This is a genomic window from Arthrobacter sp. B1I2 (assembly GCF_030816485.1).
In the GTDB taxonomy this organism is placed as follows: domain Bacteria; phylum Actinomycetota; class Actinomycetes; order Actinomycetales; family Micrococcaceae; genus Arthrobacter.
Map to the genome: position 1 here is coordinate 793,608 of NZ_JAUSYC010000001.1, position 226,797 is coordinate 1,020,404.

The 226,797-nt window shown below is 66.0% G+C and carries 217 protein-coding genes and 3 pseudogenes (1 of these 220 cut by a window edge); 110 read left to right on the forward strand and 110 right to left on the reverse strand.

The annotated features are described in order from the left end of the window. The 3 genes in view from QFZ57_RS03710 to QFZ57_RS03720 are tightly spaced (at most 59 nt apart) and all read right to left on the reverse strand, a layout consistent with a single transcriptional unit that may run on beyond the window. Positions 1-490, reverse strand: partial view of an urea amidolyase associated protein UAAP2 gene (locus tag QFZ57_RS03710; protein ID WP_306898056.1) — the 5' portion only. 188 nt of this gene lie to the left of the window's left edge; only the first 490 of its 678 coding nucleotides appear in the window; it begins with the start codon at positions 488-490; its stop codon lies off the left edge, out of view. Next, a complete protein-coding gene (locus QFZ57_RS03715; protein ID WP_306898058.1) occupies positions 487-1,362 on the reverse strand; it encodes an urea amidolyase associated protein UAAP1 in 876 nt (291 codons plus the stop codon). Before QFZ57_RS03715 ends, QFZ57_RS03710 begins: the two co-directional genes overlap by 4 nt. 59 nt (positions 1,363-1,421) lie before the next feature. Further along, positions 1,422-2,924: an amino acid permease gene (locus QFZ57_RS03720; RefSeq protein WP_306898061.1), complete on the reverse strand. Its 1,503-nt coding sequence runs from the start codon at positions 2,922-2,924 to the stop codon at positions 1,422-1,424. A gap of 242 nt (positions 2,925-3,166) precedes the next feature. Between QFZ57_RS03720 and QFZ57_RS03725 the strand changes: the two genes are divergently transcribed. Then, positions 3,167-3,838 (forward strand): TetR/AcrR family transcriptional regulator, encoded by a 672-nt coding sequence (locus QFZ57_RS03725; RefSeq protein WP_306898063.1) that lies wholly within the window; start codon positions 3,167-3,169, stop codon positions 3,836-3,838. Positions 3,839-3,895: 57 nt separating this feature from the next. Beyond that, positions 3,896-4,732, forward strand: coding sequence for an alpha/beta fold hydrolase (locus QFZ57_RS03730; protein ID WP_306898065.1), 837 nt, complete (start codon positions 3,896-3,898; stop codon positions 4,730-4,732). A 65-nt stretch (positions 4,733-4,797) separates the two neighbouring features. Here QFZ57_RS03730 and QFZ57_RS03735 read toward each other — a convergent pair whose 3' ends face one another. Continuing rightward, positions 4,798-6,297 (reverse strand): DHA2 family efflux MFS transporter permease subunit, encoded by a 1,500-nt coding sequence (locus tag QFZ57_RS03735; RefSeq protein ID WP_306898067.1) that lies wholly within the window; start codon positions 6,295-6,297, stop codon positions 4,798-4,800. A 118-nt stretch (positions 6,298-6,415) separates the two neighbouring features. Next, positions 6,416-6,982 carry a type 1 glutamine amidotransferase domain-containing protein gene (locus QFZ57_RS03740; RefSeq protein WP_056337507.1) on the reverse strand — a complete coding sequence of 189 codons (567 nt, stop codon included), beginning with the start codon at positions 6,980-6,982 and terminating at the stop codon, positions 6,416-6,418. Between the two features lie 508 nt (positions 6,983-7,490). On the opposite strand from QFZ57_RS03740, the gene QFZ57_RS03745 reads away from it, so the two are divergent. Continuing rightward, on the forward strand, positions 7,491-9,101 hold the full coding sequence (locus QFZ57_RS03745; protein WP_306898072.1) for an HNH endonuclease signature motif containing protein: 1,611 nt from the start codon (positions 7,491-7,493) through the stop codon (positions 9,099-9,101). A 117-nt stretch (positions 9,102-9,218) separates the two neighbouring features. Here the strand turns inward: QFZ57_RS03745 and QFZ57_RS03750 are convergent, their stop codons facing one another. Further along, positions 9,219-9,839 carry a TetR/AcrR family transcriptional regulator gene (locus QFZ57_RS03750; protein WP_306629120.1) on the reverse strand — a complete coding sequence of 207 codons (621 nt, stop codon included), beginning with the start codon at positions 9,837-9,839 and terminating at the stop codon, positions 9,219-9,221. A gap of 130 nt (positions 9,840-9,969) precedes the next feature. Between QFZ57_RS03750 and QFZ57_RS03755 the strand changes: the two genes are divergently transcribed. Further along, positions 9,970-10,236, forward strand: a complete 267-nt coding sequence (locus tag QFZ57_RS03755; RefSeq protein ID WP_306898074.1) for a hypothetical protein — start codon at positions 9,970-9,972, stop codon at positions 10,234-10,236. A gap of 40 nt (positions 10,237-10,276) precedes the next feature. On the opposite strand, the pseudogene QFZ57_RS03760 reads toward QFZ57_RS03755, so the two are convergent. The 14 genes and pseudogenes from QFZ57_RS03760 to dacB all read right to left on the reverse strand — a co-directional run bounded on the left by QFZ57_RS03760 (position 10,277) and on the right by dacB (position 24,321). Further along, positions 10,277-11,207 (reverse strand): annotated as a pseudogene (locus QFZ57_RS03760) (4-phosphopantoate--beta-alanine ligase). Beyond that, on the reverse strand, positions 11,208-12,101 hold the full coding sequence (locus QFZ57_RS03765) for a Rossmann-like and DUF2520 domain-containing protein (protein WP_306629123.1): 894 nt from the start codon (positions 12,099-12,101) through the stop codon (positions 11,208-11,210). Next, positions 12,094-13,740 (reverse strand): PH domain-containing protein, encoded by a 1,647-nt coding sequence (locus tag QFZ57_RS03770; RefSeq protein WP_306898078.1) that lies wholly within the window; start codon positions 13,738-13,740, stop codon positions 12,094-12,096. The genes QFZ57_RS03765 and QFZ57_RS03770 overlap by 8 nt, the downstream gene beginning before the upstream one ends. Next, complete coding sequence (locus tag QFZ57_RS03775) at positions 13,737-14,249, reverse strand: PH domain-containing protein (RefSeq protein WP_306629125.1); 513 nt, start codon at positions 14,247-14,249, stop codon at positions 13,737-13,739. Before QFZ57_RS03775 ends, QFZ57_RS03770 begins: the two co-directional genes overlap by 4 nt. After that, positions 14,230-14,778, reverse strand: a complete 549-nt coding sequence (locus QFZ57_RS03780) for a DUF3180 domain-containing protein (RefSeq protein ID WP_306629126.1) — start codon at positions 14,776-14,778, stop codon at positions 14,230-14,232. The genes QFZ57_RS03775 and QFZ57_RS03780 overlap by 20 nt, the downstream gene beginning before the upstream one ends. Further along, positions 14,775-15,320 carry a 2-amino-4-hydroxy-6-hydroxymethyldihydropteridine diphosphokinase gene (gene folK, locus QFZ57_RS03785; protein WP_306629127.1) on the reverse strand — a complete coding sequence of 182 codons (546 nt, stop codon included), beginning with the start codon at positions 15,318-15,320 and terminating at the stop codon, positions 14,775-14,777. The genes QFZ57_RS03780 and folK overlap by 4 nt, the downstream gene beginning before the upstream one ends. Further along, positions 15,317-15,709 (reverse strand): dihydroneopterin aldolase, encoded by a 393-nt coding sequence (folB, locus tag QFZ57_RS03790; protein ID WP_306898082.1) that lies wholly within the window; start codon positions 15,707-15,709, stop codon positions 15,317-15,319. Before folB ends, folK begins: the two co-directional genes overlap by 4 nt. A 13-nt stretch (positions 15,710-15,722) precedes the next feature. After that, positions 15,723-16,661 (reverse strand): dihydropteroate synthase, encoded by a 939-nt coding sequence (gene folP / locus QFZ57_RS03795; protein WP_306898084.1) that lies wholly within the window; start codon positions 16,659-16,661, stop codon positions 15,723-15,725. Between the two features lie 9 nt (positions 16,662-16,670). Next, a complete protein-coding gene (gene folE, locus QFZ57_RS03800) occupies positions 16,671-17,315 on the reverse strand; it encodes a GTP cyclohydrolase I FolE (protein ID WP_306629130.1) in 645 nt (214 codons plus the stop codon). 9 nt (positions 17,316-17,324) lie between these two features. After that, entirely contained in the window at positions 17,325-19,388 is a 2,064-nt protein-coding gene (gene ftsH / locus QFZ57_RS03805) for an ATP-dependent zinc metalloprotease FtsH (protein ID WP_306629131.1), read from the reverse strand. 221 nt (positions 19,389-19,609) lie between these two features. Then, positions 19,610-20,161 carry a hypoxanthine phosphoribosyltransferase gene (gene hpt / locus QFZ57_RS03810; RefSeq protein ID WP_018770260.1) on the reverse strand — a complete coding sequence of 184 codons (552 nt, stop codon included), beginning with the start codon at positions 20,159-20,161 and terminating at the stop codon, positions 19,610-19,612. A 30-nt stretch (positions 20,162-20,191) separates the two neighbouring features. Beyond that, positions 20,192-21,265, reverse strand: a complete 1,074-nt coding sequence (gene tilS, locus QFZ57_RS03815; RefSeq protein ID WP_306901527.1) for a tRNA lysidine(34) synthetase TilS — start codon at positions 21,263-21,265, stop codon at positions 20,192-20,194. A 135-nt stretch (positions 21,266-21,400) separates the two neighbouring features. Continuing rightward, positions 21,401-22,531, reverse strand: a complete 1,131-nt coding sequence (locus QFZ57_RS03820; RefSeq protein WP_306632420.1) for a zinc-dependent metalloprotease — start codon at positions 22,529-22,531, stop codon at positions 21,401-21,403. 293 nt (positions 22,532-22,824) lie between these two features. After that, complete coding sequence (dacB, locus tag QFZ57_RS03825) at positions 22,825-24,321, reverse strand: D-alanyl-D-alanine carboxypeptidase/D-alanyl-D-alanine endopeptidase (protein WP_306898091.1); 1,497 nt, start codon at positions 24,319-24,321, stop codon at positions 22,825-22,827. Positions 24,322-24,476: 155 nt separating this feature from the next. Between dacB and QFZ57_RS03830 the strand changes: the two genes are divergently transcribed. The 3 genes from QFZ57_RS03830 to QFZ57_RS03840 all read left to right on the forward strand — a co-directional run bounded on the left by QFZ57_RS03830 (position 24,477) and on the right by QFZ57_RS03840 (position 27,259). Then, positions 24,477-24,968, forward strand: a complete 492-nt coding sequence (locus tag QFZ57_RS03830; protein ID WP_306898093.1) for an inorganic diphosphatase — start codon at positions 24,477-24,479, stop codon at positions 24,966-24,968. Between the two features lie 173 nt (positions 24,969-25,141). Beyond that, positions 25,142-26,485 (forward strand): carboxylesterase family protein, encoded by a 1,344-nt coding sequence (locus QFZ57_RS03835; RefSeq protein WP_306629133.1) that lies wholly within the window; start codon positions 25,142-25,144, stop codon positions 26,483-26,485. A 6-nt stretch (positions 26,486-26,491) separates the two neighbouring features. Next, complete coding sequence (locus QFZ57_RS03840) at positions 26,492-27,259, forward strand: DUF429 domain-containing protein (protein ID WP_306898097.1); 768 nt, start codon at positions 26,492-26,494, stop codon at positions 27,257-27,259. Between the two features lie 3 nt (positions 27,260-27,262). Here the strand turns inward: QFZ57_RS03840 and QFZ57_RS03845 are convergent, their stop codons facing one another. After that, positions 27,263-29,659: a phosphoketolase family protein gene (locus QFZ57_RS03845; protein ID WP_306898099.1), complete on the reverse strand. Its 2,397-nt coding sequence runs from the start codon at positions 29,657-29,659 to the stop codon at positions 27,263-27,265. A gap of 192 nt (positions 29,660-29,851) precedes the next feature. Here QFZ57_RS03845 and QFZ57_RS03850 point away from each other — a divergent pair, with 192 nt between their 5' ends. Both QFZ57_RS03850 and QFZ57_RS03855 read left to right on the forward strand, forming a co-directional pair. Next, positions 29,852-32,083: a catalase gene (locus QFZ57_RS03850; protein ID WP_306629136.1), complete on the forward strand. Its 2,232-nt coding sequence runs from the start codon at positions 29,852-29,854 to the stop codon at positions 32,081-32,083. A gap of 144 nt (positions 32,084-32,227) precedes the next feature. Beyond that, a complete protein-coding gene (locus QFZ57_RS03855; protein WP_306629137.1) occupies positions 32,228-32,827 on the forward strand; it encodes a hypothetical protein in 600 nt (199 codons plus the stop codon). Between the two features lie 11 nt (positions 32,828-32,838). Here QFZ57_RS03855 and QFZ57_RS03860 read toward each other — a convergent pair whose 3' ends face one another. The 5 genes from QFZ57_RS03860 to serS form a co-directional block, all read right to left on the reverse strand. After that, a complete protein-coding gene (locus QFZ57_RS03860; protein ID WP_306629138.1) occupies positions 32,839-33,423 on the reverse strand; it encodes a histidine phosphatase family protein in 585 nt (194 codons plus the stop codon). A gap of 130 nt (positions 33,424-33,553) precedes the next feature. Continuing rightward, the gene (locus QFZ57_RS03865; RefSeq protein WP_306898105.1) at positions 33,554-34,441 is read right to left on the reverse strand and encodes an HAD family hydrolase; all 888 of its coding nucleotides are present in this window, start codon (positions 34,439-34,441) and stop codon (positions 33,554-33,556) included. A 198-nt stretch (positions 34,442-34,639) separates the two neighbouring features. Then, the gene (locus tag QFZ57_RS03870; protein ID WP_306898106.1) at positions 34,640-35,248 is read right to left on the reverse strand and encodes a hypothetical protein; all 609 of its coding nucleotides are present in this window, start codon (positions 35,246-35,248) and stop codon (positions 34,640-34,642) included. Positions 35,249-35,309: 61 nt separating this feature from the next. Beyond that, complete coding sequence (locus tag QFZ57_RS03875; protein ID WP_306898108.1) at positions 35,310-35,651, reverse strand: type IV toxin-antitoxin system AbiEi family antitoxin domain-containing protein; 342 nt, start codon at positions 35,649-35,651, stop codon at positions 35,310-35,312. Positions 35,652-35,787: 136 nt separating this feature from the next. Continuing rightward, positions 35,788-37,068 (reverse strand): serine--tRNA ligase, encoded by a 1,281-nt coding sequence (serS, locus tag QFZ57_RS03880; RefSeq protein WP_306629141.1) that lies wholly within the window; start codon positions 37,066-37,068, stop codon positions 35,788-35,790. A gap of 88 nt (positions 37,069-37,156) precedes the next feature. Here serS and QFZ57_RS03885 point away from each other — a divergent pair, with 88 nt between their 5' ends. Then, positions 37,157-38,236, forward strand: a complete 1,080-nt coding sequence (locus QFZ57_RS03885; RefSeq protein WP_306898111.1) for a diacylglycerol/lipid kinase family protein — start codon at positions 37,157-37,159, stop codon at positions 38,234-38,236. A gap of 12 nt (positions 38,237-38,248) precedes the next feature. Here QFZ57_RS03885 and QFZ57_RS03890 read toward each other — a convergent pair whose 3' ends face one another. The 3 genes from QFZ57_RS03890 to QFZ57_RS03900 all read right to left on the reverse strand — a co-directional run bounded on the left by QFZ57_RS03890 (position 38,249) and on the right by QFZ57_RS03900 (position 39,853). After that, positions 38,249-38,452, reverse strand: a complete 204-nt coding sequence (locus QFZ57_RS03890) for a hypothetical protein (RefSeq protein WP_306898114.1) — start codon at positions 38,450-38,452, stop codon at positions 38,249-38,251. A 94-nt stretch (positions 38,453-38,546) separates the two neighbouring features. Next, positions 38,547-39,527 (reverse strand): prephenate dehydratase, encoded by a 981-nt coding sequence (gene pheA, locus QFZ57_RS03895; protein WP_306898116.1) that lies wholly within the window; start codon positions 39,525-39,527, stop codon positions 38,547-38,549. Then, positions 39,527-39,853, reverse strand: coding sequence for a rhodanese-like domain-containing protein (locus tag QFZ57_RS03900; RefSeq protein WP_306898117.1), 327 nt, complete (start codon positions 39,851-39,853; stop codon positions 39,527-39,529). Before QFZ57_RS03900 ends, pheA begins: the two co-directional genes overlap by 1 nt. Before the next feature lie 209 nt (positions 39,854-40,062). Between QFZ57_RS03900 and QFZ57_RS03905 the strand changes: the two genes are divergently transcribed. The 4 genes from QFZ57_RS03905 (at position 40,063) to QFZ57_RS03920 (ending at position 43,479) form a co-directional block, all read left to right on the forward strand. Then, a complete protein-coding gene (locus QFZ57_RS03905; protein ID WP_306898118.1) occupies positions 40,063-41,469 on the forward strand; it encodes an amidase in 1,407 nt (468 codons plus the stop codon). Positions 41,470-41,606: 137 nt separating this feature from the next. After that, a complete protein-coding gene (locus QFZ57_RS03910) occupies positions 41,607-41,831 on the forward strand; it encodes a hypothetical protein (protein ID WP_306898119.1) in 225 nt (74 codons plus the stop codon). Between the two features lie 553 nt (positions 41,832-42,384). Beyond that, positions 42,385-42,840 carry a LapA family protein gene (locus tag QFZ57_RS03915; protein ID WP_306898121.1) on the forward strand — a complete coding sequence of 152 codons (456 nt, stop codon included), beginning with the start codon at positions 42,385-42,387 and terminating at the stop codon, positions 42,838-42,840. 66 nt (positions 42,841-42,906) lie between these two features. After that, positions 42,907-43,479, forward strand: a complete 573-nt coding sequence (locus tag QFZ57_RS03920) for a dihydrofolate reductase family protein (RefSeq protein WP_306898123.1) — start codon at positions 42,907-42,909, stop codon at positions 43,477-43,479. Here the strand turns inward: QFZ57_RS03920 and QFZ57_RS03925 are convergent. The 3 genes from QFZ57_RS03925 to QFZ57_RS03935 are packed head-to-tail and all read right to left on the reverse strand — an operon-like array spanning position 43,476 to position 47,642. Continuing rightward, positions 43,476-45,002: a carboxyl transferase domain-containing protein gene (locus QFZ57_RS03925; protein ID WP_306898125.1), complete on the reverse strand. Its 1,527-nt coding sequence runs from the start codon at positions 45,000-45,002 to the stop codon at positions 43,476-43,478. The genes QFZ57_RS03920 and QFZ57_RS03925 overlap by 4 nt on opposite strands. 1 nt (position 45,003) lies before the next feature. Then, complete coding sequence (locus QFZ57_RS03930; RefSeq protein WP_306898127.1) at positions 45,004-46,215, reverse strand: CaiB/BaiF CoA transferase family protein; 1,212 nt, start codon at positions 46,213-46,215, stop codon at positions 45,004-45,006. A 59-nt stretch (positions 46,216-46,274) separates the two neighbouring features. Next, on the reverse strand, positions 46,275-47,642 hold the full coding sequence (locus tag QFZ57_RS03935; RefSeq protein WP_306898128.1) for an SLC13 family permease: 1,368 nt from the start codon (positions 47,640-47,642) through the stop codon (positions 46,275-46,277). A 132-nt stretch (positions 47,643-47,774) separates the two neighbouring features. Here QFZ57_RS03935 and QFZ57_RS03940 point away from each other — a divergent pair, with 132 nt between their 5' ends. From QFZ57_RS03940 to QFZ57_RS03950, 3 genes and pseudogenes are all read left to right on the forward strand, one after another. Continuing rightward, positions 47,775-48,473 (forward strand): FadR/GntR family transcriptional regulator, encoded by a 699-nt coding sequence (locus QFZ57_RS03940; RefSeq protein WP_306898130.1) that lies wholly within the window; start codon positions 47,775-47,777, stop codon positions 48,471-48,473. Between the two features lie 181 nt (positions 48,474-48,654). Continuing rightward, positions 48,655-48,831 (forward strand): annotated as a pseudogene (locus QFZ57_RS03945) (cytosine permease); the annotation flags it as partial. Positions 48,832-48,913: 82 nt separating this feature from the next. Next, entirely contained in the window at positions 48,914-50,059 is a 1,146-nt protein-coding gene (locus QFZ57_RS03950; RefSeq protein ID WP_306898132.1) for a purine-cytosine permease family protein, read from the forward strand. A gap of 84 nt (positions 50,060-50,143) precedes the next feature. On the opposite strand, the gene QFZ57_RS03955 is transcribed toward QFZ57_RS03950, so the two are convergent. After that, positions 50,144-50,638, reverse strand: a complete 495-nt coding sequence (locus QFZ57_RS03955; RefSeq protein WP_306629155.1) for a DUF4190 domain-containing protein — start codon at positions 50,636-50,638, stop codon at positions 50,144-50,146. A gap of 33 nt (positions 50,639-50,671) precedes the next feature. Further along, positions 50,672-51,244, reverse strand: coding sequence for a LysE/ArgO family amino acid transporter (locus QFZ57_RS03960; RefSeq protein ID WP_306898134.1), 573 nt, complete (start codon positions 51,242-51,244; stop codon positions 50,672-50,674). Between the two features lie 95 nt (positions 51,245-51,339). Here QFZ57_RS03960 and QFZ57_RS03965 point away from each other — a divergent pair, with 95 nt between their 5' ends. Then, the gene (locus tag QFZ57_RS03965; RefSeq protein WP_306898136.1) at positions 51,340-52,266 is read left to right on the forward strand and encodes a LysR family transcriptional regulator ArgP; all 927 of its coding nucleotides are present in this window, start codon (positions 51,340-51,342) and stop codon (positions 52,264-52,266) included. On the opposite strand, the gene QFZ57_RS03970 is transcribed toward QFZ57_RS03965, so the two are convergent. Next, positions 52,226-53,182: a nuclease-related domain-containing protein gene (locus QFZ57_RS03970; RefSeq protein WP_306898139.1), complete on the reverse strand. Its 957-nt coding sequence runs from the start codon at positions 53,180-53,182 to the stop codon at positions 52,226-52,228. The genes QFZ57_RS03965 and QFZ57_RS03970 overlap by 41 nt on opposite strands. Before the next feature lie 239 nt (positions 53,183-53,421). Here QFZ57_RS03970 and pgm point away from each other — a divergent pair, with 239 nt between their 5' ends. Beyond that, complete coding sequence (gene pgm / locus QFZ57_RS03975; protein ID WP_306629159.1) at positions 53,422-55,086, forward strand: phosphoglucomutase (alpha-D-glucose-1,6-bisphosphate-dependent); 1,665 nt, start codon at positions 53,422-53,424, stop codon at positions 55,084-55,086. Here pgm and QFZ57_RS03980 read toward each other — a convergent pair. Continuing rightward, positions 55,083-55,610 carry a 2'-5' RNA ligase family protein gene (locus QFZ57_RS03980; RefSeq protein WP_306901528.1) on the reverse strand — a complete coding sequence of 176 codons (528 nt, stop codon included), beginning with the start codon at positions 55,608-55,610 and terminating at the stop codon, positions 55,083-55,085. The two genes, pgm and QFZ57_RS03980, sit on opposite strands and share 4 nt — an antisense overlap. A 106-nt stretch (positions 55,611-55,716) precedes the next feature. Further along, positions 55,717-56,322: a malonic semialdehyde reductase gene (locus QFZ57_RS03985; RefSeq protein ID WP_306898141.1), complete on the reverse strand. Its 606-nt coding sequence runs from the start codon at positions 56,320-56,322 to the stop codon at positions 55,717-55,719. Between the two features lie 198 nt (positions 56,323-56,520). Between QFZ57_RS03985 and QFZ57_RS03990 the strand changes: the two genes are divergently transcribed. Next, positions 56,521-57,873 carry a uracil-xanthine permease family protein gene (locus QFZ57_RS03990; RefSeq protein ID WP_306898143.1) on the forward strand — a complete coding sequence of 451 codons (1,353 nt, stop codon included), beginning with the start codon at positions 56,521-56,523 and terminating at the stop codon, positions 57,871-57,873. Here the strand turns inward: QFZ57_RS03990 and QFZ57_RS03995 are convergent. Next, positions 57,870-58,802 (reverse strand): GDSL-type esterase/lipase family protein, encoded by a 933-nt coding sequence (locus QFZ57_RS03995; RefSeq protein ID WP_306629162.1) that lies wholly within the window; start codon positions 58,800-58,802, stop codon positions 57,870-57,872. The genes QFZ57_RS03990 and QFZ57_RS03995 overlap by 4 nt on opposite strands. Then, positions 58,799-59,680: a GAF domain-containing protein gene (locus QFZ57_RS04000; protein ID WP_306629163.1), complete on the reverse strand. Its 882-nt coding sequence runs from the start codon at positions 59,678-59,680 to the stop codon at positions 58,799-58,801. Before QFZ57_RS04000 ends, QFZ57_RS03995 begins: the two co-directional genes overlap by 4 nt. Before the next feature lie 280 nt (positions 59,681-59,960). Here QFZ57_RS04000 and treS point away from each other — a divergent pair, with 280 nt between their 5' ends. Then, complete coding sequence (gene treS, locus QFZ57_RS04005; protein WP_306898146.1) at positions 59,961-62,231, forward strand: maltose alpha-D-glucosyltransferase; 2,271 nt, start codon at positions 59,961-59,963, stop codon at positions 62,229-62,231. 43 nt (positions 62,232-62,274) lie between these two features. Here the strand turns inward: treS and QFZ57_RS04010 are convergent, their stop codons facing one another. Then, positions 62,275-63,492 (reverse strand): ROK family transcriptional regulator, encoded by a 1,218-nt coding sequence (locus QFZ57_RS04010; RefSeq protein WP_306898148.1) that lies wholly within the window; start codon positions 63,490-63,492, stop codon positions 62,275-62,277. 189 nt (positions 63,493-63,681) lie between these two features. On the opposite strand from QFZ57_RS04010, the gene QFZ57_RS04015 reads away from it, so the two are divergent. The 10 genes from QFZ57_RS04015 (at position 63,682) to QFZ57_RS04060 (ending at position 73,979) form a co-directional block, all read left to right on the forward strand. Further along, positions 63,682-64,764, forward strand: coding sequence for a Gfo/Idh/MocA family protein (locus tag QFZ57_RS04015; RefSeq protein ID WP_306898150.1), 1,083 nt, complete (start codon positions 63,682-63,684; stop codon positions 64,762-64,764). Next, entirely contained in the window at positions 64,761-65,591 is an 831-nt protein-coding gene (locus QFZ57_RS04020) for a hypothetical protein (protein WP_306898152.1), read from the forward strand. Before QFZ57_RS04015 ends, QFZ57_RS04020 begins: the two co-directional genes overlap by 4 nt. 112 nt (positions 65,592-65,703) lie before the next feature. Then, positions 65,704-67,029: an ABC transporter substrate-binding protein gene (locus QFZ57_RS04025; protein ID WP_306898154.1), complete on the forward strand. Its 1,326-nt coding sequence runs from the start codon at positions 65,704-65,706 to the stop codon at positions 67,027-67,029. Positions 67,030-67,038: 9 nt separating this feature from the next. Continuing rightward, on the forward strand, positions 67,039-68,001 hold the full coding sequence (locus QFZ57_RS04030) for a carbohydrate ABC transporter permease (RefSeq protein ID WP_306898156.1): 963 nt from the start codon (positions 67,039-67,041) through the stop codon (positions 67,999-68,001). Further along, positions 68,001-68,891 (forward strand): carbohydrate ABC transporter permease, encoded by an 891-nt coding sequence (locus QFZ57_RS04035; RefSeq protein ID WP_306898158.1) that lies wholly within the window; start codon positions 68,001-68,003, stop codon positions 68,889-68,891. The genes QFZ57_RS04030 and QFZ57_RS04035 overlap by 1 nt, the downstream gene beginning before the upstream one ends. A 43-nt stretch (positions 68,892-68,934) precedes the next feature. After that, positions 68,935-69,681, forward strand: a complete 747-nt coding sequence (locus tag QFZ57_RS04040; RefSeq protein ID WP_306629171.1) for a sugar phosphate isomerase/epimerase family protein — start codon at positions 68,935-68,937, stop codon at positions 69,679-69,681. Beyond that, a complete protein-coding gene (locus tag QFZ57_RS04045) occupies positions 69,678-70,796 on the forward strand; it encodes a Gfo/Idh/MocA family protein (protein ID WP_306898161.1) in 1,119 nt (372 codons plus the stop codon). The genes QFZ57_RS04040 and QFZ57_RS04045 overlap by 4 nt, the downstream gene beginning before the upstream one ends. A 56-nt stretch (positions 70,797-70,852) precedes the next feature. After that, positions 70,853-72,031 (forward strand): Gfo/Idh/MocA family protein, encoded by a 1,179-nt coding sequence (locus QFZ57_RS04050; RefSeq protein WP_306629173.1) that lies wholly within the window; start codon positions 70,853-70,855, stop codon positions 72,029-72,031. A 38-nt stretch (positions 72,032-72,069) separates the two neighbouring features. Further along, a complete protein-coding gene (locus QFZ57_RS04055) occupies positions 72,070-73,071 on the forward strand; it encodes a sugar phosphate isomerase/epimerase family protein (RefSeq protein ID WP_306898163.1) in 1,002 nt (333 codons plus the stop codon). An 11-nt stretch (positions 73,072-73,082) separates the two neighbouring features. Continuing rightward, positions 73,083-73,979, forward strand: coding sequence for a TolB family protein (locus QFZ57_RS04060; RefSeq protein WP_306898166.1), 897 nt, complete (start codon positions 73,083-73,085; stop codon positions 73,977-73,979). A gap of 7 nt (positions 73,980-73,986) precedes the next feature. On the opposite strand, the gene QFZ57_RS04065 is transcribed toward QFZ57_RS04060, so the two are convergent. From QFZ57_RS04065 to QFZ57_RS04075, 3 genes are all read right to left on the reverse strand, one after another. Next, positions 73,987-74,856: a glycosyltransferase gene (locus QFZ57_RS04065; RefSeq protein WP_306898168.1), complete on the reverse strand. Its 870-nt coding sequence runs from the start codon at positions 74,854-74,856 to the stop codon at positions 73,987-73,989. Positions 74,857-75,064: 208 nt separating this feature from the next. After that, complete coding sequence (locus QFZ57_RS04070) at positions 75,065-75,427, reverse strand: hypothetical protein (RefSeq protein ID WP_306898170.1); 363 nt, start codon at positions 75,425-75,427, stop codon at positions 75,065-75,067. A gap of 78 nt (positions 75,428-75,505) precedes the next feature. Continuing rightward, the gene (locus QFZ57_RS04075; protein ID WP_306629176.1) at positions 75,506-76,405 is read right to left on the reverse strand and encodes an SDR family oxidoreductase; all 900 of its coding nucleotides are present in this window, start codon (positions 76,403-76,405) and stop codon (positions 75,506-75,508) included. A gap of 221 nt (positions 76,406-76,626) precedes the next feature. Between QFZ57_RS04075 and QFZ57_RS04080 the strand changes: the two genes are divergently transcribed. From QFZ57_RS04080 to QFZ57_RS04090, 3 genes are read left to right on the forward strand one after another with little or no spacing between them, the layout of a single operon-like run. Next, a complete protein-coding gene (locus QFZ57_RS04080) occupies positions 76,627-77,148 on the forward strand; it encodes a DUF6328 family protein (RefSeq protein ID WP_306629177.1) in 522 nt (173 codons plus the stop codon). Positions 77,149-77,151: 3 nt separating this feature from the next. Next, positions 77,152-77,814: a DUF6766 family protein gene (locus QFZ57_RS04085; RefSeq protein WP_306629178.1), complete on the forward strand. Its 663-nt coding sequence runs from the start codon at positions 77,152-77,154 to the stop codon at positions 77,812-77,814. Positions 77,815-77,858: 44 nt separating this feature from the next. Beyond that, positions 77,859-78,248: a LuxR family transcriptional regulator gene (locus tag QFZ57_RS04090; protein WP_306898174.1), complete on the forward strand. Its 390-nt coding sequence runs from the start codon at positions 77,859-77,861 to the stop codon at positions 78,246-78,248. A 5-nt stretch (positions 78,249-78,253) separates the two neighbouring features. On the opposite strand, the gene QFZ57_RS04095 is transcribed toward QFZ57_RS04090, so the two are convergent. The 5 genes from QFZ57_RS04095 to QFZ57_RS04115 all read right to left on the reverse strand — a co-directional run bounded on the left by QFZ57_RS04095 (position 78,254) and on the right by QFZ57_RS04115 (position 82,269). Continuing rightward, positions 78,254-79,378 (reverse strand): glycerate kinase, encoded by a 1,125-nt coding sequence (locus QFZ57_RS04095; RefSeq protein WP_306898176.1) that lies wholly within the window; start codon positions 79,376-79,378, stop codon positions 78,254-78,256. A 109-nt stretch (positions 79,379-79,487) separates the two neighbouring features. Further along, positions 79,488-80,297 carry an SDR family oxidoreductase gene (locus tag QFZ57_RS04100; protein ID WP_306898178.1) on the reverse strand — a complete coding sequence of 270 codons (810 nt, stop codon included), beginning with the start codon at positions 80,295-80,297 and terminating at the stop codon, positions 79,488-79,490. A 53-nt stretch (positions 80,298-80,350) separates the two neighbouring features. Further along, a complete protein-coding gene (locus QFZ57_RS04105) occupies positions 80,351-80,797 on the reverse strand; it encodes a hypothetical protein (RefSeq protein ID WP_306898180.1) in 447 nt (148 codons plus the stop codon). A 90-nt stretch (positions 80,798-80,887) separates the two neighbouring features. Then, entirely contained in the window at positions 80,888-81,337 is a 450-nt protein-coding gene (locus QFZ57_RS04110; RefSeq protein WP_306898182.1) for a hypothetical protein, read from the reverse strand. Between the two features lie 155 nt (positions 81,338-81,492). Beyond that, positions 81,493-82,269: a class I SAM-dependent methyltransferase gene (locus QFZ57_RS04115; RefSeq protein ID WP_306632422.1), complete on the reverse strand. Its 777-nt coding sequence runs from the start codon at positions 82,267-82,269 to the stop codon at positions 81,493-81,495. A gap of 184 nt (positions 82,270-82,453) precedes the next feature. Here QFZ57_RS04115 and QFZ57_RS04120 point away from each other — a divergent pair, with 184 nt between their 5' ends. The 3 genes from QFZ57_RS04120 to QFZ57_RS04130 all read left to right on the forward strand — a co-directional run bounded on the left by QFZ57_RS04120 (position 82,454) and on the right by QFZ57_RS04130 (position 86,928). Then, complete coding sequence (locus QFZ57_RS04120) at positions 82,454-84,127, forward strand: ATP-binding protein (protein ID WP_306629184.1); 1,674 nt, start codon at positions 82,454-82,456, stop codon at positions 84,125-84,127. 19 nt (positions 84,128-84,146) lie between these two features. After that, a complete protein-coding gene (locus QFZ57_RS04125) occupies positions 84,147-85,694 on the forward strand; it encodes a putative bifunctional diguanylate cyclase/phosphodiesterase (protein ID WP_306629185.1) in 1,548 nt (515 codons plus the stop codon). Positions 85,695-85,863: 169 nt separating this feature from the next. Further along, positions 85,864-86,928, forward strand: coding sequence for an EAL domain-containing protein (locus QFZ57_RS04130; protein ID WP_306898185.1), 1,065 nt, complete (start codon positions 85,864-85,866; stop codon positions 86,926-86,928). 70 nt (positions 86,929-86,998) lie between these two features. On the opposite strand, the gene QFZ57_RS04135 is transcribed toward QFZ57_RS04130, so the two are convergent. Continuing rightward, the gene (locus QFZ57_RS04135; RefSeq protein ID WP_306898187.1) at positions 86,999-87,235 is read right to left on the reverse strand and encodes a DUF6480 family protein; all 237 of its coding nucleotides are present in this window, start codon (positions 87,233-87,235) and stop codon (positions 86,999-87,001) included. Positions 87,236-87,370: 135 nt separating this feature from the next. Between QFZ57_RS04135 and QFZ57_RS04140 the strand changes: the two genes are divergently transcribed. After that, positions 87,371-87,820, forward strand: a complete 450-nt coding sequence (locus QFZ57_RS04140) for a hypothetical protein (protein WP_306898189.1) — start codon at positions 87,371-87,373, stop codon at positions 87,818-87,820. Here the strand turns inward: QFZ57_RS04140 and QFZ57_RS04145 are convergent. From QFZ57_RS04145 to QFZ57_RS04155, 3 genes are all read right to left on the reverse strand, one after another. Further along, positions 87,817-88,641 carry a glycerophosphodiester phosphodiesterase family protein gene (locus tag QFZ57_RS04145; protein WP_306629189.1) on the reverse strand — a complete coding sequence of 275 codons (825 nt, stop codon included), beginning with the start codon at positions 88,639-88,641 and terminating at the stop codon, positions 87,817-87,819. The two genes, QFZ57_RS04140 and QFZ57_RS04145, sit on opposite strands and share 4 nt — an antisense overlap. A gap of 53 nt (positions 88,642-88,694) precedes the next feature. Then, complete coding sequence (locus tag QFZ57_RS04150) at positions 88,695-88,943, reverse strand: hypothetical protein (RefSeq protein WP_306898191.1); 249 nt, start codon at positions 88,941-88,943, stop codon at positions 88,695-88,697. 108 nt (positions 88,944-89,051) lie between these two features. Further along, positions 89,052-89,870 carry an HAD family hydrolase gene (locus QFZ57_RS04155; protein ID WP_306898194.1) on the reverse strand — a complete coding sequence of 273 codons (819 nt, stop codon included), beginning with the start codon at positions 89,868-89,870 and terminating at the stop codon, positions 89,052-89,054. A 92-nt stretch (positions 89,871-89,962) separates the two neighbouring features. Between QFZ57_RS04155 and QFZ57_RS04160 the strand changes: the two genes are divergently transcribed. The 10 genes from QFZ57_RS04160 (at position 89,963) to QFZ57_RS04205 (ending at position 100,883) form a co-directional block, all read left to right on the forward strand. Then, the gene (locus QFZ57_RS04160) at positions 89,963-90,394 is read left to right on the forward strand and encodes a LexA family protein (RefSeq protein WP_306898195.1); all 432 of its coding nucleotides are present in this window, start codon (positions 89,963-89,965) and stop codon (positions 90,392-90,394) included. An 8-nt stretch (positions 90,395-90,402) separates the two neighbouring features. Further along, positions 90,403-91,701 carry a Y-family DNA polymerase gene (locus QFZ57_RS04165; RefSeq protein ID WP_306898196.1) on the forward strand — a complete coding sequence of 433 codons (1,299 nt, stop codon included), beginning with the start codon at positions 90,403-90,405 and terminating at the stop codon, positions 91,699-91,701. 139 nt (positions 91,702-91,840) lie between these two features. Then, the gene (locus QFZ57_RS04170) at positions 91,841-92,932 is read left to right on the forward strand and encodes an SDR family oxidoreductase (RefSeq protein WP_306901529.1); all 1,092 of its coding nucleotides are present in this window, start codon (positions 91,841-91,843) and stop codon (positions 92,930-92,932) included. Positions 92,933-93,168: 236 nt separating this feature from the next. Then, positions 93,169-94,347 (forward strand): ABC transporter substrate-binding protein, encoded by a 1,179-nt coding sequence (locus QFZ57_RS04175; protein ID WP_306898198.1) that lies wholly within the window; start codon positions 93,169-93,171, stop codon positions 94,345-94,347. Between the two features lie 220 nt (positions 94,348-94,567). Further along, positions 94,568-95,587 (forward strand): VOC family protein, encoded by a 1,020-nt coding sequence (locus QFZ57_RS04180; protein WP_306629197.1) that lies wholly within the window; start codon positions 94,568-94,570, stop codon positions 95,585-95,587. Between the two features lie 7 nt (positions 95,588-95,594). Beyond that, positions 95,595-96,557 carry a fumarylacetoacetate hydrolase family protein gene (locus QFZ57_RS04185; protein ID WP_306629198.1) on the forward strand — a complete coding sequence of 321 codons (963 nt, stop codon included), beginning with the start codon at positions 95,595-95,597 and terminating at the stop codon, positions 96,555-96,557. Further along, entirely contained in the window at positions 96,554-97,588 is a 1,035-nt protein-coding gene (locus tag QFZ57_RS04190; RefSeq protein WP_306898201.1) for a cyclase family protein, read from the forward strand. The genes QFZ57_RS04185 and QFZ57_RS04190 overlap by 4 nt, the downstream gene beginning before the upstream one ends. A gap of 61 nt (positions 97,589-97,649) precedes the next feature. Beyond that, positions 97,650-98,774: an FAD-dependent monooxygenase gene (locus QFZ57_RS04195; RefSeq protein WP_306898202.1), complete on the forward strand. Its 1,125-nt coding sequence runs from the start codon at positions 97,650-97,652 to the stop codon at positions 98,772-98,774. Next, the gene (locus tag QFZ57_RS04200; protein ID WP_306898204.1) at positions 98,771-99,844 is read left to right on the forward strand and encodes an amidohydrolase family protein; all 1,074 of its coding nucleotides are present in this window, start codon (positions 98,771-98,773) and stop codon (positions 99,842-99,844) included. Before QFZ57_RS04195 ends, QFZ57_RS04200 begins: the two co-directional genes overlap by 4 nt. A 10-nt stretch (positions 99,845-99,854) precedes the next feature. Beyond that, positions 99,855-100,883, forward strand: a complete 1,029-nt coding sequence (locus QFZ57_RS04205; protein ID WP_306898205.1) for a fumarylacetoacetate hydrolase family protein — start codon at positions 99,855-99,857, stop codon at positions 100,881-100,883. Positions 100,884-100,898: 15 nt separating this feature from the next. Here the strand turns inward: QFZ57_RS04205 and QFZ57_RS04210 are convergent, their stop codons facing one another. The 11 genes from QFZ57_RS04210 to QFZ57_RS04260 form a co-directional block, all read right to left on the reverse strand. Then, positions 100,899-101,462 (reverse strand): DoxX family protein, encoded by a 564-nt coding sequence (locus QFZ57_RS04210; protein ID WP_306629203.1) that lies wholly within the window; start codon positions 101,460-101,462, stop codon positions 100,899-100,901. A 94-nt stretch (positions 101,463-101,556) separates the two neighbouring features. Next, positions 101,557-102,519 carry a LysR family transcriptional regulator gene (locus tag QFZ57_RS04215; protein ID WP_373461295.1) on the reverse strand — a complete coding sequence of 321 codons (963 nt, stop codon included), beginning with the start codon at positions 102,517-102,519 and terminating at the stop codon, positions 101,557-101,559. 67 nt (positions 102,520-102,586) lie between these two features. Further along, positions 102,587-104,404: a beta-glucuronidase gene (gene uidA / locus QFZ57_RS04220; protein WP_306898210.1), complete on the reverse strand. Its 1,818-nt coding sequence runs from the start codon at positions 104,402-104,404 to the stop codon at positions 102,587-102,589. A gap of 59 nt (positions 104,405-104,463) precedes the next feature. Then, entirely contained in the window at positions 104,464-105,519 is a 1,056-nt protein-coding gene (locus QFZ57_RS04225) for a LacI family DNA-binding transcriptional regulator (protein WP_306898212.1), read from the reverse strand. Then, positions 105,516-106,418: an ATP-binding cassette domain-containing protein gene (locus QFZ57_RS04230; RefSeq protein WP_306898214.1), complete on the reverse strand. Its 903-nt coding sequence runs from the start codon at positions 106,416-106,418 to the stop codon at positions 105,516-105,518. Before QFZ57_RS04230 ends, QFZ57_RS04225 begins: the two co-directional genes overlap by 4 nt. Next, positions 106,415-108,271 carry a dipeptide/oligopeptide/nickel ABC transporter permease/ATP-binding protein gene (locus QFZ57_RS04235; protein ID WP_306898216.1) on the reverse strand — a complete coding sequence of 619 codons (1,857 nt, stop codon included), beginning with the start codon at positions 108,269-108,271 and terminating at the stop codon, positions 106,415-106,417. The genes QFZ57_RS04230 and QFZ57_RS04235 overlap by 4 nt, the downstream gene beginning before the upstream one ends. Beyond that, a complete protein-coding gene (locus QFZ57_RS04240; RefSeq protein ID WP_306898218.1) occupies positions 108,268-109,209 on the reverse strand; it encodes an ABC transporter permease in 942 nt (313 codons plus the stop codon). The genes QFZ57_RS04235 and QFZ57_RS04240 overlap by 4 nt, the downstream gene beginning before the upstream one ends. An 88-nt stretch (positions 109,210-109,297) precedes the next feature. Beyond that, a complete protein-coding gene (locus QFZ57_RS04245; RefSeq protein ID WP_306898220.1) occupies positions 109,298-110,821 on the reverse strand; it encodes an ABC transporter substrate-binding protein in 1,524 nt (507 codons plus the stop codon). A 315-nt stretch (positions 110,822-111,136) separates the two neighbouring features. After that, entirely contained in the window at positions 111,137-112,357 is a 1,221-nt protein-coding gene (locus tag QFZ57_RS04250; protein WP_306898222.1) for an MFS transporter, read from the reverse strand. A gap of 180 nt (positions 112,358-112,537) precedes the next feature. Next, a complete protein-coding gene (locus QFZ57_RS04255) occupies positions 112,538-113,476 on the reverse strand; it encodes a carbohydrate kinase family protein (protein ID WP_306898224.1) in 939 nt (312 codons plus the stop codon). Between the two features lie 42 nt (positions 113,477-113,518). Continuing rightward, entirely contained in the window at positions 113,519-114,316 is a 798-nt protein-coding gene (locus QFZ57_RS04260; protein ID WP_306898226.1) for an alpha/beta hydrolase, read from the reverse strand. 146 nt (positions 114,317-114,462) lie between these two features. Between QFZ57_RS04260 and QFZ57_RS04265 the strand changes: the two genes are divergently transcribed. From QFZ57_RS04265 to QFZ57_RS04275, 3 genes are all read left to right on the forward strand, one after another. Continuing rightward, a complete protein-coding gene (locus QFZ57_RS04265) occupies positions 114,463-115,110 on the forward strand; it encodes a cyclodeaminase/cyclohydrolase family protein (RefSeq protein ID WP_306898228.1) in 648 nt (215 codons plus the stop codon). A gap of 340 nt (positions 115,111-115,450) precedes the next feature. After that, positions 115,451-116,293, forward strand: a complete 843-nt coding sequence (locus QFZ57_RS04270) for a hypothetical protein (protein ID WP_306898230.1) — start codon at positions 115,451-115,453, stop codon at positions 116,291-116,293. Between the two features lie 84 nt (positions 116,294-116,377). Then, positions 116,378-117,748, forward strand: coding sequence for a DUF320 domain-containing protein (locus tag QFZ57_RS04275; RefSeq protein WP_306898231.1), 1,371 nt, complete (start codon positions 116,378-116,380; stop codon positions 117,746-117,748). Between the two features lie 72 nt (positions 117,749-117,820). Here the strand turns inward: QFZ57_RS04275 and QFZ57_RS04280 are convergent, their stop codons facing one another. Then, positions 117,821-118,480 carry a GntR family transcriptional regulator gene (locus QFZ57_RS04280; RefSeq protein WP_306898232.1) on the reverse strand — a complete coding sequence of 220 codons (660 nt, stop codon included), beginning with the start codon at positions 118,478-118,480 and terminating at the stop codon, positions 117,821-117,823. Positions 118,481-118,696: 216 nt separating this feature from the next. On the opposite strand from QFZ57_RS04280, the gene QFZ57_RS04285 reads away from it, so the two are divergent. Genes QFZ57_RS04285 through QFZ57_RS04310 form a run of 6 tightly spaced genes read left to right on the forward strand, consistent with a single transcriptional unit; the run spans position 118,697 to position 124,829 of the window. After that, positions 118,697-119,917, forward strand: coding sequence for a 4-oxalomesaconate tautomerase (locus tag QFZ57_RS04285; RefSeq protein WP_306898233.1), 1,221 nt, complete (start codon positions 118,697-118,699; stop codon positions 119,915-119,917). After that, on the forward strand, positions 119,914-120,939 hold the full coding sequence (locus QFZ57_RS04290) for an amidohydrolase family protein (protein WP_306898234.1): 1,026 nt from the start codon (positions 119,914-119,916) through the stop codon (positions 120,937-120,939). Before QFZ57_RS04285 ends, QFZ57_RS04290 begins: the two co-directional genes overlap by 4 nt. A 17-nt stretch (positions 120,940-120,956) precedes the next feature. Continuing rightward, positions 120,957-121,640, forward strand: a complete 684-nt coding sequence (gene ligK, locus QFZ57_RS04295; protein ID WP_306898235.1) for a 4-carboxy-4-hydroxy-2-oxoadipate aldolase/oxaloacetate decarboxylase — start codon at positions 120,957-120,959, stop codon at positions 121,638-121,640. 52 nt (positions 121,641-121,692) lie between these two features. Beyond that, positions 121,693-122,613 carry an amidohydrolase family protein gene (locus tag QFZ57_RS04300; protein WP_306898237.1) on the forward strand — a complete coding sequence of 307 codons (921 nt, stop codon included), beginning with the start codon at positions 121,693-121,695 and terminating at the stop codon, positions 122,611-122,613. A gap of 43 nt (positions 122,614-122,656) precedes the next feature. After that, on the forward strand, positions 122,657-124,063 hold the full coding sequence (locus QFZ57_RS04305; RefSeq protein WP_306898239.1) for an MFS transporter: 1,407 nt from the start codon (positions 122,657-122,659) through the stop codon (positions 124,061-124,063). Positions 124,064-124,100: 37 nt separating this feature from the next. Next, complete coding sequence (locus QFZ57_RS04310) at positions 124,101-124,829, forward strand: SDR family NAD(P)-dependent oxidoreductase (RefSeq protein ID WP_306898240.1); 729 nt, start codon at positions 124,101-124,103, stop codon at positions 124,827-124,829. 71 nt (positions 124,830-124,900) lie between these two features. Here QFZ57_RS04310 and QFZ57_RS04315 read toward each other — a convergent pair whose 3' ends face one another. The 3 genes from QFZ57_RS04315 to uriH are packed head-to-tail and all read right to left on the reverse strand — an operon-like array spanning position 124,901 to position 128,397. After that, positions 124,901-125,863, reverse strand: coding sequence for a ribokinase (locus tag QFZ57_RS04315; protein ID WP_306629218.1), 963 nt, complete (start codon positions 125,861-125,863; stop codon positions 124,901-124,903). Beyond that, positions 125,860-127,290, reverse strand: coding sequence for a uridine transporter UriT (uriT, locus tag QFZ57_RS04320; RefSeq protein ID WP_306898244.1), 1,431 nt, complete (start codon positions 127,288-127,290; stop codon positions 125,860-125,862). Before uriT ends, QFZ57_RS04315 begins: the two co-directional genes overlap by 4 nt. Continuing rightward, a complete protein-coding gene (uriH, locus tag QFZ57_RS04325; protein ID WP_306898247.1) occupies positions 127,291-128,397 on the reverse strand; it encodes a uridine-preferring nucleoside hydrolase UriH in 1,107 nt (368 codons plus the stop codon). A gap of 218 nt (positions 128,398-128,615) precedes the next feature. Between uriH and QFZ57_RS04330 the strand changes: the two genes are divergently transcribed. Continuing rightward, entirely contained in the window at positions 128,616-129,605 is a 990-nt protein-coding gene (locus QFZ57_RS04330; RefSeq protein ID WP_373461296.1) for a LacI family DNA-binding transcriptional regulator, read from the forward strand. Positions 129,606-129,651: 46 nt separating this feature from the next. Beyond that, positions 129,652-130,758, forward strand: coding sequence for a GTP pyrophosphokinase (locus tag QFZ57_RS04335; protein ID WP_306629222.1), 1,107 nt, complete (start codon positions 129,652-129,654; stop codon positions 130,756-130,758). A 50-nt stretch (positions 130,759-130,808) separates the two neighbouring features. Here QFZ57_RS04335 and QFZ57_RS04340 read toward each other — a convergent pair whose 3' ends face one another. After that, the gene (locus tag QFZ57_RS04340; protein WP_306632423.1) at positions 130,809-131,111 is read right to left on the reverse strand and encodes a DUF4193 domain-containing protein; all 303 of its coding nucleotides are present in this window, start codon (positions 131,109-131,111) and stop codon (positions 130,809-130,811) included. Between the two features lie 359 nt (positions 131,112-131,470). Here QFZ57_RS04340 and QFZ57_RS04345 point away from each other — a divergent pair, with 359 nt between their 5' ends. From QFZ57_RS04345 to QFZ57_RS04370, 6 genes are all read left to right on the forward strand, one after another. Beyond that, positions 131,471-131,674 carry a cold-shock protein gene (locus QFZ57_RS04345; protein WP_142036849.1) on the forward strand — a complete coding sequence of 68 codons (204 nt, stop codon included), beginning with the start codon at positions 131,471-131,473 and terminating at the stop codon, positions 131,672-131,674. Positions 131,675-131,871: 197 nt separating this feature from the next. Then, positions 131,872-132,696, forward strand: coding sequence for an alpha/beta fold hydrolase (locus QFZ57_RS04350; RefSeq protein WP_306632424.1), 825 nt, complete (start codon positions 131,872-131,874; stop codon positions 132,694-132,696). 407 nt (positions 132,697-133,103) lie between these two features. Next, entirely contained in the window at positions 133,104-134,165 is a 1,062-nt protein-coding gene (locus QFZ57_RS04355) for an NADP-dependent oxidoreductase (RefSeq protein ID WP_306898254.1), read from the forward strand. Beyond that, a complete protein-coding gene (locus tag QFZ57_RS04360; RefSeq protein ID WP_306632425.1) occupies positions 134,162-135,019 on the forward strand; it encodes an alpha/beta fold hydrolase in 858 nt (285 codons plus the stop codon). Before QFZ57_RS04355 ends, QFZ57_RS04360 begins: the two co-directional genes overlap by 4 nt. 75 nt (positions 135,020-135,094) lie before the next feature. Beyond that, complete coding sequence (locus QFZ57_RS04365; protein ID WP_306898258.1) at positions 135,095-135,697, forward strand: TetR/AcrR family transcriptional regulator; 603 nt, start codon at positions 135,095-135,097, stop codon at positions 135,695-135,697. A 163-nt stretch (positions 135,698-135,860) separates the two neighbouring features. After that, positions 135,861-136,574, forward strand: a complete 714-nt coding sequence (locus tag QFZ57_RS04370) for an SDR family oxidoreductase (RefSeq protein ID WP_306898260.1) — start codon at positions 135,861-135,863, stop codon at positions 136,572-136,574. Between the two features lie 78 nt (positions 136,575-136,652). On the opposite strand, the gene eda is transcribed toward QFZ57_RS04370, so the two are convergent. The 6 genes and pseudogenes from eda to QFZ57_RS04400 all read right to left on the reverse strand — a co-directional run bounded on the left by eda (position 136,653) and on the right by QFZ57_RS04400 (position 143,385). Beyond that, positions 136,653-137,282, reverse strand: a complete 630-nt coding sequence (eda, locus tag QFZ57_RS04375) for a bifunctional 4-hydroxy-2-oxoglutarate aldolase/2-dehydro-3-deoxy-phosphogluconate aldolase (RefSeq protein WP_306898262.1) — start codon at positions 137,280-137,282, stop codon at positions 136,653-136,655. After that, positions 137,275-138,690, reverse strand: a complete 1,416-nt coding sequence (locus QFZ57_RS04380) for a mannitol dehydrogenase family protein (protein ID WP_306898264.1) — start codon at positions 138,688-138,690, stop codon at positions 137,275-137,277. Before QFZ57_RS04380 ends, eda begins: the two co-directional genes overlap by 8 nt. 38 nt (positions 138,691-138,728) lie before the next feature. Then, a complete protein-coding gene (locus QFZ57_RS04385; RefSeq protein WP_306898265.1) occupies positions 138,729-139,694 on the reverse strand; it encodes a PfkB family carbohydrate kinase in 966 nt (321 codons plus the stop codon). A gap of 11 nt (positions 139,695-139,705) precedes the next feature. Then, a pseudogene (gene manD / locus QFZ57_RS04390) lies at positions 139,706-140,918 on the reverse strand (D-mannonate dehydratase ManD). A 62-nt stretch (positions 140,919-140,980) separates the two neighbouring features. Further along, positions 140,981-142,006 (reverse strand): L-idonate 5-dehydrogenase, encoded by a 1,026-nt coding sequence (locus tag QFZ57_RS04395; RefSeq protein WP_306898268.1) that lies wholly within the window; start codon positions 142,004-142,006, stop codon positions 140,981-140,983. After that, entirely contained in the window at positions 142,003-143,385 is a 1,383-nt protein-coding gene (locus QFZ57_RS04400; protein WP_306629231.1) for an MFS transporter, read from the reverse strand. The genes QFZ57_RS04395 and QFZ57_RS04400 overlap by 4 nt, the downstream gene beginning before the upstream one ends. Before the next feature lie 149 nt (positions 143,386-143,534). Here QFZ57_RS04400 and QFZ57_RS04405 point away from each other — a divergent pair, with 149 nt between their 5' ends. Both QFZ57_RS04405 and QFZ57_RS04410 read left to right on the forward strand, forming a co-directional pair. Then, positions 143,535-144,260: a GntR family transcriptional regulator gene (locus QFZ57_RS04405; RefSeq protein ID WP_306898271.1), complete on the forward strand. Its 726-nt coding sequence runs from the start codon at positions 143,535-143,537 to the stop codon at positions 144,258-144,260. 1,300 nt (positions 144,261-145,560) lie between these two features. Next, positions 145,561-146,196 (forward strand): PAS and ANTAR domain-containing protein, encoded by a 636-nt coding sequence (locus QFZ57_RS04410; RefSeq protein ID WP_306898272.1) that lies wholly within the window; start codon positions 145,561-145,563, stop codon positions 146,194-146,196. Between the two features lie 21 nt (positions 146,197-146,217). Here the strand turns inward: QFZ57_RS04410 and QFZ57_RS04415 are convergent, their stop codons facing one another. From QFZ57_RS04415 to QFZ57_RS04435, 5 genes are all read right to left on the reverse strand, one after another. Continuing rightward, entirely contained in the window at positions 146,218-147,105 is an 888-nt protein-coding gene (locus tag QFZ57_RS04415; RefSeq protein WP_306898273.1) for a helix-turn-helix transcriptional regulator, read from the reverse strand. 31 nt (positions 147,106-147,136) lie between these two features. Next, positions 147,137-149,479, reverse strand: a complete 2,343-nt coding sequence (locus QFZ57_RS04420; protein ID WP_306898275.1) for a beta-galactosidase — start codon at positions 149,477-149,479, stop codon at positions 147,137-147,139. Between the two features lie 11 nt (positions 149,480-149,490). Next, the gene (locus QFZ57_RS04425; protein ID WP_306898278.1) at positions 149,491-150,810 is read right to left on the reverse strand and encodes a cellulase-like family protein; all 1,320 of its coding nucleotides are present in this window, start codon (positions 150,808-150,810) and stop codon (positions 149,491-149,493) included. Then, entirely contained in the window at positions 150,807-154,130 is a 3,324-nt protein-coding gene (locus QFZ57_RS04430; protein ID WP_306898280.1) for a DUF5107 domain-containing protein, read from the reverse strand. The genes QFZ57_RS04425 and QFZ57_RS04430 overlap by 4 nt, the downstream gene beginning before the upstream one ends. A gap of 83 nt (positions 154,131-154,213) precedes the next feature. Continuing rightward, positions 154,214-154,741: a hypothetical protein gene (locus tag QFZ57_RS04435; RefSeq protein ID WP_306629238.1), complete on the reverse strand. Its 528-nt coding sequence runs from the start codon at positions 154,739-154,741 to the stop codon at positions 154,214-154,216. A gap of 368 nt (positions 154,742-155,109) precedes the next feature. Here QFZ57_RS04435 and QFZ57_RS04440 point away from each other — a divergent pair, with 368 nt between their 5' ends. The 3 genes from QFZ57_RS04440 to QFZ57_RS04450 all read left to right on the forward strand — a co-directional run bounded on the left by QFZ57_RS04440 (position 155,110) and on the right by QFZ57_RS04450 (position 158,469). Then, the gene (locus tag QFZ57_RS04440) at positions 155,110-155,559 is read left to right on the forward strand and encodes a helix-turn-helix transcriptional regulator (protein ID WP_306898282.1); all 450 of its coding nucleotides are present in this window, start codon (positions 155,110-155,112) and stop codon (positions 155,557-155,559) included. Further along, positions 155,556-155,975, forward strand: a complete 420-nt coding sequence (locus QFZ57_RS04445; protein WP_306629240.1) for a VOC family protein — start codon at positions 155,556-155,558, stop codon at positions 155,973-155,975. The genes QFZ57_RS04440 and QFZ57_RS04445 overlap by 4 nt, the downstream gene beginning before the upstream one ends. Before the next feature lie 121 nt (positions 155,976-156,096). Next, a complete protein-coding gene (locus QFZ57_RS04450; RefSeq protein ID WP_306901531.1) occupies positions 156,097-158,469 on the forward strand; it encodes an excinuclease ABC subunit UvrA in 2,373 nt (790 codons plus the stop codon). Positions 158,470-158,511: 42 nt separating this feature from the next. Here the strand turns inward: QFZ57_RS04450 and QFZ57_RS04455 are convergent, their stop codons facing one another. Beyond that, positions 158,512-159,474, reverse strand: a complete 963-nt coding sequence (locus QFZ57_RS04455; RefSeq protein WP_306898286.1) for an alpha/beta hydrolase — start codon at positions 159,472-159,474, stop codon at positions 158,512-158,514. 102 nt (positions 159,475-159,576) lie between these two features. Between QFZ57_RS04455 and QFZ57_RS04460 the strand changes: the two genes are divergently transcribed. Continuing rightward, complete coding sequence (locus QFZ57_RS04460; RefSeq protein ID WP_306898287.1) at positions 159,577-160,158, forward strand: MOSC domain-containing protein; 582 nt, start codon at positions 159,577-159,579, stop codon at positions 160,156-160,158. Between the two features lie 128 nt (positions 160,159-160,286). On the opposite strand, the gene QFZ57_RS04465 is transcribed toward QFZ57_RS04460, so the two are convergent. The 4 genes from QFZ57_RS04465 to QFZ57_RS04480 form a co-directional block, all read right to left on the reverse strand. Further along, a complete protein-coding gene (locus QFZ57_RS04465) occupies positions 160,287-161,462 on the reverse strand; it encodes an MFS transporter (RefSeq protein ID WP_306898289.1) in 1,176 nt (391 codons plus the stop codon). Beyond that, positions 161,459-162,124 carry a GntR family transcriptional regulator gene (locus tag QFZ57_RS04470; protein WP_306898291.1) on the reverse strand — a complete coding sequence of 222 codons (666 nt, stop codon included), beginning with the start codon at positions 162,122-162,124 and terminating at the stop codon, positions 161,459-161,461. The genes QFZ57_RS04465 and QFZ57_RS04470 overlap by 4 nt, the downstream gene beginning before the upstream one ends. A 165-nt stretch (positions 162,125-162,289) precedes the next feature. Then, complete coding sequence (locus tag QFZ57_RS04475; RefSeq protein WP_306898293.1) at positions 162,290-163,666, reverse strand: MFS transporter; 1,377 nt, start codon at positions 163,664-163,666, stop codon at positions 162,290-162,292. Between the two features lie 204 nt (positions 163,667-163,870). After that, on the reverse strand, positions 163,871-164,743 hold the full coding sequence (locus QFZ57_RS04480) for an NAD(P)-dependent oxidoreductase (protein WP_306898295.1): 873 nt from the start codon (positions 164,741-164,743) through the stop codon (positions 163,871-163,873). Positions 164,744-164,944: 201 nt separating this feature from the next. Here QFZ57_RS04480 and QFZ57_RS04485 point away from each other — a divergent pair, with 201 nt between their 5' ends. Both QFZ57_RS04485 and QFZ57_RS04490 read left to right on the forward strand, forming a co-directional pair. After that, complete coding sequence (locus tag QFZ57_RS04485; RefSeq protein WP_306898298.1) at positions 164,945-165,994, forward strand: TerC family protein; 1,050 nt, start codon at positions 164,945-164,947, stop codon at positions 165,992-165,994. Positions 165,995-166,057: 63 nt separating this feature from the next. After that, a complete protein-coding gene (locus QFZ57_RS04490) occupies positions 166,058-166,318 on the forward strand; it encodes a DUF3072 domain-containing protein (protein WP_306629248.1) in 261 nt (86 codons plus the stop codon). Positions 166,319-166,337: 19 nt separating this feature from the next. On the opposite strand, the gene QFZ57_RS04495 is transcribed toward QFZ57_RS04490, so the two are convergent. Then, positions 166,338-166,541: a hypothetical protein gene (locus tag QFZ57_RS04495; RefSeq protein WP_306629249.1), complete on the reverse strand. Its 204-nt coding sequence runs from the start codon at positions 166,539-166,541 to the stop codon at positions 166,338-166,340. 311 nt (positions 166,542-166,852) lie between these two features. Here QFZ57_RS04495 and QFZ57_RS04500 point away from each other — a divergent pair, with 311 nt between their 5' ends. Both QFZ57_RS04500 and QFZ57_RS04505 read left to right on the forward strand, forming a co-directional pair. Continuing rightward, positions 166,853-168,196 (forward strand): glycosyltransferase family 87 protein, encoded by a 1,344-nt coding sequence (locus QFZ57_RS04500; protein WP_306898302.1) that lies wholly within the window; start codon positions 166,853-166,855, stop codon positions 168,194-168,196. Positions 168,197-168,224: 28 nt separating this feature from the next. Further along, the gene (locus tag QFZ57_RS04505) at positions 168,225-169,481 is read left to right on the forward strand and encodes a glycosyltransferase 87 family protein (protein WP_306898303.1); all 1,257 of its coding nucleotides are present in this window, start codon (positions 168,225-168,227) and stop codon (positions 169,479-169,481) included. A gap of 12 nt (positions 169,482-169,493) precedes the next feature. Here the strand turns inward: QFZ57_RS04505 and mptB are convergent, their stop codons facing one another. Together mptB and QFZ57_RS04515 are read right to left on the reverse strand one after the other, a co-directional pair. After that, entirely contained in the window at positions 169,494-171,113 is a 1,620-nt protein-coding gene (gene mptB, locus QFZ57_RS04510; protein ID WP_306898305.1) for a polyprenol phosphomannose-dependent alpha 1,6 mannosyltransferase MptB, read from the reverse strand. A gap of 148 nt (positions 171,114-171,261) precedes the next feature. After that, positions 171,262-171,651, reverse strand: a complete 390-nt coding sequence (locus tag QFZ57_RS04515) for a MerR family transcriptional regulator (RefSeq protein ID WP_373461180.1) — start codon at positions 171,649-171,651, stop codon at positions 171,262-171,264. Between the two features lie 106 nt (positions 171,652-171,757). Between QFZ57_RS04515 and QFZ57_RS04520 the strand changes: the two genes are divergently transcribed. Next, the gene (locus QFZ57_RS04520) at positions 171,758-173,344 is read left to right on the forward strand and encodes a SulP family inorganic anion transporter (RefSeq protein WP_373461181.1); all 1,587 of its coding nucleotides are present in this window, start codon (positions 171,758-171,760) and stop codon (positions 173,342-173,344) included. 100 nt (positions 173,345-173,444) lie between these two features. On the opposite strand, the gene QFZ57_RS04525 is transcribed toward QFZ57_RS04520, so the two are convergent. The 5 genes from QFZ57_RS04525 to QFZ57_RS04545 form a co-directional block, all read right to left on the reverse strand. Further along, positions 173,445-174,566, reverse strand: coding sequence for an NAD(P)/FAD-dependent oxidoreductase (locus QFZ57_RS04525; protein ID WP_306898309.1), 1,122 nt, complete (start codon positions 174,564-174,566; stop codon positions 173,445-173,447). A 74-nt stretch (positions 174,567-174,640) separates the two neighbouring features. Beyond that, positions 174,641-175,699, reverse strand: coding sequence for a Gfo/Idh/MocA family protein (locus QFZ57_RS04530; RefSeq protein ID WP_306898312.1), 1,059 nt, complete (start codon positions 175,697-175,699; stop codon positions 174,641-174,643). Then, complete coding sequence (locus QFZ57_RS04535; RefSeq protein ID WP_306898314.1) at positions 175,699-176,502, reverse strand: amino acid ABC transporter ATP-binding protein; 804 nt, start codon at positions 176,500-176,502, stop codon at positions 175,699-175,701. The genes QFZ57_RS04530 and QFZ57_RS04535 overlap by 1 nt, the downstream gene beginning before the upstream one ends. Beyond that, complete coding sequence (locus QFZ57_RS04540; protein ID WP_306629258.1) at positions 176,499-177,287, reverse strand: amino acid ABC transporter permease; 789 nt, start codon at positions 177,285-177,287, stop codon at positions 176,499-176,501. The genes QFZ57_RS04535 and QFZ57_RS04540 overlap by 4 nt, the downstream gene beginning before the upstream one ends. 122 nt (positions 177,288-177,409) lie before the next feature. Beyond that, entirely contained in the window at positions 177,410-178,258 is an 849-nt protein-coding gene (locus tag QFZ57_RS04545; protein WP_306632427.1) for an ABC transporter substrate-binding protein, read from the reverse strand. A 181-nt stretch (positions 178,259-178,439) separates the two neighbouring features. Here QFZ57_RS04545 and QFZ57_RS04550 point away from each other — a divergent pair, with 181 nt between their 5' ends. Beyond that, the gene (locus QFZ57_RS04550) at positions 178,440-179,546 is read left to right on the forward strand and encodes a LacI family DNA-binding transcriptional regulator (RefSeq protein WP_306629259.1); all 1,107 of its coding nucleotides are present in this window, start codon (positions 178,440-178,442) and stop codon (positions 179,544-179,546) included. 100 nt (positions 179,547-179,646) lie between these two features. Here the strand turns inward: QFZ57_RS04550 and QFZ57_RS04555 are convergent, their stop codons facing one another. Both QFZ57_RS04555 and QFZ57_RS04560 read right to left on the reverse strand, forming a co-directional pair. Next, entirely contained in the window at positions 179,647-180,378 is a 732-nt protein-coding gene (locus tag QFZ57_RS04555) for a polysaccharide deacetylase family protein (protein WP_306898318.1), read from the reverse strand. Between the two features lie 98 nt (positions 180,379-180,476). Continuing rightward, the gene (locus QFZ57_RS04560; protein ID WP_306898320.1) at positions 180,477-181,505 is read right to left on the reverse strand and encodes a LacI family DNA-binding transcriptional regulator; all 1,029 of its coding nucleotides are present in this window, start codon (positions 181,503-181,505) and stop codon (positions 180,477-180,479) included. A 188-nt stretch (positions 181,506-181,693) separates the two neighbouring features. On the opposite strand from QFZ57_RS04560, the gene QFZ57_RS04565 reads away from it, so the two are divergent. Next, positions 181,694-182,860, forward strand: a complete 1,167-nt coding sequence (locus tag QFZ57_RS04565) for an endo-1,4-beta-xylanase (protein WP_306898322.1) — start codon at positions 181,694-181,696, stop codon at positions 182,858-182,860. A gap of 176 nt (positions 182,861-183,036) precedes the next feature. On the opposite strand, the gene QFZ57_RS04570 is transcribed toward QFZ57_RS04565, so the two are convergent. The 7 genes from QFZ57_RS04570 to QFZ57_RS04600 form a co-directional block, all read right to left on the reverse strand. Then, the gene (locus tag QFZ57_RS04570; protein WP_306898325.1) at positions 183,037-184,233 is read right to left on the reverse strand and encodes a fumarylacetoacetate hydrolase family protein; all 1,197 of its coding nucleotides are present in this window, start codon (positions 184,231-184,233) and stop codon (positions 183,037-183,039) included. After that, entirely contained in the window at positions 184,230-184,700 is a 471-nt protein-coding gene (locus QFZ57_RS04575) for a hypothetical protein (RefSeq protein ID WP_306898327.1), read from the reverse strand. Before QFZ57_RS04575 ends, QFZ57_RS04570 begins: the two co-directional genes overlap by 4 nt. 71 nt (positions 184,701-184,771) lie before the next feature. Beyond that, the gene (locus QFZ57_RS04580) at positions 184,772-185,698 is read right to left on the reverse strand and encodes an aldehyde dehydrogenase family protein (protein ID WP_306898328.1); all 927 of its coding nucleotides are present in this window, start codon (positions 185,696-185,698) and stop codon (positions 184,772-184,774) included. A 99-nt stretch (positions 185,699-185,797) separates the two neighbouring features. Then, a complete protein-coding gene (locus tag QFZ57_RS04585) occupies positions 185,798-186,985 on the reverse strand; it encodes a mandelate racemase/muconate lactonizing enzyme family protein (RefSeq protein WP_306629266.1) in 1,188 nt (395 codons plus the stop codon). Positions 186,986-186,996: 11 nt separating this feature from the next. After that, positions 186,997-187,833: a carbohydrate ABC transporter permease gene (locus tag QFZ57_RS04590; protein WP_306629267.1), complete on the reverse strand. Its 837-nt coding sequence runs from the start codon at positions 187,831-187,833 to the stop codon at positions 186,997-186,999. Next, positions 187,830-188,651, reverse strand: a complete 822-nt coding sequence (locus tag QFZ57_RS04595; RefSeq protein ID WP_306629268.1) for a carbohydrate ABC transporter permease — start codon at positions 188,649-188,651, stop codon at positions 187,830-187,832. The genes QFZ57_RS04590 and QFZ57_RS04595 overlap by 4 nt, the downstream gene beginning before the upstream one ends. A 161-nt stretch (positions 188,652-188,812) precedes the next feature. Then, positions 188,813-190,018, reverse strand: a complete 1,206-nt coding sequence (locus tag QFZ57_RS04600) for an ABC transporter substrate-binding protein (protein WP_306629269.1) — start codon at positions 190,016-190,018, stop codon at positions 188,813-188,815. A 167-nt stretch (positions 190,019-190,185) separates the two neighbouring features. Here QFZ57_RS04600 and QFZ57_RS04605 point away from each other — a divergent pair, with 167 nt between their 5' ends. Then, positions 190,186-190,929 (forward strand): FadR/GntR family transcriptional regulator, encoded by a 744-nt coding sequence (locus tag QFZ57_RS04605; RefSeq protein ID WP_306629270.1) that lies wholly within the window; start codon positions 190,186-190,188, stop codon positions 190,927-190,929. Positions 190,930-190,945: 16 nt separating this feature from the next. Here QFZ57_RS04605 and QFZ57_RS04610 read toward each other — a convergent pair whose 3' ends face one another. Then, complete coding sequence (locus QFZ57_RS04610; RefSeq protein ID WP_306629271.1) at positions 190,946-191,989, reverse strand: LacI family DNA-binding transcriptional regulator; 1,044 nt, start codon at positions 191,987-191,989, stop codon at positions 190,946-190,948. Between the two features lie 237 nt (positions 191,990-192,226). Here QFZ57_RS04610 and QFZ57_RS04615 point away from each other — a divergent pair, with 237 nt between their 5' ends. From QFZ57_RS04615 to QFZ57_RS04645, 7 genes are read left to right on the forward strand one after another with little or no spacing between them, the layout of a single operon-like run. Continuing rightward, complete coding sequence (locus QFZ57_RS04615; RefSeq protein WP_306898335.1) at positions 192,227-193,555, forward strand: extracellular solute-binding protein; 1,329 nt, start codon at positions 192,227-192,229, stop codon at positions 193,553-193,555. Continuing rightward, the gene (locus QFZ57_RS04620) at positions 193,552-194,487 is read left to right on the forward strand and encodes a carbohydrate ABC transporter permease (RefSeq protein WP_306629273.1); all 936 of its coding nucleotides are present in this window, start codon (positions 193,552-193,554) and stop codon (positions 194,485-194,487) included. The genes QFZ57_RS04615 and QFZ57_RS04620 overlap by 4 nt, the downstream gene beginning before the upstream one ends. 1 nt (position 194,488) lies before the next feature. After that, complete coding sequence (locus QFZ57_RS04625; protein WP_306629274.1) at positions 194,489-195,394, forward strand: carbohydrate ABC transporter permease; 906 nt, start codon at positions 194,489-194,491, stop codon at positions 195,392-195,394. 12 nt (positions 195,395-195,406) lie between these two features. Next, positions 195,407-196,597 carry a Gfo/Idh/MocA family protein gene (locus tag QFZ57_RS04630; RefSeq protein WP_306898341.1) on the forward strand — a complete coding sequence of 397 codons (1,191 nt, stop codon included), beginning with the start codon at positions 195,407-195,409 and terminating at the stop codon, positions 196,595-196,597. A 33-nt stretch (positions 196,598-196,630) separates the two neighbouring features. After that, positions 196,631-197,635, forward strand: a complete 1,005-nt coding sequence (locus QFZ57_RS04635) for a sugar phosphate isomerase/epimerase family protein (protein WP_306629276.1) — start codon at positions 196,631-196,633, stop codon at positions 197,633-197,635. A gap of 30 nt (positions 197,636-197,665) precedes the next feature. Continuing rightward, positions 197,666-198,364, forward strand: coding sequence for a ThuA domain-containing protein (locus QFZ57_RS04640; RefSeq protein ID WP_306629277.1), 699 nt, complete (start codon positions 197,666-197,668; stop codon positions 198,362-198,364). Further along, a complete protein-coding gene (locus QFZ57_RS04645; protein ID WP_306898344.1) occupies positions 198,349-199,464 on the forward strand; it encodes a Gfo/Idh/MocA family protein in 1,116 nt (371 codons plus the stop codon). The genes QFZ57_RS04640 and QFZ57_RS04645 overlap by 16 nt, the downstream gene beginning before the upstream one ends. 38 nt (positions 199,465-199,502) lie before the next feature. On the opposite strand, the gene QFZ57_RS04650 is transcribed toward QFZ57_RS04645, so the two are convergent. Then, a complete protein-coding gene (locus tag QFZ57_RS04650; RefSeq protein ID WP_306629279.1) occupies positions 199,503-200,654 on the reverse strand; it encodes a GGDEF domain-containing protein in 1,152 nt (383 codons plus the stop codon). Positions 200,655-200,798: 144 nt separating this feature from the next. On the opposite strand from QFZ57_RS04650, the gene QFZ57_RS04655 reads away from it, so the two are divergent. The 14 genes from QFZ57_RS04655 to QFZ57_RS04720 all read left to right on the forward strand — a co-directional run bounded on the left by QFZ57_RS04655 (position 200,799) and on the right by QFZ57_RS04720 (position 214,383). Beyond that, entirely contained in the window at positions 200,799-201,035 is a 237-nt protein-coding gene (locus QFZ57_RS04655) for a zinc-ribbon domain-containing protein (RefSeq protein ID WP_306629280.1), read from the forward strand. A 126-nt stretch (positions 201,036-201,161) separates the two neighbouring features. Then, positions 201,162-202,523: a hemolysin family protein gene (locus QFZ57_RS04660; RefSeq protein ID WP_306898347.1), complete on the forward strand. Its 1,362-nt coding sequence runs from the start codon at positions 201,162-201,164 to the stop codon at positions 202,521-202,523. Next, entirely contained in the window at positions 202,516-203,556 is a 1,041-nt protein-coding gene (locus QFZ57_RS04665; protein ID WP_306898350.1) for a hemolysin family protein, read from the forward strand. Before QFZ57_RS04660 ends, QFZ57_RS04665 begins: the two co-directional genes overlap by 8 nt. A 294-nt stretch (positions 203,557-203,850) precedes the next feature. Further along, positions 203,851-205,011, forward strand: a complete 1,161-nt coding sequence (gene rsgA / locus QFZ57_RS04670) for a ribosome small subunit-dependent GTPase A (RefSeq protein ID WP_306898352.1) — start codon at positions 203,851-203,853, stop codon at positions 205,009-205,011. A 41-nt stretch (positions 205,012-205,052) separates the two neighbouring features. Next, positions 205,053-205,763, forward strand: a complete 711-nt coding sequence (locus QFZ57_RS04675; protein ID WP_306898353.1) for an alpha/beta fold hydrolase — start codon at positions 205,053-205,055, stop codon at positions 205,761-205,763. Positions 205,764-205,810: 47 nt separating this feature from the next. Further along, the gene (locus QFZ57_RS04680) at positions 205,811-206,914 is read left to right on the forward strand and encodes an agmatine deiminase family protein (RefSeq protein ID WP_306898355.1); all 1,104 of its coding nucleotides are present in this window, start codon (positions 205,811-205,813) and stop codon (positions 206,912-206,914) included. Beyond that, complete coding sequence (locus QFZ57_RS04685; RefSeq protein ID WP_306898357.1) at positions 206,911-208,704, forward strand: amidase; 1,794 nt, start codon at positions 206,911-206,913, stop codon at positions 208,702-208,704. Before QFZ57_RS04680 ends, QFZ57_RS04685 begins: the two co-directional genes overlap by 4 nt. A 342-nt stretch (positions 208,705-209,046) precedes the next feature. Then, entirely contained in the window at positions 209,047-209,352 is a 306-nt protein-coding gene (locus QFZ57_RS04690; protein ID WP_306898358.1) for a hypothetical protein, read from the forward strand. A 668-nt stretch (positions 209,353-210,020) separates the two neighbouring features. Next, positions 210,021-210,914: a pentapeptide repeat-containing protein gene (locus tag QFZ57_RS04695; RefSeq protein WP_306898359.1), complete on the forward strand. Its 894-nt coding sequence runs from the start codon at positions 210,021-210,023 to the stop codon at positions 210,912-210,914. Positions 210,915-210,973: 59 nt separating this feature from the next. Then, positions 210,974-212,224 (forward strand): D-arabinono-1,4-lactone oxidase, encoded by a 1,251-nt coding sequence (locus QFZ57_RS04700; protein WP_306898360.1) that lies wholly within the window; start codon positions 210,974-210,976, stop codon positions 212,222-212,224. A gap of 22 nt (positions 212,225-212,246) precedes the next feature. Continuing rightward, entirely contained in the window at positions 212,247-212,591 is a 345-nt protein-coding gene (locus QFZ57_RS04705) for a hypothetical protein (RefSeq protein WP_306898362.1), read from the forward strand. A gap of 105 nt (positions 212,592-212,696) precedes the next feature. Beyond that, complete coding sequence (locus tag QFZ57_RS04710) at positions 212,697-212,912, forward strand: hypothetical protein (protein ID WP_306629292.1); 216 nt, start codon at positions 212,697-212,699, stop codon at positions 212,910-212,912. Then, positions 212,909-214,045: a baeRF2 domain-containing protein gene (locus QFZ57_RS04715; RefSeq protein WP_306629293.1), complete on the forward strand. Its 1,137-nt coding sequence runs from the start codon at positions 212,909-212,911 to the stop codon at positions 214,043-214,045. The genes QFZ57_RS04710 and QFZ57_RS04715 overlap by 4 nt, the downstream gene beginning before the upstream one ends. A 50-nt stretch (positions 214,046-214,095) precedes the next feature. Beyond that, positions 214,096-214,383, forward strand: coding sequence for a hypothetical protein (locus QFZ57_RS04720; protein ID WP_306629294.1), 288 nt, complete (start codon positions 214,096-214,098; stop codon positions 214,381-214,383). 52 nt (positions 214,384-214,435) lie between these two features. Here QFZ57_RS04720 and QFZ57_RS04725 read toward each other — a convergent pair whose 3' ends face one another. After that, on the reverse strand, positions 214,436-214,975 hold the full coding sequence (locus tag QFZ57_RS04725; protein ID WP_306629295.1) for a MarR family winged helix-turn-helix transcriptional regulator: 540 nt from the start codon (positions 214,973-214,975) through the stop codon (positions 214,436-214,438). A 275-nt stretch (positions 214,976-215,250) separates the two neighbouring features. Here QFZ57_RS04725 and QFZ57_RS04730 point away from each other — a divergent pair, with 275 nt between their 5' ends. From QFZ57_RS04730 to QFZ57_RS04740, 3 genes are read left to right on the forward strand one after another with little or no spacing between them, the layout of a single operon-like run. Beyond that, positions 215,251-216,135, forward strand: coding sequence for a hypothetical protein (locus tag QFZ57_RS04730; protein ID WP_306898366.1), 885 nt, complete (start codon positions 215,251-215,253; stop codon positions 216,133-216,135). Then, a complete protein-coding gene (locus QFZ57_RS04735) occupies positions 216,135-216,566 on the forward strand; it encodes a phage holin family protein (RefSeq protein ID WP_306629297.1) in 432 nt (143 codons plus the stop codon). The genes QFZ57_RS04730 and QFZ57_RS04735 overlap by 1 nt, the downstream gene beginning before the upstream one ends. Beyond that, complete coding sequence (locus QFZ57_RS04740) at positions 216,563-217,225, forward strand: DUF3618 domain-containing protein (RefSeq protein ID WP_306898368.1); 663 nt, start codon at positions 216,563-216,565, stop codon at positions 217,223-217,225. Before QFZ57_RS04735 ends, QFZ57_RS04740 begins: the two co-directional genes overlap by 4 nt. A gap of 101 nt (positions 217,226-217,326) precedes the next feature. Here QFZ57_RS04740 and QFZ57_RS04745 read toward each other — a convergent pair whose 3' ends face one another. Beyond that, on the reverse strand, positions 217,327-218,148 hold the full coding sequence (locus QFZ57_RS04745; protein WP_306901533.1) for a LysR family substrate-binding domain-containing protein: 822 nt from the start codon (positions 218,146-218,148) through the stop codon (positions 217,327-217,329). Between QFZ57_RS04745 and QFZ57_RS04750 the strand changes: the two genes are divergently transcribed. Next, a complete protein-coding gene (locus QFZ57_RS04750) occupies positions 218,111-218,515 on the forward strand; it encodes a DUF5997 family protein (protein WP_306898370.1) in 405 nt (134 codons plus the stop codon). The genes QFZ57_RS04745 and QFZ57_RS04750 overlap by 38 nt on opposite strands. Before the next feature lie 87 nt (positions 218,516-218,602). On the opposite strand, the gene QFZ57_RS04755 is transcribed toward QFZ57_RS04750, so the two are convergent. Further along, positions 218,603-218,983 (reverse strand): VOC family protein, encoded by a 381-nt coding sequence (locus tag QFZ57_RS04755; protein WP_306898372.1) that lies wholly within the window; start codon positions 218,981-218,983, stop codon positions 218,603-218,605. 416 nt (positions 218,984-219,399) lie between these two features. On the opposite strand from QFZ57_RS04755, the gene QFZ57_RS04760 reads away from it, so the two are divergent. After that, positions 219,400-219,780: a hypothetical protein gene (locus QFZ57_RS04760; RefSeq protein ID WP_306898374.1), complete on the forward strand. Its 381-nt coding sequence runs from the start codon at positions 219,400-219,402 to the stop codon at positions 219,778-219,780. Positions 219,781-219,840: 60 nt separating this feature from the next. Further along, a complete protein-coding gene (locus QFZ57_RS04765; protein WP_306898376.1) occupies positions 219,841-220,449 on the forward strand; it encodes a DUF6919 domain-containing protein in 609 nt (202 codons plus the stop codon). A 41-nt stretch (positions 220,450-220,490) separates the two neighbouring features. Here the strand turns inward: QFZ57_RS04765 and QFZ57_RS04770 are convergent, their stop codons facing one another. After that, entirely contained in the window at positions 220,491-220,973 is a 483-nt protein-coding gene (locus QFZ57_RS04770) for a pyridoxamine 5'-phosphate oxidase family protein (protein ID WP_306629302.1), read from the reverse strand. A 92-nt stretch (positions 220,974-221,065) separates the two neighbouring features. Next, entirely contained in the window at positions 221,066-222,451 is a 1,386-nt protein-coding gene (locus tag QFZ57_RS04775) for a flavin monoamine oxidase family protein (RefSeq protein WP_306898380.1), read from the reverse strand. 139 nt (positions 222,452-222,590) lie between these two features. On the opposite strand from QFZ57_RS04775, the gene QFZ57_RS04780 reads away from it, so the two are divergent. After that, the gene (locus QFZ57_RS04780; protein ID WP_373461297.1) at positions 222,591-223,295 is read left to right on the forward strand and encodes a TetR/AcrR family transcriptional regulator; all 705 of its coding nucleotides are present in this window, start codon (positions 222,591-222,593) and stop codon (positions 223,293-223,295) included. 130 nt (positions 223,296-223,425) lie between these two features. On the opposite strand, the gene QFZ57_RS04785 is transcribed toward QFZ57_RS04780, so the two are convergent. Further along, entirely contained in the window at positions 223,426-224,034 is a 609-nt protein-coding gene (locus tag QFZ57_RS04785) for a DUF1349 domain-containing protein (RefSeq protein WP_306898384.1), read from the reverse strand. A 51-nt stretch (positions 224,035-224,085) separates the two neighbouring features. Next, entirely contained in the window at positions 224,086-224,658 is a 573-nt protein-coding gene (locus QFZ57_RS04790; protein ID WP_306629306.1) for a TetR/AcrR family transcriptional regulator, read from the reverse strand. Between the two features lie 142 nt (positions 224,659-224,800). Here QFZ57_RS04790 and QFZ57_RS04795 point away from each other — a divergent pair, with 142 nt between their 5' ends. The 3 genes from QFZ57_RS04795 to QFZ57_RS04805 are packed head-to-tail and all read left to right on the forward strand — an operon-like array spanning position 224,801 to position 226,734. After that, the gene (locus QFZ57_RS04795) at positions 224,801-225,616 is read left to right on the forward strand and encodes an oxidoreductase (protein ID WP_306898386.1); all 816 of its coding nucleotides are present in this window, start codon (positions 224,801-224,803) and stop codon (positions 225,614-225,616) included. 39 nt (positions 225,617-225,655) lie between these two features. Next, positions 225,656-226,354: an SDR family oxidoreductase gene (locus QFZ57_RS04800; protein ID WP_306898388.1), complete on the forward strand. Its 699-nt coding sequence runs from the start codon at positions 225,656-225,658 to the stop codon at positions 226,352-226,354. Positions 226,355-226,380: 26 nt separating this feature from the next. Then, complete coding sequence (locus tag QFZ57_RS04805) at positions 226,381-226,734, forward strand: antibiotic biosynthesis monooxygenase family protein (protein ID WP_306898389.1); 354 nt, start codon at positions 226,381-226,383, stop codon at positions 226,732-226,734. The last annotated feature ends 63 nt before the right edge of the window (positions 226,735-226,797 follow it).

Below are 226,797 nucleotides of genomic sequence, written 5' to 3' on the forward strand. Positions count from 1 at the left end.
GGACGTTCATGAACCAGTTGATGTTGGACACCAGGTCCCGCTTGCCCAGGCCCCAGCGCGAGCCCTCGATCAGGAAGTTCTCCACGCAGGCATGCTGTTCCCGGGTGTGCTGGCCGTAGCGGAGGGTGTTGGACTCCTGTGAGCAGGCGCCCCCGATGGTGTCATGCACGCCCACTTCGTCAGCCACGACAGTCATCAGCGGCGCACCGGTGTCGGCGCGCAGGACCGAACCCGTGGTCAGGACGATCGATTGCTGTGAGGCGATGGTGACCGGTGCCGAGTAACGCACGGTGGTGTCCCCCGCCGCGTACAACAGGCAGTCCACGGCCTGGTTGCCCTCAAGGTCCACGATGGTCAGCACATCCCCGGCGGCCACGACGGCGGACCAGGGGCCGCGGGCCTCGACGAATTCGTCAAGCACCACGTCGCCGGGTGCGAGGGCAATGTCGCGGGCCTCCGCGATGGTTTCAGTGTGGATGGCGGTGTTCATCGGGCGTTCCTTGCGGTGAGGTCGTGTTCGGTGTTGCGGAGGGCCTGCAGGTGTTCCGGGGCCAGCGGGCCGGCCAGGCGGCCTGACTCCAGTTCGGCGAGGTCCTGCGGTGCGTGCCAGGCGACGATGTCCACGGCCGTCCCGGTGAAGTCCGGCCGTGGGTCCAGCGGGTGGGCGGTGTTGGCCAGTACCAGCACTGCGTCCATCTGGAGCAGGAGTTCGACGGCGGCACCCGGCCCCGCGCTTCCGGTGAAGGTGATGCTGCCTGCAGGGTCCACGGTGATGCCTTTGAAGAAGGACAGCGACGGCGCCACATCCCGGGGGCCCAGGCCGTTCTTCAGCGCGCCGAGGGTGAGCAGTTCGCGTGCTGCCGGGGAGGCGCTGTGGGCGGTTCCGGAGCCGTACCTGGCGGTGTTGCCGGCGAGGGTGGTGGCGCCTGTGAGTGCGTCGTGGCGGGACGAGGTGTCAGCAACGATCGTGGCCATCAGGCGGCCGGCGTCGGACAGCAGCGGGTGGCCCGTTCCCGGGTAGGCCTGCCACGGGACTTTGACGGTGTCCGCGGCATTGAGGCGTTCGTGAAGGGCGCCGGTGCGGTACAGGAGGGTGTGCACGCAGGCGTCACCGCCGGTGTCGGTCAGCCGGATCCGGGTGCCGCGGGCCAGGGCCATGCTGGTGTAACGGCCAAAGGCGAGGGATTCGGCCCAAGTGGGGGACGCGCCGTCGGGCAGTCCGGTCGTCAGGCGGGCCGGCGCCGAAGCTGCCGGCACGTGGCGCATGGTTTCGGCGGTCTTGCCGTGCTGTTCCCTGGCGTGGGCGCGGGCGCCGGCCGTGGTGGCCGTGCCAGTGACTGGCGTTTCGATGGTCTGTGTCATGTCAGTCCTGTATGTCTCGGAAGCGTGTTGTGTCGAAAGGAAAGGGGGTCGGGATGGCGTCAGGCCTTGGCTGCCAGGTTCCGGCTCCGGACCCAGATGCCCAGGAGCAGTACGGCAGTGACCATCAGGGGCGCGGACCAGAGGAGGATTGGGTTCTCTCCGGAGGGGTCGTACACCTCGGGCCGGGGCCACGCCAGGTTGACCACCATGACACCGCCGTAGAGGACGGCGAGGATATTGACGGGAAGGCCCCAGCGGCCCAGTGAGAAGAGGCCTGCCGGCATGGTCTGCCCCACCCGCTCCCAGTCGCCGCGAAGCCGGTTGAGCAACTGCGGGACGGTGACCAGGAGGTAGGCAAGGTAGACCATCACGATGCAGACGCTGCACAGGGTGGTGAACAGCGCCGCGTTGCCTACGTTGATGGCCAGCACCGCAACAGCCAGGGCGCCGATCACGATGGAGGGCCACATGGGCGTGCCGCGGGTGGGGTGGACGGAGGAGAGCAAGGCCGACGCCGGGAGCTTGCCGTCGCGGGCCATGGAGAAGACCAGGCGGGAACCGGCAGTCTGGATCGCCAGGGTGCAGACGAAGATGGCGATGGCCACATCCACCAGCAGGACCTTGCCCCAGAAGGTGCCCAGGACTGCGGTGAGGACGTAGGGCAGGCCCTCGGTGGCGAGACGGCCGTCGTCGAGGCTGGGCGCGGCCATCAGGGCGGTGATGATCATCAGCGCGCCGCCGATGCCGGAGATGAGCAGGGCGGAGAGGATGGTCCGCGGTGCGGTGCGGCGCGGGTCCTTGGTTTCTTCGGACAGTTCACCGGCCGAGTTGAAGCCCACCATGACGTAGGCGGCCATCAGTCCTGAGACCAGGAAGGCTCCCACGGCGCCAAGGTCGGACCCCTGCATCACGCTGGTGTCGGCAACCACGTCCGGTCCGCGCTGGGCGGCGCTGATGAGGGCCAGGATCACCGCCACTACGCCCACGATCTCGCAGGTAACGCCCACTGAGTTCACGTGGGCCATCAGCTTCACGCCCAGGGAGTTGATGACGGTGGTGGCCACCAGGAGGACGGCGCCGAGCACCACCGCGTTGGAGGCTCCGGTCACGGTGTTCAGCGCGGAATCACCGCCTACCACCTGGAAGCCGTCCCACAGTTGGGGCAGGACCACCTGCAGGGCGATGGCTGCAGCGGCAGCTGTGACCACCTGCGCGATGGCCATGAACCAGCCGGCGAACCAGCCCACTCCCTCTCCCCCAACGCGGCGAGCCCACTGGTACACGGCACCGGACAGGGGGTAGCGGGCAGCGAGTTCGGCGAAATTCAGCGCCACGAGCAGCTGCCCCACCAGGACAACCGGCCAGGTCCAGAAGAACGCGGGCCCGGCGAAGGAGTAGCCGAACGCGAAGAGCTGGAAGATGGTGGTGAGGATGGACACGAAGGAAAAGCCGGCGGCAAAGGAAGCGTAGCGGCCGAGCTTTCGGTGCAGGGTGGGCTGGTAGCCAAGGGACGTCAGGTCTGCATCGTCCTGGTGGACGGTGGGGAGGACGGTTGATGTCATCGGGAATCTCCGGGGCTGGAAAGGGATCTTGGGGGCGAAGCCTCCCGGCACTGCAGCACTCGGCCGAAGGCTGCTGATTACCGGTCAATTGATAGTTTTCCAGCGCCATGTCCCCAAACAGTTTCACCTCTGTAAAAGGCGGATAGACATCTTGTTTCGGGCGGATTTCCGTCCCCTCACAATGCCCGCCGGCGGATTCGCCCTGCCCTGTCATGCCTCCGCGGTAATGCAAGAATGAGGCAGTGACTTCCGCCGGACCGGGACGCCCCCGCCATCAACAGCCCTCGCGGCCGGGTGCCACCGCCCGCGATGAAATCCTCGACGCCGCAGCGGAGCTCTTCACCACCCAGGGCTTTGCCAGCACCTCCACCCGTTCCATCGCAGACGCGGTTGGCATCCGGCAGTCGTCCCTCTACCACCACTTCAAAACCAAGGACGATATCCTCGAGGACCTCCTGGAGGGGACGGTGTCCGGTGGCCTGAAGTTCGCGCGCGCGGTGGCCGCGCTGCCTGCTGACGCCGCTGGAACGGAAAGCCCGGCTGGGAGCCGGCTCTACGCCGTCGCGCTTTACGACGGCACCCAGCTGTGCAGCGCCCGGTGGAACCTTGGCGTGCTGTACCACCTGCCGGAGGTCCGCAGCACCCGCTTTGCCCGGTTCCTCAGTGACCGCCGGGAGCTCAGGCGGCTTTACGGGGAACTGGGGACCGGCTTGTCGGCCACCCCGGCCGCACCGGACGGCGGTGACTTCACCTTCCGCCTGGTCGAGTCCCTCATCTACCTCCGCGCGGACGGCGCAGTAAGCGCAGAATCGGCCATGCAGGCGGCGGATGCCGGGCTGATCCTTTGCGGGCTCGGGCACCGGCTTCCGGCCATTCGCGCGGCCGGCCAGGCCCTCATAGACCGCCTGGCCTGACGTCCCGGTCGCCCACTCCGGGATGCCCTGCCCGGTTTGCTCGGCTAGGCTCGGAACATGACGCGAGAGAACATCAGGACCCCCGACGGCGGCACTGTGGAGCTCTTCTCCACCGGCGCTGAACTTGCTTCTGCAGGTTCGGGCGTGGTGGTTGTGCCGCCCTCCATGGTGACGGCCGCGGATTACACCAAGTTCGCCCAAAAACTGAGCGCCTCCCTGGGCCGGCCGGTGCACACCTTCAACCGGCGGGGGCGTGGGTCCTCGTCGCCGCAGCCCGAGGATTACACACTCGACGTGGACATCCGGGACCTGGCCACGGTCATGAAGCACACCTCCAGCACTGACGTCTTCGGCCACAGCTTCGGCGGCGCCGTCGCCCTGCACGCTGCGCGGACCCTTCCCGTGGAACGGCTCGCCGTCTATGACCCGGCGGTCTCGGTGAACGGCAGCGTCACAGCCGACTGGATCGTGGAGTATGAGCGGGCCATCGCAGCCGGAGACCATGACCGCGCCCTCGCCGTGATCCAGCGGGGCCTGGAAGCCGGTGGTTCCTTTTCATCGCGCATGCCGCTGTCCATGCTCACCCTCGCCAACAAGCTGACCGCAGGCACCACCGAAGGAAAGCAGCAGCGCGAGCTGATGCGCACCGGCGTCCGTGAGATCAGAGCGATTATTGCCGCGGACATGCCGGCTGAACCGTTCCAGGCGCTGCCCCTGGAGACGTTGATTGTGGTTGGCGAAAAGTCTCCGGCCTACTTCGGCATCGCCTGCGGCCAGATCCATGATGTGCTCTCCGGCTCCAGCTACACCATCCTGCCCGGCTTCGGCCACGACGGCGCCATCAAGGCCCCGGACAAGCTGATCAAGGAACTGAGCGACTTCTTCGCGGGCTGACCCATGCAGGTCGCAGTAGTTGTCGTTCTGGGCGCTCAAACGACAACTACCGCGACCCAGTTGGGCTAGTGCGCGCCGTGGCCCGCGCCGGCACCTTCGGTTTTGCGCATCATCGCGGAAAGTACGACGGCGGCGAGGGCTATGCCGGTTGCCGTCAGGAAGGCGGCGCTCATCCCGGCGACGAGTCCCGACGTCGCGCTCACAACGGCGAAGATGGATACCAGGAGCGCCGTACCCGCGGCGCCGGCCACTTGCTGCGCGGTGCTCATGATCGCGGACCCGTGGGAGTAAAGGTGCGGCGGAAGCGGGTTCAGCCCGGTGGTGAAGGCGGGCGTGAACAGCAGCGCCAGGCCGAAACTCAGCCCCACGTGCAAGGTGACGATCCACCAGACTGCCGTGCCGGCGTCGAGCATTGAAAACTGCCAGAGGGCCACCACCATCAGGATGGACCCGGTAATGGTGAGCGGCAGCGGACCCACCTTGTCGAACGCCCGGCCGATGACCGGCCCGAGCAGGCCCATCGCCAGGCCGCCGGGAAGCAGTGCAAGGCCGGTTTCGAGCGAGCCGAGGCCCCGGACTTCCTGCAGGTAGAGCGGCAGCAGGATGACGCCGCCGAACAGGGCCATCATGGCCACCACCATCAGCAGGACCGAAACGGTGAACATCCGGAAGTTGAACGCGCGCAGGTCCAGCAGTGGCGCGGCTGCCTTCTGGAGCCGCACCTGGCGGAGGACGAAAACCGCCAGGGCCGCGACGCCGATGACGAGGGCTGCGATGGCGCCGGCACTGGGACCGGCCTGGCCGCCGTGGCCGCCGCCGATCTGGCTGAGCCCGTAGACCAGGCCGCCAAAGGCGGGGACGGTGAGGATGACGGACAGCGCATCCAGCCTTGCCTTTTCAGGCTCGCCCACGTTGGTGAGGTATTTCGCGCCAATAGCCAGGGCCGCGAGGGCCACCGGCAGCACGAAGACGAACATGAAGCGCCAGGTGAAATGCTCCAGGATCAGCCCGGAGACTGTGGGACCCATGGCCGGTGCCACCGAGATGGCGATGCTGACGTTGCCCATGACGGCGCCGCGTTTGGCCAGCGGGACCAGGGTAAGGATGGTGGTCATCAGCAGCGGCAGCATGATGGCGGTGCCGCCTGCCTGGACGATGCGTGCCAGCAGCAGGATTTCGAACCCGGGTGCGACTGCGGCAAGCGCTGTTCCGCCGGCGAAAAGGCCCATGGCGAGCATAAAGACGGCTCGCGTGGACAGGCTCTGGAGAATGAACCCGGTGGTGGGGATGACCACGGCCATGGTCAGCATGAACCCCGTGGACAGCCACTGCACGGTGGGGGCGTCCACCCGGAGGTCCACCATGAGCCGCTGCAGGGCCACATTCATGATGGTCTCGTTGAGGATCACCACGAACGTCGCCACCAGCAGCGTGCTGATGATGGTGACGGACTCGCGGGACATCTTCTCCGGCGCAGCGGGCCGGATCCCTTCGCGGACTTCCGCGTGGGTTCGTTCGTTCTGGACGGGCTGGCCGCTGGCTGTGGGTGAGGTCTCGGTAGACATGGGTGTTCCCTCAGGGGTTTTATGAATGATGCACGGACGGCGCCGCTGCAGATTCAAACACTCTACCCGCTGGAGTAATTCCTCCATACGGGTTTTTAGCCCTGAGGGAACATTAGGGTCAGGCGGTCTGGCCCGCGTGCTGGCCCTCGGAAATTTCCTCCACCAGCTTGTTGTTGAAGGCCGGCAGGTCATCCGGGTTCCGACTGGTGACCAGGCCCTGGTCCACCACCACTTCCTGGTCCGTCCAGTTGGCGCCGGCGTTCTTCAGGTCGGTTTCAAGGGTGAAGTAGGACGTGACGTTCCGGCCCCTGATGACTCCGGCCTCGATGAGCAGCCACGGGCCGTGGCAGATGGAGGCCACCGGCTTGTGCTGTTCAAAGAAGCTGCGGGTGAAGCTCTGTGCATCCTTGTCCACGCGCAGGTGGTCCGCGTTGACGACGCCGCCCGGAAGGACCAGGGCGTCAAAGTCGGAGGCGTTCGCTTCCGCAACCGTGAGGTCGACGTCGAAGGTGTCGCCCTTTTCCGTGCCGTTGTAGCCCTGCAGCTTGCCGCTCTTGGGTGCAACCAGGGTCGGCTCGCCGCCGGCATCCTTCACGGCCTGCCAGGGACTGGTGAGTTCCACCTGCTCCACGCCGTCAGTCAGCAGGAATGCCACCTTCTTGCCTGCGATGCTGTGCTCTGACATTGTTCCTCCTCATGCTGCGGTTGCGCGCTTTTGGCGCGCGGGGTCCCGCTTCGAGAGTTGATTGCCTGACGGTTACAAGCCTAGGAAAGCTGAAAGTAATAAGCAAGCTGACTATTTGCTTCGAGGGGTAGTTGCCTTAGCTGGGGATCGAATCACGCGAAACTGGCGGCTTTAGCTGATTTTCCGCGCGGCGGGCAGGTTTTGGCGCTGCGCAGGTTCCTTTTCGCGGCGGGTAGGTTCTAGCGCTGCGCAAATTCCGTTTCGCAGCGGTTGTCTGCGGTGCGTCAGGGATTCTGCGCAGCGAGAAGACGTACGACGGCGGCACGCGGTTGTGTGCGCCGGTGCGGCCCGGCAGCGGCTGGGCTGGATGTACAAACTCAAGGTTGGCGCCTGCGCGCGTCGGGCGCACGTCCGGGCGGCATCAGGTCTGGGCGGCATCAGGTCTGGGCGGGATCAGGTCTGGGCGGGATCAGGTCTGAATGTCAGTGCCTCGTTGGATGATGTTCGTATGGGAATCAGCACGGGTGTTGGGGTGGCCTTGGAGGGTGTTCATGCCTCCGTTGCTGCCCTTAATGCCCTGACCCTGGAAGACGCTTCGCTGGCTGCCGGGATTGGCGTTGGCGCCGGTGTTGGTGCTGGGATTGGCGTTGGTGCTGATGTGGATGTGTTGCAGCGGCGGTACGAGCTCCGGCTGGAACGTATGGAACTCAGGTCCCGACTACAGGCGCAGCTGATGGCCGGGCAGGCGGAGGACGTGGTCCAGGCCCTCGAATTCCAGCAGGCCATGACCCCGCCCGGCGCGACCGTCCAGGACCGGACCTATGCGGAGATGTCGGCGGTTGAGGAGACCGCCGGGGTCCTGACCCTCAGCTCCGCGGCCGCCGGGGCGTTCGTGGAACAGTCCCGGCGGGTGTGTTCCCTGCCGCTCGTGATCGATGCATTGGCCGCCGGCGCCATCTCCTGGCAGCACGCCAGGATCGTGGCCGATGAAACCGAAGGCCTCACCCCCGACGCTGCCGCCGCCCTTGTGGCGCACTTCTTTGACCCCGCCGCCCCGAACCCGGCCGGCGGCGCCGCCCCCGGAGAACTGGTCCCGTCCCGGTTCCGGGCCAAAGTCCGCGCCTGGCGGGAACGCCACCACCCCGAAACCCTCGAAAAACGCCACGCCAAGTCCGTGGCCGACCGGCGGATGGAATACACCCCGGACCGGGACGGCATGGCCTGGATCAACCTCTACCTCCCCGGGGACACCGCCTGCGCCATCTGGAACCGCACCACCGCCACCGCCCGCGGCCTCCAGGGACCCGGCGAAGACCGCACCCTTACCCAACTCCGCCCCGACATCGCCGCCTCACTGCTCCTCGGCGCCGCAAGCACCACCGCCTCTGACACCACCAGCACTACAGCCGCCGAAAACACCATGGGGATCGGGAGGATCCCTACCCCGCGGGCCGATGTGCTGGTTACCGTGCCGGTGTTTTCCCTGCTCGGCCTGACGGACGAGCCCGCAATCCTGGACGGTCTGGGGCCGATCCCGGCGTCCATGGCGCGCAGGCTCGTCGCGGACGGGGCGGATTCGTTCTACCGGGTCCTGGTCGACCCCCGGGACGGGGCGCCACTGGAGATCGGCCGGACGCGCTACCGGCTCCCGGAAACCATCAAACAATGGATCCGGATGCGGGACGGCACATGCACCTTCCCCGGCTGCAGCAACCGTTCCCCGGACAACGAGACAGACCACCTCACAGCATGGGAACACGGCGGCACCACCGGTGCCAGCAACCTCGGACAGCTCTGCCCCAAACATCACCGGCTCAAACACGCCCGCCCGTGGATACCCGATACCGCAACAGAAGACGAGCCGCCCGGTTGGACCTCACCCACCGGCCGCCACTACAACGCCGAACACCAAGACCACGAACCAACCCACTGGCCGCAATGGCTGATGCCACCGGCAACCCCCTGCGTAGAAGCAAACCCGGAAGACCTCCCACCATGGGAACCGGACGACGACAACCTCGTGGACCTCAACGACCTATCCCCAGACGATCCACTCTGGGCCGAATTCTTCGCAAAGCCATTCGCGCTCTTCCCGGACTGTGTTGGTGTCCTGCGGTAGGTGCCCGGGGGTTCCTCGCGCCGGAGGACTACGTAGGTACTTGACAGGCCGAACAGCCGCAACTTCGCGGCGCCGGACGCTGAGCCTTTCAGCCCTAAGCCGCCGATTCCTAAGCCGCTACTGCCTGTGATGCTCGATAAGCCAGCCCGCCATCTGCTGGGCCCGCCTCGCGGCCTGCAGGTCACCGCCTGTAGCTGAAATGATGGATCCCTTCATCAGGATCTGCCAGGAACGGGCGAACTCCTCAGGATCCGCAAGTCCGGCTTCTTCCGCCAACGCTTGCACGTGTCCCCGGAGCTTTGCCAGGTAATCGATGCTGGCCTGGCCCAGCGGATGCGAGGGTCCCATCTCCAGCAGAACGTGGATGAAGGTACTCCCCTCAAAGTCCTCACGCCGGAACCATTCACCCAAGACATCGAAAATCGCCAGCAAACGCCCAACGGGGGTTTCACCGCGGCGTCGTGCCTGGGTCACAATCGCTTCGACAGTCCAGAGTTTGTCCCGCTGCTCCAGGAATGCCAGCACCAGCGAGTCCTTGGACGGAAAGTGCCGGTAGAAGGTGGCCTTGGCAACCCCAGACCGATCGATGAGCTCATTCACGCCCACATCCCGGATTCCCCGACGCGAGAACAGCTCATAGGCCACTGCCAGGATGCGTTCCACGGAATTGGCGTTGCCCTCCGCAGGCACCGCTTCTGGGGACGCGGGGGAATCCGGGACCTTCGCCTCTGTACTCATGGGAGTTGAAGTCTAGCGCAGGGGAAGACAGACCGGTCTTTCCCACTGTAATCTTTCTCCTACGCGCAGTGCTTTCGAACGCCGCAGAGGCCCACCCCAAAGGTCGCCGGTTTGGAGCAAGGAGGCCCCCATGTCAGCAGAGCGGATGTTCCACAGCGTCCCGTCAGACCCGGCCCCCTGGATGTCCAGCGACACCCCGGCCGAAGTCCGGCAGTACGCCATCGAGTCGCTCCGCTGGCAGGCGCAGGAAATCATCGATGAATTGCTCTGCAACGAGGACCCAGGCGAGGAACTCGTTAGGGCCCGCCTCCGCCGCTGTGTCGCCAGGAACCCCGGCCGCCCTGAGCGGGCACTCCTCGAACAGCTCATGACCAGCCGGGACAAATCAGGCTTGTAGACCAGTCACCCTCCGGACACGAACCGCGCCTGGGCAGCCCTCAGGAATTGAGCGGCATATTGTCTATCAACCGCACCGGGCCCACCTTGGCGGCGACAAGCGCCAGCGCCTCGCCGCGGAACGGAGTCTCCCTGCAGTTCTCGGCAAGCGGCTCAAGGGTTACTGGATCCACCACTTCGAAGTAGTCCAGTTCCACCAGGGGCTGGGACTCCACCAGCGCCAGCGCGGAATCAAGGTCCAGCGGCTCATGGGCATTCGCCCGCTCCTCCAGCAGCCGCAGGGCCCTGGACAGAACCAGCGCTGCGTCCCGCTCGGCGTCGGACAGGAAGCGGTTCCGGCTGGACAACGCCAGCCCGTCCACCGCCCGGACCGTCGGAACGCCCACGATCTCGACCGGGAAGTTAAGGTCGGCAACCATCCGCCGCACCAGGGCCAACTGCTGGGCGTCCTTCTGCCCGAAGTAGGCCCGGTACGCGGGCAGGCCGCCGGCAAGGGAAGCTCCGTCGGCTGAACCGGCCGGACGGCCCGCCGCCGGTATTCCGTAGTGCAGCAGCTTGGCCACCACGGTCAGGGCACCGTCGAAGTGGCCCGGACGCGAGGCGCCCTCCCACTTCTCCCCCAGCCGGCCGGATGTGATCCGCACAAAGGGCTCCCCCGCCGGGGTAGACCTCCTCCACGGACGGCGCGAAGGCCAGGTCAACGCCCTGTTCCTCCAGCAGCGCCAGGTCCGCGTCAAGCGTCCGGGGGTAGCGGTCCAGGTCCACGGCATCGCCGAACTGCAGCGGGTTGACGAAGATGCTGGCCACCACCACGTCATTGTTCTCGACGGCGGTGCGCGCCAGGGCGGCATGGCCTTCGTGGAGTGCCCCCATGGTTGGCACCAGTCCCTGGGAGGCGCCCTGCTTCGCAGCAAGCAAACGGGCGCTTTCGGTGTGTAATTCGGCCACGGTGGTGACGAGTTGAATGGGCATTCAGTCTTCCTTCGGATCGAGGGCCTCGTGCAGCCCCTTCAGCTGGTCAGGTTTCAGCAGCCCCCGCCCTTCTGCCCGCAGGGCAGTGGCTCGCGCCATCGCAAGGTAGGCCGCCAGCACGTCACCGTGCCCGCCGCCGTCGAACTCGCGCAAAGCCTCAGCGTGGGCACGGACGGTTCCCAGGTCCCCGCGGGCCACCGGGCCCGTCAGCGCCGACTCCCCCGACGCCAGCGCGTTCTCAAGCGTGGCCCGCAGCAGTGGTCCAAGCATGCGCTCCGGCGATTCCACCCCAACCTCGCGCAGCAGCTGCGACGCCTGCGCCACCAGGGTTACCAGGTGGTTGGACCCGTGTGCCAGGGCTGCGTGGTAGAGCGTTCTGTCGGCCTCAGCGATCGCAACGGGCTCCGCCCCCATCTCTACCACCAGCGCCTGGGCAATGGGCAGCATGGCGGCATCGGCCGTCACCCCGAAGGTGCAGTCCAGCAGCCGGGTGAGGTCCAGGCTCATGCCGGTGAAGGTCATGGCAGGATGCAGCGCCAACGGAACGGCGCCGGCGGCGCGTACGGGATGCAGCACGCCCACGCCGAACCGGCCGGAGGTGTGCGCCACGAGCTGGCCGGGCTGCCATGCGCCGAGCTTCGCCAGCCCCTCCACCAGGCCAGGCAGGGCGTCGTCAGGCACCGCCAGCAGCACCAGTTCCGCGCGTTCAACGATGTCCTGCACTTCCAGGACGGGCACGCCGGGCAGCAGCGCTTCGGCCCGTTCCCGGCTTGCCTCGGACACAGCTGACACCCCGACGACGGCGTGCTCGGCCGCGCGCAAAGCTGCGCCAAGCACGGCTCCCACTTTGCCGGCACCGATGATTCCGACGCCGAGGCGTCCGGGCTTAGCCATGCTGCTGGCCTTCCTGTTGGTAGGGGATGCGGGTTTCACTGGCTGCGGCCCCGGGCAACGGCTCACCACGCTGCGGCCTGGGCGCAGCTGCCGGAGCAACCTGTCGCAACCATTGTTCGGTGGTTTGCCGCTTCCGGGCCAGCCGCGCCCGCGCCGACTGCTCGTCGAAGAGTTGCCTGGCCTCGTCCAGCCCAGCCTGGGCCAGGCGCGGGGCCACCGGTCCGGCAGTTGTATGCAGGACCAGGTCCGCCACCCGGAACCGGCGTGCCAGGGGCCCCTGTTGCAGGGCCAGTGACTGTGTCCGTTGGTGGGGAACCACCACGAGCTCCCGCCACCAGCGCCCGGAGCGGATCAGCAGGGCCGTGTCCGTTGCGGCGAACCCGTTACGGCGCCACGCGAGAGGTGCCAGCAGCCGGGCCCGGCGCGGCGTGGTGACGAATCCGCCGTCGGAATCCCTGCCTGTAAGGCCGGCGGCAAACACCACCGCCGGCTGGCCGGTCCCCGGGTCCGGCAGGACCAGCGAGAGCATGGCCATGACGTCGGAAAGCTTTCCCACCGGCAGGAGGATGGTCCTGGTGTTGCCCTCGGCGGCGTTGCCGGAAACCCCGTAGCCAGCAGCGTTCACCTGCATCCGGTACCAGCCGAACGGACGCCACAGTGGAGGCTGGGCGATCTTCACCGCCTGGATGCGGCCGGGCGGAAGCGTCTGCGCCTGGGTGTCGAGCAGCCCGTACCGCAGCCGGATGCCGTCGGGCGAGACCGAGGCGGTGAAGTTGTACCCCTTGTTGAAGAAGTTCCAGTAGCCCGCCGCCAGGCCCAGGGCTGCGGGCACCAGGTAGAAGTAGAAGGCGCGGTTGTCCATCACCACGGACAGGACCACCGAAGCGACGCCGCCCACCAGGATAAAGACGCTTTGCTCGCTCAGGAGCAGCGATCCGATAAGGCGCGACGGCGGCACGGCCAGGACCGTGGTTTCCGGCGCCTCGGGAACCGGCCGGGCAGGATGCTCCGGCCGCGCGAAGTCCCCGGCACCAGTGCCCACCGCGGGACCGGCGCCTGCAACGGCATCGGAAACGGCATCGGAAACGGCTCCGGATGCGCGCCCCAGGATGGTGGCACGAAGCTGCCGGGCATCATCGATCTTGAGGTAGGCCAGGCGCACCGCTGATTCGCCGGCGTCGGCGACCTCGAACTTGAGTTCCGCCAGTCCGAAGATGCGGGCCAGCAGGGGCTGCACGATATCGATGGCCTGCACCCGGTCCAGCTTCGCCTGCCGGTGCTGGCGGAAGAGGAGCCCGCTGTTGACCCGGACGTAACCGCCGGACACCTGGTACTTGGTGAAGTACCAGGTGAGGACGAAACCCAGCACCGCCACGGCGAGCAGCAGCGCGCCGCCGCCCAGGAGCCAGGGGGCGCGCCTGGCAAAGCCGTCCTCGAACACGGGCTGGCCCTGCAGTGACCGCTCAAAGAGGTCCCGGCCGAAGAAGTAGGTGATGGCGGCCAGGGCAACCCACCCCCGCACGAAAGGTGAGGCGGGATGCACACGCAGCCACTCGCCGTCGGGCGTTCCCCTGGTTTCCGGGCCGGCCGCGGCAGGCGGCCCCGCAGGCGGCCCGGGGAGCTGGCCGTCAGTGGTCACAGTCCTGCCAGCCTGGCTTCGCCGCGGGCGGCCAGCTGTTCGCGGAGCCTGGCACCTTCCGATGCCGGCACGCCCGGGATGCGCGCGTTCGTGCCGGGTGAGGCCGTGTGGAGCTTCACGGTGCACAGGCCCAACCCGCGTTCCACCGGCCCGACCGCGATATCCACGTACTGCATGCGGCCGTAGGGAACGGCCATGGTGCGCTGGAAAAAGATGCCGCTCCTGATCAACAGGTCGTCGTCGCGCTCGGCGTAGCCGATGGCCCGGACCTGCCGCGGGATGAGCACAAGCCGCCACAAGGCAGCCAGCAGCGTGACTGCCGGAACGGTGATGGCCAGCCACAGGGGCGGCCAGCGCCACCATCCCAGCAGGATGAACACCAGCGGCGCGGACAGGACCAGCACCGTGACAAGGTTGGCCACCGCCCATTCCACCAGCCGGACTGTAATGTATTTCGGCGACACCCGCTGCCAGGCGATACCCGGCGGGTCAATCGCCTCGGTATGCATATTCGCCTTCCCCCGCGGCTTCCCCGCGTGCGGGCCGGCTCTTCTTCCCGTCGACGCCGCTGGCGTCGCTGTCCTCCGGGGGAATCTTGCAGAACCGCTCCACGAGGAGACCCACCACGATCATCACCAGCCCGCCGCCGGCCATGGCCAGGGCCAGCCAAGTGATGTCCTGGTCGCTGCGCAGGCTCCAGATCCGCAGCTGGTCCAGGAAGATCCCCACGTGCCAGCCCAGCAGCACTGTTCCGGCGTAGGCGCACGCCTGCGCCAGGACCAGCGTCCGCGCCGCGAGCAGGGGATCCAGCTGGGTTTTCTTCGCGGTGCTGTTGGCCTTGAGGCTGTTTCGCCAGCGCAGGACCCGGATGCCAAGAACCAGCGTGATGATGACGATGACACCCATGGTGGCAAGTGCCGTGGCAGGCAGGACGGGAGTGGCCATGCTGTACCGGCTGGTGACCACCGTGGCCGACCAGCCCGCAACGGCAAGGATGACGCAGATCAGCAGCAGGCGCAGCGGGTTGATGGGCTTCATCGCTCCTCCACCGCTCCCGCCGTGGGCATGCCGTCAAAATCGCCGAACCCGTCGAACGGGGCAAGATCGGGAAAATCGTGCGCCCGCATTGCCAGGGCACTGATCCGTTCGCCGTCCAGGGTGGCGGCGGGCTCGATGAGTGACCACGGGTAGAGGACGAAAGCGCGTGACGCAGCGCGCGGGTGCGGGAGGGTCAGGATGGGATCGTCACTGCGGAGGTCCCCGTAGGTGATGATGTCGACGTCGAGCGTCCGCGGCCCCCAGTGGACCTCGCGGACGCGGAGGTGCTTGTTCTCCACCGCCTGGCAGTGTTCCAGCAGCTCCTGCGGGGTCAGGCTGGTTTCCACCGTGATGACCATGTTCAAGAAGTCCGGTTGCCCGGCGGGACCGCCCACGGCTTTGGTCTGGACGATGGGTGAGACGGCAATGAGCCGGACCTCCGGCGGATCCACCAGGTCCGCCACGGCCTCGGTCAGGGTCTCATTCCGTTCCCCAAGGTTGCTGCCCAGGGCGAGCACGGCCTTGGTGTAGGTCCCGCTCATGTCCGGGCCCCTGACAGCGCCTGGCCGGCGGGGACGCGCTCCCGGTGAACGGTCACCGCAACGTCACCGAACGGGACCTCGATGGGGGCCTGGGGTTTGTGCACGGTGACGTCAACGGCCTGGAGCTTGAATTCCGCCAGGAGGCTGTCCGCGATGCGCACCGCGAGGGCCTCGATCAGGTTGAGTGGCTCGCCGGAGATCCACTCGGTGATACGCTGCGCCACCTCGCCGTAGTGCGCGGTGTCCCGGACGTCGTCGGACTGCGCCGCTTCAGTGAAGTCCAGGTAGAGCACTGCGTCCACCACGAAAGGCTGGCCCTCCCGGCGTTCAAAATCGAAGACACCGTGATGGCCGAAGGCGGTCACTCCGGTCAGCGTAATCCTGTCCATGGGTCCCCCGGCCCTATTGTGTTTTGGGTACGGCTTGTGCTGTGGATGCTGCGGCCATGCGTGCCGCCACCTTGACGGCGTCAAGGCTTGGCCCGACGTCGTGCACACGGACCGCCCAGGCTCCGCGGTACGCGCTGATGGCTGTGATTGCGGCCGTGGCGCCGTCCCGTTCCTCCGGAGCAGCGGACTTGCCGGCCACCGTGAGCAGCGTGCCCAGGAAGCGCTTGCGGGAGGCTCCCACCAGGACCTTGTGGCCCAGGCTGTCCAGCTGGTCCAGGTTCTGCAGCAGTTCCCAGTTCTGGGCGTCGTTCTTGGCGAAGCCAAGGCCAGGATCAATGATGATCTGGTCCTGGCTGACGCCCGCGGCGTGCAGCTTGTCCCGCACTCCTGCCAGCTCCGCTACCACTTCCCCCGCAACGTCCGTGTACTCGGCGAGCGAGTTCATGGTCCGGGCGTCACCGCGGCGGTGCGTGAGGACGTAGGGTACCTTGGCGGCCGCCACGAACTCGGCCATCTCGGGCTCGATGCTCAGGCCGGAGATGTCGTTGATGATGGCGGCGCCGGCCTTCACTGCCGCCTCAGCCGTTGATGCGTGCGTGGTGTCGATGCTGACCAGCGCGCCGGCCTTCACCAGGGCCTCGATGACGGGCAGGACGCGGCGCTGTTCTTCGTCCGGGGTGACGTCGTCAGCGCCGGGCCGGGTGGACTCGCCCCCGACGTCGATGATGTCCGCACCCGCGTAGAACATACGCAGGCCGGCAGCGATTGCAGTGTCCGCCGTAGCATGCTTCCCGCCGTCGCTGAAGGAATCCGGGGTTACGTTCAGGATTCCCATGACCAGGGTGCGGTCAGCGGGCAGGTCTTCGAAGCGCGCCGCCGGGCGGGGCTTGCGCAGGACGGGCAACGGTGACGTTGCGGGCCCCGTTCCAGGGGCTGCGGCGAGTGAATCCATGGTCTGTGGTTACCTTCCGAGGATGAGGCTCATGGCCTCGGCACGGGTGGCCGGGTCATGAAGCTGCCCGCGGACCGCACTGGTGACGGTCTTCGCTCCGGGCTTGCGGATACCGCGCATAGACATGCACATGTGCTCGCATTCAACAACGACGATGGCGCCACGGGGCTTGAGGTGGCGGACCATCGCTTCGACGATTTCAGTTGTGAGCCGCTCCTGCACCTGCGGGCGGCGGGCAAAAATGTCCACCAGGCGGGCCAGCTTGCTCAGCCCGGTGACCTTGCCGTCATGCGAAGGGATGTAGCCAACGTGGGCCACCCCGTGGAACGGCACCAGGTGGTGCTCGCAGGTGGAGTAAAAAGGAATGTCCTTGACCAGGACCAGTTCCTCATGGTCCAGGTCGAAGGTGGTGGACAGGACATCTGCCGGATCGCGGTGCAGGCCGGCGAACATCTCGGCATACGCCTTCGCCACCCTTTTCGGCGTGTCGAGGAGGCCGCCGCGGTCCGGGTCCTCGCCGATGGCGATGAGGATCTCGCGGACGGCCGCCTCGATCCTCGGCCGGTCCACCTTTTCGCTTTTCGAATGGTGGGACCCGCCCTCCGCCAGGGATCCGGCGGAGGCGGGAACGTCGTCGTCGTCGAAAGAAGTCACAGGGAAAGCTTAGCCGCGAAGGGTGCCGGGCCCCGAGTCGGAGGCGCCGCCCTGGAAGGGAGCATCCTCCGGAACGCCCTGTGCATGCGGGGGCTGGGCGTCCAGCGGCTCGTCGAGCCGGGCCTTCTTCGCTTCTTCCTGGGCTTCACGTTCGGCCCGCTCCTGGCGGGACTCCACCGGGCCCGCCATCTGCACCGGGCGGGTTTCCTTGGACAGCCACACCTCGCGGAAGTCGCGCTTGCGGACGTCCCTGAAGATATCGGCAATCTCGGCCTGGTTCAGCGTTTCGCGCTCCAGCAACTCCAAGGCCAGGAGGTCCAGGACGTCCCGGTTCTCAGTGAGGATTTCGTAGGCCTCATCGTGGGCCTGCTCAATCAGGCGGCGCACTTCCTCGTCCACAACGTAGGCAATCTGGTCCGAGTAGTTGCGCTCGTGCCCGGCATCGCGGCCCAGGAAGGGTTCGCCGCCGCCCTGGCCCAGCCGGACGGCGCCCACGCGTTCGCTCATTCCGTACTCGGTGACCATCTTGCGCGCGGTACCGGTGGCCTTCTCGATGTCGTTGGAGGCACCCGTGGACGGGTCATGGAAGACAATTTCCTCTGCGACGCGGCCACCCATGGCGTAGGCCATCTGATCCAGGAGCTCGTTGCGGGTCACGGAGTACTTGTCATTTTCCGGGACCACCATGGTGTACCCGAGGGCACGTCCGCGGGGAAGGATGGTGATCTTGGTGACCGGAGCCGAATTGCGCAGCGCAGCCGCCACCAGGGCGTGGCCGCCTTCGTGGTAGGCCGTGATCTTGCGCTCGTGTTCCTTCATCACGCGGCTGCGCTTCTGCGGGCCGGCCATGACGCGGTCGATAGCCTCGTCCAGGGCGCGGTCGTCAATGAGGTTCGCGTTGGAGCGCGCCGTGAGCAGAGCGGCCTCGTTCAGGACGTTCGCCAGGTCTGCACCGGTGTACCCCGGGGTCTTCTTGGCCACGGCCTTGAGGTCAACCCCGGGTGCCATCGGCTTGCCCTTGGCGTGGACCTGAAGGATCTGGTCCCGGCCGATCAGGTCCGGCGCATCCACACCGATCTGGCGGTCGAAGCGGCCGGGACGCAGCAGCGCGGGATCCAGCACGTCGGGACGGTTGGTGGCAGCGATCAGGATGACGTTGGTTTTGACGTCGAAGCCGTCCATCTCCACCAGCAGCTGGTTGAGGGTCTGCTCGCGTTCGTCGTTGCCGCCGCCGATGCCGGCGCCGCGGTGGCGGCCGACGGCGTCGATTTCGTCCACGAAGATGATGGCGGGCGAGTTGGCCTTGGCCTGCTCAAAGAGGTCGCGGACGCGGGAGGCGCCGACGCCGACGAACATCTCCACGAAGTCCGAGCCGGAGATGGAGAAGAAGGGGACGCCGGCCTCGCCTGCAACAGCGCGGGCCAGGAGGGTCTTGCCTGTGCCTGGCGGGCCGTAGAGCAGCACACCCTTGGGGATCTTGGCGCCAACGGCCTGGAACTTGGCCGGTTCCTGCAGGAATTCCTTGATTTCCTGCAGTTCCTCCACAGCCTCATCGGAGCCGGCAACATCATTGAATGTCACCTGTGGCATGTCCTTGCTGACCATCTTGGCCTTGGACTTGCCGAACTGCATGATCTTGGAGCCGCCGCCCTGCATCCGGGTCATCAGGAACCAGAACAGGGCACCGAGCAGGATGACCGGAATGAGCAGCGAGAGCAGGCCGGAGAACCAGTTGCTTTCGATCGGCTGGTCCGTGAAGCCCCCGGCGGGCTTGGCGTCGGTGACAGCCTTCACCACGTCCTGCGCGCGGGCATCAACGAAGAAGAACTGGACGCTCTTGCCTTTGTCCTGGCCGTCCACCTGCAGGTTGTCCTTCAGCGTGAGGTCAACGCGGTTCTCGCCGTCGAAGATCCTGGCCTGCTCCACCTTGTTGCCGGAGAGCAGTTCCAGGCCCTTGTCCGTGTCGATCCGGGCCGCACCGCCGGGGGCGAGCGTTGCAAAAGCCACAAGGAGCAGACCGACCACAACGACGATCCAGATGCCCGGGCCTTTGAAGAAGTTCTTAGCTTTCATCTGTTCGGGGGCTGGCCCCGTCCCTTCCGGTAGTGCTTCACGGCGAGTAGTCTCCGCACGTGATGGTGCTGCGTCAGCTTCTAGCTATACACCGTCCGGAGTACATCACGCATAGCGAAAACCAAAAGTTCCCTGTGGGCGTAGCTGTGCCGGGACAGTGCAGGACCTGCCTGCGCGGCGGGGTCTACCGGAGAACGTCGGCGCCGCGGGGTGCGGTGCGGTTACTCGTATACGTGCGGGGCCAGGGTGCCCACGAAGTCCAGGTTGCGGTACTTTTCGGCGTAGTCCAGGCCGTAACCCACCACGAACTCGTTGGGGATGTCGTAGCCCACGTACTTGACGTCGATCTCCACCTTGGCGGCGGTGGGCTTGCGGAACGCGGTGCAGATCTCCACCGAAGCAGTGCCGCGGGATTCCAGGTTGGTCTTGAGCCAGGACAGGGTGAGGCCGGAGTCGATGATGTCCTCGACGATCAGGACGTCCTTGCCCATCAGGTCGGTGTCCAGGTCCTTCAGGATGCGCACCACACCGGACGACTGGGTTCCCGAACCGTAGGAGGACACCGCCATCCAGTCCATGGAGATGTGGCTGTGGAGTGCACGGGCAAGGTCAGCCATGACCATCACGGCGCCTTTGAGGACGCCCACAAGGAGGATTTCGCGCCCTTCGTAGTCCTTGTCGATCTGCGCGGCGAGTTCGGTGATCCGCTGCTGGATCTGTTCCTTGGTGTAGAGAACGTGCTTGAGATCTGCCTGGACGTCGTTTGAATCCACCAATGGCTCCTGTTTAGATGCGGGGTGCGACTATTTTGCGGGTGGCTTTTGAGGCCGGAATACTAGCTTCCCACAGCGCGCGCGTTCGCGGGGAACAGAACCGGGGCCGCCCTGGGCCCCCGGCACGGCGGCGTCCTTCGATCCCTCCAGCTGTGCCAGCGACAACCGGTACACACTCACGCCGCCGGGAAGCTCCACCGGACCGGCCGAACCCTGCCGCCGCAGCAGCGTTTCCGCCGCCAGAAGGCGCTGGTAGCTGGGCTGCTGCCCGCCGACGTCGGCCGCTGCCTTGGCGATGACCCGGAACCTGATGGCCGGGGCCAGGGCGCGCAACGCCTCCTCCGGCAGGGTCAGCACGCTGCCCTCCCGCTCTGCCAGGGACGCGAAGGTGCTTTCCGCCACATCCTCCAGGTAGTCTGCGTCCAGCTGCAGGATGGCGGCGGTACGGGCCAGGGATTCGGCGACGCCGGGACCCAGGTTCTCCTCCAGGTGCGGGAGGACCTGCACCCGGGCCCGGGACCGTGCGAATGCGGGGTCGGCGTTGGTGGGATCGTGCCAGGGATCCAGTTCCTCCACCACGCAGATCTCCTCCGTGTCCGCCCTGCGCAGGCCAAGGAACGGGCGCAGCAGGACACTGTTTCCGGCGCCTGACCGGGCAGGACGCATCCCCGCGAGGGAACGGGTGCCGGAGCCGCGGGCCAGGCCCAGCAGTACCTGCTCTGCCTGGTCGTCGAGGGTGTGGCCCAGCAGGATGGCCTCCGCGCCCTGGTCCGCGGCCGCGGCTTCGAGCGCGGCATGCCGGGCCTCCCGGGCGGCGGCTTCGGGGCCCATGCCGGCACCAGCCACCGTGACGGTGCGGATGTCCACGGGTGACAGGCCCAGTTCAGCCAGAACCTGGGCGGTACGGGCAGCAATTTCGCCCGATCCGTCCTGCAACTGGTGGTCCACCACCACCGCGCCCACAGTCAGCGGGTGGCCGCCGACGTGGCCGCGGCGCGCAAAATATGCGGCGACGGCGGCGAGGGCCAGGGAGTCGGGCCCGCCGCTGCACGCCACCACGACGTGCCGCGGATATCCGGCGTCGGCGAGCGCGTCTTGCAGCATCTTGCGCGCAGTCCCGACGACGGGCGCGAGCCTTCCGGGCCGGCGTCGTCCGCCGCGTCCCGGTGTTGAGGCCGATGTTGAGGCGGCGGACGGGACTTCAGGCATATGCGCGTCAGGCAACTCGGCGTCGGGCAATCAGAGGCCCATCCGGTCAAGCCACAGCTTGGCGTCGTGGATCTCCGGCTCGGTGGGCAGGTGCTCCACTGACTCCCAGACCTTGTTGAAGCCGTCCATGCCGGCCACGTCCACCACGGCGCGGACGAAGCGGGCGCCGTCGGAGTACTGGCGCATCTTGGCGTCCAGGCCCAGGAGGCTCCGGATGAACTTCTCGATCACACCACGGTCCTTGCCGCGGTCGTTGAACCGCTGCCGGATGGTCTTGACGGACGGCACGATGCTGGCGTCGACAGCGTCCATCACCACGTTCGCATGCCCCTCGAGGAGGCTCATCACGGCGGTGAGGTGTGAGATGGCGGCCTTCTCCTCCGGGTCCTGCAGCAGGTCCAGGATGGCGCCACGGCCGGGGGTGTTTCCGGCGGCGGAGCGGTCCTTGAGGGAGCGCGCGGCAGCCGAAGCCCGTTCCATCAGGGAATCGACGTTGCCCAGGAGGTGCCCACTGAGTTCGTCGATCTGTTCCAGCATGTGGTGGCGCAGCCAGGGGGCTGCGGCGAACTGGACCCGGTGGGTCTGCTCGTGCAGGCACACCCAGAGCCGGAAATCCTCCGGCGTGACGTTGAGCTCGCGCTCAACCGAGACGATGTTCGGCGCCACCAGCAGTAGCCTTCCGGCCGCGGGCGCCGTGGAGTTCTCCGCCAGCGCGGCGAAGGGATCGTACTGGCCCAGGACCTTGCTGGACAGGAAGGCAAGGACGGCGCCCAGCTGGCTTCCGGTAATGGCGCCGCTGACCTGGGCGGCAGCAGGGGTGAGGTTTCCGCGCCGGCTGTCCAGCATCTTCTGCATGGCAGGTTTGAGCATCACTGCGAAGCTCTGGGTGTTCGCCTTGGCCCACGACGCCCGGTCCACCACCAGCACCGAGGAATCTCGCAGGTCGCGTGCCGCCTCCAGCCCGGTGATTTCGTGGACGTGCGGAACGGAAGCGTCCGCCAGCCGGCGAAGGCTGTCCACCGCCTCACCGATGGTTCTTCCATCGAGTACCGGGCCGGCGGGAGCCAGCCGCGCTGCGGCAGAAGCAGCGAGATCCCAGTTGATCAGGGACTGGGCTGTTGGGGACAACGTCGATGCGGACTCGCGCGCAGTGGACTCCATGGTTCCCATCAGAACACAGCCTGCTGGGGATCGTCCTTAAGTTCGCTGACCGGCGAACTTCCACAGCCACTGCACAGGAGGGCGAAAGCCCGGTCCCAGCCCTGTCCTGCACCTTGGAAGTGCAGTAAGAATCCCTTTAAGAACGAGGCAGCCATGATCCCCTACCGCCCCATTCCTCCCCTGACCATGGGATCGCGCAAGGGCTGGGCATCGGTGCTTGCCGCCGTCGTCATGGCCGCGCTGCTGGGCGTCCAGCCGCAGTAGTACCAGCAGCAGTTATACCAACGGCAGCGCTAGCGGCAGCCGCAGCCCGCCAACGCCGCCGCAGCCCGGTCCAGCGCTTCCTTGTTGCCGGCCGCCCCGGGTGCCAGGCCGTTGCCGATGAAGGAAAACACCAGGAGCCGGCCATCGGCGTCCACCACATAGCCGCTGAGCGCCAGGACCGTATTAAGGGTCCCGGTCTTGGCACGCACCAGGCCGGCGCCGCCGGAGGTGGTGGCGTCCCCGTAGCGGGTGCCCAGGGTTCCCGACAGGCCGCCGACCGGAAAGCCGTCCAGGGCTGCACGGAGCCTGGTATCCGCGCCGGTGGTAATGGCGCGCACCACCTCAGCGAATTGGCGCGCTGAAACCTGGTTGCCCATGGCCAGCCCGCATACATCCACCAGCGTCACCGCGTCCGACGGTATGCCCGCAGCCGCAAGCTCGGCCTTCACCACAGCGGTGGCGCCGTCGTTGCTTCCGGGCCGGCCGGTGGCAGCGCCCGCCATCCGCCCCAAGGTTTCAGCCAGGTAGTTGTCCGATACCTGCAGCATCAGGTTCACCTGCTCCGCCACCGTGGCCGACTCAACGCCCGCCAGGACTGCCGTGTTGGCTTGGGCTGCACCCGGGGAACGTTCGACGCCGGCCGCAACGGTCAGTCCCACGCCGGCACCTGCCGCACGGAGCCGTCCCGCGAACTCCTCCGCGGCAGCCATGGCGGCGTCCTGGGGCCGGGGTCCCGTGGTGACGGCGGGATCGAAGCGCGCGGAGTTGAGCGCCAGCGGGTACAGCGGGGCTATCTCACCAGCCTCCACGTCGCCGGACTGCCAGGCGGGATTCAGCGCGGGCCCCGTGAAGAGGGAGTCGTCCACCAGGACTTTGACGTCGCCCGTGGTCCCGGCGGCCTGCAGGGCTTCCACCGTCAGGGCGGCAAGGGTGGCAAGGCCGGCGTGGCCCATCACCTGTTCTGGCTGCGACTCCCCCGCAGCCAGGAGGACGTCGCCGCCGCCCACCAGCACTACCTGTCCGGCGGCGGGGCCCTGCACCACCTTGGTGGTGAAGCGGTGGTCCGGGCCCAGGGTGCGCAGCGCGGCAACGGCCGTCAGGAGCTTAAGGTTCGACGCCGGCACCCGGCCTTCCGCGCCGCCCCGGTCAAAGAGGACCTGGCCCGTGAGCGCGTCCTGCACCATGCCCGTGAAAGTACCGCCGCCGTCGGTCTTCAACACCGGATCCACCTGCGCCGTCACCGCGGGCTGCGCCGGGACTTGGGCGGAAGGCTGAAGCGGGGCAAGTACCTGCGGGGCCGGGAGCGTGGCGGGGGCCTGCTGCCACGCCGGCGGCGCCGGGGTGGGCCCGGGGGCATCGGGGCCCAGGAATCCGGGGGCCACCAGCAGTGCTCCCGGGACGGCAAGGACCAGCAGGATCAATGCCGCCACAGCCAGGGGCCAGGGCTTGCGGGAGCCTTGTTTCACGCTGCCCGGGCGCGGCGACCGAGGGCCGTGAGGCTGTTCCCGGCCGGTTGTTTTGGTCATGCTGGTGCTGGTCCTCAAGTCCTGAAATTTCCCCACAAGTTCCTGATTCCAGGGCCTCTCGCTATATCCTCAATAGTAGTCGGCGGCACCGACACTCTTTTTTGTGGGCCCGTCAAGTGTGCCGCGCACCCCCTGCAATTGCCGAGGAGCATTCCATGAAGCACGACGTGACCATCGAGATCCCCAAGGGATCACGCGTCAAGTACGAAGTTGACCACGAGACCGGCCGCGTCCGCCTGGACCGCGTCCTCTTCACCTCCATGCAGTACCCCACCCACTACGGGTACTTCGAGAACACCCTCGGCGAGGACGGCGACCCGCTGGACGCACTGGTGCTCCTGCAGGACTTCGACCTGCACCCCGGCGTGATCGTCGAATCCCGCCCCATCGGCGTCTTCAACATGACCGACGACGGCGGCGGAGACGCCAAGATTCTCTGCGTTCCGGTGGATGCCCGCTTTGACCACATTCAGGAAGTCAGCGACGTCAACGAGTTCCTGATCAAGGAGATCGAGCACTTCTTCACCCGTTACAAGGACCTGGAGCCGGGCAAGTGGGTCAAGGCCGAGGGCTGGGGCGACCGTGCCGCCGCCGAGGCCGAACTGGAAGCCTCCATCAAGCGCTACGTGCCGACCGCCGGCCACTGATTTCTCCTTGGCACCGTCCGACGGCGGGTGCCCGGCTTTTCGAAGCCGGGCACCCGCCGTCGTTGTCCCCGTCGTTGTCCCCGGAGTTTTTGGACAGTTACGAGGACTTCCGGATGGTTTAAGTCCGCATACGTGCCCAAAAACTCCGGGGAGAATTGTGGCATGGTGGCACTGTGCCTACCGAGCCGACCCTGAATTCCGCACTTTCGTTCAGTCCGCCCTGCGGTCCTGTCACCGGCTGGCGGGACGGCGGCGTTCTGCGCGCCACCGGCATCCCCTACGCCACCGCCGGCCGGTTCCAGCCGCCGGCACCGGCCCCGGACTGGACCTCGGACTTTTCCGCCACTGCCCTGTCCCCTGCCTGCCCGCAGGCGCCCGTCCCTTTCCTCGACGACGTCCTGGGCACCAAATACGGCGAACTTCCGGGCAGCGAGGACTGCCAGAACCTTTCCATCACCATGCCCGCCGACCTTACGCGGGATGAAAAGTTGCCCGTCATGGTCTGGATCCACGGCGGGTCCTACACCACAGGGTCCGGGGATTTGGCCATCTTCGACCCCGCGCGGCTGGTGGCGGAAAACCGCGTCATCGTGGTTTCTGTGACCTACCGGCTGGGCCTGTTCGGGTTCCTCGCGACACCGGCCGGGCGTCCCGGAAACCTGGGACTCCTGGACCAGCTCGAGGCGTTCCGGTGGGTGCAGCGGAACATCGCGGCATTCGGTGGCGACCCCCGCCGGGTCACTGCGTTCGGCCAGTCCGCCGGCGGTGACGCGATCGCCCACCTCATGGCCACACCCGAAGCGCCCGCCCTCTTCCAGCGCGCCATCATCCAGAGCGCGCCGCTGGGCATCACCCGGGGGCGGGCCAAAATGAACCACGCGATGGGCATTGCCGCGGATTCCGTGACGGCGGAGACGCCGGCAATGGACGTGGTTGCGCTCGAGGAGCAGGTGACCCAGGTGGCAAAGAAATTCGGCATGCTGGCCGCCATGCCCTTTGGCACGCAGTACGGGCACGATCCACTCCCGGAGGAGTCCGGGATCGAAGCGGCCTGGGACCGTTCCGCGCCTGCCATTGAGGTGCTGATCGGCCATACCTCGGAGGAGGCGCGGCTGTTCCTTCCACGCAGCCCTCGCCTGATGCGCCTGGCCGGGGTTCCGGTGGTGGGCGCTGCCGCGGTGCGTGCCATCGACTGGGTGGTCACCGAAACCGTGTACGGCCGGGCAACCCGCCGGTTTGCCCGCCGGCACGCCAAGGCGGGCGGACGGGCCCACCGCTACGTCATGAACTGGCACGCCCCCGGCAACATCTTCGGTGCCGCCCATACCGTGGACCTGCCCCTGCTGCTCGGCAACCGCAAGACGTGGGACGGCGTAGGGCTGATTGCCGGTGCCCGCTGGGCGGATGTGGACATGACCGGCCGGGCGGTGCGGGCGCTATGGGCCGGTTTTGCGCGGGGTGATGACCTGGGCGAAGCTGGGGCTGTTGACGACGCCCTCCATTACAGGAGGGTCTAAGGGCGCATGATGACCCTTGGCGTGGACCTCGCGGCGGCCACGAAGAAGACAGCCGTGGCCGTCATCGAATGGGGCAGGGATTCCGGGGGCCGTGGCTCCGCCCGGCTCACCCAACTGGCCCTGGACGTGGGCGACCAGCACATCGTGGAACTGTTCGGTGCCTCCGACATGACCGGCGTCGATTGTCCCGTGGGTTGGCCGGACGCGCTGATCCCGTTCCTCACCGGCCACCTCAACTTCCACGCCGCTCCCGTCCTGGAGCACGACGGTATTGCGGGCCGGAGATTGCTTGCCTACCGGGACACGGACCGCTTCGTCACCCGCGAGACCGGGCTGATTCCGCTCAGTGTCTCCGCCGACCGGCTGGCGCACCCGGCCATGCGCTGCGCGGTCATCCAGGCGAAGATTGCAGCGCTGCACGGGCCGCAGCCGCGGGACGGCTCGGGACGCCTTGCCGAGGTGTACCCGGCGGCATCACTGAAGATCTGGGGCCTCAACGGCCGCGGCTACAAGGGCCGGGGCGTTCCCGAAGCCGAACGCCTTGGCCTCCTGCTGGCGGCCCTCGAAGAAGCCGCGCCCTGGCTGGACCTGGCCGGGCACCAGGACCGGCTGTCGGGCTCGGACGACCTGTTCGACGCCGTCATCGCTTCCCTGATCGCCCGTGCCGCAGCCCGCCGTCGGACGCTTGCGCCTGACAGTGCCCACGCCGAAGCCGCCCGAACGGAAGGCTGGATCCACCTGCCCAACTGCCGCCTGGACGAACTGCCCGGCTAAGACTCAGCCGCCCAGCTTCCAGTTCCGGATCTCCTCCGGGTCCTCGCCGTGGGTGCGGGTGTGCTCGCGCGCGCGGATCCTGCGGTCCTGAAGGTCCTGGCGCAGGAGCGAGTGCTTCTCCGCCAGGCCGGGCACGCGGTCGATCGCGTCGATCGCCAGGGTGTAGCGGTCGATGCCGTTGAGCATGGCCATGTCGAACGGCGTGGTGGTGGTCCCCTCCTCCCGGTAACCGTGCACGTGCAGGTCCTGCTGGTTGGTGCGGCGGTAGGCAAGCCGGTGGATCAGGGCCGGGTAGCCGTGGTACGCGAAGATGACGGGTTTGTCCGGGGTGAAGATGCCATCAAAGTCATGGGCAGGGAGGCCGTGCGGGTGCTCGCTTTCGTCCTGCAGCCGCATCAGGTCCACCACGTTGACCACCCGCACCTTGAGTCCGGGTGCGCCCTCCCGGAGCAGTTCGGCGGCCGCCACCGTTTCCACCGTGGGGACGTCACCCGCACAGGCCAGGACGACATCGGGCTCCTCGCCGGGCACCTCGGAGCCGGCAAACGTCCAGATCCCCAGGCCGCGGCGGCAATGATTGGCGGCGTCGGCCGGGCCAAGCCAGGTGGGCGAGGGCTGTTTGCCGCTGACCACGATGTTCACGTAGTCCGTGGAGGCCAGGCAGTGCTCCATGACGGACAGCAGGGTATTGGCATCCGGCGGCAGGTACACCCGGATGACCTCGGCCTTCTTGTTCACGGCGTGGTCGATGAAGCCCGGGTCCTGGTGCGAGAACCCGTTGTGGTCCTGCTGCCACACGTGCGATGACAGCAGGTAGTTCAGCGACGGTACCGGCTGGCGCCAGTGCAGTTTGCGGGATACCTTCAGCCATTTGGCGTGCTGGTTGAACATGGAGTCGACAATGTGGACGAACGCCTCGTAGCAGTTGAAGACCCCGTGCCGGCCGGTGAGGAGGTAGCCCTCAAGCCAGCCCTGGCACAGGTGCTCGCTCAGCACCTCCAGGACCCGGCCGGAGCGCGCCAGGTGCTCGTCGATGTCGTCAATCCGGTACTGCCACACCTTGTCCGTGACCTCGTAGACGTTCTGCAGCCGGTTGGACGCCGTCTCGTCCGGCCCGAACAACCGGAAGTTCTCCATGTTCTGCGCGATCACGTCCCGCATCCAGGAACCGAGCGTGACCATCGGACTGACCCTGTCGATGCCCGGGGTGGGAACCTCGACGGCGTGGTCCTGGTAGGCGGGCAGCTTCAGGGCGCGCCGAAGCAGTCCGCCGTTGGCATGCGGCGTGGCACTCATGCGGAAGTCGCCGGTGGGTGCTCCTTCGGCGACGCCGGGCCGGAGCCGGCCGTCGCCGTCGAACAATTCCTCCGGCCGGTAGGACTGCAGCCACTCCTCCAGCTGCTTCAGGTGCTCGCCGTTGGTCCGGACCTCGGACAGCGGCACCTGGTGGGCCCGCCAGGTGCCTTCCACCTGCAGCCCGTCCACCATGCGGGGTCCGGTCCAGCCCTTGGGCGAGCGCAGGACGATCATCGGCCAGCGGCGTTCCCCCTCGCCCGACTCTTCACCGGCTGCGTCCTGCCGGTGGGCGGTTTGGACGGCCCTGATGTCGGCTAGGCAGCGGTCCAAAACCTCGGCGAAATCGCGGTGCGCCTGCTCGGTTTTGTCCGGGTCCGCCACGGTGACGAAGTACGGTTCGTGCCCGTACCCGCGCAGCAGCTGCTCCAGCTGGTCCTGCGGCATCCGGGCCAGGATGGTGGGGTTGGCGATCTTGTAGCCGTTCAGGTGCAGGATGGGCAGCACCGCGCCGTCCACCGCGGGGTCCAGGAAGTTGTGGGAGTGCCAGCTGGCAGCCAGCGGGCCTGTTTCGGCCTCGCCGTCGCCAATCACGACGGCGGTCACCAGCTGCGGGTTGTCGAACACCGATCCGTAGGCGTGGGCCAGGGAGTACCCGAGTTCGCCGCCCTCGCTGATGGAGCCGGGGCTTTCCGGTGCCGCGTGGCTGGGGATCCCGCCGGGGTAGGAGAACTGCCGGAACAGTTCGGCCAGGCCGGCCTCGTCATTGCCCACGTGGGCATAGATTTCGGAGTACGTTCCCTCCAGCCAGGCATTGGCGACGACGGCGGGGCCGCCATGGCCGGGACCGGCAACAAAGAGCATCTCCAGGGAGTCGCGGCGGATCACGCGGTTCAGGTGGGCGTAAATGAAGTTGAGCCCGGGCGTGGTGCCCCAGTGGCCCAGCAGGCGGGACTTGGTGTCCTCTGCCTGCAACGGTACGCGCAGCAGCGGGTTGGACCGCAGGTAGATCTGTCCCACCGAAAGGTAATTGGCGGCCCGCCACCACTTGTCAACGAGGTCCAGTTCGTCCTGCCGCATGTCATCCTGCCCGGTACTGCCGGCCATAACCATCCTCACGTCGGGTGTGCCGCTGCAGGCGGCCGTTCCCCCATCGCAACAGATGGAGGGGCAGGCGGGCAACCCCCCGCCGTCGGGCTTTCCGCTTTGCCGCACCGCGGTGGCCGGCCTGTAGGGTAGTAAGCAAGCTTAGCTTCCGCTCGGCGGGGCTGGGAAAATCTACTGTGGGGAGATCAAGACATGCCAGCCGAAGACGACGTCGTAATTCCCGGGGCTCCCGCCAGCGAACCTCCGGCGCTTGAGGAACCCACCATCCCGCGGGAGCCGTTGCCGCCGAAGCCGGACCAGCGCGGTCCCGAGGCCGTGTCCCTCACTGGAAGCCCCACGGGCGCACCGGCCACCTCCCGGGCGCAGTCGGGCCAGTACCTGACCACAGCCCAGGGGCTTCGGCTGCAGGATACGGATCATTCCCTGAAAGCCGGCGCCCGCGGCCCCATCCTGCTGCAGGACCACCATCTGCGCGAGAAGATCACCCACTTTGACCACGAGCGGATCCCGGAGCGCGTTGTCCATGCCCGGGGAGCGGGAGCACACGGCGTCTTCCGTTCCTACGGGACCGCCTCCAAGGTCACCCGGGCCGGCTTCCTTGCCCCGGACGTTGAAACTCCGGTGTTTGTGCGGTTCTCTACTGTGCTGGGCTCCCGTGGATCGGCCGACGCCGTCCGGGACACCCGCGGGTTCTCCACCAAGTTCTACACGGACGAGGGCACCTACGACCTGGTGGGGAACAACATTCCGGTGTTCTTCATCCAGGACGGCATCAAGTTCCCGGACGTCGTCCACGCGGCCAAGCCCCACCCGGACCGGGAGATTCCCCAGGCCCAGAGCGCCCACGACACCTTCTGGGACTTCGTATCGCTCCACACCGAGGCGCAGGCCCACACGATGTGGAATATGTCCGACCGCGGCATCCCCCGGTCATACCGGACCATGGAGGGTTTCGGTGTCCACACGTTCAGGCTCATCAATGCCACCGGCGACACGACACTGGTGAAGTTCCACTGGAAGCCCAAACAGGGTGTGCACTCCCTTGTCTGGGAAGAAGCGCAGATCATCAACGGCATGGACCCGGACTTCCACCGGCGCGATCTTGCCGACGCGATCGAGGCCGGCGCCTACCCCGAATGGGAACTCGGAATCCAGACGTTCCCGGACACGGAAGACCAGATGTTCGAAGGCATCGACCTCCTCGATCCCACCAAGTTCGTTCCTGAGGAACTCGCGCCGGTGCAGCCCATCGGCCTCATGACCCTCAACGCGAACCCCACCAACTACTTTGCAGAAACGGAGCAGGTGGCGTTCCATCCGGGGCACCTGGTGCCGGGTATCGATGTCACCAACGATCCCCTGCTGCAGGTCCGGCTCTTTTCCTACCTGGACACCCAGATCTCGCGCCTGGGCGGGCCCAACTTCGCCCAGCTCCCGATCAACCGGCCGCAGGCCCCGGTTAATGACATGCTCCGTGACGGGATGCACCAGACGGCGGTCCACGGCGGGGTTGCCCCGTACCGGCCCAATTCGCTGGACGGCGGCTGCCCTTTCCTGGCCGGAGAGGATGTGGGCGCATTCGTGGACGTGCCCGAGGCCCTGGCGGAGAGCGTGAAGGAACGGCGCAATCCGGCTTCCTTTGACGACCATTACAGCCAGGCGCGGCTGTTCTTCCGGAGCCTGAGCGCCGTGGAACAGGACCACGTCATCCAGGCGTACACGTTCGAGCTCGGCAAATGCTTCGAAACAACCATCCGGGAGCGCCAGCTCCGCGCGCTGGCCAACATCGACGCCGGGCTTTGCGCCGCCGTCGCTGCCGGCCTTGGCATGCCTGCCCCGGAGGCCAGCGAGCAGGTCCTGGACCGGGACCCCAGCCCGGCGCTCTCCCAGATCGGCCGGACCTGGCCCGCTGCGGGGCGCGTGGTGGGCATCATCGCCGATTCTTCCAGCGACCTGTCCCAGGTGGAGGTTGCCCGCAAGGCGTTCGACGACGAGGGCATGGTCCCGTTGGTCATCGCACCGGCGGGCGGGACGCTTTCAGCAGACGGCCTTTCGCTCACGGTGCAGCGGACATTCCTCACGGCACGGTCCACGGAGTTCGACGCGTTGATCGTCGCCGGCGGGCGGCAGCCCGCCCCGGATGCCACCGCAGGACGCGACGCAAAAGCGGGAGTACCGGGCGGAGGCGCGGACCCGCGCGTCGCCCTCATGCTGTCCGAGGCCTACCGCCACGCCAAAGCCATTGGCACCTGGGGCTCCGGTTCCGCTGTCCTGGAGGCCGCAGGAATCCCGGTGGAAACGGCGGGCATCGCTGCCGGGGATACCGCGGCTTCGGTGGCCTCCGCTGTCTCCGGACTGCTCGCCGCCCACCGCGCCTGGGACCGCTTCCCGGCAAGCGGGCCGGCAGCGGGGCGGGACAGCTAACGCTGCCGGTGGCTTCACCGGTAGTCGGCTGGGGTCCGCGTCACCTGGCGCGGGCCCCAGCCGCCTTGCCGGCGGGAACGGGCGCGGCGGGCCCATAACACTGCCCGTTTCGCCGTTCCTACTTCCGGGTAATGTGGACCCAGAATGTTCACCCTCACCATCAACCAGACGGACCGCCGGCGCGACGGCGACCAAGTCCCGCAGCTGCTCAAGGCACTGCGGCACATCCCTGCGCGCCTGGACTTTGACCGGTCGGTGGAGGATGAAGTCCAGGGAATCGTCGATTGCCCGCACCAGGCCGTTGATGCCGCACTCGTTGCGCTGCGCAGCGGGCACTGGTACGTGGGAATTGGCGCGGGGCCGGTGAATGAGCCGCTGCCCAACCAGATCAAGGACGCGTCCGGCCACGGTTTGGTCTACGCCCGCCGGGCGGTGGACCGGCTCCGCAGCAGCAAGGAGCGGGTCCCGGTCGCGGTGGAGGGGCCCCTGGCGGATGTTGCCCAGGACGCCGAGGCCGTGCTGCGGTTGCTCGGATTCATCGTCCGGGACCGGTCGGAGGCCGAGTGGCGGGTTCTTGACCTGCTGACCCCGGGGGTCCGCGGCCAGCAGAAAGCGGTGGCGCACGAACTGGGAATTACCACCCAGGCGGTCAGCAAAGCGGTGGCGCGGGCGCAGTGGAATGAGGAACATGCCGCCCGGCCTGCCGCTGCAAGACTGCTGGCGCTGATCCTCGAAGCGAGGTAAGCCGCACCGGCCTAGCTGCCGGCTGCCGCCATAACCGGCTCGCCGTTGAAGTACTCCAGCTTCCACCCGTCCATCGCGTGGTGGTGTGCCAGGTTCAGCATGGCGTTGTCCACACTGGTCAGGGTCTGGCCGATGGCCCGGCTGAGGCTGACGCGCAGCAGGGTGCCGTGGGTGACAACCAGGAGCCGCTGGCCGCGGAACTCTTCCGCCAGGGCCTCAAGTGCGGCTAGGCCGCGGTCGGCGGCCTCGCCTTCACTTTCGGCGCCTTTGAACCCGCCCGGAATACGCAGCGCGTCCAGCTCGGGGCCCGCCTGCATTCCTTCGGCCGGGCCGAAGCTGCGCTCAGTGAGCTCCGGAACGCGCCGGGACACTGTCAGCCCCAGCCCTTCGGCGATCAGGTCCGCCGTCTCTGCGGCCCGGCTCAGGGGCGAGGAGACAATGGCGTCCCATTCATACGGTGCAAGGACCGCGACGGCGTCCCTCGCCTGGCCGCGGCCGACATGGTTCAGGGGGATGTCCGTGGCTCCCTGCAGCCGGCGCTGCGCATTCCAGTCGGTCTGGCCGTGGCGGATGAGGGCGAACGTCGTGAGGGTCATGCTTTCCATTCTGCCTTGGACGCGGGCGGGGACCGGAATCCGCTTGCTCTATCACCAATGGTTGCTAAACCGGCGGTTGGGAACCATAAGTGATGGAGCAACTCGGAGGCGCCGACCGTGGACGGACCGGTTAGAGGAGGCTCCGCAGCACGTGGGCGGCGCCGTCGTCGAACACGGAATGGGTGACCTCATCCGCAGCGGCGATGACTTCCTCCGGAGCCTGGCCCATGGCCACGCCCCGCCCGGCCCAGGTGAGCATCTCGATATCGTTCCGGCCGTCGCCCACCGCCACGGTGAGATGCTGCTCGATGCCGAGCCGGAGCCGGAGGTTTTCCAGGGCGCTGGCCTTGGTTACGCCCGCGGCAACGATGTCCAGCCACGCAGTCCAACCGACCGAGTAGGTCACTCCCGCAAGCCCCACGTGGTTGATGGCCTCGTTGAACTCCTCCGGCGTGTTTTCGGTGCTGAACACCACCACGCGCACGGCAGTGGCTTCCAGCATGGTGTGGAAGTCCACGCCCACGGCCTCGACGCCGAAGCTGGCGTCCTGGAACCGTTCGGTGGACAGGAAATTGCCGTCGGCGTCCTCAAGCGCATACTTGGCGGACGGAAGCCGTTCACGGAGCGCGCGCAGGGCGGGGGCGGGATCGAACGTGGCCTTGTGGATGACCTCGTAGCCGTCTTCCAATTCCGGGTGGAGCCGGAGGGTCACACCTCCGTTGCAGCACACGGCATACCCGCGCTCGATTCCGATCTTCTCGATGACGGGAAGCGTGGCATTCAGGGAGCGGCCGGTGGCAATCATTACCTCGTGCCCTGCGGCTACCACGGCCTGCGCAGCTTCCCGCACATCCGGGGACATGTGGCCGTCATGGTTTACCAGTGTGCCGTCCACGTCCAGGGCGACCATGAATTTCCGGTCGACACCCGCGTAGCCGATGGTGTTCCCGTTGTTGTCTCGATTGTTGTCTCGCCGGTCATCGTTGCCGGCGACTGAGGTTTCAGTCAGCGTTGTCATTCACATAGTGAACCAGACGTAACTGACACGCGCTAGGACGCGGGCCACAGGTTTACTGAACTGTTGGTTAACTGCGGGTTCCCGCAGACGACACCCGCCACCAGCCCCGATCTCCATCCATCACAAGGTTGTTCGCGGAACACGCCCTTCAAGAAGCTGATTCGCGAACAAGCTTAGGAACACGGCGGCGCGTAGCTTCTAGAGGGCACGGATACGGACTCCGGCAGCAAGGAGTTTGGCCCGCAGCCGGTCCGGATTCTGCAAGTCCACCCAGCGCCAGCGTACGAAGCCGTGGCCGAGAGCCCGTATCCGGTCCTCGCGGATCTTCTCCCGGTACACCGCCTCCTCCGCGGTGATTCCTCCCCGCAAGGCGGCCTGCACGTACTTGCTTTTGCCATCGAATTCACCAACCACTCCCTGCGCAGGCCACCAGAAATCACTCCTGCCAATAAAACCTTCCCGGTCGGCGAAGGCATGTTGAAGGGCGGGTTGCTCAAAGCCCAGGAGTTCGAAGACTGCCCGGCTGTAAGATTCCCCCACAGATTCCGGCAATGGGCTGGCCAGGGTAGCCGCTCGTTTGGCCCGGTTCACGGCGGCGGCGTGCGGAAGCGCCAGAATGCGGGTCCGAATTTCAGGCAGGGACCACAAGCTCGTACCAGCTGGCAGACTCCCGTCCCTGGAAAGCTTTAGGGCGGCCCCGTCAGCCACCACCAGCGCCCGACTCAGGTTTGTCGATGACATGACATCCACGGTGGTCTCCACCAGCCCCGGGCAGAGGAACTCGCCATGGCGGACGGGTTCCAGCACGGTCTTGAGCCGGTACCGGAGGGGATAAGAGCGCGTCGCCCGTGCTTCCCGAGCCGCTTTGTCAGTACCCAGAACCAGGAAGGGCGACTTCCTGAGGCCGCTCCGGCCCGGTAAGGCTGTTGCCAACTCGACACAGGGAGGGGGTGCCCAGCGTCGGTAATCCGCTCGCCAGTGCAGCCGTCTGCCCGCACAGGACCGCGCCCTTCACGGACCTGGCGATTGCCGCCGTCGACCATGCGAAGCGCTGCTCAGGCCCGGCACTGACCCAGTCACCCGTACGCACGTAGAAGCCGCGCCGGATCCTCACAAGCTGCCCCGCCTTGAAGGCGCGGTGCACGCCATCGGTGCCGGCGCCGGAGCGGAGTACGGCAGCGGTGTCAATCAGTCCGGGTGGTATCTCCATGCCCTCATGATGCGGGGATGGAGCCACGCGGGCGGCACGCCTCTGCCCGTATGTGGACAGCGGCAAGGAAACCTAAGCTTGTCCGCGAATCCGATGGGTTAAGGGCCCGGATCTGCGAACAAGCTTATGAAAACCCCTAGAGGACCGGGAAGACTTCCAGGCCGCCCAGGTACTTCTGCAGCGCCTTGGGCACGTTGACCGAGCCGTCCGCATTCTGGTGGTGCTCAAGCAGCGCCACGATCCAGCGGGTGGTGGCCAGCGTGCCGTTCAGGGTGGCCACGGCGCGGGTGCCCTTGGAGACGCCCTCCGAGTTGACCACGCGCTCACGGATGTTCAGGCGGCGGGCCTGGAAGGTGGTGCAGTTGGAGGTGGAGGTCAACTCACGGTAGGCACCCTGGGTGGGAACCCACGCTTCGCAGTCGTACTTCCGGGCGGCGGAAGTGCCAAGATCGCCGGCAGCGGTGTCGATCACCCGGTACGGCAGCTCGCACTTTGCCAGCATCTCCTCTTCCCAGGCCAGGAGGCGCTGGTGCTCGGCGGCGGCCTCTTCAACCGTGGTGTAGATGAACATCTCCACCTTGTTGAACTGGTGCACACGGATGATTCCGCGGGTGTCCTTGCCGTGCGAACCGGCCTCGCGGCGGTAGCAGGAGCTCTGGCCCGCGTAGCGGATGGGGCCTGCGGAGAAGTCCAGGATCTCGTCCGCGTGGTACCCGGCCAGCGCCACCTCGGAGGTGCCCACAAGGTAAAGGTCGTCCTCAGCGAGACGGTAGATCTCGGCGTCGTGCTTTACGTCGAAGCCGGTGCCCTGCATGGTCTCCGGACGCACCAGGGTGGGGGTGATCATGGGGATGAAGCCGGCCTCGATGGCCTGGTCCATGGCCATCTGCAGCAGGGCCATCTCCAGCCGCGCACCCACACCGCGCAGGAAGTAGAAGCGTGCGCCGGACACCTTCGCGCCGCGTTCCATGTCGATGGCGCCGATCAGCTCGCCGATTTCCAGATGGTCCTTCGGCTCAAAGTCCGGGAATTCACGCGGCGTACCGACGGTCTTGACCACCACGTAGTCATCCTCGCCACCCGCGGGAACGCCGTCCTCGACGAGGTTGGGGATGGTGCGCAGCAGCTCTTCCTGCTTGGTCTGCGCGGCATCGGCCTCCGCAGAGGCGGCCTTCACGGAGTTGGCCAGCTCCTTGACCTCGGCCAGCAGCGCCTGTTTCTCTTCACCCTTGGCCTTCGCCACCTTCTTGCCGAACACGTTCTGTTCGGCGCGGAGGTTTTCGAAGCGGAGCAGGGCCGCGCGGCGGGCGGAATCCGCGGCGATGATCGCGTCCACCACTGATTCGTCGGCGCCGCGGGCGCGCTGGCTTGCACGGAACTTGTCCGGGTTTTCGCTGAGGTCTTTTACGTCGATCACCACACAAGGGTATCCAATTCACTGCACGACGGCGGGCGGCAGGCGCCGTGCCCCCGCCCGCCGTGCGCCGGGCTACTGTTGAAGCACCATGAGCGACTGGATTCTCTACCTGCTGATTGCGGTGGCGCTTGCCTTCGCCACCTCCAGCTGGTGGGGGGTCCGGCGGCTCAAAGCCCTGCATATTCGCAGCGCCGTGGCCGGGGAGGCTTACGACTCGGGGCTGGGGCAGCAGCGGGTGGCCGTGGTCCTGAACCCGATCAAGGCGCGGGCCGGGGAAGCTAAGGCGACGATCCAGCGGGCCTGCCTGGCGGCCGGTTGGGAGGAGCCTGTCTTTTTCGAGACGACGGCGGAGGACCCGGGCTTTTCCCAGATGCAGGCCGCCCTTGCCGGCAAGCCCGACGTCGTCCTGGTGGGCGGCGGTGACGGCACGGTCCGGGTGGTGGCTGAGGCCCTGGCACACACGGAGGTTGCCATGGGCCTGATTCCCCTGGGCACAGGCAACCTGCTGGCACGGAACGTGGACCTGGACGTGAACGACCTCCACGGCAACGTCCAGACCGCACTGTTCGGCCGCCAGCGCTACATCGATACCGCCCGCATGGCCATCGAGAACTCCCGCACCGGCCACTACTCAGAGCACGCCTTCCTGGTGATCGCCGGAATCGGCATGGACGCCGAGGTCCTTGCCGACACCAACGCGGGGCTGAAGAAAGCGGTGGGCTGGCTTGCGTACACGGAGGCAGGCGTCCGCCACCTGCCGGGCCGGCGCAAGAAGATTTCCATCACGATGGACGGCAACCCGGAGCAGGTCAGGAACATCCGCAGCGTGCTTTTCGCCAATTGCGGCCTGGTCCCCGGCGGGATCGACTTCATCCCGCAGGCCATGATCGACGACGGGATGCTGGACGTTGTGGTGATGAGCCCCCGCAGCGCGCTGGGCTGGCTGCTGATGTACGTGAAAATCATGTTCAAGCACAGCGGGAAGCTGCCCGTCATGACCGTCTACCGGTCGGGCAGGGTGGTGATCAAGTGCCCCGAACCCATGCCCACACAGCTCGACGGCGACACGTCAGGTGAAGCCACGCAGCTCACCGTTCAGGTTGAGCCTCGGTCGCTCCTGGTCCGGGTCAGGAGACAGGTACACGGCAGCAGCGCCGCATCGCGCTGAACGGCGTGCCGGTCAGGCGCTGGCTTGCTTCTTCGCGTCCGCGGCGGCCTTGGCCGCTGCGTGGGCTTCGGACTGCTCCCGGATCATGGCCTGCTCCTCTTCGAAGCGCAGGCGGTCAGCACGGTCCGCGTCGTCTCCGTCCCAGTCCTGGTTGTCGCCCGTGGGCTTGGGGTTGACGATTATCCCCTGGCCGTCGTCGTCAGTGCTCCTGGTCATGACCCGCTCCCTTCGTCAGGGGCCATACCCCGTGTGGATCAGGTAAGCATACGCATTGTCCACAGCCCGCGGAAGTACTTCCGAACGCATTTGCCTACGCTGTGGGCGAAGCTGCGGAAGCGTTTTCACCTGCGAAGGATTCCGCAGCAAGTATGGCTTGGACCCACGACCGGGCCGCCGAGAACGCTGCGTCCGAGGTATAGGCCGGCACCGGAATCTCCTGCTGGTCGGCCCTGGCATACGAGCCCAGGAAGCGCGTCGCCGGGCTGATGCGGTGCAGGCCGGCCAGTGCGTCGGCCATCCTCGCCTCGCGGGCGTGGCCGTCGGCGTCGATGCTGAAGAAGTAATGGCCCAGGTACTGGCCGGTGGGCCGGGACTCGATCCGGCTGAGGTTGACCCCGCGGCTGGCGAACTGGTCCAGGATCTCCATCAGCGCCCCGGGCCGGTCCTCCGGAAGCGGGACAACCACGGTGGTTTTGTCCGCGCCGGTGCGGGCCGGCAGCATGCCCGGCCGGCTCACCAGGATGAAGCGCGTCACCGCACCCGGGTTGTCACCGATGTTTTCGGCCAGTACCGAGAGCCCCGGATGTTCCCTGGCCACCAGCGGTGTGCAGATGGCCGCGTCGTAAGGGCAGTCCCCGGCCAGCAACCCCAGGGCCGCAGCGGCGGTTGAGGAGCCTGGGACGTATTCCGCGGCCGGTATGTTTGCCTCCATCCACATGCGGCACTGGGCCCACGCGTGGCCATGCGTGGACACCCGCCGGACATCCTCCAGCCGCACCCCGGGCCGGGCCGCCAGGACAAAGCTGATGGGAACCAGGACCTCACGGATGATCCGCAGTTCCTGGCCAGTGGCGATGGCATCCAGTGTGGCAGTGACACCGCCCTCCACCGAGTTTTCGATGGGGACCATGGCGGCGTACGCCGACCCGTCGCGCACCTTTTCAAGGGCGGCATTGACGTTAGACGCCGGGAGCCGGACCGCATCAAGGGCGCCGGGTACCTGCAGCAGGGCGGCCTCGGTAAAGGTGCCTTCCGGGCCCAGGAACGCGTAGGTGCGAGGCGTAGCGGGCACTAAAGCACCAGCGGCTTGAGTCCGTTGTCCGAGACCAGGGGCTTGCCGGATTCCAGCCACTGGTCCATGCCGCCGGAGACGTTGATGGCGGTATATCCCTGGCCCGTGAGCCATTGGGCAACGCGGAAGGACCGGCCGCCCGTACGGCAGATGACGTAAAGGTCTTCGTCCGGATCGAGCTCGCCCAGCCGGGCCGGGATCTGGTCCATGGGAATGTGCAGCGCGCCGTCGGCGTGGCCGGCAACCCACTCGTAGTCCTCCCGGACGTCCAGGATCAGGGCGCCAGCGGGAACATCATGAACGGGGACGGTATCGAAATCACTCATCGGAGTCCTGTCTTGGCGGATCAGAGTCAGGTTTAAGCCTAGCCCTTCGCGCCCTTCCGCCCGGAACAGCTGCCTAAAACCCCGGGTTAGGCTGGTGAGGCCCAAGGAGGTTTCCATGTCTCAACAGACCACCGCCTTCCCCGCACCATCGGCATTTCCAGACCCGGTTGCGGAACGGTACGCCGGCCTCCAAATGGAGACCCGGTTCCATGGCTGAACTCCACGAACTCCCGGCCCTGGCCTTGCGGGACCTCCTGCGGAGCGGAAAGGTGTCCGCCACGGATGCGGCCGCCCATTTCCTGGCCCGGACCGGACAGCAGAATCCCCTTTTGGGCGCCTTCATCACTGTGACCGCCGACCAGGCGCTGGAACAGGCCCGGGCGGCTGACGCGGTGCGCGCCAGCGCCGACGCCGACGACTTGCCGCTGCTGCACGGCATGCCGCTTGCCTTCAAGGACCTCACGGATGTGGCCGGCGTGGTGACCACGCACGGGAGTGCCGCCCTGGACCACAAACCCGCTCCCGCCGACTCTCCACTGGTTTCCCTCTTCAAGGACGCCGGTGCAATTTCGTTGGGCAAGACGCAGGTTCCTGAATTCGGACTGACGGCCTACAGCGAAAACCGCGTCGCACCGCCGTCGCGCAATCCCCACGCTCCCAGCAGGAGTTCGGGAGGTTCGTCCGGCGGCAGTGCCGCCGCCGTGGCGGCGGGGTTGCTGCCTTTCGCCCCCGGCACCGACGGCGGCGGATCCGTGCGCATCCCGGCCGCCGCGTGCGGACTGGTTGGGCTCAAGCCGGGCCGTGGGCTGGTGGCAGCCGGGGAAAGCGCGGCCGACCCTGGGCGGCTGGTGGTGCCCGGGCCCCTTGCCCGGACCGCGGAGGACGCCGCACTGATGATGGATGCCCTGGTGCCGGGAAACCACTACCTGCGGGCAGTGCAGGAGGAGCCACCGCGGCTGCGCATCGGCGTCACGCTGGACAGCCCGTGGTCAAGCACCTTCCCTTTTACGCCGGAACGGGAGGCCCTGGACGCGCTCCATGCCGGCGAATCCCTCCTGGAGCATGCGGGCCACAGCCTTGGCGACGCTTCCATCCGCTATGACAACCGCTACCCGGACGCCTTCACCACAGCGTGGACGGCCGGGGTGGGTGCGGCCCGGATCAGCCCCTCGCGCGAAGCGTTGCTGGCACCCCTGACCCGGACCTTCCGGCGGCGCGCCCAGCAGCGCAGCCCCGCCAAGCTCGCCGAGGCACTGGCATTCCTCCGGCAGTTCCAGCACGACACCCTGGCGCAGTACGGGCAGTGGGACCTGATGCTGATGCCCGCGCTGGCGCAGACGCCGCGGCCGGTGGGCTGGTTCACCGGTACTGCGCATGGCGGTGAACGCTGGCCGTCGGCACAGTGGCCGGGGGACGCCGACGGCGACTACCGGAAGCAGTGCGAATACGCCCCGTGGTCCTCCATGGTGAATGTGTGCCGCCTGCCGGCAATCACCATTCCCGTCCACTGGACCGGCGGCGCCACCGGCAGCGGACTTCCCATGGGAATCCAGCTAATTGGCCCCATGGGTTCCGAAGCCCTCCTCCTGCAGGTGGCGCACCAGCTGGGCTACTAGGGAAATCCCGCCCCAGGCCAGTTGTTGACCTGTTCCTAACGCCGGCTTAATCCGCTGGTAACCCTGGCGGCGCACACTGGAAAAAGCACCTTTCAGCACCCTCCATTCGCCTCCGCCCGATGAGGAGTTGCCCCATCATGAACGCCGAATACCCTGCTCCAAGTGCCGAAACCACAGTGACCGCCGACGACGGACGTCCAGACATGAGCAATTCGAACGTCAGGGAGGACCTGGCGATGACCGGCCGGTGCGCGCTGGTCCACCTGCCCACGGGCCGGACCTGCCTCCTCCCGCTCCGGCATCAGGGTCCCTGCGAATTCCACGGCCCCCAGGAGGCGCAGGACGTGGTGGGGGGCCTCTAAGGGACCCGGCATGCCTTTGCCCTGCGGGAGCTGACGCGTTTACGCCGGCGGCGCCCCGATGCCGTGGCGGCCAATCGGCTTGCTGACGTATCGACTCCCCCGCCAATCAGGAGGACGATTAAAGGGCAGTCACCATGAGGAGGTCTGTGATGTGTTACGCATCGAACAAGGACTTCGGGTGGGGCGCCAGGAAAGAAACCAAGCGCCGGCCTGAAGCGGAAACTGAAGCCCCTGCGGAAACTCCGGAGGAGCCGGTCAAGGCACAGGACTTCACGTTCTGGGCCTTCCCAACCTGGCGCAGGACGCCTGCGCCGGGCGCCCCCTCCAGCGAACGGAGCAAGGAGAGGGTCTGATGTCCGGGCAGGAATGGCCTGGGCAGGAACCAAAGGAGGGGTTCTCGCGAGAGGACCCCTCCGCTATGACAGCTCCCCCCACCCCTGTCCCCTGGGCAGCTCTTCATCAGTGGCCGACGTACCGGTCGTTGTGCTGGGGCAACCCGGGCGTCTATGGTTGCACAATAAGCATGCTTATTATTCTGGGAAAGGGGACGAGCATGAGCGCAGGACAGTACACGCCAGGACCGGACCGACGGCCCGAAACGGACGTCAATGCCACGCCGTCGAACGCGGCCCAGCCGTCAGGTGAAGGTGCAGGAACCTATAGCAACGCCCCCTCCTACTCACCGGAGGAGCCGGGAACACCTCCCACCGCAACCACCCCCGGGCCCGCGGCCGGCGGCACCGCCGACCGCAAAGTCACCCGCGCGGGTGTTATCTGGGCCGGCGTGGTGGCCGCATTGGTGCTGTTGATCCTGCTGATCATCTTCATCCTCCAGAACCAGGACCAGGCCCTGGTCCGGTTCCTGGGATTTGAAGGTTCCGTCCCGCTGGGCATGGCCCTGTTTATCGCCGCTGTGACGGGCGGCGTATTGGTGGCCGTAGCGGGTGGTGCGCGCATCCTTCAGCTCCGTTCCAACGCCCACCGGGCCCGGACGGCGCAGCGCAGGTAGGCCCAGGGCCAGTAACAGGAGGCCGCGGGTAACGAAAGGCTGACTGCGGTGGGCAAGGTCATCCTGATGAACCACGTGACGCTCGACGGCGTCATGCAGGGACCCGGCCGGCCGGACGAAGATACACGGGATGGCTTTAGCCACGGCGGCTGGGCGGTTCCGTACGCCGACCAGTCCACAGTCCGGAAGATGGGCGAACGCATGGGCCCCGAACATGCGTTCCTGTTGGGACGGCGGACCTACGTGGAGCTCCTGGGGTCCTGGAACAGCCGGGGCGGTCCCTTCAAGGAAGCCTTGAACACCACGCCCAAGTACGTTGCTTCCAGGGACCCCGCGATGAAGCTTGAGTGGGCAAACTCCACCCTTCTTTCCGGTGACGTTCCCGCCGCCGTAAAGGAACTCAGGGAAACTTCTCCCCTCAACCTCGTGATCATGGGCAGCGGGATGCTGATCCGCTCACTCATGGCCGCGGATCAGATCGATGAGTACCTGCTCATGATCCATCCCCTGGTGCTGGGCAGCGGGCACCAACTTTTCGCGGGCGGCACCAAAACCCCGTTGCGGCTCCTCGAAGCCGACCACACGGCCACCGGCGTCCTCATGGTCCTTTATACGCCTGACCGGAGGCAGGTGCCTTAGCCTCGGTTGACCCCAAGGGCTGCGAATTTCCGGGCCCGCGCGGCCACGAGTTCAGGCACTGGAACGCCGGCCACCGAGCCCAGTTCATACTCGATGGCCCGCGCCATCCGCGTGCAGAATTCCCGCGGCTCCAGCGAAGCGTCGTCGCGCTCATCCACGATGTGGTCCACGAGGCCGTTCGCGTACAGCGCGGCGACGTTCACCCCCTGGGCCTGTGCCATCTCCGGGGCGAGCGCAGTGGTTCTGTGCACGATTGCACTGGCACCCTCCGGGGGCAGCGGTGAAAGCCAGCTGTGCTGGGCGGCGATGGTCCGGTCCGCGGGCAGCAGTGCCAGGGCGCCTCCGCCGGCGCCCTGGCCGAGCAGCACGGAGACCGACGGTGATTCCAGGCCGATCAGTTCGTGCAGCGAGCGCGCAATCTCCCCGGCAAGCCCGCCCTCCTCCGCCTCCTGGGAGAGCGCGGCACCGGCCGTGTCGATAACGGTGAGCAGGGGCAGCCGCAGTTCCTCCGCCAGCTTCATGCCGCGGCGCGCCTCACGCAGTGAACCCGGTCCCATGCCGGCTGCGTCCTTCCGCAGCGGACGGGCGTGGCCCAGCACGATGCACGACTGGGTGCCAAAGCGCGCCAGTGCCAGCAGCAAGCCGGGGTCCTTCTCCCCCTGTCCGGTCCCGTTCAGGGGCAGGGCATCCGTGGCGCCGAACTTCAACAGCTGGCGGAGGTCGGGCCTGCGTGGGCGGCGGGAAATCCCGATGGATGTCCAGGCGCCGACGGCGGCAGGCCGCACCGCCAGCGTGGACGGCTCAGGAACAGCAGCCTCAGAGGCAGCCGTCTCCCTGGGCATGAGGATGTCCAGGGCGCGGCCCACCAGGTCGGCAAGCCCGCCGGGTTCCACGACGCCGTCGATCAGTCCTTTATTGAAGAGGTTCTCCGCCACCTGCACGTTCTCCGGGAACGCCTCGCCGTACAGCGCTTCATACACCCGCGGACCGAGGAAACCGAGCAGGGCTCCCGGCTCCGCAACGTTGATGTGCCCCAAAGAACCCCAGGAGGCCATGACGCCGCCGGTGGTGGGGTGCCGCAGGTAGACCAGGTAGGGAAGGCCGGCCTGGCGGTGTGCCCGCACGGCGCCGGTAATTTTCACCATGGACAGGAACGCGAGCGTCCCTTCCTGCATCCGCGTCCCCCCGGAGGCGGGGCCCGCCAGCAGGGGCAGACCCTCCGCGGTGGCGCGTTCGACGGCGGCAACGATCCTTTGCGCCGCCGCGTGGCCGATCGAGCCGGCCAGGAAGGAGAATTCGCTGGCGATCAGCGCCACCCGGCGGCCGCGGATGAGACCGGCGCCGGTGATCACCGACTCATCGGCGCCGCTGCGTTCGCGCGCCTTGGCCAGGTCACGGGCATATTCTTCGGACAGTACTGGCTGCTGCGGCTCCGTGTCCCAGGAGACGAAGGAACCGGCATCCACCACGGCGTCCAGCAGTTCGGTGGCAGCCAGGTGCCGCACCTTCTCGGTCGTCGGCATGCTATTTGGCCCCCGCCGCAACCGGTGAGGGCAGGCCAAGCCACTCCCGGATGGCCGGACCGTCCTCATCGAGCAGCGGTGGCGCGTCATGGTCCGTCACGGTGGTTTCGGCGCTGTCACCGGCCGCGAAGAACCGCAGCGGCGGTCCGGGCAGGCTCACCTTGCCGAGCAGTGGATGCTGCACATCCACCACGAGCCCCTGGGAGGCCACCTGCTCCCAGGCGTACACCTCGTCCAGCGAGCGGACCTTCCCTGCCGGGATCCCGGCGTCGTTCAGCTTTTCCAGCAGTTCCGCCGCGCCGTAGCCGGCAAAGGCGCGTTCGACGGCGGCGATCACCTCCATGCGGTTCCGCACCCTTTCGGCGTTGCTGGCAAAGCCCGGCGCCACCGGGTCAAGCCCGAAGGCTGCGGCGAAGGAGGCCCACAGTTTTTCGCTGCCAACGCTGATCTGCACGCTCCCGTCCTTGCAGTTGAACAGGCCGTAAGGGGCGATGGACGGATGGTGGTTGCCCTGGGCCTGGGGAACTTCACCCGCAACGGTGGCCCTGGTGCCCTGGAACGCGTGCACGCCGATCAGTGATGCAAGCAGCGAGGTGCGCACCACTTTGCCCTGGCCGGTCCGGTTCCGCTCCACCAGCGCAGCCAGCACGCCGAACGCACCGTTCATCCCGGAGAGCAGGTCAGCAATCGGAACGCCGACCCGCTGGGGGTCGTCCGGACCTGACCCGGTGAGGGACATGAGGCCGGCCTCGCCCTGCAGGATCTGGTCATAGCCGCTGCGCTGGGACTCGGGCCCGTCGTGGCCAAAGCCCGTGATGGACAGGATCACCAGCCGCGGGTTGAGCTCGTGCATCGCCGCGGTGGAGAAGCCCAGCCGGTCCATGACCCCGGGCCGGAAGTTCTCGATCACCACGTCGGCCCGTTCCAGGAGTCCGCGCAGCACCGCCTGCCCGTCACCGCTCTTCAGGTCCAGGCTGATGGACTCCTTGTTGCGGTTGCAGGACATGAAATAGGTGGACTGCAGGTCGTCTTCCGGGCCGACGAAGGGCGGGCCCCAGCCACGGGTGTCGTCGCCGCTGCCCGGGTTCTCGACTTTGATGACGCGGGCCCCGAGGTCCGCCAGCATCATGCCTGCGTGGGGTCCGGCCAGTGCGCGGCTGAGGTCGACGACGGTGTGCCCGGCCAGCGGGCCTTGGCGGTTCTCGGTGCTCATGGTCTGGGTTTCCTTTCTGGAACGGGTGGCGGACAACCGCCGGACGGGCGCTGCTGCGGCTAGAGCCAGCCGGGGACCACGAGTGCCAGCCAGGCCAGGACGGGGCCGGCCACGATGACGATTCCGCTGTAGCCGAGGATCCGCTTGTAGAACTTGTCCTTGTCCACGCCTTCCGGGGCGTTGGCCAGCACCAGGGCGCCGTTGGTGGAGAACGGTGAGACGTCCACGATGGTGGCGGAGACGGCAAGGGCGCAGATAACGCCGACGGCGCCGATCTCGCCGGTGGAGAGGAACGGCACGGCCAGCGGGATGAGCGCTGCGAGGATGGCCGTCGACGAGGCGAAGGCGGAGACCACGGCGCCGATGAAGCAAATGAGCAGGGCCGCCAGCAGCGGCATGCCCATGCCGGCCACGCCGTTGGAGACGAATTCGATGGTGCCGGCTTCTTCCAGCACTCCGACGAACGTCAGCATGCCGCAGATCAGCAGCACGGTGGACCAGCTGATCTTGTTGATGGCACCCTTCTGGGCTGCGGGTGATACGAGGGCCAGGATGATGGCGATGGTGATGGACACGAAGCCGACGTCCATCTTGAAGCCGAGGGCCACGACGGCCAGAACGACCAGGCCGGCGATGGTGACCAGCTGCGGGATCCGCTGCGAGCGCTCCCTGGTGGCCGCCACGCCGTCGCCCGCGGGGTCCCGGGGGCCGTACATGCCGGAGCCGGAACCCTTGAAGGGAACGTCGGTGCCGGCTTTGGCGCCGACGCTGACGGCCATCCTGGCCTCGGCTGCCTGCTCCACGAAGTGGCCCACCTTGGCGGACAGGAGGTTCCTGCCGCCCAGGACCACGAAGAGCACCAGGGCAATGACCAGGTTGAAGATGAAGCTGGACAGGAAGAGCGCGGTGGGGCTGAAGGCCAGGTCCGTCTTGGCCAGGATGCCGTTGACCGTGACGCCGTAGACGGCGATGGGCGAGAAGCCGCCGGCCTGGGCGCCATGGATCACCATCATGCCCATCAGCAGCGGGCTGATCTTGTACTTGCCGGCGAAGCTCAGGGCGATGGGGGCAATGATGGCGACGGCGGCGGGAGACAGTGCGCCGACGGCGGTGATCACGGCGGTGATGGCGAACATGACCCAGGGGATCAGGGCAACGCGGCTGCCCACCAGGCGGACGGCGCCGCGGACCAGCAGGTCAATGGTGCCGTTGCTCTGCGCTATGGCAAACAGGTAGGTGACGCCGACGATCGTCAGGAAGAGGCCGCCCGGGAAGTTGGCCAGGATTTCGTTGGTGGACATGCCCAGCACCAGGGCGCCGAGCAGGAAGGCGCCCACAAAGGCGAGTGCGCCCATGTTGAGGGGCAGGACGGTGGCAAGCAGGAACATCGCCGCCAGGATGATGATCGATAGGACAGGAGCGGACATCGTTGGTCCTCCGTTGGGGAAGAAGAATGTGATGTGAGTTACTGGCTCACTGGACTAGCCTCTTAGACAGTGAGTCTATCTGTCAATAGACACAGGAGGTATTCTGGTGCTTGCTACCCGAGGGAGGGCTTTGTGGAGAAGACAGCACGGCTGGGCCTGGAACGCGTCTCGCGGCCCCGGCTTTACGAGCAGCTGGTGGAACAGATTCTGGCCTACATCGAGTCCGCCCAGCTCCGCCCCGGCGATCTCCTGCCTGCCGAGCGCGACCTGGCCGAACGGCTGGGGGTTTCCCGCGCCACCCTGGCCCAGGCCCTGGTGGCCCTGGAAGTGCTGGGCGTCATCGACGTGCAGCACGGCACCGGCGCAGTCCTGGCCCGGCGGCCCAGCGTGGCCTCGGTCATCAAGGGCCTGCGTGAGCACCAGAGCCGGCTGCCGGAGATCGTGGAGGCGCGCAGCACCCTGGAAGTGAAGCTTGCCGCCCTCGCCGCGGAACGCCGGACCGACCAGGACCTCACCGCCATCGACAACGCCCTGGACGTCATGGCGAAGGAAATCAACGACGGCGACCGCGGCACCCACGGCGACGAACTGTTCCACCAGGCCATCACCGCCGCCGCACACTCCTCCGTCCTGGCACAGCTCATGGCCTTCATTGCCGAGATGATCCTGGAAACCCGGATGCAGTCCCTGGGCCAGCCCGGCCGGCCCGAGCAGTCCCTGGCGTCGCACCGGAAAATCGCCGATGCCGTCCGCGCCCGGGACGCGGAGGCGGCCGCAGACGCCATGCTGGCGCACATCGAGCTCGTCTCGGACGTGGAGCTGCTGCGCTAACAGCCCGGCCGGCCTGAGGAATCACGGCGACACGCCGGCGTGTCTGGTTTCCCGGACAGGATACACAGCCCCGTTGTTCTTTTCGGCCACCCAAACCGATGTGATGGACCTAACGTTTCCATCACTGAGGAGTTTGGCCATGGCCGGAGGCAGTACCGCCGTAGAGGCACGATCCATTGACATGATCCCGCCGGGTGAACGCCACGGCCACCCGCGCGGCCAGTTCACCCTGTGGTTTGGCGCCAATGCCCAGATCACCGCCATGGTGGACGGCGCCCTGGCGGTGGTGTTCGGCGCGGACGCCTTCTGGGCCATTGTGGGTCTGTTAATTGGAAACGTGGCGGGCGGCGCCGTCATGGCACTCCACTCGGCGCAGGGTCCCAGGCTGGGACTGCCGCAGATGATTTCCAGCCGCGCCCCAGTTCGGGGTTTATGGCGCCGTGATTCCGCTGGTGCTGGTCATCCTGATGTACGTCGGGTTCGCCTCCACGGGCACGGTCCTCTCGGGGCAGGCGATCAACCTCATGCTGGGAGTGGACGTTCCCGCCGTCGGAATCCTCCTCTTCGGCGCCGCAACAGCGCTGCTCGCCATCCTGGGATACAAATACATCCACGCGCTGGGGCGCATCGCCACCGTGCTGGGCCTGGCCGGCTTCCTGTACCTGACGCTGGCCGTTGCCACGAAGTTCGACGTCACCCAGCTGATGATGGGCAAGGGCTTTGAATGGCCCACGTTCCTCACGGCCGTTGCCCTTGGCGCCGGCTGGCAGCTCACCTTCGGCCCCTATGTTGCCGATTACTCCCGCTACCTGCCCGCGGACACCTCGGAACGGAAGACCTTCTGGTACACCTTCGCCGGCTCTGTTGGCGGGGCCCAGTGGGCCATGACGCTGGGCGCTTTGGCCGGCGGGCTCTCCGCCGCCAAGCTGGGCGGGGACTTCCTGAAGAACCAGGTGGGCTACATGGGCGATCTCGCCGGCGGCGGGCTGATCGCCGTCTTCATCTACCTGATGATCGTCACCGGCAAGCTGACGGTCAACTGCCTGAATGCCTACGGCGCCTTCATGTGCGGCGTGACCATCAGCACCGCCGTCAACCGGAGGGACACCGTCTCCAAGGCCGTCCGGATTGCCTTCATCGTGGCGGTGATAGGCGCCAGCGTGCTCATCGCGTTGTTCGCCAGCAAGGACTTCCTGAATTTGTTCAAGAACTTCGTCCTCCTGCTGCTCATGGTGTTCACGCCATGGTCCGTGATCAACCTGGTGGACTACTACAAGATCTCCCGGGACCGCCTGGACATCCCCGCCCTCTACAACCCGGACGGCCGTTACGGCCGCTGGAACGCTGCCGCCCTGGTCTCCTATGGAACCGGCGTCGTCATCCAGATCCCGTTCCTGGCGCAGGCGTTGTACACGGGCCCCGTCACCAAACTGCTGGGCGGCGCGGACATCTCCTGGCTCGTGGGGATCGTTGCCACGCTGGCCATCTACTACCCGTGGGCCAAGGCCACCAACCGTGCCCCGGCGCAGACCATCTACCCGGGAAGCCCGGTTGAGGTGCCGGCGGCCGCGGCCGTGAAGGGATAGGGCACGACGGCGGCCTGGGCGTTGGGTTGCAACCCCAGCAGGTGCCCCGGCCGCCGTCGCCGTCGCTCTTCGAGATAAGCGGCGCTAGAAAGTGCCCGTGTTCGAGCCGGCAGTGCCGGCAACGGCCAGACCTATGATGAGCAGCAGCCAGACGGCCCCATACCCCAGCAGGCACAGGTAACCCAGCACCAGGCCGGTGATGGACATCCCCCTGCCGGAGGGTTCGCGGCGGAGGGCCAGGTGGCCGGTGATGATGGCTGCCAGCTGCGGAAGCAACAGCCAGCCCATGATGACTGAGGCAATGCCGCAGACCATGCTCGCGATGCTCAGGGTCTTCGGTTCCACCGGCCGCCCATAGTAGGACGGCTGGCCAAAGTATTGCGGCTGCCCGTACTGCGGCTGCCCGTACTGGGCATTGTTGTGCTGACCATTGTTGTACTGGGCTGGGTTGTATTGTTGCTGGCCGTATTGGGGTTGCCCATAGGGGGACCCCTGCCCGTACTGGGCGGGCGGCTGGTAGCTGGGCCACGGCGAATCGTCCCGCTGGTGGTCAGGTTCCTGGGATGGCTGGTTGCTCATGATTTCTCCCTGCGAATCTGGCTACAGCCTACTTCAGTGCAGGACCAGGCGGATGGCCAGGACCAGCATCAGCACGCCGATGGCAGCATCAATCCAGCGCCAGGTGCGGGGACTGCTGAGCACTCCTGCCAGCGCCCGTGCCCCGTACCCCAGGGCGGAGAACCACAGCACGCTTCCGGCGACTGCGCCTGCGGCGAAGATCCACCGCAGATCGGCACCCTGCTGGTTGGCAAGGCTGCCCAGCAGCACCACGGTGTCCAGGTAGACATGCGGGTTCAGGAAGGTCAGGGCGGCCGTGGTGGCCAGCACCGAGTTCTTCGACCTGGGCGCCTGCTCCGCCAGGGCCGAGGGTTTCGCCGCTGCCATGAAGGACCGCGCCGCAAACCACAGCAGATAGGCGGCTCCCGCCCAACGCAGCACTTCCAGCGCCTCGGGGAACCGGGCGACCACAGCCCCGATGCCCGCCGTGCCACCCACGATGAGCACGGCGTCGCCGGCCATGCAGACGGCCACCACCGCACCGATGTGCTCCCGCCGGATGCCCTGGCGGAGCACGAAGGCATTCTGGGCACCGATCGCGACGATCAGCGCCATACCGGTGAGCATTCCCGTTATTCCTGCAGTCCACATAGCTATGACGGTAGGTTTCCCGCCGACCTGTAGGCAAATAAAGGATTCTTCGTATTCATTAGAATTGCTTCATGAACCTTGAGCACCTAAAAGCGCTGGTGGCTGTTATTGACGAAGGCACGTTCGAGGCCGCGGCGGACCTGCTCGGCATTACGCCGTCCGCGGTGAGCCAGCGGATCAAGGCCCTGGAAGCTTCGACAGGCCAGGTGCTGGTGCGCCGACGGCTACCGTGTACGGCTACCGACGCCGGTGCCCTGCTGCTGCGGATGGCCCGCCAGGTGCAGGTGCTGGAGGCGGAAACCTCGGCAGCCCTGGGCTCCGGGTCGTCTGCCCGGGCCCACCTGCCGGTGGCCGTCAACGCGGATTCGCTGGCCACCTGGTTTGTCCCGGTCCTGCACCAGGCCGCCGGGTGGGAGGACTCGGCCCTGGATCTCCACGTGGAGGACCAGGGATACAGCAGCCAGCTGCTCCGCGACGGCGAGGTGATGGGCGCGGTGACCTCGGATCCTGTCCCGGTGAGCGGATGCAGGGTGGAACTCCTGGGGTCCATGCGGTACGTCCCGGTAGCCTCCCCCCGGTTGCGCCGCAGATTTGCCACCATGGGCAGCGTGGACTGGGCGGCGATGCCGGTCCTGAAATTCAACACGAAAGACAACCTGCAGCAGCAGCTTCTTACCGGGAAGAGTGTGCGGCAGCTCCCTCCCACGCATACCGTCCCTTCGTCCCAGGGATTCCTGGCGGCCGTCAAAGCCGGCCTGGGCTGGGGAATGATTCCGGAGCTCCAGCTCACGGATGAGCTGGAATCCGGCGCCCTGGTCCGGCTCGAAAACGGTGCCCCTCAGGACGTGGCCCTCTACTGGCAGGCCTGGACCCTAGACTCGGAACGGCTCAACCGGATCACCGCCGCAGTCCGCGTGGCCGCCGAAGACCGGTTGCGGCCCGGAGCTGCCCGGGAGGCTAGCGGCCCAAGTAGGGCAGGATATAGACGGCAAAAATGACGAAGGCCGCCAGCAGGGCAAGCTTCCCTCCGCTGGTACCGCCGTGCTGCTGCGCTTTGCCGTTCCGGCCGCGGCGCGCCGATCCTGCCGACGCCCCTGTCCGCGGTCCTGCCGGCGTTCCTGCCCTCTGCAGTCCGGGCTGTCCGGCCTTCGTCCCCTTTGGGGGCAGGGCACGCCCCGCGGGGTGACGCGACGCGCTTTGGCTGCGGCCCGTGCCGTCGGCGGACCCGGGCTTCTCCCGCGGAGTTGCTGCAGGGCCCCGGGGCGGCAGCGCCCCGGCCGGGCGGACCACGGTTCCGGGGCGCACGCTGCGCAGGGCGGTGATGCCGGGCTCCTGCTCATGGGTGAGCTGCTGGCCCAGGTGCGCGTACAGGCCCACGACCGTTTGCTGGTCGAGCACTGCCGGCAGCGCCTCGATGGCCCCCACCACCCGCTGGGAACCCGCCACGGCAACGTCTGAGTCCGTCACCCCAAAAAGGTCCGGCTGCGAGGCCATGCAGATGAGTGGACGCACCAGGCGGCGGTGCGGCGGGGCCAGAACCGAGGCCACGGCAGCGCACTGGGCCAGGGCACCTTCCACTGCCTGGGTCCGCGCGAACCGGCCCTGCCACAGTACGCCGGAGGCCACCCGCACCTCGCCGGTCCAGTTCTTCGAATCAACCACCACCACACCGCCGGGGCCCACCAGGACGTGGTCAAGGTTCGCTTTGGGCCGGCCGGGCCAGTGGACATCGTGCAGCACATACCAGCCGCGCGGGACCAGTTCGCTGAGTTTGTCGGCCACCACCCGCTCCCCCACGGCGCCGGTATCCCACGCCTTCGTGGAACGTTCGGCCTGGTCGAGTTGGCGCTTCAGCCTCGCAACGCGCTCGGCAGCCAGCCTGGACTGCTCCGCTGCCCCGTCTCCTGCCCCCATTGGACGTCCCCGTTTCCTTGCCGCACAGGACGGCGCCGGCGGCCCGCCGTCGTCCGTTTCCTGCGGTTGTTTTCCTGGATTTTTTTGAAAGGTAGCAGGGCGCCAAAGGGCCGGTATATAGGTACTTTCCGGCCCTGTACTCAGGTGGACTACTTGGTTGACGGCGTCATGGCGTGTCACAGGGTCCGGATTTTGGGCGGGTCGTTTGGACTCCTGCCAGCTTCTGGCATGCTGGAGCCATGGCTAGCCGCGCGGGCACAGTTGCCCAACCCCAGGACCTTGTTGACATCACTGCGCTCCTTGACGCGTATTACGACGTTGCGCCGGACCTGGGGGACCCCGGCCAGCGCGTAGTGTTCGGCACCTCGGGGCACCGGGGTTCCAGCCTCAAGGCGTCGTTTAACGAACAGCACATCGTGGCCATCACCCAGGCAATCGTGGAATACCGCGCGGCGCAGGGTGTCACCGGCCCGCTGTTCCTGGCCAAGGACACCCACGCACTGAGCGAGCCCGCGCAGAACTCCGCCCTGGAGGTGCTCGCCGCCAACGGCGTCCAGGTCCTCGTCGATGCCAGGCACGGCTATACCCCCACCCCGGCACTGAGCCATGCCATCCTCACCTACAACCGGAAAGCTGCGCCGGGAGCCCCGCAGGCAGACGGCATCGTGGTGACTCCCAGCCACAACCCGCCGGGTGACGGCGGTTTCAAGTACAACCCGCCGCACGGCGGCCCGGCGGACTCCGACGCCACCGGCTGGATCGCCAACCGGGCCAACGAACTGCTTGAGAACGGCCTTCGCGGTGTGAAGCGGATCCCGCTGGCCGACGCCCAGGCCGCGGACAGCACCGGCAAGTTCGATTTTCTGAGCAGCTATGTGGACGACCTTCCGTCCGTCCTGAACCTGGACGCCATCCGCAATGCCGGGGTCCGGATCGGTGCCGACCCCATGGGTGGCGCGTCCGTGGACTACTGGGGCGAGATCGGCGAGCGCCACCACCTGGACCTCACCGTGGTGAACCCCACGGTGGACCCGCAGTGGGCCTTCATGACCCTGGACTGGGACGAAAAGATCCGCATGGACTGCTCCTCGCCGTCGGCCATGGCGTCGCTGATCCAGCGCATGGCGGACGCCGCTTCGTCCGGCCAGCCCGCCTTTGATGTGGCCACGGGCAACGACGCCGACGCCGACCGGCACGGCATCGTCACCCCCGATGGCGGGCTCATGAATCCCAACCACTACCTGGCCGTCGCCATCGACTACCTCTACCGCAACCGCAGCGGCTGGAACCCGGCCTCGGTGGTCGGCAAGACCCTGGTGTCCTCCTCGATCATCGACCGCGTGGCCGAAAGCCTGGGCCGGAAGCTGGTGGAGGTCCCGGTGGGCTTCAAGTGGTTCGTGCCCGGCCTGCTCTCCGGTGAGGGCGCGTTCGGCGGCGAGGAATCCGCCGGGGCGTCCTTCAACAAGCTGGACGGCAGCGTGTGGACCACGGACAAGGACGGCATCCTGCTGGCCCTGCTGGCCTCCGAGATCACCGCGGTCACCGGCAAGTCCCCGTCCCAGCTGTACAAGGGCCTGACGGACCAGTTCGGCGCCCCGGTCTACGCCCGGATCGACGCCGCCGCCACGCGCGAGCAGAAGGCGGCACTTGGCAAGCTGTCGCCGTCGGACGTCACGGCCACGGAACTGGCGGGCGAGACGATCACTGCCAAGCTCACCGAAGCCCCCGGCAACGGCGCGCCCATCGGCGGCCTGAAGGTGGTGACCGAGAACGCCTGGTTCGCGGCCCGCCCGTCCGGCACGGAGGACGTTTACAAGATCTACGCCGAGTCCTTCAAGGGCGAGGAGCACCTGAAGCAGGTGCAGGCGGAGGCCAAGGCGCTGGTGGACAGCGTCATCGCCTAGCGTCCGCCCTCACGGCTCCACAGCCGGAGGACACGCCTGATGGTGTGGTCGCCGCCTGGAGCCATATCCACCAGGGCGATGCGGTCAAGCACGACGGCGTCGCCCTGGCGGAGTCGCTTTCCGCCGGGCCCCGACGGGGCTTGGTGGGCGCCGGCCTGGTGGGAGACGTGCGGCCGGTAGCCGGACAACGTGTGGTGCGGTGTGAGGATCGTGCCGCCTGCGTCCGCCACCACCTGCACCAGCCGCTCATGCAGTTCCTGCAGTGCGGGGTGCGGTTCCACCAGATTGACGGGGACAGATCCGTTGCGGCCAAAAGCTGCGTCCGCCCCGACCGTGAGCATGGTGCCGAGCGCTGCCGCGGCCGGCGGGTCCGCTAAGCCGGCGATGCTTTCGGCGACGTCCGCACCGTCTGTACTGCCGGCGTCGAACCTCACAAGGGTGATGTGCAGCGGCCACTCCGTCCGCGGAAAAACCTGGCAATCAGCCACCGGCTCCACGAACACCACGAAGATCAGGTTCCGCATCGGCATACGCCCAGTCTCCCACCTGCCCCTTTAAACACCGATGCTCCATCACTTATGGTCGCCATTCGGGCTGAATAAGGACCAAAAGTGATGGAGCATCAGGGGGTTAGACGGTGCGGACGGCCTCGTCGTAGGAGAACTTGGGCTTGGCCTCGCCCCAGGCGTCCTGACCGGGCTGGCCGATGTTGACCACCAGGAAGCTCTTCTGGTTGCCGGCGGGGAAGAAGGCGGCATCGATCGCGTCGAAGTCAGCGCCGGTCATGGGGCCGGCGGCGAAACCGAGCGAGCGGACTGCCAGGATGAAGTAGCCGGCCTGGAGGTGTGCATTGTTGTTGCCGGTGGCAGCGGCCAGGGCGGGGTCGGCGTCGTACATGGCCTTGGGGGCGTTGTAGCCGGGCAGGAACTCATCCCACTTGCCGGCCCAGTCGGTGTCGAAGCTGAGGATGGCCACGAGCGGAGCCGACGCCGTCTTGGCCTGGTTGCCGCGGGACAGCGCGTCCACCAGGGTGGCGCGGGCTTCGGGTGAGCGGACGTAGGTGACGCGCAACGGCTGGGAGTTGAAGGCGGTGGGGCCGAACTTGGTGAGCTCGTAAATAGCCTGGGCCTGCTCCTCGGTCACCTCGCCGGTGAACGAGTTGGCAGTGCGGGCCTGGGCGAAGATGGCGTCCACGGCTGCCGAATCGATAACCGCTTCTTCATGGGCAATGGTCAATGACTTACCTTTCGCTGCGCCGCCCGTCTGCCGGGGTGGCCTCTGATGCTTTCCATAGTTGCAACTTCAACTGCTTTCCTCCTCTTCCCGTGACGCCGGGTGACCTTGGCCACAGCGGCCCGGCACAAAAACTTGGCGGTATTCTGGAGCCAGTTGATCTTCGCCCCCTCGCGGCACCCCTGAAAGGCATTCCTTCCCATGAGCATGCTCGGAATCAAATGGAAGCTGCACGGCACCGGCAAAACCATCAAGCCCGGCCAGGTGGTGGCCCCGGATGAGCGTCTGGCATGGCCCCTGACCATCGGCGTGGGCATGCAGCACGTGGTGGCCATGTTCGGCGCCACCTTCCTGGTTCCCATCATCACCGGGATGCCGCCCGCCACCACGCTGTTCTTCTCGGGGATCGGCACGCTGCTGTTCCTGGTGGTCACCAAGGGCCGGGTGCCCAGCTACCTTGGCTCGAGCTTTGCCTTCATCGCGCCCATCACCGCCTCGCAGGCGCAGTTCGGCATCCCCGGCGCCCTGGGCGGCGTCGTGCTGGCCGGCGCCACCCTGGCCCTGGTGGGTGCCGTAGTGCAGAAGTTCGGCGCGGGCTGGATCAACCGGCTGATGCCGCCCATCGTCACCGGCGCCATCGTGGCGCTGATCGGCCTGAACCTTGCCCCGGCGGCCAAGCAGAACTTCGACGCCGGCCCCATCACCGCCCTCGTCACACTGGCCACCATCATCCTGGTCAGCGTCCTGTTCCGCGGGATCCTGGGCCGGCTCAGCATCCTGGTGGGCGTGGTGGTGGGCTATCTGGTGGCCATGCTCCGCGGCGAGGTGAAATACGACAAGATGGACGCTGCAGCCTGGGTGGGCCTGCCGCATTTCCAGACCCCCGAGTTCCACATCGGCGTCCTGGGCCTGTTTGTCCCGGTGGTCCTGGTCCTGGTGGCGGAGAACATCGGCCACGTGAAGTCCGTTGCCGCGATGACGGGGCATAACCTCGACGGCGTCTCCGGACGTGCGCTGATGGCTGACGGTGCGGCCACCGTGCTGGCCGGCTTCGGCGGCGGATCGGGCACCACCACCTACGCGGAGAACATCGGCGTCATGGCCGCCACCAAGGTGTATTCGACGGCGGCCTACTGGGTGGCGGGCATGTTCGCCATCCTGCTCAGCTTCTCGCCGAAGTTCGGCGAACTGATCGCCACCGTCCCGGCCGGTGTGCTGGGCGGCGCCGCCACCATGCTGTACGGCATGATCGGCATCCTGGGCGTGAAGATCTGGGTGCAGAACAAGGTGAATTTTTCCAACCCGGTCAACCTGACCACCGCCGCCGTCGCCCTCATCATCGGCATCGCCGACTACACGTGGACCATCGGTGACCTGAAGTTCACCGGGATTGCCCTGGGTTCCGCCGCCGCCCTGGTGATCTACCACGGCATGAAGGCCATTGCGAAGGCACGCGGAACGGTGGCCGAACCCGAAACCGAACAGGGCGTGCTGCCGCCCGCGGCCAAGGCCGCCATGAAGGCCGCGGCGAAGCGTTCACCTAAAAAGCGCTAAGCCACCCTCCCGGTTCCCAGGCCCGGGTCCATTCCCGGCTGTGGCTCATAGCCGGCGACAGGGCCTGGCGTCCTGGCTGCCGGGTGTCCGGGCGGGAAGGGACCGGGACGGCCGAGACCGGAGACCGGTCCAGGCTGCGGCCTCTTCGCCGCCAATTCGTCGTCGCCCGGGTGCGGCCGTATCTGCCTCAGCACCCACGGCACGAAGTACTGCTTCGCCCAGACGAGGTCCTCGGCCCGGGCCTGCGTCCACCCATGGGCCGGCAGTGGCCGGGGCTGCAGCGGCTTGAGCGTGTGAGGTACGCCCAGGGCGTTGAGGGTGGCCACGGCCACCGAGTGATGGCCCAGCGGGGACAGGTGCAGCCGGTCCAGATCCCACATCAGGGCATGATGCAGCTCCGGCAGGCACCAGAGGTCAACCATGATGGCACCGTGGCGGGCCCCGATCCTGTGGAGATGTTCGTTGTAGATCGCCACGCGCCCGCGGATCTTGCCGAACACCGGCGTGTTGCCCCAGTCGGGACCGGCGTACAGCAGCACGGTGGCACCGGTTGCAGCCAGGATGCCCACGGCCTCGTCGATTTTTTCTGCGAGCTTGTCCGGGTCGCCGTGGCGGAAAATGATGTCATTGCCGCCGCCGGACATGGCGATCAGGTCGGGTTTCAGCGCCAGGGCCGGTGCCAGCTGCCCGTCAAGGATCTGCCGCAGCAGCAAGCCGCGAATGGCCAGGTTGGCATAGGCGAAGTCCTGCTGGCCTTCGGCCAGCTCCTCTGCAACCCGGTCCGCCCAGCCCCGGAGCCCGCCCAGGCTGTGCGGTTCGGGGTCGCCAATTCCTTCCGTGTAGGAGTCCCCCAGCGCAACGAACCGGCGCCAGGGGTGCCTGCCCAGTCCTTCCGTGATTAACCGCAGCTCCTGCTTCTCGACGGTCATGCCGTCCTCCCTTCCGCAGCGGGCGGGGGTTCCGTCCCCGCCGCAGCGTCCTCGCGGGGCGACGTTCCGGTTGGAAAGTCGCGCCCCGCCGCCGACGGCCGCGGGAGTTCCGCGACGCCGTCGTACGTTTCCTGCCGCAGCCCGGAAGGCTGCCCCGGGCCGCGGATGCCGCCGGGCACCACGACGCTGAGTGCGGCCTCCCGGAGGTCCAGTTCGTGGTGCAGCGCCTGGGTCTGCAGGAACCGCAGCGCGCCCTCCCGGGTGAGTCCGTATTCGTTCATCAGGCTGCGGACAGCGAGGTCCACCAGGACCAGGGAACTTTGGACGACGGCGAGACCCGCCGTTGTTTCCGCGCGCTCGGCCACCCGGAGCACAACATGCAGGGCCCGCGCCACCTGGCGGGAATAGCTTTGGCTGCGCACCAGGTCGTCACTGGTGAAGGCGTGAGGCGACGGCGCGTAAAGATTGATGGCGGCACTGGTCCCGCCTTCGGTGAGGATGGGGACAGAGAGCAGGGACTGCACGCCGTGGCCCGCTGCCACACTGGAATACCCTGGCCAGCGCCGGTCGCGGCTGAGGTCGGAAACCAGGACAAGCTCGCCGCTGCGCAGGGCTTCCATGAGGGGCCCGTCGGCAAACGAGCACTGTTCCCGGTTGGCCTCGCCGGCCTGCTCGGTGCTGGCCGCAATGGTGCGCCCCACGCCACGGCGGATCAGGGTGGCGGCCCAGCCGATGCCGCGGTGTTCACCCTTGATGTCCACCATCAGGTCATAGGTGACTTCCCAGAGGTAGCCTTCGACATCCTTGCTGTCGAAAACCGGCTCCGGGGAAACTGGAAGCGGTCCCCAGCCAACCTGCTCCGTGGGATCAGCGGCCATGCTCCAGCCCTGCTATCGGTGCTCCGGGCCCACTGCAAAACCTTTGCTCTAAGAATACGACCCCTCACCGCCTTAGTGGGGAAAGTCGGCGAAACAAGGGGGATTCGCCGGCTGTGCGACGGGCGGCGCGCCGGTGTCCCTTCCGCCGGCCCCCGTGCGCAGTAGCATCGGGAGAAGGGAACGCCGAATACTCCCTGTTGGCTTGGGTACCTGTCCTTGAGCAAGGGGCCTTGGGAGCATCCATGCCAGCACGGAAACGAGCAATGGAAAGAGGAGCTTTATGCGGGAGCCGGGCACCAGCGAGCACACTTCGGAAGCGGATGCAGCCGCGGGCAATGGGGAAGTGGGCGCTGCGGAGCCGCCAGCGGAACTGGACGTCAATTTTGACGAGCAGTTCTTCGCGGCCAGGCCGAAGGCTTTGCGGCCCATCGCTCGCCGGCGCCAGTTCGTAGGCAGCAGGCCGTCTTTCGAGTTCGACGGGCGGAACGCGGCCTACGTGGACTGGCTCCGCAACCAGGCCATGCTCGGGGACGCGAATACCTTGGCACGGCAGCTGTCCGGCCAGGCCAGCATGTGGCAAAACTCGTACGCCCATCCCAACCCGCGGGCCGCCGTCGAACGCGCCTCCGTGTGGTTCACCGCCTACCCGCTGTCCTTCATTACCCCCACCGGCCAGTCATTCCTTTCCGCCCTGGGCGATCCGGCCATGTGGAAAGCCTTCAGCGAAATCGGAATCCGCGGGATCCACACCGGGCCCGTGAAGCTTGCCGGCGGCATCAGCGGCTGGTCCCACACGCCCAGCGTGGACGGGCACTTCGACCGCATCAGCATGGCGATCGATCCGGTCTTCGGCACCGAGGACGAGTTCCGCCGGATGTGCGAGGTGGCCGCTGAGCACGATGGCACCGTGATTGACGACATCGTCCCGGGCCACACCGGCAAGGGCGCGGACTTCCGCCTGGCCGAAATGAATTTCCGGGACTATCCCGGGATCTACCACATGATTGACATCCCGGAGGAGGACTGGCACCTGCTCCCCGACGTCCCCGAGGGGGCGGACTCGGTTAACCTCAGCCCCGACTCCGAGCAGGCACTGCAGAAGGCCGGCTACATCATCGGCAGGCTGCAGCGCGTCATCTTCTACGAGCCCGGGGTGAAGGAGACCAACTGGAGCGCCACCCGGCCCATCGTGGACACCACCGGCAAGACCCGCCGCTGGGTCTACCTGCACTATTTCAAGGCAGGGCAGCCCTCCATTAACTGGCTGGACCCCACCTTCGCGGGAATGCGGCTGGTGGTGGGCGATGCCCTGCATTCGCTGGTGGACCTGGGCACGGGAGCCCTGCGCCTGGATGCCAACGGGTTCCTGGGCGTGGAGAAGAGCGCCGAGGAACAGCCCGGATGGTCCGAAGGCCACCCGGTGTCCGAGGCCGCCAACCAGCTCATCGGGTCCATGATCCGCAAAGTGGGCGGGTTCTCCTTCCAGGAGCTGAACCTGACCATTGACGACATCAAGGCAACCTCCGAAGCAGGCCCGGACCTGTCCTACGACTTCATCACCAGGCCTGCTTACCACTACGCCCTGGTCACGGCCGATACCGAGTTCCTGCGGCTGACCCTCCGCCTGTCGATGGAAATCGGCGTGGACCAGGCCTCGCTGGTGCATGCACTGCAGAACCATGACGAGCTCACCTACGAGCTGCTGCACTTCGCCGCGGGGCACCGGGACGAGATCTTCGAGCTCAACGGCGAGGAACTCACAGGCGCGCAGCTGACCGAACAGGTCCAGCAGACCCTGCGGGAGCGGCTGACCGGTGAAAACGGGCCGTACAACGCCGTCTTCACCACCAACGGCATTGCCTGCACCTCGGTGAGCTTCATCATGGCCGCCCTGGGCATCAAGGACCCCTCCGCCGTAACCGCGGAGCAGGAAGTCCAGATCCGGGACGTCCACCTGCTGTTGGCGATGTACAACGCCCTGCAGCCGGGCGTCTTTGCCCTTTCCGGCTGGGACCTCGCGGGCATCCTGGCCCTGGACCGGAGCAGCGTCCGGGAACTCACCTCGCAGGGCGATACCCGGTGGATCAACCGCGGCGCCCACGACCTCATGGGAACCAGCCCGGACGCCACTACCTCGTCATCCGGGATGCCGAGGGCCCGCAGCCTGTACGGGCCGCTTCCGGAACAGCTGCAGGACCCCGACTCGTTTGCGCGCCGGCTGCAGCGGATCCTCACCGTGCGAGAAGAAAACGGGATCGCCACCGGTACGCTGCTTGACGTCCCGCAAGTTTCCAACCGTGGAGCACTGGTGCTGGTCAACCGGTTGAAGGACGGCGCCCTGCAGGTCACCGTGCTCAATTTCTCCGGACAGGACATCTCCGGCAGCATCCAGTCCAACGAGCTGCCGTCCGGCGCCAACGTCAGGGACCTGTTCAGCGGCGAAACCGTGGGGCAGGTGGACGACCTCCACAGTTTCTTCCTGGAGCTGCCGGCCTACGGCGGAACTGCCCTGTTGCTGACCGAAGCGCCGGAGCCGGACGCGGAAGCGTAAACCCAGGCGCGGGGTGGGGGGGTGGCACCGGGACAGCCCGGCGTCACCCCGCGACGGCGCCTGCCAGCGTCTCTTCAATGACGGCCGGCGAGAGGACGTACTGGGTGACCAGCTGGCTCGCCCCGAGGACGGCCGCCTGGCCGCCTGCCCGGGAAACGTTGATGCGAAGGTGCGACGTAGCCAGGGGCGGGGAGCGCCGGTACACCACCTCGCGGATACCGGCCACCAGGTGCTCCCCCGTCTCACCGACACTGCCGCCCACCACAATCACGGAGGGATTGAGCAGGTTGACCACCGTGGCCAGCACCTCACCGACGTCCCGGCCGGCCTGCCGCAACGCCTGAATGGCCTGCAGGTTGCCGTCGGCGGCGAGCCGGAGCACGTCCGCGCCCTTTTCCACGTCCAGTCCCTGCTCCCGCATTGAACGCACGACGGCGGGCCCGGACGCCAGCGCCTCCAGGCACCCATAGTTTCCACAGGCGCACAGGACATCCGCACCGCGCGCCACCTGGACGTGCCCCAGGTCGCCCGCCGTGCCGTTGGCGCCGCGCTGGAGTTCCCCGTTGCTGATGATGCCGGAGCCGATGCCGGTGGCCACCTTCACGAAGAAGAAGTTGTTGTGCTCGGGCCAATGGGCGGACTGCTCCCCCAGCGCCATGATGTTCACGTCGTTGTCCACCAGGACGTGGACGGGCAGGGACCGCTGGACGTAGCTGACCACGTCGAACCCGTCCCAGCCCGGCATGATGGGCGGCTTGACCGGCTTGCCGGTGTCGTGTTCCACCGGTCCGGGCAGTCCGATGCCAATCCCGGCCAGTTCCGCGACGCTTCGTCCGGTGGACGCCAGCAGCTCCTTGCCCTGCGCCACCACCTGGTCCAGCACCGCTTCCGGCCCGTCAGCCACCAGCTGCGCCAGCCGGTGTTCGGCCAGGATCTTCCCGCCGAGGTCCGTGACCGCGACGATGACGTGTGTGGCCCCCACATCCACGGCCAACACCAGGCGGGCGGACGGGTTGAAGGCAAAGCGCGACGGCGGCCTGCCGCCACTGGAGAGCGCCTCGCCTGCGGGGCCCACCAGCCCGGACAGCATCAGCGCGTCGATCCGCGAGGCGACGGTGGAACGGGCCAGCCCCGTGCTCAGGGCAAGCTCGGCCCGCGTGCGGGCCCGGCCGTCACGCAGCAGCTGGAAAAGGTCCCCGGCCCGCGACAGGCTGCCGACGTCCGAGTCTTTTCCGGCCTGCCTGCCCGTCACTGAAGTCATGTCTAAGTCATAACACTCTTACTTAGTGCTGTCATCACAGCAGAAGAATGACGCGCAACGAACAACTTTTGCTTGACGTGTGTCAAAAGTAGTTCTACGTTGTGATTCAAGGCACATCCGCGGATCCGATGATAAACATCACCCGCAGTGATCCTCCCGGTAGTCCAGAGTCCGCTTACAAAGAGGTAATTGAACTTGTCCCACCATGCAGCGCCAGCAGACCGGCCCCTCGGCGTCGGCATCCTCGGTGCCGGACCGGTCACCCAGGCCATCCACCTCCCGGCCCTGGCCCGCCTCCAGGACTTCCTGGAGGTACGGCACATCATGGACGTGGACGCCGCCGTGGCCTCTTCGGTGGCGGCGCGCGTCGGTGCAACGTCGAGCACCAGCATGGACGCCCTGCTGCGCGATCAGGACGTGGACATCGTGGCAATCTGCAGCCCCCACCAGTTCCACGCCGACCAGGTCATCGCCGCCTGCAGGGCCGGCAAGAAAGCAGTCCTCTGCGAAAAGCCCTTCGCGATGAACGGGGAGGAAGCCGCGCGCATCTCGGCGGTCAGCACCGAAACCGGCGTGCCGATCGTCGTGGGGGCCATGCACACGTTCGATCCCGCCTGGCTCGAGGCGGAACGGAACTGGGCTGACCTTCCGGAACACGTGCACACCATCCGCTCCTCCATCGTCCTGCCGCCCAACGCCCGCTTCGAGGACTTCGCCACGGAAATCGTCACCCGACCCGCCGCCGGCCAGCCCGACTACTCGGACATCGAGGTCATCAAAAGCGCCCTCCGGGGCGGGATCATGGGCCTGGCCATCCACGACCTGCCCCTGGTCCGCCGGTTTGCCCCCGACTTCGCTGACATCGAAGTCCTCCAGGCGCTCCACGTCCGCCCGTTCGGGTACGCAGTCTCGCTTCGCACCCCCACCCGCGCCATCGAACTGCGCGCCGTCATGAACAGCACCTGGAAGCCGGAATGGACCTTCGAGGCCATCGCCGACGATTCCGCACTGCGTATCGACTTCACGCCGTCCTACGTCCAGGCAGGCTCCGCCGTCGCCACCTTCTCCCGCGGCAATGGCAGCGAAACCACCACGTTCGGACCGTACGGCCACAACGGCTACGAGGGCGAGTGGCGCGAACTGGCGGAGCTGGCCAGGGGAACCCGCCAGGCGCCCTCCCCCCAAACCTTGATCGACGACCTCACCTTCGCCCTGGCGATCGCGGACGCAACGGTCCAAAACGCCGCCGACAATGCAGGAGTTTCGGCATGAGCGGCCAGTACACCGTGTGCGCAACCCCCGCCGCCCGGGAAGCCGGGGCGGTCACACAGACCATTGCTTCCCTGCCCGCAACCTTCGGCCCTGCGCCGGAGAACCAGCCGGGCGCCGCCGACGTGGTGGTGGTCGCGGGCGGACCCGGCTGGACCGCCGAGGCCCGTGACGCCGTCGCCGCAGGTGTCCGGGGCCTGGTCGTGGCCAACCCTGTTCCCGAGGACACCAGGGAACTGGCCGCCGCGGCAGACGCCGCAGGTACCGCCGTCGTCCTGGACCTCCGCTGGGCCTCCAACCCCGCGCTGGTGGGCGAAAGCACCGACCCCGACGCCCGCGACGCCCTGCGCAGTGCCGTGGGCACTGCGTCACTGCTGGACAGTGTTGCGACGGCGGCTCCCGGCACCGACCCGCAGCGGCTCCTGGGCGAGCACCTCGCCGCGCTGCTGGCGGTTACCGGACCGCTCGACGGCGGGCGCATCCTCCGCAGCGGCGCCGCCGGGTACACGGTGAGCGGCAGGCTGGCCAACGGCGCCCCGTTCACCGCCCAGGGCCTGCTGACCGCCGCCCGGCCCGCCGGCGTCGATATCCGCCTCTACACCACCGACGGCGGAGTGGCCGTCCAGGTTCCCGATCCGGACGCCGCCTGGCCGGCAGAAGTCCGGATCACCGGGGCCCACGGCGAACTCTTGCTTCCCACGCTTTATGAATCCGCCCACCGGTCTGCGTGGCGGCGCCTGAAGGACCATCTTGGCGCCGGCACTCGGCCGGACGATCTGGCCGGGTTCGCCCGGCTGACCGACCTCTACGCAACCCTCGCTGCCACGTAACCAACCCACCGATACGCAACCGAACAAGCAGTCCAGTCCCACCTTCACTCTCAACGATGAGCAGGACCGCACCAACGGCGCTTAGCGCAGGACGGTCCCGAAAGGACACATCATGAACGCAACTCCTGAACAGCGCCGCTCCTTCTCACGGCGCGGTTTCCTTGGCCTGACAGCTGCCGCTGCTTCCGTGCCGCTGCTTGCCGCTTGCGGCGGCGGCTCCGCCAGCCAGGGCGGCGGCGGAGGTACGGGCGGCACCGTCAAGTTCTGGGATATGCCCTGGGCAACGCCCGCGTACAACGACGCCGCCAAGGGCATCGCGGAAGGTTTCTCGGGTGCCAACGGTGCCAAGGCGAGCTACCAGATCATCCAGTGGAACAACTTCTACCAGACCTTCTCCTCCGCGATCGCCTCAAAGACGGGCCCGGCTGTCTCCACGGGCGGCGGCTTCCAGGCGTTCCAGTTCGAGCAGCAGGGCCAGATCGCGTATGCGGACAAAGTGATCGAGAAGCTGAAGTCGAACGGCCAGTTCGACGACTTCCTCCCTGGCGTGCTGGATCCGTTCAAGTCGGACAAGGGCTACGTGGCGGTCCCCTGGCAGCTGGACATGCGCGTCTTCTGGTACCGCAAGTCGCTGTTTGAGAAGGCAAACGTCGCCCTGCCCACGGACTGGCCGTCTCTGCTGGAAGCAGGCAAGGCCCTGAAGAAGGTGGGCGCGTTCGGCTTCACTACCGGCGCGGGCGCGGGCAACAACTACGCCAACCACTCCATGATCATGATGATGGTCAATAACGGCGGCGGCGTCTTCAACAAGGACGGCGAGCTGGACCTGCTGAACGACCGCAACGTCGAGGCCATGGAGTTCGTCCTGGAGCTTGTGTCCAACGGCATCGTCGATCCCGCCGCGGTCAGCTACACCACGGACAACATGTCGGCGCAGTGGAAGGACGGGAAGGCAGGCTACGGCCTGTTCCAGGTGAACGTCCCGCAGCGCGTTGGCGACACCTCGGGCGACCTCCTGGTGGCTGATCCCATCAAGGGTCCGCACGGGGACAAGGCCACCATCGTCTTCCCCAACAACATCATGATGTACACCAACACCCCGTCCCAGGAGGCGTCGGAGGAATTCCTGGTGTACTACCTGGGCCAGCTCAAGCAGCTGTGGCAGAAGAAGCTGATGTCCGCCCTCCCGGTCTTCAAGTCCATCACGGAGATCCCCGAGTTCGCGGACGACCCCAACAACGTCAAGATCGTCAAGGACTGGCAGCCCATCGCCAAGACCTTCGCCGCCCAGGGCAGCAAGCTCAACGCCAACCTCGCCGCCCTCGACGGCGGACAGGCCCTGAACCAGTTCAGCCAGACAATCATCACCGGGAAGGCAGACGCCAAGACAGCGCTGCAGACCTTCCAGTCCGGCCTCGAATCCGTCCTGAAGAAGTAAGCGCCCGCCATGTCCTCCACCACTGCCCAGTCCGGGCTGTCCCGGGCCCGCCGCGGGGTTGCCCCCGGCGGGTCCGGGACCGGCGCCGGCAAACGCAAGAGCAAGCTCTCCGCGCAGACCACCAGGACGTTCTTCTGGCTCCTGCTCCCCTCCGTGGTCCTGCTTGTCCTGATCCACGGCTACCCGTTGATCTACGCGGCCGTCCAGGCCACCCACGACGGAAACCTGCTCCAGACCGGCAACTTCGTGGGCGGAGAGAACTTCGCCACTGTCCTGACCTCCCCGGCGTTCTGGAAAGCCGCCCAGTTCACGCTCTGGTTCACCATCGTGGGCGTCTTCGGATCCTGGCTCGTCGGGCTTGGCCTGGCCCTGCTCCTGCGCACCAGGATCCCGGGCGCCGGCACCTTCAAGGTCCTGCTGCTCCTGCCCTGGGTGGTGCCGATCGTGGTGTCCTCCACCGCCTGGAACTGGCTGGTGGCCACCCCGGACAGCCTTATCCCGTCGCTGTTCCGCAACCTCGGCATGGGCACCCCGCTGTTCCTGGCGGACCCCAACCTCGCCTCCATCACCGTCATGGTGTTCAAGGTCTGGGTCAGCTTCCCCTTCATGATGATGATGATCTCCGCCGCCCTGGCGTCGGTGGACACCACCGTTTATGAGGCGGCCAGCATGGACGGGGCCAGCCGCTGGCAGCAGTTCACCCAAATCACGCTGCCGCTGATTGCCCGCTCCACCTACATCAGCTGGATCCTGATGACCATCTTCTGCGTCAACGACTTCCCCACCATCTACCTGCTCACTGGTGGTGGACCGGTCAACGCCACCACCTCCCTGGTGGTCCTGGCCTACCGGACCGTCTTCCAGGACTTCGCCACCGGCCCCGGCGTGGCCATCGCCTTCCTCATGACCATGACCCTGGTGGTCATCTCGGTCATCCTGTACCGCCAGATCCGAAAGTCGAGCGTCGAATAATGAGCGCAGTACTGCACGCCCATCCCGAATCCGGCCCCACGCTCGGCATCGAGGCCGGCAAACGCCGCCCGGTCCTCTCCGAGGCCGGCCAGCGCGGCCGCTGGTGGCGCTTCGCCGCGATCCTCATCATCACCGGGATCGTGCTGGTTCCCATCATGGTCACCGTGCTGCTGGCTGTCACGCCCGGGCCCAACAGCACCGCCACCGGCCTGACCTTGGAGAACCTCAGCAACGTGTTCTCCAAGACGCTCGCCGCCACATGGCTGAAGAACAGCCTGGTCACCACGCTCTCCACCGTTGTGGTCTCAGTGGCTGTGGCCGCGCCCGCAGGCTACGTCCTCTCCCGGGGCCGCAGCAAGGCGGTTTCCGGATACTCGCTGCTGCTGTTCGTCATGCAGTCCCTGCCCATCATCACCTCGGTGGTGCCGCTGTTCATCCTGTTCGCCGGCATGGGCCTGGTGGACAACCTCCTGGGCCTGACCATCATCTACGTCGGCTCCACCATGACGGTTGCCACCTGGATGATGGCAGCGTACTTCGACTCCATCCCCATCAGCCTGGAGGAGGCATCCTGGATTGACGGCTGCTCCGTTTTCGGGTCCTTCACCAAGGTGGTCCTCCGGAATTCCCTCCCGGGCGTCCTCTCCACCGCGATCTTTGCCTTCCTCCTGGCCTGGAACGACTACCTGGTGGCCATCGTGTTCCTGCGCTCGAATGAAATCTTCACCCTTCCCATGGGCGTGCAGTCCTTCTTCCAGCAGAATGCGACGGACTGGACCTCCGTCATGGCCCTGGCCGTGGTCATGATGCTCCCGCCCGTCATCGTCTTCGCCACCCTGAACAAGTACTTCAGCGTCGGCGGCATCGGCGGCTCGCTCGCCGGCCGCTGACCCCAGCCCTCAACGATCCACGACAGAACCGCTAAGGAAACCCATGTCCTACTCACTGCAGCTTTACACCGTCCGCAACGCCATCTCCGAGGATCTTCCGGGGACCATCAAGAGGGTGGCGGAGATCGGCTTCACCCAGGTTGAGCCGTACAACTTTGTGGCCACGGCCAAGGAACTGGGCGCGGCCCTGAAGGAGAACGGCCTCACTGCACCGTCCGGCCACGCGCCCCTGATGAGCCAGGACCAGGACGAGATCTTCGCGGCGGCCAAGGAGCTGGGCATCACCACCGTCATCGATCCGTTCCTGCCCGCCGAGCACTGGCAGAAGGCCGAGGACATCCAGGCCACGGCGGAGAAGCTTAATGCCGCCGCGAAAAAAGGCGCGGAGTACGGCATCCGCGTGGGCTACCACAACCACGCCTGGGAACTGGAGTCCACCGTCGAGGGACGCACGGCCCTGGAGTACTTCGAGTCCCTCCTGGATCCGGAACTGGTCCTGGAAGTTGATACGTACTGGGCAGCCGTCGGCGGCCAGGACCCCGTGGAGCTCCTGACCAGGCTGGGCGACCGCGTAAAATTCATCCACATCAAGGATGGCCCCCTGAACAAGGACAACAAGGCCCAGCAGCCGGCCGGCCAGGGCAAGGTGCCGGTCATGGACGTCATCGCCGCGGCAAAGTCGCTGGAGGTGGGCGTGGTGGAGTTCGATGACTACGCCGGCGACATCTTCGAGGGCATCAACGAGAGCCTGTCCTTCCTCAACGCTGCAGGCGAAGGAGTCAAGGCATGAGCACCACAGCTTCCCGCAGGGGCCCGGTGGGCGTTGGCGTCATCGGCGCCGGCGTGATCAGCAAGCAGTACCTGGACAACCTCACCGCGTTCCCGGACCTGAAAGTCCATGTCATCGCAGACCTGTTCGAGGACGCCGCCGAGGCCCGCGCCAAGGAATACGGCGTCCCGGAGTGGGGCGGGGTGGACAAGGCACTGAACCATCCCGACGTCGAAATCATCGTCAACCTCACCATTCCAGCCGCCCACGTGGAGGTGGCCACCGCCGCCGTCAACGCCGGCAAGCACGTGTGGACGGAAAAGCCGTTTTCGCTGGACCGCGAATCCGGGCTGGGCCTGCTCAAGACGGCCGACGCCGCCGGCATCCGCCTGGGCTGCGCCCCGGACACCTTCCTTGGCGCCGGCCTGCAGACCGCGCTGCGGCTCATCCGGCGCGGCGACATCGGCACCCCCCTGACCGCCATGACCATGTTCCAGACCCCAGGCCCGGAGGCCTGGCACCCCAACCCGGCCTTCCTCTTCCAGCACGGCGCCGGCCCGTTGTTCGACATGGGTCCGTACTACCTCACCACCCTGGTCCAGGCCTTCGGTTCCATCCGCAAGGTGGCCGCCGTCGGTTCCAAGGCCAAGGACGTGCGGGTCATCGGCTCGGGACCCAAGGCCGGCGAGGAGTTCACCGTGGAGGTGCCCACCCACGTCTCCGCGATGGCGCAGTTCGAGTCCGGCGCCTCCTCGCACAGCGTTTTCTCCTTCGAATCCCCCCGGACCCGCATGGGCTTCGTGGAAATCACCGGCACCGAAGCCACCATCTCGCTCCCGGACCCCAACTACTTCACAGGCGACATCAAGCTCTGGCGTGCCGGCGACGAGGACTGGACCACCGTTCCAGCCACCGGGCCCGCCAACGGCCGCGGCATGGGTGTGCTGGACATGGCACGCTCCCTGCGGGCAGGAACAGCCCACAGGGCCACCGGCGAGCTCGCCTACCACGTCCTGGACACGATGGTCTCCATCTCGGAGTCCATCGGCTCCGGCACGTTCGTCGACGTCGAAAGCTCGGCCCCGGCATCCCCGGCCCTCCCCGAGGACTGGGCCCCGGAAACCGCCACCCTCTAATCCGGCAATTAATCCAGCACGTAGTCCAGCAAGCAGGAAGCACGCAGGAACGCATCATGACCGCACCCGCACACCCGTCCGAACCTCCGGCCGATCCGGAGGCCTCCCGCCCGCTGGGCGTGGCCGCCATCGGCTACGCCTTCATGGGCAAGGCCCACTCCAACGCGTGGCGGAATGTGGCCAGCTTCTTCGACGTCCCGGCCTTCGAACAGAAAGTCCTCGTTGGCCGGGACGCCGGCGCCGTTGCCGGGGCTGCAGCCAAATACGGCTGGGCCGAATCAGCCACGGACTGGCGCACGGTGATCACCCGCGATGACATCGACATCGTGGACATCTGCGCCCCGGGCTGGATGCACGCGGAGATCGCCGTCGCCGCCCTCGAGGCCGGCAAGCACGTCCTGGTGGAAAAACCGCTGGCCAACACCCTGGCCGAGGCCGAACTCATGACCGCCGCCGCGGCCAAGGCCCGGGCCAACGGCGTGAAGTCGATGATCGGCTTCAACTACCGCCGCGTCCCAGCCCTGGCCCTGGCCCGGGAACTGATCGCCGAGGGCCGCCTGGGCACGGTCCGGCACGTCCGCGCCGCTTACCTGCAGGACTGGCTCGCCGACGCCCAGGCCCCCATGACCTGGCGGCTGCGGAAGGAAACCGCGGGCTCCGGCGCGCTCGGGGACATCGCCAGCCACGCCATCGACCAGGTCCTATTCCTCCTGGGTGACCAGGTCACCGAGGTCAGCGGCCGCCTCAACACCTTCGTGCCCCGCCGCCCCGGCGCGGACGGCACGGAAGACGTAACGGTCGACGACGCCGCCTGGGCCACGCTGTCCCTCACCTCCGGGGCCATCGCCTCAGTCGAAGTCTCCCGGGTGGCCACCGGCCGGAAGAACTCCCTCCAGATCGAGGTCTATGGCGACAAGGGCAGCATCCTCTTCGACCTGGAAAACCTGAACGAACTCGGATTCCTGGACGCCACCGCCCCGGTCCGTGAGCAGGGTTTCCGCCGGATCCTGGTCAATGAACCCGAGCACCCCTACCTGGACGCGTGGTGGCCGCAGGGCCACATCATCGGCTGGGAACACACGTTCACCCACCAGGTCCGCGACTTCCTGCTGGCCATCAAGGACGGAACCCAGCCCTCGCCGTCGTTCGAAGAAGGACTGAACGTCCAGTACGTCCTGGACGCCGTGGAGGAATCCGCCGCCAACAAAAGCACCCTCACCGTCGTCCGCCACTAACCTCCGCCGCTGACCGCCGCCACTAGCCAAGGAATCACATGCCCCGCCCCTTCACCCTGTTCACCGGCCAGTGGGCCGATCTCCCCTTCGAAGAAGTCGCCAAGCTCGCCTCCGGCTGGGGCTACGACGGCCTGGAAATCGCCGTCTCCGGCGACCACCTGGACGCCTGGCGCTGGGACGAACCCGGCTACGTCGAGTCCAAACTCGAAATACTGGACAAGTACAACCTCAAAGTCTGGGCCATCTCCAACCACCTCAAGGGCCAGGCCGTCTGCGATGACCCCATCGACTTCCGCCACCAGGCCATCGTCGGTTCCAAAGTCTGGGGCGACGGCGACCCCGAAGGCGTCCGCACCCGTGCCGCGGAGGAAATGAAGCACACCGCACGGCTGGCCAAAGCACTCGGCGTGGACACCGTCGTCGGGTTCACCGGCTCCTCCATCTGGCAGTACGTGGCCATGTTCCCGCCCGTCCCCGAAAAGGTCATCGATGCCGGCTACCAGGACTTCGCGGACCGCTGGAACCCCATCCTGGACGTCTTCGACGAATGCGGCGTCCGCTTCGCCCACGAAGTCCACCCCTCCGAGATCGCCTACGACTACTGGACCACCGTCCGCACCCTCGAAGCCATCGGCCACCGCGAAGCCTTCGGGCTGAACTGGGACCCGTCCCACATGATGTGGCAGGGCATCGACCCCGTCTCCTTCATCTGGGACTTCAAGGACCGGATCTACCACGTGGACTGCAAAGACACCAAGATCCGCCAGACCGGCCGCAACACCGTCCTGGGCTCCCACCTGCCCTGGGGCGACCCCCGCCGCGGCTGGGACTTCGTCTCCGCCGGACGCGGCGACGTCCCCTGGGAAGCCTCCTTCCGCGCCCTTGCGGCCATCGGCTACAACGGCCCTATCAGCGTTGAATGGGAAGACGCCGGCATGGACCGTCTCCACGGCGCTCCCGAAGCCCTCGCCGCCCTGAAGAAGTACGACTTCCCCGCCTCCCAGACCAGCTTCGACGCCGCCTTCAGCAGCAAGGACTAGGAGGTCCCGACGTGGTCCGCACCCTTCAACCAGGCCAATGCTGCGAGGTGCGGACCGCGTCAGTCTCCGGGGAAACTTCGCTCGTCTTCCACACAGAGGACATGCTGGTCGAGGCACCCAACTGGACCCTCGACGGGCGGGCGCTCATCCTTAACGGGAATGGCAGGTTGTGGAGGTTCGAACTGGAGAGCGGCACCCTCAGCGAGATTCCGCTGTCCGGCGCCCCTGACCTCAACAATGACCACGTCCTGGACCCGGACGGCACCGCCATCTTCCTCTCCGGCGATGACGGCCACATCTACCGCGCACCCCTGGCGGGTGGGGAGGCCACCCGGATCACGGACCACGATGGATCCTTCCATTTCCTTCATGGAGTCAGTCCTGATGGCCGCAGGCTGGCCTACGTGGACATCCCGGAGGGGGATTTCGGCCGGCCGGGCCGGCTCCGGACCATCCCGGCGGGCGGCGGCCCGACAAAAAGCGTGGAGGTGGGCCAGGGGCACTGTGACGGGCCGGAATTTTCTCCGGACGGAACCTGGCTGTACCTGAACACGGAGTCCTTCAGCACGGCTCCCGGCCATGCCCAGCTTGCCCGTGTCCGACCGGACGGCAGCCAGTTCGAGCGGCTGGTGGACAGTGCAACCGTCGACTGGTTCCCGCACCTGTCCCCCGACGGCCGCCTGGCCAGCTACGTCCGCTTTCCCGCTGGAACCCGGGGCCACCCCGCGGACCTGCCGGTCGACGTCGTCCTCGTCTCCACAAGCGGCTGGACCGCAGAACTGCACACCTGGCAGGTGTTCGGCGGCCAAGGCACCCTCAACGTCAACAGCTGGTCGCCTGATTCGGAACGGTTCGCCTACGTGGCGTACCCGATGGCCCCGGCAACGGCCGAGAGCGGCATGGCCTGACCTGCCCCTACGCCGGCTCTTCCTTCAGGACGACGTCGTACGCCTCCACCTGCCGGTCCGTCACGGTCGTGGGCGACTCCAGGTGGACCGCGCCGGCGGGCAGGATGCCCGCCCCGCCGTACCGTTCCATCACCTGCCACTGGGCCACCACGTCCTCGCCGGCGTGGTCGGCCGGAAGGCCTGTCCAGAAACGGAACCCGCCGGCGTCGTTCAGCGCCTCCCTGCGGTACAGCACGCAGCCGCCCAGCCATGCCACGTGGTAGGGCAGCCATTCGCCGGGCTGCAGCGACATCTCGGCACTGAGGTGGGCCAGGTTGGCGGCACTGTGCAGCGGCCAGCGTTCGAATCCCGGGGTGTCCGGGCGGATGCGTTCGGGAGCCACCGGCCCGTCCCAGGCCTGGAAGGTGGCCGTTTGTTCCGGCCTGCGGTCATTGAGGAAGGACAGCCCCTGCGGAGCCATTCCCACAAAGCCGCACTGAAGCTCGTCCAGTGCCCGGCTCAGCCGCTCCACGGCACCCGGCTCCAGCCAGACGTCGTCGTCCAAAAAGAGGCATTGGTCCGCCGTGGACCGGTCCAGCAGGAACTGGCGGTGTTCGGCCAGTCCGCGCCGCGGCAGGTGCCGGAGCAGCGTGACCGGCCGGCCCTGTGCCTCAAGCACCCGCACCATCGCTGCGGCAGCGGGGTGCTCCCAGGCGGGCCGGCCCGATGATTGGTCGCTGACCACGACGGCGAACGCGGGTTCGGACTGTGCGGCAAGTCCTGCGAGGGTGACGGCGAGCTCGGCCGGCCGGTTGCACGTGGGCACCAGGACATCCACCGCTACCTTGTCCGGCTGTTCCTGCTGCCGCGCCCACTGCTCCGAAGATCTCCTGCCCACGGTCCACCTTCCTGGCGTTGGGATTGGGGATTTGCTTCCGACTGTTCTGTACCCAGCCGGACGGGATGTATTCGCCCTGCCAGCCGGGCGGCACTGGTCCATGGGGGGTTCACCGGGGGTGGGCCGGCGGGTCAGCTGGAACGGCAAAGACCCCCGCCTCCACTGCCTGGAAGGCAGCAGCAGCGGGGGCCCGGTGGATCAGGCCGGCTTATCCGGCGTCGAAGCTTTCGTCGTCGTCGTTGGGCGACTCCTCCTTTGGAAGGTCGTTTCCGCTGCCGTCCGGAATGCCCGTGGCTTCCTGGCCGGACTCCGAGGAAACCGGAGCCGACCCCTGGGAATCGTCATTGGACTCATCGATCTCGGCCGCGCTGGAGGGAAGATCCATGTCGTGCGGGACGGGGTTCTGGCCCGTGCCCGACTGCGGTTCGTTGGTGTCCGCGCCGGCCGAAGACGTGCCGCCGGACTGCTGGCCCTGGCCGCCCTGGGTACCGGCCGCCTCCTGTTCGGCGGTGGGGGTGCCGTAGCCGCCCGGGGCCGTCTCGGGCTCAGCCTGCTGGTTTTCCTGCGTCATGCTTCCTCCTGTTGTGCGTTGCCGATATTGCTGGTCTGGTGATGCTGGCTTGGATGCCCCTGTTCGGGACGATCCTGCTCAGAGCCCTTTTCCGCCGGTGACCGGCAGGACTGCGCCGGAAATGTAGGATCCGTCTTCAGACGCGAGCAGTACATACGCCGCGGCAAGTTCTGCCGGCTGCCCCGCGCGCTCCAGCGGTGTGTCCTGCCCGAAGGAGGGGAGCTTGTCCGGCCACTCGGTGGCAGGGATCAGGGGCGTCCAGATGGGGCCGGGAGCCACAGCGTTGACGCGGATCCCCTTGGGCCCGAGTTCCTGCGCCAGGGCTTTGGTGAACGCGACCTGCGCGGCTTTGGTCATGGCGTAGTCGATCAGCCCGGGCGATGGGTTGAAGGCCTGGATTGAGGCCGTGGTGATGATCGAGGCCCCGGCCTTCAGGTGCGGCACGGCCGCCCGCGCGGACCACAGCAGCGAGTAAAGGTTGGTGCGGAAGACCCGGTCAAATTCCTCAGTGGGAAGCGTTTCAAGGCTCTCGCGGTTCTTCTGGTACGCGGCGTTCAGCACCAGGACATCGAGGCGGCCGAACCCGGATACGGTCTCGTCCACAATGCGGGTGCTGAATTCCTCCTCGCGTCCGTCGCCGGGAAACAGGAGCACGCGGCGGCCCGCCTTCCGGATCCACTCCGCGGTGTCCTGCGCGTCGTCTTCCTCCTCGGGCAGGTAGGAGATGGCGACGTCGGCCCCCTCCCGGGCGAAGGCGATGGCCGCAGCCTTGCCGATGCCGGAGTCGCCGCCGGTGATGAGTGCTGCCTTGCCTTCGAGCTTGCCGTGGCCCTCGTAGCTGAGCTCGCCGTGGTCCGGTTTTGGGTCCATGGGCGCCGTGAGGCCGGGCTGCTTTTGTTCCTGTTCCGGGAACGGGCCCGAGTGGTAGCCGCCGCGCGGGTCTTTCGGCTGGTCTGTCTGCTTGTCCGTGTCGCTCATAGTCCGCCTGCCTGGTGTCGGTTGACCTGTGTCGGGTTGAGAAGAGCACCGCCGTGCTCCGGCCCTTCGAAGCTATCCCGGGCGGAGGTCCAAGTCCACCACTCCGGGTAATAATCAGTAAACTTATCAAATGTTGTAGCGGGCGCAACGGCCAGCCCTGTTTCTGGGTACGGGATGAGCAGAAAGAAGGCCGGGGCCGTTGCCGGAGAGAAGGAGGGCCGATGTCCGAAGTTGAGGATTACACGGGCCGGACGGGACGCAATGAAACCCGTGAGGAGCAGCTTGACCGCAACTGGGCGGAACTCCTGCAGGAGCTGCGCGTGCTCCAGACCGGTGTCCAGATCCTGGCCGGCTTCCTGTTGACGCTGCCGTTCCAGCAGCGGTTCGAGAAGCTGAATGACTGGGAGGTTGGCCTCTACCTCACCAACGTGGTGATCGCCGCCCTGACCACAGCCTTCATCCTCCTCCCGGTCAGCGTGCACCGCCGGCTCTTCCGGAAGCGGCTCAAGGAAACCCTGGTATCCAGCGCCGACAGCATCACCAAGATCGCGCTTGGCGGCATCGCCCTGCTGAGTGCCGGAACGGCCGCCCTGGTGTTCGACGTTGCTGCCGGGCAGACGGCCGGCATCACCGCCGGCGGGGCGCTCCTGGGCGTCATGGTGGTCATGCTGGTGTTCGTGCCGCTTCACCTGAACAAGCGGGCTTCAGGCAGACTCCTGCCGCCCGCATCGGAGAAGGAGTAAGCCATGCGTAAATGGGCAAAAGAGCACGGACTGCTGCTGGCCAACGCGGGCCTCTTCCTGGCGTTTTTCGCCGGCATGATCCTCTCAGGCGCCGCGTCCTACAGCGACGATCAGCAGGCGCACGGGGAACCTGCGGTCTCGGTCCTGCAGTTCCTGGGCACCGGCGCCTTCGTCGAGGCCACCTTTGAGAACTGGGAATCGGAATTCCTGCAGATGGCCATGTATGTGGTCCTGACGGTGTTCCTTTTCCAGAAGGGCTCTTCCGAATCCAAGCCGGTGGGCAGGAAAGCACCGCAGGACGAAGACCCACGCGAAGCCAACATCAGCAAGGCCACGCCGTGGCCGATCCGGCGCGGCGGCGTGGTGCTCAAGTTCTACGAGCACTCCCTGTCGATCATGTTCTTCGTGTTGTTCCTCGCCTCATTTATCCTGCACGCCGCCGGTGGCGTGGATGAGTACAACCAGGACCAGCAGAGCCATGGCCAGCCCGCCATCACGTTCCTGCAGTACCTGGGCACCAGCCGGTTCTGGTTCGAGTCCTTCCAGAACTGGCAAAGCGAGTTCCTGGCCGTCGCCGTCCTGGTGGGCGCGTCGGTCTACCTCCGGGAAAAGGGGTCCCCGGAATCGAAGCCCGTTGCAGAACCCCACTACGAGACCGGGGCCTGAGGGCCCAATCCAACCCAACCAGCCCATCCAAGAGGAGAAACTGTATGAGAACTTTCGTGCGAACCACCCTGCTGGCCCTGCTGCTCCTGGCCGCCCCGGCCCTTCCCGCCGGCGCGGCAACGGCCACGGCCGCACCTGCCGCCGCCGTCCAGGCCGCACCTGCCGCCGCCGTCCAGGCCGGCCCGGCCGCGGCGGTCCCGGCACACGTGGCCTCGGGATCCTTCGGAGTGGCGTTGCCGGCAGGCACTTCTCCCACGCCGTCACCCGGGGATACAGCGTCCACCGGCCCGGCCAACCCCGGCACGGGTGAATCGGCCCAGAATGAGTCCACGCGCCTGAACTACTTCCCGTGGGTGATAGCTGGAGTCGCGATCCTGCTGGTGATTGCGATCCTGATCATCCGGCGCCGCCGCAACACCACGATCGTGGGCTAGTACAGCTAGGCTCCCTCAAGTACCTGGCTTGTTGCCCAGGCCAGGTACTTGCCGGCGTTCGCCACGGCGTCATCAGGGCCCGATGCGACATCCAGCAGCTGCGCCGCGGCAACCACGCCGTGCCCGGCGAGATCTTCCGGGGTCACCAAAATCCGTCCGGCCACCACGATGACGGGGATTCCGCGTTCCCGGGCGGCATCCGCGAGCGCGATCGGCGCCTTGCCGGTGAGTGATTGCGAATCCATCGATCCTTCACCGGTGATCACCAGGTCCGCCTGGTCAAGTTGCCCGGCCAGGCCGGTAAGCCCCGCCACCAGGGCGAAGCCGCCTTCCAGCGTTGCGTTGGTGAAGGCAAGGAACGACGCCGGGAAGCCGCCGGCGGCGCCGGCGCCGGGGACGTTCACGTCCCGGCCCGTTGCTTCCCGCAGGATTGAGGCCCAGTTGCGCAGCCCGGCGTCGAGCATTTCAACGCTCTCCTGGTCAGCACCCTTTTGGGGTGCGAAAACGTGGGCGGCGCCGGACGGCCCGTACAGCGGGTTGCGGACATCGACGGCGATGCGGAATGTGGCTGTGGACAACCGGGGGTCAAGCCCGCTCGTGTCCAGGGCGACGACGTCAGCCAGCGAACCGCCGCCCAGGGGAACCACGTTCCCGGCGGAATCCAGGGGCTTCAGGCCCAGGGCGCGCAGTGCGCCGCTGCCGCCGTCGGTCATGGCCGAACCGCCCAGGCCCAGAACAATCTCGGTGGCGCCCGCGTCCAGGGCGGCCGCGATGAGCTGGCCGCATCCGTAGCTGTGGGCGCGCAAGGCGTTGGCGGGAGTTGGTTCCATGTCAGCGAGGCCGGAGGCCTGGGCCGTTTCGATCACGGCGGTGGCCTTGCCGCCGCCGGCCTTGTGGATTGCCCAGGCGGCGCCGAGCGGGGCGAGGATGGGCCCCACCACGGCGTTCAGCCGCTCTTCGTAGCCTGCCGCCACGGCTGCCTCAAGGGTGCCCTCCCCGCCGTCGGCAATGGGGAACTGGGTGGCAACGGCGTCCGGGTATACCCGCAAAGCGCCTTCCGCGATGGCGGCGGCGGCCTCAGCCGCGGTAAGGGACCCCTTGAACTTGTCCGGAGCGATAAGAATGCGCATGCGCTCCATCATGCCAGCAAGGGCGCGGAAAGCGCTTGCCAAATCCGGGATATGGACCTCTATGACTGGCGCCTCGGCCGGGCAGGAACTGCTGCCCCGCCGGAGGCGGCTATGCCTCGCGCCAGTCGTTGCTGGTGATGTGCGATCCCGCCTGCGGACCCATCTGGAGCATGCCGCCGTCAACCACCCAGGCCGCACCGGTCACGTAGCTGGACGCGGGCGAGGCGAGGAACGCAATGACGTCCGCTATCTCCCGTGCATGCCCTGGCCGGCCGAGCGGCACCCCGGGCCGCTCCGTCGTCGTGGGATCCTGGTCCTCCTGCCCCGTCATGGGCGTGGCGATCTCGCCGGGGGCCACCGTATTGGCGGTGATGCCATACTGGCCCAGCTCCAACGCCAGCGTCTTCATGAGCCCGCCCAGGCCGTGCTTGGACGCGTCGTACGCGGACGAGCCGACGCGGGGCTGGAACTCGTGCACGCTGGACACCGCCACCAGCCGGCCACCGCTGCCGGCCTTGACCATGCGCCTTGCCGCTGCCTGCAGGCAGACGAACGCGCCGTTGAGGTTCGTATCCAGGATCTGCATCCAGTCATCGATGCCCATGTCCAGGAACCTGGTACTTGCCCCAGTGCCCGCATTGTTCACGAAGACGTCCAGCCCGCCCAGCTCCTCGGCAAGCTCGTCGATGACACCCGCAGCAGCCTGGAGTTCGGTGGTGTCCAACTGCCGGACCACAGCCTTTCGGCCCAGGCCGCGGATCTCTTCGGCGGTTCCCTCGGCGCCCGCCTTGTCCGTATGCCAGGTGACGCCAATGTCCATCCCGGCTCGGGCGAGCGCCACGGCGGTGGCCTTGCCGATCCCTGAGTCGGAGGCGGTGACGATGGCAGTGGTGGGCGTGAAGTTGCTGGTTTCCGGCATGGCGGGTCCTTTCGTTGGGTCAGGCGGGTCAATGGGCCAGGCGGCTCGCGAAGTCAGGCGGGGCGGCGGAGATCGGGCTGGTAGGACTCATCATCGGCCTCGGTGGAGGATCCCCGGCCTGCTGCCTCAAGGTCCGGCTGGGTTTCCGGCACGGACATCAACGGGACCGCGAAGGTCACCACGAGCCGGCCATCAGCATCATCCGCCGACCTGACGGTCAGGCTCCTGGTGCCGGGCGGCACCGACGGGGCAAACACCTGCAGGTTGCGGGAAGCGACCGTTGCCGATTCCTGCAGGGTGTATTCGGTTCCGAAATGATCCTGGAGCACCAGCCGGGGCTCGGGCGCGTCATCCGAGGGAAGGTGGATGTTGACCACCAGCCCGGAGGCCCACACCTCTACTGAAAGGATGGTGAATTCGGTGGCGGAGGTGACGTGCCGTCCATAGGTGGGGGGCAGCAGCATCCGGCGGAGTGAGCCGGACGGAATGAGGTTGCTCATGATGGTTCCTGTAGGTCTTGCGCCGGCGGCCGGCGCATCAGCACCGGAGGATGATCCGGTGCCGGCCGAACGCTGGGGCGCGGGTGCGGCTTAGGCGTCTTCCCGATTGGGATTCTCCAACCGGAAGAAATTGGATTGTGTGCCGTCGCTGCGCTGTTCCTGGTAAATAAAGTTCAGTTTCCGGGTGTCGAAGGTGTCAAACCATTCGTCCCAGCTGATGTGGCGGAGCTTGTCGTCCTTGCCACCGAAGTCGATCCGCAGCACTCCGAGATGGTCGCCGTGTTCGGTGCCTTCCACGGTGGCGGGAACACCGTCGCGCTCCTCCGCCCACTGTCTGATGACTTCATGGTGGGTGGTGGCCAGGCTGCGGCCTTCGCGTTCCGGTTCGTCGTCCGTTGAAGTGACTTCCTGTGAGTACTTCAGGGACTTGGAGGAGTCCGGCCCGTGCCGGATCCTGCCGTCCTCCGGGCCTGCGCCCAGGTCGTCTTCGTCCCTGTTTTCATCCGCTTTGCCGGCCTTGGTGCCTTTGTCTTCTGCCACGGCGGCCTCCTTTCCTCCGGCTAACTAGTAAGTCTACTTACTATGGAGCCTCCGGATCCGCCCCCTGTCAAGGGGATGGAAGGTACTCTGCGGATGGCCTGCGCAGATTCGGGGAAGTCTGCGGGACGGCTGGGGGTTTGCCCGCAAGGCCAGGGCTATCGCCGCGGACGGACCACAGCGAAATACCCGGGCACCCGGTCCTGGCCAGGCACCCCTGTCACGGGATTGGTTTCGATGGCCACGTGGCCGTCCTCAAGGAGTTCCCAGTCCGACGCCGGGAACGCACGTTCGCGCTCTTCGGGCCCGAAGTGCCCGGGCATGGGAAGCCCGCGGATGGCCAGTTCCAACGGCGCCGGGATGCCGCGGGTGGTTGCCCCGAGGTGGGTCACATAATCCACCGGGTTCCCCTGGAAGTTGGTTTCCGCCATGAACACCGTGCCGCGGCGGCCCACCAGGATCCGCAGGTTTTCGACCAGCGCCGCTTGATGGGCCTGGTCGAGGACATGCAGTACGCCGCGGATGAAGACGTTGGCGCCGTCCCCGTCCAGGTGCAAGGACTCTGCCAGGGCTGCACCGGCGCCGTCCGCCGTCATGTCGCGTGCTTCAAATGCCGTGTTGCCGGTTTCTGCGGACTCCGCCCGCGCCCTGGCAACTGCATGCTGGGAGACGTCCACGCCGATGACCCTGGGGAAGATCCCGGCGAGCGCGCGGGTAAAGCTGCCGTGCCCGCAGCCGGTGTCCACCACTGGAAGCGCCGGGTCCAGGTAACGCAGGAGGCTGTCCTGGTATCCCTGGAACTCATGGTTACTGCCCGAATCCCACAGGACCTCGCCGCCCGGGCCGGTGGCGCTGATGCCTGCCCAGTACCGGTCCCACGCCTGGTGCCGGTCCTTTGGGGCGCTCCGCGACAGCCTGACGAGCTTGGGGATCATCAGGTACTTCTGCCAGGCGTACCGGGGCGACTTTGTTGAGGACACGGCTCAAATATATGGTCCCTCGAGCCCCGCCGGCGGACCTTCGGCAACATTACGGCGTGCCACAGCCTCCCCGGCCCTGGCCAAAGGTGGACGTAAGGGTCCGCACGATGTGGACCCGCCGCGCCCGCTTCCCCCTAGAATGTACTCAACTGGGAGGGAAGGGAGCACCGTGACGGCTGTCCCGAGTGACGTGCGCCTGTCCCGCACCGCCGTTGTCGCCGATCCCGACGCCGGCCGGTTGGCCCTTAACGCAAAGGCACTGCGCGACGCCGGGTACACCGTCCTCGAAGCCACAGACGCCGCCGGCCTTGCCGCCTTGCTGGAGGCCGGCGAACCTTCCATCATCGTGGCCGACGCCGTCCTGTCCGCTGTCCGGTCCACGGCCCCGGTCCTGGTCATGGTGGACCTGGACAACCCCGGGGAGACAGCAGCCGCCAATCCGCCAGGCGTCCACGACTGCATCACCAAGCCGCCGGCACCCAAAGAGCTGGTCCACCGCGTGTCGGCCCTCATTGATCAGGTGTCCCGGCGCCGTGCCTCCCGACAGGAAGCCGAAGGACTCCGGGAGCAGTTGCGTGAGGTCTCAGCCGCCGTGCGCGCCACCAACGATCCCCAGGAGATCGCAAACCACGTTGTCTCCGGGTTCGGCCGGACCTTCAAGGCCGACCACGTTGTCCTGGCAACCTTCGAGGACCACCGGGTTCCCGTCATCACGGCCAGCTGGCACAGGCGGGGTCTGGCGGAGCTGCCTGCGGGCGCCCTTCCGCGCGAGGACGAGGCCCGCGCCACAGCGGACGCCCTGTGGGCCGGGACGGAGTCGCTCTCCGCCGACGGAAATGAAGCCGTCGCCCGCAGCGAAGCGAAAGCGGCCCCCGCCGTCGCTGGAGCAGCCTCCACACTGGCGGTACCCATCGGTGAGGGGAATTCCTCCCTGGGAATCATCTGGATCGCCATGATGGACCGGCCCCGGACCTGGTCCAGCGCTGAACTGGGGCTGATCCAGCACGTGGCTGGCAACGCCGCCTACGGCCTTATCCAAAGCCACCTGATCAGCAGCCAGCAGCAGGTGGTGAAGCAGCTGCGCGAACTCGACAAGGCGAAGACGGACTTCCTGGCAACGGTGAACCACGAGCTCCGCACACCGCTGACCTCGATCATGGCGTACCTCGACATGATCCAGGAAAGCACCGAGCATCCGGTGTCCAAGGAGGTCCACCAGATGCTGGACATCGTGGTCCGCAACACCGGACGGCTGCGCACGCTCATCGAGGACATGCTCAGCGTCTCGCGCGGTGGACTGGATAACATGGCGATGCAGCTGGCACCCGTACGGCTGGGACAGACCCTGGACCTGGTGGCCGCGGCGCTCCGCCCGCTGGCCACGCTGCAAAACGTCACCATCGACGTCGGCCCGGTTCCGGAGGATCCGGAAATCCTCGCCGATGAGGTGCAGCTGCAGCAGGTCTTCACCAACCTCGTTTCCAACGCCATCAAGTTCACGCCCAGCGGCGGACGGATCGAGGTGGGAAGCGAATCCCACGCCGCGGCTGACGGCTCCCAGTGGGCCACCGTGCGTATCGCCGATACCGGCATCGGCATTTCAAGCGACGAAATCAACCACGTGTTCACCAGGTTCTACCGGGCCTCCAACGCCATGAACGGCGCAATCCCGGGAACAGGGCTGGGCCTTGCCATTTCCAAGGACATCGTGGACCGCCACGGCGGCCGGATCGACGTCGCCTCCACCCTGGGCGCGGGGACCACCGTCACCGTCAGCCTTCCCCTCGGCACCGACCACGCCCAGGCCAACTAGGCGTCGAAGGAGGACTGCCATGTTTGCCGACGACGATCCCAGACTCTCCCAGTTGCTGGAAGGCATTGTCCGGCTTGCGTCCGGCGACCTCAGCTCCCGGATCGAGGTTTCACCTGCCCGGGATGAACTCGACGCCATCATCATGGGCACCAATCTGTTGGCCGAGGACCTGCAGATTATCTACGAAGAGCTTGAGCAGCGGGTCCAGGTCCGGACGCAGCTGCTGCACGAGGCACACCTCGAGATGCAGAAGATGGCCATGCAGGACCCGCTGACGGGCCTGGCCAACCGGTCGGCCCTGATCGATGCCCTTCGCACCGCACTGGAAGCCCGCGGCGCGGAGGGCCAACCGGCGGAGGACGGCCCCGCCATCCTGCTGATGGACCTGGACGCGTTCAAGTCCATTAATGACAGCTTGGGGCACACGGCGGGTGACAAGGTCCTGGTGACCGTGGGCGAAAGGCTCCGGACCGCCGTTCGCGTGTCCGACGTCGTAGCCCGGCTGGGCGGTGACGAATTCGCGATCGTCATGCCGTCGGCTTCGGCTGAGCAGGCTGCCATTGTGGCCCACCGCATCCTGGCTGCGCTCACCGAGCCCATCGAACTCCCGGGCCGCAGCGTCCGTTGCGGCGCCAGCTTAGGGCTCAGCGTGGGCAGCGAAGGCCAGAGCCCGGAGGACATGCTGATGGAGGCCGACGTGGCCATGTATGCCTCCAAGGCCGAAGGGCAGAACAAGCTGCACCGGTTCGAGCCGGCCCTGCTGCTGATGCGGCGCCTCCGCAGCCAGCTGGTGGATGACCTGCGGGACGCAATCAAGGATGACGCGCTGACGCTGCATTACCAGCCGGTGGTTGAGCTGGGCACCGGACGGATCGAAGGCGTGGAGGCGCTGGTCCGCTGGAACCATCCCAGCCGCGGCTTCATCATGCCAGACGAATTCATTCCCCTTGCCGAGGAGGCGGGGCTGATCTCGGAACTGGGCCTGTGGGTGCTCAGCACAGCCGTACGGCAGCTGCGGGCCTGGATCGATGCATGCCTGGTGGACGAGACGTTCTCCGTGCGCATCAACATTTCCGCCACAGACCTGCAAAGCCTGCAGTTCATCGAGGACGTGCGGAACGTGCTCCAGGAGAACGGGGTCAAACCCGCACAGGTTGTCCTGGAATTGACGGAAGTAGCCATCGTCAAAGGCAATGAGCTGGACCGGTATTCGCTGGGCGGACTCCGCGGCCTGGGCGTGGGCATCGAAATTGATGATTTTGGCACGGGCTACTCCTCCATCAGCTACCTCCGCCGGCTTCCCGTGGACCGGGTCAAGGTGGACAGGTCGCTGGTTACCGGGCTGGGGACCGACCCAAGCCAGCCAGCCCTGGTGGCCGCGGTGCTGCAGCTGGTGCGGGCGTGCGGCCTGGAAGCCGTGTGGGAGGGCGTTGAGACGGCAGAGCAGGCGGAGATCCTGCGCGGGCTGGGCTGCCGCAGCGCCCAGGGCTACTACTTCAGCCGGCCCGTCCCGCCTGACCTGATTCCGGAACTGCTGGCTGACCAGCAGGAAAGCGCTAACCAATAGCGCAAAACTACTGCGCTTTTGTGGCCGCCGTTATACGATCAGCGTGCGGTGTCTGGTTTTTCGCCGCCACGGAAATCAGGTCTCACAGCATCGTACTTTTATAAGGCACTGGAAATTTGAACATTAATGGGCCATGGGGTCATTACTTCGTCAACTGGGGGCGTTGCTAATGTCGGTTCGTGTACAGGCATGGGGAATCATTGCCGCCGTGCTGGCGGATACGGATCCTGCGGGAGCCGCCGTCCGGCAACGGCTGAGCAACAGCCTCGACGAGAATCCCGGCGTGCCCGAGCGCGCTTTGCTGGAATATCTCCTCGAGACCCGGGGCAGCGACGCCAACACGGGGGAAAAGCTGGAAACGGCCCGGGAAATGCGTCTCACCCCGCCCGTGCTGCCGCCGCAGTTCGCCGAGCAGCTGGACGCCATCCGCAGCACCTCGAGGATCAGCGCGCTGCTTGAAAACCAGATGCTGATGACCGCCTTCCAGCCCATCTACGGATTGGAAGGCAAGAACGTGGTGGGGGCGGAAGCCCTCTCCCGCTTCGTCAGCGACGACGGCGCAGCCGCGGAGCTGTGGTTTGCCGAGGCGGCAGCCGTGGGCCTTGGCGCCAATCTTGAATTCTCGGCTTTGGGATCCGCAGCCGCGGCAGCCTCCAGCCTGCCGGAAAACCTTTATGTGTCCCTGAACATTTCGCCCACGTCCTGCCTGGACCCGCGGCTGCCGGAACTCTTCGACCGCATTGAACTCCCTGTCGACCGCGTGGTGCTCGAATTGACCGAGGACATTCCGGAAGAGGAATATCTGCAGTTAATTTCCGCGATTAATCCGCTGCGGGAAAAAGGCCTGCGGATCGCCGTCGACGATACCCACACCGGTGCCGGCGCACTCAGCCGTATGCTTCACCTGCGTCCCGATTTCCTGAAGGTGGGCCGCAACGTGATCGGCGACGTCGACAAGGACGGCCTCCAGCGCGCGCTGGCCGCCTGCCTGGTGGACTTCACCGATCAGACCGGCATCACCATGGTGGCTGAGGGCATCGAAACGGTGGGCGAACTCAAGGTCCTGACCGAGCTTGGCATCAGCGCCGGCCAGGGTTACCTGCTGGGACGGCCGTCCGTGCGGCCCAGGGACTGGGCCAACTGGAACACGCGCCTGGACGTGGACGGCCTGGAGCGCCACCTGGCGGGCCCGGCCGAGCCCGGGGTGCTTCGCCAGGGCAAAGAGTCATCCTGACCCTGAAAACTGAAGGCAGACCGGCGGGGCGTTAGGCGATATGTGCCTGCCGCCCCGCCGGCATTAAGCCCTATTCGGAGTGGCCCTGGTCCCGGCTCATCTGGTCCTCAGCCGGCGGCGTCTCTCCGGGAGGCACTCCCCCGCCCGGCTCCAGGCCGGTGACATTGTCCTCCGCCGGGTCGGGGTTCGCGGAACCGGCGGACTCCCTGCTCCGCTGCTCCGCCAGGTGGGGTTGGGCAGCGCCAACGTCGTCCTTACCCGGACGGTCAGGATTCGCGGGGTCGTTTTCCGGATGGTAAGTGCTCATGCTGCTTTTCCTTCGTCTCCGGCTGCGGGCCGATTCCCCAGCACTGGACTAATTGTAAGCATGCTGATAATTCTGGAGGAGTAGGGCCGGAACGCCGCTGGGGCGCCGGCACCCAATGTCGGAAGGAGCAGTCAGATGGGAATCGGCGACAGCATCGGCAAGGCAGCAGAAAACGCAATGGAGGACCTGGCCGGAACATCCAAGCCGACAGAGAAGATGGATGTGCCCGATCCCGCGGACCCCAATGACGACGTGGAAGTCCACTCCTCCCTCAGCGAAGGTTCAAACGCGATGGAGGCCGAGAAGCAGAAGGCGCCCGGCCTCAAGACCGGCGCTGCTCCCGCGCCGGTGTCCAACAGTCCGCTGGGCGGGGACATCGACGAGACGGGGAATGACACGGCACACAGCGACAGGACGGACGACGTCGGCCTGGCCGGCGACGCCACGGCGCCCACCGGCGGTGCAGGGTCAGCCGGAGGCAGCGTGGCGGGGTCCGGCGGACTTCCTGACAGCAATCCTGATGAGTTGCGGGCAGATCCCTCCGAGGGCGACGAGGACCCGTCAACCAGCACGGGACGGGGCTAGGAACCCGGCCTGGGCGGGTGGCCCTCCGGCCATTCGCCACGCTCAATGAGCACGTCGCGGAGCAGGTCCGCCCGGTCCGTGACGATGCCGTCCACGCCCTGCTGGAGGAGGCCGTGCATCTCGTCGGCATCATTGATGGTCCAGACGTGAACCACCAGGCCAAGGTCGTGGGCGCGCCCGATGAATCCCGGGGTGACAACAGGAACCCGCCCGTAGCGGACGGGGACCTGCAGCGCATGCACGTCGCGGAGCACACGGCGCATAAGCCGGCGGAACACCGGGCGCGGAAGCACGGGGCCCAGCAGGGTGAAGAGCGCACTTGAGGCCACCCCGGCGGAGGAGGCAACCGGCCGGCTGAGCAGCTTCAGCACCGCCCGCCGTCGGCGGTCGGAAAAACTGGTGACCAGCACCTGCTGGTGCACCTGGTGCCGCTCGATGGCGGCCGCCGTGCTGTGGACCGAGCTCCAGTCCTTGACGTCGAGGTTCAGCCGGACTCCGGGAAGCCGGGTCACCAGCTCGTCGAACGTGGGGATGGGCTCGCGGCCGTTGATCCGGGCCTTCGCCACGTCCGTGGCTGGCAGGTCGGCCACCCGGCCCCTGCCGTCGGTCACCCGGTCCAGGGTTTGATCATGGAAGAGCAGCAGCACCCCGTCGGCCGTGGTGTGTACGTCCGTTTCAAGGTACCGGAAGCCGAGCTCGACGGCGGCGCGGAACGCGGCCATGGAGTTTTCCAGCCCCTCAGCCGAGAACCCGCGGTGGGCCATGGCGATGGGAAGCTGCAGCCCGTCGTCGTCCGGGTGCTCAAAAAAGGGCAGGGTCACACAGCGAGCGTACCGGAGCAGCTGGCGACGGCCGCCGCAATCAGTCGTCGCGGTCAGCCGGCACAGGGAAGGATGTCCACGCCGTCGCCACAGTGCAGCAGGGTGCGGCCGCGGCCGCCGTCGAGATGGACCCAAACCGCAGTGTGGTCTCCGGTGATGGTGTCCACCACGCCACTTGCCTCAAAGCCGGGCGAGAACAGGACCCGGACGCGGTCGCCCTGCCGCAGCTGCTTCCAGTGCGGAGCCGGCATTGCTTTGCGCAGCGGCGCATCGGCCAGGTGCTGCTTGACGTGCTTTGCCATGGTTGCCCCCTAAGAGCCGGCGGAAGAGGTGCCTGCTTTCCAGGTTTGACGCTACGGCGGAAAGGTAAACGCCAGGTGGGCGCCAGCTGGGAGTTTGGGGGGCGGGAATCAGGAAAACTGGACGCCCAGGGAAGCGAGCCTGGCCTCCAAAACCTGGGCCACGCCGTCGTCGTCAAAATGCGGCGCCTGCTGCCCCGCCGCCCGGATGGCCTCCGGGTGGCCGCTGGCCATGGCATAGCCGTGGCCGGCCCAACGGAGCATCTCGATGTCGTTGGGCATGTCACCGAAGGCCACCACATCCGCGGCGTCGATGCCCAGCGCCGCGGCATATTCAGCCAGCGTGACGGCCTTGTTGACGCCGGGCAGGGAGAGTTCAAGCATGGCGACGCCGGGCGAGGAGTGGGTGGTCGCGGCCAGGTGTTCGACGGCGGGCGCCACCTCGGCGAGGAAATCGTCGGGTGTGCCGTGGCGGACGATGGCGAGGAATTTGACCACGGAATCGTCGTTGGTGAGGGTGTCCTTCAGCGGCGCCGGGGTGAACTCGGCGAGCAGTTCGCTGGATTCGTTTTCGATGAAGCCCGGTTCCAGGTGGAAGCCGGTGAGCGTTTCGGCGGCGAACAGGGCGGCCGGACGGAGCTCCTTGATGATGCGGCGGGCTTCCAGGACGGTGTCGATGGCCAGGGCGCGGGCGGAGACCAGGCGGTCCGCTTCAAGGTCCCACACCACGGCACCGTTCGAGCAGATCACGCGTCCGGTGTGGCCGAGCTGCTCCTCGAGGGGGTGCAGCCACCGCGGCGGGCGGCCGGTGACGAAGACCAGTTCGACGCCGGCATCCCGGCAGGCGTGGAAGGCGCGGATGGTGCGGGGGCTGATTTTTCCGTCGTGCCCAAGGATTGTTCCGTCGATGTCGCTTGCTACCAGCCGCATCCTGCAAGTCTACGTGGGCGGAGGGAATGCCCGTTGTCAGCCTCCGGGGCTACACTGAGCTTATCGAACATATATTCGAATAAAGGTGTGTTGTGGGCGTTATTATCGGTCCCCGCGTGATAGATGCGGGCGCCTCCTTATTCTCGGTGCTGGTCTCCCCTGTGGCGGTTGCGGCAGGATTTCCGTCCCCGGCGCAGGACTACTTCGACGGCCGGATCGACTTGAACGCGCACCTGATCAAGGACATCACCAGCACTTTCGTGGTCCGGGTCACCGGAGACTCCATGGAGGGCGCGGGCATCAGCGACGGTGACGAACTGATCGTGAACCGGGCACTGGAGCCGAAGGACGGGTCCGTGGTGATCGCCGTGCTGGACGGGGAACTGACGGTGAAGCGCCTGCGCATCACCCGGACCGGCGTGGTGCTGCAGGCGGAGAACCCAAAGTATCCGGACATCCGCGTCCCTGCCCTGTCCGAGCTGACCATCTGGGGTGTTGCCACCAGGTGCCTGCACCATGTTTGAGGAGCGCCATGCCTAAGCCTGTTGCCATGCGGCGGATGACGCAGATTGCCCATGTGGACGTCAACTGCTTCTACGCCTCCGCTGAGCGCGCTTTCGATCCCTCCCTGGAGGGCCGGCCGCTGGTGGTGCTGTCCAACAATGACGGCTGCGCGGTGACCCGCTCCCCCGAGGCGAAGGCACTGGGCATCTCCACTGGGGAGCCCTGGTTCAAGCTCGCGCCGCGGGCAAAAGAGTGGGGGCTGGTGGCGAAGTCCAGCAACTATGAGCTCTACGGGGACATCAGCGCGCGCGTGATGGAACTGCTGGGCAGGTACTCGGCCTGGCTGGAGGTTTACAGCATTGACGAAGCGTTCCTGGGCGTGAAGGGCGGACCGGAAGAGCTGCTGGCCGTGGGCCGTGCAATGAAGGACGCAGTCCGGCGGCACGTGGGGGTGCCGGTCTGCGTGGGCATCGCCCCCACCAAGACCCTGGCAAAGCTCTGCAACAAGTGGGCCAAGAACAATGCCGCTTTCAGTGGAGTCTGCCTGTGGGAGTCGGTCCCGGCCGGCGTGCGGGAGGCACTGATGGGCCGGTTGCCGGTGGACGAGGTCTGGGGCATTGCCGGGCGGCTGATGAAGCGGCTCAACGTTTTGGGGATCTTCACCGTCCTGGACCTGGTCCGGGCGGATCCGGTAATGATCCGGGACAAGTTCTCGGTGGTGCTGATGCGCACCGTCCTGGAACTGCGCGGCATCCCCTGCATTCCCATGGAGGAGGAGCGCATCGGACGCGACCAGCTGATCTTTTCCCGCTCCTTCGCCACCCCGGTGACCACCGCCGGCGGCCTCCGCGAGGTGTTCAGTATCTACGGCCAGCAGGCGAGCGCCAGGCTCTCCAAGCACGGACTGCAGGCGAAGGTCCTGACGGCATTCGCTGCCACGTCCCCCTTCAGGGGTCACGAACAGGCCTATCCGTCGATATGCGTTTCCCTGCCCATGCCCACGGCGGATCCGCTGCTCCTCACCAAAGCCGCGCACGCATTGCTGCCCAGCATTCGGGACGGACTCAAGTACGCCAAGGCGGGCCTCATGCTCACCGACTTGCGGCCCACGGGAAACCAACCCCCGCTGGAGCCGTTCGAAAACCCGCATGAAGAACGCGGCATCGGGCCCCTGCTTGAGGACGTAAGCCGCCGGTTTGGGCGGGGCTCCATCGGGTTGGGGTACGCCGGCATTAAGTCCGGCCTGGACTGGACCATGAAGCGGGAGATGCGCTCGCCCCGCTACACCACGCACTGGGATGAGCTCCCCCTGGTCAGGGCCGCGTAACGCCGGCTGGAGCCTGCCGCCGCATTCGGTGGTCACTTTGCCGCAGGGCCCGGTCCGCTTGCCGCGTCCCGGGCCAGCCGGACGGGATAGGCTCGAAAAGGCACGTCCGGTGCCAGCCCCCAAAGCGGAAGGACTCACGGTGACGTCGTTTAACAACACCGGCCCGAATCAGAAGAAGACGGCATTGGTGGTGGGGGCCAGCGGCATTGCCGGCTCCGCGATCGTCGAACACCTCCAGCAGCAAGGCGGCTGGGATATCCTCGCCCTGTCCCGCCGGCCCGTGCCAGGCCAGACAGCAAGGCACATTGCTGCAGACCTGTCCTCCCCGGAGAATCTTTCGGCGGCCCTGCACCCCGAACAGCCCACGCACGTGTTCTTCACCGCGTGGGCGCGGCAGGCCACCGAGCAGGAAAACATCGATGTGAACGCGGCGATGTTGCGCAACCTGCTGGCCGCGCTGGGGCACGCCCCGGTGGAGCATGTGGCCCTGATGACCGGACTGAAGCATTATCTGGGCCCCTTCGAGGCGTATGGTTCGGGCCCGATGCCGGACACTCCTTTCAGGGAAGAGGAGCCGCGACTTCCGGTGCCGAATTTCTATTACGCCCAGGAAGACGAGCTGTGGGCGGCAGCTGAACGCCAGGGATTCGGCTGGTCGGTGCACCGCTCCCACACCGTTGTTGGCCATGCCGTGGGCAACGCCATGAACATGGGACTGACCCTGGCCGTCCAGGCCTCCCTATGCCGGGAGGAGGACCGCCCGTTCGTGTTCCCGGGCTCGGAAACCCAGTGGAACGGGCTTACGGATATGACGGATGGCGGGCTTTTGGCTGAGCATATGGTGTGGGCAGCAACCACGGACGGGGCACGGAACGAGGCGTACAACGTGGTCAACGGAGATGTGTTCCGCTGGCGGGGCATGTGGCCGCGGATCGCCGCATACTTCGGGGTTGAACCGGAGGGTTTCCAGGGGGCGGCGCGCCCGCTGGAGGAGCAGATGCAGGGCGCCGCGCAGAGCTGGAAGGCCCTGGCCGACCGGCACGGACTGGTTGAACCTGATGTGAGCCGGCTTGCGTCCTGGTGGCATACGGACGCCGATCTGGGCCGGAACGTGGAGGTTCTGGCCGACATGGGCAAGAGCCGGGACCGGGGCTTCACCGGCTACCGCCGCACGGACGCGTCTTTCCTGCGGCTGTTCGACCGCTACCGTGACGAGAAAATCATCCCCTGACCGTCCCCCGTTTACCTTTGCCGGCCGGGTGCTGGACCGGGTTTTGGCCGGGTGCCGTGCCGCGGCGCAGCACCCTGGTGGGATGTGCAAAAGACGTTGCGCGACGATTCTTGACGCCGCGCTACGCCGCGTTGAGCGTTCGCGTCGTCGCGTGAACCAGTACGACACGAATGATTGTGGGGCCGCTGGGCGCTCCGTAATCTCGTCTCAGCATCCGCCCCAGCAAAGGATTCCCCATGGCAAACCCGCAGGACAAGCGTCCGCAGAACCAGCAAGGCTCCACCCGCATCGTCGCCGGCCAATCAGCAAAGCCCAGCCGCCCGCTTGGCCTGAAGATCGGCATCGCGGCAGCCCTACTGGCCCTCGTCGGCGGGGGTGCCGCCGTCGCCTCCGCCGTCAACAGCGGCAGCACAGCACCGGCAGCAGAGGTGGCCCCCGCAGGGAACCCTGCCGCCGAGCTGAAGCTCGGCTACTTCGGCAACGTCACCCACGCCCCTGCCTTGGTGGGGGTCAGCAAGGGCTTCATCGCCGGTGAACTCGGCAGCACCAAGCTCAGCACGCAGGTGTTCAACGCCGGGCCGGCAGCCATCGAAGCGCTGAACGCGGGCGCCATCGATGCCACGTACATCGGGCCGAACCCGGCCATCAACTCCTTTGTTAAGAGCCAGGGAGAATCAGTGAACATCATCGCCGGCGCTGCTGCCGGCGGCGCGCAGCTGGTGGTCAAGCCGGAGATCAACTCCGCTGCAGACCTGAAGGGCAAGACCCTCGCTTCGCCGCAGCTCGGCGGCACGCAGGACGTGGCTCTCCGCGCCTGGCTCGCTTCGCAGGGCTACAAGACCAACGTGGACGGCAGCGGTGACGTCGCCATCAACCCCACTGAAAATGCACAGACCCTCAAGCTGTTCCAGGACGGGAAGCTCGACGGCGCGTGGTTGCCAGAGCCGTGGGCCTCACGCCTGGTGCTGACCGCCGGCGCGAAGGTGCTGGTGGACGAAAAGGACCTGTGGGACGGCTCGCTGTCCGGCAAGCCGGGCGAGTTTCCCACCACCATTCTGATCGTCAACCAGAAGTTCGCTGCCGACCACCCGGACACCGTCAAGGCACTCCTGAAGGGCCACGTGAAGTCGGTTGAGTGGCTGAACGCGGCGCCGGCCGGTGAAAAGGCCACCACCATCAACGCCGCCCTGAAGGAAGCCGCCGGCGCGGAGCTCAAAGCCGACGTGATCGACCGGTCCCTGAAAAACATCGTGTTCACCGTGGACCCGCTGGCCGGAACCTACCAGAAACTCCTGGCCGACGGCGTGACCGCCGGCACCACCAAGCAGGCCGACATCAACGGCATCTTCGACCTGCGGGCGCTCAATAGCGTCTCCGGCGAGAAGACCTCGGCGGCCGGGCTGGGCAAGGAGTAGCCCACTAGCCCCATCGATTGCTCCGCACTTGTCGTTTTGAGCGGCGAGAACGACATGTGCGGAGCAATCGATGAAGCCCTTTTACACTCGGCGCCCTAAGTATCAGCCGGGCGGATAGTTGATATCGAAAAACTCGCCTTCCCCAGATATATGAAGTGCCCCACAGTGGTTACAGGACCTGCACCAACCGATAGCAGCCAGTACCCCGAAGGACTTCAACGTGGAAACTCCGCTCTCCCATCTTTCCCACCTCGAGATCACCAGCCCGGACGTCGAAGCCTCGGCACGGTTCTACGAGGAAAAGTTCGGCATGCGCATCATTGACCGGGTGGACGGCAACGTCTACCTGCGCTGCTGGGGCGACTACTACCGCTACAGCCTGGTCATCACGGAAGGACCGGAAGCCTCCCTGGGCCGGATGGCGTGGCGCACCAACTCCCAGTCAGCACTGGAAGCCGCCGCCCAGCGCGTCGAAGCGACCGGCGTACAGGGCGCCTGGACCGCCGGCGGCCACGGCTACGGCAAGGCCTACGAATTCACCGGCCCCTACGGGCACCACATGCGTCTCTTCTACGATGTGGAAAAGTTCGTGGCTGAGCCCGGGTTTGAATCCACCTACCCGGACCGGCCGGAGCGCCGCAGCAGCCACGCGGCCGCTCCCCGCTTCCTGGACCACGTCACGGTGGCGTCCTCGGATGTCCGCGGCTTCGCCAAGTGGTACAACGAGGCCTTGGGCTTCCGCGTCATGGCCTTTACTGAACTCGACGAAGCCCCCATCACGGTGTTCTCCGTCCTCACCACCAATGAGAAATCCCACGACCTTGGTGTTGTCCTGGACACCTCCAGCCGCGCAGGCCGCGTGAACCACATCGCCTTCTGGGTGGACACCCACGAGGACCTCCTCCGCACCGCGGATGTCCTCATGGAAAATGGCACCCCCATGGAGTACGGCCCGTCCATCCACGGCATCGGCGAACAGAACTTCCTTTACTTCCGTGAGCCTTCCGGCCTGCGCGTGGAGCTTAACTCGGGCGGCTACCGCAACTACGTTCCGGACTGGGAGGCCAACACCTGGAAGCCGTCCGAGGGCTCCAACAACTTCTACAAGAACGGCGCCATGCCGCACTCCATGACCGAGTCCTTCCCGCCGGCCGAAGGCTTCACGGCCACCGAGGAAGGCGCCTCCCCGGAAATGAAGGAAGCCCTCCTGAACCCGTACGCCAAGCAGGGCCGGGGCTAGAGACGCCATGACTGAAACCCACTATGCACTTATCCGGTTCCAGGAAGCCGGCGACGGCAAAGCCCGCGCAGGGCTGCTGGTGGACGACCGCGTCCTGCCGCTGGACGGGGACATCAACTCCCTGATCGAACACTGGGACACTACCGAAGGTCAGCTGGACAGCCTGGCCGCCTCAGTTGGCGAGGACACCGGGCTGGCGCTGGCCGACGTCGAAATCCTTGCTCCGGTGGAACCCGCGCAGGTGCTGCAGACTGGCGCAAACTACCGCAAGCACGTCATCGACCTGGCCGCGGCGCACCGTGAGCCCGGCGAGGACGAGGAGGAGGTGCGCGCCAGGACGGCGGCCATGATGGACAAGCGCGCCGGCCAGGGCACGCCGTACTTCTTCATCGGGCTCCCGACGGCGGTCGCGTCCGCAACGGACGACCTCACCCTGCCGTCCTACTCCAAGTCCCACGACTGGGAGCTGGAACTGGCGGCGGTGATCGGCAGGACGGCCTTCCGGGTCACCCCCGAGGAAGCCCTGGCTTACGTGTTTGGCTACACGATGGTCAATGACATCACCACGCGCGAGTACGTGTTCCGCAAGGACATGCCCGCCATCGGCTCGGACTGGTACCGTGCCAAGAACGCCCCCGGTTTCCTGCCCACGGGTCCGCTGCTGGTGCCCGCGAAGTTCTTCGGCGACCCGCAGGACGTGCAAGTGACGCTCAAGCTCAACGGCAAGGCCATGCAGGACGAGTCCACCTCGGACATGATCTTCGGCGTGGCCAAGCTGGTCAGCGAGGCCTCGCAGATCATGCCGCTGCGCCCCGGCGACCTGGTCCTCACCGGCAGTCCCGCCGGCAACGGTGCACACTGGGGCCGGCTCCTCCAGGACGGCGATGTCATGGAGGGAACCATCACCGGCCTGGGCACCCAGCTCATCCACTGCAAGGACGAAGCGCCAACCGAAGGCAGCCAGCCGTGACCACACAGGACACCATCAAGACCGGAACCGGGGATTCGGTTGATTCCCCGGTGATCCGGCGTGAAGACCCTCTTGCCAGCATCCGCGCCATGGCAGCAGCCCACAACAACTGGGGACGCTGGGGCGCGGACGACGTCCTGGGGACCCTGAACTTCATCGACGCCGCCAAACGCATCGAAGCGGCGGCCCTGGTAAAGACCGGCGAGGCCTTCTCGCTGTCCCAACCGTTCGACACCAACGGGCCGCAGAAGGGCTGGCGGCGGCGCACCAACCCGGTCCACACGATGACCGACACCGGCGTGGACGCCGAACGCGGCAACCAGGGCTTCCCCCACGGTATCGGTGGCGCGGACGACGTCATCGCCATGCCGCTGCAGTGCTCCACGCAGTGGGACGGCCTGGGGCACATCTTCGACCGCGGCAAGGCCTGGAACGGCCGGGCCGCCGGAGACGTGGTCACCTCCGAAGGCGACCTTGTGACCGGCATCCAGACCGCTGCTGCGAAGATCGTCACCCGCGGCGTGCTGCTCGACGTCGGACGTGCGCTCGGCCCCGAACTGGGACGGGACGACGGCGAGCTGCCGGACGGATTCGCGGTCACCCCCGAGCACCTCGAGCGGACGATTGAACTGCAGGGATCGAGCTCCACAGTGGGCCGCGGCGACATCGTCGTGGTCCGAACCGGACAGTACACGCGAACCCGCCGGGAAGGCTGGGGTGACTACGCAGGCGGCGCAGCGCCGGGGCTGTCCTTCACTGCTGCGCCCTGGCTGCACGCTTCCGAAATCGCCGGGATCGCCACGGACACCTGGGGCTTCGAAGTTCGACCGAACGAGTTCGACGAAGCCTTCCAGCCCCTCCACCAGATCGCCATCCCCAACCTCGGCCTGTTCCTCGGCGAAATGTGGGACCCGGACGCCCTGGCGGAAGCCTGCGCGGCAGACGGCCGGTACGACTTCCTGCTCACCGCCGCACCGCTCCCCATCACCGGCGCCGTGGGCTCACCGGTCAACCCCATCGCACTGCGGTAGCTTTCAGTACTTATGCAACAGAACCACCAGCCGTAACGCCGTCAATACAAAGGAGTCAGCGATGGCAGCAGTACAGAACGTCGGAATCGTGGGGGCGGGAGCCGCGGGACTGGCCGCCGCCATCCTCCTGGCCGACGCCGGAGTCCAGGTGGAAGTCCTCGAGAAGGCCGCCGAACCGCAGACCCTCGGATCCGGGATCACCCTGCAGGGGAACGCCCTGCGGGTACTCCGCCAGCTGGGCGTCTGGGAGCAGGTTGAGGCCAAGGGCTACGGGTTCAGCACCCTGGGCCTGCGCGCCCCGGACCCGGCCGGCACGGTCATCGCAGTCCTGGAGGATATCCGTACCGGCGGCGACGACCTCCCCGCCACCGTGGGCATGTACCGGCCGGATCTCACGGCCATCCTCCGCGAACGGGCTGAGCAGGCCGGCGCCCGCATCAGCTACGGCAAGACGGTCACCGGAATTAAGGACGACGGCCGGTCCGTCACCGTCGTCACGGCCGACGGCGGCAGCACTACCTACGACCTCCTGATCGGCGCCGACGGGCTGCACTCCGCCGTCCGCAAGGCCATCGGCATCGAGGTGGAACCCCGGTCCACCGGCATGGGCATCTGGCGGGCTTTCGTGGAGCGGCCCGAAGAGGTGGTCCGCACCGACCTGACCTACGGTGGTCCCTGCTTCATAGCCGGCTACTGCCCCACCGGCCCGGACACCATCTACGCCTACCTCGTGGAGAAGGCCCAGGAGCGCAGGCACGAGGACGGCCCCCGCATCATGGCCGAGCTCGCCGCGGCCTACGGCGGTCCGTGGAAGGAAATCCGCGCCAACCTGGATCACAGCGCCCGCATCAACTACACGTGGTTCACCACCCACCTGGTGGATGGTCTGTGGAACCGCGGCCGCACTGTCATCATCGGCGATGCGGCACACAGCTGCCCGCCCACGGTGGCGCAGGGCGCAGCCATGGCGCTGGAAGATGCCGCCGTCCTGGCAGAGCTGCTGATCCAAGCCGACGACGTTACCGAGACCCTGTTCAAGGAATTCACGGACCGGCGGCTGGACCGCGCCAAGGCCGTGGTCAACGCCTCCGTACAGCTGGGCCAGTGGATGCTCGACGGCGTCCGCGATGCCGACGTGCCGGGCCTGGTTAACTCACTGTCCACCATGCTGAAGGAACCCGCATGAGCACCCGCACTGACCAAACCCCCACCGTGGACGTCCACGCACACATCCTGCTTCCGGGCCTGCAGCAACTGGTTGCGGAAGCCGACCCTGAAGGTTTTGACGCCCAGCAGGCCCTGGAAGTGCGGCGACACGGCGCTGAGTCGATGGCCGCTTCGGGCAGGATGATCAAGGAGCGCTGGCCGCAGCTGACGGACCTGAACCGCCGGCTCGCGGACATGGATGCCCAGGGCGTGGACGTGCAGCTGGTGTCGCCGTCGCCGTCGCACTTCTACTACTTCGCAGGGGAAGAGCTGGCCCTGGAGGTAGCGAAGCAGGCGAACCAGGCCGTGCGGGAATTCGTGGACCGTGCGCCGTCGCGGCTCAACGGCCTGGGCCTGGTCCCGCTCCAGCATCCTGCCTTGATGGTGGAAGCCCTTGAACATGCCGTACTGGAGTGCGGACTGCTGGGCGTTGAAATCGGCTCGTTCGCCGCGACTCCCGGCGACGCGGAACGCAGCACCGTCGAGCTGTCCGATCCCCGCCTGGAACCCTTCTGGAGCCAGGCCGAGGAGCTGGGCGCCCTGGTGTTCCTGCATCCGTTCGGCTGTTCCCTGGATGAGCGGCTGGACCGCTTCTACCTGGCCAACACCGTCTCCCAGCCCGCCGAGAATGCTGTGGCCTTGTCCCACCTGATCTTCAGCGGAGTCCTGGACCGGCACCCGGAACTTAAGGTGCTGGCCGCCCATGGCGGAGGCTACCTTCCCACCACCCTTGGCCGCTCCGACCGCGCCTGGAAGGTCCGCCCGGACGCACACGGCTGTACCAACCCGCCGTCGTCGTACCTGAAGAAGCTGTACTTTGATTCGCTGGTCCACAGCCCCGCGGAACTGCGGGCGCTCGTGGCCGCCGCCGGCCCGGAACAGGTACTGCTCGGCTCGGACTACCCGTTCGACATGGGATCCGACCGCCCCGTGGACGAGGTTGTCCAGGCACGGCTTTCCGGCGGGGACGAAGCCAGGGTTCTGGCCGTCAACGCTGCCGCCCTTGGCATCACGCCAGCTTCCACCCTCGCTGCCCCGCGCACAGCATAAGGAGATTTTCATGGTCAAGATTGCCCGTTGGAATTACGACGGCGGGACGCAGTCCGGCTTCGTAGCGGACGGCGCCTGCTTCGCACTGCCCGCAGGCGGCACCGTGCAGGCGCTGCTGGAGGCCGGTCTGGAGGACACGCTGGATCTTGCCCGGCAGACCATCGGCACCGCTCCCCGCATCCCGCTGGCGGACGTCCAGCTCCTTGCCCCGCTGGCGCCTGCCACCATTCGGGACTTCGTGGCCTTCGAGGAGCACGTCGAAGGGATGCGCATAAGCATCGACGGCGTGGCCGGCGTCATGCCCGAATGGTACGAGGCACCCACCTTCTACTTCACCAACCCCCACACGGTGACCGGCACCGGCGAGGTGATCGGGATTCCGGCGGGCTGCACGGACCTGGACTTCGAAACCGAAGTGGCAGCCGTCGTCGGACGCGTTCCCGGGAGCGACGGCCGGAACCTGACCGCGGCGGAGGCGCACCGTCACATCTTCGGGTACACAGTCCTCAACGACTGGTCCGCCAGGGACCTGCAGCGCCGCGAGATGAAGGTCAGCCTGGGGCCGTGCAAAGGGAAGGATTTTTCCAACACGCTGGGGCCCTGGATTGTCACCGCGGACGAGTTCGAGGACCGGCACGACGCCGAAGGGTTCCTGCCCATCTCCATGTCCGTTGAGGTCAACGGCGAGCAGATCGGCCAGGACCTGCTCTCCAACATGGGCTGGCCCTTCGCCGAGCTCGTGGCCTACGCCTCGCAGGACTCCGTGGTGCGGCCGGGCGACGTGCTCGGTTCGGGCACCTGCGGCAGCGGCTGCCTCGCCGAGCTCTGGGGCCGCAACGGCGCGAAGACTCCCCCGCCGCTGAAGACCGGCGACGTGGTCCGCATGACTGTGGAAGGAATCGGCAGCATCGAGAACACCGTGGGCGCCCGGCGCGAGGCTGTGACCCGGGTTCCCGCCAGGACCCGGCCACGAAACCGGATTGCCGCTGCAGCTCCTTCCAGTGTGGAGCGCGTCGGGTTCAGCGAAGCTCGCAGCTAGGACAGCGGAAACGGTTCAGCCTCGGTCCGGTGCGGTGCCTTCCGCCGGTGCGGCAGCGTCGGCGGCCAAAGCCTTACGCCGACGGTAGATCTGGATTCCAATTGCTGTGGGGATAACAGCCAGAGCAGTGATCCGCATCCAGGGCCGGTCCAGGACATGACCGGTAAGGGCATCCAGGGAGTAGGGCCCGGAGCCGCCGATAGTGAACGCCGCTGCTGCCAGGCCCAGCACCGCGGGGTACTCGAGACCGCCCTCTTGGGCGAAGAAACCGTTCGGGGCATGGACGCTGGCCGCCACGCCCATGGTGGTTGCAGCAGCCGCGCCGGCGGCAGGAGTAGCGAGCCCCAGGGCCAGGGCAAGCCCGGCTCCTGCCTCACCCACGCCAGCAAGGACCGCACTTGGTTTCGCGGGGCGGAAGCCCATGGCGTGCATCCCCTTGCTGGTGCCCTCAACGCCTCCGCCGCCGAACCAGCCAAAGAGTTTTTGGGATCCATGCGCGAAGAGCACGCCTCCGAGGCCGACCCGGAACAGGGTCTGCGCCGCGGCCGCCGCGCCAGGGCTGGTGGTCAGATGGCTCATAGCAGTCCTCCTTGTGTTGTGGGCGGCCTCCGCCGTCCCGCCGTGGGCACGATCTTACGTCTGCGGGGCCGACCGGTCACGGGGAGGGAAGTACCTAGGCGGCGTCCCCTGCACTAATGGCTACCGGGTGGGCGGTGACCGGGTAGAGCTCATGCAACCGCGCGCAGGAGCGCTGGACCACCGAGCGCAGCCAGACGCTGGCGGGATCCTCCGTCTGGGAGGGGTGCCAGTACATGGCCTCCACCAGGGACGCTTCCATTCCCTCGGAGAACTCCAGCACCGCGATGTCCGCGCCCCGCTGCGCCCGGGCCGCCAACATCCGCGGGACCAGGGCCAGGAGGTCCGTCCCTTCCACCAGGAGCGGCAGGGACAGGAACCCGGCCACCACGGCTGCGACGCGGCGCTGGATTCCTGCCGCCTCGAACAGCTTGTCTGCCGGGGTGCTGATTCCCTCACCGAAATAGCCGACGGCGTGGGGCACCGTGGCCAGGTCCGCGAACGTCAGGTGCGGCTGCTGGAGCAGCGGGTTTCCAGCGTCAGCTATGGCCACAAAGCTGTCACGGAACACCTGCTTGCTGGCCCCCTGCATCTGGTATCCCATAGGCCCGACGAGCATGTCGATCTTTAAGTAGTCCGCCAGCCGGCCCTGGATACCGGTCCCGGCCGTGGGAATGACGTCCACGGACACCCTGGGTGCTTCTTTCCCCAGGATTCCCCGCAAAGGCCCAACGATCAGCGCGGCGGCATAGTCCGAGGCCGCAATGACGAATTCCCTCTCGCTCGTGGCCGGATCAAAGCCGGACCGCACACGGGTGGCCCGCTGGATGTGGAGCATCGCTTCATCAACCAGCGGGACCAGGGACTGCGCAAAAGGTGTGAGGTCGTAGGTGCGGCCATTCCGGACCAGGAGTTCGTCGTCGAAATGGCGCCGCAGCCTGGCCATGGCCGCGCTGGTGGCGGGCTGGCTGAGCTGCAGCCGCTCAGCCGCCCGCGAGACGTTGCGCAGCTCCAGCAGGACCTGGAGTTGGGGCAACAGGTTGAGGTCCAGGTTCTTCACGCTCATAGAGTATCCGCGATCAGTTCCCCGGCAGCACGGCAAAGACCATTCCGGTGGGACCTACCGACTATTCCTGCACCGGAAGGATGTTGTCCTTTTTGTCTCCCAAGGCTGTCCAGCGCTGGCGGAGGGAGTAGGCGGCCGGTTTGGGCCGGCGGTCGCGGGTGAAGACTCCCTTTTTGTTTCCGTCGACCCGGCGGACCCCGTCGGAGGTCTGGAAATCGGCGAAGTTCCACACGTGCTCGCCCACCATGGCGTCTATGCGGTCGAAGACGCGCTGGTACATGGCAAGGAAGGACGCCTGGTATTCCTCGCTCCAGGGCTGTTCATAGATGGAGTGCAGGCCGGTCATGGTGTCGGCCCCGAATTCAGTCATGATCATGGGTTTGCCGTAGGCGGCTTCCCAGGTGCGAAGCTCGGCTTCCAGGAGGACCTCCGCGGTCTCCAGGTCCCCGGTGTTGGTGTACCAGCCCTGGTAGCGGTTAAGCATGATGACATCAAAGAGGTCTCCCAGCTTTTCCTTGCCAATGGGGTCAAAGATCAAATTGACGTAGCCAACAGGCCGGCTTGGATCCAGTTGGCGGGTGAGTTTTGCCAGCGGTTCGTAGTACTCGCGGGCGCCATCCTCCGACGCGTTTGGCTCGTTGGCGATGGACCAAAGGACCACCGAAGGGTGGTTCTTGTCCCGGTTGACGAGTTCAATGATGGCTTGGCGGTGGTTCTTGGCAGTCTTGGCGTCCACTGCCCCTTCTTCATAGGTCTTCTGGGGCAGACCGCCGAAAGCAGCAGCAAATCCGTGATTCAGGCCAACGGCGGCCGTTTCGTCAACGACCACGATGCCGTGCCGGTCGGCGTATTCCAGGAACTCCTCGGCATAGGGGTAGTGGGACGTCCGGAAGGAGTTCGCCCCTGTCCATTTCAGGAGTTCAAGGTCGTTGACCATCTGGGCGTTGCTGTGGCCCTTTCCGATGGTGACGTGGTCCTCGTGCATTCCAAAGCCCGTGAAGTAGAACGGCTTTCCGTTGATCAGGAACTCGGCACCGCTGACCTCCACGGTGCGGATGCCTACGGGCAGGCTGTAGGTATCCAGCAGCCGCTCACCGTCACGTACTTCGGCCGTGAGGTTGTAGAGGTAGCCGGCCCCGGGTTGCCAAAGGACGACGTCGTCGACCGTGAGGGTGCCGTCAGTTCCGTCACGCCGGGATACTTCGGCGCCTGAAGCATCCTGGAGCGTGACGGTGACAGTTTCAGTGCCGGACCCGCCACGCACGGCGACGCTGAAGTCGACGCTGCCGGTGTGGCCTTCAAACCCTGTAACAACCGTGATGTCATCGACTGTCACGGCGGGTGTGCTGTAAAGCCAGAGGCTGCGGTGCAGGCCGGCATAGTTGTAGAAGTCGTGGAAGTAGGTCTGCGTCCTGCGGCCGTCCGCCCCCACCGTGATCTTTCCGGGGGGAATGGTCGCCTGGGTCAGTTCGTTGTTGACCGCGACGGTGAGCCGGAAAGGCCGGCCGGCGGTGACGTGGTCGGTGATGTCCGCGCTGAAGGGTGCGTAGCCGCCAACGTGCTCGGCGACGAGCACATCATCCACCCAGACCATGCCCTCGTGGGTGGCGGAATCCAGACGGAGGTGGATGCGTTCCCCCGCCCAGCCACGGGGTACGCGCACCTCGCGCTGATACCAGACGTAACCCACGTGGTCACGGATGGCCTTGTCCGGGAATACGTCGTTATAGCTGCCAGGGACCCCCATCTCCAGCTGCGTTTCCAACGGTGCTTTGAACCACTCCTCGTTGTGTCCGGTGCGCCCGGTATCCACCTTGAACCGGTACAGGCCGTCCAGGTTGACCAGTTCGCGGGTTTCATTGCCTTGGGGTTTCAACATGTTCTTGTCCTTTGTCATGTAGTGGGGCACCGAAGGGCTCCCGTCCGCCGGAGCGGGCCTCAGTGGATGGTTTGGTGCACGGCGGGCAGCAGCCGTCCGCTGGAGCCCCGGACGATGAGTTCCGTGTTGACATGCACCAGGGACGGTTTTTCGTCGGATTCGCCGTCGAGCTTGTTCAACAGGAGTGTGGCCGCAGTGGTGCCGCACGTTCCTAAAGGGGAGCGAACGGTTGTCAGGGGCGGTGTGGTGAAGTTGGCTCCGAAAATGTCATCAAACCCGATAATGCTGATCTGGTCAGGCACTGCAACGCCTCCTGCCTGCAACTCCTGCATCAATCCGATGGCGAGAAGGTCGTTGTAGGCCATGACCGCCGTCGCTCCACTGGCCAGGACCTCGCGGGCGACCTTCCGGCCGCCATCCAATGTTGGATTAACTGTTTCCAGCCTTACTGCATCCAGCCGTGACCAGTCGCAGGCCGCTTCGACGCCTTCCCAGCGGCGGACCGACATCCATGATTTCTGCGGGCCGCCCAGATAGGCGATGCGGTGATGCCCTTGTTCGGCCAAGGCCCTGACAGCAGCACTTATCCCGGCGGTTACGTCCGGGACCACGCAGGAAACGCCGTCGACTTCCCGGTTCATCACCACGAGAGGTTTGATGGCCGCAAGCATGCGGATGTTGTCATCATCCATGCGGGGGCTTGCCAAAATCAGCCCGTCGACCGTCGCCTGCATCCTCAGCGCCGCCTTGAGCTCGGTGTCGGCCGACTCGGACGATTCGGCCATCATCATGGTGTAGTTCCGGGTGATCGCGGTGGACTGCGCGGCCCGGATCATGTCAAAGAACGTCGGGTTGGTGATATCCGTGAGAATGAGCCCCAAAGTTTCCGAACGGCCCGTGCCCAGGGCCCGCGCGTAGGGGTTCACCTGGAATTGCAGTTCCTCCGCCGCGTCCTGGATAGCTTTCTGGGTCTTCGCGCTGACGCGCCCAGGCTTGTTCAAAGCCCGCGAAACGGTGGAGGGATTGACCCCGGCAGCTTTGGCAATGTCGTAAATCGTAGGTCTTGACCTGACCTGTGCTGCACCCTCGGTGGGTGCCGGCCCGCCGCTGCTCATGCCAGGAGCGCCTGTTCGTTTTGGCCACGCTGTATCTCCAGAAGGCGATGCCGGTCCGCGCGGCGCTTCTCCTGGCGGTCCGGGTCGGGCACCGGGGACGCGAGGAGAAGCCGCTGGGTGTAGGGATGTTCGGGGTCGGTGGTGACGACGCCGGCAGGACCTTGTTCGACAATCCCGCCGCGGTACATCACGGCCACGCGGTGGCTGATGTGGCGGACCACGTCCAGGTCGTGCGAGACGAACAGGTAGGAGACGCCGGTGTCCCGCTGGATCTGCAGGAACAGGTCCAGCACGCGTGCCTGCGTGGACAGGTCCAAGGCACTGACGGGTTCGTCGCAAACGATCAGTTTGGGTGCGAGGGCCAGGGCGCGGGCGATGGCGACGCGCTGCCGCTGGCCGCCACTGAACTCCCGGGGCAGGCGGTGAATCGCATCCGAGGGCAGCCCCACCTGGTCCAGCAGTTCCTTCACCCGCTTCTTCGCCGCCGCGGAGTCCATGCCCTGGACACCGAGGGGCTCGGCAAGGATGTCCCCGATTTCCAGGGCCGGGTTGAGCGAGGTGTAGGGGTCCTGGAAGACAACCTGCATGTCCCTGCTGAGGACCCGGCGTTCCTTACGGCCGGCGTGGCTGATGTCCTTGCCCTCGAAGACGATTCCTCCCCCCGTGACAGGCGCGAGGCCCAGGACGGCCCGGCCCAGGGTGGTTTTGCCGGATCCGGACTCCCCCACCAGGCCCAGGGTTTCACCCTGGCCAATGGTGATGTTGATGTCCGTCAGGGCCCGGAACGGCCTGGAGCGCCAGCCCTTGCCCCGGTACTCCACCACGAGGTCCTCCACCCGGAGGAGTTCGGCGCCCGCCGGGCTGGCCGGGACGCTGGAATTGGGGATGGATGCGCTCACAGTGCTGCTCCCTTCGGGCTGGCGGAGACGAGCATGGTCATGGGTTCCTTGCCTTCGAGCATTGAGCCAAGCAGCGTCTGCGTGTACTTCTCTTTCGGATTGCGCAGGATGTCCCTGACCGGGCCTTCCTCCACGAGCCGGCCGTTCTGCATCACCACGACACGGTCGCAGAGGTCCGCCACCACACCGAAGTTGTGGGTCACCAGGATGACGCCGACGCCCAGGCGCCGCTGGAGGTCGCGAAGGAGGTCCAGGACATCGGCCTGGACGGTGACGTCCAATGCGGTGGTCGGCTCGTCGGCGATGATCAGGTCCGGTTCGCAGCTGATCGCACCCGCGATGAGCACCCGTTGCGCCATACCGCCGGACACCTCGTGCGGGTAAGAGTCAAAAGTCCGTTGCGGATTAACAATCCCAACGTCGGCCAGCAGTTTCAGCGCCCGCTTCCGCGCTTCCTCCTTGGAGATGCCGAGCACGCGCACCATCGGTATGACCAACTGGTAGCCAATGGTGAACGCCGGGTCCAGGTTGCTCATCGGCTCTTGCGGGATGTAGGAAATCCGCTTGCCCCGCAGCCTGGACACCCGGGCCTGATCGACCTTTTCGTCACCTGGGTGCACGGTGTAGCTGCCGTCGAACTGGATGGAACCGGCCACGATGCGAGCCGCCTCCGGCAGCAATCCGAGGATCGAGAAGGCAGTCTGGGACTTGCCCGAGCCGGACTCGCCCACGATGCCGAGAATCTCCCCGCGCTCAACATGGAACGAGACGTCATCCACCACCTTCTTGACCGTCCCGTCGGCCTGCGGATAGCCGATGGCGAGGTTGGTGACTTTGACCAGGTGGTGCTCAGTCCCGGAAGCCACGGCGGCCACGGACTTACGGGACGGGCGCCCCATGGCGCGGGCCGTCGTCGTACCCTTGTTTGCGCCCGCAGCGGGTTTCCTGCGGTGCCTGATCTTGTCGCCGTCTTCGAGGGCGTCACGGATGGCGTTGCCGAGCAGGACGAGGGCTCCGATGGTCAGGGCCATGGCAAGGGCCGGCCAGAACAGCAGCGTCGGCGTGAGGTAGACGTTCTTGAATCCTTCGCTGAGCATGACCCCCCACGTCGCCTTGGCCGGGTCCCCCAGGCCCAGGAACTCCAGGCCTGATTGGATGGCGATGGCAACCCCGGCAATCGCGGCGGTCTGGATGATGATGGGCGCGCGGACCACCGAGAAGATGTGCCGCGCGATGATGCTCAGGTCCGACAGGCCGGAGACGCGGGCCGCGTCGACATAGAGCTCGTTGCGGACCGACTGGACGGCCGACCGGGTGAGGCGGAAGTAGGAAGGGCTGATCAGGATTCCGAAGGCGACCATGGCGATCCAAACTGACGGCCCAAAGGCTGCGCGGATGGTCAGCAGCACGATCAGGCCGGGCAGGCTCATAAGAATGCTGACCACCCAGTTCGAGACGGCTTCGAACTTGCCTGCGTAGTAGCCGGCCAGCAGGCCGGAAGGCAGGCCGATTCCGATTGCGACGGCGGCGCACAGCAACGCGGAGAGCAGCGTCAATCGTGCGCCAAACAGCAGGCGGCTCCACACGTCGCGCCCGGCACTGTCGGTACCGAGGATGTTGACGGCGTCCGGAGCCGCAAGGGTCTTGGAGATATTGGCGAAGTTCTCCTCGAACGGGGCCAGGACATCGGCGAAGGTGGCCAGCAGGGCGATGCCCAGCAGGATGGCCATCGCCAGAATGCCCAGGGGGTTCCTGAAGAGGCGTTTGAGAACCGTTGACCGGACCACGGTTCCGGTCTGGCCGGTTGCGCCGGGCGCGGGCGTCAGCGCCGATGTTTCTACGGACTCGGTCATGAGGCACGGACCTTAGGGTTGAGCCAGCCGTTTGCCAGGTCTACCAGGAGGTTGACGACAATCACGACGGCGACTGTGTACATAACGACGCCCATCACCACGGGCTGGTCGTTCTGGGCGGTCGCGGTGACAGCGAGCGGGCCCATTCCCGGGAGGGCAAAAATGGATTCGAGGATGACGACGCCCCCGAGCATGTTGACCAGTTGCAGGCTCAAGACGGTGAGGCCTGCCGGTGCGGCGCTGCGAAGGACGTGCTTGAACAGTATTTCCTTTTCCCCGATGCCACGGCTCCGGAGGGTCCGCACGTAATCGCGTTCCAGCTGCTTGATAACGGCGCTGCGGATCTGCTGCGCGCCACCGGTCACACCATTGATCAGCAGTGCGACGACCGGGAGGGTCAGGGACAACACCCAGGCGTCGGCTCCTGCACCCGGGGAGATCGTGCTCGTCGCAGGAAAGATCTGCAGCTGGATTGCCACGGCGGTGACCAGGAAGATGCCGATGACGAACCCAGGGATGGAATCTCCGATGACCGCCCCGACCTGTACCGTCCGGTCCACCCACCCCCGCTTCACCGCAGCTGCCACGCCTACCAGGGTGGCCATGATGGCGATCAGGATCATTGCCGTGAAAACCATGACCATGGTGACGGGGATCCGGGTCGAAAGGGAGGCGGCCACCGGTTCAGAGGTAAACCATGAAGACCCCAGGTCTCCGCGCAAGGTGTCAGCGATCCAGGTGCCGTAGCGGACAATAACCGGTTGGTCGAGTCCGAGCTGGGCCTCTTTCAGTGCAACCTGCTCAGGGGTGGCCTGATCTCCCAGGATGTTCCGGGCGATACTGCCGCTGGAGGCATGCAGGAGAAAGAAAGTCAGTGCCGACACCGTGACAAGGACAATCACGCCGCTGCCAAGGCGCTTAAGAATGAATGGGATCATTGCTGGTTCTCCGTCGAACTGGCGGGCGCTCACCGTGTCCGGCGGCGGCTTTCGGCGGCCGGACACGGTGGGTGGCTTGAAAGGGGTGCTACTTGGCGGGTGAGTAGTTGTAGATCGACGGAACAGCCTGCTGGATCTGCGGCGTGACGTTGACCTTGTCATTGTGGTAGTACATCTGGTTGATCCGGAACAGAGGAGCGAACCATGCTTCCTCGACGACGTACCGGTTCACTTCCTGCGCCAGCTTGGCCGAATCTCCGCCGCCCTTCTGGACGGCGTCGATCTTCGCCTGCAGTTCCGGCGTGGTGTTCTTGAAGGGGTTGTAGAAGGCCCGGGTTGAGGCAAGCTGGTTGATGGCTACCCACGGTTCGCCCTGGAACAGGGAGAAGTACATGCTGGTGTACTTCTGGGCGGCGACATCGCTGGGGAAGCTGGGACCGGACCATCCAACGGCGTTCAAACTGATTCCCACATCAGCCAACTGCTGCTTCAAGACGTTGATTTGCGTTTCGAACGCCGGTACCAGCGGAACGTCCAGGACGACTCCGGATTCGTAGCCGGCTTCCTTCAAGAGGGCCTTTGCCTTGGCGGGATCATAAGGGTACCTGTTTTCCAGTTCGTCCAGCCAGGCGCCGCTATCCTTGCCGAAGGGCTGCGACGTCGGAGTGCCTTGGCCCAGCAGGACCTGGTCCAGGATCGTCTTGCGGTCAAACGCGTAATTGATGGCCTGCCGGACGCGGACGTCCTTCAACGCAGGGTTCTTGGTGCCGTCCCGGTCGAACAGGATAAGGCCCTGCCAATCCACCTGGTTGCTTTCGAGCTTCATCCTCGCGCCCTCGGCCTGTTTGCCCGTCTTGGGGTCAAGAATCGCAGCATCCACTTGACCTGAGACGAGGGCGTTGGTGCGTGCCGTAATGTCGGTCAGAACTTTGTACGAGACCTTGCTGAACTTCTGCAGGTCCTTATTCCAGTAGCCCTCCCGGGCGTTGAATACGGCCTGGGAGTTCTTCACGGTGGAAGCTTTGTCCATCACGTAGGGCCCACTGCCCACAGACTCGGTTTTGATGGCCTCGGTTTCGAGGGCCTTGGGGCTGCCCATCAGGCCGGCTGCCTGGCTCAGGTAATACTCCAGGGCCGGATCCGGCGCCTTGAGGCCAAGCTCCACAGTGTCAGCATCCACGACCTTGGCTTCCGAGACGGAAGCCAGCTGGGACATTTGCGGACCATTCGCCTTCTTGAAGTGATCGATATTGGCTTTGGCTGCCTCAGCGTCGAACTTGGCGCCATCGCTGAAAGTAACATCCGTCCGCAGGTCAACGGTCAGGACCGTCTTGGTGTCGTTGTACTTCCACGCCGTCGCCAGCATCGGGCTGAGCTTGCCGTCCGGTTCGCGGAGCAGCAAGGAGTCGTACGCGATCTGGTAAGGCTGCAGTGCGTTACCTACGCCCGCCTGTGCGGGATCCCAGGAGGTGACGTCCTGCAGTGCGCCCAGGGTCAGGGAAGTAACGGTGGGCTTTCCGGGGGCCGCGCCCTGCGCACTGCCGCTGCTGCTGCCGCCGCAGGCGGTAAGCGCCAGTGCGGCGCTGAGAGCGACGGCAGTTGTTGCCGCCATGGGACCTAACTTCATTGTTGGCTCCTAAGAATCGTCACTGATTGCTTGTTCGGTGCCTGATCCGGCAGGGGCACAAAAGCGTGGTCTGCCCCTTCTGACAACCGGTTGTCAGGCTGGTTGCATTAACAATGGCGGCGGTGCGGCCATTCAGGAATCCAGCGATTCATCTACCTACTATTCACGAGGCGAATACCAGGAACTTGTAAAAGCTGGGCGGTGGACGCTGCGGGGTAAACCCCCGCCTGACACGAACAGGGACCTCCCCCAGCAATTTGCCGGAGGAGGCCCCTGTTCCGCGCCGCAGCGCTGTTCAGCTCAGGTATGGATGAGCGGCGCCACCCGGGGTCCGCGGAGAAGGACGGCCAGGAGCGCCCCCGCGCAGGCAACACCGAGTGCACCGAGGGCCACGCTGAGGTTTCCCAGGGCGCCGGCTGCCACCCCAATGACGATGGGGGTCAGGAACTGCCCGATGAACAGAGTCCCGGTCCAGATTCCCGTCCCGCGTCCGCGCTGCTGGTATTCGAGTCCGTTCACTGCCCAGGTCAGGAGGGTGGGCAGCAGGACACCGGTTCCCGCGCTGGCAACCACCGCTCCCGTAATGGCCAGCGGCACGTTGCCGGCGATGGAGACGAGGAACAGTCCGACGGCGGCCAGCCCGAACGCCAGTGCCAGCAGGTTTCGCGTCCCCAGCTTCGCCAGAAAGCGGAAAGAGATGGCGCCCGCTGCTGTGGCGAGGGAGGCGATGGCTGCGGCGAGGCCGATGAGCGCTGCGTCGGCAACGCCCAGGCCGGTGATGACATATGGCAGGTGCACGATGAGGGCGTAGAAAACAATCCCGCCGAATAGCGTGACGGCAGCCGGGGCGCCGATCTGCCGCCAGGGCACGGGGGTCCTGGCCGCCGGGTTGCGCTGGGTCTTGTCGGGCTCCCAGAGCTTAAAGACCATGGGGACGACAATCACTGCGCTGGCGGCGTAAAGCCAGAACGGGGTCCGCCAGCTGATGCTGCCCAAGGCGCCGCCCAGGGCAAAGAAGGCGGTCGCGGCGAGCGCGCTGACCATGGTCTGCAGCCCCAGGTACTTGTTGCGCTGCTCGCCGGCGTAGTAGTCGGTGAGGAGGGTGGTGCAACAGGTCATGATGGCGGCTTCGGCTATGCCCACGCCTACCCGGGAAAGGGCGATCGAGGCCAGGGAGCCGAGCCATAGCGGCGCCGTTCCGAACACGGCATATGCCAGCATCGCGAAGACCAGCAGCTGCTTGCGGCCCACCCGGTCCGCCACCCATCCCGCCAGGGGAGAAAACAGTGCCACGAACAGGGCGGGCAGGGTAAGCGTGAGCGGGACCAGAATGGCTACGCCGGGGGTATCGGCAAAAGCCTGGTTAAGCGTGGGCAGGACCGGTGCCAGCAGGACCGCCCCGAGGACCGGCATGCAGCTGCCGGCCACCAGGAGGGCCGCCTGCAGCCGTCCTGCCCTGGGCTGCTCCGAAGGTCCCGGCGCCCCATTCCGGGCAGCACCCGTGAGCTGAATATTCTCCATTGAATCTTCCTTAGCCTGTTCATGGTCACGGAGGGACCGGTGCCGCCTGGGCACCGAAAGTGACTTCCCTCACTGTGACGATCGTTGGGCCATCCGGGAATCACGGATTTGGCATAGCTGGTATCCACGGGACGGATGGGCAGAGCGACCCGGACAAGACCTCCCTGCCCGTCTGCCGGCCTACTCCTCCGCCGGGGCGTTCAACTCCGCCCGGGTGGGAGGGTTCGCGCCCGGACGGGACACCGTGACGGCCGCCGCCCTGGCTGCATGCTCAAGGAGTTCAGCAAGCCCTTCTGCCGGCAGGTCCCGAAGCTCCGCGCGGTTCTGGGCGCCATCCAGTTCCCGGTCCACCAGGCCGGACAACAGTGCGGCCATGAAGGAGTCGCCGGCCCCCACGGTATCCGCCACCTCCACCTTGGGGGCCGCGACTGACGCTTCCCCGGACCGGCAGACACCCCATGGCCCTTCCGCGCCCCGGGTGACCACCACCATCGCAGGGCCTTCGGAGCCGCCCAGCGCCAGCCATTTGCGCGCCGAATCCAGCACGTCCTGTCCCGGATAGAGCCATTCCAGGTCCTCATCCGAGGCCTTCACCACGTCGGCAAGCGTCACGAACTTTTCTGCCTGCCGGCGCGCGAAGTCCACATCCGTGACAATACTGGGCCGGCAGTTGGGGTCGAAGCTGATGGTGGCAGACGGGTGGGCGTATTCGACGGCGGCCAGCACCTCGGTTGCCCCGGGAGCCAGCATCGTGGCAATGGACCCCGTGTGCAGCAGGGTGGTGCCCTGCAGCATGAAGCCCAGCCGGTCAGCGATGCCCGGGAGCTCCCAGGTGAGGTCGAACGTGTAGGTGGCGGCGCCGTCGTCGTCAATCAAGGCGGTGGCCACGCTGGTAGGCAGGTCGTCCGGCGGCACCGGAAGCATCACCGAACTGGCGCGCAGGTGCACGGCCACCGAGTCCCCGTAGGCGTCCCGGCCATAACGGCCGATGAACTGCACCGGGTGGTCCAGCCGGGCCAGGCCCACCGCAACGTTGAGTGGGCTGCCGCCCACGTGGGCCTCGATGCCGGAGGCGCGCTGGACAACGTCAACAAGGCCTTCGCCGATAACTGTGAGCATGCTCATACTCTGCCAGAAACGCGACAGCGTCAGCAGTTCGTGTCAGCGAAGCAACCGGCCAACCAGTTCCCGGCACGTGAGATACGCCGCCGCCGTCACGTCAATCAGCGCGAAGTGGTCCCCCGGCACCATGACCAGCCGGGCCGGCACGGGTCCCGCCTGGCTGGCGTCAACATAGGTGGCGGACACGCTCAGGGGGACGTCTTCGTCTTCCTCGCCGTGCACGGCGTGGACGGGAATGTCCAGCGGCAGCGCCGACATGGGATCCGCGCACCGGTGCCGTTCCGGAAATTCCGACGACGGCCCGCCCAGGAAGTTGGCCACCGCACCGTTGCTGAGGTTGAACCGTTCGGCCTCGGCCAGGTTGAGGACGCCCGACTGGCTCACCACCCCGGTGAGTCGGACGCCGTCGTCAATGTTTTCCACGGGGCCGTCTTCCGCCGGCCCAGGCGCATCCAGCCGGCGCCTTCCCGCCGCCCAAACTGCCAGGTGCCCGCCGGCGGAATGGCCCAGCGCCACCACTTTGCCCAGGTCCAGCGCGTGTGGTTCTGCCAGGTCGGCCAGCTTGTCGATGCCCGCAAGGATGTCCTGGAAGGTGCCCGGCCAGCCGCCACCGTTGCCGGCACGCCGGTACTCCAGGTTCCACGCAGCCATGCCGTGCTCCGCCAGGTCCTGCGCCAGCGGTTCCCCCAGTTCGGCACCGTATGTGGAGCGCCAGTAGCCGCCGTGGATCACCACCACCACGCCGCGGTGTTTCCCACCCTCGGGAAGGTCGGGGAGGAACAGCTCGCCCCACTGGCTGCGGTCCGGCCCGTACTCATAGCGGTAGCGTCGCGTCACACTGGCCCACTTTATAGGTTGAACCCGGCAGCCGGGCCCCGGATTTCCGGCCGCCGCCCGCCTAAAAGTGGGCCAGAGGCGCGTGGTGCGTGACGCCGTGGCCTTCTGCCGTTTAGCCGCGCGCATGTCTGGGGACGCTTCCTGACATGGAAAAGCCTGAAGTGACCACGCAGGGGTCCACCGTAGAAGAATGGACGCGCGCGCTGGCGGAGTCGACGGGTTCACCGGGCGGAGGGGCGGGGACAGGGCTGATGCTCGCCGTGGCCGCTTCCCTGACGTCCATGGTGGCTGGCTACAGCGAGGACGACGGCGGGGAACCGGCACGGATACGGGCGCGGGCACGCGCACTGCGTGAGGAAGCCCTGGGCCTGGCAGATGACGATGCGTCCGCTTCCAAGGCATTCGGCGCCGCCTTCCGGCTGGAGCCCGGCCGGGAGCGTGACGAAGCGATCCGCCGCGCTTCCGTGGATGCCGCGGCAGCCTCTGCCGTCCTTGGCGAGCGGGCCATTGAGGCCATTGACGACCTCGCCTGGCTGGCAACCAAAGGCAACCGGTCCCTGGTTGCGGACGTCGTGGTCGCGTTCGGCGCCCTCCGCGCCGCTGTGGCCGGGGCACGCACCAATGTCAGCTTTGACCTGGGATCGCTCCGCTCGGCGGGTACCAGCCTTGATCAGGTCCGGGAGCAGCAGCCGGAGCTGTGGGCCGCCGTCAAGAAACTTAACGACGCCATGGACCGCATCGACGAACTGACGGCTGCGATTGACAACCGCGCCGCGCCCACCGACGCTGCCTGACTTTGTACTGCACCGGGGGCAACGGGCCGCCAAAAGCCTTCGAAACGCTTTAGGGTAACCGAAAGTTCCCTCTTATTTAGTTCCTCTATTGACTGGACTTCCCGCTTGACCTGCGCTTATGGTGGACAGCATTGCTTGCAGGAGCCATCTCTGGGGGGAGGCGTACTAAGTGAAGTCAGAGCTCGATGCTTGGGCGTTCCTCCGACCCCTTCTGCTGGCCGTAGCAGCCGTTGCATCCTGGATGGTCCTCTCAGCTGCCAGCGCATCCGCGGACTCTTCCACTTCACGTGATTCCCTTCTGGGAACCGTTGGGTCCTCACTAAGCTCAGCGACCGCCGCTGTGACCCACCAGGCGAAAGATGTCCTGGATCCGGTGGAAGCAGGACTGGGCGGTGACTGGGCGGAGGCCCCCGCCTCCACCGTCCCAACGCTCGTCACGGTCCCGTCCCTCCGCCCGGTCGTGGAGGATGCCAGCGCCCTGGCCGACCACGTTGTGCAGGCTGTTCCGGTGATCAACCAGGTAGTGCCGGGTGGCACCGTGGCGGCAGTGGTCGACCCCGTCGTTGGCACTGTGGATGGCGTCGCCGACAGTGCCCTTGGGACCGTTGTTCCCTTGGCCAGCAGAGCCCTCGAACCCCTTGACCCCGTCCTTGAGCCGATCATCAGCGCTGCGCCATTGCCCGTGACTGTCCCGGAAGTAGAGCCCGATGCGGCTCTCCCTGCGGTCACGGATGTCATCGACTCGACTGTATCCGGGGCCGCGTCGGCGGCTACTGTTCCTGCTGTTACTGAACTGCAGCAGCTGGGCGATCCGGCGGCTGCCCAGCCTGGTGAAGCGGCGGCGGACACCGCTGGGGCGGGTTCCGCCCGCGCCCTCAGCTCCAAAACCTTGCACGGCAAGGAGCCGGCCTGTGACGCCCGGATGGACTCCGAGGCGGCGCTTCCGTTGCTGTCCGAGTCCAGCCCGGAAGACGCGCCGGTACACGGCTCGTCGGATGCACTTCCCGCCACACCGGGCGCCACCACGGGCGGAAGCAGCTCGTCCAGCGGCGGTTCGGCGATGCCTGCATGGCTTAGCCCCCAGCACTTCGTAGTCCCCGCGGCCGGTACAGCCGCCGTCCAGGGCAGTCTGCTCGCCACCCCCGCGCCGGTGTCATTCGACCCCGGATCATCTCCTGACTAGTTGAGGCCTCTCCGCATCCCTCTGCGGAAACGAGCCATTTCCGGGCTAAGCAGTAGGCCCAATACAACTTTCAGGAGAACTCCAATGACGCATCGCAACATCCGCAGGTGCCTGCTCGGCACCGCTTTCGCAGGCGGCCTTTTGGCTTTTGGTGGCGTGGCTGCCACCGCAGCGGACACCACTTCCGGGGCTGACGGGCTCCTGTCCGGCACCCAGGTGGTAGCCCCCATCAACATTCCCATCAACCTCGGCGCCACCTCACTGGGCCTGCTTGGGGACTCCGCCGCGAGCGTTGAAGGCGCAGGCACGCCCGCAGCGGTACCAGCCCCGGCATCCGCCGCCTCCACCAGCGGAGCGGAGGGGATTCTCTCCGGAACCCAGATCGTCACCCCGGTCACCGTTCCGATTAACCTCGGCGCCACCTCATTGGGCCTGCTCGGCGACTCGGCCGCGGGCGTTGAGAACACCAGCGCCCCTTCACCCGCTCCGACCCCCACAGCTTCCACGAGCGGCAGCGACGGCGTCTTCTCCGGAACCCAGATCGTCGCCCCGATCAGCGCACCGGTCAACCTCGGCGCCACCTCACTGGGCCTGCTCGGCGACTCGGCCGCGGGCGTTGAGAACACCAGCGCTCCTTCACCTGCTCCGACCCCCACAGTTTCCACGAGCGGCAGCGACGGCGTCTTCTCCGGAACCCAGATCGTCGCCCCGATCACCGCACCGGTCAACCTCGGCGCTACTTCGCTGGGCCTGCTCGGCGACTCGGCTGCGAGCGCTGAAGGCGTAGGCACCCCCGGTACCGCTTCGGCGCCGGCATCTGCTCCGGCACCCGCCGCCTCCACCAGCGGAGCGGACGGGATTCTCTCCGGAACCCAGATCGTCGCACCGATCACCGTTCCGATTAACCTCGACGCCACGTCAGTAGGACTACTGGGTGACTCTGCAGCCAGCACGGAAACTAGCGCGCCCGTTGCGGCACCAGCCCCGGCACCCGCCGCCACCAGCGGCAATGACGGAATCCTCTCCGGAACGCAGGTCTTCGCACCGATCACCGTTCCAATCTCCCTGGGCGCCACCTCAGTCGGTGTCACGGGCGATACGACAGCCATGGTAGTGAACCCCCCGGTCGTCACCTCGCCGCTCGTCACTCCCCCCGTGGTTAATCCCCCGGCCGTCACCTCGCCGGTCGTCACTCCCCCGGTAGTCACCCCGCCCGTCGTCACCCCGCCCGCAGTGACCCTTCCGGTCGCGGCACTCCCGGCAAGCCAGCCTTCGGCAGGTAGCTCTGAAGTCCGCGCAGCAACTACGAACGCTGCGCCGACGTCGACGGGCTTCTCTTCCGCCCCAACCGTCCTTGCCAACACAGGCGTCGATACCGGCATGTTGATGGTGGGCCTGCTGCTCCTTGCCTTCGGAGGAGTGCTGACGCTGGTCCTTCGTCGCAAGCGGAGCTAATCAGTCCAGGGCTGTGGCCTGACTGCACGTGCAGTCAGGCCGCAGCCCGGGCATGAACGAAAGAAATTGAAACTAGGCGTGCGTCGAGCGGATTACGTCGGCGACGCTTTCCAAATGAACCCGCATGGCCTCGGCAGCCGCGTCGGGGTCATGCGCGCAGACGGCGTCGATGATCGCGAGGTGCTGGGGCAGCGAAACTGCCGGCCGCCCGGGCTGCCGGGCAAGCCGAAACTGGAAGCGCACCGCCTGGCCGCGGAGCCGATGGATTGTAGCGGCCGCCGTTTGCTGTGCGCTGATCTCGATGACCCTGGCGTGCAGGATCTGGTTGCACTCCGAATAGGAGTCCCGGTCGCCACGCTCCACGGCATCCTTCATACACCGGGCGAGCTCCTGAAGCTCGGCGGCCTCGTCATCGCTGATCCGCTCGGCCGCTTTCCGGGCACATAAAGCCTCAAGGGCAGCACGGACCTCGGTGATCTCCACGGCTTCCTCCACGGAAACCGCGCGTACCCGGGCACCCCGGTTTTGAACCCGCTCCACCAGACCTTCCACGGTCAATTCCGCCAAGGCCGCGCGGATGTTTCCCCTGCTGGCCCCATATTCGGCGGCAAGGTCCGCTTCCACCAAGCGCTGGTTCGGCACGAGGTCCCCGGCCACGATGGCAGACCTCAGCACACCCACCAGTTCAGCAACCGTGAGGGAGCGGCCCGTGATGCCTTCGACGGTTTCCATGCCTTGCCACCTCCATGCCCCTGTTCAGAGCAAGCAATATTGTCAACAACTTTGTACCAGCCTACTTGGCCTTCTCCATCCGGAAGCGGGCGAAGTCGAACCAAACGTAAACATAAATGTACAAGAAATTGTTGACAATCCTGAATGTAACTTGGTTCACTTGAGGCGACGGCGTCGTTTCCGAGGGCGCCCTCCCACATCACCAAAGGACAAACCATGGATGAGGGCATTCCCCTGGCGGCCAGCACGGGCAGCGTTAGCGCACTGGCCCCGGACACCAGCTCCGAACCAGGCGATGGCAAGCACCGGGCAGCCGGACAGACCCCGGTACCGTGCTGGTTCATGCGCGGCGGGACGTCAAAGGGTCCGTTCTTCCGGGGCGCCGATCTCCCCGCTGACATACCCGCACGGGACGCAGTGCTGTTGGCGGCAATGGGATCACCGGACCCCCGGCAGATTGACGGGCTGGGCGGCGCCCACCCGTTGACCAGCAAGGCCGGGATAGTTTCCACCAGCGGCCGGGAAGGCGTGGACCTGGAGTTCCTGTTCGCCCAGCTGCAGCCCGCTGGCGGGACCGTAGACACCACCCCCAACTGCGGGAACATGCTGGCGGCCGCGCTCCCCTTCGCAATTGAGTCCGGACTTCTAACGCCCGACGGCGACACCACCACTGCCCGCGTCCTCACCTTGAACACGGGCATGGTGGCCGAGATTACGGTCCAGACACCCTTGGGAACGGCAGGACGGTACGTCGAATACGCCGGGGACGCCCGGATCGACGGCGTCCCCGGTACAGCCGCACCGGTGACCATTAACTTCCTGGACACTGCGGGTTCGGTCTGCGACTCGCTGCTGCCCACCGGCAACGTTCGCGACACCGTCGACGTCGCCGGGGTGGGCCCGGTGGACGTGACCTGCATCGACAACGGACAACCGCTGGTGATCATCAACGCCGGTGACCTGGGGCGCACGGGGCGGGAGTCCGCCGTCGACCTTAACAAGGACGCCGAGCTCAAGGCCCGCCTTGAGGATCTGCGTCTGACATGCGGAAAACTCATGGGCCTCGGGGACGTAAGGGACAAGAATTACCCGAAAATGACGCTGGTTTCGCCTCCCGCTGCGGGTAGTGCAGTCAACACCCGCAGTTTCATCCCGCACGTCTGCCACGAATCCATCGGGGTGCTCGCTGCCGTCACCGCCGCGACCGCCGCAATCCTCAAGGGAACCGTGGCACATGACGTGGCCGTCCTCCCGGAAGGCGCAGCGCCCACGGTCTCCGTGGAACACCCCAGCGGCGAATTCACCGTCCAGCTCGGCCTGGACGCCGAAAACCCCACCAAGGTGGTCAAGTCAGCACTGATCCGCACCGCCCGGCTTCTCATGGCAGGCGCCGTCATGGTTCCCGCACACCTCTCTTTCCAGGAGCACACACTGTGATTATCGATATCCACGGCCACTACACCACGGCCCCCGCCGCCCTGGGCCAGTGGCGGGACCGGCAGGTCGCCGCGCTGCAGGACCCCACCCTGGCACCGTCCCCGGCTGACCTGTTGATCTCCGACGACGAACTGCGGGAAAGCATCGAAGCGAACCAGTTGCGGCTCATGGACGAGCGCGGCATCGACCTCACGGTGTTCTCACCCCGGGCGTCCTTCATGGCCCACCACGTCGGCTCGCTCGAGACCTCCGCCGAGTGGGCTGCGATCTGCAACGAGCTTTGCCACCGGGTCAGCCAGCTCTACCCGGACCGGTTCGTCCCGGCCGCCATGCTTCCCCAGTCCCCCGGCGTTGACCCCGCCACCTGCATCCCCGAACTGACCCGCTGCGTGGAGGAATACGGCGCCGTGGCGCTGAACCTGAACCCGGACCCGTCCGGCGGGCACTGGACCGCTCCCCCGCTGACCGACCGATACTGGTACCCGATCTACGAAAAGATGGTCGAGTACGACATTCCCGCCATGGTCCACGTCAGCACCAGCGTCAACCCGGCCTTCCACACCACCGGCGCGCACTATCTCAACGCGGACACCACGGCATTCATGCAACTCATCCAAGGCGACCTGTTCGCAGATTTCCCCACCCTGAAACTGGTCATCCCGCACGGCGGCGGGGCAGTCCCCTACCACTGGGGACGCTTCCGGGGACTGGCCATGGCGCTGGGAAAGCCCGCCCTGGAGGAGCACCTGCTGGGCAACGTCTTCTTCGACACCTGCGTCTACCACCAGCCGGGCATTGACCTGCTCCTGGACGTCATTCCCACCAGGAACATCCTGTTCGCGTCCGAAATGATCGGCGCCGTCCGCGACATCGACCCCTGCACCGGACACAACTTCGACGACACGCACCGCTACATTGACGCGGCGGGGTTGAACGAAGCAGACCAGGCGGCCATCCAGGAACACAACGCCCGAACCGTCTACCCCCGCCTCAACGCCCTGCTTAAGCAGCAGGGGCGCTAACAGCCAGGAGAAAAAATATGCAGGAACTAGGCGTTGTCCACACATCAATCACCCGCGCAGCAGAGCAGGACGTCAAAGCCCTCTCGGAGTTCGGCGTCCCAACCATCCATGAAGCCATGGGCCGCCTGGGCCTCATGCGCCCCTACATCCGCCCCGTCTACGCCGGGGCCAGCATGTGCGGCACGGCCGTCACCGTGCTGCTCCAGCCCGGAGACAACTGGATGATGCACGTTGCCGCCGAACAGGTCCAGCCCGGCGACGTCGTCGTCGCAGCCTGCACCACCGAAAGTGAAGACGGCTTCTTCGGCGACCTGCTCGCCACCTCACTCAAAGCCCGCGGCGCCCGGGGGCTGATCATCGACGGCGGCTGCCGCGACGTCGCCACCCTCCAGGACATGGATTTCCCCGTCTTCAGCCGCGCCATCAACTCCAAGGGCACCGTTAAGGCCACCCTCGGATCCGTGAACATCCCGGTTATCTGCGCCAACGCACTGGTCAACCCGGGCGACGTGGTGATTGCGGACGTCGACGGCGTTGTAGTGGTTCCGGCCGCCCGTGCTGCGGAAGTAGCGGAAGCGGCCCGTAAACGCGAGGACAACGAAGATGCGAAACGCCTCCGCTTTGCCAACGGAGAACTCGGCCTGGACATCTACAACATGCGCGGACCGCTCGAAGCTGCCGGACTGCGGTATGTCGACTAACGCGGACTCAACCACCCAAACGGACCAACCCGCAGCCGGGCAAAGGAACACTATGGACACCACATTCACCAAGACACCGGGGTGGCTCGACTGGTACAGCAACCCGTCCACGCCCCGCTTCACGCTTCCGGCCGGCGCGGTAGACGCCCACTGCCACGTCTTCGGGCCCGGAGCCGAGTTCCCTTTCGCGCCCGAACGCAAATACACTCCGTGTGACGCCGGCAAGGACCAACTTTTCGCCCTGCGCGACCACCTGGGCATCAGCCGCAACGTCATCGTCCAGGCCACCTGCCACGGCGCAGACAACAGCGCCATGGTGGACGCGGTCCAGGCCGCCGGTGGCCGCGCCCGTGGCGTGGCCACCGTCCGCCCGGACATCAGCGATGCCGAGCTCCGGCGACTCGACGCTGCCGGCGTGCGCGGTGTCCGGTTCAACTTCCTGAAAAGGCTGGTCAACGCGGCGCCCCAGGAGGAGCTGGCGGAAATCGCCCGCCGGATCGCCCCGCTGGGCTGGCACGTGGTCATCTACTTCGAAGGACAGGACCTGGAAGGCCTGGAAGGTTTCTTCGGGTCCCTGCCCACACCGCTGGTGATCGACCACATGGGCCGGCCGGACGTGACCAAGCCGGTGACCGGCCCTGAGTTCAGCCGGTTCCTGCGGTTCGTGAAGAACAACGACGTCTGGGTCAAGGTCAGCTGCCCCGAGCGGCTCAGCGTCTCGGGGCCGCCGGCCCTGGAAGGGGAAGCCGAGCCATACCGTGACGTCGTCTCGTTCGGCCGCACCGTCGTCGAACAATTCCCGGACCGCGTGCTGTGGGGAACCGACTGGCCCCATCCCAACCTCACCGGCCATATGCCTGATGACGGGCTGCTGGTGGACTACATCCCGCACGTGGCCCCCACAGCTGAACTGCAGCAGAAACTGCTGGTCAGCAACCCCATGAAGCTCTACTGGCCCGGCGAAAACGCCTAACCGGCCGCTCCGACTCCCCTGACCTTTTGCCCCAAGGATTCCAATGATGCATTCCAACGCCGCCAACCGGCTGGACCGGTTGCCCATTTCCAAATTCCACAAGATCGCCCTGGTGGCCGTCTCGTTTGCCTATTTCTTCGAGTTCGCCGATATCAACAGCTTCGCCACAACCGTTCCGAAGCTGATCAAGCTGTGGGGCGTCACCGTCAACCAGGTGGCGTACGTGACCTCCGCCTCCTTTGTGGGCATGTTCTTCGGATCGCTCATCGCCAGCTGGATGGCCGACCGGTGGGGACGCAAGAACGCCCTGGTCATCACCACGCTCTGGTACGCAGCGTTTTCCCTGGTCGCTGCCTTTTCCTGGGACATCGTGTCGCTTGGCCTCTTCCGCATCCTGACCTCGGCCGGCCTCTCCGCGATGACAGTCGTTGCCGTGATCTACGTCAACGAACTGTTCCCCGCGGCCAAGCGCGGCAAGTACCAGGCGTACGCGATCGTCATCGGCATCTGCGGCACGCCGGCCACCAACCTCATCGCCAGCCTGGTGGTTCCCTTGTCGGACTGGACCTGGCGCCTGGTCTATGTGTGGGGCGCTCTGGGCATCCTCTTCATCCTGTTCACCAAGCGGCTGAAGGAATCCCCGCGCTGGTACGAGAACAAGGGCGATTACGCGAAAGCTGACGCCATCCTGAAAGAGATTGAAGCAACGGTCAGCGCAGAGAAGGGTGCACTTCCCGAGCCTGCAGCACCGGTCGAGACCCCCAAAGCCGCCAAGGCACCCCTGACGCTCCTGCTGCAGAAAAAGTACCTTGCGCCCACCGCCCTGCTGACTATCCTCTGGGTCACCCAGACCATCGGTTTCTTTGGCTACTCCAGCTGGGCACCGACCCTCCTGTCCAAGGAAGGCTTCAGCGTTGAGAACTCCATCTTCTACGTGGCGCTGACCACCGTCGGCGCACCGCTTGGCTCCTACCTCGCCTCCCTTGTCACCGACCGGTTCGAGCGGAAATGGTGCCTGGTGGCCTTTGGCAGCGTCATCGCCGTGTGCGGCCTGCTGTACGGGCTCACATTCAACCCTGTACTCATCGTCCTGTTCGGCTTCCTGGTCAACATGTTCGAGCGCGGCTACACCGCACTGGCCTACGCCTACTCCCCCGAACTCTTCGACACCAACGGGCGCTCCATGGGCACCGGCGTATCGTACGGCCTGGGCCGCCTGTCGAACGCCGCCGGCCCGCTGATCATCGCGGCCCTCTACAACGGCAGCGGCTATCAGAGCGTCTTCTTCTTCATCGCCGGCACATGGATGTTCGGCGCAGTCGCTCTGGCCATCTTCGGCCCCGCCACCCGGAAGGCCCGCCTGTTTGCCGCAACCGGCGCCAACCCTGCAGCCGGCCCGGTGGACGGAAGCGCCGCCGCCAGCACACGCAAGGGAGTGTCTCAGCAGTAGCGTAGGGGCCAACACTAAGAATCAGGGAGGGCCGCGCATGGCACGCGTTTTCATCACCGGATCCGCGGACGGGCTGGGTCTCGCGACGGCGGACACGCTGCTCCGGGACGGCCACGAGGTGATCGTGCACGCCCGGTCTTCCCGGCGGCGCCCCGCGGTCCAGCATCTGCTGGACCGCGGGGCGCAATGCCTTATCGGGGACCTCGCCGTCGCAGAGGAAGTCCGGCAGATAGCGGACCAGGCAAACGCAATTGGCGATATCGACGCCGTGATCCACAACGCCGGCGTGCTCAACGGCGCCGCGCTGCTTCCCGTGAACGTGGTGGCCCCGTACCTGCTGACCGCCCTCATCCCCGGCCCCCGCAGGCTCATCTACCTCAGCAGCGGCATGCACCGCGGCGGGGGCACCGGCCTTGACAACCTGGACTGGGCGGGACGGACGACGACGGCCTCCTACTCCACAACGAAGCTGCACGTCACTGCCCTGTCGGCGGCGCTGGCCCGCCTGGTGCCGCACGTCGCCAGCAACGCCGTCGACCCCGGCTGGGTGCCCACCCGGATGGGCGGGCGGTCAGCTCCGGATGACCTGGAACTGGGGCACCGGACCCAGGAGTGGCTGGCCACCAGTGATGATCCCGAGGCCCTGGCCAGTGGCGGCTACTGGTACCACCAGCACCGGCAAACGCCGCATCCTGCGGCCAACGACCCCAAGTACCAGGACGCCCTCCTGGCGCAGCTCGCGGACTACACCGGCGTCACACTCTAGATCTCATCGATTGCTGAGTACTTGTCGTTTTCGGGCCCGAAAACGACAAGTGCGGAGCAATCGATTGGGGGTCAGGACGTACGCAGGCGGCGCTCGACGTCGGCCGTGTCCGGGTACGCCGCCTGCGTCCCTTTGCGGGTGGTGGCCAGGGCCGCGGCAACGGAAGCGAAGGCTGCGGCATCGGCGAGCGCGTCGCCCGCGGCCAGCCGCACCGCCACCGCTCCGGTAAAAGCGTCCCCCGCGCCGGTGGTGTCCACTGCAGCAACCCGGGCGGGCGCCACGAATGCCACGCGGGAGCCGGAAGAGGGCAGCGAATCCAGCACCACGGACCCCTGCGAACCCAAAGTCACCAGGACCTGCGGGATCCCATGGGCCGCAAACCGCTCCCGCACCGCATCCCACTCGCCGGCAGGTGCCCCGGCGCCGGGAACCGAGGAACCCAGGAACAGCGCGGCCTCGTGCGCGTTGACCAGCAGCACGTCCGTCAGCTGGGCCAGGGCCGCGGGGATTTCCGCGTACGGCGAGAGGTTCAGCAGGACTGTTGCTCCGCCGTCGTGCCCTGCCTGGGCGGCAGCCAGCACGGTGTCCATGCTGACCTCGAGGCAGAGGCTCACCACGGCGGCCTGCTCCAGGACGTCGGAAGCCCCGGCCACGTCGGCAGGGGACAGGGTGCCGTTGGCGCCGGCGGAGATGATGATGTTGTTTTCGCCGTGCGCGTCCACGGCGATCACCGCAACGCCGGTAGGCTCGCTGGACGTGCGCACATGACTGACGTCCACGCCCGCTCCGGCCACCGAGGCTTCGAGCATGGCGCCGTTGGCGTCCTCCCCCACGGCACCTACCAGGCTGACGCGCCCGCCCAGCCGTCCTGCGGCGACGGCCTGGTTGGCGCTCTTGCCGCCGGGGTTCACGACGAACCCATTGCCGTGAACCGTCTCGCCGGGCTGCGGGAGCCTTTCGCAGTAGATGGTGAGGTCTGCGTTGAGGGAGCCGACGACGACGATCCGGCCGGTGTTTTCAGCCGCGGCACTCATGCTGCCACCTCAGCCTCTACCGGCTTGGGGATCAGGAGTGACGCCGCGAACGCGGCGACGGTCAGGGCCAGGCCGACGACCACGACGGTCAGGTAGGAGGCCGTCGCGTCGCCGAGTGACGACGTCGCCACCAGCACGGCCGGCAGGATGAGGAAGCTCAGGCCCGCGCCCAGGTTGAAGGCGCCGGCGTTCATGCCGGGCAGGAAGCCGGGGTTGCCGGCGGGCGAGAGGACAACGCCGAGTCCGTTGAGCATGATGTTGACCGTACCGGCGTACATGATGCCCAGCAAGACCGTGCCGGCGATCATCAGCGGCAGGCTGTGCAGGCCGAGGAACGCGATGATGGCGAGCGCCGCGATGCTGCCCAGCAGCCCGATCCGCAGCACCCTGGTGTATCCGAGCACCGGTGCCAGCCTGCCGCTCAGCGGGCCCACCAGCCAGCCCAGCAGGGCGTACGGGGTGAGGATGATCAGCGACATTTCCGTGGGGCCCATGCCGAAGCCGGGGTCGGCGGCCTGGACGTAGGCGGGAACGATGCCGTTGATCACGGCAAAGATGCCGGTCATGGTGAGCGTGGTGGTGAGCAGCGGCGCCCAGGTGGAGCGCTGGCGCAGGTGCACGGTTTCCACCATCGGCTGGGCGGCGCGCTGTTCGGTGCGCCAGAAGGCAAAGAACGCGACGGCGGCAACCAGCACGAGGGCCAGGCTCAGCATCAGCGTGGCTGATGAGAAGCCGGCCACCAGCTTGGAGCCTTCATTCAGGGCGGTCAGCAGGGCGCCCACGGCAACGACGATAAAGAACACGCCCAGCCAGTCCATCCGGGTTCCCGCGGCAGGCTTGCTCTCGTTGGCAAGGAACAAAATAAGGGCGGTGGCGGCGGCGGCCAGGACCACCATCAGCCAGAAGATGCTGCGGAACCCGAAGTGCTCGGCGAAGTAGCCGCCCACAAAGGAGTCGACGCCGGCCACGCCGCCGTTGACGGCGGTGATGAGGCCCATCAGTGTCCCGTATTTGCGCGGGTTGCTGACGGCGGAGCGCAGCATGATCAGGCAGAGCGGCACGGTGGGCCCGCTGACGCCCTGGATGATGCGGCCCACGAAGAGCCAGGTGATGTCCGGGGCCAGGGCTGCGATGACGGAGCCCACGGCCATGAGCACCATCATGCCCACCAGGACCTTCTTGCGGCCCACGATGTCGCTCAGGCGCGGCAGGAACAGGGAGAACAGCGCGGCGGCGGTGAAGAACCAGGTCTGGGAGAGACCGATGACGGCCTGGTCGGTCTTCAGTTCCTCGCCCATGGTCACCAGCGCGGGGCTGAGCATGGAGGCGTTGAGCTGGAAGGCCACGCAGGCTGCCAGCAGAGCGGTCATGAGGGCGGCGATGTTGCCGCGGCCGGTCTTGGTTTCGGCCATGGTTGCGGTAGCCATTTACTTGACCCCTCCGGCGGTGAGGCGGGCACTTTGCGGGCGTACGACGTCGGACGCGCTGCCGTTGGTGGGCGCCGCGCCTTCGCTGCGTTCGCCGTCGTCCGCGTTGCTGTTGGTGCCCGGCTCGCCGATGCGTTCCAGCGCGTCGGTGACCAGGTCCCAGAAGCGTGCGTGGTCCAGGTCCACGGCCACGCTGGTGTGGCAGTCGGCGGGGGCGGGGGAGCGGAAGTCCGCCACCGTCATGCCCAGGGTGAGGGTGCCCTGCAGTTCGATGTTGACCGGAACCTTGCGGGTGCTGACGATGCTGGGGTCGATCACGTAGGCCACGGCGCAGGGATCGTGGACGGGCGGATAGTCGAAGCCCTGCGCGTCCTTGTAGGTGTGGGCGAAGAAGTCCATCAGCTCGGTGACGAACCTGGCCGGCGTGGTGCCGATCGCGGCGATCTTTTCCACGACGTCCGGGGTGGCCAGCGCCTGGTGGGTGAGGTCCAGGCCCACCATCACCACGGGCCACTTCTCGTTGAAGACGATGTGCGCGGCCTCGGGGTCGATGATGATGTTGAACTCTGCCACGGCGCTCCAGTTGCCCACGTGGTAGCCGCCGCCCATGAGGACAACTTCCTTGACGCGTTCCACGATGCGCGGTTCCTTGCGGGCGGCCATGGCGATGTTGGTCAGGCCTGCGGTGGGCACCAGCGTGACGGTGCCGGGCTCGTGCGCCATGACGGTGTCGATGATGAGGTCGACGGCGTGGCGCGGGTCCAGCTCGATGGCGGACTCGGGGAGGGCGGGGCCGTCCATGCCGGACTCGCCGTGGATGTCCGGCGCGGTTTCGATGCTGCGGACCAGCGGCCGCGGGCAGCCGGCGGCGAAGGGAACACCGGTGATGCCGGCGATGGTGCCAACGGCCAGGGCGTTGCGGGTGACTTTTTCGAGGGTCTGGTTGCCCACCACCGTGGTCACGGCCAGCAGTTCGATGTCCGGGTTGCCGTGGGCGAGCAGCAGCGCCACGGCGTCGTCGTGGCCGGGGTCGCAGTCCAGGATGATCTTCCGGGGCTGGCCCTTCGGGGGCCGGGGGTTTGGTTCCACGATGGTTCTCCACGTCATTGGGGCCTGCCGGTGCACCAGGGTTTCAGTATTCCGGGAGTGATCATGGCAGGCTTTTGTGGCGTACGTCAAACGCTTAACGCAAGGCCCGCGTTTGCCCACGTCAAACGCTTGACGCCTTGTCCGGTCTCGGTCCTCCCGGAAACTACTAGGATCGAAGCATGAACTCCGGGGAACAGGTGCAGCATCGGGGCCGTCCCCGGCGGGTAACGGCGGCCATGGTCGCCGCCCGGGCAGGGGTCTCGGTGGCGACGGTGTCCCTGGTGGCCAACGGCAAGACGGCCGGACGCGTGTCCGAGGACAATATTTCCCGCGTGCAGGAGGCCATCGCCGAGCTCGGGTACGTGGTGGACGGGATCGGCAGTTCCCTGGCCCGTGGCGTCAGTTCCATCGTGATCCTGGTGGCGCCGGATATCTCCAACCCGTTCTTCGCCAAGGTGATCGGCGGCGTCCGGGAATCACTGGGACCCAACTACCAGCTCCTGCTCTCCGTCACGGATTCAGGTGAATTTCCCAAGGCCGCTGACATCCGGAAGCTGATGTCCCTGCGGCCGGCGGGGCTGTTGGTTGATGCCCCGAACGCCGGCTTCCTGTCCGACCTCTCGGTATCAGGGCCGCTGGTGTTGCTGGACGCGCCCGGCCTGGAGACGCTTGCCCCGGCCGTGAACCTGGACGTTGCCCAGGGCGCCCGGGAACTGGCCGCCCACCTCGCCGACGCCGGCCACCGGCGCGTGGCCTACCTGGACAGCGTGACCGGCACCGCGACCTTCACTATCCGCCGCGACGCCTTCCTGGCGGCGGCGTCGGCCCGGGGCATGACGGTTGATCCGGGCGATATGCCCGGCACCACCATCGACGTCGGTGAAGCGGCGGCTGCGTTTGCCGCAGCTTGGCCGGGCTGGCAGCGCGCGGGCGTCACCGCCGTCGTCTGCGCCACGGATACCCACGCCTACGGTGTGCTGCAGGAAGCCAGGGTGGCCGGGATCAAAATTCCCGGGGAGCTGGCCGTGGCCGGCTTCGACGACCTGCCCTATTCGGCCACCAGCAGCCCGGGCCTGACCAGCGTCCATTTGCCGGCCGACCAGCTGGGGCTGAAGGCGGGCGAGCAGTTGCGCCGCCTGATGGAGGGCCGGCCGCTGGAGCAGGAAGAGCTCATCCTGGAGAGCTCCCTGGTGGTGCGCGGGTCCACGTCGGCCGCCGAAACGTAGGGGCATGCGAAGGCCTGCTGTCGGGGGCCCGCCGTAAGCTGGGACCATGCCGAGTAACTGGGAAAGTCTGGACGCGCCGCTGCGTGAGTCGGTGGAGCACAACGTAGAGATCTATGAGCGCGTCCGCCCTGCCCTGAAGCTCGTCACCCGGGACGTCCTGCTCACCCTCCGGGACATGCTCAAAGACACCGAGGTGACGCCGCTTTTCGTCAGCGGACGCACCAAAACGGTGGAGTCCTTCAAGGAGAAGATTTCCCGGACGGAAGAGCCACTGGAACCCGGCGGCCCGCGGCTGCTCAAATTCCCGGATCCGTTCCGAACCCTCAATGACATGGTGGGGATTCGGGTGATCACCAAGCTACCGGCGGAAAATGCCTTGGTGGCCAACATCATCAAGCGGCAGCGGCAGCTTTTTGACTGCCGCGGGGACCGGGAGAAGGACATCGGTTCCATCGAGTCGGGCACCTACGGCTACTCCAGCCGGCACCTGATCCTGCGGACTATCCAGAACGAGGCCGTCAAGGAGTACCAGCAGGTCTTCAACCCGGACGCCGTGCCCAATGGCAGTTACTTCTTCGAATGCCAGATCCGCACCATCTTCGCCCATGCCTGGAGCGAGATCGAGCACGACATCCGATTCAAGGCCGAAGACCCACGCGCGTGGACGCCGCACTTCGACCGCCAGTTCACGGCCACCGCCGCCATGCTGGAAACGGTGGAAACGGCGTTTGCCGACCTGCACGAACGGTACGAGGAGGTCCGCAGCTTCTGGGACATGGACGGGGAGGGCGCGGCGCCTCTCACACCAAACCGGGTCCGCGATGTGTGGCGCACCCTGCTCCCGCACGTGGACCGCAAGGTGGACGACGACTGGGGCTGGGCTGCCGAACTCCTCGCCGCCCACGGGCTGAACCAGACCATGCAGCTGGCCGGGCTGCTCAGCGCCAACCGCATCACCGAGGTCCGCAGGGCCCTGGACCACCGCTACTCCCCCGGCCCCGACCGGCTGATGGACGACCTCCTGCTGTGGCAGTACGGCACCAAGCACATCGACCTCACCGCAGAACCCGCCGACGCTGTCCCGCACCCGCGGCGCGACAGCCTGATGCGGCGGCTGCGGCAGATCGAGCGGTACCGGCTGACGACGAAGTAGGGGTTGCACCTTCTCTTCTATTTGCTGGACTCAGCTTTGGAAGAAGCTGCTCAGCCTTCGCACTCCACGCAGTAGGCGTGGCCGTTGCTCTCCCGCGCCAACTGGGACCGATGCCGGACCAGGAAACAGGAATAGCAGGTGAACTCGTCTGCGGCCTGGGGAATCACCTGCACGATGAGCTCATCGGAGATGATTTCGCCACCAGGTATCAGCCCTTCATCGAGGGCATCGGCCCCGTCCAGCTCGGTGACGACGCTGCGGGCATCAGGGGCGTTCGCGGACTGCAAATCCTCCAGTGAACGATCCTGGGATTCCTTGACATCGGAACGGACTTCGTCATAGTCGGCTGCCACGTAGGTGCTTCTTCCTTCAATCGTCGCTCTGATGCTCATTCCGGACGAGACTGTAACGTACGCGGTTGCCCGGTTGTTCCTCAAAAGGTATGCCAGCGATAACAGGACGCTTAGTTAGACAAGTGGCAGCGCTTCACGCGTCGCAGGTATATGAATGCGTCAAGACTTATTAGGTACTCCGCACTTAGAAGCACTGTCCTAGTCAAGCTGCCGCAAACCTCGTATTGCCGCCCTCCCGAAGTCTTCTTTTGACCGATCTCTTGCCCGCTCCCACTGCTGGCACATAGGCTCATAGTGTGAGTGGCGGGGACGGCAATCCGAAAAGCGGATCCGGCCCGCGACCCGTGAAGGAAACAAGCATGGCAACAGGTACAGTCAAGTGGTTCAACGCCGAAAAGGGCTTTGGTTTCATCGCCCCCGACGACGGAAGCGCTGACGTGTTCGCACACTTTTCGGCAATCGCTTCCAGCGGTTACCGCTCCCTCGACGAGAACCAGAAGGTTCAGTTTGACATCACCCAGGGCCCTAAGGGTCCGCAGGCTGAGAACATCCAGCCGCTCTAAGCGGTTGTTAGGAAGCTGGCCGGCACATGCTGGCCAGCTTCTTTTTGTTCGCTCCATGCCAAGCCTGCCTCATGATTCACATCGCGTCCTCATAGGTCGGCAGGCGCACAGGTCATACTGGAAGGATCCAGGATTCTCTATTTCCCGTGGATAGTATCTGGGACAGGACGCCACCCTACGCGAGGGTCAGTGAGGACGTGATCGAAGGAGTTGCCGCGGTAATCGGCCGGAACAATGTCACAATATTGGGCCGGGATGATGGGCCTGTGATGATGTTTGCCCACGGTTTTGGCTGCGACCAGGCTATGTGGCGGAAGCTGCTGCCCTATTTCGTTGATGATTACCGGTTGGTGCTTTTTGATCATGTCGGTGCAGGACACTCCGACATCAGCGCCTACGACTGGGAGAAGTACGGGTCCCTGGATGGGTACGCGTCGGACCTGCTGGAGATTTGCGTCGCCCTTGAACTTGAGGACGTCATCCTGGTGGGCCACAGTGTCAGCACGATGATCGCCGTGATCGCCGCAGTGCAGGACCCCAACCGTTTCTCCCACCTGGTCCTGCTTGCTCCTTCACCCCGTCATACCGATGACCCGTACGACGGCTACGTGGGCGGGTTTTCGCGGGAAGACATCGAGGCCCTGCTGGCATCTTTGGACAGCAACTATTTCGCCTGGGCCGCGGCCTTGGCGCCCATAGTTATGGGCAATCCGCAGGAGCCGGAATTAGCGGAGGACCTGCGTGTCAGCTTCTGCCGGACAAATCCGTCCATCGCAAGGCACTTCGCCGGGGTAACTTTTTTCTCCGACACCCGACCTGAGCTGAAAAAGTTGCGCACCAACTGCCTGATTCTGCAGTGCTCCGACGACCGGCTTGCACCGCCGGAAGTGGGCGCCTACCTGCACAAGAATCTGGAACACAGCACCCTGATGCAGCTTCAGGCCACCGGGCACTGCCCCCACCTCAGCGCTCCGGAGGAAACGGCCCGGGCGATTATGCACTACCTCGACAGCCGCTCGTGACAGGCGACGTCAGCCCCTCCCCCGCTCGACTTTGAAGCCTTCTTTCATCAAGCACCCTGCGGATGCCTGGTAGCACTCACTGACCTACCACTACGAGGGGGTGACCTCTCCCCCGGCGCAGCTTGCAGCTTGACGAAAGGTCTATATCGGCCTTTCGAAACTGGCGGGGAGTGCCGGAGGAAGGGGCTGTTTTACGGCATTCGTCCGTGGCGTTTTCCCGAAGTCGGAGGCGCGTTGCTTCGATCGGCTGACGGCCCATGATGCCCGGGACCGGACAGCTGCCGTCCACGTTGCATCGGGCGATTTCCTGTCATGCTCAATCCTGCCCTGCTGGCTTCTGTCGCCCTTGACTCATTTACTGATTACACTCATAATTGATTTCACTCAATATGAAAGAGAGTTTCGGTATGAAAGCTTTCGTCATCACCAAGTACAAGGCCGACGTGCAGGTGGCCGAGGTTCCCGAGCCGGTCATCGGGGATCAAGATGTCCTGGTCCGGGTGGAAGCGGCCGGGCTCAACCAGCTGGACGAGAAAATCCGCATGGGCGAGTTCAAGCAGATCCTCCCCTACCCGTTGCCGCTTATCCTCGGTAATGACCTGGCCGGAACAGTCCTCAGCGTCGGGGCGAAAGTGCGCGGCTTCAAGGCGGGCGACGAAGTTTTCGCCAGGCCGGACAAGACCCGCATCGGCACCTTCGCCGAACGCATCGCCGTGGCAGAGGCGGATCTGGCGACCAAGCCCGCGTCAGTCACCATGGCCGAGGCAGGCTCCCTTCCGCTGGTTGCCTTGACGGCATGGCAGGCCCTGGTGGAGCACGGAAAGGTGCAGCCGGGGCAGAAGGTCCTCATCCATGCGGGTGCCGGCGGAGTAGGTTCCATCGCAATTCAACTGGCAAAGCATCTTGGAGCGACGGTAGCGACCACCGCCAGCGCCGCCAACGCGGAATTCGTCCGCGGACTCGGCGCTGACACCGTCATCGACTACCGGGACGAAGACTTTGAACAGATCCTCAGCGGCTATGATTTGGTCCTCGACAGCGTCGGCGGGCGGAACCTGGAGAAATCCCTCCGCATCCTCAAGCCTGGCGGCAAGGCGATTGGAATCGCAGGACCTCCGGACCCCGTCTTCGCCAGGGAGTCCGGCCTCAATCCGGTACTCCGCCTTGCCATCGCCGGCCTGAGCCGCAGCATCCGCGGCCAGGCCCGCCGGCTCGGCGTGCACTACGAATTCCTGTTCATGCGTGCCAGCGGCAAGCAACTGGGCCACGTCGCAAGGCTCGTCGACGACGGCGTGCTGCGGCCCGTCGTCGGACGCATCACCCCGTTCGCGCAGACTCCGGAGGCCCTGCAGGCACTGGGACATGGAGGATTGCGCGGCAAGGCCGTCATCATCAATCCCCCGGACAACGCCGCCGCCACAGCCACCACGGAACTTGCCGGTCAGCGTAGGCTCGGCGAGTGGGCATGAGCGCCGCCAGCAATGCCCCCGCATCCTCCTATGCCGAGGCACCCACCCGCAACATCGCCGTCGGTGGCGTCAGCTATGCCTACCGTGAGCTGGGGCCCCAGGGCGGGGTTCCGGTGGTCTTCTTCCTCCACCTCGCCGGGAATTTGGACAACTGGGACCCCCGGATCATCGACCCCATCGCCAAGGAACGCCGCGTCATCACCTTCGACAACCGCGGGCTCGGCGCCACCACCGGTGCGGTGCCCAACAGCATCGAGGCCATGGCCGACGATGCCGCCAGCTTCATCCGCTCCCTTGGCCTCGAAAAGGTGGATATCTTCGCCTTCTCCCTTGGCGGCATGGTGGCCCAGGCCCTGATCGGGAAGCACCCCGAACTGGTCCGGAAACTCATCCTTGCCGGCACCGGCCCCCGAGGCGGCAAAGGCATGGACAAGATCGCACGGGTCACGTACCTCGATATAGTGCGGGCCTACCTGGTCCGGGCGGATCCGAAGGAATTCCTTTTCTTTAACCGCAACGCCGCCGGCAAAAAGGCCGCAAAGGCATTCATCACCCGCCTCCACGAACGCACCGCCGGACGTGACCGGCCGGTCCGGATCCAGGCATTCCGGACCCAGCTGAAAGCGATCAGGAACTGGGGCCGGACCACACCGGCCGATTTGTCGACGATCACCCATCCCACGCTCATCGCCAACGGTGACCACGACCGCATGGTTCCCTCCATCCTGTCCATGGACCTGCACCGGCGCATCGCCGGATCAGAACTGGTCATGTATGCGGACTCAGGTCACGGCAGCATCTTCCAGTTCCATACGCAGTTCGCCCCCGTGGCCGTTGAGTTCCTCGGCCGCTGACCCTGGGCAGGCGACCACCATTGACTACACTCAGAGTCAGCCCAACCAGAAGACCGCCCCGGAGGACAACCCGCCATGCACCTTGCGTCCCAGCCCGTCGGACGGCGGGAACGGAACAAGCAGGCCAAACTCGACCGGATCACGGCGGCGGCCCGCGAGCTTTTTGCCGAGCATGGCATTGACGATGTCACCACCCAGCAGATCGCCGACAGGGCCGACATCGGCACGGGCACCCTGTTCCTGTACGCCAAGAGCAAGGGTGAACTGCTGCTGCTCGTCCAGAACTCTGCCTACGCTGATGCCCTCGCCAAGGGCACGGCCGACGCCGCGGAGACCACCGTGCTTCTCGATGCCGTCATGGCGATCATCCGCCCGGTGGTGGAGTGCAACCGGAAGCAGATCGACAACGGCCGCACCTACCTGCGGGAGATGGTTTTCGGCGACCCCAACGAGCCCCACCACCACGCTGCCCTCACCCTCGCAGGAGGCACCGAGGCCGCACTCGCCGACGTGTTGCAACGTGACGGCCGCACCACTCCAGATGCTGCCGCCAAACTTGCCCGCGTCGTCTCTGCCATCATGTTCCTCAGCATGGCCGCTTCAACCAACGTCTCCTGGTCAATACAAGACCTGCTGCTGGACATCCGGAACCAGGTAGCGGCAATCCTTCCCGCCTAAGTCCGGAGTACCAAGACCCCGGCCCGGCGCATCCAAACGACGGAATCCCTCCGCCCGGCGCCCATCCTCTCCAGAGGCACCTGGAGCGCGGAACCCGGCACTTAGACGCTCCCGCCCCCTGCCCGGGTTTCTGGGCAGCACCACAACCGAAAGGCAACCAACCATGACTTCCCTTACTGGAGCAATCGTCCTCGTCACCGGCGCGAACGGCGGCATCGGCACACACTTCGTCCACGAAGCCCTCGATCGTGGCGCAGCCAAGGTCTATGCCACTGCGCGCGCTCCCCGGGCATGGGACGACGAACGCATCGTTCCCCTCGTTCTGGACGTCACCGATGCCGCCTCCATCCAGGCAGCAGTAGCAGCAGCGCCTGACGTTACCGTCCTGATCAACAACGCCGGTGCCTCCCCGGCCAGTGCCAGCCTTCTGGCCCTGCCCGAAGAAGATATCCGGTCCAACATGGAAACCAACTTCTTTGGCCCACTGTTCCTTGCCCGCGCCTTCGCACCCGCGCTCAAGGAACACAACGACGCAGCGATCATCAATGTCCACTCACTCCTGAGCTGGTACGCAACGACCGGTGTTTACAGTGTGTCCAAAGCCGCTTTGTGGTCAGCAACGAACGCCCTGCGCCTCGAACTCGCCCCTGAGGGCGTTCACGTCCTCGGGGTGCACGTGGGGTGGGTGGATACAGCCATGGCCGCACACACGCCCGGGCCCAAGCTCCAGCCGGCAGTCCTGGTAACGCGCGTGTTCGACGCCCTTGAGACGGGCGAGTACGAGGTGCTGGCCGACGAGGCATCAGTGAAGGTCAAAGCCGGCCTCAGCGCCGGCATTGAAGACCTGTACCCGCAGCTCAAAGCCACAAACGCCTAGTGCCGGTGGTGCTGCGGTCAGTGCCTGATGGACCGCTCGAAGTTGTTCTTACGGCCACTTACGAGGAGCTGGCCCGCATCATTCCATCCATAGAGACGCAGTCCCTGCGGCGAGCTTGGTGATTTGCTGCCAGTCCTGGTTTTCGATGGCGCTGCGGGGGGTGAGCCAGCTGCCGCCGACGCAGGATACGTTGGGCAGGGCAAGGTAGGCCGGGGCTGAAGCGAGGCTTATGCCACCGGTTGGGCAGAATTGGACCTGCGGGATGGGGGCTCCGATGGCGGCGAGATAATCGGGGCCACCGGCTGGTCCGGCGGGGAAGAACTTCATGGTGTCCAGCCCGCGCTCCAGCACAGCCATTGCCTCGCCCACTGTGGCTACGCCGGGCAGGACAGGGATATTTAGGGTCAGCAGGTGGTCCAGCAGTGACGGTGTCACGCCTGGGCTGACGAGGAATTGCGCTCCGGCGGCGACGGCCGCGTTCGCCTGACCGGGGGTAAGGACGGTGCCTGCCCCGACGAGGATATCGGGCACTTCGTTGGCGATGAGCTTGAGTGAAGTAAGAGCACTTTCGGTGCGGAGCGTGAGCTCGATGATGCGGATGCCGCCCTCGACCAGTGCCTTGGCAAGGGGGACGGCGTGTTGTGGGTCATCGATGGTTACCACTGGGATGACGGGCGAAACGTGCAGGACGCTGGTGGCGTTAGCCATGGTTGATCTCGTTTCTCAGGCCGTCGAGGCCTTGGGTGTCAATGATGCGGTACCAGTTCTTGAGGAGCTCTGCGAAGGTGGTGTCTGCCGCGAGTTCGGCGTCGAAGACGCTGCGGCAGCTAAGGAGCGCCGGCACCACGGTGGCGGCGGACCGCTCAGCCGGCAGGGCGTTCTGGAGCTCGTCCGCTAGGGGATCGTTCAGGTCTGCGGCAGCAGTGGTGGCGACGTGGTGCATCCACGCGGCCACGGCAAGCGCGGCACAGCGCGGCTCGCGTTCGGCGGCGAGGGTGGCGCGGACGGTGGTCAACAGGCGGAGACCGATCTTCTGCGAGCCGTCGCTGCCCACCTTGGCCGTGGTGTGTCCCAGGGCGGGGTTCGCGAATCGTTCCAGGATTTGGGTGCAGTAAGTTGCACCGTCCAGACCGTCAGGCAGGGTGAGGGTGGGGAGGGCTTCCTCGGCCAGCATCAACCGGCAAGCGGTGCGGAAGGCGTCCTCCCCCACGGCGTCGCTGATGGTCGCCTTGCCGCTAGCCAGGCCCAGGTATGCCAACATCGAGTGGCTTGCGTTGAGCAGGCGGAGTTTGGCCGCTTCCCACCTGGCGACGTCGTTGCTGAACAGCGCGCCGGCTTCCTCCCACGCTGGCCGGTCCCCCGCAAAGTTATCCTCAATGACCCATTGCATAAAGGGCTCCGCTACTACCGCTGCTTCGTCCCGCAGCCCGAGTTCACTTTCGACGGCGTCCAGGTCGGCGTTGGTGGTGGCCGGGACCATTCGGTCCACCATGGTGCTGGGGAACGTTACGTTTGTATCGAGCCATGCCAGCAGGGGCGCTGCTTCCGCTTCGGGGAGGGCTTCGGCAAAGGCGCGGACAAGGGTTTCTGTCAGTTTCCCGTTGCCCGGGAGGTTGTCGCAGGAGACGACGGTGAGGGGCCCTCCCCCGTTGCGGGCCCGCTGCTGGATTCCCCGGGTGAGCTGTCCGATTGCCGTCAGGGGCGGTTGGCCGGCAAGGTCGGCCTGCACCTGTTCATCCGTGGTGTTGAGTGATCCTGTGGAGGGATCAATCCGGTAGCCCTTTTCCGTGATGGTCAGTGTCACCACGTGGGTAGTGGGGGCGGCGATCCGGTCCACGACAGTTTCCGGGTCGTCCCTGCCGGAGATGGCTTCCACGATGCTGGAAACAACTTGGAGCGGTGCTGCTCCGGTGCCACGCTCCGTGACGGTGAAGAGTCCGTCCTGGGGTGTCAGTTGGCGTGCAACTGTGTCCGAGCGCTGTGTTACCCCGACAATTCCCCAGTCGGAGGCGCCGGTGGCGAGCATGGCGTTTTCGGTGAAAACGGCGGTGTGTGCCCGGGCAAAGGCGCCAAGTCCCAAGTGCACGATGCCTGGCCGGAACGTGCCGGCGGGCACCTTCGCGCGGTGCTTGGCGTTGGCGAGGGAGGCTGCGCTTAGGCGTGCGATGGCAATGCTCCTTCGGTGGATCCGGCAGCGTGGGCGTGGGTCTGTTCAAAGGTGGGGATCAGTCCCGTTCCGCCCTTGCCGCCAACGACCAGCGACGCTGCCGCCGCCCCGTACCGGGCAGCAACGGGGAAATTGTCGCCCAGGACTATACGGGCTGTCAGCGTGCCCACGAATGCGTCACCCGCGCCGGTCTGGTCCACGACGGCGGGGGCGGGGATGGAGTCGATCCACGTGCTGTCCGAGCCTTCGCCTTCGAGCTGGATGCCCTCGGCTCCGCACGTCACGGCTACGTTCGCTGCGCCGAGGCTGCGGAGCTTGGCCGCTGCTTCCGCGGGTGTGGAGCAGCCCAGCAGTGCAGATGTTTCGCCGGGGAAGGACGGTGTGACCAGGTGGGTCCGGGGCGCGAGCTGCAGGAGTACGGCCGCCGCATCCTCTGCGGACGTGAGGCGGGGGCGGAAGTTGGGATCGAACACGAACCGTTTGGCCAGCGCTGCGGCCTTCAGGACGGCTGCCCGGGAGGAGTCCGAGATGGCACACGCGATGCCGCCTGCCACAACGGCGCCGGCGGCCGAGAACACGGCAGGGTCCACGTCGTCCGGAGCCAGGGAGGATCCGACGCTGCCGTTGCGGGCGTAGGAGAACTCGCGCTGCCCGTCGGGATCGCAGTGCACCAGGTAGACGCCCTGCTGCCCTTGCCGGAATTTCAGGAGGTCGGGGGTTACGCCGAGTTCGACGATCCGGGCGGCGATCGCCTTGCCCAGGTCGTCGTCGGTCAGTACCGACAGCAGGCCGACGCGGGCGCCGGCGGCGGCAGCGGCGGCGGCGACGTTCAGGGCGTCCCCGGAGATGCCGAGCTGGGCCGGAACGCCATGAGCGAATGCCACGTCGGTGGCCACTTCAACGAGGATTTCGCCCATCACGACGACGTCGAATGACTGGTTCTCGATATGCATCGTTGAGGGGTTCACCAGTCGTGCACCGAACCGTCGAGCCGCCGGTTGATGGGAAGGTACTTCGGGTCGAAGGGGAAGCGGGCGGCAGCTTCCTCGTTGAACTCCACGCCGATGCCGGGGACGTCCCCGGGGTGCATGTAGCCGTCATTGAAGGTGTAAGACGATGTAAAGACTTCGTTGGCCGGCTCCCGGTGCCCCCATGTATTCCTGGATGCCGAAGTTCGGAATGCTCATGTCCACGTGCAGGGCTGCCGCGAACGACGCCGGGGACAGATCCCCTGCACCATGCGAGCCCGAACGCACACCGTACAGGTCCGCGAGGGAGAAAATCCTGCGCAGGTGCGTGATGCCGCCGGCATGTGAAACGGAAGTTCGGATGTAGTCGATGAGCCGCTCGGTGATCAGCTGCTGGCAGTCCCAGATGGAGTTGAACACCTCCCCCACCGCGATGGGTGTAGTGGTGTGCTGACGGATCAGGCGGAATGCCGACTGGTCTTCCGCCGGTGTGGGGTCCTCAATCCAGAACGGACGGTACTGCTCAAGCGAGGCGCCCAGTCGCCCGGCCTCGATGGGTGAGAGCCGGTGGTGGACATCGTGCAGGACATGGGTGCCGTAGCCGAATTCCTCACGGACGTGGGCCATCATCTTTGGGGCGAAGTCCAGGTACGCCGACGTCTCCCAGGTGTCCTCCTGGGGGACGTTGCCACTGGCAGGCTCGTAGAGTTTTCCGTCCACCGGCGCAATGCCGTAGGTCTTTTCCAGTCCTGGGACCGCCGCTTGGGCGCGGATGGCCTTGTAGCCGAGGTCCAGGTGGTGCTGGAAGTCTGCGCTGAGGTCCTCCAAGGTGGAGCCGCTGGCGTGGCCGTAGACCATGACGCCCTCGCGGGCTGCACCGCCCAGGAGTTCGTAGACCGGCATGCCTGCTGCTTTGCCCTTGATGTCCCAGAGCGCGACGTCGATGGCGGCGATCGCCGTCATGGTGACCGGTCCGCGGCGCCAGTAGGCGCCCTTGTAAAAGTACTGCCACGAGTCCTCGATGCGGCGGGCGTCGCGGCCGATCAGCAGCGGGCACAAGTGTTCGGACAGGTATGACGCTACAGACAGCTCGCGGCCGTTGAGCGTGGCGTCGCCGATGCCGGTGATGCCGTCCTCGGTTTCTATGACGAGGGTGACGTAATTCCGTCCGGGTGACGAAACCACTACGCGTGCGTCGGTGATCTTCACTGGTTGGTCCTTTGGATGTTGATGGTGGAGAAGTGGTACTGAAACGGGCTGCCGGCTACGGCTCAGCTGAGCTTGAGCATCACTTTGCTGCTGCCGGCAGCAGGATCCCCGAAAACCCTCATGGCTTCGGCTGCCTGGTCGATTCCGAACTTGTGCGTGATGACCGGGGATACGTCCAGGCCTTCGGCCATGGCACGGAGGGCGTCGCTGATCTCGTCCGCGAACCGGTAGGAGCCGATCCAGGTGATCTCGCGCGTGACCAGGTCGCCCAAGGCTGCCGGGGCCGGGGCGCCCGGCAGGTTTCCGACCTGGACGAGGGTGCCGCCACGGGCCGTGGCGCGGAGAACCCCGCCGAGCACTGCGGGAATGCCGGACGCTTCGAACACCAGCTCCATGTCCTCCGGGAGGCTTCCACCGCCGGAGACGTTCCGGATTTCATCGGCGCCCATGGCTTTGGCGATTTTCAGTGCCGAGTCGTTGATGTCAGCGGCGATGACGGTCCTGGCACCTGCGTACCTGGCCGCCGCCACCACCAGGGATCCGATCGGCCCGGCACCGTTGACCAGGACGTCCCGGCCGGTAAGGTCACCGGCACGGCGAACTGCGTGCATTGCGACGGCGAGCGGTTCGGCCAAGGCTCCGCGGAGCGTGTCCACTCCGTCGGGCAGCGGCCGGATCTGGGAAGCTCGGGCGAGCTTGCGTTCGCTGAAGCCGCCGTCAGTGTGCGGATCAAAGGCAGCGGATCCAAAATAGCGGATCTGCGGGTAGAGGTTGGTGCGCCCGGCCAAACGCTCCGGCAGGACCCCGTCCCCCACCAGTTCTGCGGGGTGGACGGTCACCGGCTGGCCGACCTCGAGGTTCTTCACGCCGTCGCCCAGCTGGGCGATCCGACCAGCTACTTCGTGGCCGAGGACCAGCGGCGACTTCAGCGCCGCCGTACCCGACGCGCCGTGGCGCCAGTACGAAAGGTCGGATCCGCAGATGCCGCCCCATTCGACGTCGAGCACTACCTCTCCGGGGCCCGCTACAGGCTCCGGTCGTTCGTCGATCCGGAGATCGTTGGCGCCATGGACGACGACGGCTTTCATACGGCGTCTTCCAGGCGGACCATGTCGCGGCCGCGGACCTCGGGGCCTACGAAGGCCGAGATGAGGGTGATCAGTGAGTAGGCGATGAGCATTGCGGCCAACGGCCACCAGTGGCCGGTGATTGCGGTGAGGGTGGCGGCCAGCAGCGGGCCGATGGCGGTGGCGAGGATGCCGCCGATTTCCTTTGCCAGGGCGAGCTGGGTGAAGCGGGTGCGGGCTCCGAAGAACTCTGCCATGGTGACACTCTCCATGGCGAAGAGGCTCAGGACGCCCAGGTTGAGGCCGATGACCATGGCGATGGTGATGATTGTGGTGTTGCCGCTGGTGACCATCAGCATCATGGGGATGGCGAACAGTGCGGTGAGGGAGCTGAGTGCCAGGTAGAGCGGCCGGCGGCCGAAGCGGTCACCCAACAGGCCCATGACCGGGATGGTCAGGAAGCCGAGCAGGGAGCCGTACATGATGGCGGTGGTGCCGACGCTCTTATCGACGAGGAGGACGGTGGCGAGGTAACCAACAAGGAAGGTCTGGACGAGCCCGGAGTTGCCTGCCTGGCCGAATCGGAGGCCCAAGGCGATGAGGAAGGCCTTGCCCTTGCGCTGGTGCAGTGCGGCCTCGATGGTGCTGGTCTTTGCCAGTTCCTCTGCAGCGGCGATTTCGCGCTTGGACAGTGCTACGCCGTCGACGACGTCGTCCCGCTGCTCGAAGACGGGGCTTTCCTTGAGGGAGCGACGCACCCAAACTGCGAAGATCATCAGGACGAAGCTGAACAGGAATGGAATGCGCCAGCCCCAGCTGAGCAGGTCTGCTTCCGACAGCGTGGACACGAGGATCGCCCAGATAGCGGAGGCGGCAAGGGTACCGGAGTTGGTGCCCAGGCACACGAGGGAGGAAATAAGGCCGCGGCGGCGGGCGGGAGCAAACTCAGCGAGCATTACGGTTGCGCCGGCGATTTCGGCACCTGCGCCGAATCCCTGCATCAGGCGAAGCGCTACCAGCAGGATGGGGGCCCAGATTCCGATCATTGCGTGGGTTGGAAGAACGCCGATGAGCGTTGTTGACGCACCCATCAGGGCAATCGTGATGAAGAGGACCTTCTTACGGCCGATCCTGTCACCCATGCGGCCGAAGTAGACAGCACCCGCAAGACGGGCAACGTACCCCACGCCGTAAGTGGCCATGGCAGCGATGAGGCCGATCACCGGGCTGACATCGGGGAAGAACAGCTTGTTGAACACGATGGCTGCTGCCAGCGAGTACAGCTGGAAGTCCATGAACTCCATGGCCGTTCCCAGCCAGCCGGACACGGCGACTTTGGCCAGTTCGCGGGTGGGTTTGGTTTCCGGCTTGGTGACAGGCGGCGAGATGCTCTCGGTCATCTGGTGCTCCTTTGCAGGCGATGAATAACGAAGGGGGAGAGTGAACGGAGACATTGGGCTGAGGATCTTAGGTGTGACCGGCAGCACCCCGTTTGCTACTACCATACAAGCACTACCATTCTAGTGTGTCAACAGTTTAGACTGGAGCTATGGCAAGCGAGAAAAGAGGCGGCGCGCCGCGGCTGTCCGTAAGGGATCAGACACTGGAAACGATTCGGCGTCGCATCATTTCCCTCCAGCTGCCCCCTGGCGAGCCGCTTTCTGAGAATGAGCTGGCTCAGGAACTGGGGGTCAGCCGGACGCCAGTTCGCGAAAGCCTGATCCTGCTGCGCGAAGAGGGCCTGATCCAGGTCTTCCCCCAGATTGGCTCCTTCGTTTCTCTGGTGGACCTTGGCCGCGTGTCGGAGGCCCAGTTCGTGCGGGAGGCCATCGAATGTGCGTCACTGCGGGATCTGGCCGTGGACGATGAAGGCATTGCCGGACTCCGGCACATACTCAAGAGCCAGACGGAAGCCGACTTGCAGAAAAACGTCGAGGAGTTTTTCCGGCTCGACGAGGAGTTCCATCGCGAGCTCCTCCGCCTTGCCGGACATGAGTCCGCATGGGCTGCAGTTAACTCTGCCAAGGCACACCTCGACCGCGCACGACGACTGAGCCTGCTGGACACCAGACCTATCGCAACACTGATCCAACAGCACACCGCAGTGGTAGATGCGCTGGAAGCCAACAACTTCGTTGACGCGGACAGCTCGCTGCGCCTCCACTTGCGGGGCGTCTTCGAGGACGTCCAGCGGATCCAGGAAGTCACCCCTGAGCTCTTTTCCGACGGTACGGTTCCCCGACCCAGCCGCCGAAGCGTAGCGCGCCTGTCCTGACCCGACAGGAAAGACAGGCAACTCTCCGGTCCTCGAAGACCGCCTACTGGTACGCCTGCCTATTCGATTTCGAACTATTCGTGCCCGCTGAACCACGCTGGAGGGCGGGGTCCGCTCATAGTTCTGCCGAGCACGGGCCCTTGCGTCACCGGACTAATCAGGCCCGGAAGAGCTGGCTCACGGCCGCAGGTTAGGCGCACCCCAACCGGACAAGAGAATGCCCAAGGTCTTGACTTCTACCAGTACCTGCGTCACGCCAAGCTGGAGTAAACCGTTCCCCTGCTACCTGCCGTCGTTGTGCCTTTGCCCTGCGGGCGTAGCTTGACGGAACATCTACTATCGGCTCTTTGAAGCCCGCGGGGGAGTGCCTGCAAGAGGGCCATTTCCGGCTCGGTTTTGGCATTTTTCCCCTGATTTCAACGTACCGGCCAATGGGGGCCCTAAAGGATGATGCGGCGGTGCCCCGTGGGACGACGATCTGACCCGACAGAAGTGCCAGGCAGGACATTGACGCTAGAGCTATCGGCTATTTTAGAACCGAAGGGGACGGCTACCAGCTTCGTAGCAGCTACCGGCGCTACGAGTGGAAATGCGGCAGTCTCAACGCCCCGTCCAGGAGAGCTGCACAACGGCTCGGCTTCACTTTCGAGGGTATCTTCCGCCAGGCCTTGGTCTACAAAGGGCGTAGCCGCGATACTGCCTGGTACTCCATCGTTGACTACGAATGGCCCCAGATTGGCAACGCTTTCCGGGCATAGCTTGAACCGCGGAACTTCGACGCGGACGGTAGCCAAAAGCGGTCCCTGTCGGACATACGCTCAGCATAGGCAACCCCGGTCCTGTTTCAACCCCCAGAAACAAAATGATGTCTAAGGCAATAGCGCAAAATGAACTCGCACGAACTTACCGACTGGTCGCTGGCCCCTAGTTGACGGACATCTTCTCGACGTTTCGTCCACCCTCGTAGACAAGGGCGGGTCAACCCGGTCCGGACCACGCGCCCTTTCGTTCCATAGAACTACACCCATACCGGACGTCAGGCAGTCCGTCCGTCGCCTGTCAGGTTAGGGTCGGTTACTGGATTTTTGGACACTCCGTTCGGAGATTCAAAGACCTGTACCTGAAACATTCGCGGTGGTCACAGCTCTCCGGCAAGCGCCCTCATAGTTCCACGGCCATCCAGCTGGCGGTGCCCATAGCTACTCGCCAACACTCCGGAGGCGGGGTCCCTTGCTATATCCTGATCCTTCCTAGTCCAGGCCAGGGGGCAGCCAGGACAAAGCACGTCGAATGGCCGTCAGTGACATCCAGCAGCAACTTCCCAGGGCTTGTGCCAGGCAAAGTCCCGCAAGACGATTTTCTTGACTGTCCCACGGGACTCGTCGAATACTACTTCGCGGATGGCGTCTTCCGCTGGTCGGACAGTTTGTACCGCATCTACGGGTATGAGCGGGGCGATGTTGTCCCCTCCATGGAGATGGCCTCCGCCCACATCGAGCCCGAAGACCGGCCCAGGGTCCAGGCCTATTGGGACCGCGTGTCATCGGCTGGCGGACCATCGTCCATCTACGTATCCATCCGGGACCGCAAGGACCGTCAGCACAAACTGCTTTACTCTGCGGACTACATCCTCGACGGGGCCACACCTATTGGTGTCTGGGGTGTGGTCGTGGACCTGACGCAGTCAATCCATACTGACCGCCACCAACTTGCCACCGAGGCGGTGGCCGCATCAGCCCGCAACCGGGCAGTGATCGAACAGGCCAAGGGCATCCTGATGGGGCGCACCGGTGTCAACGCTGACCAGGCCTACGAACTCATGAGCCAGCTAAGCCAGGATACGAACCGCAAGGTTTATGACATTGCACGCGACATGGTGGACCGGGCAACCACCCGGGCCGGAGATCCGGAGAACCAGAACCACCCGCTGCTGTAACCGGCCCACAGCAGCCCGCCCTTACCCCTTCCGCTCCGCCCGGTAGGCGCTGGGACTGACCCCGTGCAGCCGGCGGAACTGGCGGGAGAAATAGAACTGGTCCTGCAGGCCCACTTCCCGGCCCACCTGTGCGATGGTCAGGTCGGTGGTATCCAGCAGGCGGCGGGCCCGGGCCATTTTCAGGGCGGTGTGATGGGCCAGGACTCCCCCGCCGGTCGCTTCCCGGAACAGCTTGCTGAGGTGCGACGACGAGACGCCCACCAGCGCCGCAAGATCGGCCAGGCGAATGGTCCCGTTTACCCGTTCCTCCAGGTAGTTCATGGCCTGCTGCAACGGAGTGCCGGTCTCCGCGACGCGGCGGTCCACGGCCAGCGTCGCCAGCAGCTTCCACACCATCCCCGATGTCGCAACCAAACGCGCAGGCGACTGGTCCTTCTCCAGCGCGGTGATGATCTCATCCAGCATGGCCGTCAACCGGTCCGCCGCCGCCAGCGGAATCGTGGGACGGTCAACGCGCACTCCCGCCTCCGCTATCAGCTCGGCAGCATCGGTTCCGCGGACGTGGCACCACCAGATCGTCCATGGGTCGTCCTTGTGGGCACCATAGGCATGTGCCTGGCCGGTACCGCCGGGAAGCACGACGGCGGTGGCCTTGCCCACGTCGCTGCGGGCACCGGCGGTTTCCACCCACCCCCGCCCTGCGACGCAGAGGATGACGATGGTTTCGTCCGCGCCTTGGGGCCGGTACCGTCCGTGGTCCTCTGCAGCAGGAAAAACACCGGCATCGGTGACCACCAGGTGGCGCGTAATGGGGCGGGTGAGTGCTTCGCGGACCAGCGGCCGCGGCACCACCACCAGCCGCTGGTTCTGGAACCCGTGCGCCCGTTCCACATTCGCTCCCTCCGTCACGGAATGTCCATGCTACGACGGAAGGGCCGCCTCACTGCCGGACTTCGCACCAGTCGGTCCAGCGGACCAGCTGCACCCCGTCCACGGCTATCAGGTCACCGTCCACGCCATCACGCCGCTGCTGTGCGGCCAGCGGCAAGCCCACCTTTGCTTCCTTGGGCAGCGGCAGGATCTGGAGGGCGACGTCGGACCCTGGCTGGATGCCGGCGTCGTGCATTTCGATGACCCACGCGGACCCGTCCCAGAAGCGGTCCCCCACCACCCGGCCGTCCACGAGCAGCCGGGCGACGTTGCCCGCCCAAGCGATCTCCAACTCGGTGAAACCTGGCACTTCGGAGAGTCCCGCCGTCGGAAGCTCAACCTTGTACGCGGCCGAAAGCTCCGCTAAGACGCCGTCGTCTGGTGCCGCTGCCCGGCCGGCCAGGGAACCGAAGGACGCAGGAACAGGGCGTGCATCGCGTACCAGTTGCACTGCAAGCGCCTGGTGCGCAGGCTCACGGACCACGGCAGCGGCAGCCACCTCCTCGAACGTCCCGGCCGTTGGAGAGTACCGCCGGGCCGAAGGTGCTCCGAGCGCCCTGCCCGCCAGCAGCCCATCCGCATCAACCCAGACCGGATCTGCTGACAGGACCAACTCCCTGCCCTGCAAGGTTTCCAGAACCCAGGCCTGGTCCGCCAGTGCTGCCGGCAGGACCAGGATCTTCAGGGAGCCCTCGAGAGATGTCACCGTCAGCGTCACCGGCACAGAGGAATCAACGGTGTACGTGCCTCCGCCCCAGGCGGTGGCAGCCCCCTCAAGGGCTGTCCCCTCCGGCAGGCACAACTGGGCTGCAATGCCGGCCTCGGCGGCCAGGACCAACGTTGGGGTGGCGGAATCGGCGTCGAGGATGGTCAGCGGGGATGCCGTGGCCCACAGGAGCCGGACACCGCCGACCTCCAGGTTCACCGGCCAGGCAGCGATGGTTCCGGGCGGGATGTCCACCGGCAAGGCGGGAACGGTCACCGCCCCGTCCGCCAGCCCCAGACGGAACTGCGCGCCGGTATATTCCTGCAGTGGAATATGCGGCTGGTACCAGGTGATGAACACGAACCCGCAGTTCCCATCAGACCGCAGCGCCCAGCGGAGCGTCTCCGAATCCTCAACCCCTGACGGCACCCGGTCCGGCAAAGAGGACGGCATCGGTGCCAGGCGCTCCCCGAACGCGGACAGGAACGCGTGCTGCCGGCGCAGCAGCCCAAAGCCCGGCGCCAGCCTTCCGGCGGCACCGATCGGGGCGTGGAAGTCGTAATCGAACTCCGGAAGGTCGTTCGGGTAGCCGGTTGCCTGGGACTCCTGCAGGCCGCCTGCGGGGTTTGTTCCGCCCGCGAACATGTAATACCCCTGCCAGGCCGAGCCGCTGCCGATCTTGTTGTTGGCCACCGCAGCCACGTCCCTGCCCTGGGGCCATGGCCGGCGCTGGTAGGCCGTGGCCATGCCGCCGGTCAGCTCGCAGGTGGCCGGCGGGAAGAGGTTCGACGGCGAGCGAGGCGGAGCGGCATTGCTTCCGGAGAGATGTTCGCGGAGGTCAGCACCGATGCCGGGGTCATCCCACTGGTGGCTGAAGAAGTAGTGCTGGCGGAAGGTGGGGTCCCAGGGGGCGCCGGCGTCCACCCAGAAGCCGTCGCCGTAGCCGCCAAAGACCGGCAGGACGTCCCCGTCCGGAAGATCAGCCCCGCCCCACGCGGTTGCCGTCCACACCGGGGCCGTCAGCCCGGACGCCCGGGCCAGCTTCTTCAGCTCGGTGAGATGCGCGGGCTGGTCGTAGAGCTCATTGTCCAGCTGGATGCCGATCACGTGGCTGTCCGGCCCGGTCAGGCCGCGCAGCTCAACTCCCAGGCAGTTGTACCACCGCTCCACCATCGCGAGGTACGCGGGATCGTTGGTGCGGTGCTCGACGGCGGCTGCCTGGACCCAGTCCGGGAACCCGCCGTTTCGGACCTCGCCGTGGGCCCAGGGGCCGATGCGCAGGACGACGTCCAGATCCAGGGCGGCGCACAGCCGGACGAAAGCGGCAACGTCCAGGTTGCCATCGAACCGCGCCTCGCCCTGGACCGGCTGGTGGTGGATCCAGAAGACGTAGCAGGCCACTACCGTGATGCCGCCGGCCTTCATCAGACGCAGCCTGTCTTCCCACCGGTTCCGGGGAAGCCTGCTGAAGTGGATTTCCCCTGAGACCGGGATGGCCGGGCGGCCGCCGCACTCCAGGTAGTGGCTGGTGAGCCGCCACCGGCTGTGCCGGTCCTCTGTGTTGCTCATGGGCGGGCGCCGGAGCGGCAGCTCATGCGGCAGGTGGACGGCGGTCAGGAGTTCAAGGGCGGTGTTCGGGGAGCTCATGCAGGCGTCTTTCAGTTCACGGCGGCGGTAAGGATCAGGTGGTTCATGCGGCATTGCCATTCTTCATCGGCCCACATGGGGTGGTGCGGTGCCGCATTGGAGCAGAGGACCATTCCCCAGACCCCGTGCTCCAGCGCCATCCGGATGCCGCGTTCGGCGAGGTCGCGGCCTACGGGCCCCTCCTCAAAAGTGCCAAGCAGGGGTGTGTAGCCGATCCAGCCCTCGCCCACCACCGCGGGCACGTCTTTCCAGCGTGCCCACGCCGCGATGGCGACTACGCGGGATTCGATCTCGCGACGCATCACTTCCCGGTAGGGGCCGTATTCGTTGTACAGCCAGGTGTCCCACGCGCCGGGGTCGATCCAGTCGTAGCCGTAGAACATCTGGTCCGTGACCACGGTGGCCCGGTACTTCCATTCGGCCAGTCGACCGTACTCCGCAAGGGACGGAGCGTCGGACTTCAGCAGCGCCCGCAACGCCGGGTTGGGAAAACCGCTGGTCCCTTCAGACCGGATGTCGATCTGCCGCTGCAGCGCATCCAGCACACCGTAGCTGTAAACATGGAACTGCGCCGCGCCCAGTCCATCCGGCAGCGTGTGCATGGCCAGGTGCGGCGGCTTTCCGTAGCTGGCCGTGAGCAGAAGATCGGGATGCACTGACCGCAGCCGCTGCAGCTGCCGGCTCCCGCCGTCGGCGAGCGCCGGGAGGATGGAGAAGTCCACCTCGTTGTGCAGCTCCACCATGGCAATGCGTTCCCGGTGCCCGGCCTCAGTCAGGGCCCGGATCAGCCGGTCCCATGCATCGGCCAGGACCCGGTACCTCTCCCCCAGCGGCACCGCGTCGATGGCTTCGAACCACCGCGGCGACGCTGCGAAAACCGGTGACTGCTGGTATTCCCAGCTGGCCAGGATGACCACCAGACCGTGCCGTGCGGCACAATCGAACAGGTCCAGCAACCGCTGCCACAGGTTCAGCCGGCAGCCCCCGGGAGCGTCATACCAGCGCGTGCCCCGGCCGTAGATTCCGCCGTCGGGCGCTGTTCCGAGTCCCTCGATCTCGAGGTCCTCCGCCAGGGCGTCAAGCCCCAGTCCGCCGAAGAGCAGCAGCGGTGCGGCGCAGATCCGGATGGTGTTGTAGCCCCGCGCAGCAGCCTCGGCGCAGGCCTTGTCCAGGTCCGCGTACGGCCCGCCCTCCTCGGCCCGGGCGTACCAGGAGAAGTCCCAGAGGGTGATGGCCAGGCGGGATGGAAGGTGCGACGGCGGCGCTCCGGTCAGGGCGGGCGTGTCACCTTCGATCGTTCCGGACCCCAGGTACCGCGGTTCCCTTGTCACAGCGCTGCTCCTTCTTTCGTCTGCAGGCGGCCGGTCAACAGGCGCCCCTCCGCGGCCAGGTGGCGCAAAGATGCCGCCTGTTGGCTCCGGGGCGCCGTGGTCCCGGTATCGAACAGCAGCAGCTCGGGCAGGGACGTGGCGAAGTAGCCCGGAGCGGCGGGAGCGGACTCCATCTCATCAGCCCGGGCTTCCAGGCTGCCCCAGACAGTCCCCGCCTTGTCGAGCCTGCCCAGCCTGGCGCAGGCAACACCACGCCAGTAGCCGGCAGGCCCAACCGGACCAGGGTCCACGGCCAGGGGATTCTCCCGCCGGCAGGCCCTGGTCCATGCCTCTTCGGCAGCCTTGGCGTCACCCACATGCTTCAGCACGTCGCCAAGCGCGACGAACCGCTCAGCCATGCTGTCCCCCGGATGCCGCCCCTCGCCCAGGTTCGCCGGCGCATCGATGCCCTCGCGCAACAAGGCGATTGCCGCCGTCGGCTGCTGCTCCATCAACGCCCGCGCCTGCCGGACGGCAGCCCTGTCGTAAGCGGCGAGCGCCAAACCCTCACCGCCTTCAAAGGGTTGGAAGGCGCGGGAGGCCAGGAGTGCCAGGGCGTCCGCAGCCCGTCCGACGTCGGTCAAAAGGTTCGCATAGAGAACGGCGAGGTCGTCCCGGGCCAGGGAGGCAGGCCCATGCCGCTCGATATCCGCGATCCGCTGCTCTGCGGGCAGGCCGCGCAGCTCCGCCAGCACGGCCCGTTCAAAGACCAGCCGGGCGTCACCAGGGCCCAACTCCAAGGCGCGGGCCAAGTACGCGTCAGCAGCGTCCGGGTCGCCCCCTGTGTTCACCGTCGCCAACGCGGCATTCCGCCACACCACAGGGTCGGTGGCGCCATGGGTCATCGCTTCCTCCAGGTGCACCAGCGCATCCCGGGTCCGACCTGCATCCAGCAGCCAGCATCCCAGCAACCCGTGCGCCACGGGATCACGCGGGTCGGCTTCGAGGGCACGGTGCAGCGCATCGAAGTCGTCCAAGCCGTAGGGGAACGCGTAAGTGGTGTTCGCCCGCCGCACCGCAGCACGTTCTGCCGCGGCGCCCTGGGGGTCGCGCAGTTCCTCAAGCCAGCTGGCCCGAAGGTAGTGCCGCAGCGCCCCGGGGTTGCCGAACGCCGCGGGGCTGCGGCCCTCGCCGTGGACCTTGCCGTCGGCCCGGGTCAGGTCCAGGGCGCGTTGCCACTGACCCGCGCGGGCCAGCCAGCAGGCAACCGTCACGCTGGTCTTGGGGTCTTTCGCGTCCAGCGTTCCAGCGAGCGCCAGCGCCACCGGGTCCAGCGGGTCGGCGGCCAGGATGTCCTGCAGCAGCCGGGCGCTTTCGTCCCGGCGCCCCAGGTGTTCGAGTGCCAGATACCGGAGGTGACGCGCTTCGGGGCTGGTTGCCTCCAGAACCAGCGCGGATTCGGCATGCTGCAGCGCCTGCGCCGGGTTTCCCGACCGGAGGGCCAGCCGCGCCAGGGCCAGTTGCGCCGGGTGTCCCCACGCCCGGTCCCAGGCGGCCTTCCCGAACCGTTCCGCAGCTTCGTCCAGCCGCCCGGTGCGTTCCAGGACCAGGCCAAGCCGGTAACTGGCCTCTCCGCTTGCCGGATTGAGGTTGCGGCGGGTCAGCCGGGCCAGGGCGTTCTCGAGGAGTTTCCGGGCCTGGCCGTAGTGGCCCAGCCGGTATGTGGCCGCGCCGAGCGCGATCGACGCCCGCGAATCCAGGGGATCCCGGCGGAGCATTTCCTCGAAGTACGGCAGGGGCCGCCTGGTGGGGTGCCGGTTTTGCGTCAGATGCGTTCCGGTGATGAACAGCTCGTCCTGGCCTTCCATGTCCCGGGGCGCCGCAGGCTCCGTGGCCGCCCAGGGCTCGGGCGGGTTGTCTAGGCGTATCCGCGGGGTCCAGGAAATCAGCTCCCGGTTGCCGTCCAGGACCTGGAGAGTGAGGTCGGGTTCCTTGGCCGGGGCGGGCAGCTGAACAGTGGCGGTGAACGGGTGGGCGGGCGAGAGCGGCCCGTCCCAGTCCTGGACTCTTTCGCCCCGCAGCGTGAGCACCACGGTGGCGTGCCCGTGGTGGCCGGTGCTTGAGACGCCCACCCTGACATGGCGTCCCGCAGGGTCAAGGGAAAGCGCGACGGCGGCTTCCAGGTTCGCCTGGTGCGCCGGGCCGATGTGCCGGATGGGGTACCAGTACTGGCTGAAGGTGCGCGTCTCGCCGGGTGCCAGGTAGCTGAAGTCCGGCTGGTTGTCCGTATAAACGCCGGCCATCAGCTCGACGTACGGGCCGTCGTCGTCCGTTAAATGCTTGTCCCATGCCTTGCCCACCGGGCCGTTCCCCCACGTCCACTGCTTCTTGCCCGGTGCAATGCTGCGGTCCGCCCAATGGACAAAGCCCGCGCCGGCGTCGTGGTCGTAGCCGCCAAAGAAGCTGTCCGCGGTGTCGGTGACCATATAGGAGGTGGGGACCGGAATGTCGGCGTAGAAGTCGAGCCGGTCCGCGTCCGGGTTGCCGCCCTCCCTCGCGAGCGCGGGGTAGTCCACCCCGTAGTAAGGGCGGTCCGCACGCGGGAAGGCGGTGATGGCGCGCCGCGCATGGTCCGCCACGTAGGACACGTCCGTAGGGAAGAACGACTGGTAGTTTTCATGCACCCGGGCCGCCACGTTGGCCCACCAGAGGAAGGTCTGCGGTTCATCCGTCCGGTTGTACAGCCTGGCTTCCACCTCGATGAGGGAAGTGTCCGGGCACAGCCGCACGCCGTGGGTTCCGCGCATCCGCTGCAGCGGGTCCAGGTCGCTGTGCCAGACGGTGACGGTCCCGTCTTCAGCACGCTCGACGGCGGTTTCCACCGGCAGGAAGGTGGCCGGCCGGTGGTGCTGGGGCCAGTTGAATTCCACCCCGCCGGAGATCCACGGCCCGGCCAGGCCCACCAGGCCGGGCTTAATCACGTTGTTCCGGTAGAAGAAGTCGTAGCCGGCGGTCTTGTCGTAGCCGATGTGGATGCGACCGCCGATTTCCGGGAGCAGCATCAACCGGATGTATTGGTTTTCCAGATGGATGGCCTGCCACAGTCTGGGCTTTTTGGCGGATTCGATGCTGTCGATGAACGGCATGGGGTACACCTTGCCGCTGGAGCCCTGGTACACCCTGCGGTCCAGGAACAGCGGATACCGGTCCGGATCGCCGGGAGCGTAGGTGTCGATCCAGACTGGCTCGCTCCAGCAGGCCACTCCGCCTGCGTCCAGGATGTCCCGCTGGTCGGCAGGTGCTTCGGGCAGGACAATCAGGCTCTTTTGGTCGAGGGTCACCCCTCAAGGCTATGAACTGCTGACGCAGCTTCCCATGGCCGAAACGCGCAGGTATATGGACGATCGTATTCGCGGGACTGCGTTCAACAACCGAGCGGCGCCGTGCACGGCGCCAAAGGTTGGATCATCACGTTGTCATGGATTGTGACCCACCCGTCGGCCTCCAACTCCCTGTGGTTGAACTGGTCCGGCACGAGTACTACGTTCCTGCCATCGGGGCCCGACACGTAGGCAACGGGGTCGCGGCCGTCGCCCATCGCATGGCAAAGCTCCCAGTAATCGTCCCGGTAGCCGCCTTTGCCGAGGATGCAGAAGGAAGAATCGGTGGCCCCTTTGGCAGCGTAGTAAGTGGTGCTTTCGTAGGTGGCCAAAAACCTGGCGCTATCGATTCTCGCCTCCCCGTCCGAAATGCGGCTGGCGGCGGGCACGTCCCGCTCCGTTGCCGGACGCTCCAGGACCTTTAGGGTGCCGAAGTCCACTATGAAGAAGTGGGAATAGATGAAACCCAGTCCGACGCAGGTACCGACCCCGACGGCGGCAGCGAGTGCGATAACGAGCTTCCAGAACTGGGTTAGCGGCATGGGCGGCTGGATGTATGGATCCGTAGTCAAGCGCTGCCCCCTCAGGCTCGTAACTCCGTTGTACCGTATCGTGAACCGCCGTCGTCCGCCTACACCGCCAGGCGCGGCCCGTCCGCCCCGATGTGCACGGATGCAGCAACAGGCACGGAAGCTACAACAGGCAGGGAGCCGGTCGTCGCCTCGACCACGGCCATCTGGCCGGTGGTGTCCGGGACACCGGGCGTCCTGAAAGAACCGGCATCATCCAGCTCTGCGTTGCCTCGAGCCCTGTTCGGGCGAGGACCTCATACGCTGGCCGGCGGCATAACCATACCCCGCTGCCAGGGGCTCTTCTGACGCACAATTCCGCACCCGGCGGAGGGTGGACAAGACCCCTGCCGCGTAGCACGATCAGAGCTGTGACCACCAGTCCCGCTTCCGATCCCTACCTCCGCGAACTCACCCGGCTGAGGCGTGTCAAGGACCGGATGGACCGGGAGTACGCGCAGCCGCTCGACGTCGAATCCCTCGCCAGGGACGTGCACATGTCGGCCGGCCATTTCAGCCGGCGATTTAAGCTCGCGTACGGCGAATCGCCCTACAGCTACCTGATGACCCGCCGCATCGAACGTGCCATGGCGCTGCTCCGCATCGGTGACCTCAGCGTCACTGACGTGTGCTTCGCCGTCGGCTGTTCCTCGCTGGGGACCTTCAGCACCCGCTTCAGCGAGCTGGTGGGCATGCCTCCCAGCATCTACAAACAGGAGGCGGCGCAGTCGACGGCGGGGATCCCCGCCTGCGTGGCGAAACAGGTCACCAGACCGGTCAGGAATCGAGAAGCGCCGGTCCCTGAGCCGTTACTAGCATGACTGCCATGGACATCAACATTTCCTCAACCTTCCTTCCCGCTACCGATCCCGACGCCTCACTGGCGTTCTACCGCGACGCCCTGGGCTTCGAAATCCGCAACGACGTGGGCAAAGGCACCATGCGGTGGATCACCGTTGGTCCCGCAGGCCAAAAGGACGTCTCCATCGTCCTGCACCCGCCGGCCGTGGACCCTGGAATCACCGAGGCCGAGCGCCAGACCATTGCCGAAATGATGGCCAAAGGCACCTACGCCACCATCGTCCTCTCCTCGCCGGACGTGGATGCAGCGTTCGCCAAGGTTGAGGCCAGCGGCGCCGACGTCGTCCAGGAGCCCATTGACCAGCCGTACGGAATCCGTGACTGCGCTTTCCGCGACCCCGCCGGCAACACGGTCCGGATTAACCAGCAGCCATAGGCATATAACCAACAGCGCATATAACGGACGACGCCGGAGGAAGGCTGCCAGCACAGCCTCCTCCAGCGCCGCTCCAGGAGAAGGGGACATCTTGACCACGGACATCACTACTGACGCCGGCATGGAAGCCGGTCAGTCCGGGATCCACATCGCCGACACCCATGACCTGATCCGCGTCCAAGGGGCGCGGGAGAACAACCTCAAGGACGTGAGCCTGGAGCTGCCCAAGCGCCGGCTCACGGCGTTCACGGGCGTGTCCGGCTCGGGCAAGAGCTCCCTGGTGTTTGCCACGATCGCCGCCGAGTCACAGCGGATGATCAATGAAACCTACAGCGCGTTTGTGCAGGGCTTCATGCCAAACCTGGCCCGTCCGGATGTGGACCGGCTGGAAGGGCTGACGACGGCGATCATCGTGGACCAGGAGCGGATGGGCGCCAACCCGCGCTCCACGGTGGGCACCGCAACCGATGCCAACGCCATGCTGCGGATCCTGTTCAGCCGGCTGGGTAAGCCCTACGTCGGACCGCCCACCGCGTTCTCCTTCAACGTGCCCACCCGCAAGGCCAGCGGCATCATGAGCACGGAAAAGGGCGGCCGGGTGGAAAAGAACGTGGTCCGCCAGGTCACCTACCTGGGCGGCATGTGCCCGCGCTGCGAGGGCATGGGCAACATCAGCGACATCGACCGGACAGCGCTCTACGATGACTCGAAGTCGCTGAACGACGGCGCCCTCACCGTCCCCGGCTACTCCATGGACGGCTGGTACGGCCGCCTGTTCGAAGGCATGGGCCTGCCCATGGACAAGCCCATTGCCGCGTTCACCAGGAAGCAGCTGGACACGATGCTCTACGCCGAGCCCACCAAGATCAAGGTGGAGGGCGTCAACCTCACGTTCGAGGGCATCATCCCCAAGATCCAGAAGTCCATGTTGTCCAAGGACGTGGAGGCCATGCAGCCTCACGTGAAGCGCTTCGTGGAGCGTGCCGTCACGTTCGCCACCTGCCCCGACTGCGGCGGAACGCGGCTGACTCCTGAAGTGCTTAACTCACGGATCAACGGCAGGAACATCGCGGACCTCTGCACCATGCAGATCAGCGACCTGGCCAAGTGGGTGGGCGCTCTGGACGAGCCCTCGGTCCGGCCGCTGCTCGCCGGTCTGCGGGACCTGCTGGACGCCTTCACCGAAATCGGGCTGGGATACCTCTCCCTTGACCGGCCCGCCGGAACCCTTTCGGGCGGCGAAGCTCAGCGGACCAAAATGATCCGCCACCTGGGTTCCTCACTGACCGACGTGACCTATGTCTTCGACGAGCCCAGCATCGGCCTGCACCCGCACGACATCGAGCGGATGAACACCCTTCTGCTGCAGCTGCGGGACAAAGGCAACACCGTCCTGGTGGTGGAGCACAAACCGGAAATGATCGCCATCGCCGATCACGTCGTCGACCTTGGCCCCGGCGCCGGAACCGGCGGCGGCGAGATTGTCTACGAGGGCGACGTCGACGGGCTGCGTTCCAGCGGCACCATCACCGGCCGGCACCTGGGCGACCGCGCCCGGCTGAAGGATTCCTTCAGGGCCGCCAAGGGGGTGCTGGAGGTGCGCGGCGCCTCCACCAACAACCTGCGCGACGTGGACGTCGATGTGCCGTTGGGCATGCTGTGCGTAGTGACGGGCGTGGCCGGGTCCGGCAAGAGCTCGCTGATCCACGGCTCGCTGGCCAGTCGCGAGGGCGTCGTCGTGATCGACCAGGGCGCCATCAAGGGCTCCCGGCGGAGCAACCCGGCCACCTACACCGGGCTGCTGGAGCCCATCCGCAAAGCCTTCGCCAAGGCCAACGGTGTGAAACCGGCGCTCTTCAGCTCCAACTCCGAGGGCGCCTGCCCCACCTGCAACGGGGCAGGCGTGATCTTCACCGAGCTCGGCGTCATGGCCACCGTGGAGTCCACGTGCGAGGACTGCGAGGGCCGCCGCTTCCAGCCCGCCGTCCTCGAGTACACGCTGGGCGGGCAGAACATCGCGGATGTGCTGGACATGTCCGTGGATGCGGCGCTGGCCTATTTTGCCGAAGGCGGGGCCAAGACCCCCGCGGCGCACAAGGTCCTGGAGCGCCTGGCGGACGTCGGCCTGGGCTACATCACCCTGGGCCAGCCGTTGACCACCCTGTCCGGCGGCGAGCGCCAGCGCCTCAAGCTGGCCACCCAGATGGCGGAGGCCGGGGAAATCTACATCCTGGACGAGCCCACCGTCGGCCTGCACCTGGCCGACGTCGAACAGCTCCTGAGCCTGCTGGACCGGCTGGTTGACTCCGGCAAGTCCGTCATCGTCATCGAGCACCACCAGGCGGTCATGGCGCACGCGGACTGGATCATCGACATCGGTCCGGGAGCAGGGCACGACGGCGGCAGGATCGTCTTCGAGGGCACCCCGGCCGAGCTGGTGGCCGGGCGGGCAACGCTCACCGGCCAGCATCTGGCCACCTACATCGGCGGTTGAAGCCCGCCGGACCAGCAGCCCGAAAGCTGCCGCCTGGCTGCCCTAAAGCCGCTCGAGGAACGAAACGGTGGCGGCACCGATCTGCTGCTGGGCGGCCTGGCGGCTGATGCCGGGCTCGCCGTCGCCGGGCTGGCTGCCGTAGTCGCCGAAGAAGGCGTGCACCCCGCCCTGGACGGCGGCAAACGTGGTTCCGGCCGGCAGCAGGTCCCGGGAGGCCTCGATCTTCGCCCGAGTGCTGAGGCCGTCATTGGTCCCGGAGACCGACAACACGGACAGCCCGTCGCGGTCCTGCAGTGAGTCGATCGGGTAGGAGGCGTACAGGACCAGGCCTTCAATGTCGGGGTTGTCCAGCGCGAACGAGGATGCGGACACCCCGCCCAGCGAATGGCCGCCCACGGCCCAGGTGGTGATGTCCGGGTTCCCCGCGATGGCGCCGCGGGCCTGGTTTCCGTCCAGCAGGCTGAGCCCGAGCGGCTCCTTCAGGATGACCACCCGGTACCCGGCCCCCACGGCAGGGGCCAGGACGTCCTGGTAGGCCCTCGCATCCACCCGGGCACCGGGGTAGAAGACCAGCCCTTTGGTGGTCGCGCTTCCCTCGGGCGACATGGTGATCGCGGTGTTCGTCTCGGTGACCATAAAGTCCGACGTCGGCCCTGCCTCCGCCGCTGGCCCCGGCTGGTAGGCGAAGGGGTTAAGCCAGGCCAGCCCGGCGGCGAGCGCCAGGACGGCAATCCGGCCGGCCCAGGCAGAGACTGTCCGGACGCGTGAACGGGGCCTCGGAGCATCCCGGCGGCGCCAGAGCAGGACGGCCCAGGCTACACCGACAGTGGCCACCGCCAACAGGATGCCCGGGAGCAGGGGGTGCCCGCCCAGGACCGCAGGGTTGCCAGCCAGCATCCACACGGCAACCCCTGCCAATGCCGCTGCGCAGGCTATTGATGCCCAGAAGAGGGCTGTACGCCGGCGCGCGGGAGGGCGGGTTTCCGCCGGGGAAGAGCTGTCCATGCCCTCGATCCTTCCACCGTCCGGCCGGATTTCAATGCCAGCTGGCCTAGGCTGGTTGAACCAGGGCCCACGGCCGCAGGGTTCCCTGGCCGAGCTTGCGAGGTGAGGGAGCGGTTGGGGACCTACCGGTACGACGTCGAAATCCTGCACCTGCTGGTGTCCCCGGCGCACGCCTACTTCGGGCGGGCCCGGGACGGTGCCGCCGACGTTCCCACCTCCGATGCTGCACAGGCGGAGGTAGTGGCCGGCAAGGGCATCGTGGGCGACCGGTTCTTCGGCAAGGCCGCACACATGGACGCAGCGGTGACCCTGTTCGCCGTCGAGTCCCTGGAAGCCATAGCGGCCGAGCTGGGCGCCGGGCCGTTCGATCCCCTGCTGACCCGGCGGAACGTGGTGCTGCGCGGAGCCCAGCTGGCGCCGCTGCTGGGGCAGGACTTTGGGCTGGAGTCGGGCGGGGACGTGGTGCGCTTCCACGGCGGCCGGCACGCCCAGCCCTGCGCATGGATGAACGGGATGCTGGCACCCGGCGCCCACCCGGCCATGCGGGGACGTGGCGGCATCCGCTGCCGAGCCCTTTCGAGTGGATTGCTGCACCGCGGCCCGGCCGTGCTGGTCAGCCCCGTGCCCCTGGATCCGGAGCAGGCCGGGGAGCCGAGCCTGCTGCGGCCATCGCGGCTGCCCTAGCAAAACGCCCGACGGCGTCACGCACGGCACGCTTTCGGCCCACCTTCGGCGGGGCGCCGCGGAAACCCAGGGTCCCGCCGTCGGGCCTTCGTTCAAAGCATGCCCGGCGTGACGTGCGGCTGCCGCAGTCAGTCCAGTTGCACACCCCGCAGCAGCACCATGGTCCCGCCCACCACCACGGCGGAGGCGAGGAAGACGCCAGCGGAGCCAAGCCCTGCCGCAACGACGCCGATGGCACTTGGCAGGACCACCTGGCCCACGCGGTTGCCGGCGAGCCGAAGCGCGAGTGCCCGGCCGCGCTGCCCGGCGGGGGCCTGCGCAGAAAGCCACGACATGGTCAGCGGCTGGCCGATGCCAAGGCCCAGGCCCAGCACCGCCATGACGATAAACAACAGCCACGCCGGCATGGGAACCGCAGCAGCAGCCAGCGCAACTGTTGAGAGGGCAAGGCTCACCACCAGCAGCCGCATCCGGCCGATCTTCCGGGACACCCTCCCCAGCAGCAGCCGGGAAACCATGGAAAACACGGCCCGTACGGTCAGCATGGCACCCACTGTTGCAGCAGTAAGCCCCCGGTCGGCGCCCAGGGCGGGGAGGTAGACCATGGTCAGGTCCACCACGGCGAGGACCGTGGCGCTGGTGGCAAGGGCGCGGGCCACGCCAGGCGTCTTCAGGAGCGCCATGGCGCCGCCCGTGCTGCCACCTGCGGCGACTGCCTTTCGCTTCCCGCCGCTGACCCGGGCCGAGACCGCGAAGGTGGTGGCGAATAGCCCCAGGCTCATGCACACGGAAAGGAAGAAAATGGCCTGCGTATCCGGGCGGACGGATGCGCCTCCCACCAGCGAAATCGCCAACGGCCCCAGGGCCTGCCCCAAGGAGGCGGCGAACGTCAGGTAGCCAAAGGCGGAGTCCATCCGCGCCGCGGCGGCATTGTTGGCCACCACCGCCTGCTGCCCCACCACACAGGCGAGCTGGCCGGCGCCCAGCAGCGCGGTGCCGATCACCAGCGCCACGATGGACGAGCCCCACAGGAACAGGAAGGCCGAGCAGGCGAGGACGACGGCGGACCCGATGGCCATCAGCCGGCGCTCACCCAGGCGGTCCACCAGGCCGCCCGTGGGAACGGCGAGCAGCAGGGGAAAGACCGCGTAGCTGGCAGCAAGCAGGCCCAGGGCAAAGTCGGGAACGTCCAGCTCCAGCGCGCGGTACGTGGCAGCGGGACGGACCAGGAAGGTCACTGCCTGGATCAGCGTCGAATGGACCAGGAGGGCTGTGGCGGAGCGGCGTCCGAGTTCACCGATCACGAGCCGGCGGCGCTGTCGCCGGACATGGCCCGCAGGGCTGCGTCGCGGGCAGCCATGACGTGGTCGAAGGCAATCCTGCCGGCCTTGTCCGGCTTACCGGCGGCAATGGCATCCACTAAAGTGCCGTGCTGGACCAAGGCCTGGTCCCTTCGTTGCTGCGTGCTGTTGGTGAAGTGCCGGTACCGCTCCATGTGGCCGGTGATTTGGCCATGGAAGCGCCGGGCCCATGTGTTCCCTGCGATCTCGGCGATCTTTGCGTGCAGCGACATCCCCTGCTGCATCGCATCATCGGCAAACTCCACCATGGCCGCATTGCGGGCAAGGATGCCCCGGAGTGCCTCAAGGTCGGCCTCCGTCGCCCTCAGGCACGCATTTCGGGCCATGAGGGATTCCATGGCAGCGCGTACTTCGAACAAATCGGAGATGGCTGCCTCATCCAGCGCCGGTACCAGAACCGCTCCCGTGGGTTGCTGCTCGAGGAGGCTCTCGGAAATAAGCCTCCTGACCGCTTCGCGCAGCGGCGTGCGGCTGACGTGGAGCGCCGCGGCCATGGCAGGCTCATAGATCCGCTCCCCCGGTTTCAGTTCGAGGGCGAGGATGCGCCGCTTCAGTTCGGCATAGACAACGTGTGCTCCGGTGTTCCGGGCTGGTGTTTCCGGCAAGGTGTACCTCCACCGGAATCATACTTGTATACATCTATACAGAACGAATGGCTGTAGCGCCTTCCCTCGGGAGGACCTACAGCACGGAAACGCCGGCAGGGACTCCCCCTGCCGGCACCGCGTGTGGCGTTCGACGGCGGGACGTCCCGCCGTCGTCAAATGCTCTTAAGCGCCGCTTCCCTTCGCGCGCACGTCCTTCTCCACCTCAAGGTCTTCAAGCGACGTCCCCTTGGTGTCCGAGGACATCAGGGTGGCCACCGCGGCGATAAGGCAGATCCCCAGGGTGGTCAGGCCGATGGTCAGCGGGACGTTGGTGGAGCCCGGAGGAGCGATCGCCGTGAAGATGCTCGGGAAGAACGATGCGATCATGAGGCCGATGTTCTGCGAGACGGCGAAGCCGGTCACACGGATCCGCATGGGGAACTGCTCCTGGAAGAACGTGGCGAAGGTTGCGTTCCACATCTGGAAGAAGATGCCCTGCACGATCACCACGCAGACGAAGACCAGCGGCAGGCTTCCCTGTTCAATCGCCCACAGGTATCCGCCCACCAGCAGGCCGCCGATGATCCCGCCGGCTGCCATGAGCGCCCGTCGGCCGATCCTGTCGGACAGCGCGCCGAACAGCGGGATGGTGGCCACGGCAGCGATGTTGGCAACGAGTGTCACCCACAGGAACTCGCTGCTGGAGAAACCGTTGCCGTATCCCTTTTGCGTGGCGTAGGAGACGCCGAAGATCAGCGTGGCCATGCCGATGACGTTGGTGAACGTCATAGCAACGCAACGGACCAGGACACCCGGGCGGGTGCGCAGGAGTTCGACGAGCGGAAAGCGCTTGGTTTCGGGCTTGCCTGACTGCGCCACGTAGGTGGGCGGCTCCTGCACCCGCCGGCGGATGAAGTAGCCCGCCAGGATCACGACGGCACTGAGCAGGAACGGGATGCGCCAACCCCAGGAGCCGAACTGGTCCGCCGGGAGGACTGCCGCGAGCGGGAGCAGGACGGCGGTGGCCAGGATGGAGCCCACCTGCGTGCCCTGGAGGCTGAAGCTTGCGAAGAATCCCCGCCTGGCGTCGGGAGAGTGCTCAACGATCATCGCGCTGGCGCCGCCGAGTTCCCCGGCCACGGCAAAGCCCTGGATGAGGCGGAGGACCACCAGGAGGGCTGGGGCGAGGAGGCCGACCTGTCCGTAAGTGGGCAGCAGGCCAACAGCGAAGGTGGCAAAGCCCATGAGCAACATCGCGAAGACGAGGACCTTCTTGCGGCCGTGCCGGTCACCGTAGGCCCCAAGGACGACGGCGCCTACCGGACGGGAGACATATCCGACGGCGTACGTTGCCAGGGAAGCGATAATTCCGACCGTGGGGTTCTCCGACGGAAAGAAGATGGTGGGGAAGATCAGCGTGGCCGCCAGCGAGTACAGCGCAAAGTCATAGTACTCAAGGGCGCTTCCGATCCAGCCGCTCCACGCCGCCTTCCTGGGGTCCCGCAACCCGGTTCCAGCCCCCTGGAGGGTGAGGGGCATGCGCGTCGGGGTGGTGCTCATGTGCTTGTCCTTCGTCTTCATTGGCAAGGAACCTGAACCGCCGGTTTCAGCAAGTGTTCATGGCTGGTGTCTGCGGCCGAAACCGCCGCAGGAGCTGAAGCGTCAGCTCTTGAATCGATTCATTAAATATAGAAGGTGACGCGCGCGACGTCAATGGCAAGCGCTATCCCAGCCCGTGTTGCCTGGCCGGGAGGGGGCATGCTGCTACCGGCTGGCGTAGTAGGCCGCAGCCATGTCCTGCTTGGCCCGCCCCTGGCCTGCCACCCGGTCCAGCCGGGCGGCGGCCGCGGCAGCGCCGTCAAGCTTCAGGCCCTGCCCTGTGGCGGCGTCCACAATGAGATGGGCGTCCTTGCGCGCAGTGTCCACAGCAAAGGAAGCAGGCTCCAGCCCGTCATTCATGATGAGGTCCATCTTGGTGCGCAGGTAGGGCAGGTCGAGGGGGCCGCCGTCCAGCACGCCGAGGAACTGCTGTGGATCGACTCCCAGCGCCTGGGCAAGGGCAACCACTTCGCCGGCGGCGTTGGAGGCTGCAATGACCCAGCTGTTGACCACAAGCTTGAGGCGGGCCGCTGACCCTTTCGAGGGGTCGTCGTCCGTCCAGATGGTGCGGGCGCCAATGGCATCGAGGACCGGCGCCACGCGTTGGCGCACTGCCTCGGGGCCGGCGGCAATCACCAGAAGCTGGCCGGCTTCGGCAGGGGCGCGCGTTCCCGAAACCGGCGCCTCCACCAGTTCCAGGCCAAGCTCGGCGGCCAGAGCTGCCAATGTGGGAACGTCCTGCACGCCCACGGTCGTGGATTGGACCCAGGCCGTGCCGGGCCGGAGGCCAGGAGCTGCGCTCCGCATGACCTGTTCCACCGCGGCGGCGTCGTAGAGCATGGTCAGGACCACGTCCGCCGACTCAACTGCCTGGGAAGGGTCAGCCGCACTCCTGGCACCTTCGGCAACCAACGGTTCCGTTTTGACCCCGTCCCGGTTCCACACAGAAACGTCGTGGCCGGCGCGCAGGAGGTTCCGTGCCATGGCCGCTCCCATGATCCCGGTCCCCAGCACAGCCACTGTGAGTTTGGTATCCATCAGTTCATCTCCCGTTCAAGGTTTGGTTTCCCTCTTTACCTACCCAACGCTGCAAAGATTCTGTAGATTATTCATGCGGAGGGGAGTATCCCCACTTCAGTCCATCGTCAATACGGAGGCCCCAGCGCCTTCCGGTGGGCGGGCCGGCATTCGGCCGGGAGAGACCTCCAGTTGGTAATACTGACTGGAAGCAGGTCCCCTGTGAATGTACCCCTCTGGATGTGGTTCGCCGTCGTCGGATTCATCCTCCTCATGCTTGCCGTGGACCTTGTGGCCCACCGCCGCGCCCATGTGATCTCTGTCCGGGAGGCCGCCGCCTGGTCCGCCGTCTGGGTTGTGTTCGGCGTGGCGTTCGGCGGGCTTGTCTGGTTTATGTACGGCGCGGAATTCGGCCAGCAGTACTTCGCCGGGTACCTGATCGAGAAGTCACTCGCCGTGGACAACGTCTTTGTGTGGGCCATTATTTTCTCGTTCTTCGCCGTTCCCCGCGAGTACCAGCACCGCGTGCTCTTCTTCGGCGTGGTGGGGGCGCTGGTATTCCGGGGCCTGTTCATCGCAGCGGGATCGGCCATCATTGCCAGTGCCGGCTGGGTGCTGTATCTCTTCGCAGCATTCCTGCTCTTCACCGGGTACCGGATGCTCAGGCAGCGAAACGAGCACATCGACCCCGGGAAGTCACGGACCCTGAAACTCTTCCGCCGCCATGTGCCCATGACGGATGCCTTCCACGGCCAGCGGTTCCTTATCCGCAAGGGCGGCGCGCTGCTGGCCACACCGCTGCTGGCGGTCCTGGTGATTGTGGAGGTCACGGACATCGTCTTCGCCGTGGACTCCATCCCGGCGATCTTCGCCGTCACTGACGACGTTTTCCTGGTTTTCACAGCCAACGCATTTGCCATCCTGGGCCTGCGCGCCATGTACTTCCTGCTGGCGGACCTCATCCACCGCTTTGTCTACCTGAAGACCGGCCTGGCCCTGGTGCTGGTGTGGGTCGGCATCAAGATGGCGCTCAAGATCGATGTCTACTACATCCCGACGCCCATCTCCCTGGCCGTCATCACCGCCATCCTGGCCGTCTCCATCCTGGCAAGCCTGGCCGCCAGCCGGGGCCAGCAACGCCACGAGCCGCCGGTGCCGGCCACTCCACCGTTCCGGAACGCCACGGATCAGGAACTCCAGGATCTGGAGCCGCTGTGGCGCAGGGCGGGCAGCAAGGACGGACTGCCGCCCGCCGCAAAGTCTATGAAGTAGGCCTGCCGGGCAGGGAATGACAGCTCCTGCGGAATGTCGGCGCGCCGTCCTAGACTCATACCCATGAGCGACAGCAACCAGGAAACAATCGGCAGCCCGGAACCCGAACCCAATGCAGGCCTCAACAGGGACCCGGAAGACTGGGTTACCGGCGATGAACCCATGACCGCGGCGCAGCGCAGCTACCTCGATACGCTGGCGCGGGAGGCCGGGGAGGAACTTCCCGCAGACCTGAGCAAGGCGGAGGCGTCAAAGCACATCGACCGGCTGCAGCAGCACAGCAACCGCGTGGCCGGCGGCGGGGACAACAGCGCCGGCAGTTAGGCGCCGGCGGAAAGGTGACCTACCAGGCCTGGTGTTCGCGGGTCAGGCCGAAGGGAACCGCGTCGCTGAGGGCCACCGTGAACTTGTCCACGGCGTGCCGGGTAACCAGGATGCCGTGCCGCTTCTCGGCCAGTGCGTGGGCTTTGGCAGCCGTGACGGCAGCATCGAGCTCGCGGTCCATACTCTGGCGGTCGGACACGGTGAGGGTCAGCGGGAAGTTCATGGGTCTAGCCTTAGTGTGTTGGGGGGTAGGGGATCATATCTCATACCTGCGCTCCCCAAGGCTGCAGACGAAGTCGGGCACCTTTGTGCCCAGTTCATAATGCCCGAGTAATGGATCACCAGCAACTTGAAAAATCAAGTAATAAGTCGCCGCAGGTCAAAAGCGTGAAGGGACGAGCACGGTCCAGCAATTACGGGCGCCAAAGCACCGTGAATTAGAGTTGGACGGCAGTGGAAGCTGTTTCCGGACGACTCCAATGCCCCTGAACCAGCCATGCGGCAGAACCCAGCCACCAGCACAAAACCAAACGTGTGCCACGACCTGACAAGGATCCCGCCATTTCCACCGACGCTTTCTTCGGCAATCTGACCAGGATCCGCAACGTCATCCTTCCCACCCCGGTGCGGAACGGGTTGAACACCGGACGCGGCCTGTTGGGCGGCTTCATCGTGGTCCACCTTGTCTTCCTGGTCTTCGCTGCCTCCCTCTCCCTGCGCGGCGAGGCCTTCAGCGACACCTTCATCTACCGTGACTGGGCGATGGCCGGCTTCAACGACGCGAACCTGAGGGGCGGCCCGAGCCCATGGGTGTACCCCATCCTTGCGCTCATCCCCATGGCCGTCGCCGGCCTGGCAGGACCCGGGCCGTTCTTCTTCCTCTGGGTCCTCATGACCACACTCCTCAACGGCTGGGCGCTCCTGAAGCTCACAGAGCGCGGCCGCAACGCCAGCGCCATCCCGGCCGGCTGGTGGTGGCTGGCGTTCACCTTCCTGATGGGCTGGCTGGGCTTCGCCCGCGTGGACGGACTCACCGCCCCGCTGGTCCTCGTGGCCCTGGCCTACGGCGTTAAGCGCCCCTTCATCGCCTCCGTCCTGCTGGCCATCGGCACCTGGGTGAAGGTCTGGCCCGCGGCCATCATGCTGGCCCTCTTCGCCGTCGTGAAGAACCGCCTGCTGGTGGTGCTGGCAGGAATCGCGACGACGGCTGGCGTCGTTGCGCTGGCAGCAGCACTGGGCAGCGTCCCCAAGCTCCTGAACTTCCTCACCCAGCAGGGCGACCGCGGCATGCAGCTCGAAGCCACGTTCACCACCCCCTGGCTCTGGCTCTCCGTCCTGAACGTCGGCGGCTCCCGCATGTACATGAACACGGACATCAATTCGATGCAGGTGGACGGCCCCGGCACTGCCACCATGTCCGTCCTGATGCAGCCCCTCCTGGTCCTGGCCGCACTCCTGGTGGCAGGGCTGACTTTCTGGGCCCTCCACAACGGTAAACAGCACGAGGTGGCCGGTGGCATGGACCGCACCGAACTGCTCCTGGCCGGCGCCCTGACCCTGGCCACCGCATTCGTGGTCTTCAACAAGGTGGGCTCGCCCCAGTTCATGGTGTGGCTGGGCCCCGCCGTCGCCGTCGGCCTGGCGCACAGCTGGCGTGAATGGCGCGTTCCGGCGGCAATGCTGATCGCCATTGCCGTGGGGACCTACTTCATCTATCCCCTCTTCTACGACGCCCTCAGCCACAACAACCCCTGGATGGCCCTGGTACTGACCATCCGCAATGTCCTGCTGGTGGTCCTGTTCCTGTGGAGCGTCCGACGCCTGTACAAACTGGGCAAGAAGACCGCCACCCCCGCCCCCGCGCTCAAGGAGACCTAAGATTTCCACAAGGTTCTTCGACCGCCTGGTGACGGTCCGCACCAAACTGCTCCCGGCAAAAGTGGTGGACTGGTTCGCCCGCCCGTCCAGCGTGTGGTGGGGTTTCGCCGTCGTCCATCTGTACTTCCTGGGGTGGATGGCATCCTTCTTCCTGAACGGGGATACGTTCAGCGACACCGAGCAGTACCGGCAGTGGGCCATGGACGGCTACAACCCGGCGGACCTGACCGGCAAGATCAGCCCCTGGGTCTACCCGGTGCTGGCGCAGATCCCCATCTTCCTCGCCAACATCGCCGGACCCAGCCTCTACCTGCTGGTCTGGTTCCTGATCATCACGGTGCTCAACGCCGTCGGCCTGCTCTACCTCACCCGCGGTCCACGGAAGGTGACGGGCATTGCGCCGGCTTGGTGGTGGCTGTTCTTCACGGTGTTCATGGGCTACCTGAGCTTCGCCCGGGTGGAGGGCATCACGGCGCCGATCGTGCTGATCGCCCTGCTCTACGCCGCCGAACGGCCCGTGGTGGCAGGTGTCCTGCTCAGCATCGCCACCTGGATCAAGGTGTGGCCGGCAGCCGTCCTGGTGCCCATCATCATCGCCAGCCGCAAGCGGATCCAGGTGGTCCTCGCCGGCGCAGCCGTCACCGCCGTGGTGGGCCTGGGCACGTGGCTAACCGGCGGGCTGCCGCACATCATGGACTTCCTCCTGAACCAGGGCGAACGCGGCATGCAGCTTGAGGCCACCTTCTCCACACCCTGGGTCTGGCTGAGCGTTTTCCACATCGCCGGCTCAAAGATGGCAGACAACACGGCCATCAACTCCACCGAGGTCTACGGCCCGGGTGCCGGCACCGCCGCGTTCCTGATGCAGCCGCTGCTGATCCTTGCGGCCATCACCGCGGCCGTCCTGCTGGTGCGCGCCCTGCGTCGCGGCGCCGAACGTGAGGAGCTGTTCCTCGAAGGCGCGCTCATGATGGTCACCGCGTTCATCGTGTTCAACAAGGTGGGCTCCCCGCAGTTCATCATCTGGCTGGCTCCGGTGATCATCGCGGGCCTGGCGCACGACTGGGAGCGCTGGAAGGTCCCGGCCGCCCTGCTGATGGGCATCGCGATGACAACGTTCGTGATCTACCCGCTGTTCTACACACCGCTCATCCATGCCCACCCGGTCATGGCGGCCATCCTCACCACCCGCAACGTGCTCCTGGTGGTGCTGCTCTGGTGGTCCGTGAAGCGCACCGCCGAGCTGGGACGCAGGACTTCGGCGCAGGTGCCGGCCGGAGCCTGACCGGTTCCGCGGCTAGCGGCTTTCGGACTGGTCGGCGGCGGCGCGCCGGGCAGCAGCCTGGCGCGCGGCCCTGCGCTCCACCGCCCACTGCCAGGCACGCCGGGCCAGGTCCAGCGGCCTGCCTTCGATGAGCAGCTTGCGCGTGTGCACGTCCAGGACCAGCAGGTAGAACGTGAACGCCAGGGCGGTGAAGAACGCCAGGGAGGAGGCGTCGATGGGCAGTTCCACGAAGGACCAGACCGAGAGCTGATCCTGGGCGCCAAACACCACAAAGAACGTCACGCCCACGTACAGTGACCGGATCTGCCAGTCATCGCGGATCCCGGTAACGGCCAGGAACGGCAGGAACCACAGGATGTACCAGGGCTGGATGATAGGTGAAAGCATCACGACGGCGGTGAACGCCAGCGCCATCCGGCGCACCGCGCGCGAGTAGTCGCCGCGGAACATCAGCAGCAGGACCAGTGCGATCGCGGCCCACTTCATGGCGGTCCGCAGCCAGGTGGCGAGCGTGCCGCCGGGCAGCCCAAGCGCGTTGGCGAGCATTTCCACCTGCTGGCCCAGGAAACCCGACGGTGAGTAGCCGGTATAGCCAGGGGTGGGGTCCATGATGGCCCAGGTCCAGCCGATGCCCAGGTTGTAGGGGATGCCGCTGAGGGCCAGAACGCCGAGACTGATCCCCGCCGTCGCAGCCCACATCAGTAACTTGCGCGGCCACGAGGCGGAGTAGCCAGCCCACATGAGGCCCACGAACGGCAGCAGCAGCACGGTGATCGGCTTGATGCCGATGGACGCGGTCACCAGCAGGATCCCCAGGATGTAACGTCGCGTGGCGGCGAGGTAGACGCCGGCGACGGCGAGGCCCACCATGAGGGCGTCGTTGTGGGCGCTGGCGATGAAACTGATGAGGAACAGCGGGTTGGCCACGGAGATCCAGAGCGCGCGCGCACCGTTGATGCCGTGCAGTTCGGCGAGCCTGGGCACGTAGACCACGCAGAGCAGCACGCCGACGCCGGCCAGGAGGCGGAAGAGCAGCACGGACGCGTCGGGCTGGGCGCCGGTCACTCCCACCACCGCGCGCGCCAGCCACAGGAAATACGGTCCGTAGGGCGTCCGGTTTTCCGCCCAGGCGGGATCGGCACCCAGGGCGAACCAGTTGTTGAGGGTGGAAATGCCCACCTCATACGGGTTCTGGCCCTCCTGGACCAGCCGGCCCTGGCCGGTGTACGCGTAGACGTCGCGGGAGAAGACCGGGACACAGAACAGCAGCGGCAGCGACCATGCGGAAATGGCCACCACCACGGACCGCAGCGACGATTGTCCCCAGTCCCCCAGCCGCTGGCCCAACCGGAGCCAGGAGCGCATCAGGAGCATGGCACCGGCCGTCAGCAGCACGGTGGACACCGCCACGCCCCAGCCTTCGGTGCGGAGTGCAATCACCACCGGCTGCCTGATCATGGGCGAGCCGTTGGCGATCCAGCCCGTCCCAATGGAGCCGATGAACATCATGAGGGCGCCAATGAAACCTTCAAGGGTTGCCAGGTAGGCACGGCCCTTGGCGGGCGCGGAAACTCCGGCCGGTGTACCCGGCCGGCTCTCCGACATCCTGAGGTGTGACCCGCCTGCCGTCATGATGTGTGGTCCCCTACCTTGTTACGGCACTGCTCGCCCCAGCTTGAAAAGGCCGCCCTGCAACCGGGCCATTTTATCAGCCGTGCTTACTGCCGCCCTTGGGCCAGGGCCGGACGGTACGGCACAGTTTGGCAACGGGACCGGCCGGCTACTGGGCGCGCAGCAGCGCCAGGAACTCGTCGGCCATGGCGAGTTGTTCCTCCAGCTTGGCCCGGCGCCTCGCTGCCTCTTCAATGAATTCGTTCAATTCGGACCTGATGCCGCTATCCTCCTGGCCCGGCCGGGTGGCCTCCAGCGCGTCGATGACCCGCAGGAGCCCGGACATTGCTTCGAGCGTGAACCCCAGCGGCTTCATCCTTCGGATCAACAGCAGGCGCGTGAAGTCGCGTTCGGTGTACAGGCGGAATCCGCCTTCGGTCCGGCCGGACGGTTTGAGCAGGCCCACCTCGTCATAGTGGCGGATGGTCCGCAGGGACATCTGCGAACGGTTTGCCAGCTCCCCGATATGCATCGTCGCCACCACTTCTTCAGCGGTCATCTCTTTCACCATTACGTCACCAATCCAGCTCAACCCTCACGTTAGGGTAATGTTGCATGCGCAGCCGAAAGTCACCGGCGCATTCCCTTTCCACCCATTGTCTTCCATGGCTTGGCTGGAGCCGTGCGCATCGTGGCGCGCAGAAACGTTGCCCACTGCTCTCCCGGGAGAGCCAATCCCCTGGAGCCGCCCCTTGGCCGTAGCCCGCCGAACCCGCCCTGTCAGGCAACCGATCACGGTTCTTACCGCCCTGCGCTCTCCGCGCCAGCTGTCCCGCGAGGTCCTGGCCGGCATGGTCACCACCCTGGCCCTGGTCCCGGAAGTCATTTCGTTCTCAATTGTCGCCGGGGTGGATCCCATGGTGAGTCTTGTCGCCTCCATCGTCCTTGCCCTGGCCATGTCGGTCCTTGGCGGACGGCCCGGCGTCGTGACTGCCGCAGCCGGTTCCGTCGCCCTGGTGATCGCCCCGCTGGTTCATGAGCACGGCGTCCAGTACGTCCTGCCGGCCGTGCTCCTTGCCGGTGTGATCCAGGTGGTTTTTGGCCTGGCCGGCCTTGCCCGCCTGATGCGCTTCATCCCGCGATCGGTGATGATCGGGTTCGTCAACGCTTTGGGTGTGCTGATTTTCATGGCGCAGGTGCCCCATGTCCTCAATGTCCCGTGGCTCGCCTACGTGCTGTTCGCCCTGACGTTCGCGATTATTTTCGTCCTTCCCCGCTTCACCAAGGTGGTTCCGTCGCCGCTGGTTGCCATCGTCGTCGTCACGGCGATTGTCATCATCGCCGGCCTCGCCGTTCCGGACGTGGCGGGCGAGGGCCCCCTCACGGGCAAGCTGCCGGGGACCACCCCGTTCCTTTTTCCGCTTGACCTTGCCACCTTCCAGCTGGTTTTGCCCACCGCGCTGAGTGTGGCGTTCGTGGGCCTCATGGAAACCCTGCTCACGGCGAAACTCGTCGATGACATCACGGACACGCCTTCTCACAAGGGCCGTGAGTCCTGGGCCCTGGGTGTGTCGAACATCCTTGCCGGTTTCTATGGCGGCATTGCCGGATGCGCGATGATCGGCCAGACGGTCCTCAACGTGAAGACCGGCCAGGCCCGCACCCGCATTTCGACGTTCGTGACCGGGCTGTTCCTGCTGGCCCTGGTGACCGGGCTCAGCCCGATCATGGGACAGATCCCCATGGTGGCCCTCGCCGCGGTCATGATGGTGGTCGCCGTCAGCACCGTGGACTGGCACAGCGTCAAACCGTCCACCCTGAGGAGGATGCCCATACCGGAGACGATCGTCATGGGTGTCACTGTCGCCGTCGTGGTCCTGACGGGGAACCTCGCGTATGGGGTCCTGGTGGGCGTCATCCTGGCGATGGTGCTGTTCGCGCGCCGGGTGGCCCACGTCATCACTGTTGAGCGGACCGTGGCAGGCGACGGCGAAAGCGTTCGCTACCAAGTGGTGGGCCCGCTGTTCTTCGGGAGCAGCAATGACCTCGTGGAGCACTTCGCCTACGCCGACGACCCCGCCTTGGTGACCATCGATCTCAGCCGTGCCCAGATCTGGGATGCCTCAACCGTCGCCGCCCTGGACTCGATCGAAACGAAGTACGCGGACCACGGCGCCACGGTAGCGATCGAAGGCCTCGATGAGCGCAGCACCGGTTTCCACCGCCGCCTCACCGGGCATCTGGGCGCCTGACGGCCCGTAGCCGCGTCCCGCACGGCAGAAGCGGGGCCGCGCAACGTGAACTGGTCAAACGTGCGGCCCCGCCTCTTCCCGGCACAGCTTCCCGTACAGCCTAGGAAAAGCGGCCCGGCCGGAAGGTGCCCAGCAAGGGGTGCTTCCTGCCGGTCAGGATCTCACCGGCGAGAAGTTCGCCGGCGATGAGTCCCAGCGTGGCGCCGGAGTGGGTGAAGGCAACGAAGCAGCCGGGCACCTGGCCCAATTCGCCCAGGACCGGCTCGCCGTCACCGGGAATGGGCTTGTAGCCCATCTTCCAGGAGGCGGGCTTGAGTTCCGGGTTGCCGGCAATCAGCTTGGACGCCTCATCGGCCAGTTCCTGCACCACCTCGTCCGGGACGCTGAAGGAGCCGTCCGCGTGCTCCGTGATCTGTTCTTCGTACCAGTCGTGGTCCAGCGCGAACGTTCCGCCGGGGTTGGGCCGCAGGGCTGCGCGGGGGGTGTTCATCACGGCTGCCACGTCGTGCTGCACCTGCTTGGTCACCACCAGCATGGACACGGGAGAGCCATTGGGGATATGCACCCCCAGGGGTTCGACGACGGCGGGCGTCGCTGCGCCGCAGGCCACCAGTACGGCGTCGGCGGGGTACGTCCCGCCCGCCGAGGTCTCAACACCTGTGGTGCGGCCGCCCTCCACCATGACGGAGGCTTTGCCGGCGTTCAGCACCAGTTCGCCGCCGCGGGCGTGGAACTCCTCCATGAGGAAGTCGATCAGGTCCGGCAGGCTGACCCAGCCTTCGCCGGGGTTGAAGATGGCGTTTTCCGGCACGGCGCCCGCGTCGATTCCAGGGGTCGCGGAGGCGATTTCGGCCGGGGCAAGCAGCTTGGAGTCGTAGCCGATGGACTTTTCGTAGGCGTGCCGGGCCTCGGTCGCCTCCCACTGCCCTTCGGCGTTCCACATCAGGCCGCCGCCAAACTGCAGCCATTCCCGGCTAGGATCCGCGGCGAAGAGCGTCCGGTAGCGGTCCACGCCGGCAAGCCGCAGCTGGTGGTACGGGGTGGACCGTTCGCCGGCGGAGTTGAGCCAGGACAGCGAGCGGCCGCTGGCTTCGCTTGCCAGGCCGCGCTCGGTCAGCAGGATCACCGAGGCACCTTCGCGGAGCAGGTGCACCGCGGTGGAGACGCCGAGGATACCGCCGCCGATGACGGCGACGCGCTTGGTGGCTGTTGCAGAGGACATGGTGTCCCTTTCTATGAAGTTCATGGTTGTGGAAGACGCGAACGATGCGCCGGGGAGGAGGATCTGGCGGGAAGTCAGGCCAGGGCGTGAATGCCCTCGATGACTTTCAGTACGTCAAGCGATTCGGCGGCATCGACAGGCAGCGGCCCGTTCCCGCGCAGGGCGGTGGCCAGCTGCACATAGAACTGCGGGTAGGCGCCGCGCTCGGCAGGAACGGAAGCCGTTGCCCCGTCCACGCCCAGGAGCCCCCAACGCTCCTGGAGTTCCACGCCGTAAGCAGGGTCCGACGGCGGCATTCCGCCAGCGAGCGCCGGTTCCTGTCCGTCCAGGCCCCACTTGGTATAGCCGGACTGGGAGCCGAGGATGTGGAACCGGGCCCCTGCCTGCGCAGCCATGCCGTTCATCCAGAGCCGCGTGCGGACTCCCGAGGTATGCAGCAGTGACACGAAGGCCTCCGTGTCGGCGGCGTCGGGATGTGCCCCGCGGTTGGCGGTTTCGCCATAGGTGCGCTCCACGGGTCCGAACAGCTGGATGGCCTGGTCGATCAGGTGGGCTCCGAGGTCATGCAGGATGCCGCCGCCATCGGCCAGGGAGACCGTGTCCCGCCAGTTTCCGAAACCTTCGGGCCGCCACCATTCGAACCGCGATTCGAAGCTGCTGACCTGCCCCAGGGCACCGGACGCCAGGACCTTCTTGAGCGTGAGGAAGTCCGCATCCCACCGGCGGTTCTGGAACACCGTCAGCTGCACCCCGGCGTCGGCCGCCCTGCTGATCAGTTCCTCGCCCAACGCGGACGTCGGCACGAAGGGCTTGTCCACCACCACGTGCAGGCCGTGGGCGATCGCCGTTGCCGCCAGCCCGTAGTGTGTGTGCGGCGGTGTACCCAGGACAACCAAATCCAGGTCCGCCGCGCGGGCGAACAGTTCCTCCGGTGTCCCCACGATCCGTGCCTGCGGGTAGAGGCGGGCCGCCTCCGCCGCACGCTCCGGCTGGGATGTGACGATCACGTCCAGCGAGTAATCAGGATCCGCAGCGATCAGCGGGGCGTGGAACACCTTCCCGGAGATTCCATAGCCGACGACGGCGGTCCGGATGGGTGCTGCCGCGGGCTTTGCCGTTGGGTCAGCACCCATCAGAGCACCTCCGAGAGGAAGCGCTGGAGGCGTTCGCTGCGGGGGTTGTCGAAGAGTTGGGCTGGTGTGCCTGCTTCGACGACTTCGCCTTCGTCCATGAAGACCACCTGGTCGGCGACTTTGCGGGCGAAGCCCATTTCGTGGGTGACCACGAGCATGGTCATGCCGCGGCGGCCCAGGCCGGCCATCAGGTTCAGGACGCCTTTGACCAGTTCGGGGTCGAGGGCGCTGGTGGCCTCGTCGAAGAGCATCACTTCCGGTTCCATGGCCAGGGCCCTGGCGATGGCGACGCGTTGCTGCTGGCCGCCGGAGAGGTCCCGGGGGCGGTGGTCGGCCCGTTCGGCGAGGCCAACTTCGGCGAGCCGGCGGCGCGCGAGTTCCATGGCACGCGCCTTGGGCATTCCCTTGACGCTCCAGAGGGCCAGCGCCACGTTTTCCTCGGCAGTATGGTCCGGAAAGAGGTTGAAGTGCTGGAAGACCATGCCGATGCGGGTGCGCAGGGTGTCCGGGTTGGCCGCCAGGATGCTGTCGCCGGCCAGCAGCACGTCACCGCTCTTGGGTTCGTGGAGCCGGTTGACGCCACGGAGCAGGGTGGACTTGCCGGAGCCCGAGGGCCCGATGATGCACGTGGTGGTGCCCGGGGCCACGGTGAGGCTGACGTTGCGCAGTACCTCGATGTCCCCGTACGCCATGGTGAGGTTCCGCAGCTCCAGGCTGGAGCCATGGAATGTCGGGGCGTCCGTGGTGGCGTGCGCGCCCGCGCGGGCGGCGGTGTTGTTGGTGGTGGGGGTAGGGGTGTTCATGTGTTGCTCCCGGTGGTGAGCGGCGAGGCCGCGTCGAGTTCCGTGACTTCCTTCAGGCCGCTGGTGGGCGGTGCTGCACGGCGGCGGCCGGTGCGGAACTTGTTGTCGAAGTAGTTGACCAGGTGCGTCAGCGGAACGGTGATCACCAGGTAGAAGAAGCCGGCGGCCACCAGCGGCGAGAGGTTGCCGGACAGGACGGCGGCATCCTGGCCCACGCGGAAGAGTTCGCGTTCGGTGACCAGCAGGCCCAGGAAATACACCAGGGAGGAGTCCTTCACAATGGCGATGAACTGGTTCACCAGTGCCGGAAGCACCCGGCGGACGCCCTGCGGCACCACCACCAGGGCCATGGACTTGGCATAGCTCATGCCCAGGGCACGGCAGGCCTCGCCCTGGCCTTTGTCCACGCTCAGGATGCCGGCGCGGAAGATCTCCCCGATGTAGGCGCTGGCGATCAGGCTCAGCGCGATGATGCCCAACGGGTAGGGCGAGGGGCCGAAGACCGACTGGCTGAGGCGGGCAAAACCCTGGCCGATCAGCAGGATGGTGAGGATGGCAGGCAGGCCCCGGAAGAGGTCCGTGTAGATCCGGGCAGGTACCCGCAGCCATTTGGACGGTGAGATGCCCATGACGGCCACCACCATGCCCAGGACCGTGCCAAGGACGGTGGCGGCAATGGAGATGATCAGCGTGTTCAGCAGGCCGACCGCCAGGAGTTGGGGCAGGACCTCGGCCATTGCGCCGAAGTCGAGAAAGGTTCGGATGATGGTGTTGAGCCAGTCCATGGTTGCTCTCAGACGTAGATTGTGTGGAGGTTCCGGACGGGCCGCGCGCTGCGGCCCGTCCGGTCAGGCGGCTGAAGGCTTGTTTGCTGGACGCTTACTTGCCTTCGCCTACTTGCCTGGGCTTACTTGCTGGGCGCCGGCGACGCGGTCTGCTCGGCCTTGGGCAGGTACTGCTCCGGCATCGGGGAGCCCGGGAACCACTTCTGGTAGAGCTTCTTCCAGGTTCCGTCCTCCATGGCTGCGGCGAGCCCCTTGTTCAGGGCCTCCTTGAACGCCGTCTTGCCCTTGGCCACCGCGAACCCGGCCGGGGCGTCGAAGGAGGGGATGTCCGCGGCGCTGACCAGGCCGTGTTGCTCCTGGTAGGCCTTGGCGGCCTCGTAGTCCAGGAAGTGGGCGTCCACGCTACCGCTGTTCACCGCGGCGATGGCGGTGTTGTTGTCCGGGAAGCGGACCAGGTTGGCCGAGGTGAAGTTCTTCACCGCATAGGCCTCCTGGAGGGTTCCCTGGACCACGCCCAGCCGTTTTCCAGCCAGGCCGTCGGTACCGGTGATGCCCGAGGTTTTGGTGGTGATGACGGTCAGGTAGCCGGCAAGGTAGCCGTCGGAGAAGTCCACGGTCTCCTTGCGCTTGTCCGTGATGCCAATGGCGGCCACACCGGCGTCGAACTGGCCGTTGGCCACCGCGGAAAGAAGCCCGGAGAAGTCCTGTCCGGTGAAGACCACGTTGTCCACACCGGCCCGGTGGGCTACGTCCTTGAAGAGTTCCACGTCGAAACCGGTGAAGTTACCGGAGGCGTCGGCAAAAGTGTACGGCTTGGAGTCACCCAGGCTGGCCACGCGGACGGTGCCGGGCTGGATCAGGCCGTACGGGTTGTTCTCCGTGGTGGAGGCAGGCGAGGTGGAGCTGCAGCCCGAGAGTGCCAGGACTCCCGCGAGTGCTGCCGCGGCAATGCCGGCCGGGCGGAATTTCATCTTTTTCACAGCGTTGTCCAATCGTTGGTGGGAAGGCGGTGCTGTCAGGGCCGCCGAAGAAAGTCGCCGATGCTCTTGTTGAGTCCGGTCTCACACCCTAGGATTGAGACCGGACTCACATCGATTGATAGAAATGTAGCCGAAGTCACAAGGGGCGTCAATACCCCGTCGAAAGGTGAAGATGAACGGTGAAGGAGCACGACGGCGGGACGTAACCGTTGCCGACGTAGCAAAGGCGGCCCAGGTTTCCAAGGCCCAGGCCGCACGTGCACTGGGAAATTACGGGGCCGTCAGCGACGAAGTGCGCGAGCGCGTCCTGGCCGCTGCCGAGACATTGTCCTACCGCCCCAACGAGCTTGCCCGCAGCATGAACACCGGGAAATCCCACACCATTGGCGTGGTGGTGGGCGACATCGAAAACCCGCACTTCGGGCTGGCCACGCGGGGCATCACGGACACCGCCAAGAAGGCCGGCTACAACGTCATCCTGGTCAATACGGACGAGGACCGCGCGGCGGAAGTGGACGCCGTCCGGGTCCTGCTGGACAAGCGTGTGGACGGCCTCATTGTGGCTCCGGCGTCCTCTGTGGACACCGAACACCTGCAGGAGGTGCACCGCTCCGGGCGCCCCCTGGTTTTCATCGACCGCACCGCCGGGGACCTGCAGGTGGAGACCATGGCCGTGGACATGGCACGGATTTCCCTGGAAGCCACGCAGTACCTGCTCGACGCCGGGCACCGCCGCATCGCCTTCATCTCCACACTGAGGACTGACGTGCCCTACACCCCCGGTATGACGCTTGAGTCATCGCAGATTGCGGACCGTCTCGAGGGGATGCGGCAGGCATTCACGGCGGCAGGGCTGCCTTTTCCGGAGGACCTGGTCCGCCTGAATGCCGGCGACGCCGACTCCATCCGCAGCATCACGCGGGAGGTGCTCCGGGGCCCGGACCAGGCCACTGCGGTGGTTGCCTCCGACGGCCTGATCGCCCTCGGTGTGGTGGAAGCCATCCAGGAACTGGGCCTCTCCATTCCGGCCGATGTTTCATTCCTGATGTACGACGACTTCGCCTGGACCCGGCTCACCACCCCGCCCCTGACCGTCATCGCCCAGCCCGTGTACAACATGGGTGTGGCAGCGGCCAAGGCGCTCATCCGCCAGATGGAGGGCCTGCCGCCCGCCGCCCCGGCCCAGTTCACGGCCACCCTGGTGCGCCGCGGGTCAGTAGGCGCGCGGCGAACGGGCCAGGAGCCGACGCAGGAGGAGTTGGCGGCCACGCTCAACTGACTGCCGGAATTCACTGCGAAGCGTCAAAACCCGCCAGCAGGCGCCGTTTGGGATGCGCCGAGGTCCAGAGTGGGTAGTCGTTACTTTCCGCCCGGAAAGGTCAGCCGCGGCGGGCGGGCTTGTCAAAGCGCCACCCCTCTGACCTCAGCTCGGGAATAATCTGGTCAACAGCTTCAATGGTCTGGGCCCTGTCTCCACCGCCGTCATGCATCAACACGACGCCTCCGGGCGTAATGCCTTCCCTCAGGCGCCGAACCAGCTCCGCCGTTCCCGGCGGTTCCCAGTCTCCAATGGCGGTGGCCCAACCCAGGGGCTGCATTCCCATGTCCGCCGCCACTTGCGGTGTCTGGCCCCAGCTTCCATAGGGCGCCCGGAAGTAGTTGATCTCGGCCTCCGGAACCGCCTCACGGATCGCGGCGCTCGTCTCTTCAAGATCAGCCCTGATGGCGTCGGAACTCCAGTTGCCCATGTCGTCGTGGTGCATGGTGTGGTTGCACAGCAGGTGTCCCGCGTCCGCGATTTGGCGAACGATCTCCGGATATTGTTTTACGTGGTCCCCCCAAAGACAGAAGGTTGCCTTCACGTGATGCTTCTTGAGAACGGCCAGCAATGTTGGCGTGTTGACGGGGTCGGGGCCGTCGTCAAAGGTCAGGCTGACGTATTTGCCCTCATGTCGGGTGGAATCAACAATCTCGGTGGTCGCTTGGTCGGCCCGGGCAGGCGCCGCGCCGGCAAGGCTCGCGGGGATGACTGCGCCGAACGCCAACATGGTGGCAGATATGGGCAATACCGCCGTGCGCACAACTGCCGGGCGTCGTATTGGGAATTTCATCGCTGCCTCACTGAAGTCGCTGAAGTTCCGGAAGTTTCCGGAATTGGCCCAGCGTAGAGCGGCCTCCGCTGCCACGTCAAGAGTGCGCAGCGGGTGGATCAGGCCCCATGGGGTGCAGCGGTGCTTTCGCGCACCACCAGCCTCGTGGAGAGTTCCACGCGGGGGCTTTCCACGACTTCGCCCTGGAGCATCCTGAGCACAGTGCGTGCGGCCAGCTTTCCCATCTCGGCCAAGGGCTGGCGCACGGTGGTGAGGGGAGGAGAGGCCCACCGGGCCTCGGGAAGGTCGTCAAAGCCCACCACGCTGATGTCCTCGGGAACCCGAAGGCCCTTCTTGCGGACCGCCTCGTACACTCCGAGCGCCATCTGGTCACTGGCGGCAAAGACGGCGGTGGGGGGTTCGGGCAGTTCCAGCAGCTTCCATCCCGCCCGGAACCCTGACTGGTAGTCGAAGTCGCCCTCAATGGCCAGGCTGGCATCGAAGGGGATTCCCGCAGCGTCAAGACCGGCCCGGTAGCCGTCCAAACGTGCCCGGCTGCACCACAGGCCCGGCGTGCCCGCAACAAAGCCGATCCTGCGGTGTCCGATTCCGGTGAGGTGTTCCGTTGCCCCGACCGCACCGGTCCAGTTCGTGGCGCCGATGGTGGGGACGTCAAGATCCGGCACGCCGGCAGGATCGACGACGACGGCGGGAACCTGGAGGCGCTGCAGCTCGGCACGCAGGGACGAGTCGAGGTCGGTGGTTACCAGGATGGCCCCGTCGCTCGCCCTGGCGCTGACATTGTCCAGCCACTGGCGGGTGGACGCCGGGTTGGTCCCGCGATGGATTGCCGAAACCACGGTTGACGCGCCGGCTTCATTCGCCGCCTCCTCAACCCCCCGGATGATCTCCACGGCCCAAGGGCTGTCCAGGTCATTGAAGACCAGGTCAATGAGGCCGGAACGGCCTTCCGGGCGGACTCCTCGCCGCTGGTAGCCGTGGTCCCGGAGCAGGGTTTCAACGCGCTCACGGGTTCGCGGCGCAACATCCGAACGGCCGTTAAGGACGCGGGAAACAGTGGGCACTGACACGCCCGCTTCGGCGGCAATGGCCGAAATCGTCACTGCCGGGCGCTGGGCTTCCTGCACGCATTCCTCCTGGTCCGCTGCAAGTATAGGCCTTGTCCGGCCGGCAAAGCTGGACACTTTCTCTGAAAACCCTTGACGTTCTCTCCGGAATGTTCCTACGCTTCAACCGATACCTTCCGGAAATTTCCGGAAGGTATCGGTCAGCGCATCGCTGCTGCCATACCCCGTACCTCAAAGGAGAGCTCTTGATGAAGGTTGCAAAACTTGTCGCCGGCGCATTGTTGGCGTCGACGTTCGTCCTCCCGACTGCACTGCCTGCTTCCGCAGGCGGGAACGAAAACCAGCAGCCCCCAGGCCTTGCAAAGCAGGACACCCTGCGGTGGGCGGCACCAAAGGGCTTCCGGATCGGCACCGCAGTTGCCGGCGGCGGACATCATGAGAACATGCCTTACCCCAACCCCTTCACCTATGACCAGCAATACCGTGAGGTCTTGGCCGCGGAATTCAGCTCCGTCTCCCCCGAAAACCAGGCCAAGTGGGAATTCATCCATCCGCAGCGGGACCAGTACCGCTTCACCGAGATGGACGCCATCGTCGAGTTCGCCCAACAGCACGGCCAGGTTGTGCGCGGCCACACGCTGTTCTGGCACAGCCAGAACCCCGCCTGGCTGGAGCAGGGCAACTTCAGCAAGGACGAACTCCGTTCCATCCTGAAGGACCACATCAGTACCGTTGTTGGACGGTACGCAGGCAAGATCCAGCAGTGGGATGTAGCCAATGAGATTTTCAACGGAGACGGCACCCTCAGGACCACGGACAACATCTGGATCCGGGAACTTGGCCCGGAGATCATCGCCGACGCCTTCCGCTGGGCGCACGAAGCGGATCCGAACGCCAAGCTCTTCTTTAATGATTACGGCGTGGAAAGCGTCAACGCGAAGAGCAACGCCTATCTTTCGCTCATTCCGCAGCTTCGGGCCGCAGGCGTCCAGGTGGACGGCTTCGCGGTGCAGGGGCACCTCAGCACACGCTACGGTTTCCCCGGAGACCTGCAGGCCAACCTCCAGCGCTTCAACGATCTGGGACTGGAAACATCCATCACCGAGATCGACGTACGGATGGACGTTCCGGCGGGAACCAAGCCCACCGCGGCACAGCTGGAGAAGCAGGCCAGCTACTACCAGCGGGCCCTCGAAGCATGCCTGAACGTCGAGGACTGCAAGTCGTTCACCATCTGGGGCTTTAACGACAAATACTCCTGGGTCCCGGTGTTCTTCCCCAAGGAAGGTGAGGCTACCGTGATGTGGGAGGACTACACCCGCAAGCCGTCGTACTACGCACTGCAGTCCACCCTCTTGAAGGCAAACCCCGGCGGAGAGCAGCGCGACAGCCACCACCCCGCGTACCAGCAGTAGCGAATTCCGAGCACTGACAAAGCGGCCCGGCGCCGAAAGGCTCCGGGCCGCTTTGCTGCGGCTGACCTGCACTCACCTGCCGTTATTGAGGCTGACCTGACGGTCCAGGATTGACACAGACCCACTCGCCGAGCGCCAAGCGATTCTAGACGGTATCCGAGCCGGCGATCACGCAACTACTCCCCCATCTCCCGGGAACCTCTTGAAGGTGTTGGCACGCTCCGTTCCAGGTAACTGAACAAGGCCCTGATCCCGAAAGTCCACGGCTCCATGTCTTCGGTCTTGTGAGTCCGGTTGACCAGGGCCCCGAGCAGCGGGCTGCTGATGGTGACGACGTCGCCGGGCTTGTGGGTGAAGCCAAGGCCTTCGGCGTCGCGGTCCTGGTTCGGAGCGAACAACGTGCCGGTGAAGAGGCCGAAGCCGTCGGGGTACTGGTGGTGGCGGCCGCGGGCGGCACCGATGAGCTCCTCGAAAGGACGGCTGATGCGCGCCAGGCTGTTGCGGCCCTCCAGCCGGTAGCCGTCCGTTCCTTCCACGGTGAGGGTGATTTCCTCCGTCCGCAGGGACTCCAGCGAGAAATCCTGGTGGAAGAGCCGAATGAACGGGCCGATCGCGCAGGATGCGTTATTGTCCTTGGCCATGCCCAGGAGGAGTGCGCTGCGGCCCTCCACGTCCCGGAGGTTTACGTCGTTTCCCAGGGTTGCACCCCGAACCTTCCCGGCAGAGTCGGCAATGAGGACGAGTTCAGGCTCGGGGTTGTTCCAGGAGGAGAAGCCCGGGATGCCCACGGGCGAGCCAAAACCCACGGAGGACAGAACCGGGGCTTTGGTGAACACTTCGGGGTCGGGGCCCAGGCCCACCTCGAGGTACTGGGACCACATCCCCTGCGCCGACAACACCTTCTTAACCTCCCGCGCCTCCTCCGACCCGGGTCGCAGGCTCTCCAGGCTTCCCCCAAGAGCCCCGGCAACGGTCCTGCGGACTTCAGCCGCCCGGTTGAAATCACCGCCGCACCGTTCCTCGATGACCCGCTCGATCATGCTCTCCACGAACGTCACTCCGCAGGCTTTGATCACCTGGAGGTCCACCGGAGACAGCAGGCGTGGACGGCTCCGGTCATCCTCCAAGGAGGCTTCGAACAGGTCGGCGAGCTCCCAGCGCGGGGCGCCGGTCGTCTGTAGAACGAGATCCACGGGGTTGGGGTGATCCATGAGCTCGGCAACAGTTCTGACGTCGGGGGTGAGATCGAGAACCTCTTCACCCCGGACACAGACCACCCTTGGGCCTTGGGAAACAGGGTCCCACACGCGGCCCACAAAAACCCCAGCTCCCTGGTCTGCCGGAAGGATGTGCTGTGGGCGCATGCTGCTCATGGGTTGTCCTCATTCTCGGTTTCTGATTCCCAGACACCATCAACCCGCCGTCGGATCCCCCAGGGGTTGTCATCACGAAGGGGTTCGGGCAATTGCGACGGTGGGAAGGAGTCATAGGCGACGGGACGCATAAAGCGGCCAATCGCTGCGGTTCCAACGGATGTCGTGGTGGCGGTTGTAGCGGGGTAAGGTCCACCGTGGTTTTGCGCATACGTTACGGTTACCCCGGTGGGCCACCCGTTCCAGAGCAAACGCCCGGCGCGCTCCTGCAGCTCCGTCAACAGCTCCGCCACATCTTCGTCAGGGTCTGCCTGCACCGTGGCCGTCAGCTGTCCCTCCAACAGGCGGGCGAGCGCCGGCAAGTCTGCGCCTGGCGGATACCCGACCACAAGCGTTGCCGGTCCGAACATCTCCTGTTCCAGGATTTCCGGGCGTTGCCAAACTTCATCAGCAGTGGCGAACAGCACCGTCGGCCGGGGCGCCGCCGAATCGTCCCCTGGCACTATGACTTCAACTCCGGGCGTTGACCGTACGGAATTCAACGCCTTGTCGAATTCCTCCCGCAGCTTCGGGCTAAGTAGGAGGCTTGCTGGCTTGGGGCCAGTTCCTTGCGGAGGATCCCGCTTACCTCTTCGAGGTCGTCGACCGGGGCGAACAATAGTCCTGGTTTCGTGCAGAACTGGCCCATCCCCGTGCTGAAGGAGTCGGCATAGCCGGCCAAAATGTCCTCACGCCTGGCACTCCACGCTCGCTCGGTGACAAAGACAGGGTTGATGCTGCCCAGTTCGCCATAAAAGGGGATGGGAGCGGGGCGCCGGGATGCCCGATCGAAGAGTGTCCTCCCGCCGGCCGTGGATCCCGTAAAGCCGATGGCCTTGACCAATGGATGGTCCACCAGCTGTTCAGCGGCCTCCCGGCCGACAACCGTCGAGAAAAGGCCGTCGGGAGCACCGGCCTGTGCCAGGGCTTCCTGTACCACCTCACCGGTACGTGTGCCCAGGTGAAGGTGTCCCCCGTGGATCTTATGCACCACTGCACATCCCGCCGCCAGGGCAGATGCAGTGTCGCCACCCATTACGCTGAATGCAAACGGGAAGTTTGAGGCGCCGAAAACACCTACGACCCCCAGCGGTACGGAAACCCGCCGAATATCCGGCCTCGGACCCATCCCCCACGCGGGATCGGCGTGGTCAATAGTCGCGCCCAGGTGTTCCCCGCGAACGATTTCCGCTATGAACAGCCGGAGCTGAAAGACGGATCGTCGCAGCTCAAAACGAAGCCGCGCCTCCTCCAGATGTGTTTCCTCATGCCCCAGTGCCACCAACTCGTCAGCGTGGGTGCTCAAAGCGGACGCCACCGCCTCCAGCCAACGCGCGCGCGCCCGAGGCTCAAGGCCCCTGGCGCGCTCATACGCTTTATGGGCGGCAACTATCCGGTTTTCTGTCTCTTCGCGTGACGTAATCATCGCTAATTCCTTTCGGGCCGCGGACCATTGGCTTACTCCCATACATTGCTGGGCAGGAGGCAGGGGTGCCGGGGGCCCTGGCTCCCCTGTCTCCTCCTCTCAGATGGCCGGCGTGCGCTCGAGGTTGAAGTAGGAGCGGGCGTCCGGCGGGCGGATATCGGCGACGGCATCAGTGAAGATGCGCATTGGGTGTGGCGTGTACGGGTGCTCTGCTATGGCCTCGAAGTCGAGTTCGATCCCCAGGCCAACCCCCTCCGGGATGAGGATGTCACCCTCGTCGGTCAGTTGCAGGCGCTCATTCGAGATCTCGCTCCGCCAAGGCACATCCGTCGCCATGATTTCCAGGTACCGGAAGTTCGGCAGCATGGCGCCCAACTGCAAGGTTGCGGCGGTACTGAGCGGACCGCTGGGGTTGTGGGGTGCGAACGGAATGTAATGGGCCGCCGCGAGTGTGGAAATGAATGCGAGCTCCAGCAAGCCGCCGGCATGAGTGACGTCGGGCTGGATGTAGTCCACTGCCTTCCGGGCGAGGGCGGGAACGAAGGTGTTCCGTCCCATCCACCGTTCACCGGCGGCGATCGGAACTGGAGATTTCGAGCGTATCTCCAGGAGGGAATCAATTCCGTCGGGAGGGCAGGGTTCCTCAAAAAACACCGGCTGGAACTGCTCGATTTCACGCGCCACCCGGATGGCTGTCGGGACATCGAACCGGCCGTGTCCTTCAATAAAGAGCTCAACATCATCGCCCACCGCCTCCCGCACAGCCGCTACGGGTTCAAGCATTCGCCGCAGGTCCCGCGCCTGCAGGGTGAGGTCCGCGGCCTCGAACGGGTCCCATTTGAGTCCCCGGAAGCCTTGGGCAACTGTGTGTACGGCTGCATCGGCAAACTCTTCAGGCGTTTTGGCACCTGAAAACCAGCCATTGGCGTATGCCCGGACCCTGTCACGGACTTGTCCGCCCAGCATTCGGTGGACAGGAACCTCCAAGGCACGGGCCGAGACATCCCACATGGCCATTTCAAGGGCACTGAGAGCGGTCATTGACACAGGACCACCGCGCCAGTAGGCATCACGGTTCAGCTCGTAGATCGTTTGGCTGATCCTTGTTGGGTCCTTGCCGCGGACAGCGTCGGCGAGCACGGCAACGGCTCCCCGGACTGCATGCTCCTGGCCTTCGAGAGTTGCTTCAGCGATGCCGGTGAGACCAGAGTCCGTGCTCAGCCGAACGAAGATGAGGTTTGTTCTGTAAAAGTCGACGACAACAGTGTCGAGGTTGGTGATTTTCATATTCGGAAGTCTCATCCCTTAACAGCGCCGGCGGTCATCCCGCTGACGACATATCGTTGTGCGAACAGGTAGAAGGCGACGGCCGGCAGCGTGAACAAGAGACCGACGGCCATGATGCTTTGAATTGATGTGTCCTGCTCGCCGATAAAACCCGCCACCCCCACTGAGGCGGGCTGCAGGGGCTTGTCGAACACGAACGTGACAGCAAAGACGTACTCGTTCCAGGCGCTGAAGAAGGCAATCACCGCCGCGGCCGCGATAGCTGGCGCGATCAGTGGCAGGATGATGCGGGCGAGGACGGTAGGCGGGCGGCTCCCGTCAACGCGGGCGGCTTCGTCGAGATCGCGTGGAACGCCGTCTATCGCGCCCTTCAGGATCAAAGAGACCACCGGAAGGGCAAATGCGGTATCGGCGAGGATCAGTCCGTGCAGCGAATTCAGCAGGTCGAAGCGGCGGAACATGGCGAAAAGCGGAACCACCAGCAGTGCTTCAGGAAGCATTTGTGTAAACAGCAGCGCAAGGCCAACAGCGGCCTTGCCGCGAAAGGTGAACCTGGACAGGGCGTAACCGAGCGGGATACCCAGACCGATCGACAGAACCGTTGTTCCGGCGGCGACAATCAAGCTGTTGAGCAGCCAAGTGACTACCTGGCCGTCGGCCAAGGCCGCTGCGAAGACGCCGAAACGGGAAAAGTTGGGGAGTATGTTCACCGATGAGGACGAAAAAAGCTCCTCATCCGATGACAGGGCAGTCACGAACATCCAGTAGACGGGGAAGATCGCGAGTCCGAGGACGACGAGAACGGCGATTGTACGGCCAGCCACTCCAAGACGTATGCGGTGCATCATGCCTCCTTCGCGGCCGCGTTGGCCACCAGTCGACCGCCGATGATGACAATCATGGCGATGACGACGCCCACCATGCCGATGGCCGCCGCTGTCCCCAGTTGCTTCGACTCAAACGCTTGGGCGTACAGATCGATTACGAGTGTTCGCGTGGAACCAAGGGGCCCGCCACGGGTCATCAGCCAGATCAGCTCGAACCGACGCAGCGACCAGATGGTCATGAGTACGGCAACCAAGCCGATTGTCGGTTTCAGGACCTGCCAGGTGACAACGCGGAAGGTCATCCAGCGTCCGGCACCGTCCACCTGCGCGGCTTCGACCAACTCCTGGGGAACGCCCTGCAGGGCAGAGAGGAGGACGACCGCTACGAACGGCACCAACTGCCAAATTGTGGTGACCAGAATCGCCCCAAGCGCCAGCTGGGGGTTGTTGAGGACACCATTCGGACCGGGGTCGATCCCCATTCCGCGCAGCGTGCGTGTGAGGATCCCAAACTGGGGGTTGAACATCCAAGTCGCAATGAGTGCAACTGCAATCCCCGGCGCTGCCCAGGGCACGGTTACGAGCGAACGCGCAACCGCGCGGCCCGGGAACCGCCCGTTCAGCAGCAGGGCCACAAGCAGGCCCAAACCCACGGAACCTACGACGCAGGCTGCGACGTAGATAACCGTGGTGAGCAGCGTTTGCCGGAATGAAGGGTTCGCCAGGACGGACTGGAAGTTCGCCATCCCAACCCAGACATTGAGGTTTGGGTTGAGCAGGGTTGTTTTGGTGAAGCTGAGCCAGACCTCCTGCAGGAGCGGGACCAGCTGGAAAACCACTATGTAGAGGGCGGCAGGAGCAAGGAAAAGGTAGGGAGTCCACCGGCTGCCTGCAGGGCTCCTCCGGCGTCGGGGCGCAACGCGTCGGTTGGTATTTGGGGTTGGTTGCCCGGCCAGCCCCGGGGACCGCGTCAAGACGCGCGGTCCCCGGCTGCGGTCTGTCATCGCCCGACCAGCTCCTCCGCCTGCTTCTGGGCCTTTTCCATCGCAGTAGCCATGTCCTGCTGGCCCTGCAGTGCGGCCAAAACTTGGCTTACAACGATGTGCCGGATGTCGGCGGTCTGCGGACCGAACCCTTTGACGATCTGTGGCACGCCGGACTCGGTCAGCTCATCGAGGACCGGAAGGAACGGAAACTTCTGCAGGCTCTCGGCGCTGCGCTCGGTCGGCGTGGCTACGCTGCTGGCGCCGAGGACTTCCTGCAGCTTGACCTGCTGGTCGGGCTTGAGCAGCCAGTTGATGAAGTCAAGCGCTGCGTCCTTGTGCTTGCTGTTTGCGTTGATGGTGATCGGTGCCAGCAAGGCCCCCTGCTTCTTTTCAGGGAACGGGATGCGGGCGACACTGAAGTTGAGGTTCGCGTTGGCCGACTTCGTAGCGGTGACATAGCCGCCGTTGTTGAGCTCCATTCCGACCTTGCCGTTGGCGAACATTTTACGGAACGTCGCGGCGTCGGCACCCTTCGGGATGACGTTCGCGTCGTAGAGCTGCTGGTACGCCTTCAAGCCCTCAATTACCTTCGGCGAGTCGATGGTCAGCTTGCCGCCATCAGACCAGTCGCCGCCGAAACCAAGCACGTAGTTGAAGATATCCTGCCAAACGCCCGCTTCCTCGGCCTGGGTCTGGCGGAAAGCAAGCCCGTAGACGTCACCCTTTGTTGTGTTCTTGGCTGTCTGGACAAACTCCTCGAACGTCTTTGGAGCCTGGGGAATGAGGTCCTTGTTGTAGAACATGCCGTAGTTCGAGTTCTCGAAGATCACACCGTAGCGGTGTTCATCAACAGTGAGGTACTTGTCGGGGCCGGGAATCAACTTCAGCTTCTGGGCGTCGATCTTGTCGTCCAGCGGTTCGAGCAGGCCTGAGGATGCTGCGGTGGAGAACTCAGGCATGTCGAAGCGGACCAGGTCCGGACCTTCACCGCCACCCATCTGGGTCAATACGGTTTGGCCGAAGGTTGGATACGGCACGGATGCAGGCTGGACGGTAACGACGTGCTGGCTGGAGTTGTACTCATCGATCAGCTTCTGAAGCCCTGGCCCGCGGCCGGGATCACCGAGCGTGGAAGCGGCGAACGTAATCGTGGCCTGCTGCGGCGTTGCGGAAGAGCCTTGAGGTTCTGACGAGCAACCCGCCAGAGTGCCCGCGCCCACAGTCAGGACGGCGAGGACTGATAGCGCCTTCGCAGCTCGGGATGAACGTAATGGCATTGCTACTCCTTTGTACGCGGCGGGAGGTGTGATTGATCACATCAAAACGTATATTACTAATAATAGGTATAAAGGCAATAGTGTCCTTCTGGGACGGTAGAGTGGGCCTTATGACCAACCTCCACTCGGAACTCGTCGACATGCTCGGGCTCCGAATAGTCCGCGGCGACTATCCCCCTGGCGCCCGCATTGACATTGACTCGCTCGAGCCTGAATTCGGAGTGAGCAAGACGGCTATCCGGGAGGCACTGCGTGTCATCCGCGAGAAGGGCCTCATTGACTCATGGCCCAAGCGGGGGACCATTGTGAATGACCGCGCGGCCTGGAAACTGCTCGACAGTGATGTCATCATGTGGCGGCGCTCCGCGCGGCGGGACGATGATCGCCTGTTGGCCGAACTGTCCCAGTTGCGGGACGTCATTGAACCGGCCGCGGCGAAACTGGCCGCCCAGTACCGGAAGCCTGAGGACATTGCGGCGCTCAGTCGATCATTCGAGGAGTTTGCGAAGGCAGGGCACGATGTTGAACGGCTTGCAGCGGCAGACCAGGACTTCCACATCAACCTGTTGCGGGCGACGCACAACGAACTGATGATGCGCCTGGACGTGGTTATTGTGCACGCCCTCAATGCGCGAAATCGTATCCAGCACCATCCCGGCGCGGACTGGCTTGATCCAGTTCCGGACCACCAGGCGGTGCTGGATGCGGTGGTGGCGGGAGATCCGGAAGCTGCCGAAGCCGCCATGCGTTTTGCCATTCGGGAGTCAGACGTGGACCTCAGCAGCGGCGAACCGGTCTTTGAAGAACCCATCGGCCACTCCGCGATCAGTACTTCGGAACCGGCGGCGCGATAGGACGCCATGCCACAGGTTAGCCAGCGGGAGGTGCGGTGGATTCGCGGACGATTACCTGGGTGGCAAGTTCCACCCTGTGGGAATCAAGGACCTCGCCGCGCACCTGGCGAAGGAGTGACCTCAGTGCCGCCCGTCCCATCTCCTCGAGGGGCTGCGCCACGGAGCTTAGTGACGGCACCGATTGCTCGCCCTGGTTGGTGCCGTCGAAGCCAATGAGGCTGATGTCTTCGGGAATCCTGATTCCATGACGCCGCGCCTCGCTGAGGACACCCAGGGCAATGGTGTCGCTTGCGGCGAAGATCGCCGTGGGCCGCCGGTCAAGTTTAAGCAGGGCCCTGAGTCCGTTGACTCCGCTCTCGGTCCGGAACCGGCCGCCCGAAACAATGTAATGCGGTTCCACCGGTACACCTTCAGCCATCAGGGCAGCCATGTACCCATGCAGCCTCGCTTGGTTGCATTCGGCACCCTGTATGCCGCCGATGTAGGCAATGCGCCGGTGCCCCAATCCCAGCAAATGCTCGGCGGCCGCCTTGCCACCCGCCCAGTTGGTGGCTCCAACGCTGACAACATCAGCTGAGGGCGGATTAAGCGGGTCGATGACGACGACGGGAATCTGGCGCCGCCGAAACGCATGCAGCTGCGCCTCACTGAAGGCCGAGGTGACCACGATCATCCCGGCCCTGCCATTTTCCAGTATCCGTTGGGCACGACGTTCCGGAGTGTGCCGTCCCGGGGTGGACTGGCCGGTCACGCTGACCAGGATTTCGACGTCGGCACCGGCTGCGAACTGCAGGATGCCATTCAGGACCTGGATCGTGTAGGCGGAGTCGAGCACGTCGATGACCACTTCAACAACAGTCCCGCTTTCCGCTGCTGCCCGGCGCTGCACAGGGGACTGGTACCCAGCCTGCTCCAGTGCAGTAAGAATCCGGGCCCTGGTCTCGGGCGCAACATCCTCCCGGCCGTTCACCACCTTCGAAACAGTGGGCGCCGAAACCCCTGCCTGCCGCGCGATGGTGGCGAGCGTCGGTTTGGTCCGTTCGGGGATCTTCGTGGGCATGAAGGTTCGCAACCTTTCGAAAGTTTGTGATCCCATTCTGGGGAACCGAATGCACGCCCGTCAAGGACACTACCCGGGGGATTCGAGAAATTTCGACCGGATTGCTCTTGACCCGGCCAGCAAACGCATTTAGTTTAGACCGTGACCCAAATTACATGGATCGAAATGTTTCGAACCTAGTAACTAGGTGATCCGCCCCTAAATGTTTGCAACGATGCAATTTCAGATGGAGAAGCAATGAAGCAATCCCAGACCTCGCGGCGCTCTTTCCTCGCCCTCGCTGCCCTTACTCCCTTTGCCGTTGCCGCAACCAGCGCCTGCGGGACGTCCGGTCCCGGCGCCTCCAGCGGCGGCGGGGGAGCCAGCATGTGGTACCTGTCCGGCGAGCCCAACCAGACCACCATGCAGAAGGCCGCAGATGCGTTCAGCTCGGCGAACCCGAATGACAAAATCACTGTCACCTATTTCCAGAACGACGCCTACAAGACCAAGATCAAGACTGCGATCGGCGCCGGCCAGGCGCCCACCATCATCTACGGCTGGGGCGGCGGTGGACTCAAGACCTACGCCGAGGCCAGCCAGGTGGAAGACCTGACCAGCTGGTTTGACGCGAACCCGGACCTGAAGAAGAAGTTCTTCCCGGCCTCCTTCGGTGCAGCCACGATCAACGGGAAGATTTACGCACTGCCCAACCAGTACGTCGCCCCGATCGTCCTTTTCTACAACAAGGAACTCTTCGCAAAGGCCGGCGTGCAGCCGCCCAAGACCTGGGACGACATCATGTCTTTGGTCAAGACCTTCAACGGCATGGGAGTGGCCCCCTTCTCCCTGGGCGGGCAGTCGCGCTGGACCTCCATGATGTGGCTCGAATACCTGCTCGACCGGATTGGCGGCCCCGACGTTTTCAAGGCCATCTTCGAAGGAAAGCCGAATGCCTGGATGGACCCTGCCGTGATCGAGACCGGCACCAAAATCCAGGAACTCGTCTCGGCGGACGGCTTCATCAAGGGTTTCTCCTCCATCACGGCGGACTCCAACGCAGACCAGGCACTTCTGTTCACGGGCAAGGCCGCCATGATGCTGCATGGTTCCTGGACGTATGGTGGCATGAAGAAGAACGGCCAGAACTTCGTCCAGGACGGAAAGCTGGGCTTCGTCAGCTTCCCCACTGTCGCAGGCGGCAAGGGCGATCCCAAGAACGGCGTTGGCAACCCCGCCTCGTACATGTCGATTTCCTCCAAGGCCACTGACAAGGAAAAGGAGACGGCGAAGAAGTTCTTCAAGGACGGAATTTTGACCGACACGGTCATTGATGCCTACATCAACTCCGGTTCCGTTCCCATCGTCAACGGCATCGAAGACAAGCTGAACAGCTCCGCGGACAAGGACTTCCTCAACTTCGTCTACGACATGGCCAAGAACGCCCCGACCTTCCAGCAGTCCTGGGACCAGGCGCTGAGCCCCACGGCCGCCGAGGCCCTGCTGAACAACATCGACCAGCTGTTCCTGAAGTCGATTACGCCGCAGCAGTTCGCCGAGAACATGAACGGCACCCTCGGGAAATGAGTAACGCCGTCTCCACTGCTCCCAGGGCAGCCGCCAGGAGAAGTGAATCCAGGGACGCCGGACAGCGCAAGGCCGCCCTGGCGTGGTTGACGCTTCCCGCGCTGTTCTTCTTCGTGGTGTTCGCCGTCATCCCGCTGGCCGGTGTGCTCATCCTCAGCTTCACCAGCTGGGACGGCATCGGTGCCATCGGGGCAGCGGGCATGGACAACTGGTTCTCCGTGTTTGCGGATCCGGTACTTTACAACGCGCTGGGCCTGACGTTCCTGATCATGATCGTCTCCTGGCTGGTCCAAACCCCCATCAGCCTCCTGCTGGGGGTGTTCACGGCCGGAAGCCAGCGCTACCGGGCCGCCCTGGCCGTGCTGTACTTCCTGCCCCTGCTGCTCTCATCCGCTGCTGTCGCCATCGCCTTCAAGGCCCTGCTGGATCCCAACTTCGGCCTGGCAACCGGACTGGGGCTGCCGTTCCTGGCGCAGGACTGGCTGGGGGTGCCGCACCTGGCGCTCGGCCTGGTCATCTTTGTCATCGCCTGGCAATTCGTCCCGTTCCACACCCTCATCTACCAAGGCGGCGTGCGGCAGATTCCGAAGTCTCTCTACGAGGCAGCCCAGATCGACGGAGCGGGGACCGTGAAGCAGTTCTTCCACATCACCCTCCCCCAGCTGAAGTACACCATCATCACGTCGTCCACGCTGATGGTGGTGGGTTCGCTGACCTACTTCGACCTGATCTTCGTCCTCACCGGCGGCGGACCGGGAAACTCCACGCGGATCCTGGCGCTGGACATGTACCTGCGGGGCTTCCGGGCAAACCTGATGGGCCCTGCCAGCGTCATCGCCGTCATTCTCGTCATCATTGGCCTTGCACTTGCCTTGTTCCTCCAGCGTCTTGGTGGCAAGGACAAGCAGGGCAGCCAATTGGAAGGTTTGTAGGGTGAGCACCGTATTGAAAAGCAGCACGGAGGAGGCTGCCGCCGGCTCCCCCACCAACGCCTCAAGGCCCAAGCGGGGCCTCGGCCAACGGCTGAGCCGGCTCAACATCCCGGGAGGACTGGGCGGCTGGATCTGGCTGGCCATCATCATCCTGCCGATCTACTACGTGGTCATCACCAGCCTGAAGACCCAGGCCGGCTACTTCGGCCAGAATCCCCTCGCGGTGCCCACGTCACCGACGCTGGAGAACTACCAATTGGTTCTGGAGAAGGATTTCGCAACGTACTTCATGAACAGCGCCATCGTCACGCTCGGTTCCGTGATTCCCACCGTGCTGATCTCCTTCATGGCCTCGTTCGCGATCGTCCGCGGCAGCGGTAGGTTCCTCAAGCTGGTCAACGGCATGTTCCTCATGGGGCTGGCCATCCCGCTTCAGGCAACGATTATCCCCATCTACCTCATGATCATCCGGCTCAACCTGTATGACAGCCTGCTGGCCCTGATGCTGCCATCCATCGCCTTTGCCATCCCGCTGACGGTGTTGATCCTGTCCAACTTCATTCGTGATGTCCCGAACGAGCTGTTCGAGTCCATGCGGCTGGACGGCTGCAGCGAGTGGCAGACAATGTGGCGGCTCGCCCTGCCCCTAACCCGCCCGGCCATCGTGACCGTTGCCATTTACAACGGCCTGCATGTCTGGAACGGGTTCCTGCTTCCCCTGGTCCTCACCCAGAGCCCGGGCCTGCGGGTCCTGCCCCTGGGCCTGTGGACCTTCCAGGGCGAGTTCAGCGTCAACATCCCGGCCGTGCTTGCCTCCGTGATGCTCAGTACGTTGCCCATCCTGGTGCTTTACGTCATCGGCCGCCGCCAGCTCCTCGCGGGCCTGACGGCCGGCTTCAGCAAGTAGAAAGGAACCCCGATGACCGGGACCAAACCCCTGCGCGTGGGGATGGTGGGCTACGCCTTCATGGGTGCCGCCCACTCCCACGCCTGGCGCACGGCACCACGGTTCTTCGACCTGCCGCTGCAGCCACAGCTCACCGCGGTGGCCGGCAGGAATGCCGACGGCGTTCGCGCGGCGGCAGACAAACTGGGCTGGGAGTCCGTGGAGACAGACTGGCGGCGCCTGATCGAGCGCGACGACATCGACCTCATCGACATCTGCACACCCGGCAACACCCACGCGGAAATAGCCATCGCCGCCCTCGAAGCCGGGAAGCACGTGCTGTGCGAGAAGCCGCTGGCCAACTCCGTGGAGGAAGCTGAGCGGATGACGCTGGCTGCCGAGACCGCCGCCAAGCATGGCGTGTTCTCCATGTGCGGCTTCAGCTACCGCCGCACCCCCGCACTGGCGCTGGCCAAGCGGTTCGTGGAACAAGGCAGGCTCGGCGAAATACGGCATGTCCGGGCCCAGTACCTGCAGGACTGGCTCTCGGACGCCAACGCCCCCATGACCTGGCGGCTGGACAAGAGCAAGTCCGGCTCCGGATCCCTGGGCGACATCGGAGCCCACAGCATCGACGCCGCGCAGTGGGTCACGGGCCAAAACATCAGCGGGGTATCGGCCATGCTGGAAACCTTTGTCCGGGAGCGTCCGCTTGCCGGCGACCTGGTGGGCCTTGGCGGCCACGGCGACCTCAGCAGCGACTCCCCACGCGGGAAGGTCACCGTGGATGATGCGGCCATTTTCAGCGCAAAGTTCGACGGCGGCGCGTCCGCGGGTGCCATCGGCGTCTTCGAGGCAACGCGTTACGCCCTGGGCAGGAAGAACGCCATGCGGCTGGAGGTCAACGGCACGAAGGGTTCCCTCGCCTTTGATTTCGAGGACATGAACGTCCTGTCCTTCTATGACGCAGCCGAGTCCCCGGACGCCGGTTTCCGCCGGATCTTCGTCACGGAGCCTGAGCACCCCTACGTCGGACACTGGTGGCCGACCGGCCACGGCCTGGGCTACGAGCACGGCTTTACCCACCAGGTGGTGGACCTGGTCACGGCCATCGGCGAAGGCCGCCAGCCGGAACCGTCCTTCGCCGATGCCCTGCAGGTGCAGCGGGTCCTCGCGGCAGTGGAGTCCAGCGCCGCAAATGCCAGCCAGTGGCAAAAAGTCTGAGCGCACCGAGCTTCAAGCAACCAAGGAACACACATGACACGACCAATCACGCTGTTCACCGGGCAATGGGCCGACCTTCCCTTTGAGGAGGTGGCCCGGCTCGCCGGCGAGTGGGGCTTTGACGGGCTGGAGATTGCCTGCTGGGGCGACCACCTTGACCCCCGCCGGGCCGCGGAGGACGACAACTACCTCCAGGGCCGGCTGGACATCCTTGAGAAGAACAACCTCAAGGTCTTCGCCATCGCCAACCACCTGACCGGCCAGGCCGTGTGCGATGACCCCATCGATGAGCGCCACCAGGGCATCCTGTCAGCAGAAATCTGGGGCAACGGCGAGCCTGAAGGAGTTCGCCGCCGGGCAGCAGAAGCCATGAAAGACACCGCCCGTGCGGCCGCACGGCTTGGCGTCAAGACCGTGACGGGGTTCACCGGCTCCTCCATCTGGAAGGCTGTGGCCATGTTCCCGCCGGCGTCCCAGGCAATGGTCGACGCCGGATACCAGGACTTCGCGGACCGTTGGAACCCCATCCTGGACGTCTTTGATGAGGAGGGTGTCCGGTTCGCCCTGGAAGTCCACCCGTCCGAAATCGCCTACGACTACTGGACGGCGAAACGGACCCTTGAGGCGATCGGCCACAGGGAGAATTTCGGCCTTAACTTCGATCCCTCCCACTTCATCTGGCAGGACCTAGATCCCGTGATGTTCCTGCAGGACTTCGCGGACAGGATCTTCCACGTGCACGTGAAGGAGTCCGTCCGCCAGCTGGACGGCCGCAACGGCCGTCTCGGCTCGCACCTGGCCTGGGCAGATCCGCGGCGGGGCTGGGACTTTGTCACCGCGGGGCACGGGGACGTGCAGTGGAACCGGATTTTCCGGACGCTGAACGCCATCGGCTACGAAGGCCCCACCAGCATCGAGTGGGAGGACGCCGGCATGGACCGCCTGGTCGGCGCCCCGCAGGCGCTGGCCATGGTCCAGGACCTGGCCCGGATCGCCCCGCCGGCCGCCGCCTTCGACGCAGCTTTTTCCAGCCGCTGAAACCAGCGCCCTACATTAAGGAACCACTTCATGACCGAGAATAAAACAGCCCTCGTGGTCCGGGGCGGCTGGGACGGACACCAGCCCTATGAAGCCACCGAGCTCTTCATCCCCTTCCTCAAGGACAACGGCTACGACGTCCGGGTGGAGGAATCGCCCAAGGTCTACGCCGACGCCGGATACATGGCAGGCGTGGACCTGATCATGCAGTGCATGACCATGACCACCATCGAAAAGGAGGAGTTCGCCGGGCTGCGGGCAGCCGTGGAAAACGGCACCGGCCTGGCCGGCTGGCACGGCGGCATCGCCGATTCCTACCGGAACAACTCCGATTACCTCCACCTGATCGGCGGCCAGTTCGCCTGCCACCCCGGCAAGCACCCGGACGAGCGCACCGGCGAGCAGTCGGACAACTACGTCCCCTACACCGTCAACATGCTCCCCGCAGCCGCGGAACACCCCATCACCAAAGGCATCAAGGACTTTGACCTGGTCACCGAGCAGTACTGGGTCCTCTCGGACGACTACATCGACGTCCTGGCCACCACCACCCAGAAGGTCCGCGAGTGGGACCCGTGGAACCGGGAAGTGACCTCCCCTGCCATCTGGACCCGCCAGTGGGGCAAGGGCCGCATCTTCGTGGCCACCCCGGGGCACCGCGTGGAAATCCTCCAGGACCGGAACGTTCGCACCATCATCGAAAGGGGCCTGCTGTGGGCAAGCCGTTGAAAGTCGGAATCATTGGCTGCGGAGCCATCATCGTCCAGTACCTCGCCAATTTCCGGCGGCTGGACCAGATCCAGCTGGTAGCCGTGGCGGACCTGGATCCGGCACGTGCCCAGGCGGTGGCGGATGACTACGACGGCGTCCGCGCCCTCTCCGTGGACGAACTGCTCGCGGCCGACGACGTGGAACTGGTGCTGAACCTGACCATTCCGGCCGCGCATGCGGACGTGGCACTGAAAGCGATCGCCGCCGGAAAAAGCGTGTACGGCGAGAAACCCCTCGCCGCCACAACTGCCGAGGCGCGCCAGGTGCTGGACGCAGCGCGGGCGGCGGGCGTCGCCGTCGGCTGTGCTCCCGACACCGTCCTGGGCACCGGCATCCAGACCGCACGTAAGGCAATCGACGACGGGCTCATCGGCGCCCCCATTTCGGCGTCGGCAACCATGGTGACCCCGGGTCACGAGCGGTGGCACCCGAATCCGGACTTCTACTACCAGCCCGGCGGCGGCCCGCTGCTGGACATGGGCCCCTACTACGTCACGGCCCTCGTAACCCTGCTGGGGCCGGTGGTCTCCGTCCTTGGCGCGGCCAGCCACACCCGGGATGAACGCACCATCGGCTCCGGGCCCCGCCAGGGTGAGAAGGTACCGGTCACCATCGATTCACACGTGACCGGCGTCCTGGTCCACGCCTCCGGCGCGCTGTCCACCCTGTTCATGAGCTTCGATGCCGTGAAGTCGAAGTCGCCGAACATCGAGATCCACGGCGAGCGCGGGTCCCTGGTGGTCCCGGATCCCAACCACTTTGACGGCGACGTCCAGCTGTTCTCCCTCGGCGCCGAGGACTGGGAAACTTTGCCCGCCTCCGCAGGGTATGTCGATTCCGGCCGCGGATTCGGCATCGCCGACCTGGCCGCCACCCAGCCGGACAAGGAGCCCCGGGCGGGCGGTGCCCTGGCCTACCACGTCCTGGAGGTCATGGAATCCGTCCTCGACTCCGCGCACAAGGGCACAGCCGTGTCCATCCAGAGCACCGTCGAACGGCCGGAAAGCGTCACGCTTACTGTCCTGGCCGAACAGGCGGACGCGCTGCAGTCCCAGTAACCGGCTGACAGGAACCGCGCCGCCGGTTGCAGTACGGGCTAGCGCAGCTCGTCGCTGATGGCAGCGCGGTTCCTGCCCAGGGACTTGGCCCGGTACAGGGCGGCATCCGCTGAGCCGATGAGCTCGTCCACGTCGGAGGTCCCGCCGTCGTAGGTGGAAATGCCGTAACTCGCCGTGGGCATCTCCATGCCGTCCGGGGTGGCCGCACCGGCCATGCGCCTGCTGATTTCCTCGGCAATCGTCTCGGCCCGTGCGGCGTTTGCCCCCGGAACCAGGATGACGAACTCCTCCCCGCCATACCTTCCGGTGAGGTCGGTGGAACGCACGGTGGCAACGCAGGCGTCAGCGAAAGCCTGCAGCGCCAGGTCGCCTGCCGCATGGCCATAGGTATCATTGACGGTTTTGAAGTGGTCAAGGTCCGCCAGGATCAACGCTCCGGAGCCGCCGGTAATGGTACGGTCGGCCAACTGCTCGGCGGCCAGGTCCAGGAACGCCTTGCGGTTCAGGAGCCCGGTCAGGTCGTCCCGGGTGGCCACCACGCGCAGGGCGCGCGTCTGTTGTTCGGTGCTCAACGCGGCCATGCTGAAGGAAACCACCACCAGCAGCACCATGGTCACCAGGGTGGTCACGCCCGAACCAAAGACGGTGACGAAAACGGGACCGTCCTGGCCCTCCACCAGGAACGCGAGCCAGCGGAAGAAGTAGAAAACGCTGAGCCCTGCGGCGGCCACAGCCATGGGGATGCGGACCCGTGAATAACCCGGTTCAAGACGCCAAAGCTCGCGGGACGCCAACCCAACGGTCAGGCTCATGGCGGCAAGGAACACGGGCCCGCCGGACCAGGTGTTGGTCGCGGGATGGTCCAGCAGGGAGGCCACCAGGGTGACCAACGGTATTCCGGTAAAGGCCCACCTGGGCGGCCGGACGTTCCGCAGCGACCGCGCACCGGCCCACACTGCAACTCCGCCGTGAACCAGCAGGGTGTTCCCCACCGGGTTGGCCCACGCCTGGTGGGCCGTACCGTCCAGGAGGAAGCAGCCCGATCCGGACAGGAAGAACAGCAAGGCGCCGCACCACCAGGCGCTGTAGGGCGAGCGCGTCACCCGGTACGCGGAAAAGTAGAAGAGGACCACCAGCACCAGGGCCATGAGGCCAAAAGCGATGCGCAGGGTCGCCGTGTCCAGAACCATGTGCCAGAAGTCCCCCCAGAAGCCTCAACGTTGCCACGCAAGTATCGCACCCGCCCACACGGTGTGGAACCATTCCTACCCCTCACCGGGACCCCTCAAACTCGCCTAGGGTGGCAGGTACCACCGGACCACGAAAGGCCTGACATGCTCCTTCTCTTCGGTTTCAAGACCGTCCACAAGGCCCTGCCGGGCCGGACGGCAACCTGCCCGCACTGCGGCAGTTTCGTCCATCACCTCCTGGATGAGCAGGCCACCAAGTTCACGCTGTTCTTCATTCCTGTGCTCACGGTGTCCCGCAAATTCCGGATCACCTGTACCAACTGCGGCTATGTCTCGTCCATCACCGGCCGGCAGAAACGGGCACTGGAACTTCGGCGGTAGAAGCACCCGGGAACTTCCCGAGTGCCCGCGAAGTTGAACCGGATATGGACGACCCCCCTTCACACATGCCCTGGCCCCTCTGCCGCCTGACCGGATCACCGGCCACCACAGGAGAGGGGCGCCCCAATGTATGAATGGATCATGCTGGGCATCGGCCTGGTCCTGACCGTCGGCACCGGCTTCTTCGTCGCCTCGGAGTTCGCGTTGGTGAATCTGGACCGGCATGACCTCGAAGCCCGCCAGGCCCGCGGCGAGAAGCACCTGGGCACCACCATCAAAGCCCTGCGGATCACGTCCACCCACCTGTCCGGAGCGCAGCTGGGCATCACGCTGACCACCCTCCTGACGGGCTACACCTTCGAACCGGCCATCAGCCGGATGCTCAGCGGCCCCCTGCAGTCAGCAGGTGTGGCCGAAGCCCTGGTGCCCGCCGTCGGTTCCGTCGCCGGCATCTTCCTGGCCACGGTCTTTTCGATGGTGGTGGGCGAGCTTGTCCCCAAGAACTTCGCCCTGGCCCTGCCGCTGGCCACCGCCAAGGTGGTGGTTCCGTTCCAGGCCCTCTTCACGGCCGTGTTCAAACCAGTGATCCTGCTGTTCAACAACACCGCCAACAGGATCATCCGCGGCTTCGGCATCGAACCCAAGGAAGAGCTCTCGGGCGCCCGCAGTGCGGAGGAGCTGAGCTCCCTGGTGCGCCGCTCCGCCGTCGAAGGCGTCCTGGACCTGGACCACGCCACCCTGCTGCGCCGCACCCTGCGTTTCTCCGGGTACAGCGCCGCAGATGTGATGACCCCCCGCGTCCGGATGGCCGCCGTGGGCGCCGCCGATACCGCGGCGGACATCGTGGCCCTCGCCACGGCCACCGGCTACTCCCGGTTTCCGGTGATCGGCCGGGACCGGGATGACGTGCTGGGCCTCCTGCACGTCAAGCAGGCGTTCGCCGTCGCCCTTGACCGGCGGGCAAGCACCAACGCTGCGGAGCTCATGATCGAACCGCTCCGGGTGCCTGAATCCATGGGCGTGGACACCCTCCTGGGCCTGTTGCGGCGCCAGGGGCTCCAAGTGGCCATCGTCTCCGACGAGTACGGCGGCACCGCCGGGATCGTCACGCTGGAGGACCTGGTGGAGGAGATCGTGGGCGAGCTGGAGGATGAACACGACCGGGCACGGGCAGGCGTTGTCCGCGTGGGCCGGTCCGTCACGTTCGATGCCGAGCTGCGGCCGGACGAACTGCTGGACCGCACCGGCATCGAGGTGCCGGACGGGGATGAGTACGACACCGTGGGCGGGTTTGTCACGGACCGGCTGGACCGCCTGCCCGAGCTGGGCGATGAGGTGGAGGTCGACGGCGGCACCCTCCGCGTGGAGCGCGCGGCAGGGATGCATGTGGAACGGCTGCGGTTCACCCCCGCCGCGTCCGGCGAACCGCCGCGCAGCCCGCATGACCGGATCATCGACAGCCTGACCCAGGAGCTGACCCATGAGTGAATACCTTCCCGGCATCATCTGGCTGGCGGTGCTCCTGGTGGTGAACGGCTTCTTTGTTGGTGCGGAATTCGCCGTCATCTCCGCCCGCCGCTCCCAGATCGAGCCCAGGGCCGAGGCCGGCAGCAAAGCCGCCAAAACCACGCTGTGGGCCATGGAACATGCCACCCTCATGCTGGCCACCAGCCAGCTTGGCATCACCGTCTGTTCACTGGTCATCCTGAACGTGTCCGAGCCCGCCATCCACCACCTCGTGGAAGTCCCGCTCGGCCTGACGCCGCTGCCCGCCGGGGCGATCGGCGTCGTCGCGTTCGTTGTGGCGCTGCTGCTGGTGACGTTCCTGCACGTGGTGGTGGGCGAGATGGTGCCCAAGAACATCTCCTTCTCGGTTCCCACCCGGGCGGCCCTCCTGCTCGCTCCGCCGCTGGTGATGGTGGCCAGGGTGTTCAAACCGGTGATCTGGACGCTGAACGGGATTGCCAACTCCATCCTCCGGCTGTTCCGGGTGGAGCCCAAGGACGAGGCCACCAGCGCCTACACCCTGGACGAGGTGGCCACCATCGTCGAGCAGTCCACCCGGGACGGCATGCTGAAGGACACCACGGGCACCCTGACCAACGCGTTCGAGTTCACCGCCAAGACGGTGGCCGATGTGCAGGTGCCGATGGCGGACATGGTGCTGCTGCCGGAGTCCGCCACCCCGGCGGACATCCAGCGGGCGGTGGCGGGGCACGGCTACTCCCGGTACATCCTGACCAATGGCGCCGGGGAACCTGGCGGCTACCTGCACCTCAAGGACGTCATGGACCTCACCACGGCGGAAAAGTTCGACCGGCCGGTTCCGGCCAAGCGGATCCGGCGCTTGGCCTCGGCCTTCGCCGGGGCGGACCTTGAGGACGCGCTGGCGGCAATGCGCCGGACCGGCGCCCACGTGGCCCGGGTGTTCGACACCGATGGCAGGACCACCGGGATGCTCTTCCTCGAGGACATCATTGAGGAGCTGGTGGGCGAAGTGCAGGACGCCACCAGCGCTTAGCCGCTTCATAAAGGGGGCGCGGGCCAGGGGAATCCGCGCCCCTTTTTGCGCGCCAGGCTATAGCCCCCGACGGCGGTGGCCGCTAAAGTAGGACGCGGTCCCGCCCTGCCGTCCCCGGCAGGAGGACGGAAACCGCACGAGGGAATGGAGGTGGTTTTGATGACTGCAGTTGCCGCGCGCCCTGAGCGCCACGCACCCATCACATCAACCATCCCGCCCGGCTGCACTCGCCTTTCCTGACCTGCCCGTCCGGCAGTCCTGCCAGTGCACCGGGGAAATCCCAAGGAATCAACCGTGCATACTTCTTCAGGCAACCCCCTGGACACCGCCGCAAGCACCAGGCAACCAGCGCGGGGCCCGGCCGCCTACGGCTACACGTCCGCCGTCCACCGCCACTTCGAGCAGCATCCGTGCCCGGGCGCCACCGAGCCTGGGCGGGTGGTCCGCGTGGACCGCACCCTGCTGCTCGTTGGCGTCACCGACGGGCTGCTGCACCTGCCCTACCCGCTGTCCGGCGAGCCGGCTGTCACGGGCGACTGGGTCTGGATCGGCCCCAACCGGGCCGGCGAACGGCAGATCCTGGCCATCCTTCCCCGCCGCTCCGAGCTCAGCCGCAAACGTGCGTTCGAGGACTCCTCCGCGGAGCAGGTCCTGGCCGCGAACATGGACACCGTGGGCGTGGTGGTGCCCGTGGACCGGCCCCTGACGCACAACCGGCTGGAACGCACCCTCGTTGCCGCGTGGGATTCCGGCGCCACCCCGCTGGTGATCGTCACCAAGGCGGACCTTGCGCAGGTGGCGGACGACGTCGTCGGGAAAGTCATCCTGCAGGCGGCAGGAGTGGAAGTGGTCACCACCTCCGCCGAAAACGGCGACGGCATCGATGAACTCATGGCGCGCATTCCACCGGGTGGAACCATCGTGCTCCTGGGTCCGTCCGGTGCCGGCAAATCAACCTTGATCAATGCCTTGGTGGGCCGCGAAGTCCAACAAACCGGGGAAGTGCGGTCCGGGGACTTCAAGGGCAAGCACACCACCACCGCCCGCGAGCTGGTGCCGCTTTCCAACGGGACCGTGTTGATGGATACGCCAGGGGTGCGCGGATTCGGGCTGTTCGATGCCGGGGAAGGCGTGGACGCGATGTTCGGCGACGTGGAGGAACTGGCCGCCGGTTGCCGCTTCGCTGACTGCACCCATGGGAATGAACCCGGTTGCGCGGTCCGTGAAGCGATTGACAGCGGTGTCCTGGCCGAGCGCCGCTGGAACTCCTACCTGAAGATGCAGCGGGAACTGGCGGCGCTGGCACGCCGCTCCGATGTGGCCGCGCAGCGCGCCTACCAGCGTGAGTGGCACCAGAAGGTGGTCTCTGCGGGAAAGTCGCAGCGCTGGGCTGAGCGCGAGGGCTCCGAACGCGCGAACCGGAAGGGAGGGAAGGACCGGAAGCGGAAGCGGTAGGGCCTCATTCCAGTGTCGGGGGCGGGGAGTAGGGTTCGGTCATGGACATCATCCTGGTACCCGGTTTCTGGTTGGACGCGTCGTCGTGGGAGGAGGTGACACCTGCCCTCGAAGCAGCGGGGCTCCGGACCCACCCCCTCACGCTGCCGGGGAAGGAATCGGCAGGCGCCAGCCGGGCGGGCATCACCCTGCAGGACCACATAGACGCTGTGGTTGCCGTGATCGACCGGATGCCCGGCAAGGTGGTCCTGGTGGGTCATTCCGGGGGCGGGGCCATCATCCACGGGGCGGTGGACGCGCGGCCGGACAAGGTGGAGCGTGCCATTTACGTGGACAGCGGACCCTTGGGCGAGGGCGGCGTCATCAATGACGAGTTGGCCGCCGAGGGAGATGACGTGCCGCTGCCACCCTGGGAAAGTTTTGACGACGCCGACCTGATGGACCTCGACGACGGCCTCCGCCAGGCGTTCCGCGCACGTGCCGTTCCCGAGCCCCGCGGCGTTGCCTACGGCAGGCAGCACCTGCATGACGAGCGCCGTTATAACGTGGCCGCCACCGTCATCGCCTGCGAGTTTCCGTCCGTGGTGCTCCGCGAATGGATCGCGGCGGGCAGTCCGTTCGTGGCGGAACTCGCCCGGGTCCGTGATGTGGAGTATGTCGACCTGCCAACAGGCCACTGGCCGCAGTTCACCAAACCGGACCAGCTGGCACAGGCCATCCTCGCAGCGGTTGACCGGACCGGCAGCAACTAAAACGACATACTCTTGCGCGGGACCGCCGGCGTCTCCATAATAAATGAATGGCATTCATTTATTCGACCGCAGTCGGGGACAGCGCCGCCCCTGACCATCTGTCCACCGGCCCCGCTGCCCGCATGCCCGCAGAGTGGGAGGCCCACCAGCGCACCTGGATGGCGTTCCCGCCGCCCAACGACACCTTCGGTCCGGCGGGAAGCCCCACACTGGACCGGGCACGGGTCGCCTGGACCAAAGTGGCGCAAACCATCGCCCGGTACGAGCCGGTCACCGTCGTGGCAGACCCCAGGGACGCTACGGCGGCAAGGGAATGGCTCGGCGGGGGCATCAACGTCGTGGAGATTCCGCTCGACGACGCATGGCTGCGCGACAGCGGCCCCACGTTCGTGCACCAGCCGGACGGCTCACTGGCCGCCGTCGATTGGATCTTCAACGGCTGGGGAGCACAGGACTGGGCCGCCTGGACCAGGGACCAGCACGTGGCCCGGACAGTGGCGGCGGGCATCGGCGTACCCGTCCGGCCAAGCCCCCTGGTGAACGAAGGCGGCGGGTTCCACGTGGACGGCGAAGGAACCGTGCTGCTGACCGAAACAGTCCAGCTTGATCCCGGGCGCAATCCCGGCGCCACCAAGGAATCCGTCGAGGCAGAGGTCCATGCTGCCCTGGGCACCACCAAAGCCATCTGGCTTCCGCGCGGACTTACCCGCGATTACGACGAATTCGGCACCCGGGGCCACGTGGACATCGTCGCCGCCTTCGCCGGGGCCGGCACCATCCTGCTGCACCGCCAGGATGATCCCGCCCACCCCGACCATGCCGTCTACCTGCAGCTGAAGACGGTCCTCGCCGGCCAGCTGGACGCCCAGGGCCGGCCACTGCGCATCATTGACGTTCCGGCACCCACGGTCCTTCGCGACGATGAGGGATATGTGGACTGGTCCTACATCAACCACTACGTGGGCAACAAGGTCGTGCTGCTTTGCAGCTTCGACGATCCCAATGACGCCATCGCGGCGGGCATCCTGGAACGTGCCTACCCGGGCCGGAGGGTGGAACTCGTGGATGCCAGGGACATCTTTGCCTTCGGCGGCGGCATCCACTGCATCACCCAGCAGCAGCCCGCGGCCAAGGACGGAGGGGCATTGTGAAGCTCGCCGAAACGCACGCCCCGGCGCCACTCGGGCATAACTTCGACGTCGTGGAGGCCAGCATTGCACAGCTCCGCCACGCCCTGGGGTCGGGCCAGGTGACCAGCGAGGAGCTGGTCCGGCTGTACCTCGAGCGCATCGAGAAGTATGACTCTTCTGGCATATGCCTGAACGCGCTCGTCGTCATAAACCCGGAAGCCATTGCCGAGGCACAGGCGTCGGACCGGCGCCGCGCTGCCGGCTTCACGCTCGGCCCCCTGGACGGCATCCCCTACACGGCCAAGGACAGCTACCAGGTGCGGGGGCTCACCGTGGCTGCCGGTTCACCGGCCTTCAAATACCTCGTGGCACAGGGGGACGCCTTTACCATCGAGCGGCTGCGCGCCGGCGGGGCGGTTCTGATCGGGCTCACCAACATGCCGCCCATGGCCAACGGAGGTATGCAGCGCGGGGTATATGGCAGGGCCGAGAGTCCCTATAACGCCGAGTACCTCACCGCGGCCTTCGCTTCCGGTTCGTCCAACGGCTCCGGTACGGCTACGGCCGCCAGCTTCGCGGCTTTCGGACTCGCCGAGGAAACCTGGTCCTCGGGGCGGGCGCCGGCGTCGAACAATGCCCTCTGCGCCTACACACCCTCGCGCGGCGTCATTTCCGTGCGGGGCAACTGGCCCCTGGTTCCCACCATGGACGTTGTGGTCCCGCACACCCGCACCATGGCGGACCTGCTGGAAGTCCTGGACGTGGTGGTGGCGGACGACGCCGAGGCACGCGGGGATTTCTGGCGCGTCCAACCCTGGATTCCGGTGCCCAAGGCATCCGCTGTCCGTCCGCCGTCGTACCGTGACCTGGCTGTCCCGAACGCTGCCGCTGCCGCAGGCGTGCTCGCGGGCCAACGGCTGGGCATCCCCCGCATGTACATCAACGCGGATCCGGAGGCAGGTACGGTGGACGCACCGGGCATCGGTGGCCCCACAGGGCAACGGATCGAGACCCGCACGTCCATCCTGGAACTGTGGGACGCGGCCCGCCGTGACCTGGAAGCCGCAGGTGCCGAGGTGGTGGAGGTGGACTTCCCCGTGGTGTCCAACTACGAAGGCGACCGGCCGGGCGCTCCCACCATCGCCACCCGAGGGCTCGTGTCCCCGGAGTACCTGCGGCGGGAGATTGTGGACCTGTCGGCCTGGGCATGGAATGACTTCCTCGATGCAAACGGTGACCCGCAGCTGAACCGCCTTGCCGACGTCGACGGCTCCGCCATCTTCCCCGCCCCCGAGGGAGCGCTGCCCGACCGCTACGACGGGTTCGATGACGACATCAGCGACTATCCCGGCTGGATCCGTGAACACGGCGTTCCCGTCCTGGCTGATATTCCGCACCTGCCTGAAGGCCTGGCGGGACTCGAGGAAACCCGCCGGGCGGACCTGGAGGAATGGATGGACCGGCTGGGCCTGGACGCCGTGGTGTTCCCCGCAGCCGCTGACGTGGCACCGGCAGATGCAGACACCAATGAACGCTCGGCGGACATCGCCTGGCGCAATGGCGTCTGGGTGGCCAATGGCAACCTGGTGCCCCGGCACCTCGGAATCCCCACCGTCACAGTTCCCATGGGCCTCGCAGCGGACATCAACATGCCGGTGGGCCTGACCCTCGCCGGCAGGGCCTACAGCGACACCAGCCTGCTCCGGCTGGCCGCGGCCTTTGAAGCCACGGGGAACCGACGCATTCCGCCGCCCCGGACTACGCGCCCAGGAGATTCGGAAAACTCCCGCCTGGTCAACGCCGACGCCTAACCACGGCCTCCTGGAAGGCCGCAAGAACCGGCAATTTAATCTATGGCGCGACTTCCCTTGACTGCTAAGCATACTTATCTTTAGGCTTGTTAATGGAAGCGCAATACAGATGTTTAACCCCGGGGCCTTCCCAAGGCCAATGCCCATCTCGACTAAAGCGACATTTGGGCGCCGAGCCGGTTGAGCCGCCTTCCCCCGCCGAAACGGCGGATGCCAAAAGAAGCAACCACAGAGACGCCCGGTCCCCTGCGCCATGTGCATCAGCACGGCCTTCAGCAGCCCAAGAGCTAATAATGGACTGCCTGATAGGGGTACGAGGGCCGATATCAAGGGAGCGAAACTATGTCAGTTCTGAAGAAAGCCACCGTCGCAGCCGCTGGAAGCCTGTTCCTGATGGGCGCCGTTGCCGGACCTTCCCAGGCCGCAAACAACAACACTTTGAATGATGGCCTCGTGAATGTCACTGTCGGCGACATCACCGTCGAGGATGCTGTTGACGTCAATGTAGCCGCCAGTGTCGCAGCAAATCTCTGCGATGTCGCGGACATCGGCTCGATCGCGGTTCTCGGCGAAGCAGTGGATGCCACCGGCAACGCGGTAACCGTCTGCGATGCCGCGACGGGTCCAGTTCGCATTATCAACAACTAGCAGGCGCGAGCGATGAGGAACGAGCCACAGCACACGTAGCCGTCTTTCCTCTTTCCGATCGCGCGAAGAGCCCTGGCCACCGGCCGGGGCTCTTTCGCGTGCACCGGCCAAACCCTAGCCCCTGGATCTACCCTCCGGTCCCCTGTTGGTCTTCAACTACCTCTCCCCCACCACTAGAGACCACGAACTGGCAAAGGCCTGGTTCAAGAACATGCCCTCTACCGGAGTCGAAGGACATGACACGAGTCGCCGCTTCGTTGATGGCTCAAGTGATTCCGGCACTCCTCGTGGCCGGCCTCCTGGGCCCGCTAATGCTGGGCTTCAGGGTTTCAATGGCCGGAGCAGTTCCACTTTGCCAGCCAAGTGATCACCGTGGTGATCGCCGAAGCCGCCTGCCTCTACTACGCCGTTAGTAAGGAGACAATGCCCAGGGTTGGGCAGGTTTAGTCGGCCTCCGCACGCTGCATCTGCTCTCCGGGATCGTCGTCACAGTAGGAGAGGCCGCAGCGGATACTCTGGACGCAGTGACTCTTTCGCATCGTCTTTGATTTCCGGCCGACCGCAGTTCCCGTCAAGCGGTACAGGAACGCCGTGCGCCCAGGAGGGGATCCCAACTATGGGTTCCCCTCCTTCCCGCACCCCAATCGGAACCGCCTTCGGGAGCCATCATGAAACCCACCGCCCCTTCCTCCTCTGCCACCTTCCCCGGCCAGGCTTCCCTCCGTCCTGACTGCTCACAGTGCTTTGCCCTGTGCTGCACGGCCTTCGGATTCACCCGCTCGGCCGACTTCGCCATCGACAAGCCTCCGGCGACGCCATGCCCCAACCTGGCCGGAGACTTTTCCTGCACCATCCACAATCGGCTCCGGCCCCGCGGTTTTACCGGCTGCACCGTTTTTGACTGCTTTGGTGCGGGCCAGGCCGTCAGCCAGCGCCTGTTCGACGGCGTCAGCTGGCGGGAAGACCCGGAATCGGCGCCGGACATGTTCGCCGCCTTCAAAGTCCTGCGCCAGCTGCACGAAATGCTGTGGCTCCTTGCCGAGGCCGGGGCCAAGGCCTACAGCCCGGATACGGCCGACGGTGTGCGCCACCTGCACGCCAAGGTCCGGGAGATAGCTGAGGGCGACCTTAAAGCGGTCCTCGCCGCCGACGTCGAGCTCCTCCATGGGAAAGTCGGCGCGGCACTGCAGGAGGTCAGCGAGGAGATCCGCGCGGGCTTCTTCGGTAACGGCCCACACCTGGCCCGCCTGGCACCCGGTGCTGACCTCGCCGGCGCAAACCTGCGCGGCCAGCAGCTGTGCGGGGCGGATCTTCGCGGCGCATGCCTCATCGGCGCCGACCTGCGGGGCGCGGACCTGACGGCAACGGACCTCCTGGGCGCAGACCTGCGGGATGCAAGGTTCGACGGCGCCGACCTCACCGGTGCGCTCTTCCTCACCCAGGCCCAAGTCACCGCAGCCCACGGCAGCAGCTCCACACGGCTCCCCGCCGGGCTTGATCGACCCGGGCACTGGACGCCGGCCAGCCTTGCTGCCTTCGCCCGGAGCATGGAAGCGCCTTGACAGTGACGATTGTTAGCGCTGACAGTTGGAGGAAACCGACGTCAAGCGAAAGCCACTCAATGAAGAACTGGGCAGGAAACCTCGAATACTCCTCCGCGGACGTCCGGCGCCCGGAATCCGTAGCGGAACTGGCGGACATTGTGGCCGGCTCGCCGCGGATCAAGGCCCTGGGCTCCCGGCACTCCTTCAACCGCGTGGGGGACACGGACGGCGTACACGTTCTCCTCGACGCCCTGCCGCAGCGGGTGGAGCTGGATGCCGCACGGGGAACCGTACGGGTGAGCGGCGGCGTGAGCTACGGGGCCTTGTGCCGGACCCTCGAGGAGTCCGGTGTTGCCATCCACAATCTGGCCTCGCTGCCCCACATCTCGGTGGCCGGTGCGGTGCAGACCGGGACGCACGGCTCCGGCGTGGACAACCCTTCCCTTGCCGGTGCCGTGGAATCCATCGACGTGGTCCGGGCCTCCGGAGAACAGGTCACGCTTACCCGCGCGGACGGGGACGAGTTTTTTGCCAGCGTGGTGGGCATCGGGGCCCTGGGCATTGTCACCGGCCTGGAACTCGCCGTGCGTCCCAGCTTCAGGATGCGCCAGCGCGTCCTCGAGGATCTCCCCTGGGACAACGCCCTGGCGGAGTTCAGCGCCATCGTGTCCAGCGCCTACAGCGTGAGCCTGTTTACGGACTACGCCGGCGAGAGCATCAACCAGGTCTGGCTCAAAGCACTCGATGAGGAGCAACCACTCCCCAACCTGTTTGGCGCCACGGCAGCCCTCCGGCCACGGCACCCGCTGCCGGACATGTCCGCCGAGAACTGCACAGCGCAGATGGACGAACCCGGGCTGTGGCTGGACCGGCTGCCGCACTTCCGGCACGAGTTCACTCCCAGCAATGGGGATGAGCTCCAGAGCGAATTCATTCTTCCCCTGGAGCACGCCCCCGCCGCCCTCCAGGCCGTCCGGGGGCTGGCCGAACACCTCGCACCCCTGCTGTTCGTCTCGGAGATCCGCACAGGCGCTGCCGACGAATTCTGGCTCAGCCCGTTCTACCGGCAGCAGAGTGTGGCGCTGCACTTCACCTGGAAACCGCTGCAGCCCGAGGTGGAAGCCGTCCTTCCGGTCCTGGAGGACGCCCTGCGGCCCTTCGGGGCCCGGCCGCATTGGGGCAAGCTGTTCACCCCTGACGGACATGACTGGGAGAAGCTGTACCCGCGCTTCGCCGACTTCCGTTCCTTTGCTGCCGCTCACGATCCCGAAGGGAAGTTCCGGAACGGACTCCTGGACAGCATCCTGGGCGTCCCGGCCCGCCGGTAGGCACCGCCGGTACGCTGGGGGCATGACCTTTCGCGCCGCCGTCGTTACTGCCGCTTCCCTGTCCACCGCCCTGTTGCTGCTGACCGGCTGCGGCCCAGTGGAGGAGGCTGCGGGCAACGCGGCCAGCGATGCCGCCTCCAAGGTTGCCTCCGCCGCCGCCCAGGAAGTCAACCGGCAAATTTGCGCCGTGGTGCAGGACGGACTGGTCAGCGTGGAGGACAAGCAGGCGCTTGCCGGCCTGGTTTCCGCCGCACGGACGGCAGGGGTTCCGGCGGAAATTACGACGCCGTTGGGCCAGATTGCGGAGGCCGGGGACCAGGTGCCAACAGACTCCGTCCGGGCCCTGAAAGACGCCTGCCAGGCCTGACGGGGAAGTCCCACCCAACCCCTTTAGCCGCCGCCGTCTTGGTGCTACGGTGAAGTGACGAACTAGTAAGCCTGTGATACTAAATCACGCGCGAAGGAGATCGTCATGGCAGAACGCGGCAATACCACCCACGGCCAAAATCTGGACGACCAGATGAAGCATGAAACGCAGGGGGTGGTGCACGGAAACCAACCGCCTCACGCAGAGGAATGGCGCGAAACGGAACCGTTTCCCGACGAAACAGACCCCGTCGAGGTGCAGGAAGCCCTGAACCCGGTCGCCTCACCGGACTCCCTGACCGATGAGGAGGGGGAACAGTGACCACCAGCCTGCAAAAATACGCCGACCTCTACCGCCTCCCCGGACCTTGGTGCACGGCCTACGTGGACGCCGGCACCGGAACGGTGGACACCCTGGAAGCCGGGGACGTTCGGCCAGGAAACATGCGGGCCCAACTCGAAGCACAGGGGGCAACGTCCGCTGATGCGGATGCCATGGAACAGGCCCTGAAACCGGCAACGGGGGTGCCCTCCCCCGTGTCCAGGTTCGTCCTGGTCCATGGCGGAAAGGCCGAAGTCAACGAGGTACTTCCGGGCGAACTCGTCCTGCCCGAGAGGCTGGCGGTTGAGCCCGTCCCGGACCTGCTGCCACTGCTGAAACACCGGCCCGAAGAGTTCACGTACGTTGTGGCTGAGGTCAGCCGGGAGCACGGCGAAATCCGGTTGTACCGTGCCGGAGCCGGTGGTCCCACGAGCGTGCAGGAGGTGGAGGGCGAGTCCGAGCACATTAAGAAGTTTCAGGGCGGGGGCTGGTCGCACCTGCGGTTCCAGCACCACACCGAGGACGTTTGGCGCCGGAATGCAGACGAAGTGGCAGGCGAAATCGACAGGCTGGTCGGTACCAGCGGTGCCCGGCTGGTTGTCCTCGCCGGCGATATCCATGCCCGCGGACTGGTCCAGGAGCAGCTTTCCAAGGCCACCCAGGCACTGGTGTCAATCGTCGACTCCCATACGCATACGGCCGGGGCGGACAGCACCAAACTGGAGGACCAGGTCAACCAGCGGGTGGCCGAGGTGTGGGCCGAGGAGCAGCAGGCTGTCATGGACAGGCTGGCGGTCCAGGAAGGCCAGGCAAATCCGGAAGCTGCCCACGGCGTCGGAGCCGTGGTCCATGCACTCCAACAGGCGCAGGTGGAGGTCCTGATCCTCGATGACGCGGCCTTGTCCGGGCGGACCATGCTGGCCCTGGACGCCGAGCCCTGGATCGCCACAGCGAAGGAGGAAGCCCTGGCGGCAGGAATTTTGGGGGACGTTCCGGCCCCTGCCGCGCTGCTGAGGGCGGCGGCCCTGACTGACGCCCGCGTCCTCCTGGTTCCGGGCCCGGTCCTGCCTGAGGGCGTAGCTGTTGCGGCACTGCTCCGCTGGTCCTCGGGACCCGACGTGCCGTCGTCGTAATCACCCTTTCGGCCCGTCCACGCAGGAATCCATCGATTGGAAGGAGCACCATGAGCACTGCAGATGAAAACCCGGATGACGTCCTCGACACCGTGATAGTTCCGGAGGAGGATGCCCTTCCGAACCCCACCCGCAGCGGTCACGGCAAGATGCCGGAGGACGTCGACGACGACGTTTACCAGAGGGCAGTCGAACAGGAACGGGTTGCCGCGGGCCTCGCCGACTATGCCGCGAGCGACGTTCCGCCGGCGACGGATCCTTTGCCCCCGGAGGCATCCGACGCCGCCGACTTGGCGCAACGGGGCCTGCTGGAGGAAGAGCAGGAAGAGCAGGGTTAACAACGAAGCAGTGGCCGGTCCGAAGGGTCCGGCCACTGCTTTGTTGTTACCGTCAGTTCTGGCGCGGCTGCTCCCACCCGCGCAGGCCGCCTGCCCGCCCGGCCTGCGACCGGTGCCCGTGGCCGGCCCGGTGTTCGGGCGGGGCAAACGGGACAACGCCGGTGTCACGGCTGAGCGGTACGGCGCGGACAAACTTCGTAAGCTCCTCCCGGAGCGCCTTCCAAGCGATGTCCGGATCGTCCGGATAGGCGCTGATCTCGGCCTGCCGTGCGGCTTCGACGGCAGCCGCACCGGCATCCGTGAGCTCCACCTTCAGCTGCCGGCGGTCCGAGGCGTGGCGGGTCCTGGTAATCAGTCCCGTGTTTTCAAGCCGGGTAAGGACCCGGCCCAATGTCTGGCTTTGGACCCTGATGGCGTCGGCGAGCTGTTCCTGGTTCAGTGGGCCCCCCGTAAGGCCTTCCAGTGCAATGACTGCCGCACGGGTGAGGCCAAGGGGGGCCAGTGCATCGTCCTGCCGCCGCTGGATGAGCCGTGCCGCCAAAGTGATAAGGCGGTAGCTGCTCCGGGCGTCCGGATCGAGATTGCTGGTCATCGGCCGCGGCCTTCCTGTAGGTGGCGAAGTGCTGGTCACCCTGCGTCGCTACACCCCTACAATAAGCATGCTTAGCAACCTATTCGCAAGTAGGCTTACTATCCCATCGCCGCATCACCTCGTCCCAGGCACCCTGAAACCCCAACCGTAAAGCGCTACCCCCTTGCATTCGAAATACAAAGTGTGCTTAGTATCTAATTAGTAACCATGCTTACTAAGTTGCCAGCACAGCTGGTTCTTGATCGCCAGCCAACCCTTTCTGGAAGAGAGTGATGATGACAGAGAACCAATGGCCCCAGACCCCGCGTACCGCCGCCGACCCGGCCGTAGCAGATCCCTACGGCGCAACGGAGGTGGACCCCCTGCAGGCCACCTACCCGGCTGACTCGGGCGATGCGTCCAAGACCCAGGCGGCCAAGGAAGAGGCTTCCAACGTGGCCGGAGAGGCCGCGTCTGCCGCCCAGGGCGTTGCCCAAACTGCCAAGAGTGAGGCCGCGAACGTGGCCCACGAGGCGAAAACCAACGCGCAGGACCTCCTGCACCAGGCCAGGTCGGGACTGACCAGCCAGGCGGGCACGCAGCAGCAGAAGGCAGCGGAGGGCATCCGCAGCATTTCGAGCCAGCTGCAGAGCATGGCCAGTGCCCCGGACCAGCAGGGCATGGCTTCGGACCTCGTCCGGCAGGCGGCCGAGCGGACCTCCTCGATGGCGTCCTGGCTGGAGAACCGGGAGCCGGGTGACCTCCTGAACGAGGTCCAGCGGTTCGCCCGCAACCGTCCCGGAACGTTCCTGCTCCTCGCCGCCGGCGCCGGCGTCCTGGCCGGACGACTCACCCGCGGCCTCACCGCAGGCGCCCCCGAGTCCCAGGGGCAGGTCCAGGCAACGGGCCAGCGCCGCGCCGTGCAGTCTCCGCCGGCAGCACCGCTGCACCAGGAGACCGTATACGCCGCCGGTACCGATGACCTCTTTAGTGAGCCGACGGTGGGCAGCGCAACCCCGGTGTCCACCAGCACCCTGCCCTCGGGTACGGCCCAGGACTCCCCGCTTCGATTCGAGGACGACCCCTACCGGGCGGAAAACGGCGTGTACAGCGGTGACGAGGAGTTCGGCACGGAAGGCACCTCCGGGACTGGCCGTCACGGCCAGACGGGTGGTTTGTGATGAGTAGCCAGATTCCCGAGATGCCGCCCAGTGAGGCGCATGTGAAAGCGGACAACGCGTCCCTGGGTGAGTTGCTCGGTGACGTGACCCGGGACCTGTCCACCCTGATGCGCCAGGAAGTGGAACTGGCCAAGGCCGAACTGAAACAAACCACTTCCCGCGCAGGCAAAGGCGCCGGCATGCTCGCCGGCGCCGGCGTCGGCGGACACTTCGTCCTGCTCTTCCTGTCCCTGGCCCTAATGTGGGCCCTGGGCGCCATCATGCCCCTGGGCTGGTCCGCGCTGATCGTCGCCGTGATCTGGGGCATCATCGCCGCGGTCCTGGCCTCCATGGGCCGCAAGGAACTCAAGCAGATCAAGGGCATGCCCCAAACAGGCGAAACCCTCTCAGAAATTCCCCCAACCCTAAAACCAGGTGAGGTAAACCGATGAGCGAAAACCCTGACGTCATCCGCGCAGACATAGAAGCCACCCGGGCACGCCTGGGCACCAACGTGGACGCCGTGGCCGACAAGGTCACCCCGTCCAACATCGTCCACCGCCAAACCGACAAAGTGAAGGGCGCCGTGAGCGGGGTGAAGGAGAAAATCATGGGAGCAGCAGACACCGCCACCACCAAGGTCCACGACACCACCAGCACCGGTGCCGGGAACACCACCAACGCCATGCACTCCGCCGGGGACAGCCTGCACCAGGCCGGGGACACCGTCTCGGCCAGACTCTCCGACGCCGGCCAGGCCGTCTCCGCCGCCCCGGACCAGGTCAAAGCCAAAACCCAGGGCAACCCTCTGGCCGCCGGGCTGATCGCGTTCGGCGCCGGACTGCTGGTCTCCTCACTGATCCCGCCGAGCCAGAAGGAACGCGAAGCCGCGGACCAGCTCAAAACCGCAGCCCAGCCCCTGGCCACCCAGGTCACCGACGCCGCGAAAACCATGGCCCAGGACCTCAAGGAACCAGCCCAGGAAGCCATGGAAAACGTCAAGGCCACCGCCACCGACGCCGCCCAAAACGTCAAGACCGAAGGCCAGCAAGCCGCCACCGACGTCAAAGACCGCGCCACAGACGCCAAAGACAACGTCCAAAACACCTAGCCCGAGGGCATAAACCCAAGGACTAGAGCAAAGCCGGCTCCGCACCCTGCGGACCGGCTTTGCTGCTGCACTGGGCTATAAATGCCAACCCGCAGAACCCGCTAGCGTTTACCCTTCTTGCGTGAACCCCGGCCGCGGCCCTTGTCCGGGTTCGGCGCGTAACGCTGGGCCACCTTGGGCGCCTTCCTGGCTCCCGTGCCCCGGCGGTCCGGCTTGGGTTCCTTCTTCACCTTCTCCGGCTGGGCCGAAGGCTGGCGTGAGCTTTGGGCAGTGCGGCCGCGCACGATGCCGATGAATTCCTCCAGCACCTCATCCGTGGCGTCCGTGGGCCAGGCCAATGCAATTTCGGTTCCATCCGCGCCGGCGAGCCTGCGCGCCACCGTGTCTTTGACGTTGAAGTGGCGGGCCACCGACATGGGGAGGATCACCAGACCGGTGCCGGCAGCAACCACCTGGAGCGCGGTTTCCGGGCCGCCCAGGGCGGCAACATCGAGGAACGATTCCTGCGCCAGGTCAGCGAGGGCTACCTCCTCGAAAACCGAAATCTCGTGGCCCTTCGGCGCCACCACCACCGGCTGTTCCTCGTAGAGGGGAATGACGCTGAGCCCCTCGCGCTCTACGGGAAGGCGGACGAAGCCTATGTCCGCCTTGCCCTCCCGCAGCGCCTCGAGCTGGCCGCCGTCGTCGACCATAAATGCCTGAAGGGGAATATGCGGCATGCGCTCTTCCCAGCGGCGGATCCACTTGCCCGGCGTTGCCCCGGCCACGTAGGCGATGCGCAGCACCCGGGGCGCCGCCTCATCCGGATCGGCTTGGGCATCAGGTGTGGGGGTATTGTCGGCAGGCACGTCTTCACAGTACCCGCCGCCCGGATACCCTTGAAGCATGACCTCTGCAAACTCCCAGTCCATGAAGCCGGCCACCGTTGCCAAGAAACTTGGCATCTACCTGCCTGCTACGCCGCAGGAGTTCCAGGATTCAACCATCACCCGCGAGGCTTTCGCTGAGCTCCAGGCCAACCCGCCGGAATGGCTCGCCGAGCTGCGCCGCAACGGCCCGCACCCCCGGCCCGTGGTTGCCCAGAAGCTGAACGTCTCTGTCAGCGGCCTGGCCCGCGGCGGCGTGGAGGAAGCCCTCACGACGGCGGAAATCACCGCGCTGCTGCAGGCTCCGCCGCAGTGGCTGGTCACCGAACGCGCCACGCACGCCGCGGTGCGCGCGGAAGCCCAGCGGGTCAAGGAAGAGGCCGCGAAGAAGCAAGCCAAGAAGGACCGCGCCCAGGCGAAGTAGCTTCACCAGCGACTATCAGAGGCTTGTTCGCAGGTTCCGTCCTTGAAGGTGCGGACCTGCGAACAAGCCTCTGTTCTGTCCGGCCCGTCAGTCCTGGTGGATCTGGACAAAGTTGCCGCAGCCGTCGTCGAACACGGCGCTGGTCCCGAACGGATCCATGGCGGGCGGAGTCTTGAAGCTGACCCCTGCGGCCACCAGCCTGTCGTACTCCGCCTGCACGTCGGGGACCCCAAAGACGATTGCCGGAAGGCCCGCCTCCCGCACGGCGTTCATGTAGTTCGCGCCGATCGGGTTGTCGCTGGGCTCCAGGAGAAGGCCAACTGATGAGTCGTCCGCCCCCGGATCCTTGATGATGTAAAGGTTGTGCTCCGGCATGGCCATGAGCGTGTCGAAGCCCAGCGTTCCCGTATAGAAAGCGTGGGCGGCGGCGGGATCCTGGACGTGGAGGCTGCACATTTTCAGTCGCATGGTCCCACGGTACCGCTCAGGCCCTCACGGTTTGCAGTGCCTGCTTCCCTCTTTTTATCGCCATTGACGCTGTGCCCGGAAGACGGTCCAATGGAAGGACCAGACCGGGTTAACCGGCCGGACTGGTCCTTCCATTGGATGCTGGAGGTGCAGGATGTCAGTCGTGGCGGAGTCCTTGATGCAGGGACTGTTTCAAGGTGCGTGGGCGGTCCTGCTGTGCGGTCCCGTACTGGTTGGCAGCGTGGCCGCCACCGTTTTGGTTGTCCGACGCCGGACCCTGGCACCCACAGGCAGCGCACCGACAGGCAGCGCACTGGAGGGTCCGGACCAGCTGTTTTGGGACCTCTTCCTGGGTTCCTGCGTGGCCCTTCCCGCGTTGTTGATCCCGGCCCTGGTTTCGCCCTGGGGCGGGACTGGTGCTGGCCGCGGCGGCCGCCGCTTCAGGCATTGCCGCCTACCGTGGCAGCCCCCGGCTCCTGGCGTGGCGCGCCGCCCGCCGCGAACAGCGGCAGCGGCTTTCTGCCCACCAGGCGGCACTCATGCAGCACGACGAACTCATGCGGCGGTGGCAGCGCTATGAACTGGACCCGGCGTGCAGCATCGACTACCCGGCACTGACCGACGTGCGGCTGCCGGAAACGTCCGCACTGATCAAGGCCATGCGGACCGCTGACCAGTTGCGGACTGCCACGCACAAGGGGTACCCGGACGCCGTCGGAAGCCTGGCAGCATCGCTGGCGGCAGCGGAACGGGCGGCCGGGATTCCGGCGGCATTTCGGGCGGAGCAGGCTGGCTGAGGTTAAGTGCTGTGTCGCCGGCGCTGGATCGGCGCGGTGGCCCGGCGATAGCATCCGAAGATGAAGCCTGAGGAACTGCCTGTCCACGACGAGTACGGCCGGCTGCTGGAGGACCGCGGAGTCTGGCGGCAGGCCACCACCCTGGAGGCTGCCGGCGAACTGACGGCCCGCTGGCTGGAAGGCGGTAGTTCGTACCAGCCGGGGCACTTTGCCGCCGGCTTCGACGACGAGACCCACCCCATCGCCGCGACCTTGGCCGAGCTGAACCGGAACGGACTGTTCACCAAGGAATCCCAGCCGGGCATACTTGCTGACAGTGCGGCACAGCGCCAGTACGTCACAGGCTTCTGCAGCGCCGCCACCGCACGCGGCCTGCTGGCGCTGTCCACCCGCACCGAGCTGGTGACCGTTGCCCATGCCCCGGGTGAGTCCAGCAACGCCGCCATCCCGGTGACGCTGGCCGGGCCGGAGATCACCACAGTGCTCGGTTCCAGCGAAAATCCCGTGGAGGAGGCACAGATCCAGGACTGGGCGGAAGAGACCAACGATGCCCTGGCCCTGCTGCTTGCGGACTCCTGGTACGTGGAGATCCTGGACCCGGTGTGGGGCCGCAATGACGTGCTATTGCCGGCAGTCCTTGCGGCGCTCAAAGGGGCGGAGCAGCTTTAGCCGCCCCGCCCCGTTCGATATCCCGCTACAACTGCAACGAACTACAGCTCCACCGTGCCGCTTTCGCCCACGCTCATCCGGCTGTTGGTGACCTTGGATTTGACCCACTGGAACACGGTGGCGGCGGTCCCGCCGGGGCTGGTCCAGTATTCAGCGGAGTCCGAGTCGATGCGGAGCAGGCACACCTCCGGGGTGTCCGGACCGTCCGGGAACCACGCCTCCACAGCCTGGTTCCACATCTCACGGATCTTTTCCCTGTCGGTCACCACTTCCGCGGTGCCGGCCACCGAGACCCACTCGGTGTTCTTGCCAAACGAAACGTTCACACGCGGGTCAGCCCGGACATGCGCAACCTGGGAGGTGCCAAGACCTGTGAAGAACCACATGTCGCCGTCGTCCTTAACATCCTGGACGGCCAGCGGGCGGCTGACGAGCGCGCCTTCTTCGTTGATGGTGGTCAACATTCCGATGTGGGAATGGTTGATGATGTCCGTAACCTTGCTGATGCTCTCGGTGTCAGTCATGTCTCACCTCGTTCGTCTGCATGCGGGGACGCTCCCCATCGCCCAGCCTATTGGTAAGCATGCTTAGAATCCACCCGGCGTACTCCCCTGCTTCAGGCCGGGACGGTCACCTTTGCTGCTTCGCAGATGCTGGCCGCCGTGCGCTGGCCCATCCGGATGGCGCCGTCCACGTGCTGGTAGCCTTCGGCGGCCAGGTCTGAGGAGGACCAGTAGATCGGTCCCACCGGGGCGTGCTGGTCTTTGCCGTAGCGGTGGAGGCCGCCCAGGTCGTAGCTGGAGGCGTAGGCGCCGCGGGTCCATTCCTCCGAGCCCCAGTCGGACTCGTAGTAGACCTCCGGCTCCAGCGCCTCGGCGCCGAGGAAGCCAGCGATGGATTCCAGGACGGTGCGCTTGCGTTCGTCGGCACCCAGCTCGAAGACGGCGTCGGCCTTTTCATCCGAGATAAAGCCCACCAGTGTCCCGCGGGTGTCGCCAAAGTTGGTGTTGTCGTAAACCTCCTGGACCACGGAACCGGCGCCGAAGCAGGTGCCGGACAGGCCGGAATTCCGCCAGAACGGCCGGCTGTAGACGGCGTGGACCTTGATGACCAGGCCCAGGGACTGGTGCTGGTGCATCTGGTGCTGGCGGCGCGGCAGGGGCGGGTTGAACGAGACGCGGGAGTACAGGTTGGGCGGCACGGCCATGATCACGAACCGGGCGCTGACGGTGGCCCGCTCCGACTCAACAGTGACGCGGTGGCCGCCATCGGGGTCCGTCTCCCAGTTGATGGTGCGTACCGGGGAGCTAAGAACGACGTCGTCCCCCAGCTCCTGTGCTATGAGCAGGGAGACCCGCTGCATGCCGCCCACTACGCGGCGGTCCAGGATGAAGTCCTCGTCCGTGAGGTGGCTGAAGGAGCCCGCGGACGCGGCCATCAGCACCGCCTGCAGCGCGGAGAATGCGTGGGCGGGCTTGGTGAGCATGCCGCCTGCGATGAAGAGACCGATGTTGTTGCAGGCTTCCTCGTTGGCGGAGTGCTCCCGCAGCCAGTGGTGGAAGGAGATGGTGTCCAGCTCGCGCGCCTTGGGGTGGGCCCAGGGTTCGGTGGGGCCGATCTCGGCAGCGAGTCCGTCCAGCAGGGTAATGAGCTTGTTCATCTCGGCTTCGGTGTCCGGATCCACGGGGAAGGTGTCGCCCGTGTAGCGGACGGGAATGCCGTCCTTGCCGATGTACATGGACTCGCCTTCCCGGTAGCGAGGGTAGGTCTCCAGGTTCAGTTCCTGGAGGAGGTCCATGAGTACGGTCTGGTCCGGGGAGACCCACTGGCCGCCGATTTCCAGCATGGCGCCGTCTACGGTATCGGTCCAGGTGCGGCCGCCCACGCGGTCACGTGCCTCAAGCACGGCCACGGTGAGGCCGGCCTTCTTCAGCTCACGGGCTGCGGTCAATCCGGAGGGACCGGCTCCAACGACAACGACGTCGCGGTTCAGGTTCAGCATTGTGTCCTCTCTTGAGCTCCCTCCTGCGACGGGGAGCACTAAATGAATGGCATTCATTTATTAGAACTATAGCTCCTTGCCGCTGGTACGGGAAGTGTCGGATGGAATAATGCTGGAGACCACCAACGAAAGGGCAGTGATGCCGGCAGTATCAGCCGCAAAGGGACGCTCCGTGAGTAAAGGTGGCGCACCGAGAAGGCGGGCGGGCCGTCCGTCGGCTGCCGTGCTGGACAAGCCGGGGATAACGGCGGCCGCACTGGAACTGGTCAGCCGCAAGGGCTACGACGGACTGACCATGGCCGCCCTCGCGAAGGTCCTCGACGTGGCACCCTCAGCCCTCTATAACCACGTGGCGTCAAAGCAGGACGTCCTGCTCCTGGTGGAGGACCACCTGATGTCCCTGGTGGACGTCTCGGGTTTCGGTAGCGGCAGCTGGGAGGACGCCGTCCGCACGTGGGCCTGGAGCTACCGGGACGTCTTTGCCGAACACACCCCGCTGATTCCGGTCATCGCTGTCCTGCCGGTCACGGACGCACCGCAGACCCTGGCCATGTATGAAACCGTAAGCAAGGGATTCCTGGACGCCGGGTTCCCGCAGGAACGCATCGTCTCCGCCATTGTGGCTTTGGAGTCGTTTATCTTTGGCTCGGCCTACGACGTCACCGCCCCGGAGGACATCTTCGACTCGGGATCGATGGCGGAGTCCACCCCTTACTTCACGGCTGCCGTGCGGAGCACCTCCGCGCCGGCTGCATCCGGTGGGAGGCTGGGCCGGGCCGCCGACACCGCCTTCGAACTCGGGCTTGAGGCGCTGATCTCGGGACTGGGTGCGCTGCGAAGCTGAGGACTCTCACCCTAAGCGGTCACTCATCCAAACAAGCCAAAAGGAAAGGCGGCACGGACTTGACGTCCGTGCCGCTTTCTTTTGCGCGGGTCACTATCACCGATCGCTGCACATCCCGAGGGAAGGATGTTCAAGAGAGGGCAGCGTCAGCGGGGTGCAGCGATCCGTCTGCTGCAGTGATCCGCCAGCTGTGGAAAGTCACCTCGAAGCCTGCTTTGGTGGGCGAGGCCGCGTAGGGCCCGGCGCTGACGGAACCATCAGAGGAAAAGGGGGCCACCCGGACGAGTTCCAGGGGCTCCCGGGCAAGGCCTGCACGAACGGTCAGTGCGTCGCCGGTCCAGCTGGCGCGAATCACTACACGCTTGTTCTGCCATTGCTGGTGCGGCGCCGAGGACCAGTCGGATTTGATGTTTGTGACCACGGCTCCTGCCTGCACCTGGCCGTCCGCGAATTCGAGGCCGGCCTTGACCCAGTGTTCGTCCGAGGCGCGGATGAACAGTCCTGCCTGGTCAAACTGCTCAAGCAGCGGAGCGGTGAACTCCACCTCGATGGCGGTGCCGGGTTTGAAGGGGGCAACCAGTGCGTGTTCAGTTGCGGCTACAAACCCGTAGGACGTGTGCCGCCATGCATCGCTGCCCTGCTCCGCCTTGACCACCAGGTCGGTGCCCTTCCGGTGCACCTCGCCCGGTGGATTGGTCCATTCGCCGGCAGACCAGTCCACTGAGTATTCCTCTGGCATCTTTGGCTCCTATGTTCGGTGAAGGCAATTTGTTGGCGGGGCAACCCAGGCTCAGGCTGTCCGCTTGCCGGCGCCGTAGAGAAGGGTGTCCACCACGAGTTCGGCGAGGGTGTCCGTGTCCACGCCGTCCGGACCTGGGGGTCTCTGGAGGGCCTCGCTCATGAGTGCGTAGTAAACCTGGCGGGTCCATTGAAGATCCGCGGACGGGTCCAGGAGACCTTCCCGCTGTGCCCTGGACATCAGATCGAGGGTGCGGGCATTGATTTGGTCCCAGATATCCGCTGCTGCACTGGTGTCCTCGGCGTGGCTGCCGAGGGTATATTTCCAGGCGTTCTTGGTTTTAAGCACATTGGCTGTCACCCGGTAGAGCGCCACGAGCGGCGGTGAGGTGTCCGGCCGGCTCTCCTCTACTGCCTCAGCAAGCTGCTGCTTCGCCGAAATGGCTAAAGCATCGATAAGGGCCTGCCTGCTGGTGAACCGGCGGTGGACGGTTGTGCGTGCAACTCCCGCGGCATCACCGATCTGTTCCATGGACGCACCCGGGTCCCGGCTCAGGACCTGTTCGGCAGCCTCAACGATGGCCCGCACCGTCCGCTCGGCGTCTGCCCTTAGTGGTCTTCCCACGCTGCCTCCTCTTTACCGTCACCCAATCCTAACTGCTACCGAATGGCAGCCATTCAACAAGTAACCGAGACAAATGTGTTGCACTTGTACGCCGAATAGATACACTGGTGATACGAAAGCAATCAGCAGGCAGGAGAAAGCAATGACTACGGAACGCCAAGTAGCCCTCGTTACCGGAGCATCATCGGGAATCGGGAAGGCCACCGCCACCGCCCTGGCCGCCGCGGGATTCGATGTTGTTGGCACCAGCCGTTCGGCGGCCGCGGCTTCCCCGGTCCAGGGCGTCACCTTCATCGACCTGGACGTCACCAGCGATGACTCGGTGGCCGCAGCAGTGCGGGACGTCCTTAACCGGTTCGGAAAGATCGACGTCCTGGTGAATAACGCCGGCGTCGGCTCCTCCGGCGCAGCAGAGGAAAGCTCCCTGGACCAGGACCGCCGCGTTTTCGACATCAACGTCTTTGGCGTCATGCGGATGACCAAGGCGGTTTTGCCGCATATGCGCGCCCGGAAGACAGGACGCATCATCAACATGTCATCGATCGTGGGCTTCATTCCGCAGCCCTACATGGCCACCTACGCCGCCTCGAAGCACGCGGTGGAAGGCTATACCGAGTCCCTGGACCACGAACTCCGTGAACACGGCATCCGCGCCGTCCTCGTGGAGCCGGCGTGGACCAATACCGATTTCGACAACAACAACCTGAAAGGCGACCAGCCCCTGGCCGCCTACGCCAGGCAACGCGCCGTCTTCGAGGAATACATGACCGGCGCAGTGAAGGACGGCTACCCGGCAAGTGTTGTGGCGGACGCTGTCGTCACCGCCGCCCAGGCCACCAACCCCAAAGTCCGTTATGCGGCAGGCGCCCGCGTCAGCCAGGCCGGCCTGCTCCGCCGGTACGTCCCCGCATCTGTCTTTGACGGCCAGCTCCGCAAACTCAACCACCTTCCCGCCTAAGAAAACCCGAGCGTCAGCCAAACCAAAGGAAATCAGCACATGGTCAACATCGAAACTTCAGTCGTCCTCGTCACCGGCGCCAACGGCGGACTGGGCAAAGAGTTCGTCGCCCAGGCACTGGAACGCGGGGCAACCCGCGTCTACGCCGCAGCACGCAGCACCACGGAGTGGAACGACCCCCGGGTCGTACCGCTGACCCTGGATGTCACGGATCCCAACTCCGTTGCCGCAGCGGCAGCCGCAGCACCGGACGTTACCGTCGTCGTCAATAACGCCGGGATCGTCCGGCATGGGTCCCTGGTGGAGGGGTCCTTCGACGACATCCGGGCCACCATGGAAACGAATTTCTTTGCACCCCTGGCGGTAACGCGCGCCTTCGCCCCTGCCCTCCGGGCAGCCAAGGGAGGGCTCATCAACGTCGGCTCGATAGCCAGCTGGCTGCCCCTGGACGCCTACGGTGCCTCCAAAGCGGCACTCTGGTCGGCCACGAACGCCATCCGGCTGGAACTCGCGCCCAGCGGCGTACACGTCCTGGGAGCCTACCTCGCCTACACCCGCACCCCCATGACAGAAGGGATGGATGTGGAAATGAACGACCCCGCCGATGTCGTGAAGGCGATCCTCGACGGACTCGGAGCCAACCACGACGAAGTCCTCGCCGATGAAACCACCCGCCAGGTCCGTTCCGGACTGGGCCTTCCCATCGCCTCCCTCCTCTCGGCCGTCAGCGGCAACTAGCCGCAGCACTCGGAAAGGACACCACCATGAGCTTTATCTCCACCCTGGAAATCACGGTCGATCCGGCCGCGGCCAACCTCGACGCAATCTTCGACCTTGACCTGCCCAACACGGCGGCATTCCCCGGCAACCAAAGCACCGAAGTCCTGCAGGACACCCACAACCCCGGCCGCCTGATCGTCGTGTCCCGCTGGGCCACGCAGGCCGATCTGGATGCCTACACAGCCTGGCGGCAGTCACCGGAGGGTAAAACCCGCGTGGCCGAAATCATCACTGGGCCCCCGTCATCACGGCACTTCAGCGTCCGCAACACCTACCAGGGAGCAGTGGCGGAACATATCCGGATAGGACCCCAGCGGCATCAGGACGAATACTTGTAATACAAGTTCTGTACTTATATCCTAAGGCTGTGGGCGATGGCGCCCAGCCCCGCCTTTAGGAGA

Coding starts and splice junctions, on each gene's coding strand:
- QFZ57_RS03715 (WP_306898058.1), bottom strand. CDS start 1,362: ATGACACAGACCATCGAAACGCCAGTCACTGGCACGGCCACCACGGCC.
- QFZ57_RS03720 (WP_306898061.1), bottom strand. CDS start 2,924: ATGACATCAACCGTCCTCCCCACCGTCCACCAGGACGATGCAGACCTG.
- QFZ57_RS03730 (WP_306898065.1), top strand. CDS start 3,896: ATGACGCGAGAGAACATCAGGACCCCCGACGGCGGCACTGTGGAGCTC.
- QFZ57_RS03735 (WP_306898067.1), bottom strand. CDS start 6,297: ATGTCTACCGAGACCTCACCCACAGCCAGCGGCCAGCCCGTCCAGAAC.
- QFZ57_RS03740 (WP_056337507.1), bottom strand. CDS start 6,982: ATGTCAGAGCACAGCATCGCAGGCAAGAAGGTGGCATTCCTGCTGACT.
- QFZ57_RS03745 (WP_306898072.1), top strand. CDS start 7,491: ATGGGAATCAGCACGGGTGTTGGGGTGGCCTTGGAGGGTGTTCATGCC.
- QFZ57_RS03750 (WP_306629120.1), bottom strand. CDS start 9,839: ATGAGTACAGAGGCGAAGGTCCCGGATTCCCCCGCGTCCCCAGAAGCG.
- QFZ57_RS03755 (WP_306898074.1), top strand. CDS start 9,970: ATGTCAGCAGAGCGGATGTTCCACAGCGTCCCGTCAGACCCGGCCCCC.
- QFZ57_RS03765 (WP_306629123.1), bottom strand. CDS start 12,101: ATGGCTAAGCCCGGACGCCTCGGCGTCGGAATCATCGGTGCCGGCAAA.
- QFZ57_RS03775 (WP_306629125.1), bottom strand. CDS start 14,249: ATGCATACCGAGGCGATTGACCCGCCGGGTATCGCCTGGCAGCGGGTG.
- QFZ57_RS03780 (WP_306629126.1), bottom strand. CDS start 14,778: ATGAAGCCCATCAACCCGCTGCGCCTGCTGCTGATCTGCGTCATCCTT.
- folK (WP_306629127.1), bottom strand. CDS start 15,320: ATGAGCGGGACCTACACCAAGGCCGTGCTCGCCCTGGGCAGCAACCTT.
- folB (WP_306898082.1), bottom strand. CDS start 15,709: ATGGACAGGATTACGCTGACCGGAGTGACCGCCTTCGGCCATCACGGT.
- folP (WP_306898084.1), bottom strand. CDS start 16,661: ATGGATTCACTCGCCGCAGCCCCTGGAACGGGGCCCGCAACGTCACCG.
- ftsH (WP_306629131.1), bottom strand. CDS start 19,388: ATGAAAGCTAAGAACTTCTTCAAAGGCCCGGGCATCTGGATCGTCGTT.
- tilS (WP_306901527.1), bottom strand. CDS start 21,265: ATGCTGCAAGACGCGCTCGCCGACGCCGGATATCCGCGGCACGTCGTG.
- QFZ57_RS03820 (WP_306632420.1), bottom strand. CDS start 22,531: ATGGAGTCCACTGCGCGCGAGTCCGCATCGACGTTGTCCCCAACAGCC.
- dacB (WP_306898091.1), bottom strand. CDS start 24,321: ATGACCAAAACAACCGGCCGGGAACAGCCTCACGGCCCTCGGTCGCCG.
- QFZ57_RS03830 (WP_306898093.1), top strand. CDS start 24,477: ATGAAGCACGACGTGACCATCGAGATCCCCAAGGGATCACGCGTCAAG.
- QFZ57_RS03840 (WP_306898097.1), top strand. CDS start 26,492: ATGATGACCCTTGGCGTGGACCTCGCGGCGGCCACGAAGAAGACAGCC.
- QFZ57_RS03845 (WP_306898099.1), bottom strand. CDS start 29,659: ATGGCCGGCAGTACCGGGCAGGATGACATGCGGCAGGACGAACTGGAC.
- QFZ57_RS03850 (WP_306629136.1), top strand. CDS start 29,852: ATGCCAGCCGAAGACGACGTCGTAATTCCCGGGGCTCCCGCCAGCGAA.
- QFZ57_RS03855 (WP_306629137.1), top strand. CDS start 32,228: ATGTTCACCCTCACCATCAACCAGACGGACCGCCGGCGCGACGGCGAC.
- QFZ57_RS03860 (WP_306629138.1), bottom strand. CDS start 33,423: ATGACCCTCACGACGTTCGCCCTCATCCGCCACGGCCAGACCGACTGG.
- QFZ57_RS03865 (WP_306898105.1), bottom strand. CDS start 34,441: ATGACAACGCTGACTGAAACCTCAGTCGCCGGCAACGATGACCGGCGA.
- QFZ57_RS03875 (WP_306898108.1), bottom strand. CDS start 35,651: ATGGAGATACCACCCGGACTGATTGACACCGCTGCCGTACTCCGCTCC.
- QFZ57_RS03885 (WP_306898111.1), top strand. CDS start 37,157: ATGAGCGACTGGATTCTCTACCTGCTGATTGCGGTGGCGCTTGCCTTC.
- QFZ57_RS03890 (WP_306898114.1), bottom strand. CDS start 38,452: ATGACCAGGAGCACTGACGACGACGGCCAGGGGATAATCGTCAACCCC.
- QFZ57_RS03900 (WP_306898117.1), bottom strand. CDS start 39,853: ATGAGTGATTTCGATACCGTCCCCGTTCATGATGTTCCCGCTGGCGCC.
- QFZ57_RS03905 (WP_306898118.1), top strand. CDS start 40,063: ATGGCTGAACTCCACGAACTCCCGGCCCTGGCCTTGCGGGACCTCCTG.
- QFZ57_RS03910 (WP_306898119.1), top strand. CDS start 41,607: ATGAACGCCGAATACCCTGCTCCAAGTGCCGAAACCACAGTGACCGCC.
- QFZ57_RS03915 (WP_306898121.1), top strand. CDS start 42,385: ATGAGCGCAGGACAGTACACGCCAGGACCGGACCGACGGCCCGAAACG.
- QFZ57_RS03920 (WP_306898123.1), top strand. CDS start 42,907: ATGAACCACGTGACGCTCGACGGCGTCATGCAGGGACCCGGCCGGCCG.
- QFZ57_RS03925 (WP_306898125.1), bottom strand. CDS start 45,002: ATGCCGACGACCGAGAAGGTGCGGCACCTGGCTGCCACCGAACTGCTG.
- QFZ57_RS03930 (WP_306898127.1), bottom strand. CDS start 46,215: ATGAGCACCGAGAACCGCCAAGGCCCGCTGGCCGGGCACACCGTCGTC.
- QFZ57_RS03935 (WP_306898128.1), bottom strand. CDS start 47,642: ATGTCCGCTCCTGTCCTATCGATCATCATCCTGGCGGCGATGTTCCTG.
- QFZ57_RS03955 (WP_306629155.1), bottom strand. CDS start 50,638: ATGAGCAACCAGCCATCCCAGGAACCTGACCACCAGCGGGACGATTCG.
- QFZ57_RS03960 (WP_306898134.1), bottom strand. CDS start 51,244: ATGCTCACCGGTATGGCGCTGATCGTCGCGATCGGTGCCCAGAATGCC.
- QFZ57_RS03965 (WP_306898136.1), top strand. CDS start 51,340: ATGAACCTTGAGCACCTAAAAGCGCTGGTGGCTGTTATTGACGAAGGC.
- QFZ57_RS03970 (WP_306898139.1), bottom strand. CDS start 53,182: ATGGGGGCAGGAGACGGGGCAGCGGAGCAGTCCAGGCTGGCTGCCGAG.
- pgm (WP_306629159.1), top strand. CDS start 53,422: ATGGCTAGCCGCGCGGGCACAGTTGCCCAACCCCAGGACCTTGTTGAC.
- QFZ57_RS03980 (WP_306901528.1), bottom strand. CDS start 55,610: ATGCGGAACCTGATCTTCGTGGTGTTCGTGGAGCCGGTGGCTGATTGC.
- QFZ57_RS03990 (WP_306898143.1), top strand. CDS start 56,521: ATGAGCATGCTCGGAATCAAATGGAAGCTGCACGGCACCGGCAAAACC.
- QFZ57_RS03995 (WP_306629162.1), bottom strand. CDS start 58,802: ATGACCGTCGAGAAGCAGGAGCTGCGGTTAATCACGGAAGGACTGGGC.
- QFZ57_RS04000 (WP_306629163.1), bottom strand. CDS start 59,680: ATGGCCGCTGATCCCACGGAGCAGGTTGGCTGGGGACCGCTTCCAGTT.
- treS (WP_306898146.1), top strand. CDS start 59,961: ATGCGGGAGCCGGGCACCAGCGAGCACACTTCGGAAGCGGATGCAGCC.
- QFZ57_RS04010 (WP_306898148.1), bottom strand. CDS start 63,492: ATGACTTCAGTGACGGGCAGGCAGGCCGGAAAAGACTCGGACGTCGGC.
- QFZ57_RS04020 (WP_306898152.1), top strand. CDS start 64,761: ATGAGCGGCCAGTACACCGTGTGCGCAACCCCCGCCGCCCGGGAAGCC.
- QFZ57_RS04025 (WP_306898154.1), top strand. CDS start 65,704: ATGAACGCAACTCCTGAACAGCGCCGCTCCTTCTCACGGCGCGGTTTC.
- QFZ57_RS04030 (WP_306898156.1), top strand. CDS start 67,039: ATGTCCTCCACCACTGCCCAGTCCGGGCTGTCCCGGGCCCGCCGCGGG.
- QFZ57_RS04035 (WP_306898158.1), top strand. CDS start 68,001: ATGAGCGCAGTACTGCACGCCCATCCCGAATCCGGCCCCACGCTCGGC.
- QFZ57_RS04040 (WP_306629171.1), top strand. CDS start 68,935: ATGTCCTACTCACTGCAGCTTTACACCGTCCGCAACGCCATCTCCGAG.
- QFZ57_RS04045 (WP_306898161.1), top strand. CDS start 69,678: ATGAGCACCACAGCTTCCCGCAGGGGCCCGGTGGGCGTTGGCGTCATC.
- QFZ57_RS04050 (WP_306629173.1), top strand. CDS start 70,853: ATGACCGCACCCGCACACCCGTCCGAACCTCCGGCCGATCCGGAGGCC.
- QFZ57_RS04055 (WP_306898163.1), top strand. CDS start 72,070: ATGCCCCGCCCCTTCACCCTGTTCACCGGCCAGTGGGCCGATCTCCCC.
- QFZ57_RS04070 (WP_306898170.1), bottom strand. CDS start 75,427: ATGACGCAGGAAAACCAGCAGGCTGAGCCCGAGACGGCCCCGGGCGGC.
- QFZ57_RS04075 (WP_306629176.1), bottom strand. CDS start 76,405: ATGAGCGACACGGACAAGCAGACAGACCAGCCGAAAGACCCGCGCGGC.
- QFZ57_RS04080 (WP_306629177.1), top strand. CDS start 76,627: ATGTCCGAAGTTGAGGATTACACGGGCCGGACGGGACGCAATGAAACC.
- QFZ57_RS04085 (WP_306629178.1), top strand. CDS start 77,152: ATGCGTAAATGGGCAAAAGAGCACGGACTGCTGCTGGCCAACGCGGGC.
- QFZ57_RS04090 (WP_306898174.1), top strand. CDS start 77,859: ATGAGAACTTTCGTGCGAACCACCCTGCTGGCCCTGCTGCTCCTGGCC.
- QFZ57_RS04095 (WP_306898176.1), bottom strand. CDS start 79,378: ATGCGCATTCTTATCGCTCCGGACAAGTTCAAGGGGTCCCTTACCGCG.
- QFZ57_RS04100 (WP_306898178.1), bottom strand. CDS start 80,297: ATGCCGGAAACCAGCAACTTCACGCCCACCACTGCCATCGTCACCGCC.
- QFZ57_RS04105 (WP_306898180.1), bottom strand. CDS start 80,797: ATGAGCAACCTCATTCCGTCCGGCTCACTCCGCCGGATGCTGCTGCCC.
- QFZ57_RS04115 (WP_306632422.1), bottom strand. CDS start 82,269: ATGATCCCCAAGCTCGTCAGGCTGTCGCGGAGCGCCCCAAAGGACCGG.
- QFZ57_RS04120 (WP_306629184.1), top strand. CDS start 82,454: ATGTACTCAACTGGGAGGGAAGGGAGCACCGTGACGGCTGTCCCGAGT.
- QFZ57_RS04125 (WP_306629185.1), top strand. CDS start 84,147: ATGTTTGCCGACGACGATCCCAGACTCTCCCAGTTGCTGGAAGGCATT.
- QFZ57_RS04130 (WP_306898185.1), top strand. CDS start 85,864: ATGTCGGTTCGTGTACAGGCATGGGGAATCATTGCCGCCGTGCTGGCG.
- QFZ57_RS04135 (WP_306898187.1), bottom strand. CDS start 87,235: ATGAGCACTTACCATCCGGAAAACGACCCCGCGAATCCTGACCGTCCG.
- QFZ57_RS04140 (WP_306898189.1), top strand. CDS start 87,371: ATGGGAATCGGCGACAGCATCGGCAAGGCAGCAGAAAACGCAATGGAG.
- QFZ57_RS04150 (WP_306898191.1), bottom strand. CDS start 88,943: ATGGCAAAGCACGTCAAGCAGCACCTGGCCGATGCGCCGCTGCGCAAA.
- QFZ57_RS04155 (WP_306898194.1), bottom strand. CDS start 89,870: ATGCGGCTGGTAGCAAGCGACATCGACGGAACAATCCTTGGGCACGAC.
- QFZ57_RS04165 (WP_306898196.1), top strand. CDS start 90,403: ATGCCTAAGCCTGTTGCCATGCGGCGGATGACGCAGATTGCCCATGTG.
- QFZ57_RS04175 (WP_306898198.1), top strand. CDS start 93,169: ATGGCAAACCCGCAGGACAAGCGTCCGCAGAACCAGCAAGGCTCCACC.
- QFZ57_RS04185 (WP_306629198.1), top strand. CDS start 95,595: ATGACTGAAACCCACTATGCACTTATCCGGTTCCAGGAAGCCGGCGAC.
- QFZ57_RS04195 (WP_306898202.1), top strand. CDS start 97,650: ATGGCAGCAGTACAGAACGTCGGAATCGTGGGGGCGGGAGCCGCGGGA.
- QFZ57_RS04200 (WP_306898204.1), top strand. CDS start 98,771: ATGAGCACCCGCACTGACCAAACCCCCACCGTGGACGTCCACGCACAC.
- QFZ57_RS04205 (WP_306898205.1), top strand. CDS start 99,855: ATGGTCAAGATTGCCCGTTGGAATTACGACGGCGGGACGCAGTCCGGC.
- QFZ57_RS04210 (WP_306629203.1), bottom strand. CDS start 101,462: ATGAGCCATCTGACCACCAGCCCTGGCGCGGCGGCCGCGGCGCAGACC.
- uidA (WP_306898210.1), bottom strand. CDS start 104,404: ATGTTGAAACCCCAAGGCAATGAAACCCGCGAACTGGTCAACCTGGAC.
- QFZ57_RS04225 (WP_306898212.1), bottom strand. CDS start 105,519: ATGAGCAGCGGCGGGCCGGCACCCACCGAGGGTGCAGCACAGGTCAGG.
- QFZ57_RS04235 (WP_306898216.1), bottom strand. CDS start 108,271: ATGACCGAGTCCGTAGAAACATCGGCGCTGACGCCCGCGCCCGGCGCA.
- QFZ57_RS04240 (WP_306898218.1), bottom strand. CDS start 109,209: ATGATCCCATTCATTCTTAAGCGCCTTGGCAGCGGCGTGATTGTCCTT.
- QFZ57_RS04245 (WP_306898220.1), bottom strand. CDS start 110,821: ATGGCGGCAACAACTGCCGTCGCTCTCAGCGCCGCACTGGCGCTTACC.
- QFZ57_RS04250 (WP_306898222.1), bottom strand. CDS start 112,357: ATGGAGAATATTCAGCTCACGGGTGCTGCCCGGAATGGGGCGCCGGGA.
- QFZ57_RS04255 (WP_306898224.1), bottom strand. CDS start 113,476: ATGCTCACAGTTATCGGCGAAGGCCTTGTTGACGTTGTCCAGCGCGCC.
- QFZ57_RS04265 (WP_306898228.1), top strand. CDS start 114,463: ATGGAAAAGCCTGAAGTGACCACGCAGGGGTCCACCGTAGAAGAATGG.
- QFZ57_RS04275 (WP_306898231.1), top strand. CDS start 116,378: ATGACGCATCGCAACATCCGCAGGTGCCTGCTCGGCACCGCTTTCGCA.
- QFZ57_RS04280 (WP_306898232.1), bottom strand. CDS start 118,480: ATGGAAACCGTCGAAGGCATCACGGGCCGCTCCCTCACGGTTGCTGAA.
- QFZ57_RS04285 (WP_306898233.1), top strand. CDS start 118,697: ATGGATGAGGGCATTCCCCTGGCGGCCAGCACGGGCAGCGTTAGCGCA.
- ligK (WP_306898235.1), top strand. CDS start 120,957: ATGCAGGAACTAGGCGTTGTCCACACATCAATCACCCGCGCAGCAGAG.
- QFZ57_RS04300 (WP_306898237.1), top strand. CDS start 121,693: ATGGACACCACATTCACCAAGACACCGGGGTGGCTCGACTGGTACAGC.
- QFZ57_RS04305 (WP_306898239.1), top strand. CDS start 122,657: ATGATGCATTCCAACGCCGCCAACCGGCTGGACCGGTTGCCCATTTCC.
- QFZ57_RS04310 (WP_306898240.1), top strand. CDS start 124,101: ATGGCACGCGTTTTCATCACCGGATCCGCGGACGGGCTGGGTCTCGCG.
- QFZ57_RS04315 (WP_306629218.1), bottom strand. CDS start 125,863: ATGAGTGCCGCGGCTGAAAACACCGGCCGGATCGTCGTCGTCGGCTCC.
- uriT (WP_306898244.1), bottom strand. CDS start 127,290: ATGGCTACCGCAACCATGGCCGAAACCAAGACCGGCCGCGGCAACATC.
- uriH (WP_306898247.1), bottom strand. CDS start 128,397: ATGACGTGGAGAACCATCGTGGAACCAAACCCCCGGCCCCCGAAGGGC.
- QFZ57_RS04330 (WP_373461296.1), top strand. CDS start 128,616: ATGGTCGCCGCCCGGGCAGGGGTCTCGGTGGCGACGGTGTCCCTGGTG.
- QFZ57_RS04335 (WP_306629222.1), top strand. CDS start 129,652: ATGCCGAGTAACTGGGAAAGTCTGGACGCGCCGCTGCGTGAGTCGGTG.
- QFZ57_RS04345 (WP_142036849.1), top strand. CDS start 131,471: ATGGCAACAGGTACAGTCAAGTGGTTCAACGCCGAAAAGGGCTTTGGT.
- QFZ57_RS04355 (WP_306898254.1), top strand. CDS start 133,104: ATGAAAGCTTTCGTCATCACCAAGTACAAGGCCGACGTGCAGGTGGCC.
- QFZ57_RS04360 (WP_306632425.1), top strand. CDS start 134,162: ATGAGCGCCGCCAGCAATGCCCCCGCATCCTCCTATGCCGAGGCACCC.
- QFZ57_RS04365 (WP_306898258.1), top strand. CDS start 135,095: ATGCACCTTGCGTCCCAGCCCGTCGGACGGCGGGAACGGAACAAGCAG.
- QFZ57_RS04370 (WP_306898260.1), top strand. CDS start 135,861: ATGACTTCCCTTACTGGAGCAATCGTCCTCGTCACCGGCGCGAACGGC.
- eda (WP_306898262.1), bottom strand. CDS start 137,282: ATGGCTAACGCCACCAGCGTCCTGCACGTTTCGCCCGTCATCCCAGTG.
- QFZ57_RS04385 (WP_306898265.1), bottom strand. CDS start 139,694: ATGCATATCGAGAACCAGTCATTCGACGTCGTCGTGATGGGCGAAATC.
- QFZ57_RS04395 (WP_306898268.1), bottom strand. CDS start 142,006: ATGAAAGCCGTCGTCGTCCATGGCGCCAACGATCTCCGGATCGACGAA.
- QFZ57_RS04400 (WP_306629231.1), bottom strand. CDS start 143,385: ATGACCGAGAGCATCTCGCCGCCTGTCACCAAGCCGGAAACCAAACCC.
- QFZ57_RS04405 (WP_306898271.1), top strand. CDS start 143,535: ATGGCAAGCGAGAAAAGAGGCGGCGCGCCGCGGCTGTCCGTAAGGGAT.
- QFZ57_RS04420 (WP_306898275.1), bottom strand. CDS start 149,479: ATGAGCTCCCCGAACACCGCCCTTGAACTCCTGACCGCCGTCCACCTG.
- QFZ57_RS04445 (WP_306629240.1), top strand. CDS start 155,556: ATGACTGCCATGGACATCAACATTTCCTCAACCTTCCTTCCCGCTACC.
- QFZ57_RS04450 (WP_306901531.1), top strand. CDS start 156,097: ATGGAAGCCGGTCAGTCCGGGATCCACATCGCCGACACCCATGACCTG.
- QFZ57_RS04455 (WP_306898286.1), bottom strand. CDS start 159,474: ATGGACAGCTCTTCCCCGGCGGAAACCCGCCCTCCCGCGCGCCGGCGT.
- QFZ57_RS04475 (WP_306898293.1), bottom strand. CDS start 163,666: ATGAGCACCACCCCGACGCGCATGCCCCTCACCCTCCAGGGGGCTGGA.
- QFZ57_RS04480 (WP_306898295.1), bottom strand. CDS start 164,743: ATGGATACCAAACTCACAGTGGCTGTGCTGGGGACCGGGATCATGGGA.
- QFZ57_RS04490 (WP_306629248.1), top strand. CDS start 166,058: ATGAGCGACAGCAACCAGGAAACAATCGGCAGCCCGGAACCCGAACCC.
- QFZ57_RS04495 (WP_306629249.1), bottom strand. CDS start 166,541: ATGAACTTCCCGCTGACCCTCACCGTGTCCGACCGCCAGAGTATGGAC.
- mptB (WP_306898305.1), bottom strand. CDS start 171,113: ATGACGGCAGGCGGGTCACACCTCAGGATGTCGGAGAGCCGGCCGGGT.
- QFZ57_RS04515 (WP_373461180.1), bottom strand. CDS start 171,651: ATGACCGCTGAAGAAGTGGTGGCGACGATGCATATCGGGGAGCTGGCA.
- QFZ57_RS04520 (WP_373461181.1), top strand. CDS start 171,758: ATGGCTTGGCTGGAGCCGTGCGCATCGTGGCGCGCAGAAACGTTGCCC.
- QFZ57_RS04525 (WP_306898309.1), bottom strand. CDS start 174,566: ATGTCCTCTGCAACAGCCACCAAGCGCGTCGCCGTCATCGGCGGCGGT.
- QFZ57_RS04530 (WP_306898312.1), bottom strand. CDS start 175,699: ATGGGTGCTGACCCAACGGCAAAGCCCGCGGCAGCACCCATCCGGACC.
- QFZ57_RS04535 (WP_306898314.1), bottom strand. CDS start 176,502: ATGAACACCCCTACCCCCACCACCAACAACACCGCCGCCCGCGCGGGC.
- QFZ57_RS04540 (WP_306629258.1), bottom strand. CDS start 177,287: ATGGACTGGCTCAACACCATCATCCGAACCTTTCTCGACTTCGGCGCA.
- QFZ57_RS04545 (WP_306632427.1), bottom strand. CDS start 178,258: ATGAAATTCCGCCCGGCCGGCATTGCCGCGGCAGCACTCGCGGGAGTC.
- QFZ57_RS04550 (WP_306629259.1), top strand. CDS start 178,440: ATGAACGGTGAAGGAGCACGACGGCGGGACGTAACCGTTGCCGACGTA.
- QFZ57_RS04555 (WP_306898318.1), bottom strand. CDS start 180,378: ATGAAATTCCCAATACGACGCCCGGCAGTTGTGCGCACGGCGGTATTG.
- QFZ57_RS04565 (WP_306898322.1), top strand. CDS start 181,694: ATGAAGGTTGCAAAACTTGTCGCCGGCGCATTGTTGGCGTCGACGTTC.
- QFZ57_RS04570 (WP_306898325.1), bottom strand. CDS start 184,233: ATGAGCAGCATGCGCCCACAGCACATCCTTCCGGCAGACCAGGGAGCT.
- QFZ57_RS04580 (WP_306898328.1), bottom strand. CDS start 185,698: ATGATTACGTCACGCGAAGAGACAGAAAACCGGATAGTTGCCGCCCAT.
- QFZ57_RS04585 (WP_306629266.1), bottom strand. CDS start 186,985: ATGAAAATCACCAACCTCGACACTGTTGTCGTCGACTTTTACAGAACA.
- QFZ57_RS04590 (WP_306629267.1), bottom strand. CDS start 187,833: ATGATGCACCGCATACGTCTTGGAGTGGCTGGCCGTACAATCGCCGTT.
- QFZ57_RS04605 (WP_306629270.1), top strand. CDS start 190,186: ATGACCAACCTCCACTCGGAACTCGTCGACATGCTCGGGCTCCGAATA.
- QFZ57_RS04610 (WP_306629271.1), bottom strand. CDS start 191,989: ATGCCCACGAAGATCCCCGAACGGACCAAACCGACGCTCGCCACCATC.
- QFZ57_RS04615 (WP_306898335.1), top strand. CDS start 192,227: ATGAAGCAATCCCAGACCTCGCGGCGCTCTTTCCTCGCCCTCGCTGCC.
- QFZ57_RS04620 (WP_306629273.1), top strand. CDS start 193,552: ATGAGTAACGCCGTCTCCACTGCTCCCAGGGCAGCCGCCAGGAGAAGT.
- QFZ57_RS04630 (WP_306898341.1), top strand. CDS start 195,407: ATGACCGGGACCAAACCCCTGCGCGTGGGGATGGTGGGCTACGCCTTC.
- QFZ57_RS04635 (WP_306629276.1), top strand. CDS start 196,631: ATGACACGACCAATCACGCTGTTCACCGGGCAATGGGCCGACCTTCCC.
- QFZ57_RS04640 (WP_306629277.1), top strand. CDS start 197,666: ATGACCGAGAATAAAACAGCCCTCGTGGTCCGGGGCGGCTGGGACGGA.
- QFZ57_RS04650 (WP_306629279.1), bottom strand. CDS start 200,654: ATGGTTCTGGACACGGCGACCCTGCGCATCGCTTTTGGCCTCATGGCC.
- QFZ57_RS04655 (WP_306629280.1), top strand. CDS start 200,799: ATGCTCCTTCTCTTCGGTTTCAAGACCGTCCACAAGGCCCTGCCGGGC.
- QFZ57_RS04660 (WP_306898347.1), top strand. CDS start 201,162: ATGTATGAATGGATCATGCTGGGCATCGGCCTGGTCCTGACCGTCGGC.
- QFZ57_RS04665 (WP_306898350.1), top strand. CDS start 202,516: ATGAGTGAATACCTTCCCGGCATCATCTGGCTGGCGGTGCTCCTGGTG.
- QFZ57_RS04675 (WP_306898353.1), top strand. CDS start 205,053: ATGGACATCATCCTGGTACCCGGTTTCTGGTTGGACGCGTCGTCGTGG.
- QFZ57_RS04680 (WP_306898355.1), top strand. CDS start 205,811: ATGGCATTCATTTATTCGACCGCAGTCGGGGACAGCGCCGCCCCTGAC.
- QFZ57_RS04690 (WP_306898358.1), top strand. CDS start 209,047: ATGTCAGTTCTGAAGAAAGCCACCGTCGCAGCCGCTGGAAGCCTGTTC.
- QFZ57_RS04695 (WP_306898359.1), top strand. CDS start 210,021: ATGAAACCCACCGCCCCTTCCTCCTCTGCCACCTTCCCCGGCCAGGCT.
- QFZ57_RS04700 (WP_306898360.1), top strand. CDS start 210,974: ATGAAGAACTGGGCAGGAAACCTCGAATACTCCTCCGCGGACGTCCGG.
- QFZ57_RS04705 (WP_306898362.1), top strand. CDS start 212,247: ATGACCTTTCGCGCCGCCGTCGTTACTGCCGCTTCCCTGTCCACCGCC.
- QFZ57_RS04710 (WP_306629292.1), top strand. CDS start 212,697: ATGGCAGAACGCGGCAATACCACCCACGGCCAAAATCTGGACGACCAG.
- QFZ57_RS04720 (WP_306629294.1), top strand. CDS start 214,096: ATGAGCACTGCAGATGAAAACCCGGATGACGTCCTCGACACCGTGATA.
- QFZ57_RS04725 (WP_306629295.1), bottom strand. CDS start 214,975: ATGACCAGCAATCTCGATCCGGACGCCCGGAGCAGCTACCGCCTTATC.
- QFZ57_RS04730 (WP_306898366.1), top strand. CDS start 215,251: ATGACAGAGAACCAATGGCCCCAGACCCCGCGTACCGCCGCCGACCCG.
- QFZ57_RS04735 (WP_306629297.1), top strand. CDS start 216,135: ATGAGTAGCCAGATTCCCGAGATGCCGCCCAGTGAGGCGCATGTGAAA.
- QFZ57_RS04740 (WP_306898368.1), top strand. CDS start 216,563: ATGAGCGAAAACCCTGACGTCATCCGCGCAGACATAGAAGCCACCCGG.
- QFZ57_RS04750 (WP_306898370.1), top strand. CDS start 218,111: ATGACCTCTGCAAACTCCCAGTCCATGAAGCCGGCCACCGTTGCCAAG.
- QFZ57_RS04755 (WP_306898372.1), bottom strand. CDS start 218,983: ATGCGACTGAAAATGTGCAGCCTCCACGTCCAGGATCCCGCCGCCGCC.
- QFZ57_RS04765 (WP_306898376.1), top strand. CDS start 219,841: ATGAAGCCTGAGGAACTGCCTGTCCACGACGAGTACGGCCGGCTGCTG.
- QFZ57_RS04770 (WP_306629302.1), bottom strand. CDS start 220,973: ATGACTGACACCGAGAGCATCAGCAAGGTTACGGACATCATCAACCAT.
- QFZ57_RS04775 (WP_306898380.1), bottom strand. CDS start 222,451: ATGCTGAACCTGAACCGCGACGTCGTTGTCGTTGGAGCCGGTCCCTCC.
- QFZ57_RS04780 (WP_373461297.1), top strand. CDS start 222,591: ATGCCGGCAGTATCAGCCGCAAAGGGACGCTCCGTGAGTAAAGGTGGC.
- QFZ57_RS04785 (WP_306898384.1), bottom strand. CDS start 224,034: ATGCCAGAGGAATACTCAGTGGACTGGTCTGCCGGCGAATGGACCAAT.
- QFZ57_RS04795 (WP_306898386.1), top strand. CDS start 224,801: ATGACTACGGAACGCCAAGTAGCCCTCGTTACCGGAGCATCATCGGGA.
- QFZ57_RS04800 (WP_306898388.1), top strand. CDS start 225,656: ATGGTCAACATCGAAACTTCAGTCGTCCTCGTCACCGGCGCCAACGGC.
- QFZ57_RS04805 (WP_306898389.1), top strand. CDS start 226,381: ATGAGCTTTATCTCCACCCTGGAAATCACGGTCGATCCGGCCGCGGCC.